Annotated in this window: 206 protein-coding genes, 1 tRNA gene, 5 pseudogenes and 1 riboswitch (1 of these 213 only partly in view); of the genes and pseudogenes, 113 read left to right on the forward strand and 99 right to left on the reverse strand. The window is 72.6% G+C overall.

Annotated elements, in window-relative coordinates; all coding sequences use genetic code 11:
• The coding region (locus tag IE258_RS21245; protein WP_189745815.1) for an RICIN domain-containing protein at positions 1–782 on the forward strand (782 nt) is incomplete at its 5' end.
• 24 nt (positions 783–806) lie between these two features.
• Here IE258_RS21245 and IE258_RS21250 read toward each other — a convergent pair.
• From IE258_RS21250 to IE258_RS21260, 3 genes are all read right to left on the reverse strand, one after another.
• Positions 807–2,882, reverse strand: a complete 2,076-nt coding sequence (locus IE258_RS21250) for an ATP-binding protein (protein ID WP_189745817.1) — start codon at positions 2,880–2,882, stop codon at positions 807–809.
• A gap of 5 nt (positions 2,883–2,887) precedes the next feature.
• On the reverse strand, positions 2,888–3,565 hold the full coding sequence (locus IE258_RS21255; RefSeq protein ID WP_087808655.1) for a Pvc16 family protein: 678 nt from the start codon (positions 3,563–3,565) through the stop codon (positions 2,888–2,890).
• A 197-nt stretch (positions 3,566–3,762) separates the two neighbouring features.
• Positions 3,763–4,473, reverse strand: a complete 711-nt coding sequence (locus IE258_RS21260; RefSeq protein ID WP_164459926.1) for a helix-turn-helix transcriptional regulator — start codon at positions 4,471–4,473, stop codon at positions 3,763–3,765.
• 309 nt (positions 4,474–4,782) lie between these two features.
• On the opposite strand from IE258_RS21260, the gene IE258_RS21265 reads away from it, so the two are divergent.
• On the forward strand, positions 4,783–8,448 hold the full coding sequence (locus tag IE258_RS21265) for an AAA family ATPase (protein WP_189745819.1): 3,666 nt from the start codon (positions 4,783–4,785) through the stop codon (positions 8,446–8,448).
• A 25-nt stretch (positions 8,449–8,473) separates the two neighbouring features.
• On the opposite strand, the gene IE258_RS21270 is transcribed toward IE258_RS21265, so the two are convergent.
• From IE258_RS21270 to IE258_RS21285, 4 genes are all read right to left on the reverse strand, one after another.
• Positions 8,474–9,355, reverse strand: a complete 882-nt coding sequence (locus IE258_RS21270; RefSeq protein ID WP_189745821.1) for an aminoglycoside phosphotransferase family protein — start codon at positions 9,353–9,355, stop codon at positions 8,474–8,476.
• A 267-nt stretch (positions 9,356–9,622) separates the two neighbouring features.
• Positions 9,623–11,134: an MFS transporter gene (locus IE258_RS21275; protein WP_189745823.1), complete on the reverse strand. Its 1,512-nt coding sequence runs from the start codon at positions 11,132–11,134 to the stop codon at positions 9,623–9,625.
• A gap of 79 nt (positions 11,135–11,213) precedes the next feature.
• The gene (locus IE258_RS21280) at positions 11,214–12,194 is read right to left on the reverse strand and encodes a zinc-binding dehydrogenase (RefSeq protein WP_189745825.1); all 981 of its coding nucleotides are present in this window, start codon (positions 12,192–12,194) and stop codon (positions 11,214–11,216) included.
• Positions 12,195–12,263: 69 nt separating this feature from the next.
• Positions 12,264–13,424 (reverse strand): NAD(P)-binding protein, encoded by a 1,161-nt coding sequence (locus IE258_RS21285; RefSeq protein ID WP_189745827.1) that lies wholly within the window; start codon positions 13,422–13,424, stop codon positions 12,264–12,266.
• 164 nt (positions 13,425–13,588) lie between these two features.
• Here IE258_RS21285 and IE258_RS21290 point away from each other — a divergent pair, with 164 nt between their 5' ends.
• Complete coding sequence (locus tag IE258_RS21290) at positions 13,589–14,305, forward strand: pentapeptide repeat-containing protein (RefSeq protein ID WP_189745829.1); 717 nt, start codon at positions 13,589–13,591, stop codon at positions 14,303–14,305.
• Positions 14,306–14,475: 170 nt separating this feature from the next.
• Here the strand turns inward: IE258_RS21290 and IE258_RS21295 are convergent, their stop codons facing one another.
• Both IE258_RS21295 and IE258_RS21300 read right to left on the reverse strand, forming a co-directional pair.
• Complete coding sequence (locus IE258_RS21295) at positions 14,476–15,219, reverse strand: hypothetical protein (RefSeq protein ID WP_189745831.1); 744 nt, start codon at positions 15,217–15,219, stop codon at positions 14,476–14,478.
• 20 nt (positions 15,220–15,239) lie between these two features.
• A complete protein-coding gene (locus tag IE258_RS21300) occupies positions 15,240–15,746 on the reverse strand; it encodes a hypothetical protein (RefSeq protein ID WP_189745833.1) in 507 nt (168 codons plus the stop codon).
• 180 nt (positions 15,747–15,926) lie between these two features.
• Between IE258_RS21300 and IE258_RS21305 the strand changes: the two genes are divergently transcribed.
• Positions 15,927–17,690, forward strand: coding sequence for a protein kinase domain-containing protein (locus IE258_RS21305; protein WP_189745835.1), 1,764 nt, complete (start codon positions 15,927–15,929; stop codon positions 17,688–17,690).
• A 2-nt stretch (positions 17,691–17,692) separates the two neighbouring features.
• On the opposite strand, the gene IE258_RS21310 is transcribed toward IE258_RS21305, so the two are convergent.
• On the reverse strand, positions 17,693–18,316 hold the full coding sequence (locus IE258_RS21310) for a TetR/AcrR family transcriptional regulator (RefSeq protein ID WP_189745837.1): 624 nt from the start codon (positions 18,314–18,316) through the stop codon (positions 17,693–17,695).
• A 115-nt stretch (positions 18,317–18,431) separates the two neighbouring features.
• On the opposite strand from IE258_RS21310, the gene IE258_RS21315 reads away from it, so the two are divergent.
• The gene (locus IE258_RS21315) at positions 18,432–19,535 is read left to right on the forward strand and encodes an NAD(P)-dependent alcohol dehydrogenase (RefSeq protein ID WP_229892321.1); all 1,104 of its coding nucleotides are present in this window, start codon (positions 18,432–18,434) and stop codon (positions 19,533–19,535) included.
• Positions 19,536–19,544: 9 nt separating this feature from the next.
• Positions 19,545–20,516, forward strand: coding sequence for a bifunctional GNAT family N-acetyltransferase/NUDIX hydrolase (locus IE258_RS21320; RefSeq protein ID WP_189745839.1), 972 nt, complete (start codon positions 19,545–19,547; stop codon positions 20,514–20,516).
• Between the two features lie 21 nt (positions 20,517–20,537).
• Here the strand turns inward: IE258_RS21320 and IE258_RS21325 are convergent, their stop codons facing one another.
• Both IE258_RS21325 and IE258_RS21330 read right to left on the reverse strand, forming a co-directional pair.
• A complete protein-coding gene (locus IE258_RS21325; protein ID WP_189745841.1) occupies positions 20,538–21,959 on the reverse strand; it encodes a M1 family metallopeptidase in 1,422 nt (473 codons plus the stop codon).
• A gap of 94 nt (positions 21,960–22,053) precedes the next feature.
• Positions 22,054–22,623, reverse strand: a complete 570-nt coding sequence (locus tag IE258_RS21330; RefSeq protein WP_189745843.1) for a GlcG/HbpS family heme-binding protein — start codon at positions 22,621–22,623, stop codon at positions 22,054–22,056.
• A 278-nt stretch (positions 22,624–22,901) separates the two neighbouring features.
• On the opposite strand from IE258_RS21330, the gene IE258_RS21335 reads away from it, so the two are divergent.
• Positions 22,902–24,173: a sensor histidine kinase gene (locus tag IE258_RS21335; protein WP_189745845.1), complete on the forward strand. Its 1,272-nt coding sequence runs from the start codon at positions 22,902–22,904 to the stop codon at positions 24,171–24,173.
• Complete coding sequence (locus IE258_RS21340) at positions 24,170–24,868, forward strand: response regulator (RefSeq protein WP_189745847.1); 699 nt, start codon at positions 24,170–24,172, stop codon at positions 24,866–24,868. Before IE258_RS21335 ends, IE258_RS21340 begins: the two co-directional genes overlap by 4 nt.
• A gap of 69 nt (positions 24,869–24,937) precedes the next feature.
• Here the strand turns inward: IE258_RS21340 and IE258_RS21345 are convergent, their stop codons facing one another.
• Entirely contained in the window at positions 24,938–25,513 is a 576-nt protein-coding gene (locus IE258_RS21345) for a TerD family protein (RefSeq protein WP_007450822.1), read from the reverse strand.
• Positions 25,514–25,670: 157 nt separating this feature from the next.
• On the opposite strand from IE258_RS21345, the gene arfB reads away from it, so the two are divergent.
• Positions 25,671–26,108: an alternative ribosome rescue aminoacyl-tRNA hydrolase ArfB gene (gene arfB / locus IE258_RS21350; protein ID WP_189745849.1), complete on the forward strand. Its 438-nt coding sequence runs from the start codon at positions 25,671–25,673 to the stop codon at positions 26,106–26,108.
• Positions 26,109–26,115: 7 nt separating this feature from the next.
• Here the strand turns inward: arfB and IE258_RS21355 are convergent, their stop codons facing one another.
• Positions 26,116–26,592: a GNAT family N-acetyltransferase gene (locus IE258_RS21355; RefSeq protein WP_189745851.1), complete on the reverse strand. Its 477-nt coding sequence runs from the start codon at positions 26,590–26,592 to the stop codon at positions 26,116–26,118.
• 49 nt (positions 26,593–26,641) lie between these two features.
• The gene (locus IE258_RS21360) at positions 26,642–27,250 is read right to left on the reverse strand and encodes a flavin reductase family protein (RefSeq protein WP_189745853.1); all 609 of its coding nucleotides are present in this window, start codon (positions 27,248–27,250) and stop codon (positions 26,642–26,644) included.
• A 323-nt stretch (positions 27,251–27,573) separates the two neighbouring features.
• Here IE258_RS21360 and cdgB point away from each other — a divergent pair, with 323 nt between their 5' ends.
• The gene (cdgB, locus tag IE258_RS21365; RefSeq protein ID WP_159328678.1) at positions 27,574–29,238 is read left to right on the forward strand and encodes a diguanylate cyclase CdgB; all 1,665 of its coding nucleotides are present in this window, start codon (positions 27,574–27,576) and stop codon (positions 29,236–29,238) included.
• Positions 29,239–29,357: 119 nt separating this feature from the next.
• Positions 29,358–30,332 (forward strand): CBM35 domain-containing protein, encoded by a 975-nt coding sequence (locus IE258_RS21370; protein WP_189745855.1) that lies wholly within the window; start codon positions 29,358–29,360, stop codon positions 30,330–30,332.
• A 34-nt stretch (positions 30,333–30,366) separates the two neighbouring features.
• Here the strand turns inward: IE258_RS21370 and IE258_RS21375 are convergent, their stop codons facing one another.
• The 3 genes from IE258_RS21375 to IE258_RS21385 form a co-directional block, all read right to left on the reverse strand.
• Positions 30,367–31,299, reverse strand: coding sequence for a 1-phosphofructokinase family hexose kinase (locus IE258_RS21375; RefSeq protein WP_189746393.1), 933 nt, complete (start codon positions 31,297–31,299; stop codon positions 30,367–30,369).
• A gap of 144 nt (positions 31,300–31,443) precedes the next feature.
• On the reverse strand, positions 31,444–32,589 hold the full coding sequence (nagA, locus tag IE258_RS21380; protein ID WP_189745857.1) for an N-acetylglucosamine-6-phosphate deacetylase: 1,146 nt from the start codon (positions 32,587–32,589) through the stop codon (positions 31,444–31,446).
• Positions 32,589–33,590 (reverse strand): ROK family protein, encoded by a 1,002-nt coding sequence (locus IE258_RS21385; protein ID WP_189745859.1) that lies wholly within the window; start codon positions 33,588–33,590, stop codon positions 32,589–32,591. Before IE258_RS21385 ends, nagA begins: the two co-directional genes overlap by 1 nt.
• 107 nt (positions 33,591–33,697) lie before the next feature.
• Between IE258_RS21385 and IE258_RS21390 the strand changes: the two genes are divergently transcribed.
• The 4 genes from IE258_RS21390 to IE258_RS21405 all read left to right on the forward strand — a co-directional run bounded on the left by IE258_RS21390 (position 33,698) and on the right by IE258_RS21405 (position 36,979).
• Complete coding sequence (locus IE258_RS21390) at positions 33,698–34,963, forward strand: ABC transporter substrate-binding protein (RefSeq protein WP_189745861.1); 1,266 nt, start codon at positions 33,698–33,700, stop codon at positions 34,961–34,963.
• 42 nt (positions 34,964–35,005) lie between these two features.
• Positions 35,006–35,239, forward strand: a complete 234-nt coding sequence (locus IE258_RS21395) for a DUF3263 domain-containing protein (RefSeq protein WP_189745863.1) — start codon at positions 35,006–35,008, stop codon at positions 35,237–35,239.
• 237 nt (positions 35,240–35,476) lie between these two features.
• Entirely contained in the window at positions 35,477–36,349 is an 873-nt protein-coding gene (gene otsB / locus IE258_RS21400) for a trehalose-phosphatase (protein WP_189745865.1), read from the forward strand.
• 144 nt (positions 36,350–36,493) lie between these two features.
• Positions 36,494–36,979, forward strand: coding sequence for a hypothetical protein (locus tag IE258_RS21405; protein ID WP_189745867.1), 486 nt, complete (start codon positions 36,494–36,496; stop codon positions 36,977–36,979).
• Between the two features lie 9 nt (positions 36,980–36,988).
• Here IE258_RS21405 and IE258_RS21410 read toward each other — a convergent pair whose 3' ends face one another.
• Complete coding sequence (locus tag IE258_RS21410; RefSeq protein WP_189745869.1) at positions 36,989–38,377, reverse strand: alpha,alpha-trehalose-phosphate synthase (UDP-forming); 1,389 nt, start codon at positions 38,375–38,377, stop codon at positions 36,989–36,991.
• Between the two features lie 145 nt (positions 38,378–38,522).
• Between IE258_RS21410 and IE258_RS21415 the strand changes: the two genes are divergently transcribed.
• The gene (locus tag IE258_RS21415; protein ID WP_189745871.1) at positions 38,523–39,224 is read left to right on the forward strand and encodes a hypothetical protein; all 702 of its coding nucleotides are present in this window, start codon (positions 38,523–38,525) and stop codon (positions 39,222–39,224) included.
• A gap of 10 nt (positions 39,225–39,234) precedes the next feature.
• On the opposite strand, the gene IE258_RS21420 is transcribed toward IE258_RS21415, so the two are convergent.
• A complete protein-coding gene (locus tag IE258_RS21420) occupies positions 39,235–40,179 on the reverse strand; it encodes a glucosyl-3-phosphoglycerate synthase (RefSeq protein WP_189745873.1) in 945 nt (314 codons plus the stop codon).
• Positions 40,180–40,331: 152 nt separating this feature from the next.
• Positions 40,332–40,479, forward strand: a riboswitch (SAM riboswitch).
• 17 nt (positions 40,480–40,496) lie between these two features.
• Here IE258_RS21420 and thrC point away from each other — a divergent pair.
• The 7 genes from thrC (at position 40,497) to IE258_RS21455 (ending at position 48,127) form a co-directional block, all read left to right on the forward strand.
• Positions 40,497–41,789 (forward strand): threonine synthase, encoded by a 1,293-nt coding sequence (gene thrC, locus IE258_RS21425; protein ID WP_189745875.1) that lies wholly within the window; start codon positions 40,497–40,499, stop codon positions 41,787–41,789.
• The gene (locus IE258_RS21430) at positions 41,786–42,061 is read left to right on the forward strand and encodes a MoaD/ThiS family protein (protein ID WP_030186288.1); all 276 of its coding nucleotides are present in this window, start codon (positions 41,786–41,788) and stop codon (positions 42,059–42,061) included. The genes thrC and IE258_RS21430 overlap by 4 nt, the downstream gene beginning before the upstream one ends.
• Before the next feature lie 448 nt (positions 42,062–42,509).
• Positions 42,510–42,713, forward strand: coding sequence for a cold-shock protein (locus IE258_RS21435; RefSeq protein WP_004929928.1), 204 nt, complete (start codon positions 42,510–42,512; stop codon positions 42,711–42,713).
• A 327-nt stretch (positions 42,714–43,040) separates the two neighbouring features.
• A complete protein-coding gene (gene groL, locus IE258_RS21440) occupies positions 43,041–44,666 on the forward strand; it encodes a chaperonin GroEL (RefSeq protein WP_030399380.1) in 1,626 nt (541 codons plus the stop codon).
• Positions 44,667–44,900: 234 nt separating this feature from the next.
• A complete protein-coding gene (locus IE258_RS21445) occupies positions 44,901–46,031 on the forward strand; it encodes an NADH:flavin oxidoreductase (RefSeq protein WP_189745877.1) in 1,131 nt (376 codons plus the stop codon).
• A gap of 33 nt (positions 46,032–46,064) precedes the next feature.
• Positions 46,065–47,606 carry a carboxylesterase/lipase family protein gene (locus IE258_RS21450; protein WP_189745879.1) on the forward strand — a complete coding sequence of 514 codons (1,542 nt, stop codon included), beginning with the start codon at positions 46,065–46,067 and terminating at the stop codon, positions 47,604–47,606.
• Positions 47,606–48,127, forward strand: a complete 522-nt coding sequence (locus tag IE258_RS21455; RefSeq protein WP_189745881.1) for a hypothetical protein — start codon at positions 47,606–47,608, stop codon at positions 48,125–48,127. Before IE258_RS21450 ends, IE258_RS21455 begins: the two co-directional genes overlap by 1 nt.
• Positions 48,128–48,131: 4 nt before the next feature.
• Here the strand turns inward: IE258_RS21455 and IE258_RS21460 are convergent, their stop codons facing one another.
• Positions 48,132–48,740, reverse strand: coding sequence for a TetR/AcrR family transcriptional regulator (locus IE258_RS21460; protein ID WP_189745882.1), 609 nt, complete (start codon positions 48,738–48,740; stop codon positions 48,132–48,134).
• A gap of 104 nt (positions 48,741–48,844) precedes the next feature.
• Between IE258_RS21460 and IE258_RS21465 the strand changes: the two genes are divergently transcribed.
• Positions 48,845–49,594: an SDR family NAD(P)-dependent oxidoreductase gene (locus IE258_RS21465; protein ID WP_189745885.1), complete on the forward strand. Its 750-nt coding sequence runs from the start codon at positions 48,845–48,847 to the stop codon at positions 49,592–49,594.
• Positions 49,595–49,607: 13 nt separating this feature from the next.
• Here IE258_RS21465 and IE258_RS21470 read toward each other — a convergent pair whose 3' ends face one another.
• The 4 genes from IE258_RS21470 to IE258_RS21485 form a co-directional block, all read right to left on the reverse strand.
• Entirely contained in the window at positions 49,608–50,201 is a 594-nt protein-coding gene (locus IE258_RS21470; RefSeq protein ID WP_189745887.1) for a TetR/AcrR family transcriptional regulator, read from the reverse strand.
• Position 50,202: 1 nt separating this feature from the next.
• Positions 50,203–50,772 (reverse strand): hypothetical protein, encoded by a 570-nt coding sequence (locus IE258_RS21475; protein ID WP_189745889.1) that lies wholly within the window; start codon positions 50,770–50,772, stop codon positions 50,203–50,205.
• A 67-nt stretch (positions 50,773–50,839) separates the two neighbouring features.
• Positions 50,840–51,775: an N-acetylmuramic acid 6-phosphate etherase gene (gene murQ / locus IE258_RS21480; protein WP_189745891.1), complete on the reverse strand. Its 936-nt coding sequence runs from the start codon at positions 51,773–51,775 to the stop codon at positions 50,840–50,842.
• A gap of 123 nt (positions 51,776–51,898) precedes the next feature.
• Positions 51,899–52,888 carry a MurR/RpiR family transcriptional regulator gene (locus IE258_RS21485; RefSeq protein ID WP_373309875.1) on the reverse strand — a complete coding sequence of 330 codons (990 nt, stop codon included), beginning with the start codon at positions 52,886–52,888 and terminating at the stop codon, positions 51,899–51,901.
• Between the two features lie 55 nt (positions 52,889–52,943).
• Here IE258_RS21485 and IE258_RS21490 point away from each other — a divergent pair, with 55 nt between their 5' ends.
• Positions 52,944–53,324, forward strand: coding sequence for a DUF8819 family protein (locus IE258_RS21490; RefSeq protein WP_030186269.1), 381 nt, complete (start codon positions 52,944–52,946; stop codon positions 53,322–53,324).
• Positions 53,325–53,334: 10 nt separating this feature from the next.
• On the forward strand, positions 53,335–53,634 hold the full coding sequence (locus IE258_RS21495; RefSeq protein ID WP_189745896.1) for a DUF4031 domain-containing protein: 300 nt from the start codon (positions 53,335–53,337) through the stop codon (positions 53,632–53,634).
• Here the strand turns inward: IE258_RS21495 and IE258_RS21500 are convergent.
• Together IE258_RS21500 and IE258_RS21505 are read right to left on the reverse strand one after the other, a co-directional pair.
• Positions 53,616–54,731 carry a GNAT family N-acetyltransferase gene (locus IE258_RS21500; RefSeq protein WP_189745898.1) on the reverse strand — a complete coding sequence of 372 codons (1,116 nt, stop codon included), beginning with the start codon at positions 54,729–54,731 and terminating at the stop codon, positions 53,616–53,618. The two genes, IE258_RS21495 and IE258_RS21500, sit on opposite strands and share 19 nt — an antisense overlap.
• A 10-nt stretch (positions 54,732–54,741) precedes the next feature.
• Positions 54,742–55,446, reverse strand: a complete 705-nt coding sequence (locus IE258_RS21505) for an HD domain-containing protein (protein WP_189745900.1) — start codon at positions 55,444–55,446, stop codon at positions 54,742–54,744.
• Positions 55,447–55,544: 98 nt separating this feature from the next.
• Between IE258_RS21505 and IE258_RS21510 the strand changes: the two genes are divergently transcribed.
• The 3 genes from IE258_RS21510 to IE258_RS21520 all read left to right on the forward strand — a co-directional run bounded on the left by IE258_RS21510 (position 55,545) and on the right by IE258_RS21520 (position 57,671).
• A complete protein-coding gene (locus IE258_RS21510) occupies positions 55,545–56,204 on the forward strand; it encodes a TetR/AcrR family transcriptional regulator (protein WP_189745902.1) in 660 nt (219 codons plus the stop codon).
• 9 nt (positions 56,205–56,213) lie between these two features.
• Positions 56,214–56,897, forward strand: a complete 684-nt coding sequence (locus IE258_RS21515; protein ID WP_189745904.1) for a maleylpyruvate isomerase family mycothiol-dependent enzyme — start codon at positions 56,214–56,216, stop codon at positions 56,895–56,897.
• An 84-nt stretch (positions 56,898–56,981) separates the two neighbouring features.
• Positions 56,982–57,671: a copper homeostasis protein CutC gene (locus IE258_RS21520; RefSeq protein WP_189745906.1), complete on the forward strand. Its 690-nt coding sequence runs from the start codon at positions 56,982–56,984 to the stop codon at positions 57,669–57,671.
• A 159-nt stretch (positions 57,672–57,830) separates the two neighbouring features.
• Here the strand turns inward: IE258_RS21520 and IE258_RS21525 are convergent, their stop codons facing one another.
• A complete protein-coding gene (locus IE258_RS21525) occupies positions 57,831–59,876 on the reverse strand; it encodes a HelD family protein (protein ID WP_189745908.1) in 2,046 nt (681 codons plus the stop codon).
• 302 nt (positions 59,877–60,178) lie between these two features.
• Between IE258_RS21525 and IE258_RS21530 the strand changes: the two genes are divergently transcribed.
• On the forward strand, positions 60,179–60,364 hold the full coding sequence (locus tag IE258_RS21530) for a hypothetical protein (RefSeq protein WP_030399360.1): 186 nt from the start codon (positions 60,179–60,181) through the stop codon (positions 60,362–60,364).
• Positions 60,365–60,367: 3 nt separating this feature from the next.
• Here the strand turns inward: IE258_RS21530 and IE258_RS21535 are convergent, their stop codons facing one another.
• From IE258_RS21535 to IE258_RS21545, 3 genes are all read right to left on the reverse strand, one after another.
• Positions 60,368–62,005: a DNA repair helicase XPB gene (locus IE258_RS21535; protein ID WP_159328711.1), complete on the reverse strand. Its 1,638-nt coding sequence runs from the start codon at positions 62,003–62,005 to the stop codon at positions 60,368–60,370.
• Between the two features lie 78 nt (positions 62,006–62,083).
• A complete protein-coding gene (locus IE258_RS21540) occupies positions 62,084–62,278 on the reverse strand; it encodes a hypothetical protein (protein ID WP_189745910.1) in 195 nt (64 codons plus the stop codon).
• Positions 62,279–62,686: 408 nt separating this feature from the next.
• Positions 62,687–65,290 carry a helicase-associated domain-containing protein gene (locus IE258_RS21545; protein ID WP_189745913.1) on the reverse strand — a complete coding sequence of 868 codons (2,604 nt, stop codon included), beginning with the start codon at positions 65,288–65,290 and terminating at the stop codon, positions 62,687–62,689.
• Positions 65,291–65,440: 150 nt separating this feature from the next.
• Between IE258_RS21545 and IE258_RS21550 the strand changes: the two genes are divergently transcribed.
• Both IE258_RS21550 and IE258_RS21555 read left to right on the forward strand, forming a co-directional pair.
• Positions 65,441–66,454 (forward strand): ribonuclease H family protein, encoded by a 1,014-nt coding sequence (locus IE258_RS21550; protein ID WP_189745915.1) that lies wholly within the window; start codon positions 65,441–65,443, stop codon positions 66,452–66,454.
• Positions 66,455–66,875: 421 nt separating this feature from the next.
• On the forward strand, positions 66,876–67,538 hold the full coding sequence (locus tag IE258_RS21555) for an HAD family hydrolase (protein ID WP_189745917.1): 663 nt from the start codon (positions 66,876–66,878) through the stop codon (positions 67,536–67,538).
• On the opposite strand, the gene IE258_RS21560 is transcribed toward IE258_RS21555, so the two are convergent.
• Complete coding sequence (locus IE258_RS21560) at positions 67,487–67,765, reverse strand: hypothetical protein (RefSeq protein WP_159328716.1); 279 nt, start codon at positions 67,763–67,765, stop codon at positions 67,487–67,489. The two genes, IE258_RS21555 and IE258_RS21560, sit on opposite strands and share 52 nt — an antisense overlap.
• Positions 67,766–67,938: 173 nt before the next feature.
• On the opposite strand from IE258_RS21560, the gene IE258_RS41915 reads away from it, so the two are divergent.
• Positions 67,939–68,322, forward strand: a complete 384-nt coding sequence (locus IE258_RS41915) for a cold-shock protein (protein WP_003974650.1) — start codon at positions 67,939–67,941, stop codon at positions 68,320–68,322.
• A 39-nt stretch (positions 68,323–68,361) separates the two neighbouring features.
• Here IE258_RS41915 and IE258_RS21570 read toward each other — a convergent pair whose 3' ends face one another.
• The 4 genes from IE258_RS21570 to IE258_RS21585 are packed head-to-tail and all read right to left on the reverse strand — an operon-like array spanning position 68,362 to position 71,918.
• Entirely contained in the window at positions 68,362–69,246 is an 885-nt protein-coding gene (locus IE258_RS21570) for a 1,4-dihydroxy-6-naphtoate synthase (protein WP_373309880.1), read from the reverse strand.
• Positions 69,227–69,943, reverse strand: coding sequence for a futalosine hydrolase (locus IE258_RS21575; protein ID WP_189745919.1), 717 nt, complete (start codon positions 69,941–69,943; stop codon positions 69,227–69,229). The genes IE258_RS21570 and IE258_RS21575 overlap by 20 nt, the downstream gene beginning before the upstream one ends.
• A gap of 15 nt (positions 69,944–69,958) precedes the next feature.
• Complete coding sequence (locus IE258_RS21580; protein WP_167308271.1) at positions 69,959–70,468, reverse strand: DUF2771 domain-containing protein; 510 nt, start codon at positions 70,466–70,468, stop codon at positions 69,959–69,961.
• Between the two features lie 58 nt (positions 70,469–70,526).
• Positions 70,527–71,918 (reverse strand): MFS transporter, encoded by a 1,392-nt coding sequence (locus IE258_RS21585; protein ID WP_189745921.1) that lies wholly within the window; start codon positions 71,916–71,918, stop codon positions 70,527–70,529.
• A gap of 344 nt (positions 71,919–72,262) precedes the next feature.
• Here IE258_RS21585 and IE258_RS21590 point away from each other — a divergent pair, with 344 nt between their 5' ends.
• Positions 72,263–73,189, forward strand: a complete 927-nt coding sequence (locus IE258_RS21590; RefSeq protein WP_189745923.1) for a DUF3027 domain-containing protein — start codon at positions 72,263–72,265, stop codon at positions 73,187–73,189.
• Between the two features lie 191 nt (positions 73,190–73,380).
• Complete coding sequence (locus IE258_RS21595) at positions 73,381–76,509, forward strand: sacsin N-terminal ATP-binding-like domain-containing protein (protein ID WP_189745925.1); 3,129 nt, start codon at positions 73,381–73,383, stop codon at positions 76,507–76,509.
• A gap of 132 nt (positions 76,510–76,641) precedes the next feature.
• Here IE258_RS21595 and IE258_RS21600 read toward each other — a convergent pair whose 3' ends face one another.
• Both IE258_RS21600 and IE258_RS21605 read right to left on the reverse strand, forming a co-directional pair.
• Complete coding sequence (locus IE258_RS21600) at positions 76,642–79,050, reverse strand: HAD-IC family P-type ATPase (protein WP_189745927.1); 2,409 nt, start codon at positions 79,048–79,050, stop codon at positions 76,642–76,644.
• A 131-nt stretch (positions 79,051–79,181) separates the two neighbouring features.
• Positions 79,182–79,478, reverse strand: a complete 297-nt coding sequence (locus IE258_RS21605; RefSeq protein ID WP_189745929.1) for a DUF2530 domain-containing protein — start codon at positions 79,476–79,478, stop codon at positions 79,182–79,184.
• A 203-nt stretch (positions 79,479–79,681) separates the two neighbouring features.
• Here IE258_RS21605 and IE258_RS21610 point away from each other — a divergent pair, with 203 nt between their 5' ends.
• On the forward strand, positions 79,682–81,139 hold the full coding sequence (locus IE258_RS21610; RefSeq protein ID WP_189745931.1) for an NCS2 family permease: 1,458 nt from the start codon (positions 79,682–79,684) through the stop codon (positions 81,137–81,139).
• 21 nt (positions 81,140–81,160) lie between these two features.
• Here the strand turns inward: IE258_RS21610 and IE258_RS21615 are convergent, their stop codons facing one another.
• Positions 81,161–81,349 carry a hypothetical protein gene (locus tag IE258_RS21615; RefSeq protein ID WP_061447031.1) on the reverse strand — a complete coding sequence of 63 codons (189 nt, stop codon included), beginning with the start codon at positions 81,347–81,349 and terminating at the stop codon, positions 81,161–81,163.
• A gap of 150 nt (positions 81,350–81,499) precedes the next feature.
• On the opposite strand from IE258_RS21615, the gene IE258_RS21620 reads away from it, so the two are divergent.
• The 3 genes from IE258_RS21620 to thpR are packed head-to-tail and all read left to right on the forward strand — an operon-like array spanning position 81,500 to position 83,949.
• Complete coding sequence (locus tag IE258_RS21620; RefSeq protein WP_087808724.1) at positions 81,500–81,937, forward strand: MarR family winged helix-turn-helix transcriptional regulator; 438 nt, start codon at positions 81,500–81,502, stop codon at positions 81,935–81,937.
• Positions 81,938–81,964: 27 nt separating this feature from the next.
• Positions 81,965–83,332 carry an MFS transporter gene (locus tag IE258_RS21625; RefSeq protein WP_189745933.1) on the forward strand — a complete coding sequence of 456 codons (1,368 nt, stop codon included), beginning with the start codon at positions 81,965–81,967 and terminating at the stop codon, positions 83,330–83,332.
• Positions 83,333–83,376: 44 nt separating this feature from the next.
• Positions 83,377–83,949 carry an RNA 2',3'-cyclic phosphodiesterase gene (gene thpR / locus IE258_RS21630; protein WP_189745935.1) on the forward strand — a complete coding sequence of 191 codons (573 nt, stop codon included), beginning with the start codon at positions 83,377–83,379 and terminating at the stop codon, positions 83,947–83,949.
• 141 nt (positions 83,950–84,090) lie between these two features.
• On the opposite strand, the gene IE258_RS21635 is transcribed toward thpR, so the two are convergent.
• Together IE258_RS21635 and IE258_RS21640 are read right to left on the reverse strand one after the other, a co-directional pair.
• Positions 84,091–85,083 carry an aldo/keto reductase gene (locus IE258_RS21635; RefSeq protein ID WP_189745938.1) on the reverse strand — a complete coding sequence of 331 codons (993 nt, stop codon included), beginning with the start codon at positions 85,081–85,083 and terminating at the stop codon, positions 84,091–84,093.
• Between the two features lie 48 nt (positions 85,084–85,131).
• Positions 85,132–85,725, reverse strand: a complete 594-nt coding sequence (locus IE258_RS21640) for a Uma2 family endonuclease (protein WP_189745940.1) — start codon at positions 85,723–85,725, stop codon at positions 85,132–85,134.
• A 90-nt stretch (positions 85,726–85,815) separates the two neighbouring features.
• Here IE258_RS21640 and IE258_RS21645 point away from each other — a divergent pair, with 90 nt between their 5' ends.
• Complete coding sequence (locus IE258_RS21645) at positions 85,816–86,580, forward strand: aminoglycoside adenylyltransferase family protein (RefSeq protein WP_189745942.1); 765 nt, start codon at positions 85,816–85,818, stop codon at positions 86,578–86,580.
• Here IE258_RS21645 and IE258_RS21650 read toward each other — a convergent pair.
• Positions 86,562–87,242 (reverse strand): GDSL-type esterase/lipase family protein, encoded by a 681-nt coding sequence (locus IE258_RS21650; RefSeq protein WP_189745945.1) that lies wholly within the window; start codon positions 87,240–87,242, stop codon positions 86,562–86,564. The two genes, IE258_RS21645 and IE258_RS21650, sit on opposite strands and share 19 nt — an antisense overlap.
• Positions 87,243–87,354: 112 nt before the next feature.
• On the opposite strand from IE258_RS21650, the gene IE258_RS21655 reads away from it, so the two are divergent.
• On the forward strand, positions 87,355–88,341 hold the full coding sequence (locus IE258_RS21655) for a WD40 repeat domain-containing protein (RefSeq protein WP_189745947.1): 987 nt from the start codon (positions 87,355–87,357) through the stop codon (positions 88,339–88,341).
• Here the strand turns inward: IE258_RS21655 and IE258_RS21660 are convergent.
• On the reverse strand, positions 88,315–89,193 hold the full coding sequence (locus IE258_RS21660) for a TetR/AcrR family transcriptional regulator (RefSeq protein ID WP_189745949.1): 879 nt from the start codon (positions 89,191–89,193) through the stop codon (positions 88,315–88,317). The genes IE258_RS21655 and IE258_RS21660 overlap by 27 nt on opposite strands.
• 95 nt (positions 89,194–89,288) lie before the next feature.
• On the opposite strand from IE258_RS21660, the gene IE258_RS21665 reads away from it, so the two are divergent.
• The 4 genes and pseudogenes from IE258_RS21665 (at position 89,289) to IE258_RS21680 (ending at position 91,955) form a co-directional block, all read left to right on the forward strand.
• Positions 89,289–90,287, forward strand: coding sequence for an ATP-binding cassette domain-containing protein (locus IE258_RS21665; RefSeq protein ID WP_189745951.1), 999 nt, complete (start codon positions 89,289–89,291; stop codon positions 90,285–90,287).
• Positions 90,284–91,126 (forward strand): ABC transporter permease, encoded by an 843-nt coding sequence (locus IE258_RS21670; protein ID WP_189745954.1) that lies wholly within the window; start codon positions 90,284–90,286, stop codon positions 91,124–91,126. The genes IE258_RS21665 and IE258_RS21670 overlap by 4 nt, the downstream gene beginning before the upstream one ends.
• A gap of 116 nt (positions 91,127–91,242) precedes the next feature.
• Positions 91,243–91,497: pseudogene (locus tag IE258_RS21675) on the forward strand (hypothetical protein); the annotation flags it as partial.
• Positions 91,498–91,679: 182 nt separating this feature from the next.
• Positions 91,680–91,955: a hypothetical protein gene (locus tag IE258_RS21680; RefSeq protein WP_189745956.1), complete on the forward strand. Its 276-nt coding sequence runs from the start codon at positions 91,680–91,682 to the stop codon at positions 91,953–91,955.
• 82 nt (positions 91,956–92,037) lie between these two features.
• On the opposite strand, the gene serC is transcribed toward IE258_RS21680, so the two are convergent.
• Positions 92,038–93,156 carry a phosphoserine transaminase gene (serC, locus tag IE258_RS21685; protein WP_189745958.1) on the reverse strand — a complete coding sequence of 373 codons (1,119 nt, stop codon included), beginning with the start codon at positions 93,154–93,156 and terminating at the stop codon, positions 92,038–92,040.
• Positions 93,157–93,267: 111 nt separating this feature from the next.
• Between serC and IE258_RS21690 the strand changes: the two genes are divergently transcribed.
• The gene (locus tag IE258_RS21690; RefSeq protein ID WP_189745960.1) at positions 93,268–96,120 is read left to right on the forward strand and encodes an FAD-binding and (Fe-S)-binding domain-containing protein; all 2,853 of its coding nucleotides are present in this window, start codon (positions 93,268–93,270) and stop codon (positions 96,118–96,120) included.
• Between the two features lie 17 nt (positions 96,121–96,137).
• On the opposite strand, the gene IE258_RS21695 is transcribed toward IE258_RS21690, so the two are convergent.
• A complete protein-coding gene (locus tag IE258_RS21695) occupies positions 96,138–97,298 on the reverse strand; it encodes an alpha/beta hydrolase family protein (RefSeq protein WP_189745962.1) in 1,161 nt (386 codons plus the stop codon).
• Positions 97,299–97,465: 167 nt separating this feature from the next.
• Here IE258_RS21695 and IE258_RS21700 point away from each other — a divergent pair, with 167 nt between their 5' ends.
• Together IE258_RS21700 and IE258_RS21705 are read left to right on the forward strand one after the other, a co-directional pair.
• A complete protein-coding gene (locus IE258_RS21700; RefSeq protein ID WP_189745964.1) occupies positions 97,466–97,843 on the forward strand; it encodes a nuclear transport factor 2 family protein in 378 nt (125 codons plus the stop codon).
• 283 nt (positions 97,844–98,126) lie between these two features.
• Complete coding sequence (locus IE258_RS21705) at positions 98,127–99,605, forward strand: FG-GAP-like repeat-containing protein (protein WP_189745967.1); 1,479 nt, start codon at positions 98,127–98,129, stop codon at positions 99,603–99,605.
• A gap of 24 nt (positions 99,606–99,629) precedes the next feature.
• Here IE258_RS21705 and IE258_RS21710 read toward each other — a convergent pair whose 3' ends face one another.
• Positions 99,630–100,274, reverse strand: coding sequence for a dihydrofolate reductase family protein (locus tag IE258_RS21710; protein WP_189745969.1), 645 nt, complete (start codon positions 100,272–100,274; stop codon positions 99,630–99,632).
• A gap of 113 nt (positions 100,275–100,387) precedes the next feature.
• On the opposite strand from IE258_RS21710, the pseudogene IE258_RS21715 reads away from it, so the two are divergent.
• Positions 100,388–100,786 (forward strand): annotated as a pseudogene (locus tag IE258_RS21715) (DinB family protein); the annotation flags it as partial.
• A 4-nt stretch (positions 100,787–100,790) separates the two neighbouring features.
• On the opposite strand, the gene IE258_RS21720 reads toward IE258_RS21715, so the two are convergent.
• Both IE258_RS21720 and IE258_RS21725 read right to left on the reverse strand, forming a co-directional pair.
• The gene (locus IE258_RS21720) at positions 100,791–101,411 is read right to left on the reverse strand and encodes a dihydrofolate reductase family protein (protein ID WP_159328742.1); all 621 of its coding nucleotides are present in this window, start codon (positions 101,409–101,411) and stop codon (positions 100,791–100,793) included.
• An 86-nt stretch (positions 101,412–101,497) separates the two neighbouring features.
• Positions 101,498–101,950: an NUDIX hydrolase gene (locus tag IE258_RS21725; RefSeq protein ID WP_189745980.1), complete on the reverse strand. Its 453-nt coding sequence runs from the start codon at positions 101,948–101,950 to the stop codon at positions 101,498–101,500.
• A 195-nt stretch (positions 101,951–102,145) separates the two neighbouring features.
• Between IE258_RS21725 and IE258_RS21730 the strand changes: the two genes are divergently transcribed.
• The 11 genes from IE258_RS21730 to IE258_RS21780 all read left to right on the forward strand — a co-directional run bounded on the left by IE258_RS21730 (position 102,146) and on the right by IE258_RS21780 (position 115,914).
• Complete coding sequence (locus IE258_RS21730; RefSeq protein WP_189745982.1) at positions 102,146–103,132, forward strand: EamA family transporter; 987 nt, start codon at positions 102,146–102,148, stop codon at positions 103,130–103,132.
• A 93-nt stretch (positions 103,133–103,225) separates the two neighbouring features.
• Complete coding sequence (locus tag IE258_RS21735) at positions 103,226–105,025, forward strand: serine/threonine-protein kinase (protein WP_189745984.1); 1,800 nt, start codon at positions 103,226–103,228, stop codon at positions 105,023–105,025.
• Positions 105,026–105,157: 132 nt separating this feature from the next.
• Complete coding sequence (locus IE258_RS21740; protein ID WP_189745986.1) at positions 105,158–105,952, forward strand: TIGR03084 family metal-binding protein; 795 nt, start codon at positions 105,158–105,160, stop codon at positions 105,950–105,952.
• Positions 105,949–107,625, forward strand: coding sequence for an acyclic terpene utilization AtuA family protein (locus IE258_RS21745; RefSeq protein WP_189745989.1), 1,677 nt, complete (start codon positions 105,949–105,951; stop codon positions 107,623–107,625). Before IE258_RS21740 ends, IE258_RS21745 begins: the two co-directional genes overlap by 4 nt.
• Positions 107,626–107,704: 79 nt before the next feature.
• Complete coding sequence (locus IE258_RS21750; protein WP_189745991.1) at positions 107,705–109,303, forward strand: acyl-CoA carboxylase subunit beta; 1,599 nt, start codon at positions 107,705–107,707, stop codon at positions 109,301–109,303.
• Positions 109,304–109,313: 10 nt separating this feature from the next.
• On the forward strand, positions 109,314–111,161 hold the full coding sequence (locus tag IE258_RS21755; protein WP_189745992.1) for an acetyl/propionyl/methylcrotonyl-CoA carboxylase subunit alpha: 1,848 nt from the start codon (positions 109,314–109,316) through the stop codon (positions 111,159–111,161).
• A 54-nt stretch (positions 111,162–111,215) separates the two neighbouring features.
• Entirely contained in the window at positions 111,216–112,364 is a 1,149-nt protein-coding gene (locus tag IE258_RS21760) for an acyl-CoA dehydrogenase family protein (protein WP_189745994.1), read from the forward strand.
• 50 nt (positions 112,365–112,414) lie between these two features.
• Positions 112,415–113,983: a 4-coumarate--CoA ligase family protein gene (locus IE258_RS21765; RefSeq protein WP_189745996.1), complete on the forward strand. Its 1,569-nt coding sequence runs from the start codon at positions 112,415–112,417 to the stop codon at positions 113,981–113,983.
• Complete coding sequence (locus IE258_RS21770; RefSeq protein ID WP_189745998.1) at positions 113,980–114,723, forward strand: enoyl-CoA hydratase family protein; 744 nt, start codon at positions 113,980–113,982, stop codon at positions 114,721–114,723. The genes IE258_RS21765 and IE258_RS21770 overlap by 4 nt, the downstream gene beginning before the upstream one ends.
• Positions 114,711–115,349, forward strand: coding sequence for a TetR/AcrR family transcriptional regulator (locus IE258_RS21775; RefSeq protein ID WP_189746000.1), 639 nt, complete (start codon positions 114,711–114,713; stop codon positions 115,347–115,349). Before IE258_RS21770 ends, IE258_RS21775 begins: the two co-directional genes overlap by 13 nt.
• 4 nt (positions 115,350–115,353) lie before the next feature.
• Positions 115,354–115,914: a hypothetical protein gene (locus IE258_RS21780; protein ID WP_189746002.1), complete on the forward strand. Its 561-nt coding sequence runs from the start codon at positions 115,354–115,356 to the stop codon at positions 115,912–115,914.
• Between the two features lie 18 nt (positions 115,915–115,932).
• Here the strand turns inward: IE258_RS21780 and pdxH are convergent, their stop codons facing one another.
• Positions 115,933–116,637 (reverse strand): pyridoxamine 5'-phosphate oxidase, encoded by a 705-nt coding sequence (pdxH, locus tag IE258_RS21785; RefSeq protein WP_189746004.1) that lies wholly within the window; start codon positions 116,635–116,637, stop codon positions 115,933–115,935.
• A 240-nt stretch (positions 116,638–116,877) separates the two neighbouring features.
• Between pdxH and IE258_RS21790 the strand changes: the two genes are divergently transcribed.
• The 3 genes from IE258_RS21790 to IE258_RS21800 all read left to right on the forward strand — a co-directional run bounded on the left by IE258_RS21790 (position 116,878) and on the right by IE258_RS21800 (position 120,756).
• Positions 116,878–117,978, forward strand: coding sequence for a citrate synthase 2 (locus IE258_RS21790; protein WP_030399319.1), 1,101 nt, complete (start codon positions 116,878–116,880; stop codon positions 117,976–117,978).
• A 336-nt stretch (positions 117,979–118,314) separates the two neighbouring features.
• Positions 118,315–119,187, forward strand: a complete 873-nt coding sequence (locus IE258_RS21795) for a GNAT family N-acetyltransferase (protein WP_189746006.1) — start codon at positions 118,315–118,317, stop codon at positions 119,185–119,187.
• Between the two features lie 105 nt (positions 119,188–119,292).
• The gene (locus IE258_RS21800) at positions 119,293–120,756 is read left to right on the forward strand and encodes a PAS domain-containing protein (protein ID WP_161376766.1); all 1,464 of its coding nucleotides are present in this window, start codon (positions 119,293–119,295) and stop codon (positions 120,754–120,756) included.
• A gap of 37 nt (positions 120,757–120,793) precedes the next feature.
• Here the strand turns inward: IE258_RS21800 and IE258_RS21805 are convergent, their stop codons facing one another.
• Positions 120,794–121,549 carry an SIS domain-containing protein gene (locus IE258_RS21805; RefSeq protein WP_127897028.1) on the reverse strand — a complete coding sequence of 252 codons (756 nt, stop codon included), beginning with the start codon at positions 121,547–121,549 and terminating at the stop codon, positions 120,794–120,796.
• A gap of 222 nt (positions 121,550–121,771) precedes the next feature.
• On the opposite strand from IE258_RS21805, the gene IE258_RS21810 reads away from it, so the two are divergent.
• Both IE258_RS21810 and IE258_RS21815 read left to right on the forward strand, forming a co-directional pair.
• Positions 121,772–122,464 (forward strand): iron-dependent transcriptional repressor DtxR, encoded by a 693-nt coding sequence (locus IE258_RS21810; protein ID WP_159328757.1) that lies wholly within the window; start codon positions 121,772–121,774, stop codon positions 122,462–122,464.
• Between the two features lie 517 nt (positions 122,465–122,981).
• The gene (locus tag IE258_RS21815; protein WP_189746008.1) at positions 122,982–123,884 is read left to right on the forward strand and encodes an alpha/beta fold hydrolase; all 903 of its coding nucleotides are present in this window, start codon (positions 122,982–122,984) and stop codon (positions 123,882–123,884) included.
• A 468-nt stretch (positions 123,885–124,352) separates the two neighbouring features.
• Here the strand turns inward: IE258_RS21815 and IE258_RS21820 are convergent, their stop codons facing one another.
• From IE258_RS21820 to IE258_RS21830, 3 genes are all read right to left on the reverse strand, one after another.
• Complete coding sequence (locus IE258_RS21820) at positions 124,353–126,005, reverse strand: transporter (RefSeq protein ID WP_189746010.1); 1,653 nt, start codon at positions 126,003–126,005, stop codon at positions 124,353–124,355.
• On the reverse strand, positions 126,002–126,796 hold the full coding sequence (locus IE258_RS21825; RefSeq protein ID WP_189746012.1) for an ABC transporter ATP-binding protein: 795 nt from the start codon (positions 126,794–126,796) through the stop codon (positions 126,002–126,004). The genes IE258_RS21820 and IE258_RS21825 overlap by 4 nt, the downstream gene beginning before the upstream one ends.
• Before the next feature lie 138 nt (positions 126,797–126,934).
• Positions 126,935–127,588, reverse strand: coding sequence for a bifunctional DNA primase/polymerase (locus IE258_RS21830; RefSeq protein WP_159328761.1), 654 nt, complete (start codon positions 127,586–127,588; stop codon positions 126,935–126,937).
• A gap of 317 nt (positions 127,589–127,905) precedes the next feature.
• Between IE258_RS21830 and IE258_RS21835 the strand changes: the two genes are divergently transcribed.
• The gene (locus IE258_RS21835; RefSeq protein WP_159328762.1) at positions 127,906–129,291 is read left to right on the forward strand and encodes an NsdA family TPR-like regulatory protein; all 1,386 of its coding nucleotides are present in this window, start codon (positions 127,906–127,908) and stop codon (positions 129,289–129,291) included.
• Between the two features lie 201 nt (positions 129,292–129,492).
• Positions 129,493–131,229, forward strand: coding sequence for a hypothetical protein (locus IE258_RS21840; protein ID WP_229892322.1), 1,737 nt, complete (start codon positions 129,493–129,495; stop codon positions 131,227–131,229).
• A gap of 45 nt (positions 131,230–131,274) precedes the next feature.
• On the opposite strand, the gene IE258_RS21845 is transcribed toward IE258_RS21840, so the two are convergent.
• On the reverse strand, positions 131,275–132,597 hold the full coding sequence (locus IE258_RS21845) for an ABC transporter substrate-binding protein (RefSeq protein ID WP_189746014.1): 1,323 nt from the start codon (positions 132,595–132,597) through the stop codon (positions 131,275–131,277).
• Between the two features lie 116 nt (positions 132,598–132,713).
• On the opposite strand from IE258_RS21845, the gene IE258_RS21850 reads away from it, so the two are divergent.
• Positions 132,714–133,214: an SCO4402 family protein gene (locus IE258_RS21850; RefSeq protein ID WP_189746015.1), complete on the forward strand. Its 501-nt coding sequence runs from the start codon at positions 132,714–132,716 to the stop codon at positions 133,212–133,214.
• 47 nt (positions 133,215–133,261) lie between these two features.
• A complete protein-coding gene (gene purU, locus IE258_RS21855) occupies positions 133,262–134,155 on the forward strand; it encodes a formyltetrahydrofolate deformylase (protein ID WP_189746017.1) in 894 nt (297 codons plus the stop codon).
• A 167-nt stretch (positions 134,156–134,322) separates the two neighbouring features.
• Here purU and IE258_RS21860 read toward each other — a convergent pair whose 3' ends face one another.
• Both IE258_RS21860 and IE258_RS21865 read right to left on the reverse strand, forming a co-directional pair.
• Positions 134,323–135,612: a maleylpyruvate isomerase N-terminal domain-containing protein gene (locus tag IE258_RS21860; protein ID WP_189746019.1), complete on the reverse strand. Its 1,290-nt coding sequence runs from the start codon at positions 135,610–135,612 to the stop codon at positions 134,323–134,325.
• The gene (locus IE258_RS21865; RefSeq protein ID WP_189746021.1) at positions 135,609–136,202 is read right to left on the reverse strand and encodes a sigma-70 family RNA polymerase sigma factor; all 594 of its coding nucleotides are present in this window, start codon (positions 136,200–136,202) and stop codon (positions 135,609–135,611) included. Before IE258_RS21865 ends, IE258_RS21860 begins: the two co-directional genes overlap by 4 nt.
• Before the next feature lie 328 nt (positions 136,203–136,530).
• Between IE258_RS21865 and IE258_RS21870 the strand changes: the two genes are divergently transcribed.
• From IE258_RS21870 to IE258_RS21880, 3 genes are all read left to right on the forward strand, one after another.
• The gene (locus tag IE258_RS21870; protein ID WP_003974572.1) at positions 136,531–136,911 is read left to right on the forward strand and encodes an STAS domain-containing protein; all 381 of its coding nucleotides are present in this window, start codon (positions 136,531–136,533) and stop codon (positions 136,909–136,911) included.
• Positions 136,912–136,980: 69 nt separating this feature from the next.
• A complete protein-coding gene (calD, locus tag IE258_RS21875) occupies positions 136,981–137,493 on the forward strand; it encodes a calcium binding protein CalD (protein WP_189746023.1) in 513 nt (170 codons plus the stop codon).
• Positions 137,494–138,039: 546 nt separating this feature from the next.
• The gene (locus IE258_RS21880) at positions 138,040–138,516 is read left to right on the forward strand and encodes an ATP-binding protein (protein ID WP_189746025.1); all 477 of its coding nucleotides are present in this window, start codon (positions 138,040–138,042) and stop codon (positions 138,514–138,516) included.
• A gap of 317 nt (positions 138,517–138,833) precedes the next feature.
• On the opposite strand, the gene IE258_RS21885 is transcribed toward IE258_RS21880, so the two are convergent.
• Positions 138,834–139,847 carry a GlxA family transcriptional regulator gene (locus IE258_RS21885; protein WP_189746027.1) on the reverse strand — a complete coding sequence of 338 codons (1,014 nt, stop codon included), beginning with the start codon at positions 139,845–139,847 and terminating at the stop codon, positions 138,834–138,836.
• Between the two features lie 71 nt (positions 139,848–139,918).
• On the opposite strand from IE258_RS21885, the gene IE258_RS21890 reads away from it, so the two are divergent.
• The gene (locus IE258_RS21890; RefSeq protein ID WP_189746029.1) at positions 139,919–141,226 is read left to right on the forward strand and encodes an MFS transporter; all 1,308 of its coding nucleotides are present in this window, start codon (positions 139,919–139,921) and stop codon (positions 141,224–141,226) included.
• A gap of 21 nt (positions 141,227–141,247) precedes the next feature.
• Positions 141,248–142,126, forward strand: coding sequence for a hypothetical protein (locus tag IE258_RS21895; protein ID WP_189746031.1), 879 nt, complete (start codon positions 141,248–141,250; stop codon positions 142,124–142,126).
• On the opposite strand, the gene IE258_RS21900 is transcribed toward IE258_RS21895, so the two are convergent.
• On the reverse strand, positions 142,123–143,340 hold the full coding sequence (locus IE258_RS21900; protein ID WP_189746033.1) for a flavin-containing monooxygenase: 1,218 nt from the start codon (positions 143,338–143,340) through the stop codon (positions 142,123–142,125). The two genes, IE258_RS21895 and IE258_RS21900, sit on opposite strands and share 4 nt — an antisense overlap.
• Positions 143,341–143,439: 99 nt before the next feature.
• On the opposite strand from IE258_RS21900, the gene IE258_RS21905 reads away from it, so the two are divergent.
• Positions 143,440–144,057 carry a GNAT family N-acetyltransferase gene (locus tag IE258_RS21905; RefSeq protein WP_229892323.1) on the forward strand — a complete coding sequence of 206 codons (618 nt, stop codon included), beginning with the start codon at positions 143,440–143,442 and terminating at the stop codon, positions 144,055–144,057.
• 7 nt (positions 144,058–144,064) lie between these two features.
• Here the strand turns inward: IE258_RS21905 and IE258_RS21910 are convergent, their stop codons facing one another.
• The 3 genes from IE258_RS21910 to IE258_RS21920 all read right to left on the reverse strand — a co-directional run bounded on the left by IE258_RS21910 (position 144,065) and on the right by IE258_RS21920 (position 146,100).
• Complete coding sequence (locus IE258_RS21910; protein WP_189746035.1) at positions 144,065–144,733, reverse strand: pyridoxine/pyridoxamine 5'-phosphate oxidase; 669 nt, start codon at positions 144,731–144,733, stop codon at positions 144,065–144,067.
• A 12-nt stretch (positions 144,734–144,745) separates the two neighbouring features.
• Complete coding sequence (locus IE258_RS21915; RefSeq protein WP_189746037.1) at positions 144,746–145,171, reverse strand: pyridoxamine 5'-phosphate oxidase family protein; 426 nt, start codon at positions 145,169–145,171, stop codon at positions 144,746–144,748.
• Positions 145,172–145,464: 293 nt separating this feature from the next.
• Positions 145,465–146,100, reverse strand: a complete 636-nt coding sequence (locus tag IE258_RS21920; protein WP_159328786.1) for a TetR family transcriptional regulator — start codon at positions 146,098–146,100, stop codon at positions 145,465–145,467.
• 135 nt (positions 146,101–146,235) lie between these two features.
• Here IE258_RS21920 and kbpA point away from each other — a divergent pair, with 135 nt between their 5' ends.
• From kbpA to IE258_RS21935, 3 genes are all read left to right on the forward strand, one after another.
• Positions 146,236–147,033, forward strand: a complete 798-nt coding sequence (gene kbpA, locus IE258_RS21925; RefSeq protein WP_189746039.1) for an AfsK-binding protein KbpA — start codon at positions 146,236–146,238, stop codon at positions 147,031–147,033.
• Between the two features lie 197 nt (positions 147,034–147,230).
• Positions 147,231–149,627, forward strand: a complete 2,397-nt coding sequence (gene afsK, locus IE258_RS21930; protein WP_189746041.1) for a protein serine/threonine kinase AfsK — start codon at positions 147,231–147,233, stop codon at positions 149,625–149,627.
• Positions 149,628–149,683: 56 nt separating this feature from the next.
• Positions 149,684–150,211 carry a hypothetical protein gene (locus IE258_RS21935; protein WP_189746043.1) on the forward strand — a complete coding sequence of 176 codons (528 nt, stop codon included), beginning with the start codon at positions 149,684–149,686 and terminating at the stop codon, positions 150,209–150,211.
• A gap of 92 nt (positions 150,212–150,303) precedes the next feature.
• Here IE258_RS21935 and afsS read toward each other — a convergent pair whose 3' ends face one another.
• From afsS to IE258_RS21955, 4 genes are all read right to left on the reverse strand, one after another.
• Complete coding sequence (gene afsS / locus IE258_RS21940) at positions 150,304–150,495, reverse strand: regulatory protein AfsS (protein ID WP_127893657.1); 192 nt, start codon at positions 150,493–150,495, stop codon at positions 150,304–150,306.
• Between the two features lie 198 nt (positions 150,496–150,693).
• Positions 150,694–153,663 (reverse strand): SARP-family global regulator AfsR, encoded by a 2,970-nt coding sequence (gene afsR / locus IE258_RS21945; RefSeq protein ID WP_189746045.1) that lies wholly within the window; start codon positions 153,661–153,663, stop codon positions 150,694–150,696.
• A gap of 102 nt (positions 153,664–153,765) precedes the next feature.
• A complete protein-coding gene (locus IE258_RS21950) occupies positions 153,766–154,176 on the reverse strand; it encodes a nitroreductase family deazaflavin-dependent oxidoreductase (protein ID WP_189746047.1) in 411 nt (136 codons plus the stop codon).
• A gap of 69 nt (positions 154,177–154,245) precedes the next feature.
• Positions 154,246–155,769: a CehA/McbA family metallohydrolase gene (locus IE258_RS21955; RefSeq protein WP_189746049.1), complete on the reverse strand. Its 1,524-nt coding sequence runs from the start codon at positions 155,767–155,769 to the stop codon at positions 154,246–154,248.
• Between the two features lie 188 nt (positions 155,770–155,957).
• Between IE258_RS21955 and IE258_RS21960 the strand changes: the two genes are divergently transcribed.
• Together IE258_RS21960 and IE258_RS21965 are read left to right on the forward strand one after the other, a co-directional pair.
• A complete protein-coding gene (locus IE258_RS21960) occupies positions 155,958–158,561 on the forward strand; it encodes a bifunctional FO biosynthesis protein CofGH (RefSeq protein ID WP_189746051.1) in 2,604 nt (867 codons plus the stop codon).
• A gap of 108 nt (positions 158,562–158,669) precedes the next feature.
• A complete protein-coding gene (locus tag IE258_RS21965) occupies positions 158,670–159,233 on the forward strand; it encodes a hypothetical protein (RefSeq protein ID WP_189746054.1) in 564 nt (187 codons plus the stop codon).
• A gap of 36 nt (positions 159,234–159,269) precedes the next feature.
• On the opposite strand, the gene IE258_RS21970 is transcribed toward IE258_RS21965, so the two are convergent.
• The 3 genes from IE258_RS21970 to IE258_RS21980 form a co-directional block, all read right to left on the reverse strand.
• The gene (locus IE258_RS21970; RefSeq protein ID WP_189746056.1) at positions 159,270–159,779 is read right to left on the reverse strand and encodes a DUF2165 domain-containing protein; all 510 of its coding nucleotides are present in this window, start codon (positions 159,777–159,779) and stop codon (positions 159,270–159,272) included.
• 93 nt (positions 159,780–159,872) lie between these two features.
• Complete coding sequence (locus IE258_RS21975; protein WP_189746058.1) at positions 159,873–161,105, reverse strand: serine hydrolase domain-containing protein; 1,233 nt, start codon at positions 161,103–161,105, stop codon at positions 159,873–159,875.
• 157 nt (positions 161,106–161,262) lie between these two features.
• Positions 161,263–161,613 carry a DoxX family protein gene (locus IE258_RS21980; protein WP_189746059.1) on the reverse strand — a complete coding sequence of 117 codons (351 nt, stop codon included), beginning with the start codon at positions 161,611–161,613 and terminating at the stop codon, positions 161,263–161,265.
• 86 nt (positions 161,614–161,699) lie between these two features.
• Between IE258_RS21980 and IE258_RS21985 the strand changes: the two genes are divergently transcribed.
• The 3 genes from IE258_RS21985 to IE258_RS21995 all read left to right on the forward strand — a co-directional run bounded on the left by IE258_RS21985 (position 161,700) and on the right by IE258_RS21995 (position 164,310).
• The gene (locus IE258_RS21985; RefSeq protein ID WP_189746060.1) at positions 161,700–162,596 is read left to right on the forward strand and encodes a LysR family transcriptional regulator; all 897 of its coding nucleotides are present in this window, start codon (positions 161,700–161,702) and stop codon (positions 162,594–162,596) included.
• Between the two features lie 103 nt (positions 162,597–162,699).
• On the forward strand, positions 162,700–163,815 hold the full coding sequence (locus IE258_RS21990; protein ID WP_189746061.1) for an ADP-ribosylglycohydrolase family protein: 1,116 nt from the start codon (positions 162,700–162,702) through the stop codon (positions 163,813–163,815).
• A gap of 84 nt (positions 163,816–163,899) precedes the next feature.
• Positions 163,900–164,310, forward strand: coding sequence for a VOC family protein (locus tag IE258_RS21995; RefSeq protein WP_189746062.1), 411 nt, complete (start codon positions 163,900–163,902; stop codon positions 164,308–164,310).
• Positions 164,311–164,395: 85 nt separating this feature from the next.
• Here IE258_RS21995 and IE258_RS22000 read toward each other — a convergent pair whose 3' ends face one another.
• The 3 genes from IE258_RS22000 to IE258_RS22010 form a co-directional block, all read right to left on the reverse strand.
• Positions 164,396–165,979, reverse strand: coding sequence for a sodium:solute symporter family protein (locus IE258_RS22000; protein ID WP_159327112.1), 1,584 nt, complete (start codon positions 165,977–165,979; stop codon positions 164,396–164,398).
• A 226-nt stretch (positions 165,980–166,205) separates the two neighbouring features.
• Positions 166,206–168,083, reverse strand: coding sequence for a DUF8823 domain-containing protein (locus tag IE258_RS22005; protein ID WP_189746063.1), 1,878 nt, complete (start codon positions 168,081–168,083; stop codon positions 166,206–166,208).
• Positions 168,084–168,292: 209 nt separating this feature from the next.
• On the reverse strand, positions 168,293–171,157 hold the full coding sequence (locus IE258_RS22010) for a D-alanyl-D-alanine carboxypeptidase (protein ID WP_229892325.1): 2,865 nt from the start codon (positions 171,155–171,157) through the stop codon (positions 168,293–168,295).
• A gap of 189 nt (positions 171,158–171,346) precedes the next feature.
• Between IE258_RS22010 and IE258_RS22015 the strand changes: the two genes are divergently transcribed.
• The 3 genes from IE258_RS22015 (at position 171,347) to IE258_RS22025 (ending at position 173,659) form a co-directional block, all read left to right on the forward strand.
• Complete coding sequence (locus IE258_RS22015) at positions 171,347–172,105, forward strand: GOLPH3/VPS74 family protein (RefSeq protein ID WP_007388668.1); 759 nt, start codon at positions 171,347–171,349, stop codon at positions 172,103–172,105.
• Positions 172,106–172,435: 330 nt separating this feature from the next.
• Positions 172,436–173,293, forward strand: coding sequence for a helix-turn-helix domain-containing protein (locus IE258_RS22020; RefSeq protein ID WP_161377462.1), 858 nt, complete (start codon positions 172,436–172,438; stop codon positions 173,291–173,293).
• Positions 173,294–173,467: 174 nt separating this feature from the next.
• A complete protein-coding gene (locus tag IE258_RS22025) occupies positions 173,468–173,659 on the forward strand; it encodes a DUF397 domain-containing protein (RefSeq protein WP_059301326.1) in 192 nt (63 codons plus the stop codon).
• A gap of 83 nt (positions 173,660–173,742) precedes the next feature.
• Here IE258_RS22025 and IE258_RS22030 read toward each other — a convergent pair whose 3' ends face one another.
• From IE258_RS22030 to IE258_RS22040, 3 genes are all read right to left on the reverse strand, one after another.
• On the reverse strand, positions 173,743–174,627 hold the full coding sequence (locus IE258_RS22030) for a MerR family transcriptional regulator (protein WP_189746400.1): 885 nt from the start codon (positions 174,625–174,627) through the stop codon (positions 173,743–173,745).
• A gap of 73 nt (positions 174,628–174,700) precedes the next feature.
• A complete protein-coding gene (locus tag IE258_RS22035; RefSeq protein WP_159327108.1) occupies positions 174,701–175,222 on the reverse strand; it encodes a glutathione peroxidase in 522 nt (173 codons plus the stop codon).
• A 10-nt stretch (positions 175,223–175,232) separates the two neighbouring features.
• On the reverse strand, positions 175,233–176,222 hold the full coding sequence (locus IE258_RS22040; protein ID WP_189746065.1) for an ArsR/SmtB family transcription factor: 990 nt from the start codon (positions 176,220–176,222) through the stop codon (positions 175,233–175,235).
• 93 nt (positions 176,223–176,315) lie between these two features.
• Between IE258_RS22040 and IE258_RS22045 the strand changes: the two genes are divergently transcribed.
• Positions 176,316–177,533, forward strand: coding sequence for an MFS transporter (locus IE258_RS22045; protein ID WP_189746067.1), 1,218 nt, complete (start codon positions 176,316–176,318; stop codon positions 177,531–177,533).
• A gap of 155 nt (positions 177,534–177,688) precedes the next feature.
• Entirely contained in the window at positions 177,689–178,807 is a 1,119-nt protein-coding gene (locus tag IE258_RS22050) for a PP2C family protein-serine/threonine phosphatase (RefSeq protein ID WP_189746069.1), read from the forward strand.
• A gap of 22 nt (positions 178,808–178,829) precedes the next feature.
• On the opposite strand, the pseudogene IE258_RS42075 reads toward IE258_RS22050, so the two are convergent.
• Together IE258_RS42075 and IE258_RS22055 are read right to left on the reverse strand one after the other, a co-directional pair.
• Positions 178,830–178,910, reverse strand: a pseudogene (locus IE258_RS42075) (DUF5701 family protein); the annotation flags it as partial.
• A 145-nt stretch (positions 178,911–179,055) separates the two neighbouring features.
• Positions 179,056–179,955, reverse strand: coding sequence for a Vgb family protein (locus IE258_RS22055; protein ID WP_189746071.1), 900 nt, complete (start codon positions 179,953–179,955; stop codon positions 179,056–179,058).
• On the opposite strand from IE258_RS22055, the gene IE258_RS22060 reads away from it, so the two are divergent.
• Complete coding sequence (locus IE258_RS22060; protein WP_373309898.1) at positions 179,942–180,295, forward strand: hypothetical protein; 354 nt, start codon at positions 179,942–179,944, stop codon at positions 180,293–180,295. The genes IE258_RS22055 and IE258_RS22060 overlap by 14 nt on opposite strands.
• On the opposite strand, the gene IE258_RS22065 is transcribed toward IE258_RS22060, so the two are convergent.
• The 3 genes from IE258_RS22065 to IE258_RS22075 all read right to left on the reverse strand — a co-directional run bounded on the left by IE258_RS22065 (position 180,267) and on the right by IE258_RS22075 (position 182,562).
• Positions 180,267–181,418 (reverse strand): RNA polymerase sigma factor, encoded by a 1,152-nt coding sequence (locus IE258_RS22065; RefSeq protein WP_189746402.1) that lies wholly within the window; start codon positions 181,416–181,418, stop codon positions 180,267–180,269. The two genes, IE258_RS22060 and IE258_RS22065, sit on opposite strands and share 29 nt — an antisense overlap.
• Positions 181,419–181,426: 8 nt before the next feature.
• Positions 181,427–181,834 (reverse strand): YciI family protein, encoded by a 408-nt coding sequence (locus IE258_RS22070; protein WP_159327103.1) that lies wholly within the window; start codon positions 181,832–181,834, stop codon positions 181,427–181,429.
• Positions 181,835–181,953: 119 nt separating this feature from the next.
• A complete protein-coding gene (locus IE258_RS22075) occupies positions 181,954–182,562 on the reverse strand; it encodes a TetR/AcrR family transcriptional regulator (protein ID WP_373309916.1) in 609 nt (202 codons plus the stop codon).
• 199 nt (positions 182,563–182,761) lie between these two features.
• Here IE258_RS22075 and IE258_RS22080 point away from each other — a divergent pair, with 199 nt between their 5' ends.
• The 8 genes from IE258_RS22080 (at position 182,762) to IE258_RS22115 (ending at position 191,066) form a co-directional block, all read left to right on the forward strand.
• The gene (locus IE258_RS22080) at positions 182,762–183,331 is read left to right on the forward strand and encodes a hypothetical protein (RefSeq protein ID WP_189746404.1); all 570 of its coding nucleotides are present in this window, start codon (positions 182,762–182,764) and stop codon (positions 183,329–183,331) included.
• Between the two features lie 71 nt (positions 183,332–183,402).
• On the forward strand, positions 183,403–185,043 hold the full coding sequence (locus tag IE258_RS22085) for an oxidoreductase (RefSeq protein ID WP_189746075.1): 1,641 nt from the start codon (positions 183,403–183,405) through the stop codon (positions 185,041–185,043).
• A 29-nt stretch (positions 185,044–185,072) separates the two neighbouring features.
• A complete protein-coding gene (locus IE258_RS22090; protein ID WP_229892328.1) occupies positions 185,073–185,360 on the forward strand; it encodes a ScoMcrA-related endonuclease in 288 nt (95 codons plus the stop codon).
• Positions 185,361–185,686: 326 nt separating this feature from the next.
• Positions 185,687–185,848 carry a hypothetical protein gene (locus IE258_RS22095; RefSeq protein WP_189746079.1) on the forward strand — a complete coding sequence of 54 codons (162 nt, stop codon included), beginning with the start codon at positions 185,687–185,689 and terminating at the stop codon, positions 185,846–185,848.
• A gap of 249 nt (positions 185,849–186,097) precedes the next feature.
• Positions 186,098–186,886: a hypothetical protein gene (locus IE258_RS22100; RefSeq protein ID WP_229892330.1), complete on the forward strand. Its 789-nt coding sequence runs from the start codon at positions 186,098–186,100 to the stop codon at positions 186,884–186,886.
• A 38-nt stretch (positions 186,887–186,924) separates the two neighbouring features.
• The gene (locus IE258_RS22105; protein ID WP_189746080.1) at positions 186,925–188,085 is read left to right on the forward strand and encodes a sensor histidine kinase; all 1,161 of its coding nucleotides are present in this window, start codon (positions 186,925–186,927) and stop codon (positions 188,083–188,085) included.
• Positions 188,082–188,774 (forward strand): response regulator, encoded by a 693-nt coding sequence (locus IE258_RS22110; RefSeq protein WP_189746082.1) that lies wholly within the window; start codon positions 188,082–188,084, stop codon positions 188,772–188,774. Before IE258_RS22105 ends, IE258_RS22110 begins: the two co-directional genes overlap by 4 nt.
• Before the next feature lie 120 nt (positions 188,775–188,894).
• Positions 188,895–191,066: a TerD family protein gene (locus IE258_RS22115; RefSeq protein ID WP_189746083.1), complete on the forward strand. Its 2,172-nt coding sequence runs from the start codon at positions 188,895–188,897 to the stop codon at positions 191,064–191,066.
• A 285-nt stretch (positions 191,067–191,351) separates the two neighbouring features.
• Here the strand turns inward: IE258_RS22115 and IE258_RS22120 are convergent, their stop codons facing one another.
• The 5 genes and pseudogenes from IE258_RS22120 to IE258_RS22135 all read right to left on the reverse strand — a co-directional run bounded on the left by IE258_RS22120 (position 191,352) and on the right by IE258_RS22135 (position 196,216).
• Entirely contained in the window at positions 191,352–191,810 is a 459-nt protein-coding gene (locus IE258_RS22120; RefSeq protein ID WP_189746084.1) for an SMI1/KNR4 family protein, read from the reverse strand.
• Positions 191,811–192,358: 548 nt separating this feature from the next.
• Positions 192,359–192,643, reverse strand: a pseudogene (locus IE258_RS42080) (hypothetical protein); the annotation flags it as partial.
• A 213-nt stretch (positions 192,644–192,856) separates the two neighbouring features.
• A tRNA-Arg gene (locus IE258_RS22125) sits at positions 192,857–192,929 on the reverse strand.
• A gap of 81 nt (positions 192,930–193,010) precedes the next feature.
• Positions 193,011–194,732 carry an IclR family transcriptional regulator domain-containing protein gene (locus IE258_RS22130; RefSeq protein WP_189746085.1) on the reverse strand — a complete coding sequence of 574 codons (1,722 nt, stop codon included), beginning with the start codon at positions 194,730–194,732 and terminating at the stop codon, positions 193,011–193,013.
• 185 nt (positions 194,733–194,917) lie between these two features.
• Positions 194,918–196,216 (reverse strand): M6 family metalloprotease domain-containing protein, encoded by a 1,299-nt coding sequence (locus IE258_RS22135; RefSeq protein ID WP_189746086.1) that lies wholly within the window; start codon positions 196,214–196,216, stop codon positions 194,918–194,920.
• Positions 196,217–196,596: 380 nt separating this feature from the next.
• Between IE258_RS22135 and IE258_RS22140 the strand changes: the two genes are divergently transcribed.
• Together IE258_RS22140 and IE258_RS22145 are read left to right on the forward strand one after the other, a co-directional pair.
• The gene (locus IE258_RS22140) at positions 196,597–197,250 is read left to right on the forward strand and encodes a TetR/AcrR family transcriptional regulator (RefSeq protein WP_189746088.1); all 654 of its coding nucleotides are present in this window, start codon (positions 196,597–196,599) and stop codon (positions 197,248–197,250) included.
• Between the two features lie 182 nt (positions 197,251–197,432).
• A complete protein-coding gene (locus tag IE258_RS22145) occupies positions 197,433–198,977 on the forward strand; it encodes an MFS transporter (protein ID WP_159327095.1) in 1,545 nt (514 codons plus the stop codon).
• 99 nt (positions 198,978–199,076) lie between these two features.
• On the opposite strand, the gene IE258_RS22150 is transcribed toward IE258_RS22145, so the two are convergent.
• Positions 199,077–199,568 carry a MarR family winged helix-turn-helix transcriptional regulator gene (locus IE258_RS22150; protein ID WP_052839249.1) on the reverse strand — a complete coding sequence of 164 codons (492 nt, stop codon included), beginning with the start codon at positions 199,566–199,568 and terminating at the stop codon, positions 199,077–199,079.
• 119 nt (positions 199,569–199,687) lie between these two features.
• Between IE258_RS22150 and IE258_RS22155 the strand changes: the two genes are divergently transcribed.
• Positions 199,688–200,449, forward strand: a complete 762-nt coding sequence (locus IE258_RS22155) for a dioxygenase family protein (RefSeq protein WP_189746408.1) — start codon at positions 199,688–199,690, stop codon at positions 200,447–200,449.
• A 69-nt stretch (positions 200,450–200,518) separates the two neighbouring features.
• On the opposite strand, the gene IE258_RS22160 is transcribed toward IE258_RS22155, so the two are convergent.
• On the reverse strand, positions 200,519–201,034 hold the full coding sequence (locus IE258_RS22160; RefSeq protein WP_189746410.1) for a GNAT family N-acetyltransferase: 516 nt from the start codon (positions 201,032–201,034) through the stop codon (positions 200,519–200,521).
• Positions 201,035–201,262: 228 nt separating this feature from the next.
• Here IE258_RS22160 and IE258_RS22165 point away from each other — a divergent pair, with 228 nt between their 5' ends.
• A complete protein-coding gene (locus tag IE258_RS22165; protein WP_030190975.1) occupies positions 201,263–202,261 on the forward strand; it encodes a sigma-70 family RNA polymerase sigma factor in 999 nt (332 codons plus the stop codon).
• 441 nt (positions 202,262–202,702) lie between these two features.
• Positions 202,703–203,536 carry a TetR/AcrR family transcriptional regulator gene (locus tag IE258_RS22170; protein WP_373309902.1) on the forward strand — a complete coding sequence of 278 codons (834 nt, stop codon included), beginning with the start codon at positions 202,703–202,705 and terminating at the stop codon, positions 203,534–203,536.
• A gap of 61 nt (positions 203,537–203,597) precedes the next feature.
• Here IE258_RS22170 and IE258_RS22175 read toward each other — a convergent pair whose 3' ends face one another.
• Positions 203,598–204,569, reverse strand: coding sequence for a helix-turn-helix transcriptional regulator (locus IE258_RS22175; protein WP_189746090.1), 972 nt, complete (start codon positions 204,567–204,569; stop codon positions 203,598–203,600).
• A 62-nt stretch (positions 204,570–204,631) separates the two neighbouring features.
• Here IE258_RS22175 and IE258_RS22180 point away from each other — a divergent pair, with 62 nt between their 5' ends.
• The 4 genes from IE258_RS22180 to IE258_RS22195 all read left to right on the forward strand — a co-directional run bounded on the left by IE258_RS22180 (position 204,632) and on the right by IE258_RS22195 (position 210,375).
• Entirely contained in the window at positions 204,632–206,176 is a 1,545-nt protein-coding gene (locus IE258_RS22180; RefSeq protein ID WP_189746092.1) for an MFS transporter, read from the forward strand.
• A 194-nt stretch (positions 206,177–206,370) separates the two neighbouring features.
• The gene (locus IE258_RS22185) at positions 206,371–207,132 is read left to right on the forward strand and encodes a DeoR/GlpR family DNA-binding transcription regulator (protein ID WP_127892173.1); all 762 of its coding nucleotides are present in this window, start codon (positions 206,371–206,373) and stop codon (positions 207,130–207,132) included.
• Positions 207,129–208,076 carry a 1-phosphofructokinase gene (pfkB, locus tag IE258_RS22190; protein ID WP_189746095.1) on the forward strand — a complete coding sequence of 316 codons (948 nt, stop codon included), beginning with the start codon at positions 207,129–207,131 and terminating at the stop codon, positions 208,074–208,076. Before IE258_RS22185 ends, pfkB begins: the two co-directional genes overlap by 4 nt.
• A 187-nt stretch (positions 208,077–208,263) precedes the next feature.
• Complete coding sequence (locus IE258_RS22195; protein ID WP_189746097.1) at positions 208,264–210,375, forward strand: PTS fructose transporter subunit IIABC; 2,112 nt, start codon at positions 208,264–208,266, stop codon at positions 210,373–210,375.
• 36 nt (positions 210,376–210,411) lie between these two features.
• Here the strand turns inward: IE258_RS22195 and IE258_RS22200 are convergent, their stop codons facing one another.
• The 4 genes from IE258_RS22200 to IE258_RS22215 all read right to left on the reverse strand — a co-directional run bounded on the left by IE258_RS22200 (position 210,412) and on the right by IE258_RS22215 (position 215,070).
• Positions 210,412–211,167, reverse strand: coding sequence for a DUF6227 family protein (locus IE258_RS22200; RefSeq protein ID WP_189746099.1), 756 nt, complete (start codon positions 211,165–211,167; stop codon positions 210,412–210,414).
• Positions 211,168–211,335: 168 nt separating this feature from the next.
• On the reverse strand, positions 211,336–212,559 hold the full coding sequence (locus IE258_RS22205; RefSeq protein WP_189746101.1) for a L,D-transpeptidase: 1,224 nt from the start codon (positions 212,557–212,559) through the stop codon (positions 211,336–211,338).
• A 135-nt stretch (positions 212,560–212,694) separates the two neighbouring features.
• Positions 212,695–213,726 carry a P1 family peptidase gene (locus IE258_RS22210; protein ID WP_189746103.1) on the reverse strand — a complete coding sequence of 344 codons (1,032 nt, stop codon included), beginning with the start codon at positions 213,724–213,726 and terminating at the stop codon, positions 212,695–212,697.
• A gap of 138 nt (positions 213,727–213,864) precedes the next feature.
• Positions 213,865–215,070: a low temperature requirement protein A gene (locus tag IE258_RS22215; protein ID WP_373309906.1), complete on the reverse strand. Its 1,206-nt coding sequence runs from the start codon at positions 215,068–215,070 to the stop codon at positions 213,865–213,867.
• Here IE258_RS22215 and IE258_RS22220 point away from each other — a divergent pair.
• The 4 genes from IE258_RS22220 (at position 214,952) to IE258_RS22235 (ending at position 218,527) form a co-directional block, all read left to right on the forward strand.
• Complete coding sequence (locus IE258_RS22220) at positions 214,952–216,643, forward strand: recombinase family protein (protein ID WP_229892332.1); 1,692 nt, start codon at positions 214,952–214,954, stop codon at positions 216,641–216,643. The two genes, IE258_RS22215 and IE258_RS22220, sit on opposite strands and share 119 nt — an antisense overlap.
• Positions 216,640–216,819, forward strand: a complete 180-nt coding sequence (locus IE258_RS22225; RefSeq protein WP_189746107.1) for a hypothetical protein — start codon at positions 216,640–216,642, stop codon at positions 216,817–216,819. Before IE258_RS22220 ends, IE258_RS22225 begins: the two co-directional genes overlap by 4 nt.
• 959 nt (positions 216,820–217,778) lie before the next feature.
• Complete coding sequence (locus tag IE258_RS22230) at positions 217,779–218,033, forward strand: hypothetical protein (protein WP_189746110.1); 255 nt, start codon at positions 217,779–217,781, stop codon at positions 218,031–218,033.
• Positions 218,033–218,527, forward strand: coding sequence for a hypothetical protein (locus tag IE258_RS22235; RefSeq protein WP_189746112.1), 495 nt, complete (start codon positions 218,033–218,035; stop codon positions 218,525–218,527). Before IE258_RS22230 ends, IE258_RS22235 begins: the two co-directional genes overlap by 1 nt.
• A 356-nt stretch (positions 218,528–218,883) precedes the next feature.
• Here IE258_RS22235 and IE258_RS22240 read toward each other — a convergent pair whose 3' ends face one another.
• On the reverse strand, positions 218,884–219,111 hold the full coding sequence (locus IE258_RS22240; RefSeq protein WP_189746114.1) for a hypothetical protein: 228 nt from the start codon (positions 219,109–219,111) through the stop codon (positions 218,884–218,886).
• Between the two features lie 322 nt (positions 219,112–219,433).
• On the opposite strand from IE258_RS22240, the gene IE258_RS22245 reads away from it, so the two are divergent.
• Both IE258_RS22245 and IE258_RS22250 read left to right on the forward strand, forming a co-directional pair.
• Positions 219,434–220,501: a phage major capsid protein gene (locus tag IE258_RS22245; protein ID WP_229892335.1), complete on the forward strand. Its 1,068-nt coding sequence runs from the start codon at positions 219,434–219,436 to the stop codon at positions 220,499–220,501.
• A 1,235-nt stretch (positions 220,502–221,736) separates the two neighbouring features.
• Positions 221,737–222,000: a hypothetical protein gene (locus IE258_RS22250; RefSeq protein WP_189746118.1), complete on the forward strand. Its 264-nt coding sequence runs from the start codon at positions 221,737–221,739 to the stop codon at positions 221,998–222,000.
• 65 nt (positions 222,001–222,065) lie between these two features.
• Here IE258_RS22250 and IE258_RS22255 read toward each other — a convergent pair whose 3' ends face one another.
• Together IE258_RS22255 and IE258_RS22260 are read right to left on the reverse strand one after the other, a co-directional pair.
• The gene (locus tag IE258_RS22255) at positions 222,066–223,280 is read right to left on the reverse strand and encodes a helix-turn-helix domain-containing protein (RefSeq protein ID WP_189746120.1); all 1,215 of its coding nucleotides are present in this window, start codon (positions 223,278–223,280) and stop codon (positions 222,066–222,068) included.
• A gap of 663 nt (positions 223,281–223,943) precedes the next feature.
• A pseudogene (locus IE258_RS22260) lies at positions 223,944–224,189 on the reverse strand (low temperature requirement protein A); the annotation flags it as partial.
• A gap of 113 nt (positions 224,190–224,302) precedes the next feature.
• Between IE258_RS22260 and IE258_RS22265 the strand changes: the two are divergent.
• Positions 224,303–224,482 carry a hypothetical protein gene (locus tag IE258_RS22265; protein ID WP_189746121.1) on the forward strand — a complete coding sequence of 60 codons (180 nt, stop codon included), beginning with the start codon at positions 224,303–224,305 and terminating at the stop codon, positions 224,480–224,482.
• Positions 224,483–224,492: 10 nt separating this feature from the next.
• Here the strand turns inward: IE258_RS22265 and mscL are convergent, their stop codons facing one another.
• From mscL to IE258_RS22290, 5 genes are all read right to left on the reverse strand, one after another.
• Positions 224,493–224,963: a large conductance mechanosensitive channel protein MscL gene (mscL, locus tag IE258_RS22270; protein WP_189746123.1), complete on the reverse strand. Its 471-nt coding sequence runs from the start codon at positions 224,961–224,963 to the stop codon at positions 224,493–224,495.
• Between the two features lie 111 nt (positions 224,964–225,074).
• Entirely contained in the window at positions 225,075–225,683 is a 609-nt protein-coding gene (locus tag IE258_RS22275; protein WP_229892339.1) for a CpaB family protein, read from the reverse strand.
• Between the two features lie 173 nt (positions 225,684–225,856).
• Positions 225,857–226,759: an S-methyl-5'-thioadenosine phosphorylase gene (locus IE258_RS22280; protein WP_229892347.1), complete on the reverse strand. Its 903-nt coding sequence runs from the start codon at positions 226,757–226,759 to the stop codon at positions 225,857–225,859.
• 130 nt (positions 226,760–226,889) lie between these two features.
• Entirely contained in the window at positions 226,890–227,225 is a 336-nt protein-coding gene (locus IE258_RS22285; RefSeq protein ID WP_189746125.1) for an FmdB family zinc ribbon protein, read from the reverse strand.
• A gap of 67 nt (positions 227,226–227,292) precedes the next feature.
• Positions 227,293–227,836: the end of an MFS transporter gene (locus tag IE258_RS22290; protein ID WP_189746127.1), read on the reverse strand. The gene runs 731 nt beyond the window's last position; the window shows 544 of its 1,275 coding nt (coding positions 732–1,275); the start codon falls outside the window, past its right edge; its stop codon occupies positions 227,293–227,295.

Genomic DNA, 227,836 nt, shown 5'->3' on the forward strand with positions numbered 1-227,836 from the left:
TCGGGATCTTCCTCGCGTTGGCGATCGCGTTCGTGATGATCTGGATCGCGTACAAGCCGCAGGTCCGTACGAGTGCGACGGAGCAGACCGAGCAGGCCGGTGCCGCGCTCGCGCCCAGCCCGAGTGCCACACCGGAGACGCTGCCGAGCAGTGCGGAGTCCGCGCCGGTCGAGCAACCGCAGATACAGCAGCCGCCGGCCACGCAGGAGCCGGAGAAGGACAACGGCGGCGGCGACGGCGACAAGGGCGGAGGCGGCGAGTCCAAGAAGCCCGACAAGCCGGCTGTGAAGCCGGTGGTCCCCGCCAAGAACATCCTGCTGCGGAACACCACCAGCAACATGTGCGCCGAACTCCCCGGTCGGGAGAAGGGCCAGCTCGACGGGCCCGTCCAGCAGGCCGTCTGCGACGACACCGACGGCGACAATCAGATCTGGGACCTCGAGGTGAAGTACGAGAAGGGCGGGCCCGGCGGGGCGGCGCTCTTCCAGATCCGGAACATCAAGGACAGGTTCTGCATGGACCTGCCCTACCACGGTGCCGCCGCTGTGGGGACGCCCGTCACCGAGTTCACCTGCGACAGCACCACCGCGACCGACAACCAGCTCTGGTGGATCGACAAGCAGGAGAGCGGGGACTACTGGATCCGCAACTTCTCCAGCAACCAGAAGTGCCTCGGCGTCGAGGGCGCGAACGGCGGAGCCCTCTTCTCCAAGATGGTGCTCGACAACTGCAGCAACGTCGACGACCAGGAATGGAAGATCATCCACCCGAACAAGGGCTGACGGCTCGGGCGGTCCCGGCGGCGGTCACCAGCCGCCTTCGCCGGGGACCAGCCTCCCGGCCTTGCGGTACTCGCGGCGAGCGCCCTCCAGGAGGTCGTCCGCCGTCACCATGTCGTCGCGTCCGGCGGCGAGATACGCGGCCGTGACGACCGCGCTGCGGATCGAACCGCCGGCCAGCTCGAAGTCCCGGGCCAGCACACCCGGGTCGATGCCCTCGGCGGACGGGACCCGCGACAGGCTGTGCCGCCACAGCGCCAGGCGCTGCTCGACGTCCGGGAACGGGAAGTCGACGACCAGGTCCAGACGCCGGGTGAACGCCTCGTCGATGTTGGCGCGCAGGTTGGTGGTGAGCAGGGCGATGCCGTCGAAGGACTCCAGCCGCTGGAGCAGGTAGGCGCTCTCCATGTTGGCGTACTTGTCGTGGGCGTCCTTGACCTCGGAGCGCTTGCCGAAGACGGCGTCGGCCTCGTCGAAGAGGAGTACGGCGTCGGTGCGGTCGGCCTCCGTGAAGATCCGCTCCAGGTTCTTCTCGGTCTCGCCGACGTACTTGTCGACGACCGACGACAGCTGGACCACGTACAGGTCGAGGCCCAGGTCGGCGGCGACCACCTCGGCCGACAGCGTCTTGCCGGTGCCGGACTCGCCCGCGAACAGGCCGAGGACGCCCCGGCCCCGGCCGCCGCCCGCGCTGAGCCGCCAGTCGCCCAGGACCCGGTCGCGGTGGCGGGCGCGCAGGGCCAGCTCGCGCAGCTGCACCAGGGGTTTGTGGGGCAGCACCAGGTCCTGCCAGTCCACGTCCGGACGGATCCGGCGGGCGTGGCTCTCCAGACCGGAGGCCGACTGCCGTCGGGCGGCGAGCCGGACGTGCTCGGCACCGACCGGGGTGCCGTCGAAGGCGGCGAGGGCCTGGGCGGTGTGCGCGGCCCGCTGGATGCGGTCGCCGCCGAGCCGGTACGGGGCGACGGCCGTGGCCAGGTCGAACCCGTCGGCGTCGGCGCCCAGTGCGGCCCGCCAGGCGGCCACGCCACCGGCCCGGCGGCCCGGGGCGTCCAGGACGAGCGGGTTGGCCGGCGCCCAGTGCGGGTCGTAGGGGCGCGGGTCCGTCATCAGTACGGTCACGCCGGTCGCGGCGGTCAGCGCCCGCACCAGCGGGCCCGGTTTCTCGGGCAGCCCCGACACCACGAGCGCCCGGCCGTCGAGGCGGGCCTCGCGCAGCAGCTCCGGTACGTGGTCCTCGGGGTCGGTGCAGCGCAGCGCGTCGACACCCGCGGCGTCCAGGACGGTGGAGAGGGCGGCCAGGCCGTCACCCTCGCGCGGTTCGCGCAGGTAGGCGGTGAGCGGGCCGTCCTGCAGCCGGGCGGCCAGGCGCCGGACGAAGACGTCGGAGTCGCCGCCCGCGGCGGGCAGCGGGTCCGGCATGGGGAGCAGCAGGCCGAGGAGCGCGGCGTCCGGGGTGTCGTCGCCCAGGAGGTGACCGACGAGCCGGTCCGGGACGCGCAGCGAACGGGTCAGGAAGGGGCGCTCGGGTTCCTCGACCTCCAGCAGGCCGAGGGCGCGCAGCGGGGCGGAGGCGTGGAACCGGGCCCTCGCCGTCGCCACGTGCGCGGGCACCCCGCACAGGTCGAGGGCGAGGCCCACGGTGGCGCGGCGGCGGCTGACGTCGTTGTTGAGGTAGCCGTAGAGCGGCTCGAACGTGCGGTCGACGTCGGGGGCGAGGGCGACGAGCAGGGCGGCGGTGTCCAGCTCGGTCAGCCGCGTCCGCCCGGCCAGCCGGGCCAGCCGGTCCCCGGGACCGGCCGGAGCGCCTGCGGAGCGGGGCTCCACGGCCGTGGCAGTGGCTGCGGCCACGGACTCGGCGGACGGCCAGGTGCGCAGCAGGTGGTGGACGGCCTCGTCCGGCAGGTAAAGACCGCGCAGCGGGTCGTCGGCCGTGGGGTCGTCGGCGGTGCGGTGCTCGACCAGCGCGGCCACCCGGTCCCGCAGGACGGTGAGCCGGTCGAACAGCGCCCGGCCGGAACTGCCGGAATCGCCGGGTGGGGCGGTGGCCGGTGTGCCAGTGGCGGAAGCGTGGGTCTGGGTCTGGGTGCTCGCTGTCGTCACTGTCGTCACTGTCGTTTCGTACGGCCGTCCGTCACGGCCTTGCGGGCCGCGCGGGCCGCCACCACCTGGTGCGGCCGGTGCGAGCGGCCCTCGGACATCGGCGGGTCGCCCTCGATGCCGCCGACGCGGACCGTCGCGCCCTCGGTGACCGGGGGCCCGGCGTCGTACTCGGGGAAGGACGGGAAGGGCACGGTGAGCACCAGGTCGAGGGACGGCTTCAGCTCGCCGCCCAGGGCGGACCAGATCTCGGCGAGGGAACGGGACTCGGTCTGGGCGCCGGCCACCGTCATCGGCATCGGGAGCCCCATCGCGCCGAGTGCGCCGGGTAGTTCGTAGGGGGGAAGTTGCTCGCGTGGCAGCAGGGTCGCCAGTACGGCGGACAGCAGTCGGTGCTCGTCCTGCGGGGTCTTCGTCCAGGCCGTCACCAGGTACGACAGTCGGAACCAGCGGGGCGGCTGACGGCGCTTGACGACGATTTCGTCCTGATCGCGCACCGCCACATGGCCGCGGTGCCGCCGGCTCACGTCCTCGCGGATGTCGTACAAGTAGGCGTTGACGACGGGGGCGTTGCGCCGGGCCGCCCAGTCACGGGTGGGTGCCTCGAAGGCCACGTCGATGCCCGAGTCCGTCAGGGCCCCGCCCTTGAGGAGGGACTTGAGGACCTCGTCCACCTCGTGGATCACGCTCGCGCTCCTGCCCTGGCCGCACTCGACTCCGTACGGCCCGCACGCTGCCGCCGCCGGTCACCGGCGCCTGCCGCCGGTGCCCTCACCGATCGTTCCTCCGGGTCCGTCCCGGCCGCACGCGCCCCGGGGACGACGGACGGGCAGGAAGCCCTGCCCGCAGGGACCGGAGGGTCCGCCCTCGATTGCCCGTTCGGTCAGATGTAGCCTTCCCGGAGGGCATAGGCCACCGCATGGGCGCGGTTGCGCAGATGGAGCCGTGTGGTGAGCCCGTGCATGACGTTCTTGACGGTGCGTTCGGAGTAGGACAACTTGCCGGCGATCTCTCCGGTGTCGAGACCCTCGGCGACCAGCCGCAGGACGTCCACCTCTCGGGGTGCGAGGCCCAGCGAGGGGGCGCCGGGGCGACCCGCCGCGCCCCGGTGCAGGGTCCCCACCTGGCTGATGAGCCGGCCCAGCAGGTCAGCGGGCAGGTCGCCGTCGCCGCGCGAGGCGGCCAGTACGGCCTGCACCAGCCGGTGGGCGGTGGCCTCGTGCCGCCAGACGATGGCGCCGACGCCGCACTCGACGACGTCGAGCAGTTCGCTCTCGCGGATCGCGCCGGTCACCAGCACGGCCCGCGCGCCCTCGCTGCGCACGATCCGGCGCAGCCGGGTGAGCGCCGCGTCGTCGAGCGCGTCCTCGATGAGCAGGGCCACCGTGCCGGGGCCCGACTCCTCGCGCAGGTCGATCTCCGGGTGCCGGCGCAACTGGCTGACCGCGCCCTCGCGGCTGATCGGGTCCGGAGCGGACACCGCCACGGGGACACGCCGGTCGACGACGCCGGTCGTCTTGCCCGGTCCGTGCGCCGCGGCCGTGGAGGTGGTGGAAGTCATGGATGTGGTGGTGTTCCGGGGTGAGTTGAGCAACCGTTTCCCCCCTGTTCACGTGCCCGCAATACGGCACAGGCCGGTAGCGGATGTGCGTGTTCCACACTTATGGGGCTGCTGGGACTTCGCAATCGTGGAGCACCACGAGGCACACCACGAGACCAGCGCGCCGACCGCCACGAGCGGCCGCCGAGCGGGTGTCCCGGCAGGTCGGCGGGGTCCCGCGAGGAGGCGGGGGCCCGTGGCGGCCGCCGGGCGCCACCGTGACCCGCGCCACTTCGCACCACCGTTCACCGCAGTCGTTCGTCTCACACACCGGGGGAGCATCATCCACCACAGGAGGCACCGATGACCGGACCGCTCCGTGAACGCGACGACGCCCACGCGCTGCTGGCGGCCGAGATCGAGCGCGCACGGGCCGGCACCGGCCGCCTCGTCCTGCTGCGCGGTGCCACCGGTACCGGACGCACCGCCGTACTGGAGACCGCCGCCCGGCACGCCGAGGACCGCGGCCTGCGGGTGCTGCGCGTGCGCTGCTCGCCCGAGGACACCTCGGTGCCCTTCGCCATGGTCCTCCACCTCCTCGGTCCGGTACCGGAGTTCACCGACATGGCGCCCGGCGGCGACGACCGGGGCAGCGCGGCCCGGCTGTGGCGGCTGCTGCGCGCGTACGCGGCCGACGGCCCGGTGCTGGTGGCCGTCGACGACGTCCACCTCGCCGACGAGTCCTCGCGCCGCTGGCTGACGGAGGCGGCCCGGCACGTCGACCGATTACCGGTACTGCTGGTCGCCACCGAGCGCAGCCAGTACGACGTCGAACCGCGGCCCGCCGGACTCACCCAGGCGCTGTCGCCGTCCCTGGTGCGCACCCACACGCTCGCCCCGCTCAGCGACACGGCGGCGGCCGGGCTGGTCCGCGACGCCTTCCCCGACGCCTCCCCGGCCTGGACGCGGGAGGTCGTCCTGGCCGGCGCGGGCAGCCCGCTGCTCCTGCACGCCCTGCTGGACGACCTCGGCGGCACCCCGCACCCCGACGGCATCCCGCCCGTGCCGGACACGTGCGCCGCGCTGTACCCCGGGTCCTACCCGGCCGCCGTCTCCTGGTGGCTGAGGAGCGCGGGCCCCGCGACGGCCGACGTGGCCCGCTGCCTCGCCGCCCTGGAGCAGGCCTGGCCCGCGCGCCCACCGGACGGCCGCGGCGCGCTTCGGCATGCCGTCCCGCACCCGCGGACGCCGACGTCGGATGCGGCGTACCGACAGGCGGCGTCTTCGGATACGGCGTACCGACAGGCGGCGTCTTCGGATGCGGCGTACCGACAGGCGGCGTCTTCGGATGCGGCGTACCGACAGGCGGCGTCTTCGGATACGGCGTACCGGCAGGCGCCGTCTTCGGATGCCGTTTACTCGGCGCTGCCGTCGGACGGTGTGTACCGGTTGGCGTCGCCGTTGGGTGGTGCGTATTCGCAGGGGTCGTCCTCGGATGCGGTGTACCGGCAGGCGCTGCCGTCGGACGGTGTGTACCGGTTGGCGTCGCCGTTGGGTGGTGCGTACTCGCAGGGGTCGGCGGCGGATGCGGCGTACCCGCAGGTGCCGTACCGGTCGGCGCCGCCCTCGGATGCCGCGTACCGGTTGGCGTCGTGGTCGGATGCGGCGTACCCAGAGGCGTCGTCGTCGGACGGCGCGTACCCGCACGCGTCGTCGTTCGACACCGCGCGTCGGCACCCTCACGAGTCGCCGTCGGCACCCTCGCATCGGCCCCGGGACATCGCACCGGGCTGCCGGGACGTGTGGAGCCCGGAGCCGCGGACACCGCTGCCCGGCCGGGCCGGCCCCGGCACGGAGGTCCCGGAGCACGGTCCCTATCCGCACCCCGACGAGCCCGCCGGACCCGCCGAAGGGTCGCCGTACCGCGCCTACCCGGTCCACGACCCCTACGACGGACGGCCTCCGGCCGCGTCCGGCGCCGTATACGGCCGTACCGATCCGCCCGCGCACGTGCCGCACCCGACGACGCCGTGGCGTACCCCGTCCCCGTCTCCGTCCCAGTCCCCGCCGCAGGGGTCGGCCGGTGACCCGGCCGACGTGCTCGCCGAGGCGGCCGGGGCCGATCCCGCGCGGATCGAGGGCTGGCTCGCCGCCATGACACGGCTCGGACTGCTGCGCCCCGACGCGGGCGGCCGCCCCCGCTACGCCCACCCGCTGCTGCGCGACGCCGTGCTGACCGGCTGGCCCCGGCCGCGCCGCGAGGCCGTGCACCGGGCGGCGGCGGAGGCGATGCTGCGCCGCGGCGACCGGGTCGAGGCGGTCGCCCGGCACCTGCTGCGCACCCCGGCCGTCGGCCGGTCCTGGGCGCTGCGCGTCCTGCGCGACGCCGTGACCGTCGCCGTGCACGACGCGCGGCCCGCCGACGCCGTCCGCTACCTGCGCCGGGCGCTGGACGAGCCGCTGACCGACGACCTCCGGCAACGGCTGCTGACCGAACTGGGCTCCCTGGAGTACGCGTCGGCCGACACCCCGGCCGCCATCGCGCGGCTCGCCGAGGCCCAGCACCTGCCGGCCGACCCCCGCAACCGGGTGCGTACGGCCGTCGCCCTGGGCACCGCACTGGCCGGCCGCGGCGAGATCCGTACCGCGATGGAGGTGCTGCGCCGCACCGAGGGCCGGCTGTCCGGCCACCCGGGCCTGGCCCGCACCGTGCAGACCGCCACCGCACTGCTGTCCGACGAGGACCTCGCGACCCGGCAGGAGGTGTACCGGTGGCTGTCCGAGACCGGCCGGGTCTCCCCGGAACTGGTCGGCACGGCCGGACAGGCCCTGCTGGTGCGGTACGCGGCGACCGCCGCGCTGATCTCCGCCGACGAGGCGATGACCCGGGTACGGGACCTGCTCGCGCAGCCCACCGACCCGCTCGCCGAGCCCTTCCTGCTCGGCACGGCCGCCGCGGTCGCCCAGTGGGCCGACGAACTCGACGAGGCCGAACGGCTCGTGGAACGCGGCCTGGCCGGACAGCACCCCGCCCTGCTGCACCCGATGCAGCACGCGCTGCTCAACACCCGCGCCGACATCGTTGCCTCCCGCGGCGACCACGCCCGGCTGCTCGCCCTCGCCGCCGACACCGGGCCGGGGACAGGACCCACCAACCGCGACGCGCACGCCCTGATGGCCCTCGTCCACACCGGCCGCACCGACGAGGCACTGCGCCATGCGGACCGCTTCGACCTGCGCGAGGCCCCGGAGAACTGGGAGCTGAACCGCTACCTGTACGCCCGGGGCGTGCTGCGCGCCGCCACCGGCGATCCGGCGGGCGCCCTGCACGACTTCCTGGAGTGCGGACGCCGTCAGGCGGCCCGCGAGGTGATCAGCCCCGTCGTCACCCCGTGGCGGACGGCCGTCGCGGAGTGCCGGCTGGCGCTGGGCGGCGGACCGGAGGCGCTCGCCCTGGCGACGGAGGAACTGCGGCTGGCCCGGGTGTGGGGCACCCCGCGCACCGTGGGCCGCGCCCTGCGCGTGCTGGGCACGGCGACCGGCGGGCGCCGCGGTCTCGAGCTGGCCGAGGAGGCCGTACGGACCCTGCGGGACGCGTCCGCCGACACCGACATGGAGCTGATCCCCGCGCTGCTCGCCCAGGGCCGCCAGCTCCTCGACGCGGGCGAACGCGGACGTGCCCGGACCCGGCTGCGCGAGGCGGCGGACCTGGCCGAACGCAAGGGCGCCCTGCGCTGGCTCGCCCTGGCCGGGCAGGCCCTGCGCGAGGGCGGCGCCCGCGGCCCGGTGGCGTCCCGCACCGGCGCCGACGCCCTGACCGGCAGCGAGCGCCGGATCGCCGAACTGGCCGCCGACGGACGCACCAACACCGAGATCGCCGACCTGCTGCACCTCGCCCGGCGCACCGTGGAGACCCACCTGACCAGCACCTACCGCAAGCTGCGGATACGGCGCAGGACGGAACTGCCGGGTGCGCTGGAGCGCGGCGGACGCCGGGAACGGGAGCGGCACCCCGACACCCGCGGCTGAAGCCGCACCCCGACACCCGCGGTCCTCACAGGGCGCGCAGCAGCCGCCCGATCTCCATCTGCTCCGTCTCCAACGGGTCGCCGTCCTCGACGTTCCACAGGCTGTTCTGCAGCACGCGGCCCAGGCACCAGGCGCGGGCCCGCTCCCGGTCGAGACCGAGGACGTCGGTCATGGCGTCGAAACGCCACCGGGTCTCGTCCGGGTCGTAGCGGTTGTCCAGGGCGGGCAGCAGGTCGAACCCGGGGTCGCCGGCCAGCGGCTTGGGGTCGATGGCGATCCAGGGGGCGCGGTCCGCGGCGAGGACGTTCTCGTAGTGCAGGTCCCAGTGCAGCAGCCGGTCGCCCGGCTCGTCGGCGACCTCGCGCACGGCCGCGGCGCAGTCGGCGACCAGCCGCCGGTCGGCCGGGTCGGGGATGCGCTCCAGGGTGCCGGGCGTGCGCTCCAGCATGCCCCGCGCCATGTCCCCGAGCCCGCGCACGCCGGGCGGTGCGGGCGTCGCGGTGAGGTGGGCCAGCAGCCGGGCGATGACCTGGACGGCCTCGCGGGAGTCCTCGACGTGGCTGAGCATCCGACCGGAGTCCAGGCGCTCCAGGAGCATCGTCCCGGTGGCCGGGTCGTGGTCGAGCAGCCGGACCGCGCCGTCCCCGGCCCACACCCGCAGGGCCAGCGGCTCGCCCTCGGTCTCGGCGTCGAGGATCTGGAGCTTCAGCACGGCCTGGGTGCCGTCGCCGCGCACGACCGGCAGCACCAGCGCCGCCCACCCGTGCATCGACGGCCCGTCGAGCCGCAGCTCCCACCGCTCCATGAACCCGGCCGCCAGCGCGGGCAACCCGTCGACGAAGGCCCGCCCGGCCTCCCCGTTGTACTTGACCTGCGCAGCAACGAGCCCTTCAGGTACGACAATCACCCCCAGAGGCTACAAGGCCCACCCAGCTGCGGGCAGTCGCGCCGCCGTCCCGCATAGCTGCGGGCAGTCGTGCCTCCCCCAGTGCCTGAACGGCCTGGGAGGTACCCCCAGGCGGCACGGGTGGGCGCAGCGGCACCCCGCAGCGCCGGGCCGCGCACCCCACCCCCCGGCCCGCAGCGGCACTCGGCAAGGCGCCGGGCCGCGCATCCCGCCCCCGGGTTCACAGCGGCACCCGGCAGCGCGCCGGGCCGCGCACCCACCCCGCCCTCAGCCCACCGGCTCCCGCACCGCCCGATCCGCCGGCACCCCGTGCTTGGGCGCCTTCGCCGTCACCATCACCCCCGCCACGATCCCCGCCAGCAACATCACCCCGGCCGCCACCCAGATGGCGACCGTGTACCCGTGCACGATCCCCTCCCGCACGATCAGCTCCCGCTGCGCGGGGTCCTTCAGATGCGCCGCGATCCACGACGCGCTCGTGCTGGTCGCGATGGTGTTGAGCAGCGCCGTGCCGATCGAGCCGCCCACCTGCTGCGAGGTGTTGACCGTCGCCGAGGTCACTCCGGAGTCCTTCGGGGCGACCCCGGCGGTGGCCGTGGAGAACACCGGCATGAACGTCAGACCCATGCCGAGGCCCATCAGGAGCAGCGCCGGGAGGATCTCGGACACGTACTCCGAGTGCACGGTCATCCGCGTGAGGATCACCATGCCGCCGGAGGCGAGGAGCATGCCGGGGACCATCAGCATGCGCGGGCCCACGTGCGGCAGCAGCCGGGCCGAGATCTGCGTGGAGCCCACGACGATCGCGGCGGTCAGCGGCAGGAACGCCAGGCCGGTCCGCACGGGGGAGTAGCCGAGGATGACCTGGAGGTAGTAGGTCATGAACAGGAACAGCCCGAACATGCCGATGACCGCCAGCATCATCGTCAGGAAGCAGCCCGCGCGATTGCGCTCCCGGATGACGTGCAGCGGCAGCAGGGGCGTCGGAGCCCGGGTCTGCCACCACACGAAGGCGGCCAGGAGGACCACGGCGAGCCCGAACAGGGCCAGCACCAGCGGGTCGGTCCAGCCGCGCGGCTGAGCCTCGCTGAAGCCGTAGACGAGGGCGACGAGACCGCCGCAGCCGAGGACCACGCCGGGCACGTCGAGCCGGGCGTCGGCGTGGCCGGGCCGGTCGTGCAGCAGGGCGAACGCGCCGATGACGGCGATGACCGCGATGGGGATGTTGACGTACAGGCACCAGCGCCAGTTCAGGTACTCGGTGAGCACGCCGCCGACGATGAAGCCGATCGCGGAGCCGCTGCCGGCCAGCGCGCCGTAGATGCCGAACGCCTTGCCGCGTTCCCTCGGGTCCGTGAAGGTCGTCGTCAGCAGGGACAGCGCGGACGGCGCGAGGACGGCGGCGAAGACGCCCTGGAGGGCGCGGGCGCCGAAGAGCATCGCTGAGGTGGTGGCGGCACCGCCGATCGCGGAGGCGGCGGCGAAGCCGATCAGTCCGATGACGAAGGTGCGTTTGCGTCCCACCAGGTCCGCGACCCGCCCGCCGAGCAGCAGCAGACCGCCGAAGGCGAGGGTGTACGCGGTGATCACCCACTGCCGGTTGGCGTCGGACATGTCCAGGTCGCGCTGCGCCGAGGGCAGCGCGATGTTCACGATCGTCGCGTCGAGGACGACCATCAGCTGGGCCAGGGCGATGACCACCAGTGCCCACCAGCGGTGGGTATCGGCCTCCGCGGGCGCGGCGGGTCCACCTGTCCGACCTGTCCGGGAGCCACTCATTTCGCCAGAACACCACGATTCGGGACGTGTCGCATCCTGTTGCCCGAGCCGCCGGGCGGATCGGTGCGCCGGCCGCCGGTCATGGTTCGAGGACCACCTTCCCGGTGGTTCCCCGGTTCTCCAGGGCGCGGTGCGCGGCGGCGGCGTCGGCGAGCGGGAAGCGTCGCACGGCCGGGACGAGCCGGCCTTCGGCGGCCTCGGCGAGGGCCCGCAGTTCGAGGGTGCGTGCGGGGTTGGCGCCGCCGGCCTTCTCCATCATCACCGGGCCGAGGACTTGCCGGGAGACGCCCTCGACCAGGTAGGGGCTGCCGTCCCGGACGCCCTTGGCCGCCCAGCCGAAGACCAGGTGCCGGCCATCCGGCCCGAGCAGGGCGACCGCCTCGCGCGCCACGTCCCCGCCGACGCCGTCGAAGACGACGGTGGCGGCCCTGCCGCCCAGGTGGGCGCGGACCTTCGCGGGCCACCCGGGATCCCGGTAGTCGACGGCGAGGTCGGCGCCGTTCGCGGCGACCAGCGCGGTCTTCTCCGGGCCGCCGGCGAGCCCGACCACCGTGGCGCCCGCGTTCTTCGCGTACTGCACCAGCAGCGTGCCGATGCCGCCCGCGGCGGCCGTGACCACGGCCACGGAACCGGGGCCGAGGTCGGCGAACTGCAGGATCCCCATCGTCGTACGCCCCGTGCCGATCATGGCGACTGCCTCGGCGAAGTCCAGGTTCGCGGGGATCTCGTGCAGGCGGGCGAAGTCGGTGACGGCGAGTTCGGCGTAACCGCCGGGGGCGAAGCCGAGGTGGGCGACGACGCGTCTGCCCAGCCAGCTCTGCGGAGTGCCCTCCCCAAGGGCGTCGACGACTCCGGCGACCTCGCGGCCGGGGATCGTGGGCAGTTCGGGAAGCGCGGGCGTCGGACCCTGGATGCCCTCGCGCAGGGAGGTGTCCAGGAGGTGGACGCCCGCCGCGCGGACGGCGACCCGGACCTGGCCGGGGCCCGGCGCCGGGTCCTCGACCTCGTCCAGGACGAGGTTCCCGGCCGGGCCGAAGGCGTGCAGTCGGATGGCGTGCATGGCGGAACCCCCAGGGTGAGAAGCGGAGCTGTTGCGGCCCCCACTCAACGACCTCGAGCACGCTTGAGGTCAAGCACGCTCGAGGTCGAGCTCGCGCCGCCCGAGGGCGAGGGAGACCGCCGTCAGCGCGCTGTTGAAGGAGACCTCGGAGAGCAGACCCGGCGAGGCGACCTGGTCACCGGCGAGGTAGACGCCGTCGCCCCGGTCCACGGCCGGCCGGTCGCGCCACGTGCTGCCGGGCAGGTCGACGGCGCCGGTACGGCCGTTCGCGACCGCCTCGCGCCGCCAGGTCAGCCGCTCGCGCCAGCCGGGGAAGCCGAGGTCGAGCAGCTGCTCGGCCCGTGCGGTGCCGTCGCCCTTCGACTCGTGCGGCGCGATGGGGATCTGCCCCTGGATCAACTGCTCGCCCGCCGGCGCGAGCGTGCGGTCCTGCGCCGTGAACCGCTCGATCCACCCCGGCGCGTCGAGGTCGGAGACGGCGAAGGCGTCGCCGCGCCGGGTCCGTACGGCCAGGTCGACCAGGGTGGTACGACCGCTCGGCCAGGTCAGCGAGGGGTCGTCCAGCAGCCGGCGGGCCGCGTCGAGGGAGGTGGCGACGATGACGGGGGCGTCGGTGGGCAGCGTGTCCACGCGGGAGACCGTCTCCATCCGCACCCCGAGGTTCCAGGCCAGGGCGGCCATCCGGTCCACCACCCCGGCCCAGCCGCCGCGCGGGTAGTGCGCCTCGGGCGGCAGCTTGGCGGCCCGGCGCAGGCGCTCCTGCACGAAGGCGGCGGACAGCGACCCCGGATCGTGGTGGAAGAGGGCGACCGCGCAGTAGTGGGCGGCGGCTCGGGCCCCCTCCTCACCCGCGATCCCGGTCGCCCAGGTCAGGAAGTCGACGTCGACCGGCGCCGGTCCAACCCCCCGGCGCAGCAGTTTCAGCATGGCGAACGGCGGGGTGCGGCGCAGCGCCCCCTTGTGCCGCAGCCGCAGCCGGGCCGCCTCCAGCGGCGGGATGGGTGCGAGCGGGCCGATCAGGTCGCGTCGGCGCAGCCAGGCCCAGTGCGGGCCGCCGTTGTAGAGGGCGTGCGGGCCGTCATTGGTCCGGTGGGGGCCGTCGGCCGTCCGGGCCCGCCCGCCGAGCGTGTGGTGGGCCTCGTGGACGGTGACCTTGGCGCCCGCCTCGGCGGCGGTGATGGCCGCGGTCAGTCCGGCGAAGCCGCCGCCGATGACGGTGATGCGATGCATGGCTCGGGTTCTCCCTCGGTTCGGGGTCGCGGTCGGGTCGCCTGGCGCGGCGCCTGTCTGCCCGTACGACGTCCGAGGGGGTGCCGGATGTGACATCCGGCCGGAGGAAAGGAGATTTCCGCAGGTAGGAGCGGGCTGTCAGTGGTGCGGTGCAGCATGGGCCCATGGCGAGGAGAACGGCGCGGACGACGGGTACGGCGGGTAGGGCGGGAGAGCGCGGCACCGCGGCGGTGCGAGGGGCGAGACGCCCGGAGCTGCGCCTGCCGCCGCTCACGCCGTACGAGGACGGCGGCGGCCTGGAGCCGGACGGGGACTACGACGCGCTGGACTTCCGGGAGGCGGACCTCACCGGCCAGGACGGCGCGGGCGCCCGCTTCATGGACTGCGTGCTGACGGGCTGCGCGCTGGACGAGGCGTCGCTGCGCGCCGCCCGGCTGCTCGACACCCGCCTCACCGGCGTCCAGGGCGTCGGCACGAACCTCGCGGAGGCGACCCTGCGCGACGTGGAGCTGCTCGACGCCCGCCTCGGCGGCACCCAGCTGCACGGCGCCGTCCTGGAACGGGTCCTGATCCGCGGCGGCAAGATCGACTACCTCAATCTGCGCCGGGCCCGCCTCAAGGACGTCGTCTTCGAGAGCTGCGTCCTGGTCGAGCCGGACTTCGGGGGAGCCCGCCTGGAGAGGGTCGAGTTCGTGGACTGCGCCCTGAAGCAGGCGGACCTGAGCGCGGTCACCCTCACAGACGTCGACCTGCGCGGCGCCGCCCCCCTGGACCTGTCCCGCGGCGTGGACCGCCTCTCGGGCGCGGTGATCAGCCCCACCCAACTCCTCGATCTGGCCCCGGTCCTGGCAGCGGAGCTGGGGGTGCGGGTGGTGGGGTAGAGGTAGAGCCCCCGGCCCCCGCCAGTACGGAGACGAGGGCCGGTAGCTCAGAGCCGATCGCGGGCGCCGGTCACCCGTGCAGCTTGGCGAACTCCACGAGTCCGGTGAATCCCTCACGGGTCAGGGACGGGAGCGGCCCGTTCGCATCCTTGCTGTCACGGACCAGGAACTCACCAGTGGCCGCCGCGTGCGCGGGGCCCACTCGATGCACTGGCCTTTGCTTCGGTGAGGGCTCGCTGCCTGAGGTCGCCGAACAACACCATCGTGGTGGCGGACAGGACATCGTCCCTGCCGACGGTCCGCCGGTCTCCCGTGCGGGTGGACAGGGCCCCGAGGACATCCTTGGGGAACGGGAGCGCGGCCGCGTCGTCCGGCGTCCCCAGGACGACCGTGCCGAAGCGTTTGACCCCGCCCTCGCGGACGACCACGGCCGCGCCCCGGGCGAGGTCCGTCAGGAACACGCTCGCGATGCCGTCCAGGTCGCGGACCATCGCCGGGACGGCCGTCGCACCCCGGCTCCGCAGCAGCTTCCTGACCCCGGCCTCGAACCGGTGGGCTCCGGCCACGGCACTTGGGGTGCGCGTCCCCCTGCGCCGACGAAGGGGGACGAGGACACCGTCGGCGTCGTACAGGTCACCGGTCCGGCATCGGAACGTCGGGCTGTGTTCGTACCACGTGCCCCCCACTTCCAGCTCGACGTCGCGGTCGGTCGCCGAGATCAGGTCCCCGGGTATCAGCTTCCTCCGGGACTGCTCCGCCGCCGCCCTCCTCGCGCCGTCGACGATCTCCGTCAGCACCGTCCGCGTCACCGACGCGGCGGCCCACGCGGCCGACCGGGAGACGTGCAGCGGGGTCACGTCCCGGAACACCGCTTTGACGAGGGAAGGCTTGAACGGCGCGGGCTCTGCGGTCATCGGAAGTGACTCCCTGCTGTCTAGTCGGAGGGCATCCGCGGGAAGCGGGCCTGGAGGGACCAGACGGCCGGGTTGTCCGCCAGGTCCTCGTGCAGGTCGGTGAGGTCGGCGAGCAGGTCGTGCAGGAAGTCCCGGGCCTCGCGGCGCAGTTCGGTGTGGGAGAAGGAGAGCGGGGGTTCGGCCGCCGGCAGCCACTCCGCCTCGATGTCGACCCAGCCGAAGCGGCGCTCGAAGAGCAGGCGGTCGGTGGACTCGGTGAAGTCCAGTTCCGCCCGCTGCGGCCGGGCGGCCCGGGAGCCCGCCGGGTCCCGGTCGACGTGCTCCACGATGTCGCACAGCGCCCAGGCGAAGTCGAGCACCGGCACCCATCCCCAGGCTGTGGACAACTCCCGGTCCGCCTTGGTGTCGGCGAGGTACACGTCCCCGCAGAACAGGTCGTGCCGCAGGGCGTGGACGTCCGCGTGCCGGTAGTCCGTCTGCGGCGGGTCCGGGAAGCGGGTGGAGAGGGCGTAGCCGATGTCGAGCACGCAGGAGATGGTGTCACGGCCCGGGGCGCGGAGACGGACGGGTCCGCGTCCGCGACCACGGCCGTGGGTCGGGAGGGGCTCAACTGCCCTGGGGGCACTGGCTTTTCCATGCGTCGCCGCTGTCTCTATCCTCGTCCCCAATCCCGGTGCGCACGGTGTCGCTGGGGGAGAGGGAGCAAGATGGACGGGTTGATTCCGGATGATCCCGAACGGATCGGCAGGTACCGGTTGCTCGGCAGGCTCGGTGAGGGCGGCATGGGCCGGGTGTACCTGGCGCGCTCCGACCGGGGCCGGACGGTGGCCGTCAAGACCGTCCGGGAGGAACTGGCCCGCATGCCCGACTTCCGGCGGCGCTTCGCGCAGGAGGTGAAGGCGGCGCAGCGCGTCGGCGGTGAGTGGACCGCGCCGGTGCTGGACGCCGACACCGAGGCGGCCACCCCCTGGGTCGCCACCGGGTACGTCGCCGGGCCCTCGCTCGCCGAGGTCGTCGACCGGCAGTACGGGCCGCTGCCCTCCCCGACCCTGCGGGTGCTGGCGGCGGGACTGGCGAGGGCGCTGCAGGCCATCCACGCCGCCGGCCTGGTCCACCGCGACCTCAAGCCCTCCAACGTCCTGGTGACGATCGACGGACCCCGCGTCATCGACTTCGGCATCGCCCGCGCCCTGGACGCCTCCACGCAGTCCGCCGAGGGGCTCACCAAGGCCGGCGCCGTCGTCGGGTCGCCCGGCTTCATGTCCCCCGAGCAGGTGCGCGGGGAGAAGGTGTCGTACGCGAGTGACGTCTTCTGCCTCGGCGCGGTGCTGGCCTACGCGGCGACCGGCCGGATGCCCTTCGGTACCGACGAGGGCGGGCTGCACTCGCTGCTCTTCCGCATCGCGACCGAGGAGGCGGACCTGACCGGGGTTCCCGAGCCCTGGCAGGGTGTCGTCTCGGCCTGCCTGGCGAAGGAGCCCGAGAAGCGCCCCGCCCCCGAGGAACTGCTGACGTCGATCGAGGACATGGCGGGCGCGGACGACACCCCGGGCGGCGCGTGGCTGCCCGGCGAGGTGCTGGCGGAGCTGGGCCGGCACGCCGTACAGCTGCTGGACAGCGAGGACCCGGAGGACCGGGTGCCGGTCGGGGCGGCTCCCGCCGCGGGCTTCGGACCGCCGCCCGCCGCGTACGGTCCGGCGACGCCCCCGTGGCAGGGCCGCTCGCCGCTCGAAGCGGGACCCGCAGCCGCCCGGCCCTCGCCGTACGCCACCCCGCCCCCCGCGGCGGTACCCGTCACCCCGTCGCCGTACGCCCCGCCGCCCGCACGCCGGGCGAAGGGGCTGGCCACGGCGCTGAACGTGCTGCTCATCCTGTTCGTCGTGCCGGTGCTGTTCAATTTCACCGTCCTCGCGACCGTCTACGGCGAGCTGGGCGGGCGGCCCGGTTCGTCGTCCCCCAGGGGCATCGACGACTTCCGGGCGCTGCAGGTGACGGGTTTCGTGGCCGAGGGCCTGAGCCTGCTGGTGCTGCTCGCCGCGGCGACCGTGTGGGCCTGCTGGTTCCACCGGATGCGGCAGAACGCCGAGTCGTTCGCGCCGGGACGCGTCCGCTACCGGCCGGGCCTGGCGGCGGGCTCCTGGTTCATCCCCGTCGTCAACCTCTTCCTGCCCAAGCAGATCGCCAACGACATCTGGACGGCGACGACCGGACGCCCGGCGGGTGCCGGACGGTGGCTGATGCACACCTGGTGGTGGCTCTGGGTGGCCCACCTCGCGACGGAACTGAGCGCCTACCAGAGCTGGGACGAGAGGAAGACCGCCGCGGGCGCCAGGGAGACCGTCCTCAACGCCCTGAGCGGCGACGTCGTCGCCGTCGTGAGCACCGTGTTCGCCGTGCTCTTCGTCTCCCGGCTCACCAGGCTCCGGGAGGACCGGGCCGCGGGGAGCGGCGGTGTGGCCGGGGCCCGCTGAGGTCAGTGGGGTGAGGTGGCGCGGCGGACCGTGTCACGGAGCAGGGCGCGACGGCGTTCGTGCACGTCGTCGGGCTCGTCGGCGGTCGCCGCGTAGACGTTGCTGACCGGCGACCAGGCCATGGACATGGCGATGACGAGGGCCAGCACGTCGAACGGCTCGCCCGGCCGCACCCGGCCCGCCGCCTGCGCCTCGGCGATCGCCCGCAGCTTGGCGTCGTCGCGGCGGTCGGCGTCGTCGACCAGGTGCCCCGCCGGACGGCGCTCCAGCCGCGCCCAGGTGGCCAGTCGGATGAGGTCGGGGCGGCGCAGGTACTCGTCGTAGAGGCGTACGGCCCAGTCCGCGAGGTCGTCGGCGTCGATCGGCACGACGTTCACGATGCGGTCCAGCGAGCCGAAGAAGATCGCGTCGAACAGCCCGTCCTTGCTGCCGAAGTACGCGTAGAGCTGCGCCTTGTTGGTGCGGGCGGCGGCCACGATCCGCTCGACGCGCGCACCGGCGATCCCGTGTTCGGCGAACTCCCGGGTCGCGACGTCCAGGATGCGCCGGTGCGTGGCGGCCCCGCGCGAGGTCAGGGGCTGGTCGGGGGTGCGGCCGGGGGCGCCGTCGGGGGTGCGGTCGGGCATCTCCGCAGGATATCCCACGGCTAAACAGAACAGTTGGTTTGCCTGATGCCGTGAGGACGCCTAGGCTCATCCACTAAATAGACCGAACAGTCTGTCTAAGAGGTCGGAGAGAGCCATGAGGACCACCGTGGGCTGGCAGGCGACCGGGACGGCGCTGCGCCGGGCATCCCTGAACCGGCGCGACCTGCGCCCCGACGACCTCGCCGTCCGGGTCGACTACTGCGGCGTCTGCCACACGGACCTGCACGCCGTCCGGGCCGGGGCCGACGACGGGAGCGGCCCGCGGCCCCTCGTCCCGGGACACGAGTTCACCGGCGTGGTGACCGAGACCGGCACCGCCGTCACCCGCTTCAGGGCCGGAGACCCGGTCGCGGTCGGCAACATCGTCGACTCCTGCGGCGCCTGCGCCATGTGCCGGACCGGCCAGGAGAACTTCTGCCACGCCTTCCCCACCCTGACCTACGGCGGCACCGACCGCGTCGACGGATCGACCACCCTCGGCGGCTGGAGCCGCGAGTACGTGCTCGGCGAACGGTTCGCGTACGCCCTCCCCGGCGGCCTGGACCCGGCGGCCGCGGCACCGCTCCTGTGCGCGGGGATCACCGTCTGGGAGCCCCTGCGCGCCCTCGGCGCCGGACCCGGCACCCGCGTCGCCGTGGCCGGTCTCGGCGGACTCGGCCACCTCGCCGTGAAGTTCGCCGTCGCGCTCGGCGCCGACACCTCGGTGATCAGCCGCTCCCCGGACAAGGCCGAGGATGCCCGCCGCCTGGGCGCCCGCGGGTTCGTCGTCTCCACGGACCCCGAGCAACTGGCCGCCGCCCGCGACCGGTTCGACATCGTCGTCGACACCGTCTCCGTCCCGCACGACCTCGGCCCCTACCTCCGCCTGGTCGCCGTGGACGGCACGCTCAGCCAGCTCGGGTACCTCGGACCGGTCACCCTGGAGACCCTCGACCTGCTCATCGGCCGCAAGAAGCTCAGTTCGGCCGGCAGCGGCGGCCGGAAGGGCACCGCCGAGATGCTGGCCTTCTGCGCCGCGCACGGCATCACCGCCGACATCGAACTCCTCCCCTCCGCCCGCGTGGACGAGGCCCTCGACCGCCTGGACCGGGGCGACGTCCGCCACCGCTTCGTCCTCGACCTCTCCGACCTCGACCCCTGCGACTCCAACCCCTGCGACCCGGATCGGCCCGGGCCGCAGGACCCGACGGCCGGATAGGTTGCCGGGGTGATCCTCACCCCGCTCGCTCTCACCCCCGACCACGACATCCCGGGCCCCGTTCTCACCGAACTGACCGCCCTCTACGCCTCCCACCGCGCCTTCCACGCGCTCAGCGGCGACTTCCCCGACCCGGACGACATCCGGCCGGAGCAGGTGGCGGCCGCGCTCGCCGACGAACTGGCGCGGCCCGGCGCCGAGGTGCTGCTGGCCAGGGACGCGGGCCGGCTGGTCGGGATCGCCGTGACGCTCGCCCGGCATCCCGACCCGGCCGACCCCGACCCGTGGATCGGGCTGCTGATGGTGGACGCGGGGCTGACCAGGCAGGGGCACGGCAGCCGGCTCGCGGCCCTGGTCGAGGACCACTTCCGGGCCACGGGCCGCACCGCCGTACGACTCGCCGTGCTCGACGACAACACCGCCGCCCTCGCCTTCTGGACCGCCCTCGGCTACCGGGTCCTGGACCAGCGCCGCGACCTCGGGGCCGACCGCCCCTGCACGGTGCTGCGCAAGGAACTGCCCAGCGACAGGCCGCGCACCCCGCGCCGCGCCGCCCGCGTCGCCGTGCTCGACCCCCAGGGCGCGGTCTTCCTCCTGCGCTACGACAACGTCGAGGTGGGCGTGCACTGGGCGATGCCCGGTGGCGGCCTGGAGGCGGACGAGAACCCCCGCGAGGGCGCCCTGCGCGAGGTGCGCGAGGAGACGGGCTGGACCGATCTGGAACCGGGCCCCCTGCTCTGCACCTGGGAACACGACTTCACCCACCTGGGCGTCGGCCCGGTCCGCCAGTACGAGCACGTCTACGTCGCGCACGGCCCCCGCCGCGAGCCCACCGGCCCGGACCTCGCCGCCGCGCACGCCGCAGACGGCATCCTCACCTGGCGCTGGTGGAGCCGGGCCGAACTGGCCGCGGCGCCCGAGCCGCTCTGGCCGCCGGACCTGGCCCTGCTGCTCGAAACCTTCGGCCGCTACGAGGAGTGAGGGGGCGGGGGAGGGGGCGGCTCACGGGGAGTCGGGCCGGCCGTCCCCGCGCAGCCAGTCCGCCCAGATCTCCGAGAAGTCCTCGTCCGGCGCCGACTTCTCCACGTACGCCGTGAAGTCCTCGGTGTCCGCGTTGCCGTGGCGGTGGGCCGCGGCCCAGCCGTGCAGCAGGTCCCAGAAGGCGTCGTCGCCGACCGTCCGGCGGATCTTGTGCAGGACCATCGCGCCCCGCTGGTAGACCGGGCTGTCGGAGATGTGCGCCGCGTCGGGCGGGTCCGCGGGCGGGAACGCCCAGATCGAGTCGTTCGCGTCCTGGTCGTCGTAGTACGTCCCGTCGTAGAGCGCCTCGAAGGTCTCCTGGGCGGAGTCGCCGCCGTGGTCCTCCTCCCACAGCCACTCGGCGTAGGTGGCGAAGCCCTCGTTGAGCCACATGTCCCGCCAGGTCTTCGGGCTGACGGAGTTCCCGTACCACTGGTGGGCGAGTTCGTGGACGAGCAGGACGATGTCCGGGGCGCCGGGGAAGTAGGGCCGGTTCTGGGTCTCCAGGGCGTATCCGGCGTCCTCGTCGCGGTCGACGATCGCGCCGGTGGAGGAGAAGGGGTAGGGGCCGAAGTTCTCCTGCGCCCAGTCCATGACCTCGGGGATCCGCTTCAGGACCTTCCGGCTCGCGTCGGCCTGCGTCGGGTCGACGGCCGTGTACACCGGCAGGCCGTCGTCCGTGGTGGAGCGGTCGGTCTCCCACTCGCCGACGGCGACCGTGACGACATGGCTCGCCATCGGCTCGGCGGTGTGCCAGGTGAACGTCGTCCGTCCGTCCCGGGTCCGCTCGTCGCGCAACTCGCCGTTGGAGACCACGCCGAGGCCCTCCGGCACGGTCATCGCGAGGTCGTACGTCGCCTTGTCGGAGGGGTGGTGGCTGCCGGGGAACCAGGCCATCGAGCCGGTCGGCTCACCCAGCCCGACCGCGCCGTCGGCGGTGGGCATCCAGCCCTCCTCGGAGTCGTCGGGGTCGGTGATCGTCTCCGGCTCGCCGGAGTACCGGACGCTCACGCGGAACGTCTCCCCGTCCTTCAGCTCCTCGGCCGGGCGGACGGTCAGTTCCTGTCCGGCCCGGTTGAAGCGGGCTGCCCGGCCCTCGACCGTGACCTCCTCGACGTCCAGGCCCTTCAGGTCGAGGTCGAAGGCGGACAGGTCCCGCGTCGCCCGGGCGGTGATCGTCGCGCTGCCGGTGAGGTGCCCGGCGTCGGCGTCGGTATCGGGGTCGTAGTCCAGGGTCAGGTCGTAGTGGCCGATGTCGTAGCCGCCGTTGCCCGCCTTGGGGAAGTACGGGTCGCGCACGCCCGAGCCGCCGGGGGTGCCGTCGACCGCGCCACCGCCACTGCACGCCGCGAGGGCGAGGACGGTGGCGGCGGCTACGAGCAGACGGGGGGTGGGGGTGCGCACGACGTGATCCTATGGGGCGTTTCACGTGAAACGCCCGTTGGGGCCGCCTGTTGGACCGCCTGTTGGGACCCGCTGCCGGGTCCCTGACCCTCGCTCAGTTCAGCGCGGCGGCACCGGTCCGGGCGAACTTCTCGTCCAGGGTGCCGGACGGTGCGCCCGCGACGCCGATGCCGGCGATCGGCGCCTTGCCCGCGGTGACCGGGACGCCGCCGCCGAGGAACAGCGTGCCCGGGATGTCCTTCAGGTTCGGGGCGTTCTCCAGACGGCCCTCCAGCTCGCTGGTCGGGGCGTTCCAGGAGACGGCCGTGTACGCCTTCTTCTCGGCCGACTCGTAGGACTGCGGACCGGCGCCGTCCCCGCGCATGGTGAGGATCGTGTTGCCGTTGCGGTCGACGACCGCGACCGTGACCCGCTGGCCCTCCTTCTCGGCGGCCTTCAGCGCGGCCTGCGCGGCCTCGGTGGCGGCGTCGATGGTCAGGTGCGTGGAGGTGGTGGTGTCGCGCTTGCCGGCCGCGGCGGCGGGGGCGGCGGCCACCGCGGAGTCCTGGGCGGCATCGGGCGCGGAGGCGTTCGCGGCCACCGTGCCGAAGGTGCCGGCGGCGACGGCGGCGAGCACGGCACCGCCGGTGGCGAGACGGGCGCGGCGGGAGAGTGTCTTCTTCATGGTGGTCTGCTCCTCGCAGTGGTGAGGGGGTCGGGCTGGTGCTCTCCACCCTCCGTGCCGCACCGGGGGTGCACGGTCGCCGTTCCGGCTGCTCGTGGGCGACGGAACGGGCGACGGCGGGGTCGTCCGATCGGTTGACCCACAGGGCGTCCGAAGGGGGCACCATGGGAGTGTTCACGCAGCTCAGCGGTCTCCTGCGGCACGTTGTAGAGGAGCGCCGCAGGAGAGCCGGGGCGTAACGCGGCAGGAGAGACGGGGCGCAAGGAGGCGGGTGACGGATGCCGAAGCCGTACGACCACCCGGACACCCGGTGGCTCGGGGCCGTCATGCACGTGGCGTTCTTCCTGCTGCTCGGTGGTGCCCTGGCCCGCTTCCTGCTCCGCCACCCCGGCGAGCCCCGCACCCCGTGGATCCTCGCCCTGTCCCTCGCCCTCGCCGTGCTGCACCTGCTCGGGCCGGTCCTGAGCGGCCCCGGGCCGTCCGGTCCCGCCGTTCCGCCCGCCCGGCGGCGCCTGGCCTGGCTGGGCGTGGTCGTCGTCGTGTGGATGGTGCTGGTGGTGCTGGCGCCCAGCTTCGCCTGGTGCGCGGTGCCCCTCTTCTACACCGGCCTGCGCACCCTGCCCGCCCGGGCGGCGCTCGTCCTGGTCACCGTCCTGACCGTGTTCGTCGTCGCCGCGCAGCTGCGGCTCGCCGGGGGGTTCGACCCCAACCTGCTGCTCGCCCCGCCCGCCGTCGCCGCCATCGCCGCGGCCGTCTTCCTGCACACCGAACGGCAGGCGGCCCGGCAGCGCGCCCTGATCGACGACCTGATCCGCACCCGCCGCGAACTCGCCGCCTCCGAACGCCGCGCGGGCACCCTCGCCGAGCGCCAGCGGCTGTCCATGGAGATCCACGACAGTCTCGCCCAGGGCCTGTCCAGCCAGCGGATGCTGCTCCAGGCCGCCGAGCGGGTCTGGGAGTCCGCCCCGGGCAAGGCCCGCACCCACGTCCGGGGCGCCGCCTCCGTCGCCGAGCACAACCTGGTCGAGGCCCGCCGCTTCGTCCACGACCTGGCCCCGGCCGACCTCGCCCGCGGCGGCGGCCTTGAGGCGGCGCTGCGGGCACTGGCCGCGCGGGAGTCCGGCGACCGGCTCACCGTCCGCGTCCACGTCGACGACGGCGCCCGCGTCCCGCCGCTGCCCGACCGCGTCCAGTCGGCCCTGCTGCGCATCGCCCAGGGCGCGCTGGCCAACGTCCGGGAGCACGCGGGTGCGTCCACCGCCGCGCTCAGCCTCACCCTCCTCGACGACGAGGTCGTCCTGGACGTCACCGACGACGGGCACGGCTTCGACCCGGCGGAGCCGTCCGAGGACCCGGCCGGGATGCGCGGACACGGACTGCCCGCCATGCACGCCCGGTTGCGCCAGCTCGGCGGCACCCTGACCGTCGAGTCCGCACCCGGCGAGGGCACCGTCCTGTCCGCCGCCGTACCGTTGTCCGCCGCCGGGCCCCTGGACCCGCCCCGAACCGACCCGCCGGCACCGGCCGACCCGCAGGAGGCCCCACGATGACCGAACCGGCAGCCGGCGGGCCCGCCCCCGTACGCATCCTGGTCTGCGACGACCACGTCGTCGTACGCGCCGGGCTGCTCGCCCTGCTCGACAGCGCCCCCGGCATCGAGGTGGTCGGCGAGGCGGGCACCGGCGAGGAGGCGCTCGCGCTCGCCGCACGGCTGGCCCCGGACGTCGTACTGATGGACCTTCAGCTCGGCGCGGGCATCGACGGCGTGGAGACCACCCGCCGCCTCACCACGGGCGCTCCCATCACGGGCACCGCCACCACGGGCGCCCCCACCACGGGCACCGGCCGCGCGCCGCACGTCCTCGTCCTGACCACGTACGACACCGACGCCGACATCACCCGCGCCATCGAGGCGGGCGCCACCGGCTACCTGCTGAAGGCCGAACGCCCCGAGGAACTGTTCGCCGCCATCCACGCCGCCGCCCAGGGCCGTACGGCGCTGTCCGGGCCGGTCGCCGGCCGGGTCATGGCCAACCTGCGCAAGCCGCGCCCCGCCCTCACCGACCGCGAGCGCGACATCCTGGCCCAGCTCGCCACCGGCCTCGGCAACCGGGAGATCGCCCGCGCCCTGTTCATCAGCGAGGCCACGGTGAAGACGCATCTGCGCCGCATCTACGACAAGCTCGGCGTCGACACCCGCGCGGGCGCGGTCGCGGTGGCGAAGGAACAGCGCCTGCTGCCGTGAGGGAACGCACGCAGGCCCCCCGGCCGGACGTCCGGGGGGCCTGCGTGCGAATGGAACGGGCGGTGAACGTCAGACGTTCACGCCGAAGTCCTGGGCGATGCCGACCAGGCCCGAGGCGTAGCCCTGGCCGACGGCGCGGAACTTCCACTCGGCGCCGTTGCGGTACAGCTCGCCGAAGACCATGGCGGTCTCGGTGGCCGCGTCCTCGGACAGGTCGTAGCGGGCGATCTCGGCGCCGCCGGCCTGGTTGAGGATGCGGATGTAGGCGTTGCGCACCTGGCCGAAGTTCTGCGAGCGGTTCTCCGCGTCGTAGATCGAGACCGGGAAGACGATCTTCTCGATGTCGGCCGGCAGACCCGCCAGGTTGACGTTGATCGCCTCGTCGTCGCCGGCACCCTCACCCGTGCGGTTGTCACCGGTGTGGACGATCGTGTTGTCCGGCGTCTGCTTGTTGTTGAAGAAGACGAAGTGGGCGTCGGAGTAGACCTTGCCCTGCGTGTTGACCGCGATCGCCGAGGCGTCGAGGTCGAAGTCGGTGCCGGTGGTGGTGCGGACGTCCCAGCCGAGCCCCACGGTGACTTCGGTCAGGCCCGGAGCCTCCTTGGTGAGCGAGACGTTGCCACCCTTGGACAGGCTTACAGCCATTGTTGGGAGTCCCTTCCCTCGTTTACGTACGGCAAGAAAGCTACAGCTACCACCATGAACGTCGAGAGGGGTCCACAAGGTTCCGCCTCTCTTTACTTTCTTTACCAAGAGCGGGATCAGGATATTCGAGTGACGCGGGCCGCCCGCGGACGGGAACATGGAGGGCATGTCCGGTCCCCATGTCATCCGCGGCTCCGTCTCCCTGCCCGAGGCCGAGCTGGTCTGGCGTTTCTCGCGTTCCTCGGGGCCCGGCGGACAGCACGTCAACACCACGGACACGGCGGTGGAGCTGCGCTTCGACCTGGCGCGCACCGAGGCCCTGCCCGAGGTGTGGAAGCAGCGGGCGCTCCAGCGACTGGCCGGGCGCCTGTCCGACGGCGTGGTCACCGTCCGCGCCTCCGAGCACCGCTCCCAGTGGCGCAACCGCGAGACCGCCGCCGTACGCCTGGCCGCCCTCCTCGCCGAGGCCACCGCACCCCCGCCCAGGCCCCGCAGGCCGACCCGCATACCGCGCGGCATCAACGAACGCCGGCTGCGGGAGAAGAAGCAGCGCTCGCAGACCAAGCGGGGGCGCTCCGCGCGCGGCTGGGACTGACCGGGCGTCAGTGCCGGTCCAGCTCCAGCACGCCGACCGTCTCCTCCTCGGCCTTCTCCCCGTTGGGACGGAAGCCGAGGCCCAGGTAGAAGTTCTCCGGACCGTGCTCGCCGGGATGCCAGGTCACGAAGCACTCCGTGCCGCCCCGGCGCCGGATCTCGGCGGCCACCGACTCCACCGCGAAGCGGCCGTGTCCCCGGCCCTGCTCCCCGGCGGCGATGTTCAGGCGCCACAGGCCGGAGCGCAGCGCGCTGCCGTCGTCGTACCAGTCGACGCCGAAGAAGCCCATGAGGAAGCCGACGGGGCGGTCGCCGTCGAGGATCAGGCGCGGCCATGCCTTCTCACCGTGGACGTATGCCTCGGCCAGGGACTTCACGACCGGGTCGACGGCGAACTCCTGCTCGGGGCGCACCCGTATGGCGAGGGCGGCCTCGAGGTTCGCGGAAGTGATCGGCTCCAGTCGGAGCCCGGTGCTGGTCGTCATGCGCGCACCCTAGGCAGGGCGCGAGGTCACGAGCGAGTGGATTCCCCGCTCAGCCGAGCTGCCGGTACCGCCCACGGAAGTAGGCCAGCGGGCCCCCGTCCGCGCTCGGCAGCGCGGCCGTCAGGACCCTGCCGATCACCAGGGTGTGGTCGCCGGCCGGCACCCGGCGCTCGGTGCGGCACTCCAGGGTGGCCAGGGCGCCGCCCGCCAGGGGCGCCCCGGTCGCCTCGCCCCGCACGTACGGGATGTCCGCGAACAGGAGGCGGTCGCTGACCCGGCCCTTCATCGCGAAGCGGCCCGCGATGTGCCGCTGGCTCTCGGCGAGGACGGAGACCGCCCACAGCGGCTGCTCGTCCAGCAGGTCGTCCATGCGGGAGCCCTCGCGCAGGCTGACCAGGACCAGGGGCGGGTCCAGGGACACCGACATGAAGGCGGTGGCCGTCATCCCGACGTCCTCGCCGCGCGGCGCCAGCGGGTCGTCGGGGTCCAGCGGCGGCTCCTGCGCGGTCACCAGGACCACGCCCGAGGCCAGCCGGGACATGGCGGCACGGAACTCCTCGTTGCTCACCCCCTCAGCATGCCCGGAGGCGGGCGAGGTCAAGGGGGACGCGGGGGTCGCTGGAGACCCGGGATACGTGAGAGGCGGAGTGTTCGGCACCCCGTCACGCTAATCTCCGGTGCGTGCGCGGGGCATCGGACCCCGGTCCCAATCGGGACCTAGGACCACGGAAGGAGACGTGCGCATTCCTACGAACTTTGCGATCGGTAAACGCACAGGGAACCCGCAGAGAAACCCAGAAACTCCACTCAATTGTTCATGTTTTGCTGTGACTTGAGTCACAAGGAGCGGTAATTGTTGACCCTGTGTACCGAGTGCGGAGCGCACTGTGATTCAGTGGCGGGGAACCTGCAAGGGCACCATCAGTAAAGGCGCCGAAGAGAACCCTTGATTCACTGCGAGGTCTCGGGGGGAGGGCGAGCATGGAGACCGACTCGGAGCCCTATGTCCGCCTGGCGTCCCTGCGTCAGCTGCACCAGGCCATGGCCGACATGAACAAGGCCCGCAGCCTGGCCGACACCCTGCAGGCCGTCGCCGACGGCGTCGTCCAGGCCCTCAACTACGAGCTGGCGTGCGTCAACCTGGTCGGTCCCGACGGCGACCTCGTCGTCGCCGCCTTCGCCGGGAACTCGGCGGCCGAGGCGCTCATCACCGGCCGCTCCGGCTCCCGCGAGTCCTGGGACCGGCGCCTGAACATGGGCGAGCAGTGGGGCGACCTGATCTTCATACCCCACACCGAGGGCTGGGTTCTCGACGACGACGACGTCCCGCAGTGGTACACCGACGGGCCCGCGCCCCGCTTCGAGGACGAGTGGCACCCCTCGGACCGGCTCTTCGCCCCGATGTACGCCCCCGGCCCGCAGGGCGGCGGCAACAGCGGCGAGCTGATCGGCGTCCTGTCCGTGGACCGGCCGCGCAACGGCCGCCGTCCCGGCGCCTGGGGCCGCGAGGCTTTGCAGATGTACGCGTTCCAGGCCGCCATCGCGATCAGCAACGCCCGGCTCCGCTCCAACATGCAGCGCGCCCTGGTCCGCCTGGAGCGCGACCAGCAGGCGCTCAGGGCCAGCGAGGAGAGCTTCCGGCAGGCCTTCGAGTACGCCCCCTCCGGCATGGCCATCGCCGAGATGGGCGGCGACCAGCACGGCCGCATCCTGCGCACCAACGACGCACTGTGCCGGCTGCTGGGCCGCCGCGCCTCCTCGATGCGCCGCTACGCCTTCTCCGACCTCGTGCACCCCGAGGACATCGGCACCCTGCTGCGCACCTCCGCCGAGGGTGGCCGGGCCGAGCTGCGCCTGGGCCGCCGCGACGGCACCTACGTCTGGGTCTCGCTGCGCAACAGCGTCGTCGCCGACGCCGCCGACGGACCGCGCTTCCTGCTCACCCACGTCGAGGACATAGAGGAGCGCAAGCGCCGCGAGCTCCAGCTCGCCCACCGGGCCTCCCACGACTCCCTCACCGGCCTGCCGAACAGCGCCGAGCTGCGCTCCCGGCTCGCCGCCCGGCTGTGCCAGCGCCCGCAGTCCCCGCACGCGGCCGTGGCCGACGCCATGGACGCCGCCTACGGGCACTCCGCCGTGTTCGACTCCGGTGGCCACACCTTCGACTTCTCCGCCGCCGCCGAGCCCTACGGCGCCTTCGACCACCACGTGCACGCCGTGGCCCCCGAGGACGGGCGCGACGACGGCACCAAGGGACTCGCGGTCCTCTTCTGCGACCTGGACGGCTTCAAGTCGATCAACGACCGGTTCGGGCACAACGCGGGCGACGCCGTCCTCATCGAGGTCGCCCGGCGGCTCAGCGGCGGCGTCCGCGACGGCGACACCGTGGCCCGGCTCGGCGGCGACGAGTTCGTGATCCTCGCCAACGGGCTCGGCCGGGCCGACGCCCAGGACCTCGCCGTACGGCTGCGGGGCGAGATCATCCAGCCGATCCGGGCCGAGGGCCGGGCCGTCCGGGTGGGCGCCAGCTTCGGCATCGGCTGGGCCCACTGCGGCATGACGGCGGACGAGGTGTTGAAGTCGGCTGACGAACGGATGTACGTCGAGAAACGATCTCGTCCCAAACAGCACCGCCGCGCCGGATGATCAGCAGGTCAGCGCGCTGATGCGGTCCGAGTCACCCTTTTGGGTCAGCCGGAGCGGGTAGGCTCGCCATCTCACACCCGTACCGCAGCACGCACCGCATCTGGTTAGGAGACCTAGGGATGACGCCCGGCAACAACGGCGCGAGCACGCCCGAGGACGACGACCCCTTCGGCTACCTCTACGCCGACGGGCAGGCCAACGGGGCCCAGCCGCCGTCCGGTGGCTACGGCTACCCGAACTCGGTCAACCGGGTGCGACCCGTAGGCACACGGCAGTACGGCGCACCCCAGGGCCCGGGCGCGCAGACCGCCGCCTACGGCCAGGCCGCCCCGCCCCAGCAGGGTGCCTACGGCCAGCCGCAGGGCGCGTACGGACAGCCGAACGCGCACTACGCCGCGCCGGAGACCTTCCCCGGCGGGGGCGGCCCCGGGGGCCCGCAGCAGCCGTCGGGACACGGCGGGGGCGGCGGACGCCGCGGCCCGAACACCAAGGGCCTGCTGATCGGCGCGGTGGCGGTCGTCGCCGCGGTGGTCATCGGCATCGCCGTGGCCATGACGAGCAGCGGCTCCGACGACGACAAGGGCGGCACCGAGGCGGGCGGCGACCCGACCCCGACCCAGTCCCAGAGCTCCGAGCCCAGCCCGTCCGCGAGCGACGGCGCCGAGGAGGAGGCCGAGCTGCCCGCGACCGACGCGAAGGCGCTGCGGCTGTCACCGGGCATGGGGACCGCCTCCGACTTCGAGGGCGCGGAGTCCGACGGCGGCGTTTACGTCACGGGCTTCAACCAGGTCGGCGCGAAGGTCACCTGGACCGTGAACGGCATCGAGAAGGCCGGCGGCTACCGGCTGAACGTGCGCTACGGCATCCCGGGCAAGAACGCCGACGCCACCCTGGTCATCAACGGCAAGGCATCCTCCCGCCCGCTGAACATGAAGAACTTCGGCGGCACGCCCGAGGGCGACTGGGAAAAGGGCTGGCAGACCACCTGGGCCAACGTGAACCTGACCAAGGGCACCAACACCATCGAGCTGGCGTGCAACGAGGGCAACAAGTGCGACTTCGTCCTCGACAAGCTCTCGCTCCAGTCCGACTGACCGGGCGGCCCGGGTGACGCACCCGGGCCCGCACTCAGGCCGCGCCCGCCTCCGCCGTCACCGCGACCCCGCGTCCGAGCAGTTCCTCGTACGCCGCCCGGTCGAACTCGCCGGCCACCGGCGCCAGCACCGTCGCCGCCGACAGGGCGACCGCGCGGGCCAGCCGGTCCGGCCACGGCAGGTGTTCCACCAGGCCGGAGAGCAGACCCGCCACCGCGGAGTCGCCCGCGCCCGTCGGGTTGCCGCGCACGTGGGCCGGCGGGGCGGCGCGCCAGCGGCCCTCCGGGGTCACCGCCAGCAGCCCCTCGGCGCCCAGTGAGGCGACCACCGAGCGGGCACCGCGGCGCCGGGCGGCCTGCGCGGCCCGCAGCGGCTCGTGCGAACCGGTCAGCTCGGCCAGCTCGTCGGCGTTCGGCTTGATCAGGTCCGGGCGGGCGGCAAGACCCCGCCGCAGCGGCTCCCCGCTGGTGTCGAGCAGCACCGGCACGCCCGCGGCCCGCGCGGCCCGCACCAGCCCGCCGTACGCGCCCACCGGGACGCCCGGCGGCAGGCTGCCGCACAGGGCCACCGCGGCGGCACCGGTCAGCAGGTTCTCGTACGTCTCCTGGAAGGCGCTCCACTCGGCGGGCGCCACGGCCGGGCCCGGCTCGTTGAGCTGGGTGGTGTCGCCGGTGCGCTCGTCGACGACCGCGACGGTGCGCCGGGTCGCCCCCGCGACCGGGACCAGCGCGTCGGTCACCCCGCGCACGCCGGTCAGCCCCGCGCGCACGACGCCCCCGGTCGTGCCGCCCGCGAAGCCGGTGACCGTCACCTCGTGCCCGAGGGCCGCCAGCACCCGGGCCACGTTCAGCCCTTTGCCGCCGGACCGTTCGGTCACCTCGGTCACCCGGTGGGAGGCATGCGGCCTCAGGCCCTGGACGCGGTAGGTGATGTCGAGCGCGGTGTTGAGAGTGACGGTGAGGATCACCGTGCCGACCTCCCCCGATCGTGTGCGGCTGGGCGGGCCCGCGGAGCTGTGGCCCACGACACGATCATGCCAAACGGCGGGCGGTCGGCCCAGTCCCCGGGTCCGACCGGTGACGGCCGGCCCCGGAGCGGACTCGGGGACGGATCAGCCCAGTTGGGGATCGACCACCCATTCGCCCCGGCGCATCACGCCCACCAGGTCGAAGGCGTCGTCCAGGACCACCAGGTCGGCGTCCTTCCCCGGTTCCAGGGAGCCGATCCGGTCGTCCAGGCCGAGCAGCCGCGCCGGGTTGGCGGAGATCGCGGCGACGACGTCCCCGACGGGCAGCCGGTCCACCGTCACCGCCCGCTTGAAGGCGCGGTCCAGGGTGAGCGTGGAGCCCGCGATCGAGCCGCCCTCCACCAGCCGGGCCACGCCGTCGGTGACCTCGACGTCCATCGGGCCGAGCCGGTAGCGGCCGTCGCCGAAGCCGGCCGCGTCCATCGCGTCGGTGATGAAGGCGACCCGGGCGGCACCCGCGTGGTGGAAGGCCAGCTGGAGCGCGGCCGGATGCAGGTGCGTGCCGTCGTTGATCAGCTCGACGGTGATCCGCTCGTCCTCGAGGAGAGCCGTGATCGGACCCGGGGCGCGGTGACCGACCGGCGGCATCGCGTTGAAGAGGTGCGTGGCGACGGTGGCGCCCGCGTCGATGGCCTGCACGGTCTGCTCGTACGTCGCGTCGGTGTGCCCGACGGCCGCGATCACGCCGTGCTCGACCAGCAGCCGTACGGAGTCCAGGCCGCCCGGCAGCTCGGTCGCCAGCGTCATCATCTTCGCGTGCCCGTGCGCCGCGTCGACCAGCTTGCGCACCTCGGCCGGGTCCGGGTCGCGCAGCAGCTGCTCGTCGTGCGCGCCCTTGCGGCACGGCGAGATGAACGGCCCCTCGAAGTGGATGCCAACGATGTCGCCCTGCTGCGCCAGCTCGGCGAGCATCCCCGCGTGCCGGGCGAGGAAGTCCAGATCGCCGGTGACGGCGGAGGCGACCGTCGTGGTGGTGCCGTGCCGGCGGTGGGTCTCGACGCCGACCAGGATCTCCTCGGCGGTGCCGCCGGCGAAGGAGGCTCCGCCGCCGCCGTGGTTGTGGATGTCGACGAAGCCGGGGACCACCCAGTGGCCCGACACGTCGACGGTCTCGGCCTGCGGGGGAGCCGTGTCCGCGATCCGCGTGCCGTCGACGATCACGCGGCCGTCGTCCACGGTCCCGGTGGGCAGTACCACCCGGGCACCGGCGAGAACCTTGCTTGGGGCCATCAGGTGGTTACCTCCGGGGGAGTCGCGGCCGTGGCGGCCGTGGAAGCTGTGGAAGTCGAAGCGGGCGAAGCGGGCGGAGCAGCGGTGTCGAGCAGGTCCCAGGCCATCAGCCCGGCACCCAGGCAACCGGCGGTGTCCCCGAGTGCGGCGGGGACGATCTCCGGCAGTTTCTGGAAGGTGACGCGCCGCCGGACGGCGTCCCGCAGCGGTGTGAACAAGGTTTCCCCCGCCTCGGCGAGGCCGCCACCGATGATCAGGACGCGTGGGTCCAGCAGGGTGAGCGCGGTGACCAGCCCGTCGGCCAGCGCGTCCACGGCGTCCTGCCACACGGCGAGCGCGCGGGCGTCCCCCGACTCGACGGCCTTGGCGCAGTCGGCCGCGTCCGCCCCGGGGTCGCCGCAGACCTGGGCCCACGCCTGGCTGACCGCCGACGCGGAGGCGAAGCGCTCCAGGCAGCCGCGCTGACCGCACGGACAGGCGATGCCGCCGGGGCGTACGACGACGTGGCCGATCTCGCCCGCGAAGCCGTGGGCGCCCGCCTCGACGCGGCCGTCGATGCCGATGGCGCCCGCGATCCCGGTGCCCAGCGGTACGAACAGGAACCGGTCGGCGCCCTGCCCGGCACCGATCCGGCCCTCGGCGAGGCCGCCGGTGCGCACGTCGTGGCCGAGGGCGACCGGAATACCGCCGAGCCGTTCGCCGAGCAGCGTCCGCAGCGGTACGTCACGCCAGCCGAGGTTGGCCGCGTACACGGCGACGCCCCGCTCGGCGTCGACGATCCCGGGGACGGCGACACCGGCGGCGCCGGCCGGCTCGCCGAACCGGTCGGCGCCGTAGGCGCGCAGCTCGGCGGCGAAGTCCAGGATGCCGGCGACGACCGCCTCGGGTCCCCGCTCGCGGCCGGTGGCCCGGCGCGCCTGGTGGAGCAACTCGCCCCCAGGTCCCGCGAGGGCGGCCTTCATCCCGGTGCCGCCCACATCGAGGGCGATGACATGTCTCACGGGGACAGTGTGGCCCGTACACCCGGGAGAGGTCTAGTCCACTGCGGTGGTGTAGACCTTAATCCGGTAAGCGAACGCGCGAACGAGCAGTCAGGGTTGGGGAACAGGTGCAGCGGCGTAGGACTGGAACGATCGCGGTGGCGTCCGCACTGGGCATGACGGCGGTCCTCGGCGGCTGTGGCCTCACCGGCGACTCCGACGGGGTGACCCTGAAGCTCGTCGCCGCCGACTACGGCGACAGCAAGGACAACAGCTCCCAGAAGTACTGGGACGAGCTGGTCAAGTCCTACGAGGCGCAGAACCCCGACGTGCGGGTGGACGTCACCGTGTACTCGTGGAACGACGTCGACCGCAAGGTCCGCGAGCTGGTCGAGGCGGGCAAGGCGCCCGACATGGCGCAGATCGGCGCCTACTCCGACTACGCGGACAAGGGCCTGCTCTACCGGGCCGACGACGTGCTCTCCATCCCGGTCCAGGCCGACTTCGTCTCCCAGCTGGCCGGCGCGGGCCAGGTCAACGGCGTGCAGTACGGCCTGCCCTTCGCGGCCTCCACCCGCGTGCTCTTCTACAACAAGACCCTCTTCGACAAGGCCGGGATCCAGCCGCCCAAGTCCTGGGACGACCTCGCCGAGGCCGCCGAGGCGCTCAAGGGCGAGGGCGTGAAGTACCCGTACGCCCTGCCGCTGGGCCCCGAGGAGGCACCGGCCGAGACGATGCAGTGGATGCTCAGCGGCGGGGGCGGTTACACCGACGACGTCGGCACCTACTCCGTCGACTCCCCGCAGAACGTCACCACCTTCACCTGGCTGCGGGACGAACTGGTCGGCAAGGGCCTCACCGGGCCCGTCGCCCCCGGCAAGCTCAACCGCGCCGACGCCTTCGACGCCTTCGCCAACGGCGACGTGGGCATGCTCAACGGGCACCCCTCGCTGATGAAGACGGCCTCCGACAAGGGCGTGAAGTACGGCATGGTCACCACGCCGGGGATCGACGGCGAGAGCAAGAACACCCTCGGCGTCTCCGACTGGATGACGGCGTTCAAGAAGAACGGCCACCAGGACGAGGTCGGCGATTTCCTCGACTTCGTCTACAGCGAGGAGAACGTGCTCGACTTCTCCCGCCAGTACGGCCTGCTCCCGGTGACCACGTCGGCCTCCCAGACCATGAGCACCGCGGCCGAGGACAAGAAACTCAAGCCGTTCCTGGACGAGCTGCTGCTCTCCCAGCTGTACCCGGTGGGCAAGACGTCCTGGGCCTCGGTCAGCGCGGACGTCAAGAAGCACATCGGCGAGGCGGTCACCTCCGGTGGCAGCCCCAAGGGCGTCCTCGGCCAGATCCAGGCGACGGCGATGCGGGCGGGCAGCGCGGAGTAGGGCCCGGCCGCGTTGTCGGTGGCGGGCGTTACGGTGCCGTACATGGACCTGGGAGAGCTGGCCGAGCGGGAGCGCCGCATCCTCGCGCTGGAGCGCCGCGGCTTCTCCGGCCCCGGCGCCAAGGAGCGCGCCGTCCGCGAGGAGCTGGGCCTGGCCCCCGTGCGCTACTACCAGCTCCTCAACGCCCTGCTCGACGACCCCCGCGCCCTGGCGTGCGACCCGGTGACGGTCAACCGCCTGCGCCGGATACGCGAGTCCCGCCGCGCGGAGCGCTGAGACCGCCCTGCGCGGGGCGGCGGCGGTTCGTCCGCCGGAGTGCCGTGCCGGTCGGACCGGGGGTCCGGCTCGACCGGAGTCACGCCCACGCCGGCCGGCCCTCGGTGAAGCGGCCGTGCCGGGAGCCGGGTCTCGTGCCCGCGACCCGGGGGAGAAGCGTGCGCCCGGCGCGGGAGAGGCGTGTGCCCGGCCCGGGGGAGAAGCGTGCGTCCGGCCCGTGCGGGATAGGTTTGCCGTATGGGCAGCCACCAGGACTCCATCCGAGACGACTCCCCGCACTCCCTGCCGACGCCCGCCACCGCGGCCGGACGCGAAGGGCTCGACGCCCTCCTCGCCGATCCCGGCCGCGCGGTGGTCGCGCTCGACTTCGACGGCACGCTCGCGCCGATCGTGCCCGACCCCGACCGGGCGCGCGCCCACCCGGACGCCGTACCGGCGCTGGCGGCCCTGGCCCCGAAGGTCGCCTCGATCGCCGTGATCACCGGCCGCCCCGCCGAGGTCGCCGTCCACCACGGCGGCTTCGCGGGCGTCCCCGGCCTCGACCGCCTCGTCGTCCTCGGCCACTACGGCGCCGAGCGCTGGGACGCCGCCACCGGCACCCTCACCACACCCGAACCGCACCCCGGCGTCGCCGCCGTCCGCGCCGAGCTGCCGGGGCTCCTCGAGCGGTCCGGGACGGCGGCGCAGGGCACCTGGACCGAGGACAAGGGGCACGCGGTCGCCGTCCACACCCGCCGCGCCCCCGACCCGCAGGCCGCCTTCGACGCCCTGCGCGCCCCCCTCGCCGACCTGGCCTCCCGGCACGGCCTGATCGTCGAACCCGGCCGCATGGTCCTGGAGCTGCGCCCACCCGGCATGGACAAGGGGGCCGCCCTCAGGTCGTACGCCCACTCCCTCGACGCCGCCTCCGTCCTCTTCGCCGGCGACGACCTCGGCGACCTCCCGGCCTACGCGGCCGTCGACACCCTCCGGGCCGAGGGCACCCCCGGCCTGCTGGTCTGCAGCGGCAGCGACGAGGTGACGGAACTGAGGAAGCGCGCGGACGTGGAGGTGCCAGGACCGGCCGGGGTGGTGGCCCTCCTGGCGGCCCTCGCGCACCGGCTGGCCTGAGACAACGTCACGGACGGTTCCGCTGCCTGTCACAGCCGTGTCCGGACGCCGCGGGCGGGGCAACCCGGCCCGCGGCGCCCCGCTCTTGCACGCCGTAAGCCCGCTCAGTGGGGCCCAAGGCCCAGGACCGTGAAGGAACCCGCCATGACCGCTCGGAAGACCCCGATGCTCGCCCTCGCCGCCCTGGCCCTCGGCCTGACGCTCACCGCCTGCGGCAACGGCGGCGACGGCGGCGGCCCCTACGACGCCCTCGCCTCGGGCTCCGCCACAGCCACCGCCACCACGCCGAGCACCGCACAGTCCCCCACCGCCGACGAGGGGACCACCACCGGCGGCACGTCCTCGGAGACCCCGGAGGGCACGCAGCCGGACCAGGGGGCGGGGAAGAAGTGCACGGACCAGCTCGACTACGCCGGTGACCCGCGGTCGAACGCGGAGATCAACTCGATCGGCGAGGAGACCGGCACCTGCCCCGAACCGCAGTCGGGCGGCACGTCGTCCGGCACCCCGAAGGAGGACGGGGTGAAGTGCACGGACCAGGTGAACTACGCCGGTGACCCGCGGCCGAACGCCGAGATCAACTCGATCGGCGAGGAGACCGGCACCTGCCCGCCGGTCCAGGCCCAGTAGCCCCGGCGGTCAGCCCCGCAGCGCGTCCAGCTGCTCCAGGAACCAGCGCGCCGGCGGCAGCGCGGTGCCGGCGGCCGCCAGCCGCTTCGACCGCTCGGCCCGCTCCCCGTCCGGCAGGCCGAGCGCCCGGTGCAGCGCGTCCGCCGTACCGACCACGTCGTACGGGTTCACCACCACCGCGTCCTCGCCCAACTCCTCGTATGCGCCCGCCTCGCGCGACAGCACCAGCGCGCACCCCGCGTCGGAGACGACCGGCACCTCCTTCGCGACGAGGTTCATCCCGTCCCGCACGGGGTTGACGAGCGCCACGTCCGCCAGCCGGTACGCCGCCAGCGACCGCGCGAAGTCGTCCTTCAGGTTCAGCACGACCGGCGTCCAGCCCGGCGTGCCGAACTCCTCGTTGACCGCGTTCGCCACCCGCTCCACCTCGGCCGTGTACTCCCGGTACACGGCGAGGTCCTGCCGCGAGGGGTAGGCGAACGCGACGTGCACGACCCGCTCGCGCCACTCGGGCCGCCCCGCCAGCAGCTCCCGGTAGGCCAGCAGTCCCCGCACGATGTTCTTGGACAGCTCGGTCCGGTCCACCCGCACGATCGTGCGGCGCCCCTCCCCGATCTGCTCCCGCAGCTCCGCCATCCGCTCCTCGACATCGGCCTCGTGCGAGCGCTTCCGCAGGAAGTCCCCGTCGGCACCCAGCCCGTGCACGCCGATCTCCGTGCCGCCGAGCCCGCCGACGACGGCGTCGCAGCAGGCGGTGAACGCGTCGGCCCAGCGCCGGGTGAGGAACCCGAGCCGGTCGGCGCCCAGCATCCCGCGCAGCACCTGCTCGGCGATGTCGTCCGGCAGCAGCCGGAAGTAGTCGACCGGCGCCCACGGCGTGTGCGAGAAGTGCCCGATCCTGAGGTCGGGCCTCAGCTCGCGCAGCATCCCCGGCACCAGCGTCAGGTGGTAGTCCTGCACGATCGCGACCGCGCCCTCGGCCGCCTCCTCGGCCAGCGCCTCGGCGAAGGCCCGGTTGTACGCCTCGTAGGACGCCCACTGCCGCCGGAACTCCGCGTCGAAGACGGGCTCCAGGGGCGTCTGGTAGAGCATGTGGTGCACGAACCACAGCACGCTGTTGGCGATCCCGTTGTACGCGTCCGCGTGCACGTCGGCCGGTACGTCCAGCATCCGTACGCCGTCCTCGCCGACCCCGCGCCGCACCGCCTCGCGGTCGCCGTCGCCCAGCGCCGAGCACACCCACAGCGCGCCCGCGTCGGGCCCGATGGCCGACAGCCCCGAGACCAGCCCGCCACCACCCCGCTTGGCGCGCAGCGACCCGTCCTCCCGCACCTCGTACGAGACGGGCCCCCGGTTGGAGGCGACCAGCACCTGAGCAGCACCGAACCTAGAAGCCATACGCCTCAACCTAGCCCGCCCCCTCAAACCTCAAACGTTCCCCGACGTCACCCGACGGCGATTCGGTCACGCATCTTGTGCGGAAAGTGTGAACAGGTTGAGGATGTGCGGTGCACATTTCAACTTCTTGGGGGGCGGGCGCACCATGCCCATACGTTCACGGCACCGGCGCACGAGCAGACTCGCGGCCACGGCGGCACTGATCGCGGCCTCCGCGCTGGCCCTGGCCGGCTGCGGGGACGGCGACGCGAGCGCCAAGGCGGAGGAGACCCCCGCGAAGGCCACCGCCTCCGCCACCGACACGGCCACGCCGAGCAGCAGCCCCACTCCCGAGGCGTCCCCCAGCACCGAGACCCCGACCCCCACCCCGACCGCCGTCACGCTGCCGGACCTCACCGGGGGCAGCATCGGGGCGGCCGTCAGCGCCGCCGAGAAGGCGCACGTCGGCTACACCGTGCGCCTCCAGGGCACCGGGCAGCGGGCCTCCTCCTGGGGCAGCGGTGAGAAGGTCTGCGAGCAGAGCGGCGGTTCCGGTGCCGTGACGTTCACCGTCCCGCGTGACGGCCGCGACTGCGCCGGCCGCCTGCTGCACACTCCCGAGCCGGCCCCCCAGCCGTCGAAGACCCGGGACGGCGGCGCAGGCGGAACTACCGGGGGCGGAACCACCGGGGGCGGCGGCACCGGTGCCTGCGAGCTGAAGAGCCCGGCCGGCAACTGCTACGCGGACGGCCAGTTCTGCGCCAAGAAGCACCGGGGTCTGAGCACCCACGGCCGTGGCGGCGAGTACCTGACCTGCGAGCCGGACTCCGGCGGCACCTGGCGCTGGTCGGACGGCGTCCCCGGCTGACGCCCGGAGGTCAGGCCACCCGGCGGGTCGCGTACTCGGTGATCTCCGTCATCGGGGGGCGTTCCTCGGTGTCCACGGTGTAGGTGTGCGGCTCGAAGCCGTCGGCGCCGCGTTCGAACTGGGTGAGGGTCGGCCGGACCAGGTGGCCGCGGGCCAGCCGGAGCTGGGCGGTGCGGTAGATCGCGGCGGCCATCCGGCCCAGGGCCCGGCCGTCCTGGTGGCGGTGGACCCGGACCCCGACGTCGACCTGCGCGAGCGCGTCCAGGCCCACCAGGTGCAGGGCGTCGACCAGCATGCCCAGCTCGACGCCGTAGCCGACCGGGAAGGGGAGCCGTTCCAGCAGGGAGCGGCGGGCCGCGTACTCGCCGCCCAGCGGCTGGACGAAGCCGGCCAGCTGCGGCCAGTGCATGTTGAGCAGCGGGCGGGCCATCAGCTCCGTGACCCGGCCGCCCTGGCCGGGGGCGGCGCCGAGCGGCCGGTCGTACATGGCCTTGACCAGGTGCACGTCCGGGTCGGTGAGCAGCGGGCCCACGATCCCGGAGACGAAGTCGGCGGAGAACTCGCGCAGGTCCGCGTCGACGAAGCAGACGATGTCCCCGCCGGTGACCAGCAGCGAACGCCACAGCACCTCGCCCTTGCCGGGGACGGCGGGGATGCGGGGGAGGATCGCGTCCCGGTGGACGACGCGCGCGCCGGCCGCCGCGGCCACCTCCGCCGTGCGGTCGCTCGACCCGGAGTCCACGACCACGATCTCGTCGACGAGCGGGACCCCGAGCACCAGCTCCCGCCGGATCACCGCGACGATGTCGCCGACCGTCGCCTCCTCGTCCAGCGCGGGGAGCACCACGCTGACCGACTGCCCGGTGGCGTGCTTGGCGGACAGAAGGTGCTGGACCGGCCGGTCCCCGGCGGACCAGGAGCGTGCGTTCAGCCAGCGCTCGACTTCTTCCAGCACGTCCCGTGGTCTCCTTCGTGATCCATTGTGATCCATCTCGCGGTACGGACGACTATCTCAACCGTCCTGGCCTTCGGTTACAGTCTTGAACAACGCGTGGGACCACCGCATGCCGGGGTCGCCGCGCGCACCACCGCGAAACAACTTCATACCGCTCATCCAGAGGGGCAGAGGGATACGGCCCGATGAAGCCCCGGCAACCCTCCAGTCGGTTCTTGTCACACGGACGTGGCGAGGCTCCCGGCTAGGGAAGGTGCCAAATCCGTCTCACGGCGAGATGCGTCGTGAGGAAGATGAGGAGAAAGGGCCTCGCCTCCATGGCTGTGCAGACTGCCGAAACCTCCACGAACCGCACCGACGGCACCGTCGACCTCGGCCCCGCCGCCGCGCTGAGCTGCCGGGAATGCGGCCACAGGGTTCCGCTCGGACCGGTCTTCGCCTGCGAAGAGTGTTTCGGCCCCCTCGAGATCGCCTACGACTTCTCGGACCACGACACCGAGGAACTGCGCAAGCGGATCGAAGCGGGCCCCGCGAACATCTGGCGCTACGCCCCCCTGCTGCCCGTCCCGGCCGACGTCGCGACCAAGCCGAACATCAACCCCGGCTGGACCAAGCTCGTCAAGGCCGACAACCTCGCCCGCGAGCTGGGCGTCACCGGCGGGCTGTACGTCAAGGACGACTCCGGCAACCCCACGCACTCCTTCAAGGACCGCGTCGTCGCCCAGGCCATCGAGGCCGCCCGCGCCTTCGGCTTCACCACCCTGTCCTGCTCCTCCACCGGCAACCTCGCCGGTGCCGTCGGTGCCGCCGCCGCCCGGGCCGGCTTCCGCTCCTGCGTGTTCATCCCGCACGACCTGGAGCAGGGCAAGGTCGTCATGGCCGCCGTCTACGGCGGTGAGCTGGTCGGCATCGAGGGCAACTACGACGACGTGAACCGCTTCTGCTCCGAGCTGATCGGCGACCCGGCCGGCGAGGGCTGGGGCTTCGTCAACGTCAACCTGCGGCCGTACTACGCCGAGGGTTCCAAGACCCTCGCGTACGAGATCTGCGAGCAGCTCGGCTGGCAGCTGCCCGACCAGCTCGTCGTGCCGATCGCCTCCGGCTCCCAGCTGACGAAGATCGACAAGGGGCTCAAGGAGCTGATCGAGCTGGGCCTGGTCGAGGACAAGCCCTACAAGATCTTCGGTGCGCAGGCCGAGGGCTGCTCGCCGGTCTCCACGGCGTTCAAGGCCGGGCACGACGTGGTCCGCCCGCAGAAGCCCAACACCATCGCCAAGTCGCTGGCCATCGGCAACCCGGCCGACGGCCCCTACGTCCTCGACATCGCCCGCCGCACCGGCGGCGCCGTGGAGGACGTGACCGACGAGCAGGTCGTGGACGCGATCAAGCTGCTCGCCCGCACGGAGGGCATCTTCGCGGAGACGGCGGGCGGCGTGACGGTCGGCGTCACCAAGAAGCTGATCGAGAACGGGGTGCTCGACCCGTCGCTCACCACCGTCGTCCTCAACACCGGCGACGGCCTGAAGACCCTCGACGCGGTGGCCGGCACCGGTCTCACCGCCACCATCCGCCCGAACCTGGACTCCTTCCGAGAGGCTGGCCTCGCATGAGCGTGACCGTTCGCATCCCGACCATCCTGCGCACCTACACCGGCGGCAAGGCCGAGGTGAGCGCCGACGGGGCCAACCTCGGGGAGGTCATCTCCGACCTGGAGAAGAACCACACCGGCATCGCCGCCCGCGTCCTGGACGACCAGGGCAAGCTGCGCCGCTTCGTCAACGTCTACGTCAACGACGACGACGTCCGCTTCGAGCAGGGCCTGGAGACCGCGACCCCGGACGGCGCGGGCGTCTCGATCATCCCGGCCGTCGCCGGCGGCTGACGCGGTCATCGGTCACCGATGCGGGACTGATCCACCGCAGATACACCTTGTAGTGCGTATTGCCCTCTCCGTAAGAGAAACGGAGGGGGCAATTCCATGTGGTTGAGCGCGGTAGAGTTGGGGAACGCGCTCCCGATCGGCACAACGGGAACCGTTAATTCCTGCCGCCCGCCCGACAAGAAACAGCCAAAGTGCGAGCGTATTCTGCGGCTTTTGTTCCCTTTGCGTGACCCGACTTGACCCGAATTCAGGCGAATTCTCGCTACATTCCGGACCGGGTGCGTCCAGATTTCTCGTCCGATTGACCTGTTGCAGACGGCAGTTGGACAGATACATTCAGCCGCGGTCGACGCGTTCCGGCGCACGCCCCCAGTCGTGAGGGGGCGAGGTCTGACCCGGGTCCGCGAAGTGCGGATCTGTGCAAGGGCCAGTAATAGGGGAGTTAGGCATGGCTCAGGGCACCGTCAAGTGGTTCAACGCGGAGAAGGGGTACGGCTTCATCGCGGTCGACGGTGGTGCGGATGTTTTCGTCCACTACAGCGCGATTCAGATGGACGGCTACCGCACCCTCGAAGAAGGCCAGCGGGTCGAGTTCGAGATCTCGCAGGGTCAGAAGGGCCCGCAGGCCGACATGGTTCGCCTCAGCGCCTGAGACGCGCGGCCACCGCAGCACCCGGTCTTCATCCGAAGGGCCCGTACCTCCAGGGGTACGGGCCCTTCGGCCTGCACGGACGCCCGTCGTTCCCCTGTTCGCGGGCGGCTGACGGCAGGACCCGATCCCCGAGAGGCGCTTGCACTCGACCATGCCGAGTGCTAATCATTGGCGTTAGCACTCTGAAGGTGAGAGTGACAACGAAGGACCGGGTCGGTGAGGCCCGCGGGCCGGGTGGGGAAGGAACCACAAGGTCGGCGAGCCGTCCGTCGCGGGCGCGGGCGCGGTCCGAAGGAATCACCCCCAGTCCTGGAGGGACCACTTCACATGGCCAAGATCATCGCGTTCGACGAGGAGGCGCGGCGCGGCCTCGAGCGCGGCATGAACCAGCTCGCGGACGCCGTCAAGGTGACGCTCGGCCCCAAGGGCCGCAACGTCGTCCTCGAGAAGAAGTGGGGCGCCCCCACGATCACCAACGATGGTGTCTCCATCGCCAAGGAGATCGAGCTCGAGGACCCGTACGAGAAGATCGGCGCCGAGCTGGTCAAGGAAGTCGCCAAGAAGACGGACGACGTCGCCGGTGACGGTACGACCACCGCGACCGTCCTCGCCCAGGCCCTGGTCAAGGAAGGCCTGCGCAACGTCGCGGCCGGCGCCAACCCGATGGCCCTCAAGCGCGGTATCGAGAAGGCCGTCGAGGCCGTCTCCGCCGCCCTGCTCGAGCAGGCCAAGGACGTCGAGACCAAGGAGCAGATCGCCTCCACGGCCTCCATCTCCGCCGCCGACACCCAGATCGGCGAGCTCATCGCCGAGGCCATGGACAAGGTCGGCAAGGAAGGCGTCATCACCGTCGAGGAGTCCCAGACCTTCGGTCTGGAGCTGGAGCTCACCGAGGGTATGCGCTTCGACAAGGGCTACATCTCGGCGTACTTCGCCACCGACATGGAGCGTATGGAGGCGTCGCTCGACGACCCGTACATCCTGATCGCTAACTCCAAGATCGGCAACGTCAAGGACCTGCTGCCGCTCCTGGAGAAGGTCATGCAGTCGGGCAAGCCGCTGCTGATCATCGCCGAGGACGTCGAGGGCGAGGCCCTGTCGACCCTGGTCGTCAACAAGATCCGCGGCACCTTCAAGTCCGTCGCCGTCAAGGCCCCGGGCTTCGGCGACCGCCGCAAGGCCATGCTCGGCGACATCGCCATCCTCACGGGCGGCGAGGTCATCTCCGAGGAGGTCGGCCTCAAGCTCGAGAACGCCACGCTGGACCTGCTGGGCAGCGCGCGCAAGGTCGTCATCACCAAGGACGAGACCACGATCGTGGACGGCGCCGGCTCGGCCGACCAGGTCCAGGGCCGGGTCAACCAGATCCGCGCCGAGATCGAGAACAGCGACTCGGACTACGACCGCGAGAAGCTCCAGGAGCGCCTGGCGAAGCTGGCCGGCGGCGTGGCCGTCATCAAGGCCGGTGCCGCCACCGAGGTCGAGCTCAAGGAGCGCAAGCACCGCATCGAGGACGCCGTTCGCAACGCGAAGGCGGCCGTCGAGGAGGGCATCGTCGCCGGTGGTGGCGTGGCCCTGCTCCAGGCCTCCCAGGTCTTCGAGAAGCTGGAGCTGTCGGGTGACGAGGCGACCGGCGCCAACGCCGTGAAGCTCGCCCTGGAGGCCCCGCTGAAGCAGATCGCCGTCAACGGCGGTCTCGAGGGCGGCGTCGTCGTGGAGAAGGTCCGCAACCTGACCGTCGGCCACGGCCTGAACGCCGCCTCCGGTGAGTACGTCGACATGATCGCCGAGGGCATCATCGACCCGGCGAAGGTGACCCGCTCTGCCCTGCAGAACGCCGCCTCCATCGCCGCGCTGTTCCTCACCACCGAGGCCGTCATCGCCGACAAGCCCGAGAAGGCCGCTCCGGCGGGCGCCCCGGGCGGCATGCCGGGCGGTGACATGGACTTCTGATCGACCGGTTCCGGTTGATCGACCGTCCAGTACGGACCGAGGGCGGCACTCCCCGCGAGGGGGGTGCCGCCCTCGGGCGTGTCCGTCCCCCGCCCACCCCTCGCCCCCGTCCGCTATGGCCCGGGTCACATCGGGGCGCCGGGCGGAATGGTACGGCGGGGCGGCCCCGTTCCCGTTGGAGCGTGTTGCATGCGTGCGCACATACCGACCGGTACCCACCTCAGGAGCCCCCACGTGACCGTCACCCCCGCCGAGGCCGCCACCCGCGCCGCCCAACTCCTCGCCCGCCCGGCCACGATCAACGGCCTCACCGTGCCCAACCGCATCGCGATGGCGCCGATGACCCGCATGTTCTCCCCCGGCGGCGTCCCCGGCGAGGACGTGGTGTCGTACTACTCCCGCCGCGCCGCCGCCGGCGTCGGACTGATCGTCACCGAGGGCACCTACGTCGGCCACGAGTCGGCCGGACTGAGCGACCGCGTCCCGCGCTTCCACGGCGAGGAGCAGCTCGCCGGATGGGCGAAGGTCGCCGAGGCGGTGCACGCGGGAGGCGGCACGATCGTGCCGCAGCTGTGGCACATCGGCATGGTCCGCAAGGCCGGGGACCAGCCCTTCCCGGACGCCCCCGCCGTCGGCCCGTCCGGCCTGCGCATCGGCGAGGACGAGCCCACCGGCACCGCGATGACCCAGCGCGACCTGGACGACGTCATCGGTGCCTTCGCCGAGTCCGCCGCGGCCGCCGAGCGCATCGGCTTCGACGGCGTGGAGATCCACGGCGCCCACGGATACCTCGTAGACCAGTTCCTGTGGTCCGGCACCAACCGCCGCACCGACGCCTACGGCGGCGACCCCGTGTCCCGGACCAGGTTCGCCGCCGAGATCGTGGCCGCCGTACGGGAGACGGTCTCCCCGGACTTCCCCGTGATCTTCCGCTACTCCCAGTGGAAGCAGGAGGCGTACGACGCCCGCCTCGCCGAGACGCCCGAGGAGCTGGAGGCCATCCTCTCCCCGCTCGCCTCGGCCGGTGTCGACGCCTTCCACGCCTCCACCCGCCGCTACTGGCTCCCCGAGTTCGAGGACTCCGACCTCAACCTCGCCGGCTGGACCAAGAAGCTCACCGGCAAGACCGCCATCACCGTCGGCTCGGTCGGCCTCGACGGCGACTTCAACCGGGCCTTCCAGGGCGAGGGCGCCCCCGTCCGCGGCCTCGACAACCTCCTCGACCGCATGGAACGCGACGAGTTCGACCTGGTCGCCGTCGGCCGCGCGCTGCTCCAGGACCCGCAGTGGGCCGAGAAGGTCCTCACCGGCCGCTTCGACGAACTCGCCCCGTACGACGCGGCATCGCTGAAGACCCTCAGCTGAGCGCGGTGCGCACCACGGCGTAGGGTCCGGAGGATGACGATCCCTGGATCTGCCGAGTCAGTGGAACCCGTGGTGCGCACCTCCTCCGGCGCGGTGCGCGGCCGGACCGAGGACGGCCTGACCGTCTTCCGCGGCATTCCCTTCGCCCAACCCCCGGTGGGGGACGCCCGCTTCGCCGCCCCGCGCCGCCCCCGCCCCTGGGACGGCGTGCGCGACGCCCATGCCTTCGGCCCGCCGCCCCCGCAGGACCTCGGCGTCGCGGGTGCCACCGGCCTCCCGGACGTCCCCGAGGGCGACGACTGGCTCACGGTCAACGTCTGGACCCCCGCACCGGACCCGGCCGCCCACCGTCCGGTCATGGTCTGGATCCACGGCGGCGCCTACAAGATGGGCCACTCCGGCAGCCCCGCCTACGACGCCCGCCGCATAGCCGCCGACGGCGACCTCGTCGTCGTCACCCTCAACTACCGCCTGGGCATGGAGGGATTCGCCCACATCGAGGGCGCCCCCGCCAACCGGGGCCTGCTCGACCAGATCGCGGCGCTGGTCTGGGTGCAGGAGAACATCGCCGGGTTCGGCGGCGACCCCCACCGGGTCACCGTCTTCGGCGAGTCGGCCGGCGCCGGTTCCGTGGCCGCCCTGCTCGCCATGCCCCGAGCGGCCGGGCTCTTCCGGCGGGCCGTCGCCCAGAGCGTGCCGGGCACGTTCTTCTCCACCGCCCTCGCCGCCGACATCGGCACCGCCCTCGCCGCCGAGCTGGGCCTGCGCCCGACCGTCGAAGACCTCTCGGAGGTCACGCCGGACCAGCTCGTCAAGGCGGGCCAGGCCCTCGCCCCGAAGATGCCGGGCAACGTCCCCCGCTGGGGCCAGGCGGCGCCCACGGTCACCCCGTACGCGCCCGTCGTGGACGGCGAGTTCCTGCCCGTCGCGCCCTGGCGGGCGCTCGCCTCCGGCGCGGCCCGCGACGTCGAGCTGATCGCCGGTCACAACCGCGACGAGAACCGCCTGTTCACCGCCATGGCGGGCAAGCTCGGCGAGATCGGCGAGGACCGCGCGAGCGCCGCGCTGCGCCTGTACGCCCCGGGTGGCGAGGCCGCCTACCGCGCCGCGTTCCCGGACGCGTCGGCCAACGATCTCTACGAACGCGTCCAGACCGACTGGCTGTTCGCGATGCCGTCCCTGCACCTGGCCGAGGCCCAGCTCGCGGGCGGCGGCCGGGCCCACGTCTACGAACTCACCTGGCCCGCGCCCGCCTTCGACGGCGCCCTGGGCGCCTGTCACGCCCTGGACATCCCGCTCCTCTTCGGCACCTTCCAGGAAAGCCTCGCGCTGCTCCAGTTCGGTGGCGCGGAGCCGTCCGCGGAGGCGCTGGCCCTGTCGTCCCGCTTCCGCGCCGCCTGGACGGCCTTCGCCCGCACCGGTGACCCGGGCTGGCCCGCGTACGACACGCAGCGGCGCCTGGTCCAGGTCCTGGATGCCGAGCCGACGGTCGCGCCGTACCCGGAGGAGACCTCCCGGCGCCTCTGGGAGGGGCACGAGTTCACGGCGCTGCCGCTGGTCGGACCGGAGGCGTGATGTCCCTGGGACCGCTGGAACTGACCGACGGCCGTTGGCGAGTCGGGGACGCCACACGGCCCGACACCCACTGGGTGGAGTTTCGCCCGGAAGGGCTCCACCAGCACGAGCCGGACTCCGAGGGGCAGTTGGTCCCGTGGTCCAGGATCATGAACGGCATCAGGATCACCTGGGGCAAGCACCCCTGGGACACGAACAACAGGGGCCTGTACACGCTGAGGGGCATGGTCGCCACGCGTGACGGCGGCTGGTTGCACATGACGCTGCGCCACCCCTACGAGGATCACCAACTGCGCTTCGACCAGCACGCGCGCCCTTACCGGGCGGTTGACGCGCTCCGCCTCGAGGCCCTGCTGCGGCAGCTCACCGATGAGGGGAAGCTCCAGCTCCTCGGTGATCCGGACTGGGTGGGGCGTGCCGCGGCGCACCTGGCCGACGGGGAGAACCGTCGGATCACCAGCCGTTCGCTGCGGCAGGCGGTGGCGGAGGCCCTGGCGGCGGCCGGCCCCGTCGGCCCCTGACGGATCACGCGGGCGGCCAGGCGCGCAGGGCCGTGTCGGCCACCCGCTGGAGGTCTTCCCGGGTGGCGCCGCCGGTGGCCTGCACGGAGATGCCGTTGGCGAACGTCATGAGGTAGCGGGCGATGTGCAGGGGGTCCGTGCCGGGCGGCAGGTCGCCGTCGTCGACGGCCTGCCGGAACCGGTCGCGGAGTTGGGCGACGCCCGCTTCGCGCCAGTCGGCCAGCAGGTCACGGGCGGAGCGCCCGGTCTCGCCGGCGGCGAGTGAGCCCTGGACGCCCAGGCAGCCGGACGGGCAGTCGGGGCGGGTGCTGACCTGGACGGCGCCCTTCAGGAACGCGGTCGCCACCTCGCGTGCGGTCGGTTCCCGCAGGGCGCGGGCGACGTAGGAGGCGGGGCCCTCCTCGTAGCGTTCGAGCGCCTTGCGGAACAGGTCCTCCTTGTTGCCGAAGGCCGCGTACATGCTGGTGCGGGTGATGCCCATGGCGCCGGTCAGGTCGGTGAGGCTGGCGCCCTCGTAGCCCTGCTCCCAGAAGACCCGCATGGCCTTCTCCAGCGCCTCGTCGGCGTCGAAGCCCCTCGGCCGGCCGATCGGCCCCTTCTGTCGCGTCTCCATGGCGTCAGTCTACTCCTTCCGTATCGATCGGTACGGATGTGTTACGGTCGCATTCAGTACCGATCGGTACCGAAGTTTGCGGAACCTTGCGGAGGTCTTTCACCATGGGACAGCTCGAAGGCAGGACGGCCGTCGTCACCGGCGGCGGCACCGGGATCGGCCTGGCCAGTGCGGTGCGGCTGGCGGACGAGGGTGCGCACGTGTTCATCACCGGGCGGCGCAAGGCCGCGCTGGACGAGGCCGTGGAGATCATCGGCGCCGAGCGGGTCACGGCGATTGCCGGCGACGTCTCGGACCCGGCCGACCTGGACCGGCTCTACGACGCGGTCCGCGCCCGCGGCCGGGGGCTCGACGTGGTCTTCGCCAACGCGGCGACCGCCTCGCTCGTGCCGCTGGAGGAGATCACCGAGGAGCGGTTCGAGGAGATCTTCGGCGTCAACGTGCGGGGCACGCTCTTCACCGTGCAGAAGGCGCTGCCGCTGCTCAACGACGGTGCCTCGGTGATCCTCAACGCCTCCACCGCCGCCGACAACGGCGCCGAGGCGTTCAGTCTGTACGCCGCCTCCAAGGCCGCCGTCCGGACCTTCGCACGGGGCTGGGCCAACGAACTCAAGGGCCGCGGCGTCAGGGTCAACGCGATCTCCCCGGGCCCGGTCGACACCCCCGGGATCACCAACCTCTTCGGCGAGTCGAACGCCCCCGCCGTCCACACCAAACTCGCCGGGGACACCGCGATCGGCCGGATGGGGCGCCCCGAGGAGGTCGCCGCGGTGGTCGCCTTCCTGGCCTCGGACCAGAGCAGCTTCGTCCTCGGCGCCAACTGGTACGTCGACGGCGGCGAGAACCAGATCTGACCCGGCGGCGGGATCAGTCCCGGGCCGGTCCGTCCGGCGCGACGATGCGGTCGACCGCCGCCGTCACCAACCGGTCCCGCTCCTCCTCGGTGAACACGTCCGGCAGCGTGAGCCGTTCGACGATCAGCCAGTTCAGGGCGAGCATGAGCAGCTTGACGGCCATGGCGTCGCCGGGGAGACCGGATGCCTCGTGGTGGGCGACGTTGGCGGCGACGTCCTCGCGGACGCGTTCGGTCAGCACCGCGCGCAGCTCGGGGCGCCGGGTGGCCTCCAGGCGCAGTTCGAGCAGGGCGAGGTAGCCGGTGCGGAACCCGGCGACCCGGTCGACCAGTTCGCGCATCAGCCGTACATAGGTGTCACGGTCGCGAGGGGCCGTGCGCTGGCGCGCGAGGGCGGCCTCGCCGGGGTGCAGCCGCTCGTAGACGCGGGCGCCCGCCTGGGTGAGCAGGTCGTCCCGGTTGGCGAAGTAGTTGGACGCGGTGCCGGGCGGGACGGCCGCCTCCGTGTCCACCGCCCGGAAGGTCAGCCCCCGGGCACCCTGCGCGGCCAGCACCTCGATCGCCGCGTCGACGAGGGCCGCACGGCGCTGGTCGTTCCGTCTCACCACGTCACAGACCGCCCATCGGCTCGATGTCCACCCGTACCGGCGTGCCCCACACCCGCAGCACCTCGTAGTCCGTGAACTCGTGGACGATCCGGTACGCCATCGCCGCGTGCGGGCCGCGCAGTTGGGCCGCGATGTACAGCTCGGCCTCGCGGCGGTCGCGGCGCGGGGTGCCGCACAGCTGCCACGCCTGACCGGTCCACTGCTCGGGCAGCCAGCGCTGCTGGGGCTGCGGCCGGTCGCCCCGGACGCCGTACCGGGACTGGACCGGCTCCGCCGGCCGGGCCGGCAGCGGTCCGCCGCTGTACTCGGCGCGGCGGGCCGTGCGCCGGCGGGTCTCGCACAGCAGGCACAGGTCGGGGGCGGCGCTGTCGACCGGCCCGTTCGGGTGCTCCGGGCAGCGGGTGCTGGGGGCCGCCGTGGTGACGCTCTCCTCCAGCTGGTCCAGCGCACGCTTCAGGTCCGCGCGGACCTCGTGCAGCTTGGCCTCCGGGGTGTCGGCGGTCAGGGCCTCGCCGTGCTCACCGAGGAGGCGCAGGGCGCGGCCCAGGGCGGTCAGCTGGGCGTGGTTCATGCTTCTCAGAATCGCACACGGTGCGGACGGCGCCGGGCCCGCGGGCGGACCGGAGGAGGTGCGGCGGTCAGCCGAGCGCCGCCGCCATCGCCGCCCGAAGGTGGCCGCCGGACTCCGCGAGCAGCCGGGCGGCCGTCGGGCCGTCCACGTCGGCCAGCAGGACCAGGATCGCGTGCTTGACCTCGCCGTCGGTCGCCGTCAGGGCCCGCTCGATGTCGTCGTCGGCGGCACCGGTGGCGAGCGCGACGATGCGGCGCGAGCGGGCCCGCAGCTTCTCGTTGGAGGCCCGGACGTCCACCATCAGGTTCCCGTACGTCTTGCCGAGCCGGATCATCGTGATCGTCGACAGCATGTTCAGGACCAGCTTCTGCGCGGTGCCCGCCTTCAGCCGCGTCGAGCCGGTGAGCAGCTCGGGCCCGGTGACCACCTCGATGCCGTGCTCGGCGGCCGCGGCCAGGGCGCTGCCCCGGTTGCAGGCGAGGCCGACGGTCAGGGCGCCGAGCGAGCGCGCGTACTCGACGGCGCCGACGGCGTACGGGGTCCGCCCGGAGGCGGAGACGCCGACCACCGTGTCGTCGGCGGTCAGGGCGAGGGCCTCCAGGTCGGCACGGGCCAGCTCGGGGGAGTCCTCGGCGCCCTCGATGGAGGTGACCATGGCGTCCGGGCCGCCCGCGATCAGGCCGACGACCTGCCCGGGGGAGGTGTTGAAGGTCGGCGGGCACTCGGAGGCGTCCAGCACGCCGAGCCGTCCGGCCGTACCGGCGCCCGCGTAGACCAGCCGCCCGCCGTGCGCCATCCGGGCGGCCACGGCGTCGATGGCGGCGGCGATCTCCGGCAGCCGCTCGGCCACGGCGGCGGCCACAGCGGCGTCCTCGCCGTTCATCAGGCGGGTGATGTCGAGCGTCGGCAACTGATCGATCTCAGCCAACTCCGGCCGAAACGCCTCAGTGGCCAACGTCTCCAACTGAGAACGCAGATCGGGGTGATGGGGGGTGGAGGTCATAAGAATGCGGCCCTTTTCAACGTGCGATGCCTGTACTAACCCAGGGGCGCGGGTCTGTTTCGATCTGCGGCTCCGCCGCGTGGGCGCGACCAGCCACAGCGGACCCGCGGCGCCCCACACAGCTCAAGCCCTACGGTCCCCCGCGACCCCGCGGAGCGCCCCGTGCCGATGCGCCAACGCCTCGTACGACGCCGCCAGAGCCGGCGCGGCCGACTCGTAGATCCGCTGCGCCACCCCCACGAACAGGCAGTCCACGACCAGCAGCTGGCTGGTCCGGGACGACATCGCCGCCGGTCGCAGCTCGCTCTCCCGGGCGGTGGACGTGGTCAGCACGTGGTCGGCGTACTGGGTGACGGAGCTGTCGGGGCGGCCGGTGACGGCGATGGTCGTCGCGCCCCGTTCGAAGGCGACCCGCAGCGGTTCGATGACGTCCCCGGTCGAGCCGGAGTGCGTGATCGCCACGGCCACGTCCCCCGCCTGCAACTGCACCGCGTTGGTGACGGCGAGGTGCGGGTCGCCCGGCGCGTGGGCTATGAGCCCTATGCGCAGCATCTTCTGGGTGAGATCCTGGGCGACCAGGTTGGAGGCGCCGATGCCGTACACGTCGGTGCGCCGGGCGGCGGCCAGTGCGGCGACGGCCGCGCCGAGCTGGACGGTGTCCAGTCCGGCGGCCGTGTCCGCGAGGGTCTGCTGCTCGTCGTAGGCCAGCTTGGCGACCACGTCGGCGATCGGGTCGTCGACCGCGATGTCCGTCGTGATGGCGGGTGCGCGGCCGGACTGCTGCTGGGCGGCCAGCCCGGCGAGGGCGAGGCGCAGGTCCCGGTAGCCGGGGTAGCCGAGCAGCCGGGCGGTGCGGACGACGGTCGCCTCGCTGGTGCCGGTCAGCTCGGCCAGGCCGGTGACCGTGAGGGCCGCGCAGCCGGCCGGGTCGCCCGCGACGGCCTCGGCGACCCGCTGCATGGACCGGGTCATCGACGGCGCCAGGGTACGGACCTTGGCCGCGAGGGCGGCGGGCGCGGGCGGTGCGGGCGGCGCGGGTGGTGCGCTCCCGCCGCCGGCGGCACGGCGGCCCCCGGAAGCGTTCACGAAAGTTTCCTTCACTTCATCGGTCACTCATGAAAGATATTTTCGTTTCGGTCCGCGGGTCAAGAGTGCGCACAATGGGTGCATGAACCCCATCAGCCCCCTGGAGCAGGCCCTGCATGCCGCACGCGCCCTCGTGCTCGCCGACCTGGTGGCGGGCGAGGTCGCCGAACCGGACGTGGTCTCGCTGGTCGAGGAGTCCGTCGTGCAGCGGCGCTGGTGGGTCGAGCAGTGGCCCGAGGGCGCGGAGTTCGTGGCCGGGCTGGTCGCGCAGGACGTGCAGGACGCGCTGCTGGAGCGGTACGGCCGCTGGCCGCTGTGCCCGGTGTGCGGCTCCGGCGACCCGCACGCGCTGGACGTCGAGCCCGAGCTGGGTCCCGACCCGCACTGGGTGTGCGGCAAGGCCGGCGTGAAGGTCGCGGCCGTCGGCTCGCTGGGCGCGGCCACCGGCGGTGCCCCCTCGTGAGGACCCTCCGGTGACCCTCTACATCGACCCGCCGACCTGGCCGGGCCACGGCCGTCTCTGGTCCCACCTGGTCAGCGACGCCTCCTACGCCGAACTGCACGCCTTCGCCGAGGCCCTGGGCGTGCCGCGGCGCGCCTTCGAACGCGACCACTACGACCTGCCCGCCCACCGGTACGCCGACGCGGTGTCCGCCGGCGCGCTGGAGGTCAGCAGCCGCGAGGTGGTGCGGCTGCTGCACGGGGCGGGACTGCGCCGCCGCAAGGGGGCCTCCCGCGCCGCCGCCCCGGGTGCTCAGCGGCGCAGCTCGTAGACGAACTGCCCGCCGTCCTCGGCGTCCCCGCCGTCCTCCGCGCCGTCCCCGGTGATCCGGACGAACCCGGCGCGGGCGATGACGGCCTGCGACGCGGTGTTCTCCGGCTCGGTCGTCGCGCGCACGGAGGTCACCGCCTCCCGGCCCAGCGCCCAGTCGGACAGCGCACGCAGCCCCTCGGTCGCGTAGCCGTTGCCCCGGGCCGCCTCGACGAGGTCGTAGCCGATCTCCACCCGGCCCTGCTCGTCCGGCACCCCGTGGAAGCCGATGCCGCCGACCGCGCGCCCGTCCTCGCGCCGGACGAGGACGAAGACCCCCCACACCGGGCGGTGGACCCCCGTCTCGTACGTCTTCACCAGCATTCCGGCGGCGTCCCGGGTGCCCTGGTAGGGCCCGCCGTCGACCCAAGCGAAGCCGCCGTCGCCGCCCGCGGCGAGGTCGGTGGCGGCGGCGGGCGTGAGGCCCTGGAGGGTGAGCCGCTCGGCCGGGATCACCAGGTTGCTGCGCCAGCGCCACTCGGTGACCGGGGCCCGTCCGGGCAGGTCGCCGCGGCCGGTGGCCCACAGCAGGGTGCGCCAGGGGTCGGTGTCGGGCCTCACGTGCGGGAAGAGCCGGGCGAGGAGGTCCGCGCACCGCTCGGCGGGCGGTTCGTAGGCCAGCCCGAGACCTTCGGCGATGTCGTGCGTGTGCAGGAACACCTCGGTGATCCCCATCGCGGCGAAGCCCTCGCGGTCCGTGCTGCGGAAGGGGAACGGATGGAAGGCCCGGACCTCGCGCGGGGTGGTGCGGACGGCGGCGGCGAGCAGCGCGCCGGTCGTCTCGATGACCTGGAGGACGCCCTCGTTGTCGGCCGGGTCCAAGCCGTCTTCCCTGCCGTCCAGGGTGATCATGAACGGCACGTACGCCTCGGTGGCGCGTCCGGCGAGCTGGCCGGCGTAGGCGATGAGATTGCTCGCGACGTGCTCCGCCGTGTACCGGCAGTCCCAGTCGAGCCGTCCGGCTCGTGTCGCGCGCCAGTCCCGGTCCGTCGCCGTGCGCAGCAGCGCGACGGCACCCGCGACGGCCTCTTCCACCTGTTCCCCGCCCAGTGTTCGCATGCGGGGCAGGCTAGAGGCCGGGGCTGTCCGGCAGCGACAGCATTTCCAGCTCGCCGGTGAGGTTGTGGCGGGCGGTCGCCTCCCACTCCCGCCGTCCGTGCGGGGTGTGGAACAGGCTGGGCAGGTCGAGGAGTTGGCGCAGGATCGCGGCCCGGCCCTCGCGGAAGGCGTCGTTCGGCACGAAGTGGTACTCCTCGCGCACGGCCGCCGTGTACGCCGCGTACGCCGACGGCGGCGAGGCCAGGATCGCCAGGTCCGCGTCGCACAGCACCTGCCCGTCGCGGTCGTCGGCGGCCGGGGCGTGCGTCACGGTGAGCCGCACCAACCGGGCCACCTCGGCGGTCCGCGCCGCCGGCACCCCGGCCTCGGGCAGGGCGCGCTCGGCGAGCCGGGCCGAGCGCTCCTCGTTCTCGGACCGGTCAGGCCGGTAGACGGCGTCGTGGAACCACGCGGCGAGCCGCACCACGTCCACGTCGTCGGCGTGCTGGGCCAGTGCGTCGACGTGGTCCAGGACCGCCGTGAGGTGCGCCAGCGTGTGGTAGCGCCGCTGGGGCTCCTGCCAGCGGGCGAGCAGATCGTCGGCGTACGGCGCGGAGTCGGGGACGGCGGTGCGCGTGTCGGGGACGGCGGCGCTCGTGTCGGGCGCCGGGCCGTGGGCGGCGGCTCCCGCCAGGGCGCGGGCGAAGCGGGAGCGCAGGACGTCGAGGTCGGCCATGGCCGCATTCTTCCAGATAATGTTCGTGATAACTTCTAACCGAAGTGCTCGCGTTCCCGGCGGGTGGCCGGGCGGACTCGAAAGGCGGCGGGCGGACCATGCCGGAGGCGCGTACCAGCACCCCGCGCGAGCGGTATCGCACCCAGGTGCGCGCGGAGATCAAGGAACACGCGTGGGAGCAGATCGCCACGGCGGGCGCCTCCGCGCTCTCCCTCAACGCGATCGCCAAGCGGATGGGCATGAGTGGGCCCGCGCTCTACCGCTACTTCGACGGCCGCGACGAGCTGATCACGGAACTCATCCGGGACGCCTACCGCAGCCAGGCCGACGCCTTCCGGGCGGCCGCCGGGGCCGGTGCCGACCTGACCGGTCTCGCGCACGCCCTGCGCGCCTGGGCCCTGGACGACCCGCAGCGCTACTTCCTCATCTTCGGCACCCCCGTCCCCGGCTACCGGGCGCCCGACGACATCACCGAGATCGCCGCCGAGACCATGGCGGTCATCGTCGACGCCTGTGCAGCGCTGCCGCCCGGACCGGCGCTGGAGGGCGCCGCCGGCGCGTTCGACACCCACCTGGAGACCCACCGGCGGTGGGCGGGCGACCGTCCGGCGCCCCCCGCCGCCCTCCGCAGGGCCCTGTCCTTCTGGTCCCGGCTGCACGGCGTCCTGTCCCTGGAACTCGCCGGCCAGTTCACCGGCATGGGATTCGATCCCGCTCTTCTTTTCGCGGCCGAACTGGAGGACCTGCTCGGGCCCTAACGTGGAGCCATGACGACTCCCGCAGACCTGCGCGACGTACGCGACCCCGAGCTGCCCGGCCGGCTGCTGACCCTCGAACGCGACGAACTGGTGCCCCTGTTGCGCTCCCGCGCGGACGCGGACTTCGCGCTGCCGGTGGCCGCGTGTCCGGGCTGGACGGTGCGCGACGTGCTGGCGCACTGCTCCAGCGCCCTGATCCGGGTGGTGGAGCGGCGCTTCGAGAAGGGCGTCTTCTCGCCCGAGTGCAACGACCGCGACATCGCCGAACGCGCCGACTGGAGCAACGCCCGGGTCGTCGACGAACTGGAACGCGGCATGACCGAGGCGGGCCCGGTGATCGCCCGGTCGGACGGCAGGCTGGACGCCGTCGCACTGGGCGAGTGGGTGCACGCCGGTGACGTACGGGTGACCTTCGGCGAGCCGGGGGCGTACGCCGGGCGCGGGTTGCCGGAGGCGCTTGCGCTGCTCGGCACGATCACCCGGGCGCGCGGTCACCTGCCGCTCCACGCCGACCTGGACGACCTCGACGAGCCGCTGAAGCTCGGCGAGGCGAGCGGTGAGCGGCCGCCGGGCCGCTACATCGGCGACGGCCCCACCCTCCTGCGGCTCTACGCGGGCCGCCCTCTGGACGGCGCGGCGGCGTACGAGCTGGCCGGGGTGGAGGCGGCGGAGCTGAACATCTTCGGCGACTGAGCGGCGGCGCGGGCACCCGGGCCTGCCGTTGGGGCGTAGTCTTGGATTGGACTAGACCTGTAGCAGGCCGACGAATGGGGTCCCATGAGCAAGCGTGCAGTCCTGGAGGTGATCGCCCTCGACGTCGAGGACGCGGTCGCCGCCCAGGCCGGAGGCGCGGATCGCCTCGAACTGGTCACCGACATGGCGGCCGACGGACTCACCCCGTCGGCCGCGACCGTCGCCGCGATCCGTGCCGCCGTCGACATCGACGTACGGGTGATGCTCCGGCTCGCGGACGGGTTCGCCGCCGGTGACGTCGAGCGTCTGACACGCGTCGCCGACGAGATGCGGGAGGCCGGGGCCACGCAGTTCGTACTGGGGTTCCTCGACGCGGAGGGCGACGTGGACCTCGGCGCGGTGGAGCGGATCGCCGAGGTGCTCGACGGGTGCCGGTGGACCTTCCACCGCGCGATCGACCGCGCCGCGAACCGGGACGCGCTGCGCAAGCAGCTCGCGGACTTCCCCGGCCTGGACACGTATCTGACGGCCGGGGCGGCCGGGGGCGTGGACGACGGCCTGACCGTGCTGCTCGCGGAGGCGCGGCGGCGGGGGGAGCCGGGGTACGAGCAGCAGCTGCTGGTCGGCGGCGGGCTGCGGCTCGACCACGTGCCGGGGTTGTTGGACGCGGGGATCGACGGGTTCCACATCGGCGGCGCGGCGCGGCCCGCCGGGTGGGCGGGGGCGGTGTCGGCGGACGCGGTTTCTCAGTGGCGCCGGGTGCTGGGGGGTTGAGCGGTGCACCTGCGCTGGTGCTCGCGGAGGAAGGCGTCACTTGCCCGCGTTGGCGGGTTGCCGCTGCGCCCACCCGTGCCGCCTGGGGGTACCTCCCAGGCCGTTCAGGCACTGGGGGAGGCACGACTGCCCGCAGCGGCGGCGGGCGACTGCCCGCAGCTACGCCAGTTGCGGCGGTAGCCCCGTTGCGTGGGTCACGACGAGGCCCGAGACCGCTCGGGTCAGGGCCACGTACAGGCGGCGCAGTCCCGTCCGTTCGTCCGGCTCCCCGTCGACCACGGCCTGCGGCTCGTCCAGGACCACGTAGTCGTACTCCAGGCCCTTGGCCAGCGAGGCCGGTACCAGGGTCAGTCGGGTGGCGTGTGTGGTCTCCTCGCCGGGCCCGACGTGGCCGATCCCGGCCGCCGCCAGGGCCGCCGCCAGCTCCGGCACCCTCGCGTCCGCGGCGATCAGACCGACCGAGCCCTCCCGCTCCAGCAGCTCACGGCACGCGGCCACCACGTCGGCCGGGCCCGCGTCGGCCGTACGGATGTCGAAGAAGCCCGGGTTCTCGCGGATCGACGCCACCGGCGTAAGCCCCGGCGCGATGTGCGGCAACAGCCGGGACGCGTACGCGATGACGTCCGTCGGCACACGGAAACCGGCGGTCAGCTCCTCGACCACCGCCTCGCCCTTGCCCAGGTGCCCCAGCGCCTCCTCCCAGCTCCGGGTCGCCCACGGCGTGGTGCCCTGCGCCAGGTCGCCGAGGACGGTCGCCGAGCCGGTGGTGCAGCGCCGGCCCACCGCGCGGTACTGCATCGGGGACAGGTCCTGCGCCTCGTCGAGGACCACGTGCCCGAGGGAATGGGTGCGCTCGATCAGGTCGGTCGCCTCGTCGATCAGCACGGCGTCGGCCGGCGACCACCTGGCGGACTTCACCGAGCGGGCCGGCTTCACCCACAGCACCGCCTTCTGCTCGTCCCCGGTCAGGACCCCCTCGGCGTGCTCGGCGAGGAAGTCCGCGTCGGTGAGCAGCCGCAGCACCAGCTTGGCCGGGTCGACCTGCGGCCAGACCGACTTCACCAGCGCCTTCACGGCCGCGTTGCGCGCCACCGCGTTCTGCACCCGGTCGTCCGGCGCCTCGCCCGCCCGCTCCATCTGCACCAGCACCGCGTGCGCGATCCGCTGCGGCAGCGCCTCGCGGGCGGCGCCGTAGCGGATGTCCCGGGCGAGCAGCTCGCGGACGATCTCCTCCAGCTCGTACACCGGCACCCGCCAGCGGCGCGAGCCGCGCACCACGACGACGCCCTCGGCGGGCGGGACGACATGGGAGTACAGGGCCCGGCGCAGCACTTCCGCCATCCGCGCGTCGCCCTTGATCACCGCCGTGGCCGGCTCGTCCGTGCCGCGCACCTCGACGTGGGCCACCAGGTCGTCCACGGTGGCCTGGCGGACCGTCAGCTCGCCGAGGGCCGGCAGCACCTGCTCGATGTAGTGCAGGAAGGACCGGTTCGGGCCGATGACCAGCGTGCCCGTGCGGGCCAGGCGCTCGCGGTGCGCGTACAGGAGGTAGGCCACCCGGTGCAGGCCGACGGCGGTCTTTCCGGTGCCGGGGCCGCCCTGCACACAGACCGAGCCGGCCAGCCCGGCGCGCACGATCTCGTCCTGCTCGGGCTGGATCGTCGCCACGATGTCCCGCATCGGTCCGACACGGGGCCGCTCGATCTCCTGCTGGAGCAGCCTGCTGGTGGTCGCGGCCTCGGCCGGGTCGAGCAGGTGCTCGTCCTCGTACGCGGTCAGGTCGCCGCCGGTGTAGCCGAAGCGGCGGCGCAGCGAGACGTCCTGGGGGTCCTTCTTCGACGCCCGGTAGAACGGCTGGGAGACCGGCGCCCGCCAGTCGATCACCATCGGGTCGCCGTCCGCGTCGTGCACGTGCCGGCGCCCCACGTAGAAGCGCTCCCCCTCGCCGCCCTCGGCCTGCTCGGCGCCCGGGGCGTGCAGGTAGTCGAGGCGGCCGAAGAAGAGCGGGGTCTCACTGAGGTCGGCGAGCGCCTTGATGCGCTGCTCGATCTGCGCCTCCAGCACGGCGGCGTTGACCCAGTTCGCGGTCACGTCGGTGATGTCGAGGGACTCGACGTCCTCGCGCATGGCGCGCAGCGCGGAGCGGGACGCGGCGAGGTGGGAGCGCTCTTTGGAGAGGGGGTCGTCGTGGCCGGGCGTGGACAAGGGGGTGCCTCCGGATGACCTGCGGTGTGGTGGGCGCGTTGTCGGCGCGCGACGAACCGTCCGGTTTCCGTCCGGACGGCAGCCTTCCGTGGGGAGGCGGGCAAGAGCGGAGATTCTAGGGGAGCGGACGTGGCGCGGGCCAACCGTTTTTCGCGGTACCGGGACCGCCCCGTGGTCGACCCCTAGGGGATCACGTCATCCGCTCTGGGGGATGCGCTCCCTCCAGGGTCGTAGCGGAGGCGGACCAGGGTTGGGTCCGCAGACCGATGCCGGGCGGGGGGTGGCAGTCGCACCATGGAGACATGAGCGCAGCAACCATCTCCCCCGCCCCGGCACCGGGCCGCGCGTCCGGTGCCACGCCCGTGGCCGGCAGCCACCGGCACCGGCTCGGTGACACCCTGCGCGCCGTCAGGGTGTTCGCGGGCGCAGCCTTCGACGTCGTCATCCTCGGCGAGTACGGCGAGGAGGCCGGCGTCCGCCGCCACTGAACGTCAGCCGAGGACCTCGTCCGCGTCCATGATCCGGTAGGCGTAGCCCTGTTCCGCCAGGAAGCGCTGGCGGTGGGCGGCGAAGTCCTGGTCGAGGGTGTCGCGGGCGACGACCGAGTAGAAGTGCGCCTGGTGGCCGTCGGCCTTCGGCCGCAGCACCCGGCCCAGGCGCTGGGCCTCCTCCTGCCGGGACCCGAAGGTGCCCGACACCTGGATGGCGACCGTCGCCTCCGGCAGGTCGATCGAGAAGTTCGCGACCTTCGACACGACGAGCACGCTGATCTCGCCCTGCCGGAAGGACTCGAAGAGTTTCTCCCGCTGGGCGTTGGACGTCTCGCCCTTGATGACCGGTGCCCCCAGGTGCTCGCCGAGCTCGTCGAGCTGGTCGATGTACTGGCCGATGACGAGGATCTGCTGCCCGGCGAACCGCCGCACGATCGCCTCCGTCACCTTCCGCTTGGTGTCGGTCGTCGCGCAGAAGCGGTACTTCTCCTCCGTCTCGGCGGTGGCGTACGCGAGCCGCTCCGAGTCGGTCAGGTTGACCCGGACCTCCACGCAGTCGGCGGGCGCGATGTAGCCCTGCGCCTCGATCTCCTTCCACGGCGCGTCGAACCGCTTGGGCCCGATCAGCGAGAACACGTCCGACTCGCGGCCGTCCTCGCGCACCAGGGTGGCGGTCAGACCGAGGCGGCGCCGGGCCTGGAGGTCGGCGGTGAACTTGAAGACCGGCGCGGGCAGCAGGTGCACCTCGTCGTAGACGATCAGCCCCCAGTCCCGGGAGTCGAACAGCTCCAGGTGCGGGTAGACGCCCTTCCGCCGGGTGGTCAGCACCTGGTACGTGGCGATGGTGACCGGCCGGATCTCCTTGCGGGTGCCGCTGTACTCGCCGATCTCGTCCTCGGTCAGCGAGGTGCGCTTGACCAGCTCGTGCTTCCACTGCCGGGCGGAGACGGTGTTGGTGACCAGGATCAGCGTCGTCGACCTGGCCTGCGCCATCGCGCCCGCCCCGACCAGCGTCTTGCCCGCGCCGCAGGGGAGCACGACGACGCCGCTGCCGCCGTGCCAGAAGTTCTCCACCGCCTGCTTCTGGTACGGGCGCAGCGCCCACCCGTCCTCGGCCAGCTCGATCGGGTGCGCCTCGCCGTCGACGTACCCGGCGAGGTCCTCGGCGGGCCAGCCCAGCTTGAGCAGCGTCTGCTTGATCTGCCCGCGCTCGGAGGGGTGCACGGCCACCGTGTCGGCGTCGATGCGGGTGCCGACCAGCGGCGCGATCCGCTTCGACTTCAGCACCTCCTCCAGGACCGGCCGGTCGGTGGTGGTCAGGACCAGACCGTGTGCCGGGTGCTTGGAGAGGGTGAGGCGGCCGTAGCGGTCCATCGTCTCGGCGATGTCGACCAGCAGCGCGTGCGGCACCGGGTAGCGGCTGTACTCGACGAGGGCGTCCACGACCTGCTCGGCGTCGTGGCCCGCCGCCCGCGCGTTCCACAGGCCCAGCGGGGTCACCCGGTAGGTGTGGATGTGCTCCGGCGCCCGCTCCAGTTCGGCGAACGGCGCGATGGCCCGACGGCAGTCGGCGGCCTGCTCGTGGTCGACTTCCAGGAGCAGGGTCTTGTCGGACTGGACGATCAGCGGACCATTCACGGGCGGCACCCTTTCGCGTGCGTACGGCCGGACGACGGCTCGGCCAAACGTCAAGTGTGCCTGATCGCGGCGCGGGGCCTACTGGAGAGCGATGCTGATGTTGTTGATCAGCGGCCCCTCCAGCGCGGCGGCCTTGGGGGCCAGTGCCCCGAACAGCGCCGCGGCGGTGATCAGGGCGGCGACGGAGACGGCGACGGCGGAACGGGCGGTGGCCCGGTCGGTGGTCCGGTCGATGGTCCGGTCGGGACCGGGGGCGGGGGTCTTGCCGTGCATGGGGGAACCTTTCGGGGTTCTCGGTTCTCGGCGAAGGTCTCGGCGGGGGTGGCGGGCCGGGCCTGGAAGGGCTGGGGGTCCGGCCCGCCGGAGGGATGCGGAAGCGGGACGGTCAGAGGGTGAGGCCTCCACCGAGGTCGATGCCGACGGCGGCGGCCTCGGCGGCGAACGCCGCGACCAGTGCCGCGGTGGAGGTCAGGACGGTGGCGACACGGCGAACGGCAGTACGCATCGGGTTCTTCCTTTCGGTTGGTTTGCAGGGCACCCGGTGGCTGCCCGACCGCCCGCGACCCGATGCGGTTTATGAAAAAAGCTCCCTCGCAGGTGCGAATCACCCGGCGTGGCGTGCATGAACCACCGCGTACACCCGAAAGTGCGCCCCGCGTCGCACACGGGAGCCGGTCCGGATCAGCCCGCGTCGTCGGCCAGCTCGGCCACACCCGTGACCCGGTGCAGCGGGTAGGTGCGCACCTCGTCCGCCGTGTGGTCGTACGCCGTGACGAAGCCGCCCTCGACCCGGATCGGCGCGATCACGCGCTGGCTGGCGGCGCCCTCGGCGTTCACGTAGCCGATCCACAGCGCCTCGCCGGTCAGGACCGCCGCCTGCATCGTGGCCAGCGTCTCGGCCGCGCCCGTGCGGGGCAGCGTGCCGCCCGGCGTCCCGTCCTCGCCGCCGCCGTCCTCGCCGGCGGGGCCCGGCTTGCGCGGAGTCGTGGAAGCGAGATCACCGGCGCGCACGGCCCGGATCGCCGCCGTCAGGAGCGTGTCGTCGGGCGCCGGCGGACCGTCCGGGACCGGCTCGGGAGCGGCCCGGGGCGGGGTGCGGTGGGAGTCCGCGCGGGCGATCAGCACGTCGCCCGCGGCGGACTCGGCGGCCGGCGCGAACCCGATCGCGCGCAGCCCTTCGAGCAGCGCCGCCGGGTCGGCCTGCGCGGCCAGCACGGTGGGCGCGAGACGGCGCAGGCCCAGACCGGCGGCCCGCTTGTCGGCGAGGATCTCGTCCAGCGTCGCGTCGTCGTCGCAGCGCACGTACGCCGAGGCCGCGCCGACCCGCAGCCGCCCGTGCCGCCGGGCCACGTCGTCGATCAGGTACGTCAGGGGCTGCGGCACCGGCGTACGGGAGTGCCGGGCGAGGAACGCGTGCAGGTCGGCGGCGCTCTGCCCGGCGTCCAGCGCACGGCGCACCGAACCCGGCGTGAACCGGTAGACCGTCGCCCCGCCCTTGGACTCCACGTCCGCGAGCACCCCCAGCACGTCGGCCAGCTCCTGCTCCAGCGGCCCCGGCGCCACCGCCGTCAGGTCGGCCTGGAGCAGCACGTGGTCCAGCGGTTCGGGGAAGAGCGGGGCGAGCAGCCGGGCGGCGGTCGCGGTGGCCGCGGCCCGTTCGGCGGGGCTCGGGGGAGCGGTCACCGGGGGCGTGCGGTGGTGGTGGACGGGGAGCTTGTCGCCCGGACCCTCGGGTTCCCCCGTGTCGTCCGCCGTCGCCGGACGGGGTGCCTCGGGCGCGCCGATCAGGGCCCGCCCCGGTGCCGCGAGGGCGCCGCGCCCGGTGACGCCCAGCAGCTCGGCCTCGGACAGCGTCCACCGGGCGATCCGGCTGCGCAGGTCGTCGTCCCGAGCCGCACCGGTCCCGGTCTCCCGCTGCTGCTGCGGGCCGCGCAGCGGGCGCTCCCAGCGCAGCCGGGCCAGCACCGACTCCGCGACGGGCGAGGCACCCTCGGGCAGCCCCGCCAGCAGGGCCAGCACCCGGTGCCGCACCTCCGGCGCCGCCGAGCGGTCCAGGTTCGGGCCCAGCGCCGAGAGCGTGCGGTCCTTCGCGTCCCGCCCGCCGACCACGCCCGGCGTCCGGGTGGCCGTCAGCCACGTCCCCGCGAGCCGCGCCCAGCGCTCGGCGGGCGGCAGCTCGCGCCACTCGTCGTACGCCGGGGTCGCCGCGTACCGCTCGTCGGCCTCCCCGTCGGAGGCGATCAGGCCGGCGCCGTAGGCCAGTTCGACCCAGAAGGCGGCGACCGGCTCGGGCACGTCCAGGGCGACGGCGGTCCGCTTCAGGTCGCGCACGCTCAGACCGCCGGCCCGCAGCACCGACGGGCCGCCCTCGTCCCACTCCTTCAGCAGCTCGTCGACGGTCGCCAGCGCCGCCAGGGCCTGCCCGGCCGCGGTGGCGTCCACAACCTGTGGACGGTGCGTGGCGGCCGCCTCCACCGGCGGCGGCACCGGCTCGGGCGCGCGGTGCGCCCGGCCCGCGCGCAGGTGCAGGGCGACCTCGCGGGGCAGCACGACCGTGCCGGGCGCGGTCGGCAGCAGCAGGCCGCGGTCCAGGAGCGCGCGCAGGTGGGCGGCGGGGTCGTGGGTGACCTGGCCGTACGGCGGCCCCCACACCAGCCGGTCCAGCACCTCCCGGGACTCCGCGGGCAGCCCGGCCAGGAGCGCGGCCATCCGCCGTCGGTCGGCGAACAGGGCGCCGAGCGCGGACACGGCGGAGACCGAGTCGTGGGTGGAGCGCAGGCCGACGGCGGCGAGGATCTCCTGGATCCGGCCCGGGGACATGCCCGCCGTCGCCTCCCGCACGGTCGGGCCGAGCCCCGTCGGGGACGGGTGCTGCGGGGAGGGCGCGAGCAGCTCGCGGGCGGTGCGCACCAGCCGCAGCCGGTCGTCGGCGCCCCACACCAGTGCCTGTTCGCGCAGCAGGGCGGCGGCCCGGGGCAGCGCGGCGGCGACGGCCGGGTCCTCCTCGTCACCGGCCATCAGACCGAGCAGTTCGCCGTACGACGCCGGGTCCGGCGCCACGGCCAGCGCCTCGGCCGTCTGCAGCGCGAACCGGTCGAGACGCTCCAGCGCCCGCACCACGGAGGCGCGGGTACCGGCGCGGGTGGCGAGCTGGGTGAGGTCGGTCGGCACGGGGGTGATGAGGTCGGGGCGACTGCGCAGGAGGGCGGCCAGCGAGACGTCGTCCCTGACGCGGAGCGCCTCCGCGAGGGACCGGGGGGCCGCGGACTTCTCCTCGGTGCTCATCCGGTCCACGTTAGCGGGTGGGTCGGACGGCGGAGGTGTGCGTGCGACGGTGCGGTGCCGTCGGCCGGGCGGGGAGGATTCGGTACCTTCGTCCGACGGGGTACGACAGGGCACGACGGAGTACCGCAACGCACCGCCCCGGAGGGGAACGTGGGGATCGAGAGCGACCAGGTCGTCTTCGAGTATCTGAGCCGCGTCGGCGACGTGGCCCAGCAGCGGCAGCTGCCGTCGGCCACCCGGATGCGCCTGGTGTCGGAGCTGCGCAACGAGATCGACCGGCACCGGGCGAAGACCACCGTGGACAGCCCCGCCGCGGTGCGCCGCATCCTGGACCGGCTCGGCGATCCCGACGACATCGTCACCGCGGCGGGCGGCACCGGCGGCGTACGGCAGCAGGCCGCGGCGCCGTCGCCCACCGCCGTGCCCGAGCAGCGGGACACCGAGGCCCGCGACACCCCGCGGCGCAAGGGCCGGCGGCGCCCCACGCCCGAGGCCCCGGCCGCGCCCGAGGCCGCCCTGCCGCCCCACCTGGCGGGCGCGCGGGAACTGGGCGACGTGGGCGAGGGCCGGCCGGACTGGTGGCGCGTCGACGACGGCCCCTTCGCCGGCGGGGGCCTCGGCGACAGCGTGCCCGGGTTCGTCGGCGGCGTCGAGATCCCGGAGCTGCTCAGGCGACCGCCGGGCCCGCAGGACGAGGCGGAGCGGCCGGACACCCCCACCGAGAAGACGCCGGACGCCGCGGCCCTGGCGGAGGCCGACGACCCGGCGGCCGGGACAGGGGGGCGGGGCAAGGTTCGCCGCCTGCCCCGCCTGTGGCCCGAGGGCGGCTGGAACAACCCGCTCCTGCTGCTCGCCGCGGCCCTCCTGATCGTCGGCGCCGTGCTCGGCAGCCTCGTCCCCCTTGGCCTCGGCTGGCTGATCGCCTACATCTCCCGCCGGCTGACCCCGGCCCAGTCGAAGTGGGCCGTCCTGGGCCTGCCCGGCACGGTCGCCGCCGCGGGCGTGGTCTGGCTCTGGGGCCGCACCGAGGGCCGCTGGGGCGACCCGGTCGCCGAGGGCCACATGAACGACGCGATCACCGACACCTGGCCCTGGGTCCTGCGCACCGCCGCCGTCGCCACCGCCCTCTACCTCCTGTGGCGGTCTCGCCGCCCACGCGGCTGACGGGGCCCTTCGGCAGCCGAGTCGTTCGTGACTGCCCGCGCCACGTCCGTCGCCCCTCCCCGAGTCCGTGGCCCCGGATGCTCGGCGGGGCGCGTCACGGTGGCCGCACCAGAGGGCTCTGCCCCCTGGACCCCCGGCCTGTGCCCACCCACCACCCGACTCGGTGGGCTGAAACGAGAACGCCCGGGGCGACGGTACGACCCGGGGGCGGAAGGCGGCGGCGCCCTGGGTCCCGGCCCCAGGGGGCACGGACGACCCGGGGGCTGCCGGCGACGGCACCCCGGGAGACTGCCCCCTGGGGTCGCGAACGGCCCAGGGTCGAACGACGCGGCGCCCTGGGTCCCGGCCCCCGCCTGACCGCCCGGCGCCCGACGGAGCCCGCCCCGGCCGGGCCCGTCCGGCGCCCGGCACAATGGGGGGCATGGCTTCCACGACCCGTCCCGCGCCCACCGTCGGCTTCGACCTCGACATGACGCTGATCGACTCGCGGCCCGGCATCCGTGCCTGCTACCTCGAACTGAGCGCGCGCACCGGGACGTACGTGGACGCCGACCTGGCCGTCACCCGGCTCGGGCCGCCGCTGGCCGAGGAGCTGGCGAACTGGTTCCCGGCCGGGGAGATCGAGGCCGTCGCCGACCTGTACCGGGAGATCTACCCGGTGTACGCGATCGAGTCGACGCTCGCGCTGCCCGGCGCCCGCGAGGCCGTCGCCGCCGTGCGCGAGGCGGGCGGCCGGGCGATCGTCGTCACCGCGAAGTACGAGCCGAACGCGAAGCTGCACCTGGCGCACCTCGGCATCGAGCCGGACGCCGTGATCGGCGGCCTGTGGGCCGAGCAGAAGGCCGTCGCGCTGCGCGAGCACGACGCGGACGTCTACGTCGGCGACCACGTCGGCGACGTCCGCGGAGCCCGCGCCGCCGGGGCCCGCTCGGTGGCCGTGGCCAGCGGGCCGTGCGACGCCGGGGAGCTGCGCGCGGCGGGCGCCGACGTGGTCCTCGCCGACCTCACCGCCTTCCCGGGGTGGCTCGCGGCCTACCGGGACGGCGAGGGCGACGCCGAGGGGCTCGACGCGGCGCGCGCCTGACGCCGCCCGGCGGCGATCGACCGGAGCACCCCGGCACCGGCGACCAGGAAGCCCACCCCCATCAGCATGCTCAGTCCGAACATGTAGGTGGGAAACGGCGTCGTGCCCAGCAGCAGCGGGGCCACCGTGACCAGAGTGGCCACGGTGCCGACGAAGAAGACGATCGCACCGGCGCGGATCAGTCGGTCACCGGGCGCGGCGGAATTCATTTGGGTTTGTTCACGCACCCGACCAGGGTAGTTCCCAGGCCCGGGGAACAACCGGGGGACGTCTTGTCACCGGCCTGAAGACCATTAGCCTTGGTACCGGCGGGTCAGGACGACCCGCCCAAGTGCTATCAAGAGCCGTTTCCGAGCATATTTCCGAGCAGTTTCCGACGAGTACGAGGACGAGGACAGACGTGCCTACCGGCAAGGTCAAGTGGTTCAACAGCGAGAAGGGCTTCGGCTTTCTCTCCCGCGACGACGGCGGTGACGTCTTCGTCCATTCCTCGGTCCTCCCCGCCGGAGTCGAGAGCCTGAAGCCGGGACAGCGCGTCGAGTTCGGCGTCGTCGCCGGGCAGCGCGGGGACCAGGCCCTGTCGCTCGCCCTGCTCGACCCGGCCCCCTCGGTCGCGGCCGCGCAGCGCAAGAAGCCGGACGAGCTGGCCTCCATCGTGCAGGACCTGACGACGCTCCTGGAGAACATCACGCCGATGCTGGAGCGCGGCCGCTACCCCGAGAAGACCGCGGGCAAGAAGATCGCCGGGCTGCTCCGCGCGGTCGCGGACCAGCTCGACGTCTGACCCCCTCGTCCGGTCGTTCTGCGTCGTTCCTGCGTCGTCCTACGGGAACGCCAGCGCGTCCGGCCCGAGGGCCGGTACGAGTCCCTCGGCCGCCGCGCGGGTCAGCAGGCCCCGGATCGCCGCGTAGCCGTCCTCGCCGAGGTCGGCGGTGAACTCGTTGACGTACAGCCCGATGTGCTGGTCGGCGACGGCCGGGTCCATCTCCTGCGCGTGCTCCATGACGTACGGCCGGGACGCCTCAGGGTCGTCCCAGGCCGCGCGGACCGAGGCGCGCACGGCGTCCGCGAGCCGGGTCAGCGCCGGCGCGCCCAGCGAGCGCTTCGCGATGATCGCGCCGAGCGGGATCGGCAGCCCGGTGGTGTGCTCCCAGTGCTCGCCCATGTCGGCGAGCTTGTGCAGCCCGTAGTTCTGGTACGTGAAGCGCGCCTCGTGGATCACCAGGCCCGCGTCGACCTTCCCGTCCCGCACGGCCGGCATGATCTCGTGGAACGGCATGACGACGATCTCGCCGACCCCGCCGGGCACCGTGTCCGCCGCCCACAGCCGGAAGAGCAGGTAGGCGGTGGAGGTCTCGCTGGGCACCGCGACGGTGCGGCCGCGCAGGTCGGCGTCCGCCTCCCGGGTCAGCACCAGCGGCCCGCAGCCCCGGCCCAGCGCGCCGCCGCAGGGCAGCAGGGCCCAGTCGTCGAGGACGTACGGCAGCACGGCGTACGACACCTTCAGTACGTCGAACTCGCCGCGCTCGGCCATGCCGTTGGTGATGTCGATGTCCGCGAAGGTCACGTCGAGGGCCGGGGCGCCCGGGACGCGGGCGTGGGCCAGGGCGTCGAAGACGAAGGTGTCGTTCGGGCAGGGCGAGTACGCGATCCGCAGGGTCTCAGGGGTTGCGGGCGTCTCTGGGGTGTCAGCGGTCATGTCGGTCATGTGGGTTCCAACTCGTGAGGACGGGGGCGAGCTTCCCGAAGGCGTCCGTCAGTGCCGCGAGTGCCTCGCCGATGCGCCAGGCGGCGCGGTCGCGCGGTCCGACCGGATTGGACACCGCGCGCAGTTCCAGCACCGGCACGCCGTGCGCGGCGGCGGCCTCGGCGACGCCGAAGCCCTCCATCGCCTCGGCCAGCGCGTCCGGGTGCCGCTCGCGCAGCAGCGCGGCGCGGGCCGCGGTGCCGGTGACGGTGGACCCGGTCAGGACGGTGCCGGGCCGGGCCCCGGTGGCCTCGGCGACGGCGCGGACCAGAGGGGCCGGCGGGAGGTGGGTGACGGTGCCGAAGCCGAGGTCGGTGACCGGCAGGAAGCCGTCGGCGGTCTCGGCGCCCAGGTCGGCCGCGGTGATCGCGTCGGCGACCACGAGCGAGCCGACGGACGCGTCCGGCGGGAAGCCGCCGCCGATGCCGGCCGAGACGACCAGGTCGTAGGGCGTGCCGTCGAGGGCCGCGGCGGTCAGCGCGGCGGCCGTGGAGGCGGCGGCGAGGGCCGGGCCGACCCCGGCGGCCAGCAGGTCCCAGCCGTCCGGCAGCCGGTGCAGGGCGATGCCCGGACGAGACACCTCGGCGCCCGGCGCCGGGAACGCCCGAGCCACCGCGTCCCGTTCGACGGGGACCGCGGTGGCCACGAGGAGGTGCACGGAGGACGTGGGCGGTCAGTCCTTCTTCAGCTTGAAGACCCACACACCGGTGATGTTCTGGCTGTCGTCCTTGCCGTCCCGGGCCGCGACGGCGACGTTCGTCGAGTTGCCCTGGGCGCCGTACTGCGCGTTGAAGAACACGCTGCCCGGCACGGTGCGGTAGGTCTTGTCGCTGTCCTCGACCAGCTGCTGACCGTTCATCAGGATCGTCCAGTGCTTGTCGGCGACGTCCGGGTCGACACCGAACCGCACGGTCTCGTCCTGGTCGACCGTGATGGTCTTCGCGTCCTTGTCCTGCAGGCACTTGTCGATCTCTTCGGCCGAAAGGGTCTTGCCCTCTCCGCCGCAGGTGGCCTCGGAGCTGACCGAGTCACTGCCGACCGTGATCGTCGCGATCGGGGTCGGCTCGTCACAGGCGGACAGCAGGAGAAGTCCGGCGGACACGGCGCCTACGGCGGCGACGGCGCGGCGGCGTCGCACAACGCGGTGTCCGAGAGCGGCGGTGCCGCGGGGCAACGTGGTCATGGTCGAAGGCTATACGGCGCCCCGGGCCCGTCCCCCACCTGGGTACGGCGTGGCGTGGTCACGCCACCCTCGGCCGAGTCCGGCCCCCGTGCCGGGCCGAGTCGAGCAGACCCCGTACGGTCGTCAGCCACCCGGCGGCGATGATCGCGGCGGCCACCGACAGGCCCAGCGTGCCGTTGAGCGGCAGCACGATGCCGACCGCGCCGCCGAGCACCCAGGAGACCTGGAGCAGCGTCTCCGAGCGCGCGAACGCCGAGGTGCGCACCTGCTCCGGCACGTCCCGCTGGATCAGCGCGTCCAGGGACAGCTTGGCCAGCGCCTGCGCGAAGCCGGCGACCGCCGCCAGGCACGCCACCAGGAAGGCGCTGAAGAACACCGCGGACACCACCGCCGCGCCCAGCACGATCGCCACCACCGTCACGATGATGATCTCCGGTGCCCGGGACCGCAGCCACGCCCCGACCGCCGTGCCCAGCGCGTTGCCCGCGCCGGCCGCGACGCCCACTATCCCCAGCGACACCGCGGCGCTCTGGCCGGTCATCGGGTGCACCCGCAGCAGGAACGCCAGGAAGAAGATCAGGAAGCCGGTCAGGCAGCGGATGGCGGCGTTCGCGGCCAGCGCGTGCGTCACCGCCGGCCCCACCGTGCGCAGCCCCGGACGCCTGCCCCGCTTCCGCAGCGGCCCCGGCAGGTGCTCCTCGTCCGCGGCGAGCAGCGCCCGGTCCTCGCCGCGCGCGGAGTCCACCTTCCGCGGCAGCGTGAACGACAGCACGGTGCCCGCCACGAAGATCACGAACGCGCCGTACAGCGGCCACCGCGGCCCCACCTGCTGGAGCCCCGCACCGATCGGCGCGGCCACGCCGGTGGCCAGCAGCCCGCACAGGGTGACCCGCGAGTTCGCCTTCACCAGGGAGACCCGGGGCGGCAGCAGCCGCGGCACCACCGCGCTCCTGACCACCCCGTACGCCTTCGAGGCGACCAGCACGCCCAGCGCGGCCGGGTACAGCTCGATGCCGCCGGTGACGACCGCCGCCGACAGCACCAGCGCGAGCAGCGCCCGGGCGGCCATCGCGCACGCCATCGCCGCGCGGCGGCCGTGCGGCAGCCGGTCCAGGAGCGGGCCGATCACCGGCGCGAGGAGCGTGAACGGCGCCATGGTGATCGCCAGGTACAGCGCGACCCGCCCGCGCGCCTCGTCGGTGGGGACGGAGAAGAAGACGGTGGAGGCAAGGGCGACGGTGATCATCACGTCCCCGGCGCCGTTCACCCCGTGCAGCTCGATCAGCTTGCCGAGGCCCGACTCGCCCGCGCCGTGCGCGTGCGTCGCCTTGCGGATGCCGCGCGCGGTGCCGGTCACCGGCAGGCGCAGCGCCCGGCCGACCGCACGGAACCGGGAGCCGGGACCGCGCCACCGGCTCCCGCGCTTGAACTCAGTCCGTGCGGCTGCCACCCCGTCATAGTGCCCCGAGAGCGGCCCCTGTAGCGTCCATACGGCACGTATGGCGGTGATCGAGTCGGGTGACCCGGGCACCGACACCGTCCGGACGCGCCGGGCCGTACCCCGCCGAAACTCCCGTCGGTGTAGGCCCAGGGCACATGAACAGGTAGCGTGCGTAGCGCGCCGTGGCGAACGTTCTCGGCCGCGCGCCGTACGGCCATCCCGCAGAATGGATGACGTAGGTGCGCCCGAGCGCGATCGGGCGCGGACGTCGACGCGGTCCACAGGTCCGCTCCGTCCGCCCCTCGCACACAGCGGTGCACTCGTGAGACGGCGTATGGAGAGAAGCGATACCTGTGAGCGCAGCGACAACGCGAAGCCGCACCCCTGACCGCCTGTGCGCCGAGGCCGTCGACCTCGCCCGGGCGGCGGCCGAGGAGGCCGCCGCACCCGGCGTCGTCGGCGAGCACGAGGGCCTGGTGTCGGAGGGCGACCGGGTCGTCACGCACTACTTCGCCTGCAAGGAGCTGGGGTACCGGGGCTGGCGCTGGGCCGTGACGGTGGCCCGCGCCTCCCGCGCCAAGATCGTCACGGTGGACGAGGCGGTGCTGCTGCCCGGCCCCGACGCGCTGCTCGCCCCCGAGTGGGTGCCGTGGAGCGAGCGGCTGCGCCCCGGCGACATGGGCCCCGGCGACCTGCTGCCCACCGACGCGGACGACCTGCGCCTCGAGCCCGGCTGGACCGGCGAGGACGAGCCGCCGCCGAACTCCGCCGTCTCGCACGAGATGGCCGACCTGGTCGAGGCCGAGGACGCCGAGGTGACCGCCGGGCCGCCCGCCGAGCTGTCGACCGTCCCGGCCCGCGGCACGATCTCGGCGGTCGCCGAGGAGCTGGGCCTGCGCCGCACCCGGGTGCTCTCCCGGTACGGCCTGCACGTCGCCGCCGACCGCTGGGAGGAGGGCTACGGCCCCAAGACCGCGATGGCCCAGGCGGCCCCCGCCTCCTGCGTCAGCTGCGGCTTCCTCGCCCGGATCGGCGGCTCGCTCGGGCAGGCCTTCGGGGTGTGCGCCAACGAGTTCTCCCCGGCCGACGGGCACGTCGTGTCACTGGCCTACGGGTGCGGTGGGCACTCGGAGGCGGCGGTGATGCCGAAGCCGCCGCGGGTGGCTCCGCCGGTGATCGACGAGACGCGGGTGGATCCGTTCCCGCTGCGGCCCGCCGCGGACTCCGGGTCGGTCCCGGTGACCGAGGACCAGGCGGCGGCGGAGCTGGGGCACTCGTAGCGCGGGTGCGTTCCTCGGCGCGGGTGCGTCGTGGCTCGCGTCCCCGGGGGCTGCGCCCCCGGACCCCCCTTCGGCCTTGACGGCCTCGTCCTCGAACGCCGGACGGGCTGGATGATGTCGGCCGGGGCCACACAGCATCGGACGGGCTGGTTGGGCGGTACCTTCGTGGTCCGTCGATGAGGAGAGTCACCGTGAGCATGTTCGTACGGCCTGCCGCCGAGGGTGCCGATCCGTTCGGCACGGCACGTCTGCGGCGCGGGGTGCTGGACGCCTGGGCGACGAGCCCGGCCCGGTTCCGTGAGGACGCCAACGCGGAGGAGGACCTCGTCCTCGGCGGCTACCGCGACCGGCTGGTCGTCGAACTCGCGCAGAACGCCGCCGACGCCGCCGCACGCTCCGGCGTGCCCGGACGGCTCCGGCTCACCCTGCGCGACGGCGTCCTCGTCGCCGCCAACACCGGCGCCCCGCTCGACGCGACCGGCGTCGAGTCGCTGTCCACCCTGCGCGCCTCCGCGAAGCGGGACGCGGCGGACGGCTCGGTCGGCCGGTTCGGGGTCGGCTTCGCCGCCGTCCTGGCCGTCACCGACGAGCCCGCCGTCGTCGGCCGGCACGGCGGGGTGCGCTGGTCCCTGGCCGAGGCCCGCGACCTGGCCGCCGACACCGCCCGGCACAGCCCCGGCCTCGGGGACGAGATCCGCCGCCGCGACGGGCACGTCCCGCTGCTGCGGCTGCCGTTCCCCGCCGAGGGCAGCGCCCCCGCCCCCTACGACACGGCCGTCATCCTGCCGCTGCGCGACACGGCCGCCGCCGACCTCGCCGAACGGCTCCTGCACGGCGTGGACGACGCCCTGCTGCTCGCCCTGCCGGGCCTGGCGGAGGTGGTGATCGAGACCGGGGACGAGGTGCGCACCCTCTCCCGCCGCACCGAGGACTCCCTCACCGTCGTGGAGGACTCCCGGGAAGGCGTCACCCGCTGGCGCACCGCCGCCGCACACGGTCCGCTCACCCCCGACCTCCTCGCCGACCGGCCCGTCGAGGAGCGGCTGCGCCCCCACTGGTCCGTCACCTGGGCGGTGCCCGTCGACGCCGACGGCACTCCCGTCCGCCCCCGCACCAGTCCGGTGGTCCACGCGCCCACCCCCAGTGACGAGCCGCTCGGTGTGCCCGCCCTGCTCATCGCGTCCTTCCCGCTGGACGCCACCCGACGGCACACCGCGCCGGGACCGCTGACCGACTTCCTGACGGAACGGGCCGCCGACGCCTACGCCGGACTGCTCGCCGACTGGCGCCCGGTCGCCGTCGGCCTCATCGACCTGGTGCCCGGCGCCCTGGGCCGCGGCGAACTGGACGGCGCGCTGCGGCAGGCGATCCTCGACCGGCTGCCCCGCACCTCCTTCCTGCCGCCCGCCCTCCCCTCCGGGGGCCGGGACGCGGAGGACGACCTTCCGGAGTCCCTGCGGCCGCGCGACGCCGAGGTGGTGGAGGGCGCGGGCGCCGACACCGTGCGGGTGCTGGCCGAGGTGCTGCCGACCCTGCTGCCCGCCGGTCTGGAACGCCGCGCCGAACTGCGCACGCTGGGCGTGGCCCGGGTGCCGCTGACCGACGCGGTCGACCGGCTGGCGGGGCTGGAGAAGGCCCCCGCCTGGTGGCGCAGCCTCTACGACAGCCTCGCCGGGGTCGACCCCGACCGGCTGTCCGGGCTGCCGGTGCCGCTGGCCGACGGCCGTACGACCATCGGGCCCCGGCAGGTGCTGCTGCCGTCCCCGGAGGCCGCCTCCCTCGACCCGGAGGTCCTCACCCGCCTCGGCCTCAAGGTCGCCCACCCGGACGCCGCCCACCCGCTCCTGGAGAAGCTCGGCGCTCTCCCGGCCACCCCGCGCGCCGTGCTCACCACCCCGCAGGTGAGGGCCGCCGTCGCCGCCTCCCTGGACGACGAGGGCGGCACCAACTGGGAGGAGGACGCCCTCGACGCCGAGGAACTGGCCGACACCGTCCTCGGCCTGGTCCGGGACGCCGGACTCGACGCCGGGGACGAGCCCTGGCTGGGCGCCCTCGCGCTGCCCGACGAGGACGGCGAACTCTCCCCGGCGGGCGAACTCGTCTTCCCCGGAGGCCCGTTCGCCCAGGTCATGCGCGAGGACGAACTCGCCGCCGTGGACGCCGAACTCGCCGAGAAGTGGGGCCCCGAGCCGCTCGCCGCCTGCGGTGTCCTCGTCACCTTCGCCCTCGTCCGCGCCACCGACGTCGTCCTGGACCCCGACGAACTGGAGCCCCGCGAGGGCGACTTCGCCGAGCCCGACGACGCGGGGCTGCTCGACGCCGTGGACGTGTGGGGCGAGGACGTCCTCGACCGCTTCCCGGACAGCCCCGTCCCGCCGGTCGCCACCGAGATCGTCGCCGTGCGCGACCTCGACCTCGTGGACGACGACCGCTGGCCCGAGGCCCTCGCCCTGCTGTCCCGGCCACCGCTGCGCGACGCGCTGGTCCAGCCCGTGCGCGTCCTGCTGCCCGACGGCACCCACGAGGTCGTACGGCCGTACACCGCGTGGTGGCTGCGCGGGCACCCGGTGCTCGGCGGACGCCGCCCGGCCGGTCTGCGCGCGGCGGGCGGCGACCCGCTGCTGCGGGGCCTGTACGAGGAGGCCGACGCGACCGGCTTCGAGGACGAGCAGGTGCTGCGGGCGCTGGGCGTGCGCACCTCGGTCGCCGCCCTCCTCGACGAGCCCGGCGGCGCGGCCGAACTCCTGGACCGCCTCGCCAACCCCGACCTCCCCGTCACGGCCGCGCAACTGCACGCCCTCTACGGCGCGCTGGCCGACCTGGACCCGGAGCAGGTCACCCTGCCGGACGAGGTGCGGGCCGTGGTCGACGGCGAGGTGCGCGTGGTGGACGCCGCCGACGCCGTCGTGGTCGACTCGCCCGACCTGCTGCCCTTCACCTCCGGCGTGCCGCTGCTGCCGGTCCGCCCGGCCCGCGCCGCCGAACTGGCCGAGCTGTTCCAGGTACGGCGACTGAGCGAGTCCGTCACCGGCCGCGTCGACTCCGAGGGTTCCGAGCACGACGTACCGGAGCCGGTGCGGGTACTGCTCGGGGCGCGCACCCCGGCGTCGTACGTGGAGCACGACGAGCTGGTCGTCGACGGCGTGGAGATCGACTGGCGCCTCACCGACGACGGCGCGCTCCACGCGGCGACCCTGGAGGGCGTGGCCGCCGGCCTCGCCTGGGCAGCGGGCCAGTGGCCCCGCCGCTTCGAGGTGGCCGCCCTCCTGGAGGACGAGTCCCGCACGGAGGAGTTGGCCCGGGACCGCTGGTTCGACTGACAGTTCCTGGTAAGCAACGGGAGTACAGCGCGCCCCTTTTTTAGGGGCGCGGGGCTGTGTTCGATGTGCGGCTCCGCCGCGTGGGCGCGACCAGCCACCACGGCGCAGCAGTCGGCAACGAACCCGCACCCGTCACACCGGGAACCGCCGATCCACCCACCTCCACAGGAGTTCCAGCACGGTCGCCGCAGCCACCGCAACGCCGACGGCAGTCCACGGCATCGTCACCCCCACCAGCTTCAGCGCGAAGAAGTCCTGCAACCACGGCACCACCAGCACGATCACGAAGCCCAGCCCCATCGCCGCCACCAGCAGCACCCGCCACCAGGTGTAGGGCCGGGCGATGATCGCCAGCACCCACATCGAGATCAGGAACAGCGTCAGCGTCGCCGCGCTCGTCTCCGCGTCCAGCGCGTTCGGGCCGGTGTAGTGCTGCCGGGCGACGAGGTACGTCACGAAGGTCGCCGCTCCGGCCACCACCCCGCCCGGGATCGCGTACCGCATCACGCGCCGTACGAAGTGGGGCCTGGCCCGCTCCTTGTTGGGGGCCAGGGCCAGGAAGAAGGCCGGGACGCCGATGGTGAGGGTGGAGAGCAGGGTGAGGTGGCGGGGCAGGAACGGGTACTCCACCTGGGAGCAGACCACCAGGATCGCCAGGAGTACCGAGTACACGGTCTTGACCAGGAACAGGGTCGCCACGCGCGTGATGTTGCCGATGACGCGGCGGCCCTCGGCCACCACCGACGGCAGCGTGGCGAAGCTGTTGTTGAGCAGCACGATCTGCGCGACCGCCCGGGTCGCCTCCGAGCCGGAGCCCATCGCCACGCCGATGTCGGCGTCCTTGAGCGCGAGGACGTCGTTGACGCCGTCGCCGGTCATGGCGACCGTGTGCCCGCGTGACTGGAGGGCGCCCACCATGTCCCGCTTCTGCTGCGGGGTGACCCGCCCGAACACGGTGCCCTCGTCCAGGGCGCCCGCCATCTCCTCCTGCTCGGCGGGCAGCCGGCGCGCGTCCACGGTGGCGCCGGACAGCCCGAGCTTGGCGGCGACCGCGCCGACCGACACCGCGTTGTCGCCGGAGATGACCTTGGCGCGGACGTCCTGGTCGGCGAAGTAGCGCAGGGTGTCGGCGGCGTCCGGGCGCAGCCGCTGTTCCAGGACGACCAGGGCGGTGGGCGTCACCCCTCGGGCCACCCCGGGGTCGTCCAGCCCCCGGTCGGTGCGGGCCAGCAGCAGCACCCGCAGGCCCTGCTCGTTGAGCCGCCCGGTCTCGGCGAGCGCCGGGTCGTCCTCGGCCAGCAGCACGTCCGGGGCGCCCAGCAGCCAGGTACGGGATTCGCCGTCGCCCTCGTCGAAGGTGGCGCCGCTGTACTTGCGGGCGGAGGAGAAGGGCAGCGCCCCCGTGGAGCGCCACGCCCCGGCGGACCCGTCGACCGGGTAGGTGTCGATGATCGCCTGGAGCGAGGCGTTGGGGCGCGGGTCGGACGCGCCGAGGGCGCCGAGCACGGCACGGACGTGTCCCTCGTCGGCGCCGTCGAGCAGGCGCAGGTCGGTGACGTCCATGCCGCCCTCGGTGAGGGTGCCGGTCTTGTCCAGGCAGACGGTGTCGACCCGGGCCAGCCCCTCGATCGCGGGCAGCTCCTGGACCAGGCACTGCTTGCGGCCGAGCCGGATGACGCCGATCGCGAAGGCGACGGAGGTGAGCAGGACCAGGCCCTCGGGGACCATGGGCACGATGCCGCCGACGGTGCGCGCGATCGAGTCGTCCAGCTCGTTGTCCTTGGCGAGCAGTTGGCTGAGGATCAGGCCGATCGCGGTCGGGACCATCATCCAGGTGACGTACTTGAGGATCGTCGAGATGCCGGAGCGCAGCTCGGACTGGACCAGCGTGAAGCGGGACGCCTCCTCGGCGAGCTGCGCCGCGTACGCCTCGCGGCCCACCTTGGTCGCCCGGAAGGCGCCGCCGCCCGCGACCACGAAGCTGCCCGACATGACCTGGTCGCCGGGCTGCTTGACGACCGGGTCGGCCTCGCCGGTCAGCAGCGACTCGTCGATCTCCAGCCCGTCCGCCTCGACGCACACCCCGTCGACCACGGCCTTGTCGCCGGGGCCGATCTCGATGACGTCGTCCAGCACGATCTCGGACGTACTGATCTCGGCGGGCTTCCCGTCCCGGCGCACCGTCGGCCGGACCTCGCCGATCACGGCCAGCGAGTCGAGGGTCTTCTTCGCCCGCCACTCCTGGATGATGCCGATGCCGGTGTTGGCGAGGATCACGAAGCCGAACAGGCTGTCCTGGATCGGCGCGACGATCAGCATGATCACCCAGAGCACGCCGATGATCGCGTTGAACCGGGTGAAGACGTTGGCGCGGACGATGTCGGCCAGTGAGCGGCTGCTGCGCACCGGCACGTCGTTGACCTGGCCGCGGGCGATCCGTTCGGCGACCCCGGCAGCCGTGAGTCCGGTCGCGGGCGAAGAGGTGTCAACGGCGTGCGCGGGGTGCGCGGGATCGCGTCTGTCCGCGTCGAGATGCGTCATGCAATCGACGGTACGTGCGGTTTTACGGCTTCACCCACCGAGTGCGGAGAAGATCCGACCTGGGTACGAGGCGGCCCGGCGCGGTGTGCTGCCCTGGTACTACCGGGGTACTAGCCGGTGGGCGCCCGGTCCTAGGCGGTGGGCCGGTCCGCCTGCGTGCCCTGCGGATCCTGTGCGTCCCGCGCGGCGGCGTCCCGCTTGAGTGCGGCGTCGCGGCCCCGGACGTACCAGATGCCGATCAGGCCGAGGCCCGCGCCGGCCAGGCAGGTCCACACCCACCAGGTGTGCCCGTGGTCGTCGAACCAGCCGTAGAACGGCAGCTGCACCAGGAAGAGGACGAACCAGAGGATGGTGCCGCCGACGATGGTCGGGACCACGGGGCCCTCCAGGGGCTCCGGCGCCTCGTGCCTGGGTGTCCACTTCGTCATGCGTACAGCTTACGAGGAGCGTGCGAACGGGTTGACGGCGCGGCGCCACGCGGTGATTGAGCGGGTCTACGCGCGGAGATAGCGATCAGGGGCTCATACGTTCATACTGAACCCGTTTGTCTCTGACCGCTTTCATTCGTAGAAAACACCAATAGGAACACCGACAAGGCCGTGGGGGAACCTGTTGGTGATGAGGTCCCCGCATGTCCACCTCGGCCTCCGCCAAGGTCCCACCGTCCCCCGAGTCGCCGGAAGACCGGCGTCCCCCGCAGAACGGTCTCGACCGTTACTTCAAGATCTCCGAGCGCGGCAGCACCCTGCCCCGTGAGATCCGCGGCGGCTTCGCCACCTTCTTCGCGATGGCCTACATCATCGTGCTGAACCCGATCATCCTGGGCAGCGCGAAGGACATGTACGGCAACCAGCTCGACAACGGTCAGCTGGTCACCGCCACCGCGCTGACGGCCGCCTTCACCACCCTCCTGATGGGCGTCATCGGCAACGTGCCGATCGCGCTCGCCGCCGGTCTCGGCGTGAACTCCGTCGTCGCCCTCCAGCTCGCCCCGCGGATGTCCTGGCCGGACGCCATGGGCATGGTGGTGCTGGCCGGCTTCATCGTCATGCTGCTGGTCGCCACCGGTCTGCGGGAGCGCGTGATGAACGCGGTGCCCTACGGCCTGCGCAAGGCCATCTCCATCGGTATCGGCCTGTTCGTCATGATCGTCGGCCTCGTCGACTCCGGCTTCATCACCCGGATGCCCGACGCCGCGCAGACCACCGTCCCGCTCCAGCTGGGCGTGGGCGGCCACCTGCACGGCTGGCCGGTCCTGGTCTTCGTCCTCGGCGTGCTGCTGACCCTCGCGCTGATCGTCCGCAGGACCCCGGGCGCCATCCTGATCTCCATCGTCGTGATGACGGTCCTCGCGGTGATCATCAACGCGGTCACCGACATCCCGTCCTGGGGCCTGACCACCCCGGAGTGGCCCGGCAACCCGGTCGCCACGCCCGACTTCGGGCTGGTCGGCGAGGTCAGCCTGTTCGGCGGGTTCGACAAGGTCGGCGTGCTGACCGGGGTGCTGTTCGTCTTCACGGTGCTGCTGTCGTGCTTCTTCGACGCGATGGGCACGATCATGGGCGTCAGCGACGAGGCGAAGCTGACCGACGGAGAGGGCCAGATGCCGGGCATCAACAAGGTCCTGTTCGTCGACGGCATCGCGGTCGCCGCGGGCGGCGCCAGCTCCGCCTCCGCCACCACCTGCTTCGTGGAGTCCACGGCGGGCGTCGGCGAGGGTGCCCGCACCGGCTTCGCCAACATCGTCACCGGCGCCCTGTTCGCCCTGGCGCTGTTCCTCACGCCGGTCGCCACCATGGTCCCGTCGCAGGCGGCGACCCCCGCGCTGATCGCGGTCGGCTTCCTGATCCTGGCCGGTTCGATCCGGGAGATCGACTGGTCCGACTTCACCATCGCCATCCCGGCCTTCGTGACGATGCTGATGATGCCGTTCACCTACTCGATCACGAACGGCATCGGCATGGGCTTCATCACCTTCTCGGTGCTGCGCCTGGCGGCCGGACGGGGCCGCGAGGTGCCGGTCGCGATGCACGTGGTGTCGGCGGTCTTCGCCTTCTACTACCTGATGCCGGCCCTGGGCCTGACCTGATCGGCACTGCTCGGGTGAGCCTCAGGTGACCCCGTAGAACCGTTCCGTCTCCTCCACGGCGGACTGGAACCGCTCGTCGAAGTCATCCCGAATGAGCGTCCGGACGACATAGTCCTGGACGCTCATTCCTCTTTTGGCCGCATGGTCCCGGAGCCGGTCGAGCAGCTCCCCGTCTATCCGCAGGCTGAGCACGCTGGTCCCCATGAGCACGAGGGTCGCCCGGGTCGGCCGGGTGATGCCTCCATTTCCGGAAACGACTCACTCGTACGGGTGAACTGCTGGTTTCAGTGGCGGGCGTCACGGGCAGGCGGACGGTCGTGCGGTGGTATTTCGCGAGACTAATGAGTTAGGCTAAGGAACATGCCGGACCTCAAGCATGGCGACGACGCCGCCGCCGTGAACTCCCTGCGCTCCGCCGTGATGCGGTTGTCCCGCCGACTCAAGCACCAGCGGGTCGACGAGTCGCTCAGTCCCACCGAGATGTCGGTGCTGGGCACCCTGGGCCTGTGCGGCAGTGCGACCCCGGGCGAGCTGGCCCGCAAGGAACACGTCCAGCCGCCCTCGATGACCCGCATCGTGGCGCTGCTCGAGGCCAAGGGCCTGGTCCGGCTGGAGCCGCACCCCGAGGACCGGCGCCAGAAGGTCGTGACGCAGACCGAGCAGGCCGTGGTGATGCTCGAGGAGAGCCGCCGCAAGCGGAACGCGTTCCTGGCCACTCTGGTCGAGGGGCTCGACGAGGACGAGTGGGCGAAACTGCGCGCCGCCGCCCCCGTGCTGGAGAAGCTCGCACACAAGTAAGGCAGTTCTCGCGAGGAGGCGAACCTTTTGAGTACGGGATCCGGAGCAGCTTCCGCCCCCGCACCTGACGGCCCCGACAACCCGACCACCACGACCCCCGACGCCCCTCGCAGGACGTCGATGTTCGCCTCTCTCAAGGTCAGGAACTACCGCCTGTTCTTCATGGGCCAGGTCGTCTCGAACATCGGCACCTGGATGCAGCGCATCGCCCAGGACTGGCTGGTGCTCAGCCTCACCGGCTCCTCGGCCGCCGTCGGCATCACCACCGCCCTGCAGTTCCTGCCCATGCTCCTCTTCGGCCTCTACGGCGGCGTCCTCGTCGACCGCCTGCCCAAGCGGCCCACGCTGCTGGTCACCCAGTCCGCGATGGCCCTGACCGCGCTCGCCCTCGCCGTCCTCACCCTGAGCGGACACGTCCAGGTCTGGCACGTCTACGTCGCCGCCTTCGCGATGGGCCTGGCCACCGTCATGGACAACCCGGCGCGCCAGACCTTCGTCTCCGAGCTGGTCGGCCGCGACCAGTTGCAGAACGCGGTCAGCATGAACTCGGCCAACTTCCAGTCCGCCCGGCTCGTCGGCCCCGCCGTCGCCGGTCTGATGATCACCGGGGTCGGCACCGGCTGGGCGTTCCTCGCCAACGGCCTGTCCTTCGTCGCGCCGCTCACCTGCCTGCTGCTGATGCGCGCCCGCGAGCTGCACATCGTCCGGCCCGCCCCGCGCGGCAAGGGCCAGCTGCGCGCGGGCCTGCACTACGTGGCCGGCCGCCCCGAGCTGATCTGGACCATCGTGCTGGTCGGGTTCATCGGCACCTTCGGCTTCAACTTCCCGGTCTTCCTGTCCGCCTTCGCCGACGACGTCTTCCACGCCGGTGCCGGCGCGTACAGCCTCTTCAACACCCTCATGGCCGTCGGCTCGCTGGCCGGCGCCCTGCTCGCAGCCCGCCGCGGCACCGCCCGGCTGCGCGTCCTGATCGCGGCGGCGCTCGGCTTCGGCGCCCTGGAGATCGTGGCCTCGACCGCGCCCGAGCTGTGGCTCTTCGCGCTGCTCATGGTGCCGATCGGCGTCTTCAGCATGACCGTCAACGTCACCGCCAACACCAGCATCCAGATGTCCACCGACCCGGCCATGCGGGGCCGTGTGATGGCCCTGTACATGATGGTCTTCCTCGGCGGGTCCCCGGTCGGCGCCCCGATCGTCGGCTGGGTCACCGACACCTACGGCGCCCGGGTCGGCTTCGCCGCGGGCGGCGCGGTGGCCGCCACCGCCGCGCTCGTCATCGGCCTGGTCCTGGCCCGCGTCGGCAACCTGCGCCTGTCGGTCGGCTGGCACCGCGGCCACCCGCAGGTCCGCTTCGTGGCGCGCGAGCGCCGGGAGGCACTGGCACCGGCGGCGTAGGAGATCCGGGGGACTGTGCGGCGGGGCTCTGCGAGGCTGGCGGCATGAGACTGTTCGCCGCCGTGCTGCCGCCCGAGGACGTCACCGCCGCGCTCGCCGACGAGGTGGCCGTGCTGCGGGGGCTGCCCGGTGCGGACGGGCTGCGGTGGACCGGCCGCCCGGGGTGGCACCTCACCCTCGCCTTCTACGGCGAGGTCGACGACGACCTCCTACCCGACCTGTCGGCCCGCCTGGAGCGGGCGGCCCGCCGCACCGCGCCCTTCGAGCTGGCGCTGCGCGGAGGCGGCCAGTTCGGGCGCGGGCGGGCGCTGTGGGCGGGCGCCGAGGGCGGCCTGGCGACCCTGCGGCTGCTGGCCGACCGGGCGGAGTCGGCGGGACGCAGGGCGGGCGTCGAGATGGGCGAGCACCGGCGCTACAAGCCCCACCTGACCCTGGCCCGCAGCAGGCAGTCCTTCGACGTCCGCCCCTACGTCGAGGCGCTGTCCGGCTTCACCGGCCCCACCTGGACCGTGACCGACCTGGCACTGGTCCGCAGCAACCTGCCGGAGTCGGGCGTGCCGGGCGAGCAGCCCCGTTACGAGGCGGTCGCCCGCAGCCCGCTCGGCGCAGCCGGTTAGGCTCGGGGGCGTGGAACCGAAGACCCGTAACCGGATCATGGCCGGTGTGCTCGTGCTGATGCTCGTCGTGGTGGCGGTGGCGGCGGCCCTCGGCTGACCGGCCCGTGGGGCGGCCGCCGCCCCGCTCATCGCCTCACCCCGCTACCAGGCGAAGGCCTCCGGGGAGGGCCCGGGACCCGGGAAGACCTCGTCGAGCCCGGTCAGCAGCTCGTCCGACAGCTCCAGCTCCACGGCCCTGAGCGCCGACGCGAGCTGCTCGGCGGTGCGCGGCCCCACGATCGGACCGGTCACGCCGGGCCGGGTCAGCAGCCAGGCCAGCGCCGTCTCGCCCGGTTCGACGCCGTGCTTGTCGAGCAGGTCCTCGTACGCCTGGACCTGCGCCCGCTGCGCGGGGTCGGCCAGGGCGTCGGCCGCGCGCCCCGAGGCCCGGCGACCGCCCTGGACCTCCTTCTTGATGACCCCGCCGAGCAGCCCGCCGTGCAGCGGGGACCACGGGATGACGCCGAGGCCGTACTCCTGCGCGGCCGGGATCACCTCCATCTCGGCACGCCGCTCCGCCAGGTTGTACAGGCACTGCTCGCTGACCAGGCCGATGGTGCCGCCGCGCCGGGCGGCGGTCTCGTTGGCCTGCGCGATCTTGTACCCGGGGAAGTTCGACGACCCGGCGTACAGCACCTTGCCCTGCTGGACCAGGGTGTCGATCGCCTGCCAGATCTCGTCGAAGCCGGTGGCGCGGTCGATGTGGTGGAACTGGTACAGGTCGATGTGGTCGGTCCGCAGCCGCTTCAGGCTGGCGTCCACCGCCCGCCGGATGTTCACGGCGGACAGCTTGTCGTGGTTGGGCCACGCCTCGCCGTCGGCGCCCATGTTGCCGTACACCTTGGTGGCGATGACGGTCTTGTCGCGCCGGTCGCCGCCCTTGGCGAACCAGTTGCCGATGATCTCCTCGGTGCGGCCCTTGTTCTCGCCCCAGCCGTACACGTTGGCGGTGTCGAAGAAGTTGATGCCGGCGTCCAGCGCCGCGTCCATGATGGCGTGGCTGTCGGCCTCGTCGGTCTGCGGACCGAAGTTCATGGTGCCGAGGACGAGCCGGCTGACCTTGAGTCCCGTGCGTCCGAGCTGCGTGTACTTCATGGTCCCCAAGCCAACGACTTGGAGTGCGCTCCAGGCAAGCGGGCCCGCTCAGTCGCGGGGGAAGTCGGCTGTCCTGAGAGTGAGGCCCAGGTGCGTGTTTGTCATGTCTACGATTCCGCCGTACTCGATGGAGGTGTCGGTCACGTAGATGCCGTCCTTGGGGTGGGTGAACAAGCGGCACCTGCGTGCATAGGGGTCAGCGATGAGATAGACCGGTACCTCCGCGAGGGCGTAGGCGGTCTTCTTGGCTTCGTAGTCGTTCCGCGCCGTGCCTCTGGAAATGACTTCGGCCACGAACTCGACATCCGCGTAGCGCCACTTGCCGTTGGCGTCCTTCTTCGCCCCAGCTTTGATCTTGGCGACGTCCGGACAGAACCCGTTCTCGTGGCCGGGGAAGTCGATGCGGACGTCCGAGAGGATCCTCGCCTGCCGCCGGCCGAAGTGATCTTCCAGAGCCCAAAGAATCTCGAGGATGGTTTCCCAGTGGATGTCCCGCTGCGGTGCCATGTAGACAACCCCCCCGACGACCTCGACCTTGTAACCCTCGGGGACGGGCATCCTCTCGAGTCGCTCGAACATCTCGTCGAGTCGACGCGTGTTGTCGCTCTCGGCCATCGCGATCCTGTCGTCAAGGACGGTCATCGTGGCGCTCCTCCCCGGCTGACCCAACGACGAGTACAGCCGCGCGGTACAACGATACGCACGGCGACCTGGACACGGGAGGACGCGCATATGCCAGAGCGGGACCGGGACCGCACCGACCACCTCGTCGCCCTCGTCCGGCGCCACCTCGACGAGGACGGCGACGTGCTCGGCGTCTACGCGCACGGCTCGGCCACCCTCGGCGGGCTGCGCCCGTACAGCGACCTCGATCTCCTCGTCGTCCTGGCGCGTCCGACGACGTACGGGCAACGCGCGCGGCTCACCGGGGAGTTGCTCGGCGTGTCCGGCGGCGAAGGGCGCCCCGTCGAGCTGATCGCCGTGGTGCGGGACGAGGTCCGGCCCTGGCGGTATCCGCCCCGCCGGGAGTACCTGTACGGCGAGTGGCTGCGCGACGCCTACGAACGCGGCGCCGTCCCGGAGCCGGAGGACGACCCCGACCTCGCCCCGCTCCTGACCATGGTGCTGCGCGCCGACGCCCCGCTGTACGGCCCGCCGCCCGCGGCCCTGCTCGACCCCGTGCCGCACTTCGACCTGCGGCGGGCGATCACCGCCGGGGTGCCGGAGCTGCTGGGCGAGCTGGAGTCGGACACGCGCAACGTGCTGCTCACCCTCGCCCGCGTCTGGAGCACGCTCGTCACCGGTGACATCCGGTCGAAGGACGCGGCGGCGGACTGGGCCCTGGGGCGGCTGCCTGCCCCGTACCGGCCGCCGCTCGCCCACGCGCGCGCCGTCTACCTCGGACAGGAGACGGAGGACTGGAACGGCCGGGCCGTGCGGTCCTGTGCCGACCGGCTGGTCCGGGAGATCCGGGCGGCCTACGAGGCGGGGGAGTAGGGCCCGCCCAGCCCCCACTCCTCGTCCATCGCCGTCGCGAACGCCTCCGCGATCCGGTGCTCGCCGCTCTCGTTGGGGTGCGTGCCGTCGTAGGTGTCCGTGTGGAAGTCGTACGCGGGTGGCGGCGGGACGAACAGCAGCGGGGAGCGCGGGTCGTCGAGGTCGGTGGTGGTCTTCGCCAGGAGTTCGTTGAAGTGGGCGACCTGTTCGGCGAAGGTGTCGTCCGCGTCCACCCGGATGTTGTGCAGCACCGGCATCACGGCCACGCGCACGCGTGGGTTCGCCGAGCGCGCGTTCGCCACGAAGGCGCGGACGTTGTCGTTGGTCTGCTCGGCGTTGGTGTAGAAGCCCAGGTCGATCAGGCCCAGGGAGACCAGGAGCACGTCCGCGCGGCAGGCCCGTACCGTCTCCGCGATCAGCGGGGCCATGTGGTGCCAGCCCTCGCCCCAGCCGGCCAGGTGGGCGCGGGGGAAGTCGGGATCGGCGTAGGCGTACGAGGTGGGCGCGTCCGTCACCTGGTCGTGGAGGGTCTCGCGCGGGCCGACGAAGGTGAAGGGGCGGCCGTAGGAGTCGCGCAGGTGCTGCCACAGCCGGTAGCGCCACGTGTGTTCGCCGGCGCTCCCGATCGTCATGGAGTCACCGACGAACATGAACCTGAGCATCCGCTCATCATGGACGATCGGCCTGGTCGGCGCGATGTGAGCCCGACCACGCAGGGTGACCGAGGGGGTGACCGCCGACGTGAACGCCCGCGCGGGATGGCAGGCTTGGCGCATGCGCCGACCCTTCGCCCTCCTCGCCGCGGCCCTTCTCGTGGGTGCGTTCGCCGTGCCCGCCTCAGCGGCGGACGGGGGCGACGCGCCCGCCGGGAGCGACGGGTTCACGATCAAGGACCCGCGCATCACCGAGTCCAGCGGCCTCGCCGCGTCCCGCCTGCACCCCGGCATCTACTGGACCCACAACGACCAGGACACCGGCCCGTACATCTACGCCGTGGACGGCGCCACCGGCGAGACCGTCGCCCGCGTCGCGCTGTCCGGCGTCGGCACACCGCGTGACGTGGAAGCGATCGGCATCGGACCCGGGAACAAGATCTTCGTCGGTGACATCGGCGACAACGACGGCGTGACCTGGCCGTACGTGTGGATCTACGAGCTGCCCGAGCCGACGGAGCTGAAGGACCAGACGGTCAGGGCGACGCAGTACGTGGTGAAGTACGCGGACGGTTCCCGCGACGCGGAGTCGATGCTGGTCCACCCGAAGACCGGGCGGGTCTACATCATCGACAAGAACGAGGACGGCGGGCACCTGTACGAGGGCCCGGCGAAGCTGTCGTCCTCCGGGAGCAACGTCTTCAAGCCCACCGTGCCCGTGGACCTGTGGGCGACGGACGCCGCGTTCTCCCCGGACGGCGAGCAGTTCGCCGTGCGCGGCTATCTCGGGGGCATCTGGTACGACTGGAACGGCGGGAAGATCCAGCGCAAGGGGCGGATCAGCGTGCCCCTGGGGCAGGGCGAGTCCGCCACCTACACCACCGACGGCAAGAAACTGCTGCTCGGCATGGAGGGCGCCAACAGCCCAGTGAAGGCGGAGGACGTGCCGGGCAAGGGCGGCGGTTCCGGCGGCGGTTCCGACGCCTCGGGCGGGGACTCCGCCGGGTCCGACGGCCCGGGCGGGGTCACGCTCAAGGTCGGCGCGGTCGGGCTGGTCCTCGCCCTCGCGGCTCTGCTCGGCCTACGCCGGCTGTCCCGGCGCCGCTGAGCCGTCCGCCGGGGCCGGGGCGTCCGGGGTGGGCGGGCCGTCCGGGGTGAGCGGGCCGTCCGGGGTGGCCGGGCCGTCCGGGGTGGCCGGATCCGCCGCCGCCCGGCGCGCGGTCACCAGTACCTCCAGCCCGTCCAGGATGCGCTGCAGCCCGAACTCGAAGTGGTCGAAGCCGGTGCCGAAGGCGTCCTCGGAGAGGGTGGACAGCACCGGGTAGCGCCCGCTGTTCATCGCCTCGACCAGCGCCGGCTCCTGGGCCTGCCAGAACTCCGCGTCCGTCAGCCCGGAGCTGCGCTCGGCCTCCCGCTCGTACACCTGCGTGCGGGCGGCCCCGACGACGTACCCGTCGATCATGACGATCACCGAGACCAGCTCGGGGTCGGACAGGCCCATCGGTTTGATGCGGGAGAGCACCCTCTCCATGCCGTCCAGGGCGGACGGGCCGAGGATCGGGCGCGACTGGTTGACCTCCAGCAGCCAGGTGTGGCGGCGGTAGAGGGCGAGCGTGGCGTGGCCGAGGGCGTGGAGCGCCGTCCGCCAGCCGCCGTCGCCGAGGTCGGCGGGGTTCTCGGACGGGCGTTGCACGCGGTCCAGCATCAGGTCGAGCAGCTCGCCCTTGCCGGGGACGTAGCGGTACAGGGACATCGTGCCGGTGCCCAGCTCGGTGGCGATCCGGCGCATCGAGACCGCGCCGAGCCCGTCCCGGTCGGCGACCTCGACGGCGGCCTCCACGATCCGCTCCAGCGTCAGTCCCGGCCTCGGGCCCCGGCTGGGGCGTCGGCCGGTGTCCCACAACAGTTCGAGGGTGCGGCCGATGTCGCCGCTGCCGCTGGTCTCCGTACCGCTTGCCATGCGGTCAGTTTAGAACCGTGCCAAGAAACTGAGTACGGTGTACGCGTAATCGGGTACGGTGTACCCAGTTGGGAAGTGGAAGGGGGCTGGGACTCATGAGTGACACGTACGCGGTACGGGCCGAGGGCCTGGAGAAGAGGTACGGCGACAAACGCGCCCTGGACGGCTTCGACCTGACCGTCCGCGAGGGCACCGTGCACGGCCTGCTCGGGCCGAACGGCGCGGGCAAGACCACGGCCGTGCGCATCCTGTCCACGCTGATCCGGCTGGACGGGGGACGGGCCGAGGTGGCGGGCCTCGACGTCGCCCGGCAGGCCCGTGCGGTGCGGGCGCGGATCGGCCTCACCGGCCAGTACGCGGCCGTGGACGAGGTGCTCACCGGTCGGCAGAACCTGGAGATGTTCGGCCGCCTGTTCCACCTGGGCGGCAGGCGGGCCCGGGCTCGCGCGGTCGAGCTGCTGGAGCGGTTCGACCTGACCGACGCGGCCGACCGGGGCGTGGGCAAGTACAGCGGCGGCATGCGGCGGCGTCTCGACCTCGCCGCGTCGATGATCCTCGCCCCGTCCGTGCTGTTCCTGGACGAGCCGACGACGGGCTTGGACCCGCGCAGTCGCGGCGAGGTCTGGGAGTCGGTCCGCGCGCTGGTGGCCAGTGGCACGACGGTCCTGCTGACCACGCAGTACCTGGAGGAGGCCGACAAGCTGGCCTCCCGCATCACCGTCATCGACCGGGGCCGGGCCATCGCCGACGACACCCCGGACGGGCTGAAGAACCTGGTCGGCGGCGACCGGATCGAGGTCGTGGTGGCCGACCGCGCCGAGATCCCCGGGGTGGTGAAGACGGTCGCCCGGGTCTGCAAGGGCGAACCGGAGGTGGAGGACGAGGCGCTGCGCGTGCACGCCCCGGTCACCGACCGGGTGTCGGCCCTCACCGAGGTGGCGCGCACCCTCCAGGACGAGGGCGTCGCCGTGGAGGACATCGGGCTGCGCAGGCCGAGCCTCGACGACGTGTTCCTGCGCCTGACCGGCCACCGTACGGGCGCGGGGAGCGCGCAGGACACGGCGAGCACGGAGAAGGAGGCGGTGGCGGCATGAGCACCCTCGACGTCGACGGCGCCGCCGGCCCGGCGACGGTCCCGCGCGAGCGCGGGCGGCTGTACTGGCTGCTCGCCGACTGCGGCAACATCGTCCGCCGCGGCCTGACCCACTATCAGCGCCAGCCCGTCAACATCGCCTGGCAGCTGGGCTTCCCCATCCTGTCCGTCCTGCTCTACGGCTATGTCTTCGGCAGTGCGATGACCGTGCCCGGCGGCGGGGACTACAAGGACTTCCTGATGCCGGGCATGTTCGTGATGACCATGGCCTTCGGCTTCATCAACACCGCGACGGTCGTGGTGTACGACTCCACGAAGGGGGTCATCGACCGTTTCCGCTCCATGCCGATGTCGTCCTCGGCGGTGGTGGCGGGGCGCGGGGTGACCGATCTGGTCGTCGCCTGCGCGGAGTTGGCCATCATGATGCTGACGGCGCTGGCCATGGGCTGGCGTCCGGACGGCGGCTGGGGCTTCCTGGCCGCGTTCGGGTTGCTGCTGTGGCTGCGGTTCGCCCTGATCTGGGTCGGCGTGTGGCTGGGCCTGCTGGTCCCCAACCCGGAGGCGGCGGGCGGCCTGTTCGCCGTGGCGTTCCCGCTGACGATGATCTCCAGCATCTTCGTCGCCCCGCAGCTGATGCCCGACTGGCTGGGCTGGGTGGCCGCCTGGAACCCGATCTCCTCCACGGCGGCGGCCGCCCGCGACCTGTTCGGCACGCCGGTCGGCGGCGGCGACTCGTGGGTCGAACAGCACGCGCTGCTCATGGCGGGCGTGTGGCCGGCGGTCCTGACGGCGGTCTTCCTGCCGCTGGCGGTACGGAGGTTCCAGCGGCTGGGCCGGTAGGGGCGTTCGGGGGGCTTCGGGGCCGGGGGTGGAGACCGGGCGAGCGGTGGATCTCCACCCCCGGCTCCACCCGTGGGTCCAGGTGCCGAGCGCCTGGTCGGAGCAGCCTTGAGGGCATGACAACGACTGAGTGGATCACCGACATCGCCCTCGTCCTCGTCGTCTTCCGGCAGCTGCGGGAGGGCCGACTCGACCACAGGACGTTCCTGATCCCGCTGGGGATCGTGGCCTTCGTGGCGTACTCGTACCTGGACTCCGTCCCGACCGGCGGCAACGACCTGGTGCTGATCGCGGCCTTGGCGGGCGCGGGCGCCGTACTCGGCGTCGCGGGCGGCGTCTACACCCGGATCCGGGCACTCGACGGGCACCTCACATCCGCGACCGCGCCGACGCGGTCCGCCGCGCCATAGCGGCGGGACTGGCCTGACCCACCGCCCCCCGGGGGGCACCTTCCGTCTCTCGCGCCGACGGTGACTTGGCATGGGCCGACTGGGCGGAGATCGTCGAAATCGGACTGGGTGAGGGCCCGGGTCGTGACTGCTGGAGGCATCTGATGGCCACTTACACCCCGAACTTCCCGGGCAGCAACTCGATCGTCGAGGAGTCCTGGCTCGAGGGCCGCGCCAAGGGGCAGAGCGAGGGCAAGGCCGAGGGCAAGGCCGAGGGCAAGGCCGAGGACATTCTGCACATCCTCCACGTGCGGGGTGTCGAGATCCCCGACTCCGTCCGGGAGCGGGTCATCGGCTGCACGGACCTCGATGTTCTGGGCACCTGGCTCGACCGCTCGCTGAGCGCGACGCATGCCGAGGAGCTGTTCGGCGAGGAGTAGGACCCGCGGACATGCGGAGGGCGCCCGGTGGATGGTCCGCCGGGCGCCCTCCGTCGTTGGACCGGTCGGCCGGTCGTGACGGCTACAGCTTCTCGATGACGTGGTCGACGCACTTCGTCAGGGCCTCGACGTCCGTCGGGGCGATCGCCGGGAACATCGCGACGCGGAGCTGGTTGCGGCCGAGCTTGCGGTACGGCTCGGTGTCGACGATGCCGTTGGCGCGCAGCACCTTGGCGACGGCGGCGGCGTCGATGTCGTCGGAGAAGTCGATCGTGCCGATGACCTGCGAGCGCTTGGCCGGGTCCGAGACGAACGGGGTGGCGTACTTGGACTCGTCGGCCCACGTGTACAGGCGGGACGAGGAGTCCTTGGTGCGGGCCGTGGTGAAGTCCAGGCCGCCCTGGCCGTTCATCCAGTCCAGCTGCTCGCCGAGGAGGAACAGCGTCGCCAGCGCCGGGGTGTTGTACGTCTGGTTCTTGCGGGAGTTGTTGATCGCCGTCGGCAGCGAGAAGAACTCCGGGACGTGGCGGCCGGACGCGTGCACGCGCTCGGCGCGCTCGATCGCGGCCGGGGAGAACACGCCGATCCACAGGCCGCCGTCGGAGGCGAAGGACTTCTGCGGGGCGAAGTAGTAGACGTCGGTCTCCGAGATGTCGACCGGAAGGCCGCCCGCGCCGGACGTCGCGTCGACCAGGACGAGGGCGCCCTCGTCGGCACCGGCCACGCGCTTGATCGGCATGGCGACACCGGTGGAGGTCTCGTTGTGCGTCAGGCCGTACACGTCCACGCCGGCCTCGGCGCGGGCCTCGGGGTGGGTGCCCGGGTCGGCGGAGACGACGGTCGGCTCGGCCAGCCAGGGGGCGAGCTTCGCGGCCTTGGCGAACTTGGAGGAGAACTCGCCGAAGCTCAGGTGCTGCGACTTGTTCTCGATCAGGCCGTGGGTCGCGACGTCCCAGAACGCGGTGGAGCCGCCGTTGCCCAGGATCACCTCGTAGCCGTCGGGGAGCCGGAACAGCTCGCGGATGCCCTCGCGGACCTTGCCGACCAGGTTCTTGACGGGCGCCTGGCGGTGGGAGGTGCCGAGCAGGGACGTACCGGTGGCGGCCAGGGCGTCCAGCGCCTCCACCCGCACCTTGGAGGGACCCGCGCCGAAACGACCGTCCGCGGGCTTCATGTCAGCAGGAATCTGGATGTCAGCCACGAGCCGGAGGGTATCCCCTCGGCCAAACCGGACGAAGACATGTCCGTCCGATGAGACGAGATCTCCGCCGTGCGGACCTGTACGGAGCTACGAGCGCCCATGCTGGAGGGCATGACCGATCTGGAGGCAGCACTGCGCAGGGCCGTCCGCGGCGAGGTCGGGTTCGACACCACGTCCCGGGCGCTGACCACCATGGACGCGTCGAACTACCGGCGGGTCCCGCTCGGGGTCGTGGCCCCGAGGGACGCCGACGACGTGGCGGCCGTACTGGAGGTGTGCCGGGAGCGCGGTGTGCCGGTCGTGGCGCGGGGCGGCGGCACGTCCATCGCCGGGCAGGCGACCGGCACGGGCGTGGTGCTGGACTTCACCCGGCACATGAACCGGCTGGTCGGGATCGATCCGGAGGCGCGTACGGCCGTCGTCCAGCCGGGGGTGGTACTCGACCGGCTCCAGGATGCTGCCGCCCCGCACGGACTGCGCTTCGGGCCCGACCCCTCCACCCACAGCCGCTGCACGATCGGCGGGATGATCGGCAACAACTCCTGCGGCTCCCACTCGGTGGCGTGGGGCACGACGGCGGACAGCGTGCGCGAGCTGTCCGTGCTCACCGCGCGGGGGAGGCGGCTGCGGCTCGGGCAGGATTGGGCCGGGGCACCCGAGGGGCTGCGCGGGCTGGTGGACGGTGAGCTGGCCCGGCTGCGCACCGGTTTCCCCGATCTCCCGCGCCGTATCTCCGGCTACGCGCTGGACGCCCTGCTCCCGGAGCGGGGCGCGGACGTGGCCCGCTCCTTCTGCGGCTCCGAGGGCACGCTGGGCGTGCTGACGGAGGCGGTCGTAGGGCTGGTCGAGTCGCCCCGCGCGCGTGCGCTGGCGGTGCTGGGCTACGCCGACGAGGCGGGCGCGGCGGAGGCGGCGGCCGGGCTGCTGCCGCTCGGCCCGCTGACGGTGGAGGGCATGGCGGTGGACCTGGTGCCGTCCACGGAGGGACTGCCCCGCGGCGGCGCCTGGCTGTTCGTGGAGACCGGCGGCGACACGGAGGCGGAGGCACGCACCCGCGCGGAGGCGGTCGTGCGGGCGGCGGACGTCGTGGACGCCCTCGTCGTCACCGACCCGGGCGGGCAGCGGACGCTGTGGCGGATCCGGGAGGACGCGAGCGGTACGGCGACCCGGATGCCGGACGGCTCGGAGGCGTGGCCGGGGTGGGAGGACTGCGCGGTGCCGCCGGCCCGGCTGGGCGGCTATCTGCGCGACTTCCGGCGCCTGCTCACCGCCCACGAGCTGCGCGGCACGCCGTACGGGCACTTCGGCGACGGCTGCATCCACGTACGCATCGACTTCGACCTGCTGTCGGCGGACGGCGTGGCGCGCTTCCGCCGCTTCTCGGAGGAGCTGGCGGACGTGGTGGTGGCGCACGGCGGTTCGCTGTCCGGGGAGCACGGGGACGGGCAGGCGCGGGCCGAGCTGCTGCCGAGGATGTACGGCGCCGAGACGGTCGCCCTCTTCGAGCGCGCGAAGGCGGTGTGGGACCCGGACGACCTCCTCAACCCGGGGATGCTGGTCCGCCCGGCCCCGCTCGACGCCAACCTCCGCTTCTCCGTCCTGCCGCGCGAGCCGGTGGACGTGGAGTTCGGGTATCCGTCCGACGGCGGCGACTTCTCGGCGGCGGTGCGCCGCTGCGTGGGGGTCGCCAAGTGCCGTACGACGTCGGTGTCGGGGGCGGGCGTGATGTGCCCGTCGTACCGTGCGACGGGGGAGGAGGCGCACTCCACGCGCGGGCGCGCCCGCCTGCTGCACGAGATGCTCGCCGGTGAACTGGTCACGGACGGCTGGCGGTCGACGGAGGTCAGGGACGCCCTGGACCTGTGCCTGTCCTGCAAGGGCTGCCGTTCCGACTGCCCGGTCGAGGTCGACATGGCCACGTACAAGGCGGAGTTCCTGCACCACCACTACGCCGGGCGCCGCCGCCCCGCCGCCCACTACGCGATGGGATGGCTGCCTGTGTGGCTGCGCTGGGCGGCCCGGACGCGGACGGCACCGGTCGTCAACGCGCTCGCGACGGTACGGCCGTTGGCGGCGGTGGCGAAGCGGCTGGGCGGAATCGCGGGGGAGCGGGAGGTGCCGCGGCCGGCGGGGGAGACGTTCAGCCGGTGGTGGCGGAGGCGGGGAGGGCGGCCGGCCGAGGGCGGGGACCTGGTGGTCCTGTGGCCCGACACCTTCACCGAGCACCTCTCGCCCTCCGTCGGCCGGGCGGCCGTACGGGTGTTGGAGGCGGCGGGGCTGCGGGTGGCGCTGCCGCCGACGCTGCGGGGAGGTGCGGTGGTCGGCGACGGTACGTCGAGGTCGGCCGTGGCGCTGCTGACGGCCCGCCGGGGACAGGTCTGCTGCGGCCTGACGTACGTCTCCACGGGCCAACTCGACCGGGCCCGGGCGGTGATGCGCCGCACCCTGGACCTGATGGCCCCGGTGCTGGAGACGTCCGCGCCGGTCGTCGTCCTGGAGCCGAGCTGCGCCGCCGCCCTGCGCACGGACCTGCCCGAGCTGCTGCACGACGACCCGCGCGCGGCCCGGCTGGCGGCGCGTGTGCTGACCTTCGCGGAGGCCCTGGAGCGGCACGCCCCCGACTGGACACCGCCTCAGGTGAACCTCCCGGCGGTCGGCCAGACCCACTGCCACCAGCACGCGGTCCTCGGCGACGCGGCCGACCGGCGCCTGCGCGAGTCGGCGGGCCTGGCCGGTGAGCTGAGCGGCGGCTGCTGCGGCCTCGCGGGCAACTTCGGCTTCGAGGCCGGCCACTACGAGGTGTCGGCCGCGTGCGCCGAGCACCAGCTCCTCCCCGCGGTGCGCGAGGCTCCGGACGGCGCGGTGGTCCTGGCGGACGGCTTCTCCTGCCGGACCCAGCTGGAGCAGCTGGCGGGGGTGCGGGGGCGGCATCTGGCGGAGGTGCTGGCGGAAGGGCTGGAGTGAGGGGGCCGGTGGGTCTCCTACGGCCGGTGGAAGTGGACCTCGGGGTGGGAGGACGCGGGGCCGTGGAGGAGGGGCTGGGAGATGCCGCGCAGGTGGAGGTCGAAGAAGGCGCCGACGTAGTCGCGGGTGATGTACCAGCCCCGCTCGCCCGAGAGCGGCACCTCCGGATCGGGCAGCCCCAGCTGCTCCGCCAGCCAGGGGATGTCGGTGAAGGAGAAGTGCCCGGCTCCGGACACGGTCAGCCAACGCTTCCAGCCGTGCAGGCGGTCGTAGGTCTCGGCCCAGTCGCTCGCGGTGTTGCCGGGACCGTGGACGGCCTCGGCTCCGACCATCATGAACGGGCGTCCGCCGATGCCGTGTCCCGCGTCCGGCACGAAGAAGCCCCCGTCCAGGTTGACCCCCGCCCGTACCCGGCGGTCCGCCGCCATCGTGGCCAGGGCCGCCGCTCCGCCGATCGAATGCCCGGCGACGCCGATACGGCCCGGGTCGATCATGCGCGCCAGTGCCCCCGTACTCCGGCGGTCGATCAGCTCGTCGATCACGAAGGAGAGGTCCGCGGCCCGGCCCCGCACGACCGTCGCCTCGTCGACGTCGACGCCGACCCGGTCGCAGGCCACGCACGGCGGGACCCGGCCCCCGGGGAACTCCGTCCCGACGGACTCGTAGGCGTGGTCCACGACGGCGACGACGTAACCGCGGGCGGCCAACTCCTCGGCGAGCGCGGTGAGCGTGGTGCGGGGCATGGAGAAGCCGGGGGACAGCAGTACGAGGGGGAGGCGACTCGGCGCAGGGGGCGCGCCGGCCTGCGCGTGCGTACGCGTCCCCGCGACCGTCGCGGCCGGTACGACGCCGGCGAGTCCCTTGGCCTCCAGGAGCCGTTGCGCCTCACTCTCGGTCATGTACGCCGCCGGGCGTCCGCCGGACGAGCGTGCCGGGTAGGACACGGACACCATCAACTCCCGGCCCCGCGCCGTCGGCACCCAGGGGTCGCCGCGATGCCGGTCCACGAGGTGCAGGGTGCGGCGGCCCACGGGGTGGGGGCCGGTGGGCCGGGGCAACTCCAGCGCCGTGGCGGGCACCGACGACGCGGGGGCGGCCCCGAGGAGGGGTACGGACACTGCTCCCGCGAGCAGTGCGGTGAGGACGGTTCTGCGTGAGGTGCGTGATCTGCCGGTCATGCGGCCGACGCTAGGCGTCGGGGCCCGCTCAAGGCGTCGGAGCAGAGGGGTACTTGGGCGTACGACCGAGGTCTGACGACCGGCGCCGGGATGCCACCGTGGGAGCACCGGGATCGGAAGGCGGCTCGCGGGACGAGCGCACGCGAGGCGGCTGGTATTACTGGGGCATGCAGGAAGAGATTGCAGGCTCCGCGATCGACACGTTCATCTCCGCGTTCAACGCCTCCGACGACAGCTATGTGACGGCCCTGCTCTCCCAGGCTCTGACCTCGGACGTGGTCTTCTGGGGGCCGTTGGGTCGCAGCGAGGGAATCGCGGCGGTCGAGCGGTTCGTGCTGGACATCCGGCGCCACCCGGCGGGGACCGGCACGATGGTGCGCTGCTCGGCGGTGGACATGCCCGACGAGTGGGCCCGGTACCAGTGGGTCTTCACCACGCCGGACGGCGGCCCCCGCCTGGCGGGAACGGACGTCGTCCATCTGCGACGGAGCCTCATCGACCAGGTCATCGTCTTCGCGGGGGAGATCGAACCGTCCGCCGCATGAGTCGTCCCAGCGGCGAGTCCAGGGGCCGCGCCGGCTGGTCTGCCCGACTGCCTGCCGGGCGAACTGCCCGCACTCCTGCGCCGGACCTGCTCGTCCATGCACTCCGCCCTCGGTCTGTCTCTCGAGGGCTGAGGTCGAAGCGGGCCTCGGACCCGTCGTGGGACGTCGGCCCGTCCGAGGCGTCGGAACCGGGTGCCGCGACCGGTGCGTGATCGTTCGTATGGACGGTTCGGGTGATCAGGTGGAGGCGGCGTCGCGGCGGTGGGGTGGTAAGCGGGCTTGGGTGATCGGGGGCGGTGCGGTCGTCGTGGCGTTGGCGGTCGCCGCGGGGATGGTGGTCGCCGCTGGGGGACCGGCCGGCATCGCCGCGCCGTACGGGTGCGGGACGGGTGGAGTCCACGGCACCGCGTCCACCGACCCCGGGTCGAACCGGCCCGCATCCGACCGGCCCGCGCCGGACGGCGTCGCCGACTTCGACGGGGATGGGCACCCCGACCTGGCCCTCGGCTCGATGGGGGACGTGCCCGGCGGGTACGGCGGGGGCAGTATCGAGATCGCCTACGGGGCGGGGGACGGGACCGGGATCGCCCGTTGCCAGTACCTGACGCAGGACGACCCCGGGATACCCGGCGGCAACCGGGACGAGGCGTTCTTCGGGACCGATGTCGTGGCCCGCGACTTCGACGGGGACGGGTACACCGATCTCGCCGCATCCGTCTTCGACTGGAAGCCCAGCGTGATCATCATGTGGGGGTCCGAGGGCGGGCTGTCGCGTGGCGTCCGGGTGCCGGGGACGGACGGCAGCCACGTCTCCTGGGCCGACGACCCGATCCTGGACGAGCAGCTCGCCGCCGGTGACTTCGACGGGGACGGGCATCCCGACCTGGTCTTCGGGCTCGGCTCCGGCAAGGGCCTGCTCAAGGGGCCGTTCGGGCGGGACGGCGCCCCCGCCGGGACGGGCCGCGTCCCCGCTCCGCGCCGTCCCGCCCCGGACGTCGAGGGCGCGAACTACGACGACCTGGTGAGCATCCACGACGCCGACACCGGAGCCGAGGTGCCCTGGCGGGACCGGACCCGGCCGGTGAGCTACCTGCGCGGCGGCCGGGACGGCTTCACGCAGCCCGAGGACACCCGGCTCCCCGACGCGGGCGAGGGGGCGATCGGCGACGTGGACGGCGACGGATACGGCGACCTGGTCCTCAGCCCCCGGGGCGGCGACGCCAGCCGCAGCTCGGTGACGGTGGTGTACGGGTCCGCGGCGGGGCCGGGGGACCGGACGACGACCGTCGACCGCGACACTCCCGGCGTACCCGGCACGGAACCCCAGGACGAGGACGCCGTCTTCACCGGCCTGGACACCGGGGACGTCAACGGCGACGGGTACGCGGACGTGGTGGCCGGGGCTCCCCGGTGGGACGTGTACGGGGAGCCGGGGCCCGAGCAGGTGCTGTTCCTGGCGGGCGGTCCGGACGGGCTCGGCGGCGAGGGTGCCCGGCTGTTCGACGGGGACGACCTCGGCGCCGCGCCGGGCGGGGACGCCGACTTCGGCGGCGCCGTGGGCCTCACCGACCTGGACGGCGACGGACGGGCCGACCTCGTGGTGACCGCGCCGGGCAGTGACACGGTCGAGGGCGTCACGTACCTGCTGCCGGGCACCGCCGGGGGACCGTCCACCACCGGCGTCACCCGGCTGACCGAGGGCACCTTCGACGACACCGAGGGGCTGGACCTGCTGATGGGCGGCGGGGAGATCGCCCACTAAAACCTCATCTGCGCCGGAAGGATGTCACTTCCGCCAGAACAGGTGGTGCGTCACTCCGCTCGGGCTGGGCACGACGTCCCGGTGGAACCGGTCGAGCAGCTCGTCGGGGGACTCCCACAGCCGGGCCCCGGAACCGAGCTCCGTCGGCGCGACCACCACGTGCAGGGTGTCGACGAGGCCGGCGTCGAGGAACTGCCGGATGACCGTGGCCCCGCCGCCGAGCCGGACGTCCCGGCCCCGCGCCGCCTCCTTCGCCCGGGCGAGCACGGCGGCCGGGTCGCCGTCGACGAAGTGGAACGTGGTGTCGGAGAGCGTGAACGACGGGCGCGTGTGGTGCGTCATGACGAACACCGGCGTGTGGAACGGGGGCTCGTCGCCCCACCATCCCTGCCACTCGTGGTCCTGCCAGGGCCCGCGCTGCGGCCCGAACTTGTTGCGGCCCATGATCTCGGCGCCGATGTCGCGGGCGTAGTCCCGGGTGAAGTAGTCGTCCAGCCCGCGACTGCCTCGCCCGGAGGGGCCGACGGGCGGGTGGTCGGTGGCGAAGGCCCAGGCGAGCAGCTTCCCGGGGTCGGCGTGGCCGAAGGGCCTCTCGAGGCTCTGGCCCTCGCCGGCGCCGAAGCCGTCGCTCGAGACGGTGAAGTTCTGGACTCGCAGCAACTGGGTCATGTGTCTCCTTCTGCTTCGCACTCTCTGCATCAGTTGAGAACAGGAGTCATTCAGGACAGGGGCCATGTAGGACAGGAGCCATGTGGGACAGGAGCCATGTGGGACAGGAACTCAGCGAGTTGTGTCTGGGCGGCCCGATCAAGCACGTCACCTCGACGGAGCGGCAGTGGACCGCCTTCATCGTGGACGGTCCCTCCGCGATGGGCGACTTCACGGCCATGACCGAGGCCGAGGTCGCCCGGTGGGCCGACGAGTTCAGGATGCTGCCCGGCGAGACGCTGGCCGGCGTGCTGGACGCCTACGCGGAGGCGGCCCGCCGGACCGAGGAGCTGATCGCCGCCCTCCCCGACCTGGGGGCCACGCAGCCGCTGCCGAAGGCGCCGTGGTTCGAGGCCGACACCGAGTGGTCGGCGTGCCGGGTGCTGGTGCACATCGTCGCCGAGACCGCTCAGCACGCCGGCCACGCCGACATCATCCGGGAGTCCCTGGACGGGGCCAAGAGCATGGGGTGACCGGTCACTTCACGAAGCGGTACTTCAGGTGGGTGGCCAGGGGGGTCTCGACGACCCTGACCTGTTCCAGGTCGCGCCGCCGCGCCCCCGGCCCCTCGAAGAGGCGCAGGCCGTCGCCGAGGAGCGTGGGCACCACGTGGAGCTGGAGTTCGTCGACCAGACCGGCCGCGAGGTACTGCCGCACCGTGTCCGCGCCGCCCCCGATGTCCACGTTCCGGTCCCCGGCGGCGGCCCTGGCCTGCTCCAGGGCGCTGTGGATGCCGTCGGTGACGAAGGTGAAGGTGGTGCCGCCCTCCTTCACCAGCGTGGGGCGGGGGCGGTGGGTGAGGACGAAGACCGGGGTGCGGAAGGGCGGGTCGTCACCCCAGAACTCCTCGCCCGTGTCGTACATCATCCGGCCCATGACCACCGCCCCGGTCGCGTCGAACCACTCCCGCATCAGCTCCGAGTCGCGGTTCTCCTCCCCGCCGGTCATGCCCTGGCGCTCCCGCCAGCTCGCCAGGGTGTGGATCCAGTCGAAGATCGGCTCGCCGCCGTCGCCGCCCGGGTTGTCGAGGGTGACGTTCGGCCCGGCGACGTAGCCGTCGAGGGTGATGGCCAGGTCCGCGGTGACGGTCGCGGTCATGAGGGGTGCCTCCTCGGGTGGGGTGTACTGCCTTCACCCTTGCGTCGATCGGGCACCGCCGCTTTCGACACCCCGGGGAGCTGATTTCAGGGCACCGTCTCGCCCCGCACCAGCGGACGGCACACCGGCTGGATGTCCTCGGGCAGTTCGTCCGGGCGGCACCAGCGGGCCTCCAGGATCTCGGACGGGTCCAGGCGCAGCTCGCCGCCCAGGAGCCGGGCCTCGTACGCCACCTCCAGGCGGGTGCGCAGGCCGCTGTTCAGCATGACCAGCCGCCCCGCCTCCACCTCGAGGCCGGTCTCCTCCCTGACCTCCCGGACGACGGTCTGCCGGAAGTCCTCGCCCTTGTGCGCGAAGCCGCTCGGCAGCCCCCACTGGCGGCCCGGCGCCCACATCCGGTGCTTCAGCATCAGGACCCGACCCGCGTCGTCCCGCACGACGCCGGTCACGCCGACCACGAACTTGGCGTTCACCAGCCACATCAGGCGGCTCTGGACGGGGCGCAGCAGGCGCCAGAGGCGGGTCAGGAGTCGTCTCACCCGGTGGACGGTACCTCCTGGCCGGGCGGCCGGGGCAGGCGGTTCCGGCTCGCCGGGCGGACGTGCGTTGACAGCCGTACCTCCCGGCCCCGACAGTTGCGTAAAAGTGCTACGTGCCTGACAGAGTCCATTACTCTGGACCGTGCAGTGCAGCACGATGAACGACATTCACCCGCACACCGTCCCGGAGCCCCCGTGAGTACCCCAAGCGCCACCCCCGGCACCTCGTCCCCGGCCGCCGCCGCGCCCGCCGTCGGTCACGCGTCCGTGCCGGAGGGTGCGGATGGTGCGCCGGGCGATGCTCCAGGTGGGCGGTTCGGCGCCCTCGGCCCGGTGGGCCTGGTCCTCGCAGGCGGCGTCTCCGTGCAGTTCGGTGCCGCGCTGGCGGTGAGCCTGATGCCGCGGGCCGGGGCGCTCGGCGTGGTGACCCTGCGGCTGGCCGTGGCCGCCGTCGTCATGCTCCTGGTCTGCCGGCCCCGGCTGCGCGGCCACTCCCGGGCCGACTGGGGCACGGTCGTCGTCTTCGGCATCGCCATGGCCGGCATGAACGGCCTCTTCTACCAGGCCGTCGACCGCATCCCGCTCGGCCCCGCCGTCACCCTGGAGGTGCTCGGCCCGCTCGCCCTGTCCGTCTTCGCCTCCCGCCGCGCGGTCAACCTGGTCTGGGCCGCGCTCGCCCTGGCCGGCGTCTTCCTGCTGGGCGGCGGCGGCTTCGACGGCCTCGACCCGGCCGGTGCCGCCTTCGCCCTGGCGGCGGGCGCCATGTGGGCGGCGTACATCGTCTTCAGCGCCCGCACCGGACGCCGCTTCCCGCAGGCCGACGGGCTGGCGATGGCGATGGCGGTCGGGGCGCTGCTGTTCCTGCCGCTCGGCATCGTCGAGTCGGGGACGAAGCTGATCGACCCGCTGACGCTCGCGCTGGGCGCCGGGGTCGCCCTGCTCTCCTCCGTCCTGCCCTACACCCTCGAACTCCTCGCCCTGCGCCGCCTGCCCGCGCCGACCTTCGCCATCCTCATGAGCCTGGAGCCCGCCATCGCCGCGGCGGCCGGTTTCCTCATCCTCGACCAGGCCCTGTCCGCCACCCAGTCCGCCGCCATCGCGCTGGTCATCGCGGCGAGCATGGGCGCGGTACGGACCCAGGTGGGGCGCCGGCGTCCTAAGGCGCTCCCCGAGTCGCCGTGACCGCCCGGTGACGGCCCCGGCGCGCCGGACCGCCACCCGCACCGCATAGGCTGCGTACCTGGTCAGCTCATCGGGATCATGGGGAGGGAACCGATGAATCACCCGGCCGAGGTCTTCCAGCCCTTGCAGGACGACGATCCGCGCACGGTGGCCGGTTACCGGCTCGCGGCCCGGCTCGGCGCGGGTGGCATGGGACGGGTCTACCTGTCGCACACCCGAGGCGGCCGTCCCGTGGCGATCAAGGTCGTACGGTCGGAACTGGCCGACGACCCGACCTTCCGGCGGCGTTTCGGCCGGGAGATCAAGGCCGCCCGCAGGGTGAAGGGCGCCTACACCGCCGAACTGATCGACGCCGACCCGGACGGCACCCCGCCCTGGCTGGCCACCCTGTACGTGCCCGGGCCCGCCCTCTCGGAAGCCGTCGCCCGCAACGGGCCGCTGCCGGTGCCCGCGGTGCTGTGGCTGATGGCGGGCGTCGCCGAGGCGCTGCAGGCCATCCACGGCGCGGGGATCGTGCACCGGGACCTCAAACCGGCGAACGTACTGCTGGCCGCGGACGGTCCGCGCGTCATCGACTTCGGCATCTCGCTCGCCGCCGACAGCACCGCGCACACCGCCACGGGCACCACCATCGGCACGCCCCAGTACATGGCCCCGGAACAGGCGTCCGGGAGCGACGTCACGGCGGCCACCGACGTCTTCTCGCTCGGGCAGACGGCCGCCTTCGCCGCGCTGGGCAAGCCTCTGTACGGCGACGGACCGGCCGCCACCGTGCTGTACCGGATCGTCCACTCCGAGCCCGACCTGTCCGGGCTGCCGGAGCGCCTGCGCGGCCTGCTCGGCCGGTGCCTGGCCGCCGGCTCCGAGGAGCGGGCCACCCCCGCGGAGATCGTCGAGTGGTGCCGCCGGGAACTGGGCCGGGACGGCGGGGAGGCGGCCGGCCCTGCCGTGTGGCGGGAGATCGCCGGGCCGCCGGTGGCGGTGCCGCCGCCGGTCGCGGCCACCGGACCGGCGACCGCCGCGGCTCCGGTCGCGGCCCCGGGCCCGACCGCGGTGCACACGGCGCCGTGGACCGCCCCGCAGGGGGCCGTCCCACAGGGGACCGTTCCGGTGCCCTGGCCGGGCGGCGCCCCCGCGCCCTGGCCGGGCGCCGTCGGACCGGGAGGGCCGACCGTGCCGCGGCGGCCGGACGGGCCGGAGGAGCGCAGGCGCCGCAGGAGACGCGCCGTCCTGATCTCGGCCGCCGCCGTCGTCGCGTGCGGTCTGCTGATCGCGGCGGGCTCGGCACTCCTGGACGCGGCCGGGCGGAACCTCGACCGGGCCCGGGACGCGGTCGCATCGGCGGCGGCGTCCGAGTCCGCGTCGGCGTCCGGTACGCCCCGTCCGGTGGCGGAGGGGTCGGCGGCGGCCGACGAGGCCGCGTCGTCGGCCGGTGCGGGGCCCGCCTCGTCGGACGGACCGTCGGACGAACGATCCGGCGGGTCCGACGGCTCGGTATTCGGGACGACATCGCCGCCGGCCCAGGTGATCCACGGAGCGTCGGTGGACGCCGACAGTTCACTGAGCCTCACCGACGGGACCAGGCGCGACGACCGCAAGGGCGACATCCGCTTCGACTGCAAGGACGTCGGCTGCGCGCTGGACAGCGACACCAGCGTCTTCACCCTGATGTACGGAGACCCGGGCGCCGGCTACGAGGAGTGCGCCCTGATGACCGAGAGCCAGAAGAGCCACCGTCTCTACCTGGCGGCAGCGGCGGCCGGTTCGGAGATCTGCGTCAGGCACCAAAACGGGGACATCGCGCTGCTCGTCGTCCAGACCAAGTCGACCGCGATGCCCGACCTCGCCTTCCTCGACGCGGACGTCACGGTCTGGCGGGCCGAGAAGGACTGAGGCGTCACGCGCCGGCCGGCCCTCGAGAGGGCGTCGCGAAAATCATGCAAGCGTGCTTGATTGTTAATACCGGCCCTGCCATGCTCCTCCCCACACCGCCCCGCACATCGCCGTGCCCGAGGGGAGCGCCCCGTGTCCGACCCGACGCCCGTGATCGACGACCTGCGCGAGGAGAGCGAGGAACTCGACGCGCTGGTGGCCAAGTTGAGCCCCGAGGAGTGGCGGCTGGCCACCCCGGCGCCCGGCTGGACGATCGCCCACCAGATCGCGCACCTGAACTGGACCGACCGGGCCGCCCTGGTCGCCCTCACCGACGAGGACGGGTTCAAGGGGCTGGTCGAACAGGCCCTCGCCGCACCCGACCGGTACGTCGACGACGGCGCCGAGGAGGGGGCGACGCAGGACCCCGCCGTGCTGCTGTCCGCCTGGCGGCACGACCGCACCGCCCTCGACGAGGCACTGCGCGCCGCCGCACCCGGTGCACGCTTCCCCTGGTACGGACCGCCCATGGCCACCGCCTCCATGGCCACCGCCCGCCTGATGGAGACCTGGGCCCACGGCCTCGACGTCGCGGCGACCCTCGGCGTGTCCCGCCCGCCCACCGACCGCCTGCGCCACGTCGCCCGCATCGGCGTCCGCGCCCGGGACTTCGCCTACGCCGCCCACGGACTCACCCCGCCCGCCGAGCCCTTCCGCGTCGAACTCACCGGCCCCGGCGGCGACCTGTGGACGTACGGCCCCGAGGACGCCCCGCAGCGGGTGACCGGCCCCGCGCTCGACTTCTGCCTCCTCGCCACCCAGCGTGCCCACCGCACCGACCTCGCCCTCACCGCCGAGGGCCCGGACGCCGACCGCTGGCTGGACATCGCCCAGGCATTCGCCGGACCGCCGGGAGCCGGCCGCCCGGCGCCGGGGGAGACCCGGTGAGCGTGCTCCGCGTCGGCAACGCCTCCGGCTTCTACGGCGACCGCTTCTCCGCCATGCGCGAGATGCTCACCGGCGGCGAGCTGGACGTCCTCACCGGCGACTACCTCGCCGAGCTGACCATGCTCATCCTCGGCCGCGACCGGCTGAAGGACCCGGAGGCCGGGTACGCCCGCACCTTCCTGCGGCAGTTGGAGGAGTGCCTCGGCCTCGCCCACGAGCGAGGAGTCAAGATCGTCGCCAACGCCGGGGGACTCAATCCCGCCGGTCTCGCCGACGCCGTACGCGCGCTCGCCGAGCGCCTCGGCACACCCGTCCGCGTCGCGCACGTCGAGGGCGACGACCGCACCGCCGCCCACCCGGGAGCGCTGGCCGCGCACGCCTACCTCGGCGGCTTCGGCATCGCCGCGTGCCTGCGGGCCGGCGCGGACGTGGTCGTCACGGGCCGCGTCACCGACGCCGCGCTGGTCACCGGGCCCGCCGCCGCGCACTTCGGCTGGGCGCCGACGGAGTACGACCGGCTCGCGGGCGCGGTCGTCGCCGGGCACCTGCTGGAGTGCGGGGCACAGGCGACCGGCGGCAACTACGCCTTCTTCCAGGACGGCGACGTGAGGCGGCCCGGCTTCCCGCTCGCCGAACTGCACGCCGACGGCACCTCGGTCATCACCAAGCACGACGGCACCGGCGGCTTCGTCGACGTCGGCACCGTCACCGCCCAGCTGCTGTACGAGACGGGCGGCGCCCGCTACGCCGGACCCGACGTCACCGCCCGGCTGGACACCGTACGGCTCGGCCAGGAGGGCCCCGACCGCGTCCGCGTCGAGGGCGTGCGCGGCGAGGCTCCGCCGCCCACCCTCAAGGTCGGCCTCAACCGCCTCGGCGGCTTCCGCAACGAGGTCGCCTTCGTCCTCACCGGCCTCGACATCGAGGCCAAGGCCGCTCTGGTCCGGGAGCAGTTGGAACCCGCCCTGGGCAAGGTCGCCGACGTCCGCTGGGAGCTGGCCCGCACCGACCGGCCCGACGCGGCGACCGAGGAGACCGCGAGTGCCCTGCTGCGCCTCGTCGTCCGGGACGCCGACCAGCAGGTCGTGGGACGGGCGTTGAGCGGCGCCGCGATCGAGCTGGCCCTCGCGGGCTACCCCGGGTTCCATGTGCTCGCACCACCTGGAAAGGGCGCACCCTATGGGGTCTTCGAGGATGTGTACGTCCCCCATGGGGCCGTGGACCATGTGGCCGTCCTCCATGACGGGCGGCGCGTGAGCGTGGCACCGCCCCCGGCCCAGGACACCGTCGTACTCGCACATGTGCCGGAACCACCCCTGCCGCAGCCGCTCCCACCGGGCCCGGTGCGCCGCGCACCCCTCGGCCTCGTCGCCGGGGCCCGCAGCGGCGACAAGGGCGGTGACGCCAACGTCGGCGTGTGGGCGCGGACCGACGACGCCTGGCGCTGGCTCGCCCACGAGCTGACCGCCGACCGGTTCCGCGAGCTGATCCCCGAGGCCCGCGAGCTGCCCGTCACCCGGCACCAGCTGCCGAACCTGCGCGCCCTCAACTTCGTCGTCGAGGGCATCCTCGGCGAGGGCGTCGCCGCGCAGGCCCGTTTCGACCCGCAGGCCAAGGCGCTCGGCGAATGGCTGCGCGCCCGGCACCTGGACATCCCGGAGAGCCTGCTGTGACCCTCCCGTCGTACGCCCCCCGTCCCGGAGGCCCTCCTGTGACCGTCCCGTCGTACGCCCCCGCCCCGGAGGTCCTGCCGTGACCGTCCTCGCCTCCGCCCTGGACCCCACCGACCCCGACCACCGCGCGCACCGCGAGGCCATGCTCGCCAAGCTCGCCGACCTGGACGCCGAACACGCCAAGGCCCTCGCGGGCGGCGGCGAGAAGTACGTCGCCCGGCACCGGGGGCGCGGCAAGCTCCTCGCCCGCGAGCGCATCGAGCTGCTCCTCGACCCCGACACGCCCTTCCTGGAGCTGTCGCCGCTCGCGGGCTGGGGGAGCGAGTACACCGTCGGCGCCTCGCTCGTCACCGGCATCGGCGTCGTCGAGGGCGTCGAGTGCCTGATCACCGCTAACGACCCGACCGTGCGCGGCGGCGCCAGCAACCCCTGGTCGCTGAAGAAGGCCCTGCGCGCCAACGACATCGCCCTCGCCAACCGGCTGCCCTGCATCAGCCTCGTCGAGTCCGGCGGCGCCGACCTGCCCTCCCAGAAGGAGATCTTCATCCCCGGCGGCGCGATCTTCCGCGACCTCACCCGGCTGTCGGCGGCCGGCATCCCGACCATCGCGGTCGTCTTCGGCAACTCGACCGCCGGGGGCGCCTACATCCCCGGCATGTCCGACCACGTGATCATGGTCAAGGAGCGTGCCAAGGTCTTCCTCGGCGGGCCGCCCCTGGTCAAGATGGCCACCGGCGAGGAGAGCGACGACGAGTCGCTGGGCGGCGCCGAGATGCACGCCCGCACCTCCGGCCTTGCCGACCACTTCGCCGTCGACGAACCGGACGCCCTGCGCCAGGCCCGCCGCGTCGTCGCCCGCCTCAACCACCGCAAGGCGTACGCCGACCCGCCCCTCGCCGAGCCGCCCAAGTACGACCCCGAGGAACTCCTCGGCGTCGTCCCCGCCGACCTGCGCACCCCCTTCGACCCGCGCGAGGTGATCGCCCGGATCGTCGACGCCTCCGACTTCGACGAGTTCAAGCCCCTCTACGGGACGAGCCTGAGGACCGGCTGGGCGAGTCTGCACGGCTATCCGGTCGGCATCCTCGCCAACGCCCAGGGGGTCCTGTTCAGCGAGGAGTCGCAGAAGGCCGCCCAGTTCATCCAGCTCGCCAACCAGCGCGACATCCCGCTGCTCTTCCTTCACAACACCACCGGCTACATGGTCGGCAAGGAGTACGAGCAGGGCGGCATCATCAAGCACGGCGCCATGATGATCAACGCGGTCTCCAACTCCCGCGTCCCCCACCTCTCCGTCCTCCTGGGCGCCTCCTACGGCGCCGGGCACTACGGCATGTGCGGCCGCGCCTACGACCCCCGCTTCCTCTTCGCCTGGCCCAGCGCCAAGTCCGCCGTCATGGGCCCGCAGCAGCTCGCCGGGGTCCTGTCCATCGTTGCCCGCCAGTCCGCCGCCGCCAAGGGACAGCCGTACGACGACGAGGGTGACGCCGCGCTGCGCGCCATGGTCGAGCAGCAGATCGAGTCCGAGTCGCTGCCGATGTTCCTGTCCGGGCGGCTCTACGACGACGGCGTCATCGACCCGCGCGACACCCGCACCGTCCTCGGCCTGTGCCTGTCCGCCGTGCACACCGCCCCCTACGAGGGCGCCCGCGGCGGCTTCGGCGTCTTCCGGATGTGAGGAAAACCCAGTGATCGCTTCCGTGCTTGTCGCCAACCGTGGCGAGATCGCCTGCCGCGTCTTCCGCACCTGTGCCGAGTGGGGAATCCGGACCGTCGCCGTGCACTCGGACGCCGACGAGAACGCCCTCCACGCGCGCGTGGCCGACGCCGCCGTACGCCTGCCGGGGGCGACCCCCGCCGAGACGTATCTGCGCGGCGAGGCGATCGTGAAGGCCGCCCTCGCCGCCGGGGCCGACGCCGTCCACCCCGGCTACGGCTTCCTCTCCGAGAACGCCGACTTCGCGCGCGCCGTGCGGGACGCGGGGCTGGTGTGGATCGGGCCGCCGCCCGAGGCCATCGAGGCGATGGCGTCCAAGACCCGCGCCAAGGAGCTGCTGGGCATCGCGTCCCTCACCGACGTCACCGAGGCCGACCTGCCGGTGCTGGTGAAGGCGGCGGCGGGCGGCGGGGGACGCGGCATGCGCGTCGTACGGGACCTCGCCGACCTCGACGCCGCACTGACCGCCGCCCGCGCGGAGGCCACGAGCGCCTTCGGGGACGGCGAGGTCTTCGTCGAGCCCTACCTGGAGAACGGCCGCCACGTCGAGGTGCAGATCCTCGCCGACAGCCACGGCACGGTGTGGGCGCTCGGCACCCGCGACTGCTCCCTGCAACGCCGCCACCAGAAGGTGATCGAGGAGGCCCCGGCGCCCGGCCTGCCGCCCGGACTCGCCGCCGAACTCCACGACCTCGCCGTACGCGCCGCCAGGGCAGTCGACTACGTCGGGGCCGGCACCGTCGAGTTCCTCGTCGCCGACGGCAAGGCCCACTTCCTGGAGATGAACACCCGCCTCCAGGTCGAACACCCCGTCACGGAGGCGGTCTTCGGCATCGACCTCGTCGCCCTCCAACTGCGCGTCGCCGAGGGCCACGCCCTCGAAACCGAACCCCCGCGCGCGCGTGGGCACGCCGTCGAGGCCCGCCTGTACGCCGAGGACCCGGCGAACGGCTGGGCCCCGCAGACCGGCCGCCTGCACCGCCTCGCCGTCCCGGACGGCATCCGCCTGGACACCGGCTACACCGACGGCGACGACATCGGCGTCCACTACGACGCGATGCTCGCCAAGGCCGTCGCCCACGCACCCACGCGCGCGGAGGCCGTCCGCCGCCTCGCCGGTGCCCTGGAACGGACGGCGATCCACGGCCCGGCCACCAACCGCGACCTGCTCGTCCGCTCCCTGCGCCACGAGGAGTTCACGTCCGGCCGCATGGACACGGGCTTCTACGACCGCCACCTGGCCGACCTGACGCGGTCCGCCCCCGACCCCCTCGCCCCGCTCGCCGCCGCCCTGGCCGACGCGAGGGTCAACGGGGGCCGCTTCGGCGGCGGCTGGCGCAACCTGCCTTCACAACCGCAGGTCAAGCGCTACGCCATGGCGGGCGAGGAGCACGAGGTCCGCTACCACCACACCCGCACCGGCCTCACCGCCGAGGGCGTCCGCGTCGTCCACGCCGACCCCGAACGGGTCGTCCTCGAAACCGACGGCGTCCGACGCCGCTTCGACGTCGCCCGCTACGGCGACCAGATCCACGTCAACGCCACCCGCCTCACCGCCTTGCCCCGCTTCCCCGACCCCACCGCCCAGCACGCCCCAGGCTCCCTCCTGGCCCCCATGCCCGGCACGGTCGTCCGCGTCGCGGAGGGCCTGACCGAGGGCACCACCGTCCAGGCGGGCCAGCCCCTCCTGTGGCTGGAGGCCATGAAGATGGAACACAGGATCACGGCCCCGGTGACGGGAACACTGACCGAGCTGAACGCCGCACCGGGACAGCAAGTGACGGTCGGCTCTCTACTGGCGGTAGTCCAGGAGGCCTAGGGGCGCGGGGAACTGCGCGACCAGCCACGACGAACCCGCACCCGAAGGAGCACAGTGACCACCCTCATCGAATCCAACGAGCACAAGTCCCTCCGCGAAGCGGTCGCGGCCTTCGCCAACACCCACCCCCACACCACCAACGCCGAAGACAACACCCGCCTCTGGCAAGCCGCAGCCAAGCTCGGCTACATAGGCGTCAACCTGCCGGAGGCATACGGCGGAGGCGGCGCCGGCATCACCGAACTCTCCCTCGTCCTCGAAGAACTGGGCGCCGCCGGCAACCCGCTGCTCATGATGATCGTCTCCCCGGCGATCTGCGGCACCGTCATCGCCCGCTTCGGCACCGAGGAGCAGAAACGCGAGTGGCTCCCGCCCCTCGCCGACGGCACCCGCCTGATGGCCTTCGGCATCACCGAACCCGACGCCGGCTCCAACAGCCACCGCATCACCACCACCGCCCGCCGCGACGCGGCCGCGGGGGACTGGATCCTCACCGGCCGCAAGGTCTTCGTCTCCGGCGTCGACATCGCCGACGCCACCCTGATCGTCGGCCGCACCGAGGACGCCCGTACCGGCAAGCTCAAACCCTGCCTGTTCATCGTCCCGCGCGACGCCCCCGGCTTCGGGCGCCGCGCCATCGACATGGAACTCAACGCGGTCGAGCGGCAGTTCGAGCTGACCCTCGACGACGTACGGCTGCCCGCCGACGCCCTGGTCGGCGACGAGGACGCGGGCCTCCTGCAACTCTTCGCGGGCCTCAACCCCGAGCGCGTCATGACGGCCGCGTTCGGCATCGGCATGGGCCGCTACGCCCTCTCCCGCGCCCTCGAGTACGCCCGCGAGCGCACCGTCTGGAAGACCCCCATCGGCGCCCACCAGGCCATCGCGCACCCCCTCGCCCAGGCGCACATCGACCTCGAACTCGCCCGCCTGATGATGCAGAAGGCGGCCCACCTCTACGACGCGGGCGACGACGTCGGCGCGGGCGAGGCCGCCAACATGGCCAAGTACGCGGCCGGGGAGGCCTGTGTGAAGGCCGTCGACCAGGCCGTGCACACCCTCGGTGGCAACGGTCTCACCCGCGAGTTCGGGCTAGCCCGGCTGATCACGGCGTCGCGCGTCGCCCGTATCGCCCCCGTGAGCCGGGAGATGATCCTCAACTACGTCTCCCACCAGACCCTGGGCCTGCCCAAGTCGTACTAGGCCAGTACCGGGCCCGTACGAGGCCGTATCCAGCCCGCGTTGGAGGAACCGTGTTCCGCAGCGAGTACGCAGACGTCCCGCCCGTCGACCTGCCCATCCACGACGCCGTGCTCGGCGGGGCCGCCGCCTTCGGGAGCACCCCGGCGCTGATCGACGGCACCGACGGCACCACCCTCACCTACGAGCAGGTGGACCGGTTCCACCGGCGCGTCGCCGCCGCCCTCGCCGAGACCGGCGTGCGCAAGGGCGACGTCCTCGCCCTGCACAGCCCCAACACCGTCGCCTTCCCGCTGGCCTTCTACGCCGCCACCCGCGCGGGCGCCTCCGTCACCACCGTGCACCCGCTCGCCACCGCCGAGGAGTTCGCCAAGCAGCTGAAGGACAGCGCGGCCCGCTGGATCGTCACCGTCTCGCCGCTGCTGTCCACCGCCCGCCGGGCCGCCGAACTCGCGGGCGGAGTCCAGGAGATCCTGGTCTGCGACAGCGCGCCCGGTCACCGCTCACTCGTCGACATGCTGGCCTCGACCGCGCCCGAACCGTCCGTCGCGATCGACCCGGCCGAGGACGTCGCCGCCCTGCCGTACTCCTCCGGCACCACCGGCACCCCCAAGGGCGTCATGCTCACCCACCGGCAGATCGCCACCAACCTCGCCCAGCTCGAACCCCTCATGCCGGCCGCGCCCGGCGACCGCGTCCTCGCCGTACTGCCGTTCTTCCACATCTACGGCCTGACCGCGCTGATGAATGCCCCGCTCAGGCTCGGCGCCACCGTCGTCGTCCTGCCCCGCTTCGACCTGGAGCAGTTCCTCGCCGCCATCCAGAACCACCGCATCACCAGCCTGTACGTCGCCCCGCCGATCGTGCTGGCCCTCGCCAAGCACCCCCTGGTCGCCGACTACGACCTCTCCTCGCTGAAGTACGTCGTCAGCGCCGCCGCCCCGCTGGACGCGCGCCTCGCCGCCGCCTGCTCCCGGCGGCTCGGCCTGCCCCCCGTCGGCCAGGCCTACGGCATGACGGAACTGTCCCCGGGGACCCACGTCGTCCCCCTCGACGCCATGGCCGACGCGCCGCCCGGCACCGTCGGCAGGCTCATCGCCGGCACCGAGATGCGCATCGTCTCCCTGACCGACCCCGGCAAGGACCTGCCCGCCGACGAGTCCGGGGAGATCCTCATCCGGGGCCCTCAGGTCATGAAGGGCTACCTGGGCCGACCCGACGCCACCGCCGCCATGATCGACGGCGACGGCTGGCTGCACACCGGAGACGTCGGCCACGTGGACGACGACGGCTGGCTGTTCGTCGTCGACCGGGTCAAGGAACTGATCAAGTACAAGGGCTTCCAGGTGGCCCCCGCCGAACTCGAGGCACTCCTGCTCACCCACCCCGGCGTCGCCGACACGGCCGTCATCGGCGAGTACAACGACGACGGCAACGAAGTACCGCACGCCTTCGTCGTACGCCAGCCGGCCGCACCCGACCTCGCGGAGGGCGAGATCATGATGTACGTCGCCGAACGCGTCGCCCCCTACAAACGCGTCCGCAAGGTCACCTTCGTCGACGCCGTCCCGCGCGCCGCGTCCGGCAAGATCCTCCGCCGCGAGCTGAGGGAGCGGCGATGACGCCGGTCGCCCGTGTCGGGCGCACGCGCGCGCGGGGCGTCGAGACCCTCACCCTCGACTCCCCGCACAACCGCAACGCCCTGTCCGCCGCTCTCGTCGGCGACCTGGCCGACGCCCTCACCGACGCGGGCCGGGACCCCGGCGTCCGCGCGGTCGTCCTCACCCACACCGGCAACACCTTCAGCGCCGGTGCCGACCTGCGCGACCCGCCCGAGCCCGACGCCCTGGTCGGCCTGCTCCGGATGATCGCCGAGCTGCCGAAACCGGTGATCGCCCGCGTCGCCGGGCACGTTCGCGCCGGCGGCCTCGGCCTGGTCGCCGCCTGCGACATCGCCGCGGCGTCCACCGAGTCGACCTTCGCCTTCACCGAGGTCCGCATCGGCGTGGCACCCGCCGTCATCTCCCTGACCCTGCTGCCCCGCGCCGACCCCCGCGCGCTCGCCCGCTACTACCTCACCGGCGAGCGCTTCGACGCCGCAGAGGCCGCCAGGACCGGCCTGGTCACCGCGGCCGGCGACGACGTGGACGCCGTACTGGAGCCCGTCCTCGACGGTGTGCGCCGTGCCGCACCGCAGGCTCTGGCCGAGACGAAACGGCTGCTCACGGCTAGGGTGCTGGAGGCATTCGACCGGGACGCGGCCGACCTGACCGCGCTCTCGGCCCGGCTGTTCGCCTCCCCGCAGGCCCGCGAGGGGATGACGGCCTTCCTCGAACGACGGGATCCGGAATGGGTGGTGTGAGCGGCGCCGTGGGCGCGGCCGAGCGTGCGGAGCGCGTCCCCAAGCAGGACCGCAGCCGGGCCACCCGGCAGCGGCTCCTGGAAGCCGCCGTGGCCTGCCTCGCCGAACGCGGCTGGGCCGGGTCCACGGTCTCCGTCGTCGCCGAACACGCCGGGGTCTCCCGCGGCGCCGCCCAGCACCACTTCCCGACCCGCGAGGACCTCTTCACGGCGGCGGTGGAGTACGTCGCCGAGGAACGCTCCGTGGCGCTGCGCGCCCTGTTCCCCGAGGGCGCCGCCGCCGACGACCGGCGTGCGGTGGTCGCCGCCCTCGTCGACCTCTACACCGGCCCGCTCTTCCGTGCCGCCCTGCACCTGTGGGTGGCTGCCTCCAACGAGGAGCAGCTGCGCGGCCGGGTCACCGAGCTGGAGGCCCGCGTCGGCCGGGAGAGCCACCGCATCGCCGTCGACCTCCTCGGCGCCGACGAGACCCGCCCCGGCGCCCGCGAAACCGTCCAGGGCCTCCTCGACATGGCCCGCGGCCTGGGCCTGGCCAACCTCCTCACCGACGACGGGGCACGGCGGGAACGAGTGGTGCAGCAGTGGGCGCGGCTGCTGGACGCGGCGCTGGAGGGGGAGGTGGACTGACACCGTGGGGGACCGGTTCCAGGTGATCGTCGACCTCGACGCGGACGACGGCGATTCCGAGCCGCTCGCCCGGCGTGTGCGGGAGTGGCTCGTGGCCGAGGGCATCGTTCTCGGCGAGCGCACCCCTTGCGTCCCCGGCCAGGCCCTGGGACACCCGCCCGGCCCGCACTGGGAGCGGGCGGTGACCGACGACTGGGACTTCCCGCCCTCGGACGGCCTCGCCGTCCACACCCGGCGCACCGGGTTCACCAGCGGCGCCGACATGCCGGGCGCGGCCCTGTGCCCCCGGTGTGCGGCGTCAGTCGCCCTCGACGACGCGGCCGCCTGGCCAACCTTCAGCACCGCGATGCAGACCTGGCACGACACGGGTGCGGCCGCGGTGGTCTGCCCGGCCTGTGCCGCGGAGGTCCCCGTCCAGGACTGGACGTGGGACGAGGCGCCGCTTGCTCTCGGTCACCTCGGCTTCGAGTTCTGGAACTGGCCCGAACTCAGCGACGACTTCCGGGCCCGGCTGACCGCCCTCCTCGACGGCCACCGCACGGCCTACCTGTGGGGCAAGCTGTAGCCGCGGCGCCCGCACCCGTCACGGACTCAGCCGCTCCACCCGCCAGCTCCCGCCGCCCTCCGCCACGTACCGCAGCCGGTCGTGCAGCCGGTTCTCGCGGCCCTGCCAGAACTCCACCGCCTCCGGCACCACCCGGAACCCGCCCCAGTGCGGCGGCACCGGCACCTGCTCGCCCTCCGGGTAACGCGCCGCCAGCTCGGCGTACGCCGCGTCCAGGGCCCGCCGCCCGGCCACCACCGTGGACTGCGCGCTGGCCCAGGCGCCCAGCTGGGAGCCGTGCGGCCGGGTCCGGAAGTACGCGGCGGTCTCGTCCCGCCCGGTGCGGCGGGCGACGCCCGTGACCACGACCTGCCGGGCCATCGGATGCCAGGGGAACAGCAGCGAGACGTACGGGTTCGCGTCCAGCTCGCGCGCCTTGCGGGAGTCGTAGTTGGTGTAGAAGACGAACCCCTGCTCGTCGAAGTGCTTCAGCAGCACCGTGCGGGAGCTGGGCCGCCCCTCGGCGTCCGCCGTGGAGACCACCATGGCGTTCGGCTCGAACAGCCCGCCGTCGGTCGCGGCCTGCTTGAACCAGCGCGCGAACTGCTCGACGGGTGTCGCGGCCAGTCCGGTCTCGGACAGTCCCTCGGCCCGGTACTGCTTGCGCATCGAGGCGAGATCGAAGGGCACCGGGTCGGCGGCGGGGACGGCGGAATCGGCTTCGCGATCGGTCACGCCGCCCATCCTGCCGCATCCGCTCCGCCACCCGGCCAGGGGTGGCACCCAGTGCCGCACCCACTCCCCAAACCTGGCACCCGGGGATATGGTTCTTGGTCCCGCTCCGGCCGGATGACCGACGGCCGTACGGGGCATCACAGGGGTGACCGCCGGGACCGCGAGTCGATGCACGACCGTGGATCCATGGAGGCGCCGCACCGTCTCCGCCCAGGTCGCCGTACACCACTGATCACGAGGAGCCGCCTGATGTCCGACTTCGTACCCGGGCTAGAGGGAGTCGTCGCGTTCGAGACGGAGATCGCCGAACCCGACAAGGAGGGCGGCGCCCTGCGCTACCGCGGCGTCGACATCGAGGACCTGGTCGGGCACGTCTCCTTCGGCAACGTCTGGGGCTTGCTCGTCGACGGGGCCTTCAACCCCGGCCTGCCGCCCGCCGAGCCGTTCCCCATCCCCGTGCACTCCGGCGACATCAGGGTCGACGTCCAGTCCGCCCTCGCCATGCTCGCCCCCGCCTGGGGCCTCAAACCGCTCCTGGACATCGACGCCGCCCAGGCCCGCGACGACCTGGCCCGCGCCGCCGTCATGGCCCTGTCCTACGTCGCCCAGTCCGCGCGCGGCCAGAGCCTGCCCATGGTCCCGCAGCGCGAGATCGACAAGGCCCAGTCCGTCGTCGAACGCTTCATGATCCGCTGGCGCGGCGAACCCGACCCCAAGCACGTCGCCGCCGTCGACGCCTACTGGACCTCCGCCGCCGAGCACGGCATGAACGCCTCGACCTTCACCGCCCGCGTCATCGCCTCCACCGGCGCGGACGTCGCCGCCGCACTCTCCGGGGCCGTGGGCGCCATGTCGGGCCCGCTGCACGGCGGCGCCCCCTCGCGCGTCCTGCACATGATCGAGGAGATCGAGCGCACCGGCGACGCCGAGGCATACGTCAAGAAGACCCTCGACGCGGGCGAACGCCTCATGGGCTTCGGCCACCGCGTCTACCGCGCCGAGGACCCGCGCGCCCGCGTCCTGCGCCGCACCGCCCGCGAACTGGGCGCCCCGCGCTACGAGGTCGCCGAGGCCCTGGAGAAGGCCGCCCTCGCCGAGCTGCACGCCCGCCGCCCCGACCGGGTGCTGGCCACCAACGTCGAGTTCTGGGCCGCCATCATGCTGGACTTCGCCGAGGTCCCGGCGCCCATGTTCACCTCGATGTTCACCTGCGCCCGCACCGCCGGCTGGTCCGCCCACATCCTGGAACAGAAGCGCACCGGCCGCCTGGTCCGCCCGTCGGCCCGCTATGTGGGTCCGGGCACCCGAGACCCGCGCGAGATCGAGGGCTACGCCGACATCGCGGGCTGAGGTCCCGCTCCCCGAACGCAGGCGACCCGCGAGTCTGGTTCCTCCGGGGAGGAGCCGGCCGGACGTACCGGCGACTCGCGGGTCGGGTGACTGCTTGGGATTGGGCCGGCTGCACGCGTCTTTCACGCGCTGGTCCGGCGCCGCACTCCGTGTGGTGCCGGGCCGCTAGCCCGCAGCCACCTCACGCGTCCGGATGTCATACATTTGCCGAACCACCTCCCTTCTGTGTACGGCCCACCCTAAGAACCGGTCGGCCGCCGATCAATCGAATTTCCGGATGGATTCGTCGTCGATCTTCCATGGACGCGTCTTCGCTGGTCACCTACGGTTTCGCCCATGACGAAACGACTGGGGGAGCCGCCGGTCAGGCGGACGGTGGTCAGTGGGTCGGCCTTCGAGGAGCGGATCGGGTACGCCCGGGCCGTCGTCGACGGGGACCGGGTGCACGTGTCGGGGACGACCGGGTTCGACTACGCGTCGATGACGATCTCCGGGGACGTGGTGGAGCAGGCCGAGCAGTGCCTGCGGAACATCGGCGCCGCGCTGGCCGAGGCGGGGTGCACCTTCGCCGACGTGGTGCGGGTGCGCTACCTGCTGCCCGCGCGGGAGGACTTCGAGCCGTGCTGGCCCGTGCTGCGGCGGGCGTTCGAGCGGGTGCGGCCGGCCGCGACGATGATGGTGTGCGGGCTCGCGGACGAGCGGATGCGCATCGAGATCGAGGTGGACGCACGGCGCGGCACGGTCGTGGCCGGTCCGGGCTCGGCGCTGCGGTTCGAACCGGTGGACGGGGACGCCATGGTGGAGGAGTGGCGGCACGTGCACAACGTGATCGTGCCGCCGGCCGCCATGACCCTCGACGAGGCCCGGGCACGCGCCGGACGCAACCGCCTGGTCAACGCCTACCTCGGGGACGTGCTCGTCGGCTGCTCCACCGTGCGGCCGCCCGCGGGCGAGGAGCGGGTGGCGACCGTGATCGCCCGGGTGCTGCCGGCGTACCGGGGGCGCGGGATCGGCACGGCGCTCTACGAGGAGGGGCTGGCGCACGCGCGCGTACTGGACGCCGGGGCGGTGGAGACCGTGGTGCTGGCGGCCAACGCCGACGGGTTGCGGTTCGCCGGGGCGCGTGGGTTCGTGGAGAAGGAGCGGTACGTGCTCGACGGCGAGCGCGACGAGTGGGTCGACCTGAGGCTCGCCGCCACTGCGGGCTGACCCTCGTGCCCCCGTCATGACGGGGGCTTATGCCGAGTTTCCGCAGTACAACGATTTCCGCGAACTTGCGGGAACTCGGTGTGTGCTGCATCACGTTCGAGTTGAATGAAGGCCAGTGAGCGAACCGACGTACGGTACGGCGGACGCAGCCTGCAGGGGGTCCAGGTGAGTGCTTCGCGGCGTAGTGGGACCACCGACGAGCTGGGGCCGGACGAGCCGGAGCAGCCCGAGCGGGACGGCGCGGACCTGTTGGCCGCGCTCCTCGACGGCATGGACGCGGCCCTGTGCGCCTTCGACGCGGACGGGGTCGTCACCCATTGGAACCGCGAGGCGGAGCGGATCCTGGGCTGGAGCGCGGCCGAGGCCGTGGGACGGCAGGGCTTCGCCGGGTGGGCCGTGCGCAGCGCGGACGCCGGGGAGGTGGAGGACCGGCTGCTGTCCGCCATGGGGGCGCCGGGCCGCCAGGTGCACGAGTTCGCGCTGCTGACCAAGGACGGCGGCCGCGTGCTGGTGCGCACCCAGTCCGCGTCGGTGCGCGGTCCCGACGGCAGGCCCGCCGGGGTGTACTGCGCGTTCAGCGAGGTGCACGCGCAGATCGACCTGGAGCGGTCCATCGCGCTGAGCGAGGCCCTGCTGGAGGACGCGAGCTGGGGCGTCGTCCTGGTGGACGCGGACCTGCGGCCCGCCGTCGTCAACGCGCACGCGGCACGGGCGCTCGGGGCCGGGCGCACGTCCGTCCTGGGGCGGCCGCTCGGTGACCTGCTCGCCCAGGGCGTCGAGGAGCTGGAGAACGCGCTGACGCACGTCCTGGCCGAGGGTGCGCCGCCCGGACCTGCCGAGGTGTGGGTGAGCCTGCGCACGCCGGAGGGCGAGCGCCGCCGGTGCTGGCGCAGCGGGTTCGTGCGGCTGGCCTCGCCGCTCGCGGAGGAGCCGGTGCCACTGGGCGTCGGCTGGCTCTTCCAGGACGTCACGGAGGCGAAGCAGGGCGAGCAGGAGGCGGCGCTGCTGCGCTTCCGGGCCAACCAGCTGCACCGGGCGGCGCGTGCCGCGGCCGAGTGCGAGGACCCGGCGGAGGCCGCGACCGTCCACCTGGACTTCGCGCTGGCCGGGTTCGCCGACCACGCCCTGATCGACCGGGTGGTGGGCGGGGCCGCCTCGGACACCGACGAGGCGGAGCCGGTGCGTCTGGTGCGGGTCGCGGCCACCCCGTCCGGCGCGCCGGGACCCAGCGTGCCGTCCGGGACCTCCGGGCTGCCCGTGCGCTACGGCGAGGGGCACCCCGCCGTGCAGTGCGTGGAGCGGGCGGGCTCGGTGCGGGCCAGCGCCGGGGCGCGCTCGGTGCCGGCCGAGCAGGTGCGCCGCTGGGCCACGGCCCGCCAGTGGCCGGAGGACACGGTGCACGGGCTGTGCGCGGTGCTGCGCAGCCGTGGCCGGACGCTCGGCGTCGTCACGTTCCTGCGGGGCGCGGGACGCAGCGCCTTCGAGCGGCCGGACGCGATGTACGCCGAGGACGTGGCGGTCCGGATCGCGACCGCGCTGGACCTGGCCGGCGCGGTGGAGCGGCCGTAGCCGCGGCGAGTGCGGCGACCGGGGTGGGCTGGTGGGCTCAGCGGCGGTAGAAGATGCGGTCCCGGTACTGCTCCAGTACCCGGCCGTTCCATTCGTGGCCGCCGTCCACGTTGCCCGAGCGCAGCAGCGGGGGCTCGATGCCGTGGTCGGCGAGTACGGCGGCCGCGGTGGCCGTCATGGCCTGCATGAGGGCGCTGGTGACGACCGTGGAGGCGGGCGCGAAGGGCGCCGGGACGGTGTCCAGGGTGAGTTCCGCGTCCCCGACGGCGATCTTGGAGTCCAGCACGATGTCGCAGTGGTCCTTGAGGAAGGTGCCGGAGACGTGCCGCGACGTCGTCTCGGAGGCGTAGGCCACCGAGGTCACGCCGATGACCCGGACGCCGAGGGCGCGGGCGTTCAGGGCCATCTCCACGGGCAGGGCGTTGCGCCCGGAGAGCGAGATGATCACCAGGGCGTCGCCCGCACGCAGCGGGGAGGAGTCCAGCACGGCGCTCGCGAGCCCGTCGACGCGTTCCAGAGCGGAGCCGAGCGTGGCCGGCATCACGTCGACGCCGACGACGCCGGGCACGGCGAGCAGGTTCATCAGGGCGAGTCCGCCGGCGCGGTACACCACGTCCTGGGCGGCGAGGGAGGAGTGCCCGGCGCCGAAGGCGAAGAGCCGGCCGCCGCCGCGCACGGTGTCGGCGAGCAGCGTGCCGGCCGCCTCGATGCTGTCCGCCTCCTCGTCCCGGACGCGTCGCAGGAGGTCGATCGCCGCGTCGAGGAACTGGCCGGCCGGCTTGTGATCGCTCATGCGGGACCCCTTCGATGTGGCTGCGTCGCGGATCACGGTGCGGTCTGGACCAGCGCGGTGTCAATACGGCGTCAACCCGGCGGGGAGGGCCTGGACGGGCCCCGTCGGGCCGCACTTCACGCGGCGAGGCACGGTTGTCGGTGGTATGCGTCAGAATTGGTGCAGGGCCAGCGCACACGCCGGTGGGCCTGCAGCCTCCGGCAATCTCATCGAGGGGCACGTATGTCCGGACTGATCGACACCACGGAGATGTACCTCCGCACCATCCTGGAGCTGGAGGAGGAAGGTGTGGTCCCGATGCGCGCCCGGATCGCCGAGCGGCTCGACCAGAGCGGTCCCACGGTCAGCCAGACGGTGGCGCGGATGGAGCGCGACGGGCTGGTGTCCGTGGCGGCGGACCGGCATCTGGAGCTGACCGAGGAGGGCAGGCGGCTGGCGACGCGCGTGATGCGCAAGCACCGGCTCGCGGAGTGCCTGCTCGTCGACGTGATCGGCCTGGAGTGGGAGCAGGTGCACGCGGAGGCGTGTCGCTGGGAGCACGTGATGAGCGAGGCGGTCGAGCGCCGGGTGCTGGAGCTGCTGCGGCACCCGACCGAGTCGCCGTACGGGAACCCGATCCCGGGCCTGGAGGAGCTGGGCGAGACGGACGGGGCCGACCCGTTCCTGGACGAGGGCATGGTGTCCCTCGCCGACCTCGACCCGGGGCTCGAGGGCAAGACGGTCGTCGTGCGCCGTATCGGCGAGCCGATCCAGACGGACGCGCAGCTGATGTACACCCTGCGCCGGGCCGGGGTGCAGCCCGGCTCGGTGGTGAGCGTGACCGAGTCGGCGGGCGGCGTGCTGGTGGGCAGCGGTGGCGAGGCCGCCGAGCTGGAGTCGGACACCGCCTCCCACGTGTTCGTCGCCAAGCGCTGACCGCGCCCCCGGGGCCCGGCGCGCGGGTCCCGTCGACGCGGTCCCGTTGATTCGGTCCCACTGGGCCGAATCACAGCGGCCGGACGCTTCGCGTGCAAGGCTGTGGCGTGAGGCATAGGACGTGAGGGTCTCTTGGCGTGGCTGACAGCGATGTCACCCGGGCCGGGGAGGGGGAGGGCGTGCCGGAGAGACGGAGAGGGCCCCGGCGCCGTGTGGCGCCGGGGCCTGTCCTCCCCTGTGCTGACCTGGAGCCCCGAGCTCTCAAGGTCAATCCCCTCGGACCGTTTTCCCCGAGCGGTCCGCCTCCCGTTGAAGATCTCCCCTGGGTGGCGGCGATCAATCCCTGAGCGGTGTCACTCGAAGGAGGGGTGTTGCTCGGCGGGACGGCTCTTTCGAATGGGTATTCGATAAAATCGGTACCCTGCACGGCGGCAGGCAGGACACGGTTCACAGGACCGGCCCCGGCTCGCGAGAGCGGGCGGGCGGGTCCGAGCGGAGCTTGGGGGTGCCAGGATCAATGGCGCGGCGCATCGACGTGACCGGCGCGGGCGGCGTACGCCTCGCGGCCTGGGAGTTCGGCGACCCTCCCAAGACCGACCGGGCGCACGACCCGGCCCGGTCCCCGGCCTCCTCCTCGTCCGGCGGCACAGACCTGCCCGGCGTGCTCTTATTGCACGGCCTGATGGGCCGCGCCTCGCACTGGGCCCCCACGGCCCGCTGGCTCTCCGCCCGGCACCGGGCCGTCGCCCTCGACCAGCGCGGTCACGGCCGCAGCGACAAACCCCCGCAGGCCGCCTACACCAGGGACGCCTACGTCGAGGACGCCGAGGCCGCCCTGGAGCAGCTCGGCCTCGGCCCGGCCGTCCTCATCGGTCACGCCATGGGCGCCCTGACGGGCTGGCAGCTCGCCGCCAAACGCCCCGACCTGGTCCGCGGTCTGATCATCTGCGACATGCGGGCCTCCGCCCTCGGCACCGCCTCCCAGCACACCTGGACCGAATGGTTCCGCGCCTGGCCGGTCCCCTTCGCCACGCTCGCCGACGTCCGCAAGTGGTTCGGCGAGGACGACCCCTGGGTGGAGCGCCCGAACCGGGCCCGCGGCGAGTTCTACGCCGAGGTGATGGCCGAGTCCCCGGACGGCTGGCGGCCGGTCTTCGAGCCGGAGCAGATGCTGCGCTCCCGCGAGACCTGGGTCTACGACGCCCACTGGGAGGAGCTGGCCCAGGTGCGCTGCCCCACCCTGGTGGTGCGCGGCCTCGACGGCGAGCTGGGCCGCGCCGAGGCCCAGGAAATGGTCCGCGTCCTGCCGAACGGCCAGTACGCGGAGGTCGCCGACGCCGGCCACCTGGTCCACTACGACCAGCCGGAGGCATGGCGGACGGCCATCGAACCCTTCCTGAACACCCTCGCGGACGCCTGACCGGCCCGGCCCGCATGACGGCTCGGGGTGCTTCACTGGCCAGGCTCGCGTGACGGCCTCGGGCCGCCTGACCGGATCCGGCCCGCGTGACGGCTCGGGCCGCCTGACCGGATCCGGTCCGCGTGACGGCGGGGGTGTCTGACCGGTCCGGTCCGCGTGACGGCTCGGGCCGCCTGACCGGATCCGGTCCGCGTGACGGCGGGGGTGTCTGACCGGTCCGGTCCGCGTGACGGCTCGGGCCGCTTGACCGGTCCGGCCCGCATGGCCGCCCGCCGCCTGCGCGACCGCTCGCTCGCCCGCCCGTCCGCCACCTGCCGTCCGGGCCCGTGGGGCGCCCGCCGTCCGCCGCGGGGCGTGACCGCCGACGGTGCCGTAACCGCCGATGGTGCTGCGGCCGCCGATGGGGCTGCGACCGCCGACGGTGCCCGCCCGTCGACCGTGTGCCGTCGGCCCCGGGTGGCCGGTTCGTCAGCCCTTGCTGACCGCTGTGAGGATCTCCGGCAGCCGGTCCGCCGTGCGTGGCGCGGCCAGCCGCAGGCCCAGCAGCGTCAGTGCCGCGCCGTACACCGCGCCGACCGGCAGCAGCACCCAGCCCAGGTCCGCGGCGCCCGCGCTCACGTTCAGCCAGATCGTCAGCGCGATGACGGGCGCGCACAGCAGGGCCGCGCCGATCATGCCGCCGAAGATGGAGACCCAGGCCAGCCCGACCTGTCCGGGCGCGACGTTCTTGTACCCCTCCTGCGGGATGGAGTACGGGAAACGGGCCGACGTCCACGCGCCGGTCGCCAGCATCGCCCCGAGCAGCGCGAAGGACAGACCGAGCGCCTCGGGCAGCTTCCGCCAGTCGTCGAGCATCGCGGTGGTCAGCACCGTGACGAGAGTGGCGTACGGCAGCGTGATCAGCAGCAGCGCCAGCGCACGGGCCCGCAGTTCGACGTAGGCGTCCCGGGTCGAGGAGATCGTCATCGCGACCATCCAGAACGCGGACGTGTCCTGCCCGAACTGGTTGTACATCTGGATGCCGAGCATCCCGGCGGCGAAGCAGGCGAAGTAGACCGAGCCGGTGCCCTGCCAGGCGTTGAACACCGGCACGATCAGACCGATGGCCAGCGACGTCACCCACGCCGCCTTGGTCTTCGGGTCGCGCCACACATAGCGCAGGGTGCGCTCCATGGTGGTGCCCGTACGTCCGGCGGGCAGCCACCGGGCGGCTCCGGCCGGGCCGCGCTCGCGCACCGCCTCGGTGTCGTTCTGGAGCGTGGAGCCGTCGGGCGTCGTCATCAGCCGCGTCAGGTGGCGGGCCCACACCCGCAGCAGCAGCCCCAGCGCCGCGGCCGTCAGCGCCAGCTGGGCCAGCGCGACGCCGTACGACCCGTCGCTCGCCGCGTCCATCGCGCCGACCGCCGACGCCGGCGGCACCCAGCGCACCACGTCGGCCACCGGGTCCAGCTCGCCCAGCCCCGACGATCCCAGCCGCTGTGCACCGAAGTTGACGAGCTGCGCGCCGACCGCGACGACCAGCCCGCTCAGCACCGCGAGATCGCGCCCCTTGCGGCTGGTCAGCAGCCGTACGTTGGCGGCGGCGATGGCCCGCGCCAGGGTCACGCACACCAGCAGGGCGAGCACCGCGCCGACGACCCCGACGGCGTACGCCGCCCCGCCGTGCGCGACCGCGACCACGGAACCGGCGAACATGCACAGCGTGAACAGCGGCCCGATGCCCACCAGTGAGGACGTCAGCAGGGCCCGCACCAGGGGACCCGGCCGCAGCGGCAGCATCACCAGCCGGGTCGGGTCGAGCGTCTCGTCGCCGCCGGGGAAGAACAGCGGCATCACCGCCCAGCCCAGGGCGAGCACCGCGGCGAGCAGGACGACCAGCGAGTCCACGTGCGCGTACCCGCGCAGGGCGATCAGGCCGATCAGCTGGAGCGCGGCGAAGAGCAGCACGACGACGAGGGAGGCGAGGTAGGCGGCCCGCCGCCCGCCGGACTGCCGCAGCCCGTTGCGCAGGAGCGACAGCTTCAGCCGGACGAAGACGGGCGTGATGGACGCGCCGGACGGGACCGGCGGGCCCGATGAGCCGGACGGGACCGGTGCGGCCGGTGTGGTCGGCGCGCTCATCGGGAGCCGCCGCCCAGCCAGTCCAGGTCCGACCCGGCGTCCCGGACCCCCGCACCGACGAGTTCGAGGAACGCCTCCTGCAACGAGGCCGCCTCGCCGCGCACCTCGGCGAGCGTCCCGGTGGCCCGGATGCGTCCCGCCGCCATGACGGCCACCCAGTCGCACAGCGACTCCACCAGCTCCATGACGTGCGAGGAGAAGACGACGGTGGCGCCGGAGGCGGTGTAGCGCTCCAGGACGCCCCGGATGGTCTGCGCGGAGACCGGGTCGACACCCTCGAACGGCTCGTCCAGGAAGAGCACTTCCGGGTTGTGCAGCAGCGCGGCGGCGAGACCGATCTTCTTCCGCATGCCGGTCGAGTAGTCGACGACCAGCTTGTGCTGGGCCCCCGCCAGGTCGAGTACGTCAAGGAGCTGGGTGGCCCGCTTGTCGACCTCCTCGCCGGGCAGCCCGCGCAACCGTCCGGTGTAGCCGAGCAGTTCCCGCCCCGACAGCCGCTCGAACAGCCGCAGCCCCTCGGGCAGCACCCCGATCCTGGCCTTCACCTCGACCGGATCGCGCCACACGTCGTGGCCGACGACCTCGACCGACCCCTGGTCCGGCCGCAGCAGCCCGGTCACCATGGAGAGCGTGGTGGTCTTCCCGGCCCCGTTGGGCCCGACGAGCCCGATGAACTTCCCGGCCGGCAGCTCCAGATCGATCCCACCCACGGCCACCTGCTGCCCGAACCGCTTCCAGAGCCCCCGAACCCGCACGGCGCTAGCACTCACCACATCTCCCTCCGTCACCATGAACCCTACGGGGGATCAACGCCCCTGAAAGGGGCGCGGGTCTGTGTCGATATGCGGCTCCGCCGCGTGAGCGCGAGCAACCACGACCGGTCCGCAGCCGCCAAGAAGACAGCAACCCGGCAGATGAAAAGGCGCCCCCTAACGATCCCGCCCGCACGCATACGCCAACGGCGAGATCAACTCCTCCACATCCGGCAACCACCGATTCGCAGCGGTCGGCCGGCAGGCCCACTGCACCGCACCCCACGACCCGAACCGCGTCGGGGGCGCCGCCACGTACGAGCCCTCCCCGAGCACACCCAGGTCCAGGGCCCGGGGCGCCCACCCCAACCGCCGCACGAGGTCCGGCACCTTCGCCCCCGCACCCGGAAGAACGAAGAACCGCATCCGCCGGTCCGGCGCCAGCGTCACCGGCCCCAGTGTCAGCTCCATCCGCTGCATCCGCGCCAAGGCCAGGAATCCGGCGGTCTCGGGCACGTCGATCGCGTCGAACGTCCGCCCCGTGGGCAGCAGGATCGACGCCGTCTGCTGCTTCTGCCACATCCGCCGGGCGCCGGTCGCGCTGCCCGTCGCCTGCGCCGCCCAGTCCTCGCGCGCCGGGTGCGCGCCCGGGGCGGCGCACGCCGGGTCGCCGCAGGAGCAGCGCTGCGCCCCGTCGGCGGGCACCAGCCAGGTGCCGGGAAACACGTCCCAGTGACGCTCCTCGGCGTAGCGAACGGCGGTCTCCAGCAGCGAGTTGCCGCGCTGCTGCGGGATCTGGGCGGCTTCGGTGCCGGGGATGGTCTCTTCCACGTGGGTCTCAACTCCCGCGCCCACCGGGGGTTACGGGCGTCGTGCGCGCCGGGGAGGTGCGTCGGCACCGCATTCGGGGCGCATGGGTGCATACGTGGGGGCGCGCAGGAGGATTCACTGCGGGAGCTGGGTAGCCAGCACTGGGGCCGGCACCGGCCGTTACCCCGGCAATCCTCGTAAGCATCGCAAGCTTCGCAAGTCTCGCATTGTCGGCACATCGACTGGGCATTGATCTTCACGGCCGGATCCGTTGCGTCTCGTCCAACGATCCGCCGGGACAGCATCGAGACCGCATGAGACCGCATGGGGGTTACGCCATGGCCGCAAGGCCTCTCGTCGCGCGGCAGCCGAACGAACGACTGCAGGCGCTCATTCAGGAAGCGGGCTGCTCGAACGCGGGCCTCGCCCGCCGGGTCAACGTGTGCGGGGTCGAGCACGGTCTCGACCTGCGGTACGACAAGACCTCCGTGGCCCGCTGGCTGCGCGGCCAGCAACCGCGGGGCCGGGCCCCGGCGATCATCGCCGAGGCGCTCGGACGCAAGCTCGGCCGCACGGTCACGATCGACGAGATCGGTATGGCCAACGGCAAGAACCTCGCGTCCGGCGTCGGCCTCCAGTTCTCGCCGACGGTACTGGGGGCCATCGAGCAGGTCTGCGAGCTGTGGCGCAGCGACGTGGGACGCCGGGACTTCCTGTCCGGGTCCTCCGTCGCCGCCTCGGCACTCGTCGAGCCCAGCCGGGACTGGCTGATTTCCGCCCCCGACCCGCAGGTGTCGCGTTCGGCGGGGCCGCGGGTGGGCCAGTCCGACGTGGCGGCCGTGCGGGCGATGACGCAGGCCCTGGTGGACCTGGACCACCAGTACGGCAGCGGGCACGTGCGCCCCGTCCTCGTGCACTACCTGAACAGCGTCGTCTCGGGACTGCTGGCCGGCTCCTACCGGGAGGCGGTCGGCCGGGACCTGTTCGCCACGGTCGCGCGCCTGACCGAACTGGCCGGATACATGGCCGTCGACACCGGCCAACCGGGCCTCGCCCAGCGGTACTACATCCAGTCGCTGCGGCTCGCGCAGGCGGCCGGGGACCGCGGCTACGGCGGGTACGTCCTGGCCGCCTCCATGAGCCACCTCGCCGCGCAGCTCGGGAACCCGCGTGAGATCGCCCAGTTGGCGCGGGCGGCGCAGGAGGGCGCACGCGGGCGGGTGACGCCGCGCGCGGAGTCGATGTTCCACGCGGCCGAGGCCCGCGGCCACGCGCTCCTCGGCGACGTACGGGCGGCCCACGAGGCGGCCGGGCGGGCGGTCGGCGCGATGGAGTCGGCCGATCCGGCCTCCGGCGACGACCCGGTGTGGATCGCGCACTTCGACGATGCCTACCTCGCCGACGAGTTGGCGCACTGCCACCGCGACCTGGGCCAGGCGGACGCGGCCGCCCGCTACGCCCGGCAGTCCCTGGACGGCCACCCCGCGTCACGGGCGCGCAGGCGGGCCATCGGCCATGTGCTGTTGGCCACGGCGCAGGTGCAGCAGCGGGAGGTCGAACAGGCATGCAACACGGCGACGAAGGCGGTGGAACTGCTGGAGACGCTGCGCTCGAACCGCGGCGCCGAGTACCTGGACGACTTCCAGGCCCGGCTCGAGCCGTACCGGGAGGAAGCCGTGGTCAGGGAGTTCGGCGCCCGGCTCGACCTGCAGGCCGCCGCGTGAACGGACGGGGCGCGGATGAGTGAACACGCGTGAAACTCCGCCGCGGTGAGCGGAAAGGGACATCAACAGCGCACCGCGGCCTGGTTTTGTTACTGCTGTCACAGGGAAGGAGGTGTCGCCCCGGGCGGCGTGGCAGTGGGCTCGGGGGACCCGGTAGCGTGAGCCGACGATTCCGAAGGTCCCCCATTCGTAGGAGTCCCGGTGACGCAGAGTGGACAGGGCGAGGAGCCCTCGCCGCGGCAAGCGCGCGAAGGCATCGTGCTGCCCTCGGACGGTGGCGAGCCCCTGCTGCCGGGTCTGGCCGGCGCTCCCGTCGGCCCGCAGGCCGGTGGCCCGGCGCCCGCCTCGGCGCCGCCCGGCGGCCAGGCATGGGACCGGCCCTGGGGCCCCGACCAGCAGCAGAGCCCGTCCTCCGGCCAGGGCTGGCCCACCCCGCCCGGTGCCGAGCCGTGGGGCGCTCCGGAGACCCCGCAGCAGTCCGCGCCGCCGTCGACGCAGGCATGGCCGCCCGCGCAGGGCGCCCCGGCACCGGCCCCCGGCGCCCTGCCGCCGCAGGCCGGCCCCGGCCCGCTGCCGCCGGAGGGCGCGCAGCCGCCGTCGTACGGGACACCGGCGGGCGACCAGTCCTACGGCGCGCAGTCGTCGTACGGACAGCAGCAGCCCCAGCACCACCAGCACCACCAGCACCACCAGCACCACCAGCACCACCAGCAGCCCCCGCAGCATCAGCAGCACGGCGGGGGTGTTGCGCCGCTGCCGCCCGCCGACGAGGGCGCGACCCAGTACATACCGCACATACCGCCGGCCGGACCGCCCGCCGACGAGGGCGCCACCCAGTACCTGCCGCCGGTTCCGCCCGCCGGGCCGGGTGCGCTGCCTCCGGAGAGACCCGCGCAGCCGTACGCCGCCGAGTCGACGCAGTATCTCGGCCAGGCACCGCACTACGCGGCGCAGCCCGTGGCCGGGCACCAGCCCCCGCCCGCCGCACCCGCACCCGCGCCCGCGTCAAACCCCGACGCCGAGGCCACGCAGTACATCGCGCCCGTGCCCGGCGGCCCCGCCGGCGCCCCGTTCGGTGCCGGGCCCGGCACCGACGAGGGGCGTCAGCCGCCCGCCGAGTTCGACAACCTCTTCCGCGGCGCGCCGGGTGCCGACGGCCCGGCCTCGGCCACCCAGCAGATGCCCCAATTCGACGCGCCGCAGGCGCCGTACCCGTCCGGCCAGTCCGTGTACGCCCCGCAGGGCCCGGGCGGCGGCGGTGGCGGCGGCAGGCGGCGCGGGAACGACGACGGCGGCCGCGGCGGGCGATCCGGTTCCCGGGTGCCGCTCCTCGCGGCCGTCGGCGTGGGCATCGTCGTCGTCGGGGTCGGTGCCGGCGCGATGATGGCCGGCGGCGGAGAGGACGAGGACAAGGGCGGCAACCAGACGGTGTCCGCCACGGCCCCCGCCTCCGAGTCCGCGTCCGCCCCGGCCTCGCCGTCCGTCGACCCGGCCCGGCAGCAGGCCGTCGAGCTGGACAAGCTGCTCGCCGACAGCGGCACCGGCCGCACCACGGTGATCAACGCCGTGGGCGACGTGAAGACCTGCGACAACCTGTCCCAGGCGGCCAAGGACCTGCGCGAGGCCGCCAAGCAGCGCAGCGGGCTGGTCGACAGCCTCGCCAAGCTGTCCGTGGACGAACTGCCCCAGCACACGGAGCTGACCACCGCGCTCAACAAGGCGTGGCAGGCGTCCGCCTCGGCCGACAACCACTACGCGGCCTGGGCCGACCGGACGGCCGGCAAGAAGGGCTGCAAGAAGGGCAGGGCCGCCACCCAGCCCTCGGCGGCCAACCGGGAGAGCGGCACGGCCAGCAAGGAGAAGGCCAAGGCGGCCAAGCTCTGGAACGCCATCGCCAAGAAGTACGGCCTGACCGAACGCCAGCCGACCCAGCTCTGAGCCGGCGCCCCGGGAGGGCCGGCCCTCCCGGCGGCAGGACAGGCCCTAAGCCACGTCCGCGTTCTGCAGGGTGCGGGTGGTGTCCACCGCGCCCTGGCGGGCCGAGACCAGGCGGCCCTCCCGGACGACCTGGAGGGTGACGTCGGCGTTGACCAGGCGCGGGAAGCCCACCGAGGCCAGCTTGTCGGCGAACGTCCACCGCAGGTCGGGCGTGAGCCCGCCCGTGCCGACCTCCAGACCGCCGTCGAGGGCCCGCCGTACGGTGTCGGCGCTCACCTCGCCGTCGCCGAGCGACTCGACGACCTCCTTGAGCACGGTGTACGCGATCCAGGTCGTCTGCACCCCGGCGTCCGCCGCGTCGACGTCGTTGTTCCCGAACGCCTGCTCCTTGATCAGCTTCTTCAGCCCGTCCCAGGCCGGGGCGCCCACCGACGGGTACCAGCCGGTGACGTACGCCCCCTCGTAGGGCCCCGACGCACCGCCGCTCGCGTTGATCGTCGTCTGGTCGACGCTGCCGAGCACGGTCGCGGTCCGTACGTCGGGGTGGTCCTCGCTCGCGCGCCGGAAGGAGTCCATGAAGGTGCCGGTCCGGTCCCCGAGGACGGGCACCACGCACCCCGGCTCCTCGCCCTGGCCGGTGCCCTCCCGCGCCAGCGCCCGCCCGGACTGGTCGTCGTACGAGGTGGCGTCCTCCGCAGCCCGCTGGTCGTGGGCCCGCTCGTGCCCGCCGGAGCTCAGCCCCGAGTCCAGCAGCACGGGCAGCTGGTCGCCCGCGATCGTGTCGGGGCGGACCAGCGTCACCGGCCCGCAGGAGTCGGCGAGCGCGCTGCCGAGACCCGCGAGCAGCGCCGGCTGGCCCCCGTTGACCGGGTACGACAGCGGACTGGTGAACTCCGTGTTGGTGAGGCCGTACCCGCCGATGTACGGGATGCGGGCGCCCTCGAGGACGGGGAAGAAGGAGTCGGCGTACTGGCTGTAGGAGCCCACGACGGCGACCGCGTTCTCCTTGACCGCTCGGCGGGCACATTTCGCGGCGGCCACGCTGTCGTTGTGGTCGTTGCAGGTCAGCACGTTGAGCTTGCGGCCGCCGAGGCCGCCCTGGGAGTTGACCCAGCGGGCGTACGCCTGGGCGAGGGCGGGCATGCCGGGCTTGTTGGTCGCGCCGGTGTCCTGCGGTGCCCAGGTCATGACGGTGATCGGGTCGTCGTCCCCGGAGCCCCCCGTGGCACCGGGGACGACCCCGCAGCCGACGGCGAGTGACGCGCACGCCACCAGCGCGCCCGCGGACAGGACGCCGGTGCGGGTGGCCCGGGAACGGCCGCGGAGGCCGCCGGGGAGAGTGCTGCGGATGGGTCGCCTGCCGGTCATGTACCCGCACGATTCCGTCACCCGGCCAACCTCGGAGTGACCCGCGGTCAACGCGTGGTGACGCGGAGGTGAATTGCGGGCGCCGGACCGCGGTGGGAAGGGGGAACGTAGGATCGATGATCGTGCAAGGTTCGGAGAACTCTTCCCGTCGCGGCCGTCGCTCCTCCACCATGGGCGGCATGCCACTCAACGACATGCCGTGGTGGCGCTGGCGCAGCCAGGTGCGCTCCGCGCTGCACATGCTCTCCGCCCCCGCCTTCCAGCGGGACGTCTGGCTGGCCGGTGTCGACGGCTACGGGGACGTCACCGACGCCGTGTACCGCCTGGTGGAGGACACCTGGCTGGATCACTGGTCGGCCGAGAAGTACGTGGGCACGGTCTTCCGCGACTCGCAGGAGGCGGCGCTGGTCGACACCGCCGTGCTGCGGGTCCTGCGGATCATGCACCAGGTCGGGCCGGACGCGCCGGTGACCGCCTACCTGGAGCACACGGACTGGCCGGAGGCGGTGCGGGCGGCGCGCGACGCGCACGTACGGCTGGCCACCAGTGACGGCGAGGATCCGGAGGCGGAGCCGCGCACGCTCGAGGTGCTGCAGATCCTGACCCGGTCCGCCTGACGGGACGGCACGCGGTCCGCGGGGCCGGATATGGGACCCTGTGCGGCATGAACGCGCAGTCCTCAGCCGCCGTCCCCTCGGCCGACGCCCCGGCCGACCAGTACGTCCTCACCCTGTCCTGCCCCGACAAGCAGGGCATCGTGCACGCCGTCTCGAGCTACCTGTTCATGACCGGCTGCAACATCGAGGACAGCCAGCAGTTCGGGGACCACGACACGGGTCTGTTCTTCATGCGGGTCCACTTCTCGGCCGGCGAGCCGGTGACCGTGGACAAGCTGCGCGCCAGCTTCGCCGCGATCGGTGACGCCTTCCACATGGACTGGCAGATCAACCGGGGCGACGCGAAGATGCGCATCGTGCTCATGGTGAGCAGGTTCGGGCACTGCCTGAACGACCTGCTCTTCCGCGCGCGGATCGGCGCGCTGCCGGTGGAGATCGCCGCCGTGGTGTCCAACCACACCGACTTCGCCGAGCTGGTGGGGTCCTACGACATCCCCTTCCACCACATCCCCGTGACGAAGGACACCAAGCCGGAGGCCGAGGCCCGGGTCCTGGAGATCGTGCGCGAGGAGAACGTCGAACTGGTCGTACTGGCCCGCTACATGCAGGTCCTCTCGGACGACCTGTGCAAGGCGCTCAGCGGGCGGATCATCAACATCCACCACTCCTTCCTGCCGAGCTTCAAGGGCGCGAAGCCGTACCACCAGGCGCACGCGCGGGGTGTGAAGCTGATCGGTGCGACCGCGCACTACGTGACGGCCGACCTCGACGAGGGGCCGATCATCGAGCAGGAGGTCGAGCGCGTCGGCCACGACGTCACGCCGGACCAGCTGGTGGCGATCGGGCGGGACGTGGAGTGCCAGGCGCTGGCGCGGGCCGTGAAGTGGCACGCGGAGCGGAGGATTCTCCTGAACGGCCGCCGGACGGTCGTTTTCGCCTAGCGGGGCGGGGGATCGGGTTCTCGGGCGGCTGCGGGTGGTGGGTGGTTGCTCGCGCAGTTCCCCGCGCCCCTTCAAGGGGCGCGGGGCTGTATGAATATGCGGCTCCGCCGCGTGGGCGCGCCAAGCCACGACGCACCCGCAGCCGCCCGCGCACCCGCAACCGCCCCCTACATACGGCTCAAGCTCGCGGCAGCGAACAGTACGTCCCGGATCGCCTCCCGGTCCCCGACCTGACCCGCCGCCGCCTCCGCCGGAGGTACGTGGCCCGCCGCCAGCCGGCAGAACTCCACGCCGTCCAGGGCGACATGGGCCACCTCGTGGTCGGCGGAGCCCACCGCGCCGGGGGAGTCCAGCGGGATGAGCCACTCGCCGCCGCCCGAACCCTCGATCTCCAGCCGCAGGCTCCGTCCCGGTTCGCCGGCGGCGACCAGGTGCGGACGGTCGCCCGGCGCGGCCAGACCGGCCCGGCGGCGCGCCGCGAGGACACCCGGCAGCATCCGGGCCGCGAGGTCGATCATGCCGTTGAGATGGCGCGCGGACGGCGGCTCGTACGGGTAGTCCACCGCCTCGGCGATGTCCTCCGCGTGCACCCAGCACTCGAACGCCCGGTCCAGCATCGCGTCCCGCAACGGCAGCTCGAAGTCGCCGTACGAGACCGGCATCCCGCCCGCGTCGCCGGTGAACGCCACCGTCCGGACGATGCTGTGACCCTGCCCACGCCAGGGCGCCCGCACCGCCCGGGTGGGCGGGTAGTGCGAGGCCCGCCAGTACGCCTCCGTGCGGGCGGCCGGTGCGCGGCTGGGCGCGGTGATGTCACCCAGCGGGTCGTCGAGGCCCAGGGCGACGGCGACCGTCCCGTCGACCGTCAGCAGGTGGGCGATGACCCCGGCGACGGTGGTCCGGCGGCTCGCGGCGCCGTCGTCCTCGAACCAGCGCAGCCGGACCGGTGCGTGCCACTCGGCGTCCCCGAAGTCCTGGAGCAGCGCGTCCAGGCGCGCGGTCTCGGCGTCGTAGGGGGTGGCCCACTCGGGCACCGGGATGCGGGGCGGACGCCGCTCCAGGCACCCGTCCAGGACCCGGGTGCGCAGGGCGGGGTCCAGATCGAGGCTCTCCGGCCGCTGGAGCAGCGTGACGGCCTCGCGCAGGCGCAGCGCCTCCTCGGCGCAGGCTTCGCACTGCCCGAGATGGTCCTCGACGGCCGCCGTCTCCTGCGCCGAGCAGGCGGCCAGCGCCCACGCGCCCAGCAGCGACGTCAGCACCTGGTGCTCCAGCGCGACCGGTGCCGCCTCGGGCAGCACGCGCCCGCCGTCCTCGACGGAGGCGCGGGGCAGCGGTATGCGCGCCCCGCTGCCGGCTCCCGCCTCGCCGTCCCCGTGCCCGTCGTGCCCGTCGTGCCCGTCGTGCCCGTCGTGCTCGTCGTGCTTGTCGGGTCCGTCGTCCTCGTCGAACGCCTTCATGCCGCACCCCCGTATTCGGGCGGGGCCCCGGGCGGGTGCGGGGCGGTGCCGGCGTCGCGGGCCGTGGACAGCAGCTGGAGGCCCAGGCGGAGGCGGCGGCGGGCCTCGTCCTCCGTGACGCCGAGGTCGGCGGCGGTCTGGCGGTAGTCGCGGCGCTGGAAATAAGCCAGCTCCAGCGCGGCGCGCAGCGGAGCCGGCATGGACTGGACGATGTAGTCGGCGCGGGCGGCGACCGAGGCGTGCCGCACCTTGGTCTCCAGCTCCTCCGCGGTGCCCGCACCGCCCCGGACGAGGGCCGCAGTCTCGGTGGCGCGCAGCCGCTGGACGGCGAAACGGTGGGTGAGCGTGGCGACCCAGGTGCGCAGCGGGCCCTGCCGGGGGTCGTAGGCGTCGGGGTGCTCCCAGACGTGCGCGAAGACGTCGCGCGTGATGTGGTCGGCGGCCCGCTCGTCGTCGAGTACGCGGTGCGCCAGGCCGTGCACCAGCGAGGCGAACCGGTCGTACAGCTCGCCCAGGGCGGCGGCCTCGCCGCGTGCGAGCCGCTGCTGCATCTTGCGGTCCCAGCGCAGTGGTGCGTCCCTCTTCGCCATGCGGTCCCTCCACCCCCTCCTCGGTCCCAGCGTGCGGCCGCCCTCTCCCCGAATGTAGTCGGCACGTCCGACAGCGCACGCCCCTTTGTTCCAATGCGCGCCCCCGACCGGCCGGAGGTGATATGTGCCTCCACTACCCTCTATCGTGCGACCGAATTCGATCGAACGGGATCGAAACCGTCTGAAACAAGCCACTTCCGACCGGCCTCCGTTTCCGTCACGGAGTTTGCGGGAACGGCCGGTGGGCAGGCGCGCCGCCAAGAAGCGTAGGCATGGCTTCCGTTTCGGGTGAATCCGAAGGTTCCAGACGTTCCGGCGAACGAAGGGCATGGTGGTGACGTTCAACGTGACCGGCGGGGAGCGGGGCCAGTGGGCCGTGCTCCAGGTGTCGGGCGAACTGGACCTGGTGACGTCACCGGTGCTGCGGCAGCGTGTGCACGACGAGGTGGCCGAGGGGCGGCACAGCCTCGTCCTGGACCTCTCCGACGTCCTGTTCTGCGATTCCAGCGGGGTCGGGGTCCTCATCGCGTCCCGGCGGCTCATCCGCTCCTGCCAGGGCAGGCTGCGGCTGATACTGCCCGCCCAGGGCGCCGTCGACGGCTCCCACGTCAACCGGGTGCTCGGCGCGCTGGGGGTGCGCCGGCTCTTCGACTGCCACCCCGACCTGGCCTCGGCGACCGGCGACGAGCCGCGGCCCCTGTCCGCGTAGGCCGCCCGACGGCGTACGCTCCCGGCGGGACGTACCCCCGAACACCGACGTGAGGCGGCCGGAGAGACCATGGTCAACAGCGAGTACGAGCGCAGGATCGCCGCGCGGTTCACCACCTTCGACCAGGACGGCAACGGCCACATCGACCGTTCCGACTTCAGCGGGGCGGCCAAGGCCCTGCTCGCCGAGTTCGGCGTCGCCGCCCGCTCCGACAAGGGCCAGGCCCTGTACGGCGGTGCCGAGGCGCTCTGGCAGGGGCTGGCCGGCATCGCCGACCGGGACGGCGACCAGCGCATCACCCGTGCGGAGTTCGTCACCGGAGCGGTCAAGCGGCTGCGGGACAAGCCGGACCGCTTCGCCGAGATCGCCCGCCCCTTCCTGCATGCGGCGATCGACGTCGCCGACACCGACGGTGACGGAGCGGCCACGGTCGCGGACACCGCGCGGGCGCTGACCGCGTTCGGCGTGCCCGAGGACCTCGCCCGCTCGGTTGCCGCCGCGCTCGACACGGACGGCGACGGCAAGGTGGGGGAGGCGGAGATCGTCCCGGCCTTCGCCCGCTACTTCACCGTGCCCGAGTAGCGCGTACCCGCCCGAGTAACGCGTACCCGCCCGAGTAACGCGTGCCCGAGTGTCGCTTCCGGAGGACCGCGCGCCCGAGTGTCGCGGATCGTGGCGGAACGGCGTCACGCAGCGTTGATACCGGGTCGTGTCCGTCGAGTCGGCCGTTACGGCCCGGAGTCGGTGCCACACTCCGGTACCTTGTGTGGGATGCGAGTGCTCCCGAGCGCCAGCCGTGCCGGAGTTGCCCCTGGGGCGGCTCCGGAACCGGCGGTGTGCGCCTTGCCCCGCAGGGTGCGAGGGCCGTCGGCCGCCGCCTGTTCGACTCCCCGGAACGCGCGTCGCACAGTATGCCGCACGCGTACTCCTTCGCGCTGGAATATGCCCGAAGCGCTTGTTGGCGTGACTGTACGTCAACCATGCTGTCCCGCAGGGGATTCACGTTCCGTGATCCCTGCCCCGGCCGTTGTTCTGGCCATGCTGGAAATGGCTACGATCGTGGCCCTCATGAGGCGCGAGCCTTTGTGTCCGCCGGTTCGGATGGTGTGAGCGGTGCAGGTGCTTCAAGTGCAGCTGGAGGTCCGTCCAGACCCCTCGGAAGTGGGGCGTGCCCGGCGGTGGGCGCGTTCCCGGCTCGCCGGCTCGGGGATACGGGCCGATGAGCCACTCGCCGAGACGCTGGTCCTGCTCGTCTCCGAACTCGTCACCAACGCCGTGGTGCACACAGGGCGTTCGGCGGTGCTGCGGCTGGTGCTGCCGGGCGCGGTGACCGAGGAGACCGAGGAGGCCACCGTCCGCCTCGAAGTGGACGACGCCAGCGACCGGGCTCCCGTGCCCCGTTGTGCGGGCGGTGAGGCGACGGGCGGCCGGGGGCTCGCCCTCGTGGACGGCCTGGCCGACCGCTGGGGCTGGAGCCGGGAGGGCGCCGGCAAGCGCATCTGGTGCGAACTGGACCGGTGCGCCGCGGGCGAGGAGGCCCCGCCGGCCTGCGGGAGCGGCGGCGGCGCGGTGGCGTACGAGGGATTCGCGTACGAAGTGGTGTAACGGCCGTGCGCCGGTGTGTGCTTCCGTGCGCGTCCCCGGTGAAACGGGACACAAGTGCTGATACTTCCCTCGCTGGTTGACGGATCGTGACCGTTTCCTCACGCTTGTAGGCAACGATTCGCCGCGAGGGGACGACGAGGGCTCGGTGACGGAGCCCTCGACGAGCGTGGGTCGTGTCGGCGGCGGTTCCCTCGGGGGCGACGGGAGCCGGGCGGGAGCGCCGGAGTCGGGCGGCGGCGCGCGCGATGCCGTGCTCGGGGCGGACAACGCCGCGCCGCCGGCCGACGGGTACGGGACGGATCCCGGGATCCCACTCCTCATCCACAGGCTGTGGACAACTCCGCGCGGAAGGTCCGCCGGTACCCCGTCGGGGTGACCCCGAGAGCCGTCTGCAGGTGCTGCCGCATCGACTGGGCGGTGCCGAACCCCGCCTCCTGGGCGACCTGGTCGACCGAGAGCGCGGTGGACTCCAGCAGGTGCCGGGCCCGTTCGACGCGCTGCCGGGTGAGCCACTGGACCGGACTGACGCCGACCTCCTCGCGGAAACGCCGGGTGAAGGTGCGTACCGACATCGACTCCTGGGCGGCCATGTCCCGCAGCTGGATCGGCTCGTGCAGGCGGCCGAGCGCCCAGGCGCGGGCGGCCGTCGTGGACGACTGCTGCGGATCGGGCACCGGCCGCTCGATGTACTGCGCCTGTCCGCCGTCCCGGTGCGGCGGTACGACGGTGCGGCGGGCCACCTCGTTGGCGACGGCGGTGCCGTGGTCCCGGCGCACGATGTGCACGCACAGGTCGATCCCGGCCGCGACCCCGGCCGAGGTGAGCACGTCGCCGTCGTCGACGAACAGCACGTCGGCGTCGACCCGCACCTTTGGGAAGAGCCGCTGGAAGTGCTCGGCGGAGGCCCAGTGCGTGGTCGCCGGGCGGCCGTCCAGACACCCGGCGGCGGCCAGCACGAACCCGCCCGTGCAGATCGCGACCAGCCGGGTGCCGGGCCGCACGAGGGCCAGCGCGGCGGCCAGCTCCTCGGTCAGCACGCCCTCCTCGTAGACGGGGCCCAGCTCGTAGGAGGCGGGGACCACGACCGTGTCGGCGGTGGCCAGGGCCTCGGGGCCGTGATCGACCAGGATCTCGAAGTCGGCGTCCGTGGCGACCGGGCCCGGCGGGCGGACCGAGCAGGTGACGACCTCGTACAGCGGGCGCCTGTGCTCGTCGCGGGCGAGGCCGAAGATGCGCTGCGCGATGCCCAGCTCGAAGGGGATCACGCCGTCCAGGGCGAGGACGGCGACGCGGTGCGGGCGGTCCGCGGGGGCGAGGGTGTCGGAGGCCATGGCCCGATCCTAGCGAACGCTGTCCTTCGGGCCACTCGCTCGGGCGGGATCCGTTGCGGAGACTCTCTGACGTGACCCAGACAACCGACATCACCGCAGGACCCGAGGACCGGCGGAAGCCGGCCCGCCGCCGGCGCGTGCACCGCGCCTGGTGGGTCGCCGCCGTCACCTTCGTGACGATCATCGGGGCGGCCGCCTTCCGCTCCCTGCCCGGCATCCTCATCGACCCGCTCCACCAGGAGTTCGGCTGGTCGCGCGGCACGATCGGCGCCGCCGTCTCCGTCAACCTCGCGCTCTACGGGCTGACCGCGCCGTTCGCCGCCGCGCTGATGGACCGCTTCGGCATCCGGCGGGTGGTCGCCGTCGCCCTGCTGGTGATCGCGCTCGGCTCCGGCCTCACGGTGTGGATGGACTCCGCCTGGCAGCTCATCCTGTGCTGGGGCCTGCTGGTCGGCCTCGGCTCCGGCTCGATGGCCCTGGCCTTCGCCGCCACCGTCACCAACCGCTGGTTCACCGAGCGGCGCGGTCTGGTCACCGGCGTCCTCACCGCCGCCTCCGCCTCCGGACAGCTGATCTTCCTGCCGCTGCTGTCCTGGATCGTCGAGACGTACGACTGGCGCCCGGCGGCCGTCACCGTCGCGCTGGCCGCCCTGGCCGTCGTCCCCTTCGTCTGGCTCCTCCTGCGCGACCACCCGGCCGACGTCGGCCAGAAGCCGTACGGCGCCCAGGAGTTCGTGCCCAAGCCCGCGCCCGTCCCCGGCGCCGCCCGCCGCGCCCTGACGGTGTTGTTCTCCGCCGTGCGCACCGGCCCGTTCTGGCTGCTGGCCGGCACCTTCGCGATCTGCGGCGCCTCCACCAACGGCCTGATCCAGACCCACTTCGTGCCCGCCGCCCACGACCACGGCATGCCGATCACCGCCGCCGCCTCGCTGCTCGCCGTCATCGGCGTGTTCGACGTGGTCGGCACGATCGCCTCCGGCTGGTTCACCGACCGCTTCGAACCGCGCCGCCTGCTCGCCGTCTACTACGCCCTGCGCGGCGTCTCCCTCCTCTTCCTCCCCATGCTGCTCGCGCCGAGCGTCCACCCGCCGATGGTCTTCTTCATCGTCTTCTACGGCCTCGACTGGGTCGCCACCGTCCCGCCCACCCTCGCCCTGTGCCGCGAGCACTACGGCGACGACAGCGCGATCGTCTTCGGCTGGGTGCTGGCCTCCCACCAGGTGGGCGCCGCCCTCGTCGCCTTCATCGGCGGCGTGGCCCGCGACCACTTCGGCTCCTACGACGTGGTGTGGATCGCCTCCGGCGCCCTGTGCGCGGCGGCGGCGCTGATGGCGCTGGTGATCCGGCGGCGGCCGGTTCCGGTGTCCGTGCTGTCATGAGCCCGTCGTAGGCTCCCCGGCATGGGGTGGGGGAGAACGGGGAAGGCCGGCGGACGTCAGCGGCCCGCCCGGCCGGACGACGAGTGGAACCGGGCGATCGCGCTGTGCGCGGGGCAGGCCCCGCTGGTGTGGCTCGCGTGGTGGTTCGCCATGGAGGCGGGCCGGGACGACTACGGCTACGGGGGCGGCGGCTATCTGGGCATTCTCTGCGTGCCGCTGATCCTGCCGTTCGTCGGCCTGCTCCATGCTGCCGTGCAGATCGCACCCGCCGCGGCCCTGGCCCGCCGGCTGTCCCGCGTCCTCCCGGGCCCCGCGTGGGCCCTGCACCTGACCGGGTCCGTGCTGATCGGCGCCGGATGGTCGGTGCCGGCCCTCGTGCTGTGGGGGTGGCCGGTCGGCGACACCCTCCCGTGGTTCGCCGGGGTCGGTGTCCTGCCGGTGCTGGTCCTCCACTCCCTGCGCGGACGGCCGTGGGGAGGCTGCGGAGTCTGGCTCGGCTCGGCGGGAGCGAGCCTCGCGCTCCTCGTCGTGTGCGGAATGTCGGCGGCAGCCCTGGCCGACGACTACGAACCCCCTCGGCTGTCGTCCGGGCAACTCGCCGGGGACTGGCGGGGCGAGGACGGGGCCGTACTGCGGCTGGCCCCGGGCGGCCGGGCCGAGCTGACCCGGGTCCCCGCCCAACCCGACTTCGAAGCGGACCAGGACTACACCAGGTGCGACGGCACGGGCACCTGGGCCCGCGACCGGTACGGCGACCGCGAGGCCGTACTGGTGCGGCTCGACGGCGGATGCGGGGAGGACACGCACTGGACGATCAGCGGGAGCGAGCAGGACCCCGAGCTGTTCGCACTGTTCGGCGACCCGGACGCCGGTGATCTGCTGATCCTCGCCCAGGACTAGCCCGGCAGTCGCGACACGCGTCCCGCATCCCGCCCCGCACCCCGTTTCGCGATCGTGCCCGCGATGCGCTCGGCGTCGATCGCCAGCTCGCGGAGCATGCCGCTGATGGGGTTGGTGAACCCGGTGAAGTACAGGCCGGGTGCGGCGGCAGGGGTGCGGCCCCCGTGGGCGACCGGGCGCCCGGTGTCGTCGAGGACGCCGAGGTGTCCGACCAGCCCCTCCAGGCCGCGCCGGTACCCGGTGGCCGCGATCACCGCGTCGGGGGCGATGCGGGTGCCGTCGGCCAGCACGACCTTGCCGTCCTCGAAGCCGTCCATCGCGGCGACGACCTCCACCCCGCCGGAGCGCACCGCGTCGATCAGGCCCACGTCCTGCACCGGGATGGCACCCTCGGCCACCCGGCTGTAGAGCCCGGTGTCGGGGCGCGGCAACCCCTGGGCCGACAGGTCGGGCACGCTGATCCGGGCGAGCGGCCGGGCCAGCCGGTCCACCAGCGCGACCGGCAGCCGCCGGCACAGGACGCCGGTGTACTGGGCGGCCCACCCGGCGGTCGAGCGGCGGACGATGTGCGGCGCCGTGCGCACCGCGAGCCGGACCCGGGCGGCCCCGCCCTCCACCAGGTCCACGGCGATCTCGGCGCCGGTGTTGCCCACCCCGACCACCAGGACGTCCCGGCCGGCATACGGGGCCGGGGCGCGGTACTCGGCGGCGTGCCGGAACTCGCCGGTGTAGGTGTCCCGTCCCGGCCAGTCCGGCACGCGCGGGGTGTGGTTGTAGCCGGTGGCGACCACCACCGCGGCCCCGGTCAGCTCCCGGCCCCCGGAGGCGTGCAGCAGCCACCCGGTCCCGTCGGCCGTGGGCTCGACGCGGAAGACCTCGACGCCGGTGACGATCTCCAGCTGGTGGTACTCGGCGTACTTCTCCAGGTACCGCACCACGTCGTCCCGGGCCACCCACCGTCCGAAGCGGCGCGGCATCGGCAGGCCGGGCAGCGCCGACAGCCGGCGGGTGGTGTGCAGCCGCAGCCGGTCGTAGTGGCGCCGCCAGGAGGAGCCGACGTGGTCGGCCCGCTCCAGGACCACGGCCCGCAGACCGCGGGCGCGCAGCGCGTGGGCGACGGCGAGACCGCCGGGACCGGCGCCTATGACGTACACGGGTCGGCCCGCGGGGTGGGCGGGCCGCTGCGGTTCAGCGGACGCTGTGGAGTCGGCCATGCGGCGAGCGTAATCGCGCCCTGGCTTGATGGGTCTCGGTCAAGACCGGAATCGGTTGCGGATCGGTCACGACTGGGTCCGGTCGGCTTGAATGGCCGGATGGCCCACACACGCATGTACACCCTCGACCCCTCCCTCGCCGGCACCGAACCGCGCGGACACGGCCTGTGCCTGCGCGCCTGGGACGCCGGCTCGGACGACGACGCCCACACCTGGCTGCGGGGCTGCCTGGACCCCGAGTTCCAGCGCTGGAACACCCCGCTCAAGCTGTGGACCGACCTCGCCGGGGCCCGCGAGTCGCTGCGCGGGCGGGCGCGGGACGCGGCGGACGGCAGGTCGGCGTCGTTCCGGATCGCGGACGAGGAGAGCGGTACGACGCTGGGGCACATCGGGCTCAACGAGATCAGCCGGCAGATGAAGGTGGCCCGGGTCGGCTACTGGGTGCTCCCCGAGGCCCGGGGCCGGGGCGTCGCCACCCGCGCCCTGCTCCTCGCCTCCCGCTGGGCCTGTGCCGAACTCGGCCTGCACCGCCTCGAACTGGGCCACGCCGTCGGCCACGACGCCTCCTGCCGGGTCGCCGAGCGCAGCGGCTACCGCGCCGAGGGGACCCTGCGCGAGGCGATGTTCGAGGCCGGCCGCCACGACGCGTTCCGGGACGTGCACCTGCACGCGCGGCTGGCCACGGACGAGGAGCCGGCCCCGCCCGGCGTGCGGTGAGCGCGGTTCACGGCCACAGCAGCCGCCGGTCCCAACCGCCCTCCGTCGTACGCCGGTAGGCCAGCCGCACGTGGCGACGGCGGGCCTCGCCCTGGAAGAACTCCACCTCGGCGGGGCGCAGCCGGTACAGCGTCCAGGACGCGACCGGTGCGTCCGGTTCCCGCTCGGCCCGCTCCCAGGCCGCCTGCGAGGCACGGGCCAGCTCCTGCGGCGAGTCCAGCTCGGCGCTCTGCCGCCCGGTGAGCGCGGCGGCCAGCGCGCCCGTCGACCGCGCGTGCAGGTCGGCCCGCGCCTGATCGGCCGGGGCGACGGAGACCGGTCCGCGCAGCCGCACCTGGCGGCCCAGCACCGGCCAGTAGAAGACGAGGGCGGCGTACGGGCGGGCGGCGAGGTGGCGGCCCTTGCGGCTGTCGGCGTGGGTGGCGAAGGCCCAGCCGTCCGCGTCCGCGCCGTGCAGCATCACGACGCGCGCGTCCGGCAGGCCCTGGGCGTCCGCCGTCGCCAGCGACATCGTGTGCGGCTCGCGCTCTCCGGCCGCGACCACCTCGGCGAACCACCGGGTGAACAGCTCCAGCGGATCGCCGGGCGCGTCGGCCGGGTCGAACGGCGGCAGCCCGGTGACCGCGGGGTCCCACACCCGCAGCGTCCTCAGCAGCTCGTGGAGATCGGTTCCCATGCCTGCCCGGGCTCAGACCGAGCCGAGGTCGGAGGAGACCCAGCGTTCGGGGCGCATCCGGACGATGACCTGCTCGCCGTGGTTCGCCGAGGCGAAGGCGACATAGCCGTCGACCTTCTCGGCCGGGAGGTAGCGCGCGGAGATCTCCCGCAGGTCCTCCTCGGTCGCGGTGACCGTCTCGACGACCGGCCCCTCCACCGACACGTAGCGGATGGTGGGCTCCAGCCGGTCGACCATCAGCGAGAACCGGCCCGCCTTGCTGATCAGCCGGTTCTTGCGGCTGTCGAGGCCCGTCATGATCCACACCTCGCCGCCGGGCTCGTACTGGTACCAGATCGGCACGGTCAGCGGGGCGCGGCCCGCCTCCGCGTCGACCGCGAGCGCGGCGATGTGCGGCTCGGCCAGGAACGTCTCACGCTCTTCGCGGGTCAGGGCCACGGGGGTCTCCTCCAGCGGATGTGGTGCGGGTACAGACACGGGTGCTGTTACTGGGACTCGTACTCGTACTCGTACTGAGCACAACGTCGGCCGGGCGGGCCACTGTTCCCCGGGCGGGGCCGTCGCGGGGCTGAACTTCGAGGCGCTGGACGTCGTACCGGGGCGGCCGGGGGCCGGGGCACGGTCGCCGAGTTCGAGCGGACGGCCGACGGGGCGGCGAAGGGCCGGCGGGCTGGAGTGCTGGAGGTCAGGCGTTCCGCGGAGCGGAGATGACAGGCTGCCGCGCGGCGTACTTACTTCACGGGCTTCTTTCCGGTGATGCCGAGATACGTCAACAGGGCGAGATGCGGCTTGAGTTCAGCCTGTTTCACACCCCAGGATGAGAAGCCTTTCTGATGCGAGGCGGCGGCCGCGAGCATGACGACCAGTGACCCGGCGATCGCCGCGGGGTTCACGTCCTTGTCGACCTTGCCCTTTGCCTGGAGATCGGCGACGGAATCCGTCAGGGGGGAATTCACCGAGTTCAGGATCTTCATGCGGATTTTGGCGAAACGTTTGTCGCCCTCCGCCGCGCCGAGATCGACCACGCGCAGAATCGCGTCGTTCTTGCGCCAGAACTCCAAGAATCCGTCGACGAGTTCCTGTGCCGTCTGCCAGCCGGCCTTGCCGACCCACGAGCGGCCCGCCGTCAGTTCGGCCAGCGAGGAACTCTCGGCGGCCATACGGTCGGCGATCTCCAGTACGGCGCCCTCGACGTCCGGGAAGTACTGGTAGAAGGTCGCGGGCGACGTGCCCGCCTTGCGGGCGACATCGATGACTTTGACATCGCGATAGGGGGAGGAGCTGAGCATTTCGCTGAGGCAGTCGAGCAGTTTCTGCCGGGTCGCCTGCCCACGTCGACCGGCCACGCGGCCGTCGACGGTACGCACTTGTCCTGTCATGCCGTCAGCTTACCGACGGGTGATCCGAGCGCGATTCGGCCGACTGCAAATGGGGTGCGGGAGCGCGGAGAGACTGGTGTGCCTGCTCTGCGCGGTGCGGGTGACGCGGTTACTTTTGAGGACATGGCCGAAAACGGGGCATTCGAGAAGAGGTCGTCGGAATCGCCGGCCCGTCCGTCCGCCCGCCGGGAGGGCGTCCCCTGCTGGGTGGACGCACAACTCTCCGACGTGGAGGCGGGCAGGCGCTTCTACGGCGAGCTGTTCGGCTGGACCTTCCAGGAGGAGACGGCGGAGGGGGAGTCCGGGGAGAGCCCCTACCGGGCGCCGGCGGAGTCCGTACGGGCGTGCCTGGACGGTGAGCCGGTCGCCGCGCTGGTCCGCAAGACGGACGGCCGGATGCCCACCGTGTGGTCCGTGTACTTCCACACCCCGGACGCCACCGCCCTGGCCGCGCGGATCCGGGCGCGCGGCGGGCAGGTCGTCACCCCGCCCCACCCGGTCGGCGACCTGGGCACCGCCGCGCTCGCCGCCGACCCCGACGGTGCGGTCTTCGGGCTCTGGCAGCCGGGCCGCCGCAGCGGCTTCGGGCGCCGGCCCGAGCCGGGCACCTTCGCCTGGGCCGAGCTGTACACCCGGGACACGGACGCCGCCAACGCCTTCTACGGCGACCTGTTCCACGAGGCGCTCTTCGGGCCGGACGCGTCCCCCGACTTCGGCCGCGCCCGGGTCTCGGACGTCTTCCCCGCCGAGATGCCGCCGCACTTCCTCGTCCACTTCCTGGTCGAGGACGTGGACGAGGCCCTCGCCGCGGTCACCCGGCTCGGCGGCCGGGTGCGGGTGCCGCCCTTCGGGACGTCGTACGGGCGGGTGGCCGTGGTCTCGGACGGTCAGGGAGCGTCGTTCGCGCTGCTGCGACGCTGAACGGACCCGGAAGGGACTCCTGAGCACCCTTTGCCCGTAATCAGGTAAGACACCCCGATTGTCGCCAGGTTCGCCACCAGCGCTTCGGACAGGAAGAATCGGGGTGCGTGGCGCCACGGAGGTGCGGTGGTGAGACGCTGCACTTCGGTCGCGTACATATGTGGGTGGCGCGGCCCGTACGGGGAGGTGGCAGGCAAGTGGTGGATCAGCTGACGCAGCACGATCCGCGGCGGATCGGGCCGTTCGAGGTGCTGGGGCGGCTCGGCGCCGGCGGCATGGGGCTGGTCTATCTCGCGCGCTCGGCGTCCGGGCGGCGCGTGGCGATCAAGACGGTGCGCACGGAACTGGCGGAGGACCAGCTGTTCCGCGTCCGCTTCACCCGCGAGGTGGAGGCGGCCCGCGCGGTCTCCGGCTTCTACACGGCGGCCGTGGTCGACGCCGACCCGCGCGCCGCGGTGCCGTGGCTGGCCACCGCCTACGTCCCCGCACCCTCCCTCGAGGAGATAGTGAACGAGTGCGGGCCGCTGCCGGCCCAGGCGGTGCGCTGGCTGGCCGCGGGCGTCGCGGAGGCGCTCCAGTCGATCCACGGGGCGGGCCTGGTCCACCGCGACCTGAAGCCCTCCAACGTCCTCGTCGTCGAGGACGGCCCCCGCGTGATCGACTTCGGTATCGCGTCCGGCGTTTCGAACACCCGTCTGACCATGACGAACGTCGCCGTCGGCACCCCCGCCTACATGTCCCCGGAGCAGGCGAAGGACTCCCGCAGCGTCACCGGCGCCAGCGACGTGTTCTCGCTCGGCTCGATGCTGGTCTTCGCCGCCACCGGACACCCGCCCTTCCACGGTGCCAACCCGGTCGAGACGGTCTTCATGCTGCTGCGCGAGGGACCCGACCTGGAGGGCCTGCCCGACGAGCTGCGCCCGCTCATCGAGTCCTGCATGCAGATGGAGGCCACCGGCCGCCCCAACCCGGCCGACCTCCAGTCCCAGCTCGCCCCGCACCTCTTCGGCTCCGGCTCCGACGACAGCGGTACGGCGTCGGCGTGGCTGCCCGAGCGGGCCGTGGGCCTGATCGAGGGGCGCCGCAACGGCCGCCCCGCGGCCAAGCCCGCCACCACGGCCGGCGGCCGCGGCCCTGGCCCCTCCGGCGCCCGCGGGCCCGCCCACGCGCCCCCGCTGCCGCCCCCGCCCGCGCACGACCCCGTCGTACCGGCGCCGCCCGCGCACGGCCCGGCGGTGCCCGCACCCGTCGGCGCCCCCGACGGCGGGCCGGTCCGGCTGCCCGGCGCCGCGGTGCCCATCGGCCCTGGCCCGCGCGTCGCCGACATGCGCGCCGCCGCCGTCGCCGCACCCCCGCCGGAGTCCGCCCTCGCCGCGTCCTGGTCCCGCCCGCGCCCCGGCGTCAACGGCGCCGACCCCGCCGTACCGGCCCCGTCGCCGCCCGCGCCCCCGGAGGCATCGCCGGCCGGGTGGCGTCCCTGGCGGTTCCGGATGTCCAACGACGTCTGGGGCACGCCGCGGGTCGCCGAGGACCTGGTCTACGTCACCTCCTTCGAGGTGCACGCCCTGGACGTGGCCACCGGCCGCCGCCGCTTCAAGACCCGGGACGTCGCCTGGTCGATGGCGGTCGCCGACGGCCGCATCCACGCCTCCGACGGACCGACCCTCTTCGCCCTGGACGCCCGCGAGGGCGCCGACCTCTGGCGCGTCCAGACGGACGCCTGGGTGTACTCGCTCCAGGCCGACCGCGGCACCGTCCTCACCGCCACCCGCGGCGGCGGCGTCCAGGCATGGGAGGCCTCGGCCGGCCAGAAGCTGTGGGAGGTCACCGGCGCCCAGACCGACTTCGAGTCCCCCGAGGCGGGCGCCGTGCTGCACGACGGCACGGCGTACGTCTGGCAGGACGCCCGACTGCGCGCCCTGGACGCCCGTACCGGCGACGAGAGATGGTCGTACCCGATCGGCGACGCGGCCTCCTGCGGCGGCGTCCCGGTCCGCCTCAGCCAGGCCCCCGACGGCTATGTGTACGTCGCGGCCGGCACCCGGGTGCTCGCCCTGGAGGTCGCCTCCGGCCACGTCCGCTGGCACTTCGAGGCCCCCGCGGTCTTCCTCGCCCCGCCCACCTTCGTGCCGGGCCCGGCCGTCACCGGCGGCGGTGTCTACCTGGCCGACTACCTCGGCACCGTCTACGCCCTCGACGCCACCGACGGCCGCGACCGCTGGCGCATCGCCACCGAGGCCCGCTCCTCGACCGACCCGGTGCTGGTCGCCGCGGGCCACGTCCACGTGGGCAGCGGCAAGGGCCTCTACACGCTGGACGCGGTCACCGGCACCCCCAAGTGGCGCTTCCAGGCGGGCGGCGACATCGTGGGCGCGCCCGCGGTCGCCGAGGGCCGCATCCACTTCGGCTCGACCGACCACCTGCTGTACACGCTGAAGGCCGACGACGGCCGCCTGCGCTGGAAGCTCGCCACCGGCGGCGAGATCACCGGCTCGCCGGTCGTCCGCGACGGCATCGTGTACGCCTGCAGCAAGGACCGCTGCGTGTACGCGCTGGACGCGGAGAAGGGCACGGGAACGGCCCGTACGACGTGAGGCCCCGTGCCCGGCCGGTGACGTGTCCGTGACATCCGCGCACTAGCGTGATCTTCATGACGACACGGGGGCGAGCACTCAGGTACACGGCGATCTCGGCACTGGTGGTCCTCAGCCTGACCGGCTTCTCGACCGGCCGCCACGGCCACGGGGGCGACGGGTCGGGCGGCGGCTGCAGCAGCTCCGGCCAGGACCACGACGGTTCGTCGTCCACCTCGGGCGGTAGCGACGCCTACAAGGACGACGACGACACGTACGGCAGCGGCGGCAGCGGCTACCACGACTACGACGACGACACCTACGGCGACGACTCGGGCAGCGGCGGCAGCGGCGAGGCAGAGGGCGCGGTCCTGAACCTGATCACCTGCGTCATGGAGGACCAGCCGTGGTCCACCGTCGAGGTCACCAACCCCAACGCCGTCGAGTCCACGTTCTCCGTCACGGTCCTCTTCAAGGACGCGGACGGCACGACGATCGACGAGGGCACCGAGGAAGTCACCGTCCCCGCCGATGGCGTGAGCGCGGTCCGCGTCCCCTTCGACGGCTCCGGCATCCCGGACCACTGCGAAGTGACCGAGCGGTGAGGGAGCCGGTTTCCTGAACCCCCTGCGCGCACACGTCGGCCGCGGCGGCTCCCCTCCGCGCCGCCGCGGCCGATCCCCGTGTGGAGGAAGGTCTACTTGCCGTCGCCGTCCAGGTCCAGGGCGGGCGGGGCCGGCATGTTGTTGTCCATCGTCGTGATGGTGTCCTTGGCCGGCGGTGTGGGCATGTTGTTGTCCATCGTGGTGATGGTCTCGTCCTTGACCGGCGGGGTCGGCATGTTGTTGTCCTGCGGAGTGGCGACCGCTTCCGCCTTCTTGTCGCTCATGCGTACTCCTCTGCGATGGTGAACGAGTGTGGAACGCCCGTCCGGTGACTCCCCCGTGGCTCACCGGACGGGCGTTCGGAGCCGCACACTAACCCGTGGGCTCGCTGGTCACCCGTCTGCCCCCCGTTACGACGGCGTGACAGGAACGAGTGTGCCGCGAGCCGATAAACGAACGCTGAACGCCACTCGTCGTCCGCGTCAGGCCGCCGTCGCGGGCTCCAACAGGGCCTTTACGGCGGCGGCTTCGGGAGCGCCGTTGGCCTCGTAGAGGTTGAGGGCCTCGCGCCAGCAGGCCTTCCCCCGGTCGACCTGTCCGAGCTCGCTCAGTGCCTGCCCGAGGAGTTTCAGTACGTTGCCGCGCATGTGGTCGCCGCCGATGCAGCCCAGGGCCAGGGCCTGTTCGGCGTGCTGCGCGGCCGGGCCCGGGCGCCGCGCCGCCAGATGGGTCTCGGCGATCCTGAAGTGGGTGGTCCCCGCCCACAGCCGTTGCCTGTGGTCGACGAAGATGGTCAGGGCCCGGGAGAACTGCGCCAGGCCGTCCCTGTGCCGTCCGGCCGTCGTCAGGGCCACACCCAGGGCGTAGTGCCCGTTGGCCAGGCGCATGGTGCTGCCCACCCGGACGTGGACGGCAAGGCCGTTCTCCGCGAACTCGACCGCCTTGGCGGTGTTGCCCATCCCCATGTAGGCACGCGAGAGATTGCACAGGGCGGTCGCCTCGCACAGGCCGTTCCCGGCTGCCCGGAATCCCTCGATGGCCTGGTCGAAGAAGACCTTGCCGTCGGAGTAGCGGTGCTGGTGGAGGGCGATGAGACCGCAGTCCTGCGCGGCCCAGCTCGCGGCCGTGGGGTCCGCGGAAGCGGTCGCGCGCTCCATGGCGAGGCCCGCCTCCCCGGCGGCCTGCTGGATACGGCCCGACACCAGCAGGAACCCGGTGAGGGCGATCCGCGCCCTGCCCTCCGCCCGGGTGTCTCCCGCCGCCTGCGTGGCGTCGCACATGGCCAGCGCCGTCGCCTCGTACTGACGGGAGTTGGCGCCCGACTCCGCCAGATCCCGGGCGGCCCACAGGAGGTCGACGGCCCGTCGCAGCCTCCCGGTACCGGCGGCCTGGCGGACGCACGCGAGCAGGGACGACGACTCCGTGTACAGCCAGTCCAGTGCCGCGGGCCCGTCGGTGAAGCGGAGGCCGGGGTACCGCGTCCCCTCCAAGTCGTCCACCAACCGGTCCCCGGGCCGCTCGATCGCGTACACGCCCGTCGCCGTGGCCAGGTAGAAGTCCAGCAGCCGCGACAGCGCCGCCTCCCGCTCGCTCGGCGGGTTCTCGTCGCGTTCGGCGCACGCACGCGCGTAGAGGCGGACCAGGTCGTGGAAGCGGTATCGGCCCGGGGCCGCCGACTCGAGCAGGGAGGTGTCGACCAGGGACTCCAGGACGTCCTCCGTGGCGTGCGCCGGGAGGTCCAGGACGGCCGCCGCCGCCGCGAGGGAGATGTCGGGGCCGTCGGCCAGGCCCAGCAGGCGGAAGGCGCGGGCCTGGGCCGGTTCCAGCTGGCCGTAGCCCAGTTCGAAGGTGGCCTCGACGGCCTGGTCGCCCGCCTGCAGCTCGTCCAGCCGGCGTCGCTCGTCCGCCAGCTTCGCCGCCAGCACCGACACGGTCCACGTGCGGCGGGCGGCCAGCCGGGACGCGGCGATGCGGATCGCGAGCGGCAGGAACCCGCACGCGCCGACCACGTCCAGGGCCGCTTCCCGCTCCGAGGCGACCCGCTCCTCGCCGACGATCTTCGTGAAGAGGGCCAGCGCCTCCTCGGGCGACATCACGTCCAGGTCGACCAGGTGCGCCCCGGCGAGGTCCACCATCCGCACCCGTGCCGTCACCAGTGCCGCGCAGCCGTCCGTGCCGGGCAGCAGGGGTCGTACCTGGGCGGCGTCGCGGGCGTTGTCCAGCAGGACGAGGACCCGGCGGCCGTCGAGGACGGAGCGGTAGAGGGCGGCGCGCTCCTCCAGGGAGTCGGGAATGGCCGAGTCGGCCGTGCCGAGGGCCCGCAGGAAGGAGCCCAGCACCGTCTCCGGCTCCGCGGGCCGCGCGCCGGCGCCCTGGAGGTCGACGTAGAGCTGCCCGTCCGGGAAGGCGGCCCGCGCCTGGTGGGCGACGTGCACCGCGAGGGTCGTCTTGCCGACGCCACCGATGCCGGCCAGTGCCGAGACCGCCATCACGCGGCCCGTCGTCTTGCCGGACGCCGCGGACAGTACGTCGCTCAGCTCCCGGACGAAGGCCGCACGGCCCGTGAAGTCGGCCACCGTGGCCGGGAGTTGTGCCGGGCGGACCGTCGCCGTCGCCGTCTCCTCGGCCGGGGCGGGGGGCTCGGCCAGGCCCGGGTCGGCCTGGAGGATGCGGTGCTGGAGTTCCTGGAGGCCGGGGCGCGGGTCGACGCCCAGCTCGTCGGCGAGCAGCCGGCGCGTGTCCGCGTAGACGGCGAGGGCCTCCGCCTGGCGGCCACTGCGGTACAGGGCCAGCATCAGCAGCTCGCGCAGGCGCTCACGCAGCGGGTGGGCCGCCGTGAGCGCCGTCAGTTCCGAGACGGCCTCGGCGTGGCAGCCCTGTTCGAGGTCCATGTCGAGGCGGGTCTCCAGGAGTTGGAGCCGCCACTCGTCGAGGCGGACGCGTTGCGTGTGGGCGTAGGGTCCGGGCACGCCGGCCAGCACCTCGCCGTCCCACAGGTCCAGCGCCCGGCGCAGCAGGTCACGGGCGTGGCACAGGTCCCCGGCGCTCCTGGCCTTCTCGGCCCCGGCGGCCAGGTCCTGGGCCCGCGCCAGGTCCAGCGCCCCCTCGGTCAGGCCCCGTACGGCATACCCGCCGGACTCGCTGACCAGCACCCCGGGGTCGAGGACCTTCCGCAGCCGGGACGCGTACGTCCGCACCGCCGCCAGCGCCTGCGACGGCGGCTCCTCGCCCCACAGGGCGTCGATCAGCTCGGCCGCCGTGGCCGTACGCCCCTCGCGCAGCAGCAGGGCGGCCAGCAGCGCGCGCTGCTGCGGGGAGCCGGTGGTCAGCGTCTCCTCGCCCCGCCAGGCGCGCACCGGCCCGAGCACCCCGAAGCGCAGCGCGCCCGATTCCTCACCTTCCGCCGGGAATCCGGGACGCCGCTGCTCCGGAACCCGCGGTCCACCGTCCATGCCGTCCCCCTAGACATCCTGAGCAACCAGGTCAGTTTGCCTTGTTCATGCCGACCACGTCAGCCGTGGGAGACGCCGATCACAGGTTCTTCATCAGCTTCCCTACCCCTGCCCCTCCAGCTCCACCCGTACCGTCAGATGCCCCGTCCCGACTCCCATCGCCCGTACCGCCATGCTGTTGAAGCGGGGCAGGCGGCGCAGACGGGCCAACGGGTCGTCGTCGGGCAGGAGATGGGCCGTCCCCGCATACCAGCGGCCCCGGAGGCGCACCCGTACCCGCGGGTCGGCCCTGATGTTGCGGATGTACTGCGAGCGCTCGCCGAACTCCGAGACCAGCCAGAACGAGTCGCCCTCCCGGCGGCCGCCCACCGGTGTGCGGCGGGGGAGACCGGAGACGCGGCCGGTGGTCTCCAGGAGGGTCTGGCCGGGCAGCCGGCGCACGAGGGCGTTCAGCCGGCGCTGGAAGGCCGTGACGGTCCGGTACTTCCGTTCGGGGTTCGGCGGCTTCGGCATCGTGCGGGCACGCTCCCGTCTCGCTCGACGGCTCCGCGGCGGCTCCCGGAGCCCGGTGGCCCCTGGAGCCTAACTCCCCAGGAAGACGGGGTTGGTGAACGCCGCCAGCGCGCCCGGCAGCGGGCCCGCCGCCGCCTCGTGCCGCACCTCCGCCCGTACGTACGCCGCGTACGAGGCGGTCGTGCGCCACTCGACGACGCCCGCGCCGGACACCGGCAGCGGATCGCCGGTGAACAGCACGCCCTGGTCCGTGACGAGGCGCACCGTGCAGCGCGGGGCGCCCGTCACCTCCAGGCGGACGGTGACCGGGGTGTCGGCGGCCACCCGCAGCCGCTCGCCGATCCCGGCGTGCTCGCCCCGGCCGCCGGACGCGGTGAGGGACAGCGACACCTTCGACGACTCGGCCACGTACGACCGGCCCGCCCGGATGCCCTCCTGGATCGCCTCGCGGGTCAGGTCGTCGGCGAGGACGACGGTCTGCGGGCGGCCGATCACGTCGGGGGAGCGGTGGGAGTCGCTGCTGCCCATCGCCGGGATCCAGTCCCGCCGGCCGTCGCGCACCGAGGCGACCAGCATGCCGTCCCAGTCGGCCAGCGCCACCTCGTCGTCGGGCGTGTAGGCGCCGTTCCACACCTCGACCGCGTCCGCCTCGCCGAACCCGAACTTCCAGTTGCAGCCGATGCAGGTGGCGTGCGGGTGGGCCGGCACGACCAGGCCGCCGGCGCGGCGGATCTGCCGGGCGAACCGGCCGAAGCGGTTGTCGCGGGCCCGGTAGCGCCAGTCGACGAAGGTGCCGGGATCGGTGCCGAGCGCGACGACGTGGCCGTTGCGGGTCGTGACCTCCTCGCCGAGCAGGATCAGCAGGTCGTCCCCGGCGTGCTCGGCCCAGTGCGCGTGCGCGGAGTGCGTGTTGTGCTCGGAGGAGTTGATGAAGTCCAGGCCCGCCGCCCGCGCCAGCTCGGCGATCTCGGCGAGGGTGTAGCGGCCGTCGGAGTACTCGGAGTGCAGATGGCAGTCGCCCCGGTACCAGGCCCGGCCCCGCCCCTTGGCCCGCTCGGGCGGGTACACCGGGCGCGGCGCCTCGTCCTGCTCGCCGTAGGTCAGCGTGACCGTGATCTCGTAGGACAGCCCCTGCGGCGCCACCGTGTACGGGCCGAGCGCGATGTGCCAGGTGCCCGCGCGCACCGGCCCCGGCAGGTAGCCCGGGGTGGCGGCGTCCGCGCGGACGAAGAACTCCGTGCGCGCCCCGCCCGACCAGCCGCGGAAGCCCCGGCCGCCCAGGTCGGTGCCCTGCTCGTCGAAGAGGCCGATGTCGAGCGCGTTGCCCTGGGTGCCGGCCGGCACGGTGGGCCGGTCGTAGGTGTAGGCGACGTGGACCTCGCGCACCCCGCGGGGGACTTCGACCGGGACGTACACGAAGTCGGGGACGCCGGGCGGCAGGGTGCCGCGCACGGTCCTGGTCCGCGGGCCGGTACCGCCCGCCGCTGAAGCGAAGCTCACGGTCGTCAACGTAAGCGCGGCGGCGGCTCCCGTCACGAACACCGCGCGTCTGCCGATCCCGGCGTGGTCGTTCTCGTGGTCGTCCTCGCACATGCTGCTGCTCCCCAGGTGTCGTCGATGACATGGCATGGGTGGTGCAGGGGTTGGTGCGTGCAACCCTCGTATTGAGCCGTGAACTGCGGGGCAAGGGAAGGGGGGAGGCGGATGGAGGACCGGAAACCGTGCGGTGGGTCACCGGGACGGGACAGCCGCGCTGATCACGCCGCTCGTATGCTCGAAGGATGACGACTTCCGCGACCTCCGGAACCGGACCCGCCGACCCCTCGGGGCCCACCGAGAACTCCATGCGTCGCGCCCTCAAACGCGCCCGGGACGGCGTCGCCCTCGACGTGGCCGAGGCCGCCGTGCTGCTCCAGGCGCGCGGCGAGCACCTCGACGCCCTCACCGCGTCCGCCGCCCGGGTCCGGGACGCGGGCCTGGAGGCGGCCGGGCGGCCCGGCGTCATCACGTACTCGAAGAGCGTCTTCGTCCCGCTGACCCGGCTGTGCCGGGACAAGTGCCACTACTGCACCTTCGTCACGGTCCCCGGCAAGCTGCGCCGGGCCGGCCACGGGATGTTCATGTCGCCGGACGAGGTGCTCGACATCGCGCGCAAGGGCGCCGCCCTCGGCTGCAAGGAAGCCCTCATCACCCTCGGCGACAAGCCCGAGGACCGCTGGCCCGAGGCCAGGGAGTGGCTGGACGCGCACGGCTACGACGACACGATCGCCTACGTCCGCGCGATCTCGATCCGCATCCTGGAGGAGACGGGCCTGCTCCCGCACCTCAACCCCGGCGTCATGACCTGGACGGACTTCCAGCGGCTCAAGCCCGTCGCGCCCTCCATGGGCATGATGCTGGAGACCACCGCGACCCGCCTGTGGTCCGAGCCCGGCGGCCCGCACCACGGCTCCCCGGACAAGGAGCCCGCCGTACGGCTGCGCGTCCTGGAGGACGCCGGGCGCTCCTCGGTCCCCTTCACGTCCGGCATCCTCATCGGCATCGGCGAGACGTACGAGGAGCGGGCCGAGTCCCTCTTCGCGCTGCGCAAGGTCTCCCGCGCCTACCACGGCATCCAGGAACTGATCATCCAGAACTTCCGCGCCAAGCCCGACACGGCGATGCGCGGCATGCCGGACGCCGAACTGGACGAGCTGGTCGCCACCGTCGCCGTCGCCCGGCACATCATGGGCCCCTCCGCCTGCCTCCAGGCCCCGCCGAACCTGGTGGACGCGGAGTACGAGCGGCTGATCGGCGCCGGCATCGACGACTGGGGCGGCGTCTCCCCGCTCACCATCGACCACGTCAACCCCGAGCGCCCCTGGCCGCAGATCGACGAACTCGCCGCGAAGTCCCGGACGGCCGGCTTCGAACTGCGCGAACGCCTCTGCGTGTACCCGGAGTTCGTGCGGCGCGGCGAGCCCTGGCTCGACCCCCGCCTGCGCCCGCACATGGCGGCGCTCGCCGACCCGGCGACGGGCCTGGCACGCGAGGACGCGACGGTCGAGGGGCACGCCTGGCAGGAGCCCGACGAGGCGTTCACCGCCACCGGCCGCACCGACCTGCACGCCACCATCGACACCGAGGGCCGTACCTCGGACCGCCGCGACGACTTCGACGAGGTGTACGGCGACTGGGGCGCCCTGCGCGAGGCCGCCGCCCCCGGCATGGCCCCCGAGCGCATCGACACCGACGTACGCGCCGCGCTGGCCACGGCGGCCGACGACCCCACGAAGCTGACGGACGACGAGGCGCTCGCCCTGCTGCACGCCGACGGCCCGGCGCTGGACGCCCTGTGCGAGGTGGCCGACGACGTGCGCAGGTCGGTGGTCGGCGACGACGTGACGTACATCGTCACCCGCAACATCAACTTCACCAACGTCTGCTACACCGGCTGCCGTTTCTGCGCCTTCGCCCAGCGCCGCACGGACGCCGACGCCTACACGCTCTCCCTGGACCAGGTCGCCGACCGCGCCCAGCAGGCGTGGGAGGTGGGGGCGGTGGAGGTCTGCATGCAGGGCGGCATCCACCCCGACCTGCCCGGCACGGCGTACTTCGACATCGCGCGGGCGGTCAAGGAACGCGTCCCCGGCATGCACGTGCACGCGTTCTCGCCGATGGAGGTCGTCAACGGCGCCACCCGCACCGGGATGTCGATCCGCGAGTGGCTGACCGCGGCCAAGGAGGCCGGCCTGGACTCGATCCCGGGCACGGCGGCGGAGATCCTCGACGACGAGGTCCGCTGGATCCTCACCAAGGGCAAGCTGCCGACGGCCACCTGGATCGAGGTGATCGAGACCGCCCACGAGCTGGGCATCCGCTCCTCCTCGACGATGATGTACGGCCACGTCGACCAGCCCCGCCACTGGCTGGGCCACCTGCGCACGCTCGCCGGGATCCAGCAGCGCACGGGTGGCTTCACGGAGTTCGTGACGCTCCCCTTCATCCACACGAACGCGCCGGTGTACCTGGCGGGCATCGCCCGGCCGGGCCCCACCTCGCGGGACAACCGCGCGGTGACCGCGATGGCCCGTCTCCTTCTCCACCCGCACATCCCCAACATCCAGACGAGCTGGGTGAAACTGGGCACGGAGGGTGCGGCGGAGATGCTCCGTTCCGGCGCCAACGACCTGGGCGGCACCCTCATGGAGGAGACGATCTCCCGCATGGCGGGCTCGTCCTACGGGTCGTACAAGTCGGTCAAGGACCTGATCGCGGTCGCGGACGCCGCGGGCCGCCCGGCGAAGCCGCGCACCACGCTCTACGGCCCGGTCCCCGAGGAGCGGCAGCGGGCGGCGCGGGACTCGGACGGGCACCTGCCTCGGCTGCTGCCGGTCCTGGACTGAGGGCCGCGGGCCTCGGCGGGCTCGCGCTTCGGGAGTGCGGCGGCCGCGCAGTACGATGATCGGGCCCCCGGTGTGTCGGGGTTCTCGTAGCTGAGGAGATGCGTGCCCGTGCCTGCCCGACTTCCCTCATGGGCGTGGGTCTCCGGTCTGACCGTGGGGGCGATAGCCGCGGTGAGCGTCCTGGCCGTACAGGCGGACCAGGGCCCCCACCCCACCGCCGCGGCGACGAAGCCGAAGCCGTCCGCGTCGGCGGACGCGCACCCCAAGCCGAAGGAGACCGCGCCGGCCCCGGTGCCGGAGGGCTCCGGCACGGGGCGGCGCGTCGTCTACTCGGTGGGCCAGGACCGGGTGTGGCTGGTCGACGCCAGCGACGCCACCCGGCGGTCGTTCAAGGTCTGGCCGGGCACGGTCGACCCCGACCCCGGCAAGTACAGCGTCGGCTCCCGCCGCCAGGATGCGACGACGGGCTCCGACGGGGTGCGGATCGAGCAGATCATGTACTTCACCCAGGAGGACGGCGTCTGGGTCGCCTTCTCCAACGCCGTGGACGGCTCCTCGCCGCCGCCGCCCGTGGACGGAATCAAGACGGGCGGCATACGGCTGCCCAAGGCGGACGGCGACGCGCTGTGGGAGTTCGGCACGTCGGGCACGACGGTCACCGTGGTCTCGTAGCGCACCTGGTTTCGTAGGTCACCGTGCTCTCGTGAGTCACTGCGGTCTCGTGGCCTCCGCCTCGCCGGACGGCAGGTGCGCCACGATCAGCACGACGCCGCTGAACAGCAGCACCCGCGTCGCCGCGTCCAGACCGTTCCAGTCCTCGGACTGCCACATCGCGAACCACTCCCCGCCGATCGCGAGGAACCCGGCGCCGAAGAGCAGCATCAGCATCAGCGTGCCGTACGTGGTGAAGCGCCGCGCGGGAGCGTGCTGCCGGCGTATCCAGAGCCAGGTCGCCCAGATCAGCACCAGCGCGGCCGCGGTCTCCCACACGATGATCGCCACGTAGGCGGTGTCCTGGAGCCCCTTGCTCGTGATCGCCCGCCACATCAGGTCGTCGTCCTTGAACGTCGTGTCCATCGCGAGGACGTGATGCACGTACTGCTGGTTGTTGTCGAAGTCGGTGATGTTCCCGAGGGCCACGAGGGCGATGTAGAGGGCGAGGACCGCGGTGAGCACGGTGGAGGCGAGTAAAAGGGTGCTGCGGGGGATGTTGGTCATGGCAGCACTATTTCGAAACCGAGGGCCCCGCCAGTAGGCAGGGCCCTGGAACGTGATCTCTTCGCAGCGTTTCGCCGGTGAACTCCCCGGCGGCTAGCGGCCCGTGCAGACGGCCGTGTCCACCAGGTCGAAGACGTGCTGGTGGGCCGCCATCATGTCGGCCGGTTCGGCGGCCACCGAGCTGGACAGGGCCGTCGTCGCCACCGTGGCCGCGCGGCCGTCCCGCGTGGCGCCGCCGTAGGTCTCGTAGCCGTGGATGGAGCCGCCGTGGCCCCACAGCTCGACGCCGCAGGACAGGGAAGTGCGGAAGAGACCCAGGCCGTAGCCGGTACCGGGCGCGGGAGCCCCCTCGGTGACCGGGACCGTGGTCTGCATCTCCTTCAGCTCGGCGGCCTCCAGGACCTCGCCGCCGAGCAGGGCGGAGAAGAAGCGGTTGAGGTCGCGCGGGGTGGTGACCAGCTGCCCGGCGGCCCATGCCTGGGACGGGTCGAGGCGGGTGATGTCCGCCATCGGAGCGCCGGGGATGGCGGCGGCGTAGCCCTTGGGGTGGGCGCCCCGGATGCCGCGCTCGCCGACGCCCGGCCAGTAGGTGTCCTTCAGGCCGAGGGGGCGGATGATCCGGTCGGTGATCTCCTCGCCGAAGGGGCGGCCCGTGACCTTCTCGACGAGCAGGCCCGCCAGGACGTAGTTGGTGTTGCTGTACTGCCACTTCGCGCCGGGCTCGAACGCCGCCTTCTGGCTCAGGGCGAGGTCGATCAGGTCACGCGGGTTGTAGTACGTGTCGCGGACCTCGAACGGGTCCAGGCCCAGCGTCTGGACGTAGTCGGGCAGGCCGCTGGTGTGCTGGAGCAGGTCGCGCACGGTGATCCGGCCGCCGTCGATGCCGTCGCCGCGCACCAGACCCGGCAGGTACGTCTCGATCGGCTCGTCCAGCTTCACCTTGCCCTCGCCGACCAGTTGGAGCACCACCGCCGCGGTGAGGGCCTTGGTGTTGCTGCCCGCCCTGACCTGTCCGTTGACCGGCACGGACGCGCCGGTCGCCAGGTCGCCGGTGCCGGCCGTGTAGTCGCGGACGCGTCCGTCACGTCCCTGGTCGGCGACCAGCGCGGCGGGGAAACGGTCCTCGCGCACCAGGTCCTTCGCACCCTCGCGCACGGCGTCGCGGTGGCCGGCGTGGTCCGGGGCGCCGTAGGCCACGGAGCCGGTCACGGCGAGGCCGCCGCCCAGGACCGCGAGCGCGGCGACCACCGACAGCACACGCCCGCGCCGCTTCCTCGGCTTGGACGGGACGGAGGCGGAGGCGGAGGGGGAAAGGCGGTCGGACACGGGGATTCCTCTCAACAAGGCTGCTCTCGGAACGCCTTGAGCCTTTCGCGAACCGGCCGCCCGCTCGATGGGGCCAGGCGGCGGAACCGGGGTGTACCTTCCTCCACCCCCGACCGGCTGTCCCACTGGCGGCCGGCCCTGCCCCGCCGCCGATCCGTCACCAGGCCGCCCCCACGACGAGCGCCGCGGTGCTGAGTGCCAGATAGCAGAGGGGAAAGGCGATGTTGTGGAAGACCCGGGCGCGGACGTGTGCGGCGACCGCGCCGACGAAGAAGAGGACGAGGCCGACCGCGGCCGCGATGCCGAGCGGCCGGAGACCCAGCAGGCCGACGAGGAGCCCCGCGGCTCCCGCCCCCTTGAGGCCGGCCAGCCACGGGAGCCACGACGCGGGGACCCCCACCTCGGCCGAGTTGGCGAGGACGAACGGGGCCCGCAGCAGGTCCGCGACGGCGATCCCGGCGTTGGCGACGATCGCCACGACGGTGACGGTCACGTAGGCGGTGTACACGGGGACTCGCTTCCTTCCAGTGGCTTTCCTCCAGGCTCACCGCAGCCCACCGCGACGTCCAATACCTGCTTCTATAACCTGGTGGAATGGATGTCGACACCCGATTGCTGCGGTACTTCGCGACCGTGGCGGAGGAAGGCAGCCTGACCCGGGCGGCTCAGCGGCTGTACGTCTCCCAGCCCGCGCTGACCAAGCAGATCCGGCAGCTGGAGTCCGCACTGGGCGTGCCCCTCTTCACCCGCTCGCGCAGCGGCATGGCCCTCACCGGGCCGGGCCGGGCGCTCGCGGCGCGGGTGCCCGCTCTCCTCGCCGGGTGGGAGGCGGCACTGCGCGAGACGAGGTCCGCGGCGCGCCGGGCGGACCGGATCCTGCGGGTCGGCTTCCTCGCCAGCGCCGCCAACGAGGCGACGCAGCCGATCATCGCCGAGTTCGCCCGGCGCCGTCCGGACTGGCGGGCCGAGATGCGGCAGGCCGCGTGGTCGAACCCGACCGCGGGACTCGCCGACTCGGACGTCGACGTCGCCCTGGTGCGGCTGCCGTTCCCCGGGCAGGAGAAGCTGCGTGTGGTGGAGCTGTTCAGCGAGCCCCGCTGCGTAGCACTCCCCGAGACCCACCCGCTGGCCGGGCGCGAGACGATCGACTTCCGCGAGCTGTGGGACGAGCCCTTCGTGGCCGCCCCGCCCGAGACGGGCCCCTGGCGTGAGTACTGGCTGGCCGCCGACGAGCGCGACGGCCACCCCGTACGCATCGGCGCGGTCACCGAGCAGCCCGACGACTGGCTCACCGCGATCGCCAACGGCTACGGCGTCGCGCTCGCCCCCGAGTCGGCGGCCCGCTTCTACACCCGCCCCGGCGTCGTCCACCGTCCCGTCACCGGGGTCGCCCCCAGCCGGGTCGCGGTCGCCTGGGCCCCCGCCGACGACGCCGACCCCGTGGTCCGGGACTTCGTCCGCTGCTGCCGCGAGGTGTGCGCGGGCGCGTGAACGTTTCCACACCGTTCCGACCCTGACCGACCACTTCTGTTCGCATACAGTGCTGGACGTCGTACGTGTGGACAGTGGTGGGCAGTGCCGAGGGGAGGTCCGGGTGAGCGGGACAGCCGGCGCCGTCTGGGGGCGTGCCGAGCAGCAGGACTTCCGCAGCCGGGTGCGCGGGACACTGCTCGGCGTGGCCGTCGGGGACGCCCTGGGCGCGCCCGTCGACTCCCTCGCCCTCGACGCGATCCGGGAGGCCCACGGCGCCGAGGGGCTGTCCGACCTGGCCCCCGCCCACGGCCGGCGCGGCGCCGTCACCCACCTCACCCAGCTCACCCTGTTCTCCGTGGACGGGCTGATCCGGGCCCAGGTACGGCGCGACACCGGCGCCTGGCACCCGCCGACCGACCTGCACCGGGCCTACCGGCGCTGGGCCGCCACCCAGCGCGACTGGGGACCCGACCTGCGGCGCAAGGACGACGGCTGGCTGGCCCACGAGGAGTGGCTGTACGTCCGCCGGGACGCCCCGCGATCGCTGCTGCTCGGCCTCGGCGACGAGACGATGGGCACCCCGGAGGCGCCCAAGAACCCCGACGAGCGCGGCCCGGAGGCCGCCGCCCGCTCGGCGCCGTTCGGGCTGCTGGTCGGCTGGGAGCCGCAGCTGGTGGCCCAGCTCGCCGTGGAGTGCGCGGCACAGACCCACGGCCACCCCACCGGCTGCCTGGCGGCGGGCGCGTACGCCGTGATCGTGCACGGGCTGGCCCGCGGCGAGAGCCTGGACGCCGCCGTGCAGCGCGCCCTGGCGCTGCTCGTGCCCCGGCCCGGGCACGAACCCGTCACGACCGCCCTGCAGCATGCGCTGGGCGCCGTGCGGCAGGGGCTGCCGACCCCGGCGCGGGTGACCGAGCTGATCGGCGCGGGCACGGCCGAGGGCCTGGTCGCCGCCGCCGTGTACTGCGCCCTCGTCGGCGAGGACGTACGGCACGGGCTGCGGCTCGCCGTCAACCACGACGGCCCCTCGGCGGCGACCGGCGCCCTGACCGGCGGCCTGCTCGGCGCCCTGCACGGCGAGACGGCCCTGCCCCCGGCCTGGCTGGCCGAACTGGAGGGCCGCCCGACCGTCCTGGAACTCGCCGACGACTTCGCCATGGAGATGACCCAGGGCCCCGCCCTCCACGGCCCCGCGGGCTCGTCCCCCGGCTGGCTGACGCGGTACCCGCGGGGCTAGCGACGCCGGGGCACGAGGACGGGGCACGAGGTCGGTCACGTTTCGAGAAGCGTTGGCGGGTGGGCCGCGGCTAGCGTGGCAGCCATGGACATCAGCATTCACACCACCGTGCTCCCGCACGACGACCCGGACGCGTCCCTGGCCTTCTACCGGGACGTCCTCGGCTTCGAGGTCCGCAAGGACGTCGGCAACGGCACGATGCGCTGGATCACGGTCGGGCCGGCCGACCAGCCGGACGTCTCGCTGCTCCTCGCGCCGCCCGCCGTGGACCCCGGCATCACCGACGCCGAGCGCCGCACCATCGCCGAGATGATGGCCAAGGGCACCTACGGGTGGATCCTCCTGGCCACCGAGGACCTCGACGGCACCTTCGCGAAGGTGCGCGCCGGCAACGCCGAGATCGTCCAGGAGCCGACCGAGCAGCCGTACGGCATCCGGGACTGCGCCTTCCGGGACCCGGCGGGCAACCAGATCCGCATCCAGGAACTGCGCTGAAGCGGGTGTAGACGGGTGTCCGGCCGGTGACCACGCACCGTGGCCACCGGCCGGACACCGGGTCGTGCGCCGTCCGGGCGGGGGCTCAGTCGCCCACCCGGCTGCGCCCCACCGCGTCGTCCACCCCGCCGGCGGGCGTCGGGATCGCGGCCGCCGCGCCGGAGGCGTCGCCGTCCCCGTCCGTGTTGACGCGCTCGATGATCGCCAGCCGCTCCGGGGTGTCCTCCGGCTTCAGATAGCCGACCAGGACGTACAGGACCAGCGAGACCGCCAGCGGCACGGAGACCTGGTACTCCAGCGGCACCCCGCCGTCCACGCTCCAGTTGATCGGGTAGTTGACCAGCCAGAACGCCACCAGGCCCAGACCCCAGCTGGTGAGCGCCGCCGTCGGGCCCGAGCGGCGGAAGGGCCGCAGCAGACCGAGCATCATCGGGATCGCGATCGGACCCATCAGCCCGGCGACCCACTTGATCACGACGGTGATGATGTCCTTGAACGTCGGCGAGTCGACCTGCGTCGCCACCGCCATCGAAAGACCGAGGAAGATCACCGTCGTCAGCCGCGCCGCCAGCAGTCCGGACCGCTGCCCCCAGCCGCGCGCCCGCTTCGACAGCACCGGCGCCACGTCACGGGTGAACACGGCCGCGATGGCGTTCGCGTCCGAGGAGCACATGGCCATGGTGTGCGAGAAGAAGCCGACGATGACCAGCCCGAGCAGCCCGTGCGGCAGCAGCTGCTCGGTCATCAGGGCGTAGGAGTCGGAACCGTCCGCCTTCTGCGACTCCACCAGCAGCGGCGACATCCACATCGGGAAGAACAGCACCAACGGCCAGACCAGCCACAGCACCGCCGACAGCCGCGCCCCCCGCGTGGCCTCGCGGGCGTTGGCCGTGGCCATGTAGCGCTGGGCCTGGTTGAGCATGCCGCCGTTGTACTCGAAGAGCTTGATGAAGAGGAAGGCCAGCAGGAACACCGTCCCGTACGGGCCGACCAGCGGTTTTCCGTGGCCCTGGAGGGCGGGCTCGTCCCAGACGCCGAAGAAGCCGCCGTGGTCGCCGAGCTTCATGACGACGGCCACGAACATCGCGACACCGGCCAGCAGCTGGATGATGAACTGGCCCAGCTCCGTCAGCGCGTCCGCCCACAGGCCGCCGATCGTGCAGTAGATGCCCGTGATGACGCCGGTGATCAGGATGCCCTGGTTGAGGGTGATGCCGGTGAAGACCGACAGGAGCGTGGCGATGGCCGCCCACTTCGCGGCCACGTCCACGATCTTCAGCAGCATGCCGGACCAGGCCAGCGCCTGCTGGGTGGGCAGGTTGTACCGGTTCTTGAGGTACTCCAGCGGCGAGGCCACGTGCAGCCGTGAGCGCAGCCGGTTGATGCGCGGCGCGAACAGCTTGGAGCCGATGGCGACGCCGAGCGCGATGGGGAAGGACCACGTCACGAAGGACGTGACACCGTAGGTGTAGGCGATGCCGGCGTAGCCGGTGAACATCACCGCGCTGTAGCCCGACATGTGGTGCGAGATGCCGGACAGCCACCACGGCATCTTGCCGCCGGCCGTGAAGAAGTCGCTGACGTCGTCCACGCGTTTGTGCGACCAGACGCCGATCGCCACCATGACGGCGAAGTAGCCGATGAGCACGGACCAGTCGAGACCGTTCATGTGCCCCCTTCCGGGGTCCGCCTTGTGAACTCCGCTCAGCCGGTTGGCACTTCGCACGAGCGGGGTAGGGGCGTGGCAGGCAGCGAAGTGCCCGCTCATCGTGGGTGCGACGACGCGGGCACGACAAGGAAGCGGAAGGTCAAGAGGAAGTAAAAAGGTTCGACTTGCTGATTGCCGTTCACCTACATGAACGGCGGGGCTGGCCCCGAAGAGGCCGCCCGGTCCGCTACTTCAGCTCGTCGGGGCACGGCGTGCCCCGCTTCAGCCCGTACGGCGCCGACAGCCGGTACGTGCCCGCCTCGGGCGCGACCAGCGTCGTCCACACGTCGCCGTCGGCGGTCTCCTCGGTCTCCGTCAGACAGCCGTTGACGTTGTCGTACGTCTTCGGCGTGCCCTCCGGGGCGTCCTTGGACGCCTCCGTCTCCTGGGGCGGCTCGAGCTTGTTGCCCTCCTCGTCGACGAGGCTCAGCCACGGCGAGTACGGCATCCGGATCAGGATGCGGCCGGGCTCCTTCACGTCGATGGTCCACTCGTCCTGCTCGGCCCGCTGGACGACGGCGTCGGGCTCCGCCAGCGGCGTCGGGTCCAGGACCTGGAACAGCTGCCAGTTGGCGTCGCCCCAGATCTGCTTCAGGTACGGCAGTCCCCGCTGCAGCAGCTCCCGCTCGCGCTTGCCGCCGTCCCCGTCCGGCTCGCCCTTGGGCAGCACCACGTAGTGCACCGCCCAGCGCTTCAGCCACTCGTGGTAGTTCGCCGAGTTGAGCGTGTCGTCGTAGAAGAGCGGGTTGCGCTCCATGTCCGCCTGGCGGGTCCAGCCGCGGGCCAGGTTGACGTACGGCGCGAGCGCCGAGGCCTCCCGGTGGGAGCGCGCCGGCACGGCCTCCACCCGGCCCCGCCCCGCGCCGACCTCCTGCAGCTCGTTGACGAGCGGCGCCAGCTCGCGCGCCCAGGAGGCGGCGGGCGTGGTGTGGATGATGTCGTCGGTCGACTTGAAGCCGATCCAGCCCACGAAGCCGACGATCGAGACCACCAGCGCGTACCACTTGCGCGACTTCACCGCGGTGAACGGCAGCGCCGCCACCAGCGCCACGCCGGCGAAGAGCATCGGCAGGCGCGTGATGTTGGAGCCGATCTGCGAGCTGATCAGCCAGACCAGCAGCACGGACAGGCCGTAGACCGCCGACGTGATCCGCACCGTCTTCCAGGTGCTCGGCACCAGCCAGTAGATCAGGCCCGAGTACACGATCGGCAGCACCGCCGAGCCGAACCCCATCGGCTGCGTGCCGGAGAAGGGGAACAGCACGGCCGACAGCGCGACGACCACGCTCGGGGCCACGCCCAGCGCCCAGGCCCCCGGGCGGCGCTTCTGCAGGAACAGGGCGACCGCCACCAGGCCCACGAACAGGCCCGAGACCGGCGAGGCCATGGTGGACAGCGCGGCCAGCGGTGCCGCGCACAGTCCCTTGGCCCAGCGTTCGTGCCGCCACCGGTGGGGCCAGCAGAACACCGCGGCCACCGCGCCCAGGCCGAACATCATGCCGAGCCCGAACGTCACCCGCCCCGACGCCGCGTTGCCCAGCAGCGCGAACAGGCCCGCCAGCGACGCCCACAGCGGATTGCGGACCACCCGGCTGCGGATCAGGATCATCGTCAGCAGCCCGGCCGACACCGTCCCCGCGATCATCATCGTGGTGCGCACGCCGAGCACCGACATCAGGTACGGCGAGATCACGCTGTACGACACCGGGTGCATGCCGCCATACCAGGCGAGGTTGTACGCCGAGGCCGGGTGCCGGCCGACGAACTCGGCCCACGCGTCCTGCGCGGCCAGGTCGCCGCCACTGTTCGCGAACGTGAAGAACCACGCTATGTGGAGCACCCCGGCCAGGGCGGTCACGGACAGCACCGGATGGCGCAGCATGCGCTCGCGCAGGGCGAGGAAGGCGGCGTTCACCGCCGAGGGCGCCTTCGGCCCGGCGGGCGGCCGCTGCCCGGCAGCCCGGGTCTCACCGTCGTCCCTGCGGGGCGCGGGTACGCGTGGTCGCGGGTCGGCTCCCGAACCCGGATCGGCGTCGTCGGCGCGTGTCGGCTCCGCAGTGGCCACCTGAAGGCACTCCCCGTGTCCCGTCTTCTCCTTTGGGCCGTGTCCCGTTCCCGCGACCGGCGACTGCCCCGTTTGGCGACGCTAGCACGCGGCCCCGCACCGCTGCCTCCTCCCTTTCGGCACCCGGGAGGACGCCCACGCCCCCGTGGCCGGGTGACCACGGGGGCGTGGGGTGCGGGGCGTCCCCTCGGCCCGGGCGGGGCCGGCCGTCAGCCCAGCCGGGTCAGCTTGTCCGACAGGCCCGGCTCGACGAGGTCGTCCCGCAGGGCCACCGGCACCTTGACCGCGCCGCTGGTGCCGCCGTCGCCGACCGTGAGGGTGCCGACCTTGGTACCGGCCTGCGCCGTGTGCGGCACCTCGTCCGCCGTGAACGTCAGCTTCACGGTCAGTCCGGCCCAGCCGACGGCCTTGACGTCCTTCGTGGCGACGACCGGCGTACGGCCGCCGAGGCCGTCGTCGACGTACCCGACGACGGTCCCCTTCTCCAGGATCGTCGACGACTTCAGGGTGTCCTGCGCGGCCCGGATCAGCTTGTCGCTGGAGTCCAGCGCGGCACCGAGGATGGTGTTGTCCGCGCCGCCCGCCGGCTGGCGCACCACGGCACCGACGATGGTCTTCGTCTCGCCGCCGACCTCCTTCTTCGCCGCGAAGACGAGGTTGCCGAGAGCGGAGGTGGTGGTGCCGGTCTTGATGCCGACGACGTCGTTGTGGCCGACCAGGTGGTTCCAGTTGGAGTGGTTGACACCCTTGTAGTCGTCGTACGACATCATCGCGGCGACCTCGCGGAACGCGGGCTGCTTCATCGCCTCCTTGGCCAGCTTCACCTGGTCCACGGCCGTGCTCACCGTCGTGTTGTTCAGCCCCGACGGGTCGGTGTACGTCGTGTTGGTCATGCCGAGGTCCTTCGCGGCGGCGTTCATCTTCTCCACGAACGCCTTCTCGGACCCCGCGTCCCAGCGGGCGAGCAGCCGCGCCACGTTGTTCGCGGACGCGATCAGGATGCTCTCCAGGGCCTCGCGCTGGGAGATCGAGTCGCCCTCGAACACGTTGACCGTCGACTCCTGACCGGCCTGCGACTGGTCCTCCGCCGCCTGGTCGATCTTGATCTTCGGGCCCTCGGCGCCGCTCTTCAGCGGGTGGTCGCGCAGGATGACGTACGCGGTCATGACCTTGGCCACGCTCGCGATCGGCACCGGCTTCTGGTCGCCGGACGAGCCGAAGGTGCCGATGCCCTGCACGTCGAGCGCGGCCTGCCCGCTGGACGGCCACGGGATCTCCGGCTTGCCGCCCTCGAACGTGAAGCTGTCCTGCGCCGTGAGGTCGAGGGTGGTCGCGGGCAGCGGGCGCATCGCCTGCACGACGCCGAAGACGATCAGCAGCAGGACGACCAGCGGTGTCCAGATCTTGACCCGGCGCACCGTCGTGCGCAGCGGCGTCTCCGGCGGCGGCGGGGTGTTCGTCAGCTCGGCCAGCAGGTCCAGCGGCGGCTTGGGCGGCAGCGGCTGCTGGCTGGTCCGGTCGGGCCCGACGTGCGACCTGGCGGCGGTGACCCCGGTACGGGGCGGCTGCGACGCCTTGGGAGCGCCGGCCGGGGGCGCGGTGCCCTGCGGCGTCCCGGGGGTCTCCGGGGCGCGCGGAGGCTTGCGGTTGGCCGGGTCGTCCGGATTCCGCAACGCCACGAACTTGCTGGTCCGCTCGGCATCGTCACCGGGACCGGCCGTTGGTCCGGCCTTCCCGGCTTTTCCGGCCTGCTCGGCCTGCTCGGCCTTCTTGGACGCGGCGGCGGCGTCGCCCAGCTTCAGCATGGTCGTCGGCTGATCCACCGCGGGCCCGCCGAGCCGCGGCGCCTTGAACACGGCGGTGGGCTGGTCGACCGGCGGCTCGCGATCGTCACCGCCGTCACCGCCCTGGCCGTCGCCCTCACGCCCGGACGGCGCCTTCGCGTCGTCACCGGACTCCGACTTCGCCTCCGAGCCCCGGGCCGATTCGGCGTCGGAGCCCGATTCCCCGCGAGGCTTCGCGTCGGAGCCCGGCTCCGGGTCGGCGTCCGCGACCGGCTCCGAGTCCGAGTCCGCCTCGGGACCGGAACCGGAGCCGGAGACCGTGCCCGCGTCCGTGCCGGAGTCCGAGTCCGCCCCTGCGTCCGTGCCGGATGCGGGACCGGAACCGGAGCTGGAGGTCTGGTCCGCGTCCGAGGCGGCGTCGGCACCCGAGCCCGTGTCGGAGCTGTCGCCCGGGCCGGGGGCCGGGGCCGCGTCCGAGTCTGCGCCCGCGTCGGCGTCGGCGGTCGTGTCCGCGTCGGAGTCGGTGTCCGCGCGGGAGTCGGGGTCCGAGGCCGTGTCCGGGCCGGACGCAGGGCCGGAGCCGGAGGTCTGGTCCGCGTCCGAGGCGGCGTCGGCACCCGAGCCCGTGTCGGAGCCGTTGCCCGGGCCGGAGGCCGGGGCCGCGTCCGAGTCTGCGCCCGCGTCGGCACCCGAGTCCGTGTCGGAGTCGGGGGTGGTGCTCTCGGTGTCGTCGGAGTCCTTGGCCGGGGCCGTGTCGGAGCCGGTGGCCCCGGGTGCCCCGGTGGACCGCGGGTCGGCCCCGGTGTCCTCGGCCTGCGCGGCCGTGTCGGCCCGCTCGCCGTCCCGTGCGGGCTCCTCCGCGTCCCGCGTGCCGTCCAGCCGTGCGTTGGCGGCGGCGCGCTCGTCCGCGGTGGCGACCCAGGCGGCGACGGCGTCCCGCAGCCGGCCGTCGGTGCCCGTGGCGGGCTCCTCGGGCTTCTCCGGGGTGTCCGACGCCGTGTCGGCCGCCCCGGGCGTCCCGGCGTCGTCGTCACCTCCGGAGGACTCCGCCTCCGTCTCGCGGACCGACAGCACGCGGGTCGCCGTGTCGACGCCCCCGCGGGACCCGGCACCGGCGCCCTGGGAGCGCTTCGCGTCCTCCCGTGCCACCGCCAGCCGCGGATCACGCGTCTCGCTCGCCTCGGTCCTGGCTTCGGGAACCGGACCCGCGCTCCCCGACGTCGGTTCTTCCGACGACTCGCGCTGCTTCGAACTGTCGGGGGACTCGCCCGCCACCGATGCCTCCTCCATGCGCCGCACGTCCTGTGCGCGCTACCGAACCCGTACCGAAACCATTTACCAGTGTCCTGTGTACGGGTGGAACCCACGCGGAAGACGAGAACGACATACCTACTGGTTCCACTACGAAGCGGTCACGCACCCTCGACAGACCAATGTGAGAGGGGTCACCCTGTCTGTCATCCACGCGGGGAGGCATGGATGGGCAGGAGCCGCAGAACACTTCCGGAGGAGCTTCTGCTGCTGGCGTTGGACCCGACCACGGGTACCACCGCACAGCCGCAGTCGCTCGACCTCGGTCTGGCCGGAGCACAGCTGGTGGAGCTGGCGCTGGCCGGACGGATAGCCCCAGACGGGGATCGTATCGCCGTGGTGGCCCCACGGCCGACAGGAGATCCAACACTGGACTGCGCGTTGGAGTTGCTGCGAAGGCGTGGCGCTCCCGTACGGGCGGTCAACTGGATTGGCGGACCCCGCCTGGGGCTGCGCCAGACCTATCTCTCGCATCTGGAGCGATGCGGCATGGTGCATGCCGTGGAGGGCCAGATGTGCGGGGTGCTGCCGACGACTCGCTACCAGGCGACCGACACGGCGATCAGCAGGGAGATCAAGGCACGCCTCGACTCGGCGATCCGCACCGGCGTCCCGCCGGACCCGCGGACCGCGGCGCTCGCCGCGCTGGCCCACGCGGTCGGACTCGGCAAGCACCTCTACCCGGGCAACGAAGGACGCTCGTCGCGGTCCCGGCTGCGGGACCTCATCAGGCACGACCCCATGGGCGGTCTGGTGGCGCACGCGGTGATGGACGTCCAGAACGGCGCTGCGGCCCAGCCACGCCGCAGTCCGGCCCCGGCCGGCCGCCAGGCCCCGGGACCGGGTGCCAGGCCCGCCCCGGAACCCGCCCGCGGTGTTCCGGCGCAACCGCGCCACGGATCCATGGCGCGGGCGGTGGCCCACTAGCCCGACGAGCACGCCGCACCGTACGACAGCACCACAGCGTCATTGCACCGCCGCACCACAGCACCGCCGCACCGCCAGTCCCCAAGCCCGGTCACGGGAGCCGCAGGTCCGCGCGGGGCGGCGGGACCGACCGCGCGTCCGGCCCACCCGGATCCGCGGAAAGGTTCCGCCGCCCCGCGCGGCCGCATGCGGGGGTGGTGTTCCGAACTGGCGTGTACGCGGCGCATATCGACCGTTTCCCAGCGGTAGAAAGCACCTTGGTGGCAGTCTGCTCAGCAGCAGATACACAAAGTGGCAAGCATGAGTCACGCAGCCGGAGGTGCACGTCCCGTGGCGTCGAGTGTCAATCCCACCGTAAGGCGGCGTCGGCTGGGCCAGGAGCTGCGCCGGCTCCGTGAGCTCAAGGGCATGACGGCCGAGGAGGTCGCCGAGCGGCTGCTGGTCTCGCAGTCGAAGATCAGCCGCCTGGAGAACGGACGGCGCAGCATCAGCCAGCGGGACGTCCGCGACCTGTGCGGGGTGTACGAGGTCGAGGACCAGCGGATCGTGGACTCGCTGATGCAGATGGCGAAGGACTCGCGCCAGCAGGGCTGGTGGCACGCCTTCGGGGACATCCCGTACAGCGTCTACATCGGCCTGGAGACCGACGCGGAGTCGCTGCGGACCTACGAACCCCAGATCATCACCGGCCTGTTGCAGACCCGGCCCTACGCCGAGGCCCTCATCCAGGGCGCGTTGCCCGAGACGTCCGTCGCCGACGTGGAGAAACGGGTGCAGGTCCGCATACGGCGGCAGGAGCGCATCTCCGCCGACCACAACCCGCTGCGGCTGTGGGTCGTCCTCGACGAGGCGTGCCTGCGCCGGACGGTGGGCAGCAGGCAGGTGATGCGGGAGCAGTTGGAGCACGTCGCCGAGATGTCGCAGCTGCCGCACATCACCGTGCAGGTGCTGCCCTTCGACGTCGGCGCGCACCCGGGCATCAACGGCCAGTACTCCATCCTGGAGTTCGCCGACACGGCCGACTCCAGCGTGGTGTACATCGAGGGCGTGACCAGCGACCTGTACCTGGAGAAGGCGCCGGACGTGCAGAAGTACACGGTGATGTACGAGCATCTGCGGGCCCAGGCCCTGAACGTGGAGCAGTCGCGGCAGCGCATCGAGGACGTGGCGAAGGAGTACGCACGCTGAGCGGTGCGGCATGTTACACCCCTGCCGCGATGTACTGGAAGACTCGCCTGGAATATGCCATCCGGACGAGTGAATGGCTGCTCCGTACGGGAAGGCCAGCGAGTAGCGTCGATCACGCCAAAGATCAAACGTCATTGGCGTAAACCACACTCGCGACTCGCCATCGGAGCAGACATGGCAATTCTTCAGGGCGCCCAGGAATCGTGGACCAAGTCCTCCTACTCCGGAGGAAACGGCGCGTGCGTCGAGGTCCGGTCACCCGTCGTGGCGGCGCTCGCCGTCCGCGACTCCAAGGTGACCGGCGGCCCGGTCCTCGCGTTCCCCGCCGACGCGTGGACCGCCTTCGTGACGTCGGTCAAGGAGTAGCGCCGCCGCGCATCACCCGCCGGTACCACCGACGGAGCCCTCTCGACCAGTTCGCCGACCTTGCCGAGAGGGCGCCCGTCACCTCACCTCACCGGGAACGCCACGTCGCACACCGGGTCCTCGGGGCCCGCGGCGTCCCAGTCGGCGAAGTACACCTCGCGGCACGGCCCCGTCACCGTCAGACCCTGCGCGGCGATCCACTCCTCCACCGCCCCGAAGGCGGCCAGGATCTGCGGATACTCCACCTGGGCCTTGGTGATCCGGGTGAAGGCCAGCCGCCCGGCCGGCTCCACCCGCACCCGCGTCCGCCACGCCCGTCCCCGCTCCTCGCTCCAGGCCCGCGCCGCCGCCTCGTCGGCGACCGGCACGCAGGACTCGGCCGGGCCGTCGCTCTCCGCCGACACGTCCGAGTGGTAGGCGACGAACGGTGCCGCCGTCACACCCCCGCAGCCCCGGGCCGCCTCCTCCAGACGCCCCAGTGAGGCACCGATCCACGCCGGCAGCTCGTGCGCCAGCAGGTGCCTGGTCTCGCTGATCACCACCTGCTCGGGCACGTCCACCGTCTCGACCACGAACTTTCCGTACACGTCGGAATCCCTTTCCGTCAGCCGTCCACGGAGGTAGTCGACGAGCGTGCGCTGCCCGGCCACCCGGGCCTCCACATCCGCCCAGTAGACGTCGAGCAGACCGGCGGCACGGTCGCCGTCCGCGTGGACCACCTCGGCGATCCGCGCGAGCGGCATGTCCAGCCGGCGCAACAGGGCCACGAGGCGGGCGCGTTCGACCTGCCCGGCGCGGTAGTACCGGTAGCCCGTGGTCTCGTCCACGTGGGCGGGCGCCAGCAGACCCAGCCGGTCGTACAGCCGCAGGGCCTTGGCCGACAGCCGGGCCCGCGCGGCGAACGCGCCGATGGTGAGCAACTCGTCGCCCACGCCGTCGTGCACGTAGTCGTCCACGCCGTTGTCCACGTCGTCGTCCTCCGTCACCGGGCGGCCTTTCCGCCCGGTGACGGGGACACTCGGGCTTGTCCCAGGGGCAAGGTCAACCGGCGAGGCGCTCCTCCACGGCCGCCACGACCTCCGCCGCCTCCGGCTCGGTCTGCGGCGAGAAGCGCGCGGCGACCTTGCCGTCCCGCCCGATCAGGAACTTCTCGAAGTTCCAGCGGACGTCCCCGCTGTGCCCCTCGGCGTCCGCGAAACCGGCCAGCCGGTCGTACAGCGGATGCCGGCCCGCCCCGTTGACCTCGACCTTCTCGGTCATCGGGAAGGTGACCCCGTATGTCGCCGAGCAGAACTCGGCGATCTCGTCGGCGCTGCCCGGCTCCTGGCCCATGAACTGGTTGCAGGGCACGCCCAGCACGGTGAACCCCTGCTCCGCGTACCGCTCGTGCAGGCGCTCCAGGCCGGAGTACTGCGGGGTGAGCCCGCACTTGGAGGCCACGTTGACCACCAGCACGACCCGCCCGGCGTACTGGCTCAGGTCCGCCGTCCCGCCCTGGAGGGCGCCGATCTCGACGTCGAGGGGAAGGCTGTCGTCGTTGCGCGTGTTCGGTGAGGTCGTCATGCACCGGATGCTAGTCCGGCGCCCCGACACCCGGCGCGCCCGCTCCCGCCTCAACGAGCACCTCCCCGGCCGCGGTCCGGGAGTACAGCACCGAGCGGCCCGCGCGCCGCCGTTCCACCAGCCCCGCGTCGAGCAGCACCCGCAGGTGCCGGCCGACCGACCCGAGGCCCTGCCCGGTCACGCCGACCAGCTGGCTGGTGCTCATGGGGGTGCCGAGCAGCGTCAGCACCCCCGCGCGGGCCGGGCCGAGCAGCGCGCCGAGGGCGGCGGGCACCCGCCGGGCACCGTCGTCCGCGAGGGCGCCCGCGCATGGGTAGACCAGCGCGTACCGCTCGGGCTCCTGCCACGCCACCCAGCCGTGCCGCTGCGGAGTGATCGGGACGAGCAGCAGCTCCGCCCCGGACAGCTCGCGCGGCGGGTACGGGTTCAGGTTGATCTGGAGCCGGTTGTCGCCCAGCCAGCGGGTGCCGGGCCGCAGGGCGTCCAGCACCGTCGCCCAGCCGCCCCGGCTCACCTGCGCGATCCGCGCGACGACGTCCGCCTCCAGGACCCGGCGGCGCCGCTCCCAGTCCGGCCGTACCGCCTCGGCCCAGACCACTTCGAGGAGCGCGGCGGCCCGCTCCGGCAGGTCGTCGCGGTCCAGGGCGGCCGGGAGCGTGCCCCCCAGGGAGACGGCCAGGTCGGCGCGGGCCTCGTCGGGCCGGGCCGCCCGGATCCGCGCGACGCCGTCCGCGAAACTCTGGCCCTCGGTCGGGGCGGGGGTGAGGAAGCCGGCGTTCCACTCCCGGCCGAGGCCCGAGGCCACCAGCAGCGCGGTCACCGGGTCGGCCGCCATACGGCGCAGATGGGCGGGCCGGTGGGTGGCGAGCCAGGCCCGCTCCCCGGGATGCCCGGCCACGCCCGCGTGCAGCATCTTCAGACAGGCGAGGGTCTCGTCGAGCGGCGAGACGACGAAACGGCTGCGCGCGAGGGTGTCGGCGTTGATCTGCCACCAGCCCATCCGGTCCCCGGCCCTTTCACCTCTCGGCCCCTCACCTTTCGCCTCCGCGCGAAACAATAACGGCCGTGCTCGGCACCGCCCCAGACTCCCCGCATGCCGGACACGCCCCGCAGGACCTACGCGGACCTCTTCCGCACCCCCGAGTTCAGCCCCCTCTTCCTCTCCTCCTCCGCCAACATCGCCGCCCAGACGGTGAGCGGCCTCGCGCTCGGCACCCTGGTGTTCCGGGCGACGGACTCGCCGCTGCTCTCCGCGGTCAGCATGTTCGGCCCGGCGCTCGCGCAGGTGCTGGGCGCCACGTTCTTCCTCTCCGGCGCCGACCGGCTGCCGCCGCGGGCGACGCTGGCGGGCCTCTCGCTCTCCTTCGCGGCCGCCACCGCGGCCCTCGCGCTGCCCGGCCTGCCGGTGTGGGCGATGCTCCTCATCGTCCTCGTCGAGGGACTGATCGCCTCGCTCGGCGGCGGGGTCCGCTGGGGGCTGCTGACCGAGATCCTGGCCAAGGACGGCTACCTGACCGGGCGTTCGCTCTTCAACATGATGAGCGGCCTCATGCAGATCGCCGGATACGCGGCCGGCGGCGTCCTGGTGACCCTGCTGTCGCCGCGCCTGTGCCTGCTGCTCGCGGCCGCCCTGTACGGCACGTCGGCCGCCCTCGCCCTCCGCCTGGCCCGCCGCCCGCCCCGGGTCTCCGGCCGCCCCTCGGTCACGGCCACCTGGCGGGCCAACGCCCTGCTCTGGTCCGCCCGTCCGCGCCGCCACGTGTACCTGGCCCTGTGGATCCCCAACGGCCTCGTCGTCGGCTGCGAGTCGCTGTTCGTCTCCTACGACCCGCGCGCCGCGGGCACCCTGTTCGCCTGCGGTGCGCTGGGCATGCTCGCCGGGGACGTGACGATCGGCCGGCTGCTGCCAGCCCGGCTGCGCCCCCGGCTCGGCATCCCGCTGCTGGCGCTGCTGGCGGCCCCGTACCTCGTTCTCTTCCTGCGGCCGCCGCTGCCGGTGACGGCCGTACTCATCGCCCTGGCGTCGGTGGGCTTCGGCGCGAGTCTGGTGCAGCAGGAGCGCCTGGTCGCCCTGACCCCCGACGAGTTGTCCGGGCACGCCCTCGGGCTGCACTCCGCGGGGATGCTCACCATGCAGGGCGTCGCCGCGGTCCTGGCCGGCACGGTGGCCCAGTTCACCTCCCCGGCGACGGCCATGTCGGTGATGGCGCTCGCCTCGCTGGCGGTGACCCTGACCCTGACGCTGGCGAGCCGGCGGGACGCGCCCGACGGCGGGCTGCTGCCGACGCGGGCGGCGGTACCGTCCGCGTGACGTGCGGTCCCGGCGGGCGCGGCTCGGCCTCGATTGGGTTAAGGAGAGCCCGGGAACTCCTGCGCACTCCGGCTCTTGCCTAGGGTGAGACGCTGGGGAGGGCGCCTGAGGACAGGGAGAGGGCGGCTCTTGAGCGCTGCGACACCGGAGTAGTCATGACCGTCAGGAAGCCGCCGGCCGGTTCCGCGGCGGTGCTGTCCTGGATGCCCGTCGCCGCCATGTCCGTGGTCGCCGTCGTCGACCTCACCATGGGTCCCGGAGTGGGGCTGCTGCCGCTGGTGTCGCTGGGCCCCGCTTTCGCCGGACTGGTCGGCGGCTGGCGGCGCACCGCGGTGATCGGCCTGGCCGCGCTGCTGCTCTGCGTCGGCCTCGGTCTGTACAACGGGCTCTTCGACCGCCCCCGCGGCTACACGGCCATGCTGTCGGTGGCCGGGGTGACCGGCGTCGGCATCGCGGCGGCCGTGATGCGCTCGCGCCGGGAGGCGGAGCTGGCCAGCGTCCGCTCGATCGCGGAGGTGGCCCAGCGGGTGCTGCTGCGCCCGGTGCCGCTGACCGCGGGCCCGCTGCACGCGGCCGTCTCCTACACCTCGGCACTCGCCGAGGCCCGGATCGGCGGCGACCTGTACGAGGTGGTCGCCTCCCCGTACGGCGTCCGCGTGATCGTGGGCGACGTGCAGGGCAAGGGCCTGGCCGCGGTGGAGACCGCGGCCCGGGTCCTCGGCACCTTCCGGGAGGCGGCGTACGACGAGAAGGACCTGGCCAGGCTCGGCGAACGGCTGGAGCGCAGCGTCGCCCGGGAGTTGGAGGACGAGAAGTTCGTGACGGCGATCCTCGCCGAGATCGGCCACGACCACCAGGTCGTCCTCCTGAACTACGGCCACCCGGCGCCGCTGCTCGTCCACGGCGACGGCACCGCCGACTTCCCGGAGCCGCCCGCGTACGCCCTCCCGCTGGGCCTGGCCGCGCACGGCGGCCCCGGCCCCGACCCCTTCCCGGTGCCCTTCCGCCCCGGCGACCAACTGCTCCTCTACACCGACGGCGTCACCGAGGCCCGCGACGAGCAGGGCGGCTTCTACCCGCTCGCCGAGCGCACCCACCTCCTGAAGGACCCCGACGTCCACCGCGCCCTGGAGGCCCTGCGGGAGGACCTGGTACGGCACGCGGCGGGGCCCCACCACGACGACGCGGCGATGCTGCTGCTGCGCTACCAGGGAGGGAACGGCGGCGCCCCGGGCACCTTGGGCGTCCCCAACGCCCCGGCCGCCCCGGCGTGACGACCGTCAGGCGTGGCGGCGGTCAGGCGTGGCGCGCACCCGCCGACGCCAACGCCATGCCGAGCCAGGCGTGCGGGTTGCCCTCCCAGCACCGGCCGGGCTTCGGTCGTCAGAGGCGCCCACCTGGATGCGCTCGTCCGTGACGAGTGGCTTGAGGAGGACGACACGCGGATGCTGCGCGAGGGGGTGCAGCATCCCGGGGTCGGGAACAGCGCCCGCGGCGGGCTTCGGGTCGGGCGTGGGACCGGTCAGGACGGGACCTCGATTCTGGCCAGGGAACCGGTTTCCAGGGCGCACCACAGGGCGCCGCCGTGCACGGCGATGCCGTGCGGTTCGCTGTCGGTACGGGAGAGCGCGTACGAGCCGAGGCGGCCGTCGACGGTGATCCGGCCGACCCGGCCGGTGCCCCACTCGGTGAACCACAGCGCGCCGTCGGGCCCCGCCGTCACCGCGTGCGGCCGGGCCCCGGGGTCGGCGAGCGGGTACTCGGTGATGTCGCCGGCCACGGTGATCCGGCCGATCCGCCCGGCCCCGATCTCGGTGAACCACAGGGCGCCGTCGGGTCCCGCGGCGATGCCCACCGGTGCGGCGCCCTCCGTCGGCAGCGGGTACGCGGTGCCGTGGCCGTCCGTGGTCAGCCGCCCGACGGCGTTGCCCTGGTTGAGCGTGCACCACAGGGCGCCGTCCGGACCGGCGGTGACGGCGGACGGGAAGGCGCCGGGCGCCGCGTACTCGCTGACGTCGCCGTCGACCGTGACACGGCCGATGCGGTCGGCCGCGGAGAGCGTGAACCACATGGCACCGTCCGGACCGGCCGTGATCCCGAACGGTCCGCCCTCGGGGGTGAGGGGCGCGAAGGAGGAGTAGTCGCCGTCCGGGGTGATCCGGCCGATGCGGTGCGTCCGGTACTCGGTGAACCACAGGGCGCCGTCGGGTCCCGGCACGATCACGGTCGGTCCGTCGCCGACCGGATGGACGGTGACCCGCCCGTCGTCCGGGTCCCTGCGGGCGACGGCGCCCCGGTGGACGAGGGTGAACCACAAGGCGCCGTCCGGCCCCTCGGCGAGCGCGTAGGGACCGGCGTCCGCGTCGCTCACGTTGAACTCCCGTACGGAGTCGGTGTCGTACCTCTCGTTGGATTCATTCATCGGGCGTAACGTTACGCGGAGGCTATTCAGCCCCACCCCCACCTCCTGCCTGCGCGGCCTCCACGACCGCCGGGAGGAGGCCCTGACCGCGGCCCTGGCCGACACGACGGACACCCCGCCGGACGACATCACGCCCCGTACGGCCGCGGCCCTGCTCGGCGGGGTCCATCGCGTCCTGTTCACCGGCATCCAGGAACTGACCCTGGCCGGGCGCACCACCCCCGAGATCGCCGAGGTGCTGGCGCGGGAGGCACCCCGGGCCTTCGACCTGCTGACCCCGGCCCTCGCGGAGTACGGGCGCCGCGCTCCCGTCAGCGGCCGTGTCGGTGACGGGAGTTGAGGCGGGCGGCCTGGCGCACGAGATGGTCGCGTTCGGCGAGGTCGGGCGCCTTGTGGGCCGCCTCGGCGTACAGCCGCGCCGCCGTGTCCAGATCGCCGTCGCGCTCGTGCAGGTAGGCCGCCACCGCGGTGTGCCGGGGCAGGGTGTCGTCCAGCGCGGCGAGTTCCACCAGCCCGGCGCGCGGCCCGTCGGCCTCACCGACGGCGACCGCGCGGTTGAGCCGGACGACGGGGTTGTCGGTCAGGCGGGCGAGTTCGTCGTACCACTCCACGATCTGCACCCAGTCGGTCTCCCCGGCGGTGGGCGCGTCGGCGTGCAGGGCGGCGATGGCGGCCTGGGCCTGGAACTCGCCCAGCCGGTCCCGGGCCAGCGCCGCCTGGAGGATCCGCACCCCCTCGGCGATGGACGCGGTGTCCCACCGGCCGCGGTCCTGCTCGGCGAGCGGCACCAGACTGCCGTCGGGCGCGGTCCGGGCGGCTCGGCGGGCGTGGTGGAGCAGCATCAGCGCCAGCAGCCCCGCCACCTCCGGGTGGTCGACCGAGGCCGCGAGCTGCCGGGTGAGCCGGATGGCCTCGGCGGCGAGGTCGACGTCGCCGGAGTAGCCCTCGTTGAAGACCAGGTAGAGCACGCGCAGCACGGTGGCGACATCACCGGGCCGGTCGAACCGGACACCGGAGACGGTGCGCTTGGCCCGGCTGATCCGCTGCGCCATGGTCGCCTCGGGCACCAGGTAGGCCCGGGCGATCTGCCGGGTGGTCAGCCCGCCGACGGCGCGCAGGGTCAGCGCGACCGCCGAGGACGGCGTCAGCGAGGGGTGCGCGCACAGGAAGTAGAGCTGGAGCGTGTCGTCCACGCCGGGCGCCGGACCGGGCGCCGGCTCCTCCTCGACCCGGTCCTCGCGCCGCCGGCGTGCGGTGTCGGCGCGGGTCGCGTCGAGGAACCGCCGCCAGGCCACGGTGACCAGCCAGCCCTTGGGATCCCGCGGCGGATCGTCCGGCCACCCGCGGACCGCCTCGACCAGCGCGTCCTGGACCGCGTCCTCGGCCGCCGCGAAGTCGGCTCCGCGGCGGACGAGGACGGTCAGCACGCCGGGCGTGAGGCTCCTGATCAGGGCCTCGTCCATCGGAGGGGTCACTCCGTAACGGTCGGGGGCGCGACCAGGAACGGCCGCAGCTCCAGCCACTCGTGGATCGGCTCCCCGCCCGCACCCGGGGCGGCGGACAGTTCCCCGGCCAGCTCGACGGCGCGCTCGTAGCTGTCGACGTCGATCACCATCCAGCCGGCGATGAGGTCCTTGGTCTCGGCGAACGGCCCGTCGGTGACCGGCGGCTTCCCCTCACCGTCGTACCGGACCCAGGCCCCCTCGGGGGCGAGTGCCTGCCCGTCGACGAACTCGCCCGTCTTCTCCAGCCGGTCCGCGAAGTCCTGCATGTACTGCATGTGGGCCGAGATCTCCTCCGGCGTCCACTGGTCCATCGGCGCGCCGTTGACCGACTCCGGGGCGCCACGGTAGTGCTTGAGCAGCAGGTACTTGGCCATGATGGTCTCCTAGGTGCTGGTGCGGCCCATTGTGGCCGCCTTCACCCCTGGGACGGAGCGGGACGCGCGTTCTCGACACGGCGCGACGGCCGGACGGAAATTTTTTTGGGGACTCCTCCTCAGCCCTCTTCCGGGGCCGCTGCCGAGACCTCTCTCAGCACCCCTTCCACGCCGTGCAGGAAGGTCTCGGACACCAGCTCCGGATCGAAGAGGCAGCCGGCCGCCATCGCACCGTCCCGGAGCATGACGAGGTGCCGCCCGGCGGCATCGACGGGGACGTCGTCGTCACCGGCCCGCGCCAGCAGCTCCGTGACGGTGTCCAGGAACCACTGCCGGTGGGCCAGGACCGCCTGGTGCACGGGGTGCGCGGGGTCGGGATACTCGGCCACGGCGTTGAGGAAGGCACAGCCGCGGAAGCCGGGGGAGCGGATCCCGTCGACGATGGACCGCGCGACGGCCCGGACCTGCCCGACGGCCGAGGGAGTACTGCCCACGGCCGCGGCCACCTGCCCGCGGATCCCCTGGTCGGCCTGGTCGAGGTAGGCGAGGACGAGGTCCTCCTTGCCGGTGAAGTGCCGGTACAGCGTGGCCCGGGTGACGCGCGCCTCCGCGGTGATCCGGTCGATGCCGACGGAGTGGATCCCCTCGGCGTAGAAGATCTTCGTCGCGGTGCCGAGCAACCGGGCTCGCGCTTCGGAGGTGGTGCGGCCTGCTGCGCTCGGACTCATCGGACTCATGCGACCACCGTATCAAGGTGGTGAGGTAGAACGTTCGGTCTTGACAAGGGTGGCGGGGAGGCCGTTGACTGCGTGACGAGAGAGAGACCGAACGTTCTACCTCACGGTACGCACCTCATCGCACGTCTTCTCGTGCGCCCCAGCACGTTTCCCGCCGCACGCCTCACCGAAAGGCACTCCCGTGGACACCGTGGACACCGCCGTCGCCGCACCTCCCGCCAGCGTCCCCGCCACCCTCCGGAAGCTGTACTTCCTCCGCTTCGCGTTCGCCGCCGCGTGGGCCGCGCTGCTCTTCGCCGCCGCCGACGCGCTGGGTCCGCTGAGTACGACGCTGCTGCTGGTCTACCCGCTGTTCGACGTGGCGGCCGCGGTCGTCGACGTCCGGTCGGCGAGGGCCGACGGCGGCCCGGTCACGCCCCTGTACGCGAACATCGCGATCAGCTCCCTGACGGTGCTCGCCCTCGCCCTCGCGGCGACCTCGGGCATCCCGGCCGTCCTGCGGGTCTGGGGCGCGTGGGCCGTCACCGCGGGAATCGTCCAGCTCGTCGCGGGCGCCGCCCGCCGCCACCTGGGCGGGCAGTGGCCGATGATCGCCAGCGGCGCCATCTCGACACTCGCCGGCCTCTCCTTCGTCACCCAGGCCGGCGCCGACGACCCGTCGCTGCGCAGCCTCGCGGGGTACGCCTTCCTCGGCGGGGTCTTCTTCCTGGTCTCCGCCCTCCGCCTGGGCCGTGGCCGTGGGGCACGCCGCCCGGTCTGAGGGGAGAGGTGGACGGAACGGAGGGATACGGGGTTGTCCGGTACGCGGCCGCACCAGGAAGATCGTCACTCGTGCGCATCGACGAACTCAACGCCCGTGAACGCCGGTTGCGAGACGCCTTCCCGCAAGGCCACCGCCTCGACCTGTCCAGTCCCCCCGCGCCGACGGCCCCGGCGTCTGCGGCGGCCCACGCGGACCCGGCGTCTGCGGCGGCCCACTCGGACCCGGTGATCCGGGCCGACGCCATCGCGGCCCTTCTGCTGGGCGCGCACGCCGAACCCGCCCCAGGCGACCGCCCCGCCCTGCGTCTGACCGGTGCGCACATCACGGGCCGCCTGGACCTCAGGTTCGCCGAGACAGCGGCCCCGATCCTCCTGACCGACTGCCGCTTCGACGAGGCACCGCTGCTGCAGGGCGCCCGGACCCGCCAGTTGGTCGTGATCGGCTGCGCCCTGCCCGGGCTGGTGGCCGACACGGCGCAGATCGACGGACGCCTGGTCGTCTCCCACTGCCGCCTGACGGGCCCCCTGGTCCTCAACCGCACGCAGATCAACGGAGACCTGGACCTGCGTGACACGACGGTCGGTTTCCCCGAGGGTGAGGCCATATCGGCCGTCCACGCCCAGGTCGGCGGCGACGCCCTGTGCACGAACCTGGCCGTCGAGGGGACTTTCCGGCTCTCCGGCGCCTCGATAGACGGCGAGTTCGACCTGGAGGGCGCCGCACTCCGCGCCCCCGGCGGCCACGCCCTGGACGCCTACCACGTCCGTGTCGCCGAGGACTTCACCTGCCACCCCGGCTTCAGCGCCGAGGGCCGGGTCATCCTCTCCGGTGCCACCGTCGGGGCGGCCGTCGGCTTCTGCGGGGCCCGGCTGAGCAACCCGGGCGACACCGCCCTGGAGGCGGTGGACGTCACGGTCGACCGCAACTTCGACCTGGGCCTCGGGCTCACCGTCGACGGCGCGGTGAAACTCGACGGCACACGCGTGGGCACGGAACTGAGCTTCCGCGACGCCGAACTGACCCGCAAGGGCGGCACCGCCCTGTCCCTGCGGGCGACCCAGGCACGCGAAACGGACCTCCGCACCCGCCGGCCGATCGACGGAGTGGTCGACGCCCGCAACGCCCGACTGGGCACGCTGTACGACGCCCAGGACACCTGGCCCACCGACCTCCGCCTGGCCGACGCGACGTACGAGGCCCTGGCGTTCCCGCTCCCCGCCGCGGAACGTGTCCACTGGATCCGCCGCACGACCGGCGGCTACCTCCCCCAGCCGTACGAGCAACTGGCGGCGGCCTACCGGCGTCTCGGCCACGAGGACGAAGCCCGCACGGTCCTCCTGGCCAAGCAGCGTCACCGCCGAGCCACCCTCCCCGCGCACATCCGCCTCTGGGGCCACGCCCAGGACCTCTCCGTCGGCTACGGCTACCGCCCCCTCCGCGCCGGCCTGTGGCTCCTCGCCCTGCTCGCCTGCGGCTCCCTCTACTTCGCCCTGCACACCCCGGCGCCCCTCGACCCAGGCAAGGCACCGCCCTTCAACGCCGTCTTCTACACCCTCGACCTCCTCGTCCCGATCATCACCTTCGGCCAGGAGAACGCCTTCGCCCCACACGACACCGGCCAGTGGCTGTCCTACGCCCTGATCGCCGCCGGCTGGATCCTGGCCACCACGGTCACAGCGGGCATCTCCCGCGCGGTGAACCGACAGTGACCGGGCGCCCGTTCGGCTACCGTCCCCCCATGGCGCTCAACGAGATCACCCGAGCCGCGATCCTTCAGTCCGTCGCGGAGTACGACCGACTCGGCCGGGAGGCGTTCCTGCACCGGTACGGATTCGGGCCGTCGCGCACCTACCTGCTCAAGGTCGACGGCAAGGAGTACGACTCGAAGGCGGTGGTGGGCGCGGCGCACGGCCACCTGCCCGGCCGCGAGCCCTTGGGCAGCGACGAGTTCTCCGGCGGCAAGGACCACGCCGCCAAGCTGCTGAAGGACCTCGGCTTCGAAGTCGTGGCCCGCGCGGCGAACTGATCCCCGACGCCCCACCGGCGGACGCCCGTCGTGTCCTGGAAACGCCTCCCACGTACACACCCGGTGGGGCAAGATGAAACTGCTCCCATCGACGGGGGATGGGGCGCCGCGCACGCCTGCCGTGGACTCGCCATCCTGGTGCGTGCGATCACCGGTGTCCCATGAATGACGGCCAGGCATGTATGGCCGTAAAACGCGTGGGTGTCGGGCCGGAGCCCGAAGCTCCGCGACCAGGAAGGAACCCTGCGCATGGCGAGCGCAACCGACCCGTGAGGGCGGGGCCGCTGCTAGGCCTGGTATCAGGCGGTCTCCTGATACCCGTCACAGTGGCCTATCCATGGATCGGCGTGATCGCGGTCCTCATCCCCCTCGCCCTCTTGTGCTGCGTGGTCCTGCCCGGCGTGTGGTCCGCCAGCCCGACCCGCCGCCGCGACGCCCGCGTCATGGCCGAGCTGCTGCTCGGCGTCCCCCGGCGGAGACGGCAGTGACCGGCGGCCGGTACCGGTGCCGCGCGCCTCCGGGTCGTACGGCTCGGGTCGCCTCCGGCCTTTGCCGCCGTGCCCAGGTCAGAAGCATCGCCATGTGCAGGCCCCCGGACCGTGCTCGGTCCGGTTGCTCGTGCGGCGGGCTGGAGGGGGTGCCTGTTCGGTGGCCCGAAGGTCATACCCAGGTCTGATCCCGCAGTTCAGCTCCTGGTCCGACGCCCTGCGGGGGACGGCGAAGGCATCGTCGTCGTCATGACGAACCCGACGACGTCCATGGCCACCCCGGTCACAACGATCGGCGCCCGACTGCGTGGCGCGCTGCCTGTGGAGCCGTTGGAGGCCACCGGCTTCCCCGGACGCTGGGTGGGCGGCACCGCCATGGTGCTCGGCCCACTCCTGATGCTGACCGGCGCGTTGCTGCGGGCCCGCTTCGACTTCTTCTACCCCGACCAACTCGCCGCGTACGAGCGGCATCCCACCCTGATGGCCACCGCATACGGCCTCTTCGCGGCGGGCAGCCTGCTGCTCTGGCCCGCCGTGGCGGTGCTGGCCGCACGGATTGGGGTGCGCAGTGCCGGCTGGGGGGTGTGGGGCGGGGTCCTGGTGATGTTCGGGCTGTTCGCCCGGGCCTTCCACGCGGGGGTGGACCATCTGGCCTTTCAGCTGGTGCGTTCCCAGGGGGTCGGGTCCGCCACCGAAGCGGTCTCCGCCGGCTACGGCGCCTTCCACGTCTTCGCCACGCTGAACCTCGCCATCCTCGCCGGGTGGATCGTCCTCGCCCTCGGCGCCTGGCGCACCCGGGTGCTGGGCCCGGCCCGCGCCGCCGCACTCGGTCTCACCGCGGCACTGCCCCTCGGAGTACTCAAGGGGACCACCCCGCTGTCACTGGTGGCCCTGACCGGACTGTGCGCCGCACTGGTGCCGCTGGGCTCGGCCCTGCTGCGCGATGCACCCCGCCCCAGCCGTGCAGCGGCGTTGCGCTGGATGCCGCTGATCCTGGTGACGCTAGGGCTGATGGTGCTGCTGGGGCAGGCCGGTTGAGCGCACACGTCCAGGTACGGTCGAAGTACGGTCGAACCATGAAGCCCAAGCGGCAGCGCCATCTCCACGCCCTCGACCTCGGCGCGGCTCTGGCCCTGACCGCCGTGTACATCGGCTTCGCCCGACTGTCTGCCGACGACGGCCAGCCCGTCTACACGGGACCGTTCTGGCTCGGCTGTCTGATCGCGGCCATGGTCGGCCTGCCGGTCGCCGTACGCCGCCGATGGCCGCTCGCGGTCCTGGCGGCCGTACTGGCCGCCCTGGCCATTGCATCGCTCCTCGACATCCCCCGTGAGCCGTACGCCGCCGCCGGGCTTGCGGCCTATCTCGTCGGACTGGCCGAGCCCGCCCGCCGGTCCGTGCCCGCACTCGCGGTGACGCTGCCCGTGGCGTGCGGCGCTGTCTACATCGGGGAAGCGGTGGTCACTCCCGCCGAGGACCCCCGGGGCGCCGCGGGGGTGGCCGGGCTCGTGCTCCTGGTAATCAGCGCGGCCTGGGGCACGGGATTCACCGTGCGGGGCCGCCGGGCCGAGGCCGCCAGGGAACAGCAGCGCCGGTCGGAGCGCGCACTGGACGAGGAACGTCTGCGGATCGCCCGCGAGCTGCACGACATCGTCTCGCACAACCTCAGCCTGATCGCCGTCAAGGCGGGCGTCGCCGGGCATGTGGCGGAGGCCGACCCGCGGGAGGCACGGGCCGCCCTCAAGGTCATCGAGGAGACGAGCCGTGCCGCGCTGGCCGAAATGCGGCGCACGCTCGGTGTGCTGCGTACCGAGGGCGCGCCCCTGGGACCCGTACCGGATCTCGGCCGACTCGACCTGCTTGCCGAGGAGGCACACCGGGCGGGAGTGGACGTCGATCTGACGGTGCACGCCGTGGAGGGCCTGGCCGAGGGGACACAGTTGACCATCTACCGGATCGTCCAGGAGGCCATCACCAACGTGGTCCGGCACGCGGCCCCGACCCGCTGCCGGGTAACGGTCGAGGCGGACGCGCATGAGATCCGCATCGACATCACGGACGAGGGGCCACCGTCACCGTCCGCACTCGGACAGACGATCCACAAACTCCCGGGCGGGCACGGCCTTTTGGGGATGCGTGAGCGAGCGATGATGTACGGCGGCAGCTTCGAGGCGGGCCCTCGGCCGGAGGGTGGCTTCGCGGTGTCCGTCCGTCTGCCGGCCGAAGGGAACCAATGACCACGACCGACGCGACCCCCGTCCGGGTACTGATCGCCGACGACCAGGCAATGGTGCGCGGCAGCTTCCGGGTTCTCGTCGATCACACTCCCGGTATGACAGCCGTGGGCGAGGCCGCGAACGGAGCGCAAGCCGTCGAACTCGCCCGCCGCGAACGCCCGGACGTCGTGCTGATGGACATACGCATGCCGGCCCTCGACGGCATCGAGGCGACCCGGCAGATCTGCGCGGACCCGGCCCTGTCCGCCGTCCACGTCCTCATCCTCACCACCTTCGACCTGGACGAGTACGTCTACGCCGCCCTGCGCGCCGGCGCCGCGGGCTTCCTGCTCAAGGACACCCCGCCGTCCGAGGTCCTCACCGCCATCGGCGTCGTCGCCGCGGGCGAGGCGCTGCTCGCCCCCTCGGTGACCCGCCGCCTGATCGAGGAGTTCGCCCGCCGCCCAGAGCCCGCGCGCCCGCCCAGCCGCTCGCTGGACGGAATCACCGGCCGGGAGTTGGAGGTGCTCGGCCTGATCGCGAGAGGTTTGTCCAACACGGAAATCGCAGAACACCTCCACCTGAGCCTGGCCACGGTCAAGACCCACATCGGCCGCCTGCTCACCAAACTACGCGCCCGCGATCGCGCCCAGCTCGTCATCGTCGCCTACGAGACCGGCCTGGCGGGCGACCGCCGAAGCGGAGCGTGAGGCGCACGGGACGGCCGGCTCGCATGGGGATTCGGGGTGCTCCGGGATTTGATCACGGCGTCGGAGCGCATACGGAAAACTCCTGTGCGTCGGCTCGCGCACCTCTGCGATCATCCACGAATGGCGCACAGTCTCGAATCGCTGGTCATCCGGCACACCCACCGCCTTCCTTCTCCCAAGGGGTCCGCCGGGGAAGGCGCCACGGCCGCGCGACAGTTCGACGCGGCGCTGACAACTGTGGGCTTCAAGCTCTCGGCCGAGCTGATGGCGCGGCTGTCAGGGCTGTCCGAGGCCGCGGTCGTGCACACCGCCAAGCGAACACTGCGCACCGTGAGCGAGATGGTGGGCGACCACGTCCGGCACAACTCCTACTTCATCGACTTTCCGGCGAACGTGCCGGACACCGAAGACTTCTGGATGCGGTGCGTGACGAAGGCGCTCGGTGACGACAAGTCGCGCGAGAGTGTGCTGACGCAGCTGAGGCACGGGGTGTTGGACCTGCTCAGCCTCCCCACGTACGGTCGCTACCAGCACACCTACGAGGAGATGCTCACGGCTCAGGACGAGCTGATCGCCTCGGCGGGTGACCGGGTGACCGTCCTGCACCTCGGGCGGGGCCTGGACGACGAACTCACCGACCTCTACCTGGCCTTGGCGGGCAGCACGACGCCACTGGGCGAGGACCACCTGCGCGACCTCAAGACGCTCGCCGAGCGATGCGCGCTCGGCCCGCAGCCGACGTCGATCCCCGTCCGGGAGAATCGAGCGGTCGTCAACGAGGCCCGTCTCGGCGTCGGCTCCGACCTCCTGCTTGACACCGTCACCGATGTGCTGCGTCTGGCCTGCGCACTGTCGGACGGCGATGTGACGCTCCAGGAGCCGACCCGGTTCCGGGCGCTGTCGCGCCCGGCGCGCCGGGGGCTGCTCGCGGGCCTCGACGCGGTGGTCGCGGCGAACCCGGCGAAGCTTGCCGATGTGCATGCGCACCGGGAGCCCTTCAAACGGCTCGGTGAGCGTCTCCATCCCCACGAGTACCCGCGCTGGCCGCACGCCGCCGATGTGTTCGCCGTCGCGCGGGGCGAAAAGGAGGCGCGGTCCTTCGACAGCCGCGTCGAGCAGCTGCTCGACGAGTTCGACGTCACCGGTGCGGTGAGGCTGCTCAAGTCCGCTCCCGGGAAGCTGTTCCGCGCCCTGGACCTCCTGCTGCGTATCGCCGCCGACCAGGAGGAGCGGGACGCGGTGGTGGCCGCGGCGGTGGAGGCCGCCCCCGAGGTCTCCGGCCGGGTCGTCCTCTCGGTCCGTGAGCACTTCCACAACCGCGAACGGGAGACCGACACACCCCGCATCTTCGTCAACCGCCGGGGCCGCGCCTGGGTGACCCCCGACGGCCGGCCTCCGGTACCAGCCGCCGACCGCGACCGTTTGATCGCCGCTCTCGACGCCGAGATCCGCCGTCGGCTCCAGGCGCCAGGCCGGCTGTTGCTCGACCCCGACGTCCTCGACGTGGCGCTCCCGCTCAGTGGCAGGGCGGCCGCGGCCGGGTTCGGCGTACTGCCGCGGGGTTCGGTCTCGGCGGTCGACGGTGAACTGCTGCGCTTCTTCGTGTATTGGAAGGAGAGTAGGGAGCGGACCGACTACGACCTGTCGGCCCTGCTTCTGCACAGCGACTACAGCACCGACTCCTGGCTTTCCTATGCCGCCCTCACAGCCGTCGGGGGTGAGCACTCGGGCGATGTCACCGAGGCGCCCGACGGAGCCGCGGAGTTCATCAACCTGTCCCTGGACCGCGTGCGCAGCACGTTCATCGTTCCGCAGGTCAACATCTACGCGGGAGAAAGCTTCGAGGAGGTCGAGGAGTCGTTCTTCGGGTTCATGCTGCGCGAAGGTGAGCAGAAGGGCCGTCCGTTCGAGCCGCGTACGGTGCGGATGAAGTCGGACCTGCGCGGGGCGGGCCGTGTGGCGCTGCCTCTGGTCTTCCAGCGCGGCGACGACGGCAGGTGGCGTGCGAAGTGGCTGCACCTCTACCTGAAGGGCATCTCGGTGGCGAACCGGGTCGAAGAGAACCAGGCGTCGGTGTCCAAGGTGGTGCGTGCCCTCGTGGAGCGCGAGCAGCTGACGATCGGGTACCTGATCGACCTGATGTCCCGCGACACCACAGTCATGGACCTGTGGGACGGGGAGCAGGTCCCGGACGAGCCCGTGATGTACATCGGTCTCGAACGTCCCGAGGGCCTGCACCAAGACTCCCGGATCATCACCCTCGAAAATCTGCGCGACTTGATCCCGGGCTGAGTGCTAGCGTTGCCAACGGCGAGGCCATGAAGGGGCTTCCTTCTCATTCACTCCAAATGAACTCAAGTCCTTTCGCTCTCCTCGCCCTCTACTTCGACTGAGATGCGCCCGCGCGGCGCATCTCAGTCTTCGTGTGCGGCGACGGCTCATCACTGCTGAGAATTCCGATGAATTGACCAAGAATCGACCGATAGCGTCGCCTGCGCGAGGCCATGAGAGGGCTTCCTTCTCCTCCGCCGTGAATGCGGCCTACAACGGCTGCACCATGAACTGTTGAGGCGCCGGCTACAGGCATCCTGGCTCGCCGTTGGCGTCGAACCGTGCGAGGGATCGCTCCAGCAGTTCGAAAAACTGCCGCAGGTCACCCGCTACTTGGTCGACCTCTGGTTCGTCCAGCGAGGCCGTTCGCGTCCTGTAGATCACTCCGTCATGGCCGACGAAATAGGACAGGCCGCCACCGTTCGAGCCGACGACCAGGCCCCTGTCCTTCTGGTCCGCGCCGAAATCGACAGTGCCGTACTGCTTAAACCGCAGGAGGACATCGGCTGCCGAGTCAACGAAGTAGCCGTGGCCGACGTCCGCCCAGGTGACCTCGCCGATGCTGTCGTAGAAAGTGACCAGGTCGTCGGGGACGAGGCTGACCTGGGCGAGCGTGCGAGCCGCGGCCTGATCGGCGCGGTCGGCCAGCCGGACCTCGTTGACGCCCGGTGGAAAGCCGTGCCGGCGTTCGAACTCGTCTGTCATTGCCTTGAGGGTCTTCGAGACCCTGCTGTTCCACGAGGCCAGCCAGGCGGGAGTAAGCGAACGATCACTCATGAGGGCGGATCATGGCACGGGCCGCGGACATCAACGGGTACCCAGCAGCCCTGCGTCGAAGGCCGGCAGCGTCGTCCTGAGCTGCCGGGGCATGAGGCAGCAGGCGAGTATGAGGAAGGCTTCGTGCATATCGGCCCTGCCCTCCCAGCAGATGCGCAGGCGCCGATAGTTCCTACCACGATCCGGTCGCCGCGCGGGTGAAGTTCGCAGAGGTGGCGGAGTCCTGGCCGTCCGCGCAGATCCATCTCAAGCACTCAACTCGAGTTCGCCACCGCGGCATCTCGACCTCCACGTGATCCACGGATGGGGCGTCATCCCTCTGGACCGCATCCACTACACAAGCGCCGCTCCAAGCAACTGGCCAAAGCCAAGGCCAAGCTGGAGAAGGCGGAGAAGAAGGCCCGTAAGGTGGCAGTGGCAGTGGCAGTGGCAGTGACAGTGGCCGTCCCGGAACATGATGCCGCGTGATGCGTGCCTTATGCGTGCGGGTACGACAGCAGGGGCCGGCCGGCTTCGGGTTGCTGGGGCAGATCGCGGCGGACCTAGGCCCTGAGCCAACGGTTCTCCGGCGGCCGGGGCGTAGGCCATCCGCCGCGCGCGTACCTCGCTGAGGCTGCGTGGGCGGTAGCCGGGGCCTCCGCAGCGGCTCTTGTGGAAGCGCACACAAGCGGACAGCAGCACGGAACGGGTGCGCCGGGTGGGGTGTCCCGGGTGTCCCGCCTCTTGGGCGCCGCGAAGGCGGAGCCGACGTGGATCAGTGGTAACCCCGATAGCGAGGCTTCAGGGACGCCCGCATCAGGCATCCAAGCGGTCGATCAGCTTCTCGTGCCGACGCTGGGCCAGCTCGTCGTTCGCGGGCATCTCGCACGGCTCCCCACCTCTGCCCGCAGCCGCAGGTCTGCCATATGTGTACTGCGAGGACAAAGGCCCTTCCACCCAATGGACGGAAGGGCCTCTGACCAGGTGTTTCTCTGTGCCCCCGGCAGGATTCGAACCTGCGACACCCGCTTTAGGAGAGCGGTGCTCTATCCCCTGAGCTACGAAGGCGTGCCGTCGCTGGGCGCGGCGGTGACAACAGGTTAGCGGATCGGGGGCCGGGGTGGAGGGGGAGGTGAGCGTCGGCCCGGGTCAGGTCGGGGGGACGTGGACGAAGCGGCCGGCGACCGACAGGTCCGCCTCGATGAGGGTGGCCGTTCGGGACAGCTCCGGGAGGATGTCCGTCCGGCAGGCCGCTGCCGTGCGGCGGGCCGCGTGCATCGCGACGTTCAGGGCGGCCACCACCCTGCCCGTGCGGTCGCGCACCGGGACCGCGAGGGAGCGCAGGCCGGCCTCCAGCTCCTCGTCGACAAGGGCGTAACCCTGCGTCCGGGCCTCGGGGAGGGCCAGCAGGATGTGGCCCAGTGCTGTGGACCGGGCCGGGAGGCGGGCGCCGACCGTGACGCGGGCGCTCAGGACACGCGTCGTGGACGCCCGGGTCGTGTACTGGATCTCCTCGCCCGATTCCGACAGGACGGCCAGGGACGTCGACTCGTGGACGCGGTCGGCCAGAGCGGTCAGGTGGGGCTGGGCGATCTCGGGGAGGGAGGTGCGGGAGAGGGGAGGGAAGCCGAGGGACAGGACTCGGGGGGTGAGGGTGAAGGTGTTGCCTGGTGCCGGGGCCAGCAGGTCCGCGTGGCCGAGGGTGATGAGCGCTCGGCGCGCGGTCGCACGGGCCAGGCCGGTCGCCTGCGCGACCTGGGTCAGGGTCAGCGCGGAGCGGCCCTCGTCGAAGGCCGTCAGTACGGTCAGGCCGCGGGCGAGGGACTCCACGAACTCCCGGCCCAGTTCCTGCTTGGACGCTCCCGTCCAGGTGGCCAGGCCCGCCCGGGGCGGTCCCGGTGCCGGTGGCGGGGCGGTGCGCAGGTCGTCCTCCATCGCCGCGACCGCCGCGCGCAGGCGGGGAAGCAGGGCCGTCCGCAGGTCCGGTGCCGTGTGGCGGCTCGTGTGGCTCACGACGCTCGCCACGCAGGCCACCCGGCCGGTGCCGGGGTCCCGTACCGGGACCGAGAGCGCCACCAGGCCCGGTTCGATGAGCTGGTCGTCCAGCGCGTGGTCGTCCGTCGCCGCCTTCGCCGTACGGCGGACGAAGTCCTCGTCGGGAGTGGGGTGTTCGCTGGGCGGGACCGCGGGGAAGGTGTGGTCCGCCGGGTCCGCTGCTCGGCGTTCTCGCCAGTGGTGCCAGTCCGCGTCCGTCCATTCCGCGGCGAAGAGGGGCCCAGGTGCCGTGCGTTCGGCCGGGAGCAGGTCGCCGATGCGGAAGCTCAGGGACATGGCGCGGCGGCGGGTGGCCTGGTGGATGAAGCGGATGCCGTCCCGGTCGCCGACCGCCAGCGACACCGACTCGTCCAGTTCGTCGGCCAGTTCGTCGGCGCGGGCGGAGAGCAGGGCGGGGAGGCGGAGGGCGGCCAGATAGGCGTTGCCCAGTTCCATCAGGCGGGGGGCCAGGGTCACGTCGCGGCCGTCCAGGCGGACGTGTCCCATGCGGGCGAGGGTCGCCGTGAGGCGGTCGACCGTGGAGCGGGCCAGGCCGGTGGTCTTCTCCAGGGCGCTGAGGCTGAGGGTGCCGCCGGGCGCCTCGGTCAGCCGGCGGAGCACGGCGATGCCGCGGAGGAGTGGCGTGACCGCCTCGGCCGGTGCGGTCGCCTCGGCGGGTGCGGTTGTCCTGGCCGGTGCGGCTGTCCCGGCCGACGTGTTCGTCTCGGCCGACGCGTTCGTCTTGGCCGGGACGCCCGTGTCCGGCGCGGCGGCACTCCCGTCCCGGGCCCCATCGGTCCCGTCACGGGGGGTGTCGTGCGTGGTGTGGGCGGGCATCGGCTCTCCGGTACGGCGATCACGGCAAGGCGCCGCAGGGCGCCTACGGTAGCCCGCCCCGCCCACCGCCTCCGATTGACCGTACCCGGCAGTCACGTCCGGGTGACCCGTACCTGGCCGTCATGCGGCCGTCATGTCAGGGCGACCCGTACCGGCCGTCACTACCGGGTGACCCGTACCGGCCGTCACTTCCGGGTGACCCGCACCCGTACGTCTTCCGTCCCGTCCTTGCCCGACACCTTGATCGTGACGCCCTTGCGCGGGTCCTTGAAGGTCTCGCCCGAGGTGAAGGTGGCGTCCGAGAGTTCGGCGTGGACGTTGGGGCTGCGGGTGCAGCCGCCGCTGTCGCGCCGGGAGTCGTAGACCCGTACCGGGCCCATGCCGGTGTCGACGTCCGCGTCGACCTTGTAGATCAGTACGCCGGGCCGGCACACCGTCTCGTCGTTGCCCTCGCGGGTGCGCAGTTCGACCGCGTAGCCGGACGTGCCGCTCAGCGGGAGGACCACCAGCTTGTCGCCGCCCTTGCCGGCCAGCGGGGTGAGCGTGTACTCCGTTGTCCCCGGCGTGGCGGCGCAGTGCACCTGGGACGGGTCGAGCCAGCCCAGCTTCCACTTGTGCCAGCCGAGGAGGTCGTTGTTGGCGCCCCAGTCCTCGCTCATGATGTCCCAGTGGCCGACGGCCCCTCCGCCCTCCTGGGTGTAGAGGTCCGGGAGGCCGAAGACGTGGCCGTTCTCGTGCGGGAGTACCCGGTAGCCGGTCTCGTCGTAGGAGCCGGAGCCGTCGTCCTGGCGGGAGTAGACGAAGGAGGCGTTGGCCACCGGGACGCCGTCGGCGACCGGGGCCTCCTGGTTTCCGGCGAAGGTCACGGACAGGACCGTGTCGAGGGCGGAGGGGCCCGCGTTCGGGGTGACCAGGACGTTCAGGAGGTCGTACGAGCGGAAGTCGACCTTCGGGTCGGCCACCGCCACCAGGTCCTGGACCAGCTTGCGGTAGCCGGGTTCGAAGGGGGCGCCGCGTTCTATCCCGTACTCCGCGAAGGACTTGGGCATCCGGAGCCAGTCCCGGATCGGGGTTTCGGGGCGGTAGTCGAGGCGGCCGTAGCTGCTGGTGCGGAACCACTCCGCGGTCTGCGGGAAGAACTCCGCGTACCGGTCGAGCGCCTTGCCCTCGCCGGGCGCGTCGGAGAAGTCGATCATCAGGTTGAGGGCGCGGACGGTGCCGGTCGAGCGGGCGTAGCCGGTGGAGGTGGGCACGCCCTCGGACATCTGGATCTCGGCGCCGCCGCTGATCATGCAGGGGCCGTGCGCGGAGGAGCGGGAGAGGGCGGCGGGGCCGGGGCCCGCGGTCGAGGTGCCGGGGGCGAGCCGGCCGGTGCCGGCCGAGGTGCTGAGCGCGAGGGTCAGGACGGCGACGGTCCCGGCCGCGGCCAGTCTGCGCGGGCGTATGCGACGGCTCGGCGGCGGCGCCTGCGGCGGCGGCTGCATGCGGACCTCCCCGGCCACGGCAGCCGCCCGACACCGGCTGCACCCTTGCGCTCACCCTGTGCCGAGGGGTGGGCGGGCGCGCGCTGGAGAGGCCGATCGTGGGTTTCTCGCCGGTAGCCGCCGACCGGGGGACGGGCCGGGATCCGGGTGTGACTCAGGTCACCGGAAAGTTCTTCGGGAGCGGGAAATAACCGGGGATCGTTTCCCCGTTTAGACCTGTGTCCGAGCGAAACGGGGATTCCCTCCCCGGATCGTGAACCCAGTCGTCACACCCGTGACCGACACCCTCACAGACCACTCAGACGCCAAGACAACTAGACGCCACAGGCACCACAAGCACCACGGGCGTCACAGACACCACAGACACGAAGGAGTACACCGTGCAGACCGCGATTCCCGATCAGCGCAAGGTGGCCCGGCCCCGCGCCGATGCTCTGCGCAACCGGGAGCGGATCGTCCTCGCCGCCCGGGAGATGTTCGTCGAGCACGGGCCGGACGTGCCCCTCGACGACGTCGCCCGCCGGGCCGGCGTCGGCAACGCCACGGTGTACCGCAACTTCCCCGACCGTGACGCCCTCGTCCGCGAGGTCGTCTGCTCGGTCATGGACCGTACGGCACGGGCGGCCGAGCTGGCCCTCGCGGAGACCGGTGACGCGTTCGAGGCGCTGGAGCGCTTCGTGCACGCCTCCGCCGACGAGCGGATCAGCGCCCTGTGCCCCATGGTGGCCAGCACCTTCGACCAGCACCACCCCGACCTGGAGGCGGCACGCGGACGGGTCGAGCGACTCGTCGCCGAGGTCATGGACCGGGCGAAGGCGGCCGGTCAGCTCCGCGGCGACGTGGGTGTGGGCGATCTGATGATCGCCGCGGCCCAGCTCAGCCGGCCCCCAGCCGGTACGGGGTGCGTGAGTGCCGACCGGTTCGTCCATCGCCATCTGCAGCTGTTCCTGGACGGGCTGCGGGCTCCCGCCCGCTCCGCCCTCCCGGGTGCGGCAGTGACTCTGGAGGATCTGCGCCGGCCCTGCGACCAGTAGTACCGCCAGACACGAAGCCACCAGTACCAGCAGCACCGGTACCAGTAACAGCACCAGCAACAGCACCAGTTCCGTCACCGACGCCGGGCTGTCGGCACTCCCGCCGACCGCCGCCGTAGGCACGGTTTCAGTCGTCCCTTTTCTCGTCTTTTTCCGTCACGAAGTCCGAAGTGGGTATCCCCATGTCTCAATCAGCCGTCAAGGCATCCGGCGTCACCGACGCCCCGGACGCCGGTCGCTGGAAAGCGCTGGTCTTCATCGCGCTCGCCCAGCTGATGGTGGTCCTCGACGCCACCATCGTGAACATCGCCCTTCCCTCCGCACAGCAGGACCTCGGTATCTCCGACGGCAACCGGCAGTGGGTCGTCACGGCCTATGCCCTCGCCTTCGGCGGTCTGCTGCTGTTCGGCGGCCGGATAGCCGACCTGTGGGGCCGCAAGCGCACCTTCGTCACCGGCCTGGCCGGCTTCGCCGTCGCCTCCGCGCTGGGCGGCGCGGCCACCAACGAGGCGATGATGTTCGGCTCCCGCGCCCTCCAGGGCGTCTTCGGCGCCCTGCTCGCGCCCGCCGCGCTCTCCCTGCTCGCCGTGATGTTCACGGACGCCAAGGAGCGCGCCAAGGCGTTCGGCATCTACGGTGCGATCGCCGGTGGCGGTGGCGCCGTGGGTCTGATCCTCGGCGGCTTCCTCACCGAGTACCTGAACTGGCGCTGGACGTTCTTCGTCAACATCCCGTTCGCCATCGTCGCCGCGGCCGGTGCGTACCTGGTCATCCGTGAGCCCAAGGGCGGCCGCAACCGCTCGCCGCTCGACATCCCCGGCGTCATCCTGTCCACCCTGGGTCTGGTCGCGCTGGTCTACGGCTTCACCCGCGCCGAGTCCAACGGCTGGAGCGACGCGCTGACGATCGGCATGTTCGTCGGCTCGGCCGTGCTGCTGCTGGCCTTCGTGATCGTCGAGTCCAAGGTCAAGGCTCCACTGCTGCCGCTGCGCGTGATCACCGAGCGCAACCGGGGCGGGATCTACCTCTCGCTGGGCCTGGCCATCATCGCGATGTTCGGCCTGTTCCTCTTCCTGACCTACTACCTGCAGATCGTGAAGGGCTACACGCCGGTGAAGACCGGCTTCGCCTTCCTGCCGATGATCGCGGGCATGATCACGGGCTCCACGCAGATCGGTGCCCGGCTGATGACCCGGGTCGCGCCCCGGCTGCTGATGGGCCCCGGCTTCCTGGTCGCCGCCGTCGGCATGCTGTTCCTGACCCAGCTGGAGATCAACACCTCCTACGCCGGTGTGCTGCTGCCCGGCATGCTGCTGCTCGGCCTCGGCATGGGTACGGCGTTCATGCCGGCCATGTCCATGGCCACCATGGGCGTGGAGGCTCGGGACGCCGGTGTCGCCTCCGCGATGGTCAACACCTCGCAGCAGGTGGGCGGCGCGATCGGTACGGCGCTGCTGAACACGATCGCCGCCTCCGCCACCACGTCCTACATCGCCGACCACATGGGCGGCGCGGCCTCCCGGTCCCAGCAGCAGCTGGTCCAGCTGGAGGGCCAGGTGCAGGGCTACACCAGCGCGATCTGGTTCGCCGTCGGCATCCTCGTCGTCGCGGCCGCGATCGCCCTGACCCTCATCAACGCCGGGCGGCCGGGCGGCGGCGCCGTCACCGGGTCCGGTGCGGGTGAGGAGGCCGAGGACGAGCTGCGGGTGCCGGTCGTCGCCCACTGACGACCGCCCCGTTACCCGCTCGGGCCCCGTTCCACCCGTGCGTACGGGGAGGGGACGCCCCGTACGCACGGTTCCCCCGGACCTGCCCCGGCCGCGCGCTCAGCGCAGCCAGGGCAGGTCCGCACCCGCTTCGCTCGGCTGAAGTCCCTCGGCGACGATCCGCATGATCTCGCCGAGGGACTTCTGCTGTTCGGGGGTGAGCCGGTCGAAGACCGCCTGCCGTACGGCGTTCACATGGCCGGGGGCGGTCCGGCGCAGCACCTCGTACCCCTCGTCCGTGAGGATGGTGAACTGGCCGCGCTTGTCGGAGGGGCAGTCCTCGCGGCGCACCCAGCCGTTCTTCTCCAGGCGGGCCACCGCGTGCGAGAGCCGGGAGCGGGTGATCTTCGCGTACTTGGCCAGCTCCGTCATCCGCAGCCGCCGGCGCGGTGACTCGGCCAGCTTGACCAGCAGGCCGTAGTAGACGTGCGGCATGCCCGCGTCGCGCTGGAGCTGCCGGTCGAGGTGGTCCTCGAGGAGGGTCGCCGCCTCGATGTAGGAGCGCCAGACCAGCTGCTCCTCGGCGGTGAGCCAACGGGGTTCGTCGTTCATGCGTCCCACTGTACGAGACGGTTCCTTGAACATTAAACAAAGTCCGCGTAGATTGATGGCAAGTAGAGATTGAGAGTTCAAGTATTGGAGTAGTCATGGCCGCCGCAGTCCGGGAGCGCATGCCCGCCCTCTACCTCAGCCACGGCGCCCCGCCGCTCGCCGACGACGCCGTCTGGCCCGGCGAGCTGGCCGCGTGGGCCGCGGACCTGCCGCACCCGAAGGCGATCCTCGTCGTCTCCGCCCACTGGGAGGAGGCCCCGCTCGCCCTCGGCGCCACCCGGACCGTCCCCCTCGTCTACGACTTCTGGGGCTTCCCGGAGCACTACTACCAGGTGCGCTACGCGGCGCCCGGCGCGCCCGCGCTCGCCGAGTCCGTACGTAAGCTGCTGCGCGCCCCCGGCACGCCCGTGCAGGACGTCCCCGACCGCGGCCTCGACCACGGCGCCTACGTGCCCCTGGTCGAGATGTACCCCGGCGCCGACATCCCGGTCCTCCAGGTCTCCATGCCGACCCTCGACCCGGCGCGGCTCATGGAGATCGGCCGCAGGCTCGCGCCGCTGCGCGACGAAGGCGTGCTGATCATCGGCTCCGGCTTCTTCACCCACAACCTCGCCGCGCTGCGCCAGGGCGGCGTCCCCTCCTGGTCCGCGGAGTTCGACGACTGGGGCCGGCGCGCACTGGAGGGCGGGGACGTGGACGGGCTGCTCGACTTCGCCCGCAAGTCCCCGGCGGGACGGCTCGCCCACCCGCGCACCGAGCACTTCGCACCGCTGTTCGTGACCATGGGTGCGGCGGACGCGGCCGGTGAACTGGACACGCGCCGGTCGGTGATCGACGGGTTCTGGATGGGGCTGGCGAAGCGCTCGGTGCAGTTCGGCTGACCCGCGGGACGACGGCCCGCGAGGGGCGTCCCGGCGCCCGCGAGGCGCGGCCCGGATGCCGCCGCCGGGCTACAGCGGCTTCTCGTACCAGGCCACGTCCCAGTACCGCCCGAACTTGCGGCCCACCTCCCGGTAGGTGCCCACGTGCCGGAAGCCGAACCGGGCGTGCAGCCGGGCGGACGCCTCGTTGGGCTGGGCGATGCCCGCGTAGGCGCGGTGCAGGTCCTCGCCGGCCAGGGCGTCGAAGAGGGACGTGTAGAGCAGCGAGCCGATGCCGCGGCCGCCGGCCCCGGGAGCGACGTAGACGGTGGTCTCCACCGAGGTCCCGTAGGCGGGCTTCGCGCGGTAGGGGCTGGAGGTGGCGTACCCCAGAATCTCCTGTGAGTCCGCGGCCGTGGCAACCCTCAGCCGGTGCGGGCCGTCTTCAGGGTGGGAGAGCAGCCAAGGGCGGCGCTCTTCCGGGGTGAACGGCTCGGTGTCGAACGTGATGGGCGTCTCAAGCACGTAGTGGTTGTAGAGGGTGGTGAGGGCCTTGAGATCGGCCTCGACTCCCGGTCTGACCTGGACCTCCGCAGTTCCCGACAGCATCGCCCCTCCTCGTGTGGCGGCACAGGGTACTGCATGATCAGAAAAATCGAGGGGCGGGTTGGGAATTCTGTCCGGATTCCAGTCGTTGTTTCCATCGGATGCAGGGCACCCGAGGAGAGTCCCGAGAACGAACCCGAGAGGGTTCGGAGACAACGGAGACAACCCCGCAAGGCGCCCGAGCGTTCACAGGACCACCCGCTGAACCACCATCGCAAGGGAGCACGCATGGCAACCCGTGCCGTCGCCCGTCGTAAGTCCGCCACCGGCGAGACCTCCGGCTCGGCAACCAGCGTCCGCGCGAACGGCGGCGAGCTCGCCGACCGCGATCTGGTCGGCATGTACCTCGACGAGATCGCCCGGACACCGCTGCTCGACGCCGCCAAGGAGGTCGAGCTGTCCCAGACCATCGAGGCGGGTGTGTTCGCGCGGCAGGTCCTCGAAGGGTACGAGGAGACCGGGGCGGACGCCACCCGTGAGGAGCTCCAGGCCCTGATCGACGAGGGCGAGCGGGCGAAGGACGTCTTCATCCGCTCCAACCTCCGCCTGGTCGTCGCGGTCGCCCGCCGCTACCCGCGCAGCGGTCTGCCGCTCCTCGACCTGATCCAGGAGGGCAACGCCGGCCTGGTCCGCGCGGTCGAGAAGTTCGACTACCGCAAGGGCTTCAAGTTCTCGACGTACGCGACCTGGTGGATCCGTCAGGCCATCACCCGTTCCATCGCCGACCAGTCGCGCACCATCCGGCTCCCCGTCCACCTGGTGGAGGAGCTGGGCCGGATCCGGCGCGTGCAGCGCGAGTTCAACCGGGAGCACGGCCGTGAGCCGGAGCCCGCCGAGATCGCGGCCGAGCTGGGCTCGACGCCGGAGCGCGTCACCGACGTGCTCGACTGGGCCCGCGACCCGGTCTCGCTGAACATGTCGGTGGACGACGAGGGCGAGACCCAGTTCGGCGACCTGCTGGAGGACACCTCCGCCGTGTCGCCCGAGCAGTCGGTGCTGACCCTGCTGCGCAGCGAGGAGCTGGACGACCTCATCGGCCGCCTGGACCCGCGCACGGCCTCCATCATCAAGATGCGGTACGGCATCGACGACGGCCGCGAGCGCACGCTGACCGAGGTCGGCAAGGAGCACGGTCTCACCCGCGAGCGCATCCGGCAGATCGAGAAGCACGCGCTGCTGGAGCTGAAGAAGCTGGCCCGCGACACCGGCTTCGAAGCGGCGGCGTAGGGCGGCAGGGGCGACGGACGGCGGTGCGGCCCGACCGCCGCGTGACGCGGGGGCGTGACGTGGCGGATGGGGCGCACGCCGGTGGTCGAACCCCGCGCAAACATGGCTGTACAACGCTGCTTCAACTCGCGGAGGCCGGGCACAAGACGTTCGGGCCCATTGGCCGGGGCAGGGAGATGCCCTCGCACCGCCCCACCGCGGCAGTACCACCGCAGCACACACCGGACCACGTCCCGACGCACTCCCCCCGGCGCCGGGACTTCCCGAGCCGGGCTCGGCGCCCCTCCCCCCGGGGCGCCGCAGCCCGGCTCCTTCTCGTGCGGGGACCGGGCCGGGCCGGCCGCGGGTCGGGGCAGGGCGGAGAGGCGGGCCACCCCGAACCTGAACCCCGGGGTGGCCCGCCGGATGGCAGATTCTGCCACAGCGGCATAGCCTGCCGAAGTGAGCACCACGGTTCCAGCAGTCCCCGACCCCGGCCCGGGATCGACCCAGCCGGGTCAGCCGATCCAACCGGTCCAGCCGACCCGGCCAGGTCAGCCGACCCGGCCAGGTCAGCCGATCCGGCCAGATCAGCCGGTCCGGCACGTCCGCCCGGTCGGCTCGGCCAGCCGGGCCGGCTCGGTCGACTCGGTTTCCCTGACTGAGCGGCGCAAGGCCGAGACCCGGATGGAGATCGCCCGGGCGGCGGCCCGCCTCTTCGCCGGCCAGGGCCTGCGGGCCACCCGGGCCGAGGACATCGCCCGGACGGCGGGTGTCGCCCCGCGCACCTTCTACCGCTACTTCGCGGCCAAGGAGGAGGCGATCGCCCCGCTCTACGCCCTGGGCGCCGAGCGCTGGGTGCGGGCGGTGCGCGAGGCCCCGGCCGAACTGTCCCCGCCCGCGGCCCTGGAACACGCCGTACGGCACACGCTGACGCCCGGCGCGGGTGTTTCGGCGCCCTCGTGGGAGTGGGCCCGGGCGCTGATCCGCCTGGCCGAGAGCAGTCCGGCGCTGCGCAAGGTGTGGGCCGAGGTCTGCCACTCCACGGAGCGGGGGCTGGTGGAGGCGCTGGCCGCGCGGATGTCCGGGGGCGACGACAACGTTGCCGCCCGACTGGCAGCCTCCCCCCGGCTGCACTTCTCGGCCGCCGTGGCGGGCGCCGCCGTGCGCGTCGCGGCGGAGTACTGGGCGTCGTCGTCCTCCCAGGAGACGCGCAGCCCGCTGGACCAGGCGCTGCTGAACCTGGCGGTGCTGCGGGAGTTCACCTGGGAGGACGACCTCACGGAGCAGGGGTGAACGCGCGGGCCGGTGAGCGGTGGTGACGGCGGGCCCGCGATGCCGGTCGGTCCAGTGCCGGTCAGCCCGGCCCCGTCGCGCGTGCCAGGCGGGCGCCCAGGTCCCGTACGCAGTCGACCAGCTCCGCCGGTTCCCGGACCCGGAACTCCAGGCCGGTCGTCGCCAGGCGGACCGCGATCCACTCCACCGAGCCGGAGACGGTCGCCCGCACCACGCACGACGTGCAGCCGTCCACCGCCTCGGGCGTCCCCATCCAGTGCGGCAGCAGCGGCGCGACGGCCTCGGCCGGTGCGTGGAAGACGACCGCGATCTCGTAGGAGTCGTTGCGGCGCCGCATCGAGTGCCGCAGGTACTCGGCCGCGTCCCCGGTCGGCAGCTCCCGCGGAGCGAACCGCGCCCCCGTGGCGAAGGGCTCGCTCACCCGGTCGACCCGGAAGGTCCGCCAGTCGTCCCGGTCGAGGTCGTAGGCGACCAGGTACCAGCGCCGCCCCGTCGACACCAGCCGGTACGGCTCCGTCACGCGCCGCGACTCGCTGCCGTCCGCCGCGCGGTAGGCGAACCGCAGCCGCTCGTGCCCGGCCACCGTCGAGGCCATCACGGTCAGCGTCTCGGGCGCGATGCTCGGCCCGTCCCCGCTGGTCAGCGGCGTCGTCGCGGACTGGAGTGTGGCGACCCGGTGCCGCAGCCGGGACGGCAGCACCTGCTCCAGCTTGGCCAGGGCCCGCACCGACGCCTCGTCCAGGCCCTCGACCGCGTGTCCCGCGCCCGCCCGCAGCCCGACCGCGATCGCCACCGCCTCCTCGTCGTCGAGGACCAGCGGCGGCATGGCCTTGCCCGCCACCAGCCGGTAGCCACCGTCGGCACCCATCGTGGCCTGGACCGGATAGCCCAGTTCGCGCAGGCGGTCGATGTCCCGCCGGACCGTGCGCCGGGAGACCCCGAGCCGGTCGGCCAGCTCGCCGCCGGGCCATTCGCGGGGCGTCTGCAGGAGCGAGAGGAGCGTCAGCAGCCGGGCTGGAGTGTCCGTCGTCATGCCTTCGAGCATGCCGCAGATATAGGACACGATCCGACCTACTGGCCTCCTAAGTTCCTTCCATGACCTCCAAGCAGAGCCCCGACCCGGCTCCCGTCCCGCCTGTCCCACCCGTCGTGCCAGCCGCGCCCGCCGCAGGCGACCGGCGTCGCTGGTTCGCCCTCGCGATCGTGATGACCGCGGCGTTCATGGACCTGGTGGACGTCACCATCGTCAACATCGCCATCCCCTCGATCCAGCAGGACGAGGGCGCCTCGTTCAGCCAGATCCAGTGGATCACCGCCGGGTACGCCCTCGCCTTCGCGGCCGGCCTGATCACCGGCGGGCGGCTCGGCGACATCCACGGCCGCAAGCGGGTCTTCCTCGTCGGCATCGGCGGCTTCACCCTGGCCTCGGCGCTGTGCGGCCTCGCCGTGAACCCGGAGATGCTGGTCGCCTCCCGCATCCTCCAGGGCGGCATGGCGGCGCTGATGGTGCCGCAGGTCCTGTCGATCGTGCACGCCACCTTCCCGGCACACGAACGCGGCAAGGTCTTCGGCCTGTTCGGCGCCATCGTCGGACTCGGGGCCGTCTCCGGTCCGCTGCTGGGCGCCCTGCTCACCGAGTGGAATCTCTTCGGGCTCGAATGGCGGCCCATCTTCCTCATCAACCTGCCCGTCGGCGTCGCGGGCCTCGTCCTCGGCAGCCGCTTCATCACGGAGTCGAAGGCGCCGCGCGCGCTCCGGCTGGACCTGGTCGGGGTCGCGCTGGTCACCCTGGGCCTGCTGATGCTGATCTACCCGCTCACCCGGGGCGAGGAGCTCGGCTGGCCGCTGTGGGGGCACCTCTCGATGGCCGGCTCGCTCGTGGTCCTCGCGGTCCTGGTCGCCTACGAACGGCGCAAGAGCGCGCGGGACGGTTCGCCGCTGGTGGAGCTGTCGCTGTTCAGGGTCAAGAGCTTCGCGGCCGGCATCGCCGTGCAGACCGTCTTCGGGGTCGGCCTCGGTGTCTTCTTCCTGGTCTGGACGCTGTACATGCAGGTGGGCCTCGGCTGGACCCCGCTGCGGGCCGGGCTGACCGGTGTACCGTTCTCGATCGCCGTGTCCACGGCGGCCGGCATCTCGGTGCAGAAGCTGGTCCCGCGGTTCGGACGCAAAGTGCTCCAGGCGGGCGCGCTGGTGATGGCGGCCGGGGTGCTCCTCTACATCTGGGAGTCCGGGCGCTACGGGCTCGCCATCACCTCCTGGCAGATGGCGCTGCCGCTGGCCGTGATGGGCCTCGGCATGGGACTGATCGTCGCGCCGCTGACCGACGCGGTGCTCTCCCAGGTGCCGCGCGAGCACGCCGGGTCGGCGTCGGGACTCATCAACACCGTGCAGCAGATGGGCAACGCGCTCGGACTCGGGCTGGTGTCGGTGGTCTTCTTCGGCACGATGGGCGACCACCTCACCCCCGCCCGCGTCGGCCCCGCCTACGTGGACGCCTTCCAGAACGCGCTGGGGTGGGTGGCCGGGGTGATGGCCGTCATCTTCCTGCTGATGTTCGCGCTGCCCGGGCGACCGGCCCAGCACGTGGAAGGGGGCCGGGCGGAGGACCGGCCGGAGGAGAAGGAGCCCGCGCTGGTCTGAGACCGCGGACGCGCGACGGGACGTGAACAGGGGCGGGTCCGGCACAGAGGTGCCGGGCCCGCCCTGCTGCACGTCGATGCCCGTTCATGCCTGTTTGAGTCCGATCGTTTCTGCTTCCTGTTTACATTCCGGACAACCAGGCGTAGCCTCCGAGCGAAACCACAGGTTCGGGCACGGGTCGGAGGTGAACGGTCATGTACGCACCGGAGCGGCAGCAGGAGATCCTCCGGCTCGCCCGGGACGGCGGCCGGGTGGACGTGGTGTCGTTGGCCGAGGAGTTCCAGGTGACGGCGGAGACCATCCGCCGCGACCTCAAGGCGCTCGACCGCGCCGGTCTGCTCCGCCGGGTGCACGGCGGCGCGATCCCCGCAGGACGGCTCGACTTCGAACCGGATCTCGCCGAGCGCGAGTCCACCGCCGCCGACGAGAAGGACCGCATCGCCCGGGCGGCCCTCGCCGAACTGCCGGCCGAGGGCACGCTGATCCTCGACGCCGGTTCCACGGTGGCCCGCATGGCCGCGGCGATCCCGCCGGACGCCTCGCTGACCGTGGTCACCCACAGCCTGCCCATCGCGGCCCGCCTCGCCGACCACCCCGGCATCCAGCTCCACATCGTCGGAGGGCGCGTGCGCCACCGTACGCGCGCCGCCGTGGACGCCTGGGCGCTGCGTGCGTACGGCGAGATCCGCGCCGACGTGGCCGTGGTGGCGGCCAACGGGTTCTCCGTGGAGCACGGACTGACCACCCCCGACCTCGCCGAGGCCGCCGTCAAACGGGCCGCGCTGACCGCCGCTCGGCGCGTGGTGCTGCTCGCCGACTCCTCCAAGTACGCCCAGGAGCACTTCGCCCGCTTCGGCGCCCTGGACGACGTGGACCTGCTGATCACCGACACCGGACTGACCCCCGAGGACGCGGGCGACATCGAGCGCGCCGGCACGGAAGTAGTACGCGCATGATCCTGACCGTCACCCCCAACCCGTCGCTGGACCGCACCTACGAGGTGCCCTCCCTCGACCGCGGCGACGTCGTCCGCGCCACCGGCGAGCGGGTCGACCCCGGCGGCAAGGGCGTGAACGTCTCGCGCGCGGTGACCGCCGCCGGGCAGCGCACCGTCGCGGTGCTGCCGCTGGGCGGGGCGCCGGGCGCGCTCGTCGCCGACCTGCTCGACGCGCAGGGCATCGAAGTCGCGGCGGTGCCGATCACCGGGCCCACCCGGTCCAACATCGCCCTCGCCGAAGCCGACGGCGTCCTGACCAAGATCAACGCACCGGGCCCCGAACTCTCCCCGGCCGAACGGGAACTGCTCCTGGAGACCGTACGGCGCCAGTCGTCCGGCGCGGACTGGATCGCCTGCTGCGGCAGCCTGCCCCGCGGACTCGCCCCGTCCTGGTACGCCGACCTGGTCGCCCGGGCGCACACCGCCGGGGTCCGCATCGCCCTGGACACCTCGGGACCGGCCCTGCTGCGGGCGCTGCGCGAGCGGCCCGACGTGGTCAAGCCGAACGCCGAGGAGCTCGCCGAGGCCGTCGGGCGTCCGCTGGCCACGGTCGGCGACGCCGTGAAGGCCGCCGAGGAACTGCGGGAGCTGGGCGCCCGTTCCGTGCTCGCCAGCCTGGGCGCCGACGGGCAGCTGCTCGTGGACGACGCGGGCACCTGGTTCGGCACCGCCCGCGTGGACGCCGTACGCAGCAACGTCGGCGCCGGGGACTCCTCCCTCGCCGGTTTCCTCGTCGCCGGCGGGACGGGGCCCGGCGCCCTCGCGTCCGCCGTCGCGCACGGCGCCGCCGCCGTCCAGCTGCCCGGCAGCGTGATGCCGACGCCGCACGACCTGGACCCGGCGGCCGTGACGGTCACCACCGAGGTACCGGTGAACCGCGTACTGAAGGAGCCGGCGTCATGAAGCCGGGCCCCGGTCTCCTTCCCGGCCCGTCCCACGGCCCGCTCCCCGGGGCCGTCCCCGCCCCCCACCGCCGCGCCCCCAGCCCCCACCGCTGTGCCCCCGTCCCCCAAGGCTGTGCCCCCGTCCCCCTCCCCGCCCCCGCCCCTCACCCCACGTTCCGGGCGATACGCGAGCTAAGGAGCCCGCGATGAGCGACATGATCACCGCGGATCTGGTCGACCTCGACCTGTCCGCCGACACCAAGGAAGCGGCGGCGCGTGCCCTCGCGGAGCGGATGGTCGCCCTGGGCCGGGTGACCGACCTGGAGGGCTTCCTCGCCGACGTGGCCGCCCGCGAGGCGCAGATGCCGACCGGCCTGGACGGCGGCATCGGCATCCCGCACTGCCGCAGCGAGCACGTCACCGAGCCGACGCTCGCCTTCGGGCGCAGCGCGGCCGGCGTCGACTTCGGGGCGGCGGACGGACCGGCCGACCTGATCTTCCTCATCGCTGCTCCGGCGGGCGCCGACGACGCCCACCTGACGATCCTCTCCTCGCTGGCCCGGCAGCTGATGAACGCCGAGTTCACCGCCGCGCTGCGCTCGGCGGGCGACGCGGCGGCCGCCGCAGCGCTGATCCGCGGCGAGGAGCCGGCCCCGGCCGAGGACGCTCCTGAGGAGACCGGGGCCACCGCGGACACCGGGGGCACCGCGGACACCGGGGCGGTCTCGGCGGCGGCCTCCGCCGAGACCGCCCCGGGCAGCACCGGCCAGGATTCCGGCGGGCCCGCGCGCCCGTTCCGGATCGTCGCCGTCACCTCCTGTCCCACCGGCATCGCGCACACCTACATGGCGGCCGAGTCGCTGGAGAACGCGGGCCGCGAGGAGGGCGTCGAAGTCGTCGTCGAGACCCAGGGCTCGGCCGGGTTCACCCGGCTCGACCCGGCGGTGATCGCGGCGGCGGACGGCGTGATCCTCGCCCACGACGTGGCCGTGCGCGAGAAGGACCGCTTCGCCGGGAAACCGACCGTCGACACGGGCGTGAAGGCGGCCATCAACCGGCCCGGCGAGCTGATCGGCGAGGTCCGCGACAAGGCGGCCCGCGGCGAGGTCACAGCGGCCGCCGCGGACGGCCCGGCCGGTTCCGGCGGGGCGACTCCGGTCGAGCGCGGCGGCGAGTCCGGCGAGGGGTACGGCACCAAGCTCCGCAAGTGGCTGATGTCCGGCGTCAGTTACATGGTCCCGTTCGTCGCCGCGGGCGGTCTGCTGATCGCCCTGGGCTTCGCGATCGGCGGCTACGAGATCAACAAGGCGCCCTCCGTGATGGACCACTTCGTGTGGACCCAGGCGGACAGCTGGGCGGCGCTGCTCTTCCAGATCGGCGGCGTGGCCTTCGCCTTCCTCGTCCCGGTACTGGCCGGCTACATCGCCTACGGGATGGCCGACCGGCCGGGCCTGGTCCCCGGCTTCGTCGGCGGCTCGATCGCGCTGACCATCAACGCCGGCTTCCTCGGCGGTCTGGCGGCCGGTCTGATCTCCGGCGCGGTGGTGCTGGCGATCCAGCGGGTGCCGATACCGAAGGCGCTGCGCGGCATCATGCCGGTGGTGGTGATCCCGCTGGTCTCGGCGGCGGTCGTCGGGTTCCTGATGTTCGTCGTGATCGGCAAGCCCATCGCGTCCGCGCAGGAGGGGATGACCGACTGGCTCAACGGTCTGTCCGGCGCCAACGCGGTCCTGCTCGGCGCGCTGCTCGGCCTGATGATGTGCTTCGACCTCGGCGGCCCGGTCAACAAGGTCGCCTACACCTTCGCCACCGCGGGCATCGCGGTCGCCAGCCCCAGCGACTCGGCGATGAAGATCATGGCGGCGGTGATGGCGGCCGGCATGGTGCCGCCGCTGGCGATGGCCCTGGCCACCACGGTGCGCGGCCGGCTCTTCAACGCCGCCGAGCGGGAGAACGGCAAGGCCGCCTGGGTGCTGGGCGCCTCCTTCATCTCCGAGGGCGCGATCCCGTTCGCCGCCGCCGACCCGCTGCGCGTCATCCCGTCCTCGATGGTGGGCGGCGCGGTCACCGGCGCCCTGTCGATGGCCTTCGGGGCGACGCTGCGTGCCCCGCACGGCGGCATCTTCGTGGTCCCGCTGATCGGCAACCCGCTGCTCTACCTCGTCGCCATCGCGGCCGGTGTCTGTGTCACCACGGCCCTGGTGATCGTCCTCAAGGGGCTGCGCAAGCCGGTGACGGGCACGTCGGCCCAGGGCCCCGGCACAGGCACGGACCCGTCGGCCCCGACGCCCGGAGCCAAGCAGCCGGTGGCCGCGTAAGGCAGGCCCCGGCGGGGCGCGGGGGAGCGGGGCGCGCTACGGGGAGACCTGCGCCGCGCGCCGCTCCATGGCCCGGCGGGCCGTGTCCTCGCTGTCGTACACCTCGCACATGTGGCGTCCGTCCGGCGTGGCCGTGTGCTCGACCTCCCACAGGGAGACCTCCACGCCGTCGCGCAGCAGGAACGCGTGCTCGTAGAGCGAGAAGCCGATCCGGGCGCGGCCCGCGCGGCCGGGCCCGCCGAACGCCTGGACGATCTGGTGCCCGCACGCCGTCGACAGCCGGTCGGCGAGGTCCGCGCCGGGCCGGTCCGCGTTCTCCGCGCGGCGCAGCAGCCGGCGGGCGTGGTCCGCGGAGGCGTCGGGGACGTAGGCGTGGCGCGGGGCGGGGACGGGCGACAGCTGCACCTGGACCTGCACCGGCAGCTCGAAATCGGGGGTGTCGGGCGGCAGGGCCAGCCGGGAGCCGGCGGCGCGCAACTCCTCCTCGTCGACGTAGACCTCGTGCTGCGGCTCGCCGCCCGGGGTGGTGTTGTGGACCAGCTCCCAGAGCGTGAGCGCCGAGCCGTCGGCGAGCAGCCAGGTGTGCCGGTACGTCTCGCGGTGCAGCCCCGCGCTGTGGTGCGCGGAGTGCAGGGAACCGTCGTGCGCCAGCGCGCAGTCCAGTCGCCGTATCGTCTCGTCGGGCAGCTCGAACGAGTTCAGGGCGCGTCCGAGCAGCCGCATGAGGTGCTCCTCCGGAGACTCGGGCGACTCGGGTGGTTCGTACGCTGCCGTCTCGTACGGAACGCTCAAGGTTTCTCCCGGCGTTGCTGCATGTCACCTTGTGGGTGCATACCGTAGCCCCTCGGTCGGACATCATGTCCGGGAACCGAGAAAACGTACGCACGAAAAACGCGGGGGCCGCGCGAAAAGTTTCCGCGCGGCCCGACGAACCGTCAAAAATCCCTGCTCACCGGCGGATCAGGCCGCGCTTTGGGCGGTCCACTCGCTCCAGGGCATGTTCCAGCCGTTGAGGCCGTTGTCCGGCGCGACGGTGTCGTCCGGGGAGTTCTTGACGATGACGACGTCCCCGACGAGCGAGTTGTCGAAGAACCACTTGCCCGGGGTGTCGCCCTGTGCGCCCTGGGCGTCCGCCAGTCCGACGCAGCCGTGGCTGGTGCCCTGGGCACCGAAGGGCGGATTGCCGCGGTTGTACCAGTAGTTGCCGTGGATGAAGGTGCCGGACTGGCTCAGCCGCATCGCGTGCGGCACGTCCGGGATGTCGTACTCGCCGCCGAACCCGACCGTCGACCCGTTCATGCGCGTCTGCTCGGACTTCTCCGAGATCACCATCTGCCCGTTGTACGTCGGGTTCGCGGCGCTGCCCGCCGAGATCGGCACCGACTTGAGCGTCTTGCCGTCGCGCACCACTGTCATGGTCTGCGTGTTCGCGTCCACCGTGGAGACCTGCGCGCGACCCACCGTGAAGGTGACGGTCTTCTTCTGCACGCCGTAGAGGCCGTTCGCGCCCTCCACGCCGTCCAGGTCGATCTTCATCGTGACCTTGGAACCGGCCTTCCAGTACTCCTGGGGCCGGAAATCGAGCCGCTGCCCGCCGAACCAGTGCCCGACCACCTTCTGCCCGCTGCTGGAGGTGACAGTGATGTGCGACTGCACGCTCTTCCGGTCGGTGATCGCCTTGTCGAACGTGAACGACACCGGCATCCCCACCCCGACCGTGCTGCCGCCGTCCGGGGTGTACGTGCCGACGAAGCTGTTGTCCGAGGAGACGGTCGTGAAGACCGAGTCGGCGGCGGCCGTGCGGCCGTCGTCGTCCTTCGCCCGAGCCGTGATCCGGTACTTCGTACCCCGCTCAAGCTGCTCCTTCGGCTTCCAGCTGCCGCCGTCGCCGGACACCGCGCCGGGTACGGCGGCGCCCGTCTCCGCCACGGTCATCCGCACCTCGGTCAGCCTGCCGTCGCTGACCTTCACACCGGTCGAGTTGATCGAGGCGCCGGTCGACCCGTCCTTGGCCGAGATCACCAGCTTCGCGACCGAGGTGTCGGCGGACCCGGCACCGCCCCTGCCGTCCTTCTTGTCGTCGGCACTGGCGCTTCCGCCGCAGGCGGTGAGGGTGAGGGCGCCGACCACCAGGGCGGCACAGGCCCCCAGTACGCGCCGCGTGGCTATGTCCGGCGTTGTCACGGGCTGCTCCAGGTTCGGGTGTTGTGCGGTGTTCGCTTCAGCCGTGTAGAGGGGCCAGGTGGCCCGTGGGGTTCCCACCCGGCCCCCGCGAACGCCGACGCGTGACAAAACCCGGACAATCGCAACGCGGCCGGGTCAACTGCCCCCGTACAGCTGCCCGTACGACGGCCAGGCGCCGCCCGGACCGTCCACCGGCTCGGCGGCCCGGACCGCGCGCACGATCGCGCGCGTCACCACGTCCGCGCCCGCCGCCAGCACCTCGTTCAGCGCGAGCGGCTGCCCGGCGTCCAGCGGACGCTCCCCGGTCGCCAGGGCGAACACCGTGTCACCGTCGCTGAGCAGGTGCACGGGCCGTACGGCGCGGGCGATCCCGTCGTGCGCGGTACCGGCCAACTTCTGCGCCTGCGCCTTGGACAGGTCGGCGTCGGTCGCGACCACGGCGAGCGTGGTGTTCAGGGGCGGCGACGCGTTCCTCGCCGCGACCTCGGCCAGCCGCCGCCCCGCGGCCTCGTGAACGTCCGGCGCCGGATACTCCACCCGCCCACCTCGGAACAACTCCCCGTACAGCACCCCCGTCTCCGGATCCGTCACCGACCCCGCCGCGTTGGCCACCACCAGCGCCGCCACCGTGACCCCGGAGTCCAGCACGGTGCTCGCGGTGCCCACGCCGCCCTTGAGGGTGCCGACCACGGCACCCGTGCCCGCCCCGACGCACCCCTCGGCCACTTCTCCGCCCGGCGTGCTCGCGTGCGCCGCCTCCGCCGCCGCGTAGCCGGTGGCCGCGTCCGGCCTGGCCCGGAAGTCGCCCCCGCGCCCCAGGTCGAAGACGCAGGCCGCGGGCACCACCGGCACCACGTGCGCCGGGTCGGGACCGACCCGTACCCCGCGCCCCCGCTCCTCCAGCCAGGCCATCACCCCCGAGGCCGCGTCGAGCCCGTAGGCGCTGCCGCCGGTCAGCACCACCGCCTGGACCGTCCGCACGAGGTTGCGCGGATCGAGGGCGTCGGTCTCCTTGGTGCCGGGACCGCCGCCGCGCACATCCACACCGGCGACCGCCCCGCCCTCCGGCGCGAGCACCACCGTCGTCCCCGTGAGCCACCCGTCCCCGGCCCGCGTCGCGTGCCCCACCCGCAGACCGGCGACGTCCGTCAATGCGTCAACTGTCATACCGCCAGTCTCGTCCAGCCACCGGCGATGGCACGGGAGCCGGCGGGAGTCGGCGGGAAGCCGACGGGAGCCGAACGGCACGGGAGCCGGCCGGAGTCGACGGGAAGCCGACGGGAGTCGGCGGGCCCCGGCCGGGTCTCAGGCCGCCGGTGCCGTCGTACGCCGCTCCCGCTCGGTGCGCCGCGCGGTCAGCGACACCCCGGCCGCCACGGTCAGGGCCAGGACGATCCCCGCCACGAGCACCGCCTGGCCGCCCAGGAAGGTGCAGCCGAGCACCAGCAGCGCGGCCGTCGGCAGCACCAGCTGCTCGGCGAGGCCCACCTTGAAGTGCCGCGCGTGCAGGGCCCACACCGTGAGCAGGAACACCGCCGTCGGCAGGGTCACCGCGGCGGACGCCGCGAGCGTGGAGATGTGCGCCTTGCCCACGGCCTGCTCCACCGCCACCTCCAGTCCCGCCCCGATCGCCGCCGCCGAGGAGAACACCAGATAGTGGCCGTAACCCCACAGGAAGGACTGTCTGCTGGACCTCAGGTAGCTGTGGACGGGCACGACGAAGTAGATCCACCAGGCCGCGAAGACGATCAGCAGTCCACCGACCGCGATCGGGAGCACCTCGCCCAGAGCGTCGTTCTCCTCGATCCCCGACTTCACCGCGACGGTGGCCGCGGCGACGGTCTCGCCGAGCACGATGATCGTGAGCAGGCCGTACCGCTCGGAGATGTGGTGCGGATGCCAGGACGAGGGGTGCTTGCGCTCGGCGAACGCCGGCACGGACAGCTCCAGCACCACCATCACCAGGAACAGCCAGCCGCGGCTGTCCTCCGGCAGGAACAGCAGTCCCAGCCAGCCGATCTGGCAGAGCAGCACCCCGGCGGAGTAGGTCCGGGCCATGGTGCTCTCCGGCGGTGCGGCGGACCGGCCCGCCCTGAGCCACTGCGCCGCCATGGCGACCCGCATGATCACGTAGCCGATGACGACGGCCACCCAGTCCTGGTCCTCGAAGGCCCTGGACACCCCCGCAGCCAGGACCAGCACGCCGGCGATCTGGACCAGGGTGACGACCCGGTAGAGGACGTCGTCGTTGTCGTAGGCCGAGGCGAACCAGGTGAAGTTCATCCACGCCCACCAGTGAACCAACGGTCCAACACCGCTCCCACCAGGGGAAACGGCCCGTAAGGTCGCCGACTCCCTTCGGAGGAGCGGAACACCGACCCGAAGGGGACCGATGGAACGCGACGACCTTCCGACGCTGCGCGCGTTGGGTTTCGAAGACGAAGAGCTGCGCGCCCTGGGGCTGTGGGACGTGCCGACGGGCGAACCGTTCGACCTTGCTGAGGCGTACATCAGGCGCAGCAAGCGGAGCGACGACCTTGCATCGTTGCGCGCTCACGTACGGGATATCTGCCGGACGGCGCTCAGCGAAGGGAAGCGCATTCGGCACGTGTGGTTTGAGCAGAAGAGCGCTTCCAAGGCATACGTAAAGCGCGAGGAATTCGACAACGCCGTTTCCGCTGTGAAGGCGGGACTTTCCAAGACGCTCTACATTTGGAAGACGGACCGGCTGAGCCGTCGCGGTATGGGGCATGTCGGATTGCTGCTCGATGAGTTCGACAAGCGCGGGGCGCGAATCGTCAGCGTTACCGAAGGGCTCGACTCCAGCAAGGGCAGTCGTATGGTGTTCGCCATTCTCAGCGAACGGGCACGCGACGAAGCGAAAGACATTGCACTGCGCACGAAGAACGGCGTAGACGCACACAAGGCTGAGGGTAAGTGGCTGGGCGGCGTAACGCCGTTCGGGCTTGAGTGCCCCAAGGAAACGGGGAAGCTCCGACACAAGGCTTCGGAGTACCCGACGGCGCGCGCAATCGCCGTCGCGCTGCTCGACGGCAAGACCCCGGCGGAGATTGCGAACGACCTGAACACGCGAAACGTCCCGACGCGTAAGGGGAAGCGTTGGCGCGCTCAGACAATCATCCACCTTGCACACTCGCCGTCCTGGGCCGGTCTCATCCCGAACCGGGAACGCGCTACTGACGAATTCGGTCAGCCGCTCGGAAAGTGGCACCGGGGCGGCGAACCCTTGCTCAACGCGAAGGGGCACCCGATCAAGTGCGGTAAGGGCGTCGTGTCCTACGCGGAATGGGTCCGCATCAATGCACTGATCAGCGGGCGCAGCAAGCCGGGGAGCGCCATTGGAGACAAGACGCGCGGCATTCGGAAAGCCGCGACCATAATGACCGGCACACTCCGGTGCCCGCACTGCAAGGGACCTATGGGCAACGGTGGACGGAATTACCGCTGCCAGGCGCGCATCAATCAGGGTCCGTCCGTCTGCAAGGGTGTTGCCAGCGACCGGAAGCGAATTGACGACGCAATGGGGGCGCTGTGGATTGGCCACGTGCTGAGGCTCAGCCCCGAATCCCCGACCATTCACAACATCGCTCGACGGTTCCTGAACTATCAGGACCCGGAGAAAGAAGCGCGTAAGCGGGCAGTTTCGGCAGCGTTGGACAGTGCAGTCAGCCGCGAACTCCGGCTCAACAAGGAATTCTTCGTCGGCGGCATGGATGAGACCCAGTACGACGCCCTTCGTAATGACCTGGGCGCCCAAATCGAGTCGCTGAAAACGGAGTTGGCGGAGCTGGGCAAGGATGCCGACCTTACGCCGCTCATGAGCACTGAGGCATTGGCAGCGCTGTGGGAGTCGGAAGGCATGGAAGGGAAGCGCGCCCTTCTCTCGGCAGCGCTGAAGAGCGTCACTCTCCTGCCCGCGAAGTGCAAGGGCGACCGCACGCCGATCACTGAGCGCCTTGTGCCGGAATGGCGAGACACCGACGGCATGCCGGACGACGTACGTGAGGGGGCGCAGAAGACCATTGAGCGCCGCCGGGCGCGCAAATTGGCGGGTGCAGCGTGAGCGACGAAGAGCGCCGGTTCCTGGCAGCGGAGATCCGTTACACGACGGTCCGGCTCGACGTCCTTTACCGGCGTCAGCACAAGGGCGACCGCACCGTGTTGACCCGGCAGAAAGTAAAGCGGCTGGAAGCGCTTCTGAGCGCCTTGCAGGGTCACCCCGAAGCCCTGGGCGTCTAGCGGCGCGGCAAGCCGCCAGAACGGCACACAAGCCCCCGGTTCCCACTACGGAGCCGGGGGCTTCTCTATGCCCGCGTGCGGCGCCGTGAGGGGTGCGAGCTATCGGCGGACGGCGGAGCGCTCAGCGGGACGGAGACGGGCGCTCAGTCGGCTTCTCTGGGGGTGCGCTTCGGCAGCGTGGTCGAGCCGGATTCCGGCGTGACGCAACAGCGGGCGCGGGCGCCGCCGACACATGAAGGATGTGACGCCGGTCACTAGAGTTCGTGACGAAATTGACTTGTCATGTACGCGACGGTTCCTAAAGGGCGTTCCGAACGGCACCCAGCATCACAGCGCCACAAGGCCGAAACGGCTTCTGACCTGGGGTGTTCCTTATCTTCGTGACCCAAACTTTTAATCAATATCCAAATGAGTTTTCCAATGGACTAGGTAGGAAAGTTCGGAAGGGGGAGTTTAGGAACAGCGCCCAGCGGAGTCCGCTCCCTTCCCGCTGTAGACGCCGATAAGTCACCGACTCCCTTGATATAGATATAGGCACCTTTACGGCGCCTTCCTGCGGGTCTGTGACGGCGCTTGCGCCAATCCCGCTCCCATGACTCCCCCGCACGCTGGGAATGGCCGATGATGCTCCGGGCCAATGCGTGCACGACTAAGCCCCTGGGGCGTAGGTCGAGAATCCTTCAGCGGGTCACAGCGCTGCGGGGGACTCCCTACGCACCGGGGGCTTTTTCGTTTCCTGTGACAGACGAAAGGGCGCCTTAGCTATGCCCCACCTTCCTTACGAACTCCACACGACCCAATGCGCCCGTTGCGGCGGACGGCTGGGTGAGAACCAAGAACGCTATTGCTCCGCTGCCTGCCGGTCGTCGGCATGGCGCGTTGCCCGCTGGGAGACGGAGCGTCAGAAGCTCGGCCTTCCCGCGCACGGCAATTGCAAGCTGTGCGGCGAGCGAATTTCCATGACGTCGAAGACGAAGAGCGTGTGCGATATCAACGACCGCAACGGCGACGCGTGCACGGACGCTCAGGCGGATATCAGGCTCAGTGTCGAGAATGCTCACGCTGACGCCGAAGAGCTTCGCGAGTGTGCCGAGTGTGAGCTGTGCGGCAAGGACATTGCTTACAGCGGTAAGGGCCGACCGCGCCGCTTCTGTGCTCCGCGCTGCAAGACGGCGTTCTATCGCGCACAGCGCGCACTGAAGGCGGGTGCCTGATGATTGCTCACACTGGCTACGCGGACGCACTGAACGCCGTTGAGCGCCATTACGGGCCGGTGACGGACTTCATGTGCATTCATTGCACCGACAAGGCTTCCCGCTGGGTGGTCGACAATTCGGTGTCCGCCACCGTTGACCCCCAGTTTCGCCGCTTCAGCGACAAGCCGACTGACTATTGGCCGTTCTGCACCCGTCATGCGCACGATTACGAAACGTGTGCGGGTGACTGGCCGCCGGTCGTGTTCCGGCGCGTGAGCACCTTCGAAGAACGGCATTGGTTCGCGGATTGCTTCGCCGTTTCCGCTGAAGGCTCCGTGTTGCTACGCGACGCGTACGCGACGTATCTCGACTACTGCCGCGAAGAGCGCGTGTCGGCACTGGAGATCATGACGCGAAACGCTTTCAAGGCTTCGTTGCTCCGTCGTGGCGGAAAGCATAAGCGCGCCAAAAACGGCGTCGCAATCGACGGAATCCGGCTTCGCTCGAATTAGTGACTTAGGCCACAAGCCGGCTTCGGTCCAAAATTTCTCTTCGAAGGCGCATGGCAATTCAACGCTGTGCGCCTTCATCGTTCACAAAGGACAGTCTGTGATCCCTACTATTGAAGAGTTCCTGAACGCCCGCACAGCGCACGGCTCAAATCGCTCCGTGCCGCTAGACATTCTGCGCGCCGCTTGCGCTGACTGGGCACGTAAGCGTCACGCACCTTTTCCCGAAATGGGAGCGATAGAAGATGCACTGAAGCGGCGCAACGTGCGAATCTCCATGGTCGGTAGGGCAGTGGTCGCGCGAGGAATCGGGCTAGAGCGACCGACGGCCGAAGTGCCAAATCCGGGTGCCGCCGAGATCATGCGAAAGATTGCAGGTGCTTCCCATGGCTGAGCCCTGGGGCGACCGGGTCGCTCGACGCCTTCGCCGCGAACGTGCCGCCGCCAACATTGCGGTTCAGGAACGGCGCGCAAGGGAAGCCGAGAAATTCACGGCTGACGAGTGGTGCACCTTCTGCGATGCGCTGCGGGCGGTAACGGTTGATAACTCGACGGCCGACAGCCTTCCGCTGGGTGTACTCCGCCATGTCGTTACCCGATGGGCCATAGCGAATCAGCGCGAGTGGCGGCCGACGGCTTCAGCGATACGGGCCATGGTTCGGCGAGCGGGTTACGACGTTTACAACCGGCACACGCGTAGCGCGACCGGGAAGAAGCAATGCCGCCGCTACGTGCGCGGGCTTCAGCTCATCTAATCGAGCGCCAATAGCGCGTATTCAACCTACTCACATGAGTAGGTAACCGCCGTGCCTTGTGGGTAGCCCAGGGGCTTTTTCCCTGGGACTCCCAGGAAGTACGGCGACCAACCAACGCGGCGTGAAGCCGCACACCTTGAAGGGAAACCTAACCATGGCTCTTAACGCCACCCTCGCCGCTGAGCACGTCGCTAAGCGGGATGCTGCCCTTGCCGCACTGACGGCCAATGCCGACGACGCTGACGCCCTTGCCGCCGTGGCCAAGCATGACGGCGCGCTTCGTGCCCTTGTCGGCGACGCCGTTGAGGCTGACGAGATTCGGCACATGTATTCGCTGGGTGCCATTCAGCGACCCGATTCCGTTCAGCGCCGGTCGCTCGATGATGTGCGCGTGCTGGGCATGCCCGTCAAGGTGGGCAATAAGGCGTTCGCGTTTGATGAGCGCAGCGCTGACGCCCTTGACGCGCTCGACACCGGGAATTGGAATGCCGCGCCGGTCATGCTCTCTGAGGCTCCGAACGGGTCGCAGCTTCTCGGCCGAATTCAGGCGTTCACCTTCGGGTCGCGTCGCGGATATGCGCCGGTTGTCCCGCAGCTCACTGCCGCCGTTGCTGGGCGCAATGAGCCCCTGGGTATGGGCGCCCTTGAGAACGGCGAAGTTGCCGTCTTCGACACGGTCAAGGTCAGCGCGTACGTCAAGGCACAGCACGACCACGTGCTGAATTACCCCCAGCTCGACACCACCATTGACGCCGCGATTCTGTCCGCCCTGGGCGCCGGAGTTGATGATCTACTGATCAACGGCGGTACCGACGGCGACGTGACCGTGAACGGGCTTCTCAACGTTGGCACTTCGACCGTTGCCACTCTTGACGCTGCGGGTGTCCTGGGCGCCATTGCGCGAGTCAAGGCAGCGCGCGCCACCCCGGACGCGATCGTTGTGCACCCGGACACGGAAGCGGCGCTTCTCGGCGCCATTGACGGCGCCCTTCTGGCGAAGCTTCCTGAGTTCGTCGCGCTGCCGTCGGTGCCCGCTGACACGGTCATTGTGGCGTCGCTTGCGAACGTCGCCGTTGCGCTCCGTGAAAACCTTCAGACGGCTTCTGCCACGCATCACCCTGACCTTTTCGCGAAGGATGAGGTTGCGTTTGCCGGGCGTGCGCGTATCGGTGATGTTCTAGTGGCGAACGCCGCCCACGTTCAGGTGGTCAAGCCGGTCTAATGGCGACCTTGAAGCGCGTTAGCGAAGCCTGGACGAACCTTCAGCGCATTGCAGCCGAGAAGGGTCGTCCGGGCTTCGTCCCGTGTGCCGCGCGTATCGCTTGTGACGACGTGTGGCAGCGGGAATCCGATATCGAAATGGTCGAACCGGCTGAGATACTGAGGCGCGCGAACACGGTTCTTGTCAGCGTGAAGGGCAAGGACGTCGCGCCCGTGTGCCGGTCCTGTATAGGCGTGATCCGGGAAAGGGCTATGTGGCATGAGATGTGATGTGGCGACCACGCACAGCGCAACGGTGGACTTCGAGCCTTCGGCGTTGTCGCGAATTTACGTAGCGCGCCTGAAGGTGCGCTTTCCAAATCCGCCACTGAAACACGACGGCATGGTGTGCGACCCGTGCGAACAGTGGCTACAACTTCGAAGCTGGGGGCTTGTCGGTGATGATTGAGAAGTTGCGCGAGAAGCGCGAGAAGTGGCGGACGCAGAGAGACCGGGAACTGATTACGCATGGCGCCCGCTTCGCTGCGGGCAATGATTCCTTGCCGGTTCTGTGCACTGAGTGTGCCCGTTACGGCCACGTCCTGGGGGCAGTGGCAGCGCGGACGGATAGGGGGGTGTCCATCATGGACAGGCAGTGCGCGATAGAGGGGGGTGCCCGATTCCTATCCCTGGGTGAGTGCGTCGAGCGTGCGGGCAAGCTGGGTATTGAGCTTCGACCTAAGCGCACTTCGGCGCCGTCCCCTATCGGCGTGATCACAGCGAAGACCGATTACGAGAATGCCACGCTGATATTCAATGCCACTTCGGGCAAGGCCACGCGCGGCCACGTTGCGCACCTCGGAGCGGCAAGACGGCGCGGCTGATCAGCCTACTCACGTGAGTAGATTGATGGCTTCACCTTAGTGAAGTGACGGCCCATCAGCTTTTTGCCGGCTCGGGATGTTTGCCCAGGTCAAGGCGATGCGTGATGGGTCGTTTGCTTTGCATTTCGATTCGCATTAGGGGCGGAGGCGGCTCCAAAGTTCAGCCGAAGTGCCCTCAGCGATCCCGGCCCCAGCTCGGAAAACGCACGCTAGGTGTGACGCCGGACCCAGGCGCCCCCAAAGCCAAAATTCGTTGGGGCACCTGGGTTGTGGGCGTCGAAGGGTGTCGAGAATGCGCAAGTAAGCAAGCGCTTAGCGAGTAGTTAACGGGCGTTAACCATGCCCCAGGTGACCGACCACCTTGACGGAAGGCATGACGACGAACACGGCCGAAGGTCACCCGCTGAGCACTCAGGCAGCGCGACGACGGTTCAACAAGGAAATGCGCACGAAGGGCATTCCGGCGAAGGTCTGTGGGCGCTGCCGCGCTGTGAAGGGGGTGGACGCCTTCAGCAAGAGTGGATATTGCGCGCCGTGCAACCTGAGTAAGAGCGACCGGCACCCTTACGAATGGCTTGCCGAACGGTTCGCCGGAACGCCGCTTGCCGAAGCCCTGAGCGCCGCTGTAAGCGCCTGAGAGCGCGAAAGAGCCCCGTACTAGCTTCCCTTCGCTGGGAGGCCGGTACGGGGCTTTCTGTGCGTTCAGGCGGCGTTGTCTGCCAGTAGGGACGCGACTTCGGGAACGTCGGCAAAGTCGCCGAGTCGAGCAAGCACCACGCGCACCCGTTCCGCTGTGCGCTCCGAAGCGACGTCGGCGGAAATGCTGATCACCCGTTCCGCCACTGCCGCCGCTTCCTCCGGCTCATTGGCGTCAGCAAGGGCGACGGCGAGCCATGACAGGTACAGCGCCATTTCGCGCGTGTGTGTGGCGTCGTATTCGCTGAGCACTTCCCGGAGCAACGGCACAGCGCGCAACGGGCGGTGAATCTCCGTGTAGATGCGGGATTCCATGACGCGAAGTTCCCCAGGGTCCACCCAATACAGGTAGGCAGGCGACTCGATACCGGCGCCGTCTTCGCTGAGTGCTTCTGAAGCTTCCCCCAGCGCGCGAATGGCGTGTTGTCCGTTCTCTCTTCCCCCGGCTTTTGTGTGCGCCCAGGCCACACGGTCCAGGTACAGCGCACGGGCTTTGGGCGGAGCTTCGGCCCTTGCGTCGTTGAATGCTGCCTGGGCGAGCGTGAGTCCTTCGGCTTCCCGACCCGTGTTACTCATCTGGTAGGCCAGTGATCCGGCGATATTCCCGGCCAGCGTGTGAGCCTCTGCCTGCCTTGCTGCGCTGATGCCTAGTCGGTAAATGCGCTCAGCTTCGTCATGCTGTCCTGCATCGCTGGCAATCCATCCTGCAATCTGGGCCAACTCGCCGATCTGTCTTAGGAGTTGGCGCCCAACGTCAGCCGTGTGCGCGCCTTCCCGGTACAGCTTCACGGCGGAGCGAAGTTCCCGGAGCGCCGGGCGGATTAGGTCGCCACCCGCTAACACGTCGTCGGCAAGCCGAAGCCCGTGAACGCGCTTCTGTAGGTCGTCCACTTGCCCAATGCCGATACGTCGCCCCGTATGGGCGCTGAGGGGCGCTAGCGGGTCGTCGTCGGGCAGGAAGTCGGCAAGGGTCGGCAACGGGGGCTCAGCGGGCTTCTGTGGCGTTTTCAGCGCGTCCACGGGAACGCCGAATGCGGCAGCGATGAACGGCAACCATTCTCGGGGCGTGCGCTTGCCGGTTTCCCAGCGGCTCACTTCCTGCCGCCCGACCGGCTCACCCTGCATGCGCGCCGCCCGGCACACTTCGCGCGCTAGGCGTGCCTGACTCCACCCGCGCTCTTCGCGTAGGCGTCGGATGTTGGCCCCGATTGCGCTGCTCATAGGTCCAGTCTGGCCGACAGTTGGCCTACACGGGGCCGCTAGTCCTAGATCCACTTCGGGCGGACGCTGAGGCGCATGACGGAACCGAACCGATATCCGGCCGCGCCGGTCGAACTTCCGTACCGGGGCGACGAGTTGGAGCCGACACCGGTTGACGGGTGCGCCGGTTGTGCCGAACTGGCGAAGGTGCGTGGCTGGGCGCGTGCTGGCAACGATCACACGACCGTGTCTGACTGCAATGTCCTCATGGCACGGCACCCGGACGGGCACTGATGACCACGGCGCCGGGAAGGGTCCGCAGCGCTGTCACGGTGAAGCGTCGGCGGACACCCCCAGCGAAGACCGCGAAGCCGCCGCCGGACCCCGTGACCTACTGCGGGTGCTGCGCCGGGTGGGGTGCGATTTGGTGTGACGGATGCTGCGGCTTCGACGGGTGTGCGCTGTGCCGCTGGACGTACAAGCGCCCGTGTCCCGTCTGCGTCGGCGGTAACGCGGAGCGCATCCGCTGGTGAGACTCCGGCCCGCTGAGCGACGGCGAGAAGTGCAGCTCAGCGTGTCGGTACCGCCCCGTCTGTGGCTCTCCCCCCGTGAGCCATGGGCGGGCGTCCGTCTGCCCAGGTCAAGCACCCCGCGCTAAGGTGTTGTTGCGTTGGTTCACGGGCACCAGATGGCGAAGAAGACCATCGCGTAGTGGAGGACACCCTCGCCGGCATGCCCCTGAGCGACGGCGTGCACCAACTGGACGCCCGCCTGGGCGATGGCGACGACGAAGCAGAGGTCGAAGAAGAGCTCCAGCGGCGTGGCGACGCGGTGCGATTCGTGCCGGTGGCGGGCCTTCAGCCGGCGCACCGGAGGGTGGCCGTCGGGCGGCGGCCCGGAGGGCGCGCTCGCGGAGGAGGGACTGGACATCATGGCTCCCAGCACAGCAGAGACGGCGTGGATGTGCTTGTGGACGGGCCCCGCCGCCGGGACGAGCGGGGCGGAGGGGACGCCGTCCACGGAGCGAGCCGTACCCTGGGAGCATGAGTACCACCCCCGACCCCGAGCCCCCGGCGCCCAGGCCCGCGCTGGTCTTCGACGACCCGCTGGACCAGCAGAGCTCGGACGACACCGACCGCGGCTGGGGCGAGCGGCCCGAGGGCGGCGACAGCGCGGCCGACCTGAAGCGCTTCCTCGACGAGAAGCCGCCCCACCACCTGTGAGCCGCAGGCCCTAAGAGCGGTCGTGCCCCGAGCCGCGCTGGGCGATCAGCGCGTCGCGGATCTCCTTGAGCACCTCCAGCTCGGAGACCTCGATGACCTCCTCGGCGCTCTCCTTCGCCTTGCGGCGGGCCTCCTGCCGGGCCAGGTACTTCGACATGGGCAGCACCATCAGGAAGTAGACGACGGCCGCGGTGATCAGGAACGTGAGGGTGGCACCCAGCACGTGGCCCCACAGGATCCGCACGCCCGTGGCGCTGTCGCCGGTCCCGGTGCACGGGCCCTTCAGACAGGAGCTGTAGCTGTCCAGGCTCTGCGTGCCGAACGCCCCGACCAGCGGGTTGATGACCCCCTCCACCACCGAGTTGACGATTTTGGTGAAGGCGGCGCCGATGACGACCGCCACCGCCAGGTCGATGACGTTGCCGCGCATCAGGAAGGCTTTGAAGCCCTGCCAGACGCTCGGCGCGTTCTTCTCGCTCACGGTGGGAGCACTCCTCGCTCGAACAGGTACAGGAACCAAACGCTCCGCAACCTACGACAGCGTTGGGCCATCCTGTCCAATCCGATCCCTCGAACGAGGGACTTGACCGGCTCAGCACAGAGTCACCGCCAACCGCTCCGTGGTACCGGCGCCGACCAGTCGGTGCGCGGTGGCGCGCGGCACCGAGACGACGACCAGCGCCCCGCCCGCCGCCGGGTCCGCCTCGGGTTGTGGGATCTTCGTCACCCGCACACCGCGCGCGATCACGGAGGCGTCGCTCGCACCGCCCTCGCCGGTCGCGACGACGTCGACCCGGTCGCCCGGCCTGAGCAGCCGCACCGTGCCCGCGTCGGCGATGCGCACCGGCGCCGCCACCAGCCGCGTGCCGTGCCGCTCGCCCACCGGATCGGCCACCGGGTGCCCCCGAGCCCGCCGCGTGTCCTGCCCGCCGGCCTCCGGATGCGGGCCCGCCGCCACCAGTGCGGCGGCGGTGACGACGAGCCCGGCGGCCAGTGCACGCCGCCGGTGCGCCACGAGCCGGTGCAGGGCACGGCGCCCGCCGCGCACCCGCACCGGGGCGAAGTGCGGCACCTCGCAGGTGGGCGGCGCGTCGGTGCCGGGCGGAAGCGGCGAAGGGAACGAGGAGGAGGACGAGGGAAAGACTGAGGAGGAACCCGAGGAGGAGAGCGGGGGAGAAGAGGGCAGGGCGGGACGGAACACGGGACCACCACCTGTGACGAGGGACCGGCTTGCGCTCCCACGATGAGGCTTCTCGCCGCGCCCCGCCGACGCCCGTGGACCACCGACCGGTTGTGGACAACTCCCTCACCGGAACGTGGCGTTCCCCGGCCTCCCGCCTGCCTCAGGCCCGCCTCGGCCCGCCCGCCACACCCCTACGGCAGCGCGATCCCCGGATCCATGCCGCCCAGCGCCGCCCCGCACGGGCAGTCCCGCTCCCCGGTGGCGGGCAGCGCGGCCACCGCGTCGAACAGGACGCCCCGCAGCCGGTCGACGTTCGCCGCGAACACCCGCAGCACCTCCTCGTGCGAGACGCCCTCGCCGCTCTCCGCACCGGCGTCGAGGTCGGTCACCAGGGTCAGGGAGGTGTAGCAGAGCTCCAGCTCGCGGGCGAGGGCCGCCTCCGGGTGGCCGGTCATGCCCACCACCGACCAACCCTGCGCCCGGTGCCACAGGGACTCCGCGCGGGTCCCGAAGCGGGGCCCCTCGACCACGACCAGGGTGCCGCCGTCCACGGGCTCCCACTCCCGCCCCCGGGCCGCCTTCAACGCGGCCGCCCGTCCGGTGGGGCAGTACGGGTCGGCCAGCGACACGTGCACCACGTTGGGCACGCTGCCGTCGGACAGCGGCAGCCCGTCGAAGTAGGTCGACGGGCGGGACTTGGTGCGGTCGACGAACTGGTCCGGCACCAGCAGCGTGCCCGGCCCGTACTCGGGGCGCAGACCGCCGACCGCGCACGGTCCGAAGACCTGGCGCGCACCCACCGAGCGCAGTGCCCACAGGTTGGCGCGGTAGTTGATCCGGTGCGGCGGCAGATGGTGGCCGCGGCCGTGCCGGGGGAGGAAGGCGACCCGCCGGCCGGCGACCTCGCCGACGAAGAGGGAGTCGCTGGGCGGCCCGTAGGGGGTGTCCACCCGGACCTCGGTGACGTCGTCGAGGAACGAGTAGAACCCGGAGCCGCCGATCACGCCGATCTCGGCCTGCACGTTCTGGGCCCGCACACTCTGGGCCTGCACGTTCTCGACCTGCACGTTCTCGGCCTGCACCTTGTTCGCCATGCCCGCACCCTAACCGCCCCGGACAACGCCGAGGACCCCGTCGTCGGACGACGACAGGGTCTCGTAAGAAGTGGGTCCCGCGCGGCGGAAGGTAAGGAAGCGTCTCCCGCGCGACGGTGGGAGCCGGGTGCTAAGCGGCGGTGGAGCCCGCGGAGGAGTTGCCGGAGCCCGAGGACGAGCCGGAGCCCGAGGAGGACGTCGAGGACGAACCCGAGTCCGAGGACGACGAAGAAGCCGAGGACGAGGCCGCCTTCGAGGACGACGACGCCGGCGAGCTGCTCGACGAGCTGCCGCGGCTGTCGTTGCGGTAGAAGCCGGAGCCCTTGAAGACGATGCCGACGGCCGAGAACACCTTCTTCAGGCGGCCCTGGCAGTTCGGGCACTCGGTGAGGGCGTCGTCGGTGAACTTCTGCACCGCCTCGAGGCCCTCGCCGCACTCGGTGCACTGGTACTGGTACGTCGGCACTGTCTTCCTCCTGGCACTCTCACTCGATGAGTGCTAACGACGGTCCATAGTGACCTATTCCGCGGGATCAGTCCACTGTGGCGGGCGCGCGGTGACCGACACCACGTGCGACCGTGCGGCCGTGGGGCCGGGTCGCCAGCCGCGAGCGCAGCGCCACCAGGACCACCAGCGCCAGGACCGTGCCGCCCATAGGCACCAGGAATCCGGCGCCGTCCCAGAAGCGGTCCTCCAGCTGTCCGGCGACGGTCACGGCCGCCGCCTGGCCCAGCGCGACGGCGCCGGTCAGCCAGGTGAACGCCTCGGTGCGGGCGCCCGCCGGGACCAGGCCCTCGACCAGGGTGTAGCCGGTGACGATGGCGGGCGCGATGCACATGCCGACGAGCAGTCCGAGGCCGGCCAGCACGAGCACCGAGTGGGCGGCCCACAGCCCGGACGCGGTCAGCGCGAGGGCGGTGCAGCCGACCAGGAGGCGCTGCTGCGGGGCCACCTTCCAGGCGATGGCGCCGCAGGCCAGGCCGGAGATCATGTTGCCCGCCGCGAAGACGCCGTACAGGACGCCGTTCAGACCGGGCTCGCCGATCGACTCGGTGAACGCCGCCAACGACACCTGC

This window comes from Streptomyces tendae (assembly GCF_014650435.1).
Classification (GTDB): domain Bacteria; phylum Actinomycetota; class Actinomycetes; order Streptomycetales; family Streptomycetaceae; genus Streptomyces; species Streptomyces tendae.

Bases quoted from the DNA above. Each gene is read 5' to 3' on its own strand.
- IE258_RS21265 (WP_189745819.1), top strand. From the start codon at position 4,783: ATGACCGGACCGCTCCGTGAACGCGACGACGCCCACGCGCTGCTGGCG.
- IE258_RS21275 (WP_189745823.1), bottom strand. From the start codon at position 11,134: ATGAGTGGCTCCCGGACAGGTCGGACAGGTGGACCCGCCGCGCCCGCG.
- IE258_RS21280 (WP_189745825.1), bottom strand. From the start codon at position 12,194: ATGCACGCCATCCGACTGCACGCCTTCGGCCCGGCCGGGAACCTCGTC.
- IE258_RS21285 (WP_189745827.1), bottom strand. From the start codon at position 13,424: ATGCATCGCATCACCGTCATCGGCGGCGGCTTCGCCGGACTGACCGCG.
- IE258_RS21290 (WP_189745829.1), top strand. From the start codon at position 13,589: ATGGCGAGGAGAACGGCGCGGACGACGGGTACGGCGGGTAGGGCGGGA.
- IE258_RS21295 (WP_189745831.1), bottom strand. From the start codon at position 15,219: ATGACCGCAGAGCCCGCGCCGTTCAAGCCTTCCCTCGTCAAAGCGGTG.
- IE258_RS21305 (WP_189745835.1), top strand. From the start codon at position 15,927: ATGGACGGGTTGATTCCGGATGATCCCGAACGGATCGGCAGGTACCGG.
- IE258_RS21310 (WP_189745837.1), bottom strand. From the start codon at position 18,316: ATGCCCGACCGCACCCCCGACGGCGCCCCCGGCCGCACCCCCGACCAG.
- IE258_RS21315 (WP_229892321.1), top strand. From the start codon at position 18,432: ATGAGGACCACCGTGGGCTGGCAGGCGACCGGGACGGCGCTGCGCCGG.
- IE258_RS21330 (WP_189745843.1), bottom strand. From the start codon at position 22,623: ATGAAGAAGACACTCTCCCGCCGCGCCCGTCTCGCCACCGGCGGTGCC.
- IE258_RS21335 (WP_189745845.1), top strand. From the start codon at position 22,902: ATGCCGAAGCCGTACGACCACCCGGACACCCGGTGGCTCGGGGCCGTC.
- IE258_RS21340 (WP_189745847.1), top strand. From the start codon at position 24,170: ATGACCGAACCGGCAGCCGGCGGGCCCGCCCCCGTACGCATCCTGGTC.
- IE258_RS21345 (WP_007450822.1), bottom strand. From the start codon at position 25,513: ATGGCTGTAAGCCTGTCCAAGGGTGGCAACGTCTCGCTCACCAAGGAG.
- arfB (WP_189745849.1), top strand. From the start codon at position 25,671: ATGGAGGGCATGTCCGGTCCCCATGTCATCCGCGGCTCCGTCTCCCTG.
- IE258_RS21355 (WP_189745851.1), bottom strand. From the start codon at position 26,592: ATGACGACCAGCACCGGGCTCCGACTGGAGCCGATCACTTCCGCGAAC.
- cdgB (WP_159328678.1), top strand. From the start codon at position 27,574: ATGGAGACCGACTCGGAGCCCTATGTCCGCCTGGCGTCCCTGCGTCAG.
- IE258_RS21370 (WP_189745855.1), top strand. From the start codon at position 29,358: ATGACGCCCGGCAACAACGGCGCGAGCACGCCCGAGGACGACGACCCC.
- nagA (WP_189745857.1), bottom strand. From the start codon at position 32,589: ATGGCCCCAAGCAAGGTTCTCGCCGGTGCCCGGGTGGTACTGCCCACC.
- IE258_RS21395 (WP_189745863.1), top strand. From the start codon at position 35,006: ATGGACCTGGGAGAGCTGGCCGAGCGGGAGCGCCGCATCCTCGCGCTG.
- otsB (WP_189745865.1), top strand. From the start codon at position 35,477: ATGGGCAGCCACCAGGACTCCATCCGAGACGACTCCCCGCACTCCCTG.
- IE258_RS21405 (WP_189745867.1), top strand. From the start codon at position 36,494: ATGACCGCTCGGAAGACCCCGATGCTCGCCCTCGCCGCCCTGGCCCTC.
- IE258_RS21410 (WP_189745869.1), bottom strand. From the start codon at position 38,377: ATGGCTTCTAGGTTCGGTGCTGCTCAGGTGCTGGTCGCCTCCAACCGG.
- IE258_RS21415 (WP_189745871.1), top strand. From the start codon at position 38,523: ATGCCCATACGTTCACGGCACCGGCGCACGAGCAGACTCGCGGCCACG.
- thrC (WP_189745875.1), top strand. From the start codon at position 40,497: ATGGCTGTGCAGACTGCCGAAACCTCCACGAACCGCACCGACGGCACC.
- IE258_RS21430 (WP_030186288.1), top strand. From the start codon at position 41,786: ATGAGCGTGACCGTTCGCATCCCGACCATCCTGCGCACCTACACCGGC.
- IE258_RS21435 (WP_004929928.1), top strand. From the start codon at position 42,510: ATGGCTCAGGGCACCGTCAAGTGGTTCAACGCGGAGAAGGGGTACGGC.
- groL (WP_030399380.1), top strand. From the start codon at position 43,041: ATGGCCAAGATCATCGCGTTCGACGAGGAGGCGCGGCGCGGCCTCGAG.
- IE258_RS21450 (WP_189745879.1), top strand. From the start codon at position 46,065: ATGACGATCCCTGGATCTGCCGAGTCAGTGGAACCCGTGGTGCGCACC.
- IE258_RS21455 (WP_189745881.1), top strand. From the start codon at position 47,606: ATGTCCCTGGGACCGCTGGAACTGACCGACGGCCGTTGGCGAGTCGGG.
- IE258_RS21460 (WP_189745882.1), bottom strand. From the start codon at position 48,740: ATGGAGACGCGACAGAAGGGGCCGATCGGCCGGCCGAGGGGCTTCGAC.
- IE258_RS21465 (WP_189745885.1), top strand. From the start codon at position 48,845: ATGGGACAGCTCGAAGGCAGGACGGCCGTCGTCACCGGCGGCGGCACC.
- IE258_RS21475 (WP_189745889.1), bottom strand. From the start codon at position 50,772: ATGAACCACGCCCAGCTGACCGCCCTGGGCCGCGCCCTGCGCCTCCTC.
- murQ (WP_189745891.1), bottom strand. From the start codon at position 51,775: ATGACCTCCACCCCCCATCACCCCGATCTGCGTTCTCAGTTGGAGACG.
- IE258_RS21490 (WP_030186269.1), top strand. From the start codon at position 52,944: ATGAACCCCATCAGCCCCCTGGAGCAGGCCCTGCATGCCGCACGCGCC.
- IE258_RS21500 (WP_189745898.1), bottom strand. From the start codon at position 54,731: ATGCGAACACTGGGCGGGGAACAGGTGGAAGAGGCCGTCGCGGGTGCC.
- IE258_RS21505 (WP_189745900.1), bottom strand. From the start codon at position 55,446: ATGGCCGACCTCGACGTCCTGCGCTCCCGCTTCGCCCGCGCCCTGGCG.
- IE258_RS21510 (WP_189745902.1), top strand. From the start codon at position 55,545: ATGCCGGAGGCGCGTACCAGCACCCCGCGCGAGCGGTATCGCACCCAG.
- IE258_RS21515 (WP_189745904.1), top strand. From the start codon at position 56,214: ATGACGACTCCCGCAGACCTGCGCGACGTACGCGACCCCGAGCTGCCC.
- IE258_RS21520 (WP_189745906.1), top strand. From the start codon at position 56,982: ATGAGCAAGCGTGCAGTCCTGGAGGTGATCGCCCTCGACGTCGAGGAC.
- IE258_RS21530 (WP_030399360.1), top strand. From the start codon at position 60,179: ATGAGCGCAGCAACCATCTCCCCCGCCCCGGCACCGGGCCGCGCGTCC.
- IE258_RS21540 (WP_189745910.1), bottom strand. From the start codon at position 62,278: ATGCACGGCAAGACCCCCGCCCCCGGTCCCGACCGGACCATCGACCGG.
- IE258_RS21545 (WP_189745913.1), bottom strand. From the start codon at position 65,290: ATGAGCACCGAGGAGAAGTCCGCGGCCCCCCGGTCCCTCGCGGAGGCG.
- IE258_RS21555 (WP_189745917.1), top strand. From the start codon at position 66,876: ATGGCTTCCACGACCCGTCCCGCGCCCACCGTCGGCTTCGACCTCGAC.
- IE258_RS21570 (WP_373309880.1), bottom strand. From the start codon at position 69,246: ATGACCGACATGACCGCTGACACCCCAGAGACGCCCGCAACCCCTGAG.
- IE258_RS21580 (WP_167308271.1), bottom strand. From the start codon at position 70,468: ATGACCACGTTGCCCCGCGGCACCGCCGCTCTCGGACACCGCGTTGTG.
- IE258_RS21600 (WP_189745927.1), bottom strand. From the start codon at position 79,050: ATGACGCATCTCGACGCGGACAGACGCGATCCCGCGCACCCCGCGCAC.
- IE258_RS21605 (WP_189745929.1), bottom strand. From the start codon at position 79,478: ATGACGAAGTGGACACCCAGGCACGAGGCGCCGGAGCCCCTGGAGGGC.
- IE258_RS21610 (WP_189745931.1), top strand. From the start codon at position 79,682: ATGTCCACCTCGGCCTCCGCCAAGGTCCCACCGTCCCCCGAGTCGCCG.
- IE258_RS21620 (WP_087808724.1), top strand. From the start codon at position 81,500: ATGCCGGACCTCAAGCATGGCGACGACGCCGCCGCCGTGAACTCCCTG.
- thpR (WP_189745935.1), top strand. From the start codon at position 83,377: ATGAGACTGTTCGCCGCCGTGCTGCCGCCCGAGGACGTCACCGCCGCG.
- IE258_RS21635 (WP_189745938.1), bottom strand. From the start codon at position 85,083: ATGAAGTACACGCAGCTCGGACGCACGGGACTCAAGGTCAGCCGGCTC.
- IE258_RS21640 (WP_189745940.1), bottom strand. From the start codon at position 85,725: ATGACCGTCCTTGACGACAGGATCGCGATGGCCGAGAGCGACAACACG.
- IE258_RS21645 (WP_189745942.1), top strand. From the start codon at position 85,816: ATGCCAGAGCGGGACCGGGACCGCACCGACCACCTCGTCGCCCTCGTC.
- IE258_RS21650 (WP_189745945.1), bottom strand. From the start codon at position 87,242: ATGCTCAGGTTCATGTTCGTCGGTGACTCCATGACGATCGGGAGCGCC.
- IE258_RS21655 (WP_189745947.1), top strand. From the start codon at position 87,355: ATGCGCCGACCCTTCGCCCTCCTCGCCGCGGCCCTTCTCGTGGGTGCG.
- IE258_RS21660 (WP_189745949.1), bottom strand. From the start codon at position 89,193: ATGGCAAGCGGTACGGAGACCAGCGGCAGCGGCGACATCGGCCGCACC.
- IE258_RS21665 (WP_189745951.1), top strand. From the start codon at position 89,289: ATGAGTGACACGTACGCGGTACGGGCCGAGGGCCTGGAGAAGAGGTAC.
- IE258_RS21670 (WP_189745954.1), top strand. From the start codon at position 90,284: ATGAGCACCCTCGACGTCGACGGCGCCGCCGGCCCGGCGACGGTCCCG.
- IE258_RS21680 (WP_189745956.1), top strand. From the start codon at position 91,680: ATGGCCACTTACACCCCGAACTTCCCGGGCAGCAACTCGATCGTCGAG.
- IE258_RS21690 (WP_189745960.1), top strand. From the start codon at position 93,268: ATGACCGATCTGGAGGCAGCACTGCGCAGGGCCGTCCGCGGCGAGGTC.
- IE258_RS21695 (WP_189745962.1), bottom strand. From the start codon at position 97,298: ATGACCGGCAGATCACGCACCTCACGCAGAACCGTCCTCACCGCACTG.
- IE258_RS21700 (WP_189745964.1), top strand. From the start codon at position 97,466: ATGCAGGAAGAGATTGCAGGCTCCGCGATCGACACGTTCATCTCCGCG.
- IE258_RS21710 (WP_189745969.1), bottom strand. From the start codon at position 100,274: ATGACCCAGTTGCTGCGAGTCCAGAACTTCACCGTCTCGAGCGACGGC.
- IE258_RS21720 (WP_159328742.1), bottom strand. From the start codon at position 101,411: ATGACCGCGACCGTCACCGCGGACCTGGCCATCACCCTCGACGGCTAC.
- IE258_RS21735 (WP_189745984.1), top strand. From the start codon at position 103,226: ATGAATCACCCGGCCGAGGTCTTCCAGCCCTTGCAGGACGACGATCCG.
- IE258_RS21770 (WP_189745998.1), top strand. From the start codon at position 113,980: ATGACGCCGGTCGCCCGTGTCGGGCGCACGCGCGCGCGGGGCGTCGAG.
- IE258_RS21775 (WP_189746000.1), top strand. From the start codon at position 114,711: ATGGGTGGTGTGAGCGGCGCCGTGGGCGCGGCCGAGCGTGCGGAGCGC.
- pdxH (WP_189746004.1), bottom strand. From the start codon at position 116,637: ATGGGCGGCGTGACCGATCGCGAAGCCGATTCCGCCGTCCCCGCCGCC.
- IE258_RS21790 (WP_030399319.1), top strand. From the start codon at position 116,878: ATGTCCGACTTCGTACCCGGGCTAGAGGGAGTCGTCGCGTTCGAGACG.
- IE258_RS21795 (WP_189746006.1), top strand. From the start codon at position 118,315: ATGACGAAACGACTGGGGGAGCCGCCGGTCAGGCGGACGGTGGTCAGT.
- IE258_RS21800 (WP_161376766.1), top strand. From the start codon at position 119,293: ATGAAGGCCAGTGAGCGAACCGACGTACGGTACGGCGGACGCAGCCTG.
- IE258_RS21805 (WP_127897028.1), bottom strand. From the start codon at position 121,549: ATGAGCGATCACAAGCCGGCCGGCCAGTTCCTCGACGCGGCGATCGAC.
- IE258_RS21810 (WP_159328757.1), top strand. From the start codon at position 121,772: ATGTCCGGACTGATCGACACCACGGAGATGTACCTCCGCACCATCCTG.
- IE258_RS21815 (WP_189746008.1), top strand. From the start codon at position 122,982: ATGGCGCGGCGCATCGACGTGACCGGCGCGGGCGGCGTACGCCTCGCG.
- IE258_RS21820 (WP_189746010.1), bottom strand. From the start codon at position 126,005: ATGAGCGCGCCGACCACACCGGCCGCACCGGTCCCGTCCGGCTCATCG.
- IE258_RS21825 (WP_189746012.1), bottom strand. From the start codon at position 126,796: ATGGTGACGGAGGGAGATGTGGTGAGTGCTAGCGCCGTGCGGGTTCGG.
- IE258_RS21835 (WP_159328762.1), top strand. From the start codon at position 127,906: ATGGCCGCAAGGCCTCTCGTCGCGCGGCAGCCGAACGAACGACTGCAG.
- IE258_RS21845 (WP_189746014.1), bottom strand. From the start codon at position 132,597: ATGACCGGCAGGCGACCCATCCGCAGCACTCTCCCCGGCGGCCTCCGC.
- IE258_RS21850 (WP_189746015.1), top strand. From the start codon at position 132,714: ATGATCGTGCAAGGTTCGGAGAACTCTTCCCGTCGCGGCCGTCGCTCC.
- purU (WP_189746017.1), top strand. From the start codon at position 133,262: ATGAACGCGCAGTCCTCAGCCGCCGTCCCCTCGGCCGACGCCCCGGCC.
- IE258_RS21860 (WP_189746019.1), bottom strand. From the start codon at position 135,612: ATGAAGGCGTTCGACGAGGACGACGGACCCGACAAGCACGACGAGCAC.
- IE258_RS21865 (WP_189746021.1), bottom strand. From the start codon at position 136,202: ATGGCGAAGAGGGACGCACCACTGCGCTGGGACCGCAAGATGCAGCAG.
- IE258_RS21870 (WP_003974572.1), top strand. From the start codon at position 136,531: ATGGTGGTGACGTTCAACGTGACCGGCGGGGAGCGGGGCCAGTGGGCC.
- calD (WP_189746023.1), top strand. From the start codon at position 136,981: ATGGTCAACAGCGAGTACGAGCGCAGGATCGCCGCGCGGTTCACCACC.
- IE258_RS21885 (WP_189746027.1), bottom strand. From the start codon at position 139,847: ATGGCCTCCGACACCCTCGCCCCCGCGGACCGCCCGCACCGCGTCGCC.
- IE258_RS21895 (WP_189746031.1), top strand. From the start codon at position 141,248: ATGGGGTGGGGGAGAACGGGGAAGGCCGGCGGACGTCAGCGGCCCGCC.
- IE258_RS21900 (WP_189746033.1), bottom strand. From the start codon at position 143,340: ATGGCCGACTCCACAGCGTCCGCTGAACCGCAGCGGCCCGCCCACCCC.
- IE258_RS21905 (WP_229892323.1), top strand. From the start codon at position 143,440: ATGGCCCACACACGCATGTACACCCTCGACCCCTCCCTCGCCGGCACC.
- IE258_RS21910 (WP_189746035.1), bottom strand. From the start codon at position 144,733: ATGGGAACCGATCTCCACGAGCTGCTGAGGACGCTGCGGGTGTGGGAC.
- kbpA (WP_189746039.1), top strand. From the start codon at position 146,236: ATGGCCGAAAACGGGGCATTCGAGAAGAGGTCGTCGGAATCGCCGGCC.
- IE258_RS21935 (WP_189746043.1), top strand. From the start codon at position 149,684: ATGACGACACGGGGGCGAGCACTCAGGTACACGGCGATCTCGGCACTG.
- afsS (WP_127893657.1), bottom strand. From the start codon at position 150,495: ATGAGCGACAAGAAGGCGGAAGCGGTCGCCACTCCGCAGGACAACAAC.
- afsR (WP_189746045.1), bottom strand. From the start codon at position 153,663: ATGGACGGTGGACCGCGGGTTCCGGAGCAGCGGCGTCCCGGATTCCCG.
- IE258_RS21950 (WP_189746047.1), bottom strand. From the start codon at position 154,176: ATGCCGAAGCCGCCGAACCCCGAACGGAAGTACCGGACCGTCACGGCC.
- IE258_RS21955 (WP_189746049.1), bottom strand. From the start codon at position 155,769: ATGTGCGAGGACGACCACGAGAACGACCACGCCGGGATCGGCAGACGC.
- IE258_RS21960 (WP_189746051.1), top strand. From the start codon at position 155,958: ATGACGACTTCCGCGACCTCCGGAACCGGACCCGCCGACCCCTCGGGG.
- IE258_RS21970 (WP_189746056.1), bottom strand. From the start codon at position 159,779: ATGACCAACATCCCCCGCAGCACCCTTTTACTCGCCTCCACCGTGCTC.
- IE258_RS21985 (WP_189746060.1), top strand. From the start codon at position 161,700: ATGGATGTCGACACCCGATTGCTGCGGTACTTCGCGACCGTGGCGGAG.
- IE258_RS21995 (WP_189746062.1), top strand. From the start codon at position 163,900: ATGGACATCAGCATTCACACCACCGTGCTCCCGCACGACGACCCGGAC.
- IE258_RS22000 (WP_159327112.1), bottom strand. From the start codon at position 165,979: ATGAACGGTCTCGACTGGTCCGTGCTCATCGGCTACTTCGCCGTCATG.
- IE258_RS22010 (WP_229892325.1), bottom strand. From the start codon at position 171,157: ATGGAGGAGGCATCGGTGGCGGGCGAGTCCCCCGACAGTTCGAAGCAG.
- IE258_RS22015 (WP_007388668.1), top strand. From the start codon at position 171,347: ATGGGCAGGAGCCGCAGAACACTTCCGGAGGAGCTTCTGCTGCTGGCG.
- IE258_RS22025 (WP_059301326.1), top strand. From the start codon at position 173,468: ATGGCAATTCTTCAGGGCGCCCAGGAATCGTGGACCAAGTCCTCCTAC.
- IE258_RS22035 (WP_159327108.1), bottom strand. From the start codon at position 175,222: ATGACGACCTCACCGAACACGCGCAACGACGACAGCCTTCCCCTCGAC.
- IE258_RS22040 (WP_189746065.1), bottom strand. From the start codon at position 176,222: ATGGGCTGGTGGCAGATCAACGCCGACACCCTCGCGCGCAGCCGTTTC.
- IE258_RS22045 (WP_189746067.1), top strand. From the start codon at position 176,316: ATGCCGGACACGCCCCGCAGGACCTACGCGGACCTCTTCCGCACCCCC.
- IE258_RS22050 (WP_189746069.1), top strand. From the start codon at position 177,689: ATGACCGTCAGGAAGCCGCCGGCCGGTTCCGCGGCGGTGCTGTCCTGG.
- IE258_RS22055 (WP_189746071.1), bottom strand. From the start codon at position 179,955: ATGAATGAATCCAACGAGAGGTACGACACCGACTCCGTACGGGAGTTC.
- IE258_RS22065 (WP_189746402.1), bottom strand. From the start codon at position 181,418: ATGGACGAGGCCCTGATCAGGAGCCTCACGCCCGGCGTGCTGACCGTC.
- IE258_RS22070 (WP_159327103.1), bottom strand. From the start codon at position 181,834: ATGGCCAAGTACCTGCTGCTCAAGCACTACCGTGGCGCCCCGGAGTCG.
- IE258_RS22075 (WP_373309916.1), bottom strand. From the start codon at position 182,562: ATGAGTCCGAGCGCAGCAGGCCGCACCACCTCCGAAGCGCGAGCCCGG.
- IE258_RS22090 (WP_229892328.1), top strand. From the start codon at position 185,073: ATGGCGCTCAACGAGATCACCCGAGCCGCGATCCTTCAGTCCGTCGCG.
- IE258_RS22100 (WP_229892330.1), top strand. From the start codon at position 186,098: ATGACGAACCCGACGACGTCCATGGCCACCCCGGTCACAACGATCGGC.
- IE258_RS22105 (WP_189746080.1), top strand. From the start codon at position 186,925: ATGAAGCCCAAGCGGCAGCGCCATCTCCACGCCCTCGACCTCGGCGCG.
- IE258_RS22110 (WP_189746082.1), top strand. From the start codon at position 188,082: ATGACCACGACCGACGCGACCCCCGTCCGGGTACTGATCGCCGACGAC.
- IE258_RS22115 (WP_189746083.1), top strand. From the start codon at position 188,895: ATGGCGCACAGTCTCGAATCGCTGGTCATCCGGCACACCCACCGCCTT.
- IE258_RS22120 (WP_189746084.1), bottom strand. From the start codon at position 191,810: ATGACAGACGAGTTCGAACGCCGGCACGGCTTTCCACCGGGCGTCAAC.
- IE258_RS22130 (WP_189746085.1), bottom strand. From the start codon at position 194,732: ATGCCCGCCCACACCACGCACGACACCCCCCGTGACGGGACCGATGGG.
- IE258_RS22135 (WP_189746086.1), bottom strand. From the start codon at position 196,216: ATGCAGCCGCCGCCGCAGGCGCCGCCGCCGAGCCGTCGCATACGCCCG.
- IE258_RS22145 (WP_159327095.1), top strand. From the start codon at position 197,433: ATGTCTCAATCAGCCGTCAAGGCATCCGGCGTCACCGACGCCCCGGAC.
- IE258_RS22150 (WP_052839249.1), bottom strand. From the start codon at position 199,568: ATGAACGACGAACCCCGTTGGCTCACCGCCGAGGAGCAGCTGGTCTGG.
- IE258_RS22155 (WP_189746408.1), top strand. From the start codon at position 199,688: ATGCCCGCCCTCTACCTCAGCCACGGCGCCCCGCCGCTCGCCGACGAC.
- IE258_RS22165 (WP_030190975.1), top strand. From the start codon at position 201,263: ATGGCAACCCGTGCCGTCGCCCGTCGTAAGTCCGCCACCGGCGAGACC.
- IE258_RS22175 (WP_189746090.1), bottom strand. From the start codon at position 204,569: ATGACGACGGACACTCCAGCCCGGCTGCTGACGCTCCTCTCGCTCCTG.
- IE258_RS22180 (WP_189746092.1), top strand. From the start codon at position 204,632: ATGACCTCCAAGCAGAGCCCCGACCCGGCTCCCGTCCCGCCTGTCCCA.
- IE258_RS22185 (WP_127892173.1), top strand. From the start codon at position 206,371: ATGTACGCACCGGAGCGGCAGCAGGAGATCCTCCGGCTCGCCCGGGAC.
- pfkB (WP_189746095.1), top strand. From the start codon at position 207,129: ATGATCCTGACCGTCACCCCCAACCCGTCGCTGGACCGCACCTACGAG.
- IE258_RS22195 (WP_189746097.1), top strand. From the start codon at position 208,264: ATGAGCGACATGATCACCGCGGATCTGGTCGACCTCGACCTGTCCGCC.
- IE258_RS22210 (WP_189746103.1), bottom strand. From the start codon at position 213,726: ATGACAGTTGACGCATTGACGGACGTCGCCGGTCTGCGGGTGGGGCAC.
- IE258_RS22220 (WP_229892332.1), top strand. From the start codon at position 214,952: ATGGAACGCGACGACCTTCCGACGCTGCGCGCGTTGGGTTTCGAAGAC.
- IE258_RS22215 (WP_373309906.1), bottom strand. From the start codon at position 215,070: ATGTACGCCTCAGCAAGGTCGAACGGTTCGCCCGTCGGCACGTCCCAC.
- IE258_RS22230 (WP_189746110.1), top strand. From the start codon at position 217,779: ATGACGTCGAAGACGAAGAGCGTGTGCGATATCAACGACCGCAACGGC.
- IE258_RS22235 (WP_189746112.1), top strand. From the start codon at position 218,033: ATGATTGCTCACACTGGCTACGCGGACGCACTGAACGCCGTTGAGCGC.
- IE258_RS22240 (WP_189746114.1), bottom strand. From the start codon at position 219,111: ATGGCGGAGTACACCCAGCGGAAGGCTGTCGGCCGTCGAGTTATCAAC.
- IE258_RS22245 (WP_229892335.1), top strand. From the start codon at position 219,434: ATGGCTCTTAACGCCACCCTCGCCGCTGAGCACGTCGCTAAGCGGGAT.
- IE258_RS22250 (WP_189746118.1), top strand. From the start codon at position 221,737: ATGACGACGAACACGGCCGAAGGTCACCCGCTGAGCACTCAGGCAGCG.
- IE258_RS22255 (WP_189746120.1), bottom strand. From the start codon at position 223,280: ATGAGCAGCGCAATCGGGGCCAACATCCGACGCCTACGCGAAGAGCGC.
- IE258_RS22265 (WP_189746121.1), top strand. From the start codon at position 224,303: ATGAGTACCACCCCCGACCCCGAGCCCCCGGCGCCCAGGCCCGCGCTG.
- IE258_RS22280 (WP_229892347.1), bottom strand. From the start codon at position 226,759: ATGGCGAACAAGGTGCAGGCCGAGAACGTGCAGGTCGAGAACGTGCAG.